Origin of the sequence: Streptomyces sp. NBC_00691 (genome assembly GCF_036226665.1) — a bacterium.
Classification (GTDB): domain Bacteria; phylum Actinomycetota; class Actinomycetes; order Streptomycetales; family Streptomycetaceae; genus Streptomyces.
Map to the genome: position 1 here is coordinate 1658807 of NZ_CP109007.1, position 224663 is coordinate 1883469.

The window sequence follows — 224663 nt, forward strand, 5'->3', positions numbered from 1 at the left end:
CTGCGACGGGGGCCTCGGGCTCGGACGGTCCTTCCGGCGCGGGGGCCGGCTCCGGGGCGGGGACCGGGGCCAGGTGGGGGGTCGTCGGGACGTTGCCCTCGACCTGGACGAACTGCCCGCTCTGCGGGACGACCGTTTCTGCGGGGAGGGCCGGGGCCTCGGGCTCCTGCGGCTGCGCGGCCCACGGCTCGGCGCCCTGCGGCGCGAGCTGCTGGTCCTGCGCGATCTCGAAGTACTCGGGACCGCTGGTCGGCGGACCCGGGTTCCGTACGGGCATCGGCACGGGGCCGGTGGCCACGAGCGGCTCGGGCGCGGCAACCGGCGCGGGCTGCGGGGCCGGCGCGGGCGCTGCTGCGGGGCCGCGGTCGGCCAGCGAGAGCACGACGCCGCCGGCCTCGGGCACGGGCGGGCCCATGTGCAGGGGGCGGCGGGCCGGCTGCGGGGCGGCCGGGGGTACCCGGACTCCGGAGAGGTCGACGGAGCCGGAGTCGCGGCCGGCGGCCTCGTGCGCGCCGGTGTCGAGGACGCCGGGCTCGTAGCCGTGCCGGGTGGGCTCCTGCTCCTGCGGTGCCACGGGGACGCCGTGCGCGGGGGTGCCGGTCGGCTGGTCCACGGGGACGCCGTGGGCGGGCGTGCCCATCGGCTGGTCCGTCGGGATGCCCTGCGCGGGGGTGCCGGTGAGCTGGTCCAGCGGGGTGCCGTGGGCCGGGGTGCCGGTGAACGGGACGCCGTGCGCGGGGGTGCCCTGCGGCTGGTCCATGGGGACGCCGTGCGCCGGTGTCCCCATGGGGACACCCTGCGGCGGGGTCTGGTGCTGCGGGGCCGTGAGGACGTCGGCGAGGGCGACGGAGTCCAGCGGGGCCGTGAGGGGGTCCGGCAGCGGGTCGGTGAGCGGGTCACCGATCGCGGCGGGCGCCTCGGGGGCCGCCGGGTGCCCTGCCGGCACGCCCTGGTGGGGGACCGACTGGTTCGGCACCACGGGGGCGGCGGGCGGCGGCACGGCGACCGGCGGGGCGGGCGGGATGCCCGGCGGGTGCTCGCTCCAGGCGCCCTGGGCGCCCGGCATCAGCAGAAGGTCGTCGTCCTCGGTGGTGTGCTCGGAGGGGTCCAGGAAGGTGTACGCGCCCGGTGCGGGGATGCCCGGCTGCTCGACCATGCCTGCGTTCTCCGGCAGCCCCTCGCCCGGGACCTGGCCGGTGTCCGTCATGCGTACCCCTCGCCCATCGCTTGTGCTCCTTCAGACCTGCGCCCGTCGACAAGAACGAGCGCGCGCGCCGCGCGGCACGAAGGACACGCGGACACCCACACATTGTCGCGGCCCCGGGCCCTCGTGGCAGGGAGATTTGCCACGGTGCGCTGTGGACTGCGCCACGTCGCGCGGTCCCCCCTTGTCGCGTACCACGTCAGCGGCGCAATGTGGCCACCAATTCAGGACATTGACGAACGAAGCGCCGAACATCCGGATGCGGTACAACAATCGGCCAGCCTACCTGGCCCGACGGGCGGCACCGTCACGGGTGGGGGGTGCCGCCCACTAGGCGTGGGGGGTATCGGTCCTGCGGCCGGAGAGCAGGAAGACGACCGAACGCTCGCGTTCCGACCAGTCGTGCGGATCGAGTCCGACGGTCTGGAGGAGCAGGCTCTCGACGGTGTAGCCGCCGTCGGCGAGGGCGGCGCCGATCCCCTCGGCCTCGTCCCGGGTGGAGGCGTGGGCGACGATGCGTTCCGGCCGTCGGTCGGTGCAGGCGGTGACGACGGCGACCCCGCCGGCCGCGATGCGGACGACATCGGGTTCGGGCAGGCTCTCCAGGACGTGCGGGGCCCGGCCGCGCACGGTCTGGAGGGGTACGCCATGGCGGCGGGCGGCCTGCTCGGTGCGGCCGCAGGCGGCCGGGTCGAGGTCCACGGCGATGACGGCGGCGCCGAAGCGGGCGGCCTCGACGGAGAAGGCGCCGCCCGCGCAGCCGATGTCCCAGACGAGGTCGCCGGTGCGGGGCCCGAGGCGGGCGAGCTGGGCGGCGCGCAGGGACGGGTCCTCGCCCGCGCCGGTCCGGGTGCCGTGTGCGGCGGGGTCGTACTCCCCCGTGGGCAGGCCCCAGCCGCGGACCGGGGGCGCAGCCGGGTCCTGGCCCATCAGCCAGGGGGCAGCGGGGGTCCCGCCCGCGGTGCCGCCGATGACGAGGACGACGTTCGGGTCGCGCCAGCTGTGGTCGGCGGCCTTGTCGGAGGTGAGGACGGAGACCTGTTCGCGGTCGGTGCCGAGTTCCTCGCAGACGACGAAGGTGCGGTGGACGCCGTCGAGGAGCAGAGCGAGTTCGGCGGGTCCGGCGCCGGGCGAGGTGAGGACGGCGACCTTGGGGTGGGCGCGGCAGACGTTGACGGCGCGGCGCAGGGTGCGCTGGTGGGCGACGACGATCCGGGCGTCCTCCCAGGGCATCCCGGCGCGGGCGAACGCGGCGGCGACGGAGGAGACGGCGGGGACGACCTCGACCTCGAGGCCGTGTTCGGGGGCGCGCAGGGTGCGGACGACACCGAAGAAGCCGGGGTCGCCGTCGGCGAGGACGACGGCGGTGCCGCGGTGGCCGGCGATGCGGCGGGCGGCGAGGTCGACGCTGCCGAGGCGGATGCGTTCGGCGCCGGGCGGGATCTCGGGCAGCGCCAGGTGGTGGGCGGCGCCCGCCACCAGGGTGGCGGCGGAGAGCGCGGACCGGGCCGCCGCGGTGAGGGGCGAGCCGTCCCAGCCGATCACCGTGACGCGGTCGGCCATTCGTCGTCTCCTGGTGTCTTCGCAGGTCGGGGGCGTGCCGAGCGTACCCCGGGTGGGGCCGCCGGGATCAGCTCCAGTCGGTGTACGAGGAGTATCCGGCCTCGGCCATCTGGTCGGCGACGCCGTCGAGGTCCTCGGGGAGGAGGCCCCACACGATGTAGTCGGTGCGCAGCTCGGTCCAGCTGCCGTCCTCGGTGCGGGTGCGGGCTATGCAGGCGTTGCGCAGGACGCCCTCGCTGATGCAGCCGATCTTCTGGGCGACCTGCTGGGAGGCGGTGTTGTCGGCGGCGGTGCGCAGTTCGAGGCGCTCGAACTTCTGGTCGCCGAAGAGCCACTGGGCGGTGGCGAGGGCGGCTTCGGAGGCGTATCCCTCACCGCGGGCCCAGGGGGCGACGATGTAGGAGATCTCGGTGGAGCGGACCTTCCAGTCCGTCCTGGCCAGCTGGACGATGCCGACCAGGCGCTGGGTGAGGAACTCGGTGACGGCGAGGTCGATGCCCCGGCCCGCGGCGCGTTCGGCGGGCGCGTACTCGGTGATCCAGCGGCGGGCGGCGGCCTCGGTGTAGGGCTGGGGCACCGCGGTCCAGGCGCCGACGAGTTCGTCGTTCATCATCTCGGCGAGGGCGGGGGCGTCCCCCTCCTCGAGCGCGCGCAGCACCAACCGGTCCGTGTTGATGGAGATGTCCGGAAAGGTGGTAGTCATGCGCAGCTCCATGCCGTGGACCGTCCGAATCGACCGTGAACGCACAGCATGCAGCATGAAGGCGCCGGTGCGCATGGCCGGGTCGGTGTCGGGTGGGAGGTGTGCCGAAGGCCCCGCGCACCGGACGGGGTGCGAGGGGCCTTCCGCTCAAGGACTGTACGGGGGAACCGGTCTGACGGCCCCTCGGACGCCGGAGTCTACTGGGCGGCGCCGAAGGCGGGGATGACCGAGCCCTTGTAGGTGTCCTCGATGTACTTCTTCACCTCGGGCGAGTTGAGGAGCTTGGCGAGCTTCTGCACGCGGGCGTCCTTCTCGTTGCCCTCCTTGACGGCGAGGAAGTTGGCGTACGGGTTGCCGTCCGCCTTCTCCAGGGCGATGGCGTCCTTGGCCGGCGAGAGCTTGGCCTCGATGGCGTAGTTGCCGTTGATGACGGCGGCGTCCACGTCGTTCAGGGCGCGGGGCACGGTGGCGGCCTCCAGCTCCTTGAACTCCAGGCCCTTCTTGTCGGTGATGTCGGAGAGCTTGGCGTTGGTGCCGACACCCGGCTTGATGGTGATCAGGCCGTTCTCGGCGAGCAGCTGGAGCGCGCGGCCGCCGTTGGTGGTGTCGTTGGGGACGGCGATGGTCTGGCCCGCCTTGATGTCCTTCACCGACTTGATGTTCTTGGAGTAGAGGCCCAGCGGCTCCAGGTGGACGTCGACCACCGGGACGATGTGGGTGTTGTTCTTCTTGTTGAAGTCGTCGAGGTACGGCTTGTGCTGGAAGAAGTTGGCGTCGACCTGGCCGGACTCGGTTGCGGTGTTCGGCAGGACGTAGTCCGTGAACTCCTTCACCTCCAGCTTCAGGCCGGCCTTCTCGGCCAGGTTGTCCTTGACGTAGTCGAGGATGTCGGCGTGGGGCGTCGGGGACGCGGCGACGACGAGCGCCTTGGAGGTGTCGCCGGAGCCGGCCGAGTCCTTGGACCCGGGGTCCGAGGAGGTGCCGCAGGCGCTGAGGCCGAGGGCGAGGGCGGCCGTGGTGGCGATACCGGCGGTGAGCTTGATGTTCTTACGCACGAAGAGTGCCTCTTTCCGGTGGTGCGGTGGTCGCCTGGACAACAAGTCCGGGCTGTTCTTCGAAAGGACGAAGTCGGTGTGGCCGGGAGGCCGTTACGCGGTACGGCCCCGGCGGGCGAGGAGTCGTACGACTCCGTCGCCGATCAGCTGGACGACGGTCACGATCAGGACCAGGACGATGACGGTGACCAGCATGAACGTGGTGTCGAAGCGCTGGTATCCGTAGGTGACGGCCTTGGAGCCGAGTCCCTCGCCGCCGACCGCGCCGGCCATCGCCGAGTAGCCGATGAGGACGATGACCGTGGTGGTGACGCCCGAGATCAGCGAGGGCAGAGCCTGCGGGAGCAGCACCTTGCGGACGATGGTGGGGATGCCGCCGCCCATGGCCTGGACGGCCTCGACGAGCCCGTGGTCGACCTCGCGGACGGAGGTCTCGACGAGGCGCGCGAAGAAGGGGATGGCGCCGATGGCGAGCGGCACGATCATCGCGGTGGGACCGATGAAGGTGCCGACGACGAGGGTGGTGAAGGGGATCAGGGCGATCAGCAGGATGATGAACGGCAGCGAACGCCCGATGTTCACGATCGCACCGACGACCTTGTTGACCGGCAGGTTCTGCAGCAGTCCGCCCTTGTCCGTGAGGACGAGGAGGATGCCGAGCGGCAGGCCGCCGAGCACGGTGACGACGGTGGCCCACAGGACCATGTAAAGGGTGTCGACGGTGCCCTGCTCCAGCAGTGGCTGCATCTCGGACCAGGTCACTTGGCACCTTCCTTCACGAGCAGGGTCGCCGCGTCCTGGGCAACCGTTTCTTCGGTGAGCGTCTCCTCGACGACCTCGACCTGGAGGCCCTGCTCGCGCAGGAAGCCGACCGGGACGACGTTGTCCTCGTACCGCCCGGGCAGTTCGATCCGCATCCGGCCGATCTGCCGTCCGCCGACGGTGTCCATCGCCGCCCCGAGGATCGAGATGTCGATGTTGTACGTGCGGGAGAGCTGCGAGATCACGGGCCGGCTCGCGGCGTCGCCGTGGAAGGTGACGTCGACGACCGTGCGGTCGGGGCCGGTGTGGGCGCCGCTGACCGGGAAGAGCTCGGCCGCCAGCTGGGAGCCGGGGGTGGCGAGCAGTTCGCTCACGGTGCCGGACTCGACGATGCGGCCCTTCTGCATCAGCGCGGCCGAGTCGCAGATCGTCTTGACGACGTCCATCTCGTGCGTGATGAGCAGGACGGTGAGGCCGAGCTGCTGGTTGAGGTCGCGCAGCAGCTGGAGGATGGAGCGGGTGGTCTCCGGGTCGAGGGCGCTGGTGGCCTCGTCGGAGAGCAGGACCTTGGGCTCGCCGGCCAGGGCGCGGGCGATGCCGACGCGCTGCTTCTGGCCGCCGGAGAGCTGGCCCGGGTAGGACTTGGCCTTGTCGGCGAGGCCGACCAGGTCGAGGAGTTCGAGGGCGCGGCGGGAACGCTCGGCTCCGGAGACGCCGAGGATCTCCAGGGGAAGCTCGATGTTGTCCTTCACCGTGCGGGAGGACAGCAGGTTGAAGTGCTGGAAGACCATGCCGATGCTGCTGCGCGCCCGGCGCAGGTCCTTGCCCGCGCGGCGGCTCCGGCCGGCGAGGGCGGTGAGGTCCACGCCGTCGACGGTCACGGTGCCGGAGGTGGGGCGCTCCAGGAGGTTGACGCAGCGGATGAGCGAGGACTTGCCGGCGCCGCTCTGGCCGATCACGCCGAATACCTCGCCCTCACGGACGTGGAGGTCGACTCCGTCCAGAGCGGTGACCTGTCGGCCGCGCGACTCGTAGACCTTGGTCAGGCCCGAAGTGGTGATCACAGGGATTTTCCGTCACTGTCGAGTGCGCGACGCGGGGTCCGTCGTGCACGGGGCATTCGTCTTCGGACAGTCAGGCGCACGGGGGCCGGTCCGGCGGGTGGCCGGGGTCTCGGCGGTGCGCGGGGCGGGCACGGTCCATCGCCGGAAGGCGGGAGGAACGGCACGGCCGTCGGTCTCGCTTCGGGGCGCGAAACTCAGGCGGGGGCCCTCAGAAGGCGCACATTCGACACATACAACGAGCACCGGGCGTGGGGATCGCCTCGGTCGCAAGGGTGCGGCTGCTCGTCGTGGTCATGTCGGCAAGTAAAGCATGCGCAGGTGCGAACGAAAGGGGGCTGTCCGAATAGCGGACGCCATTGAGACGCCATGCGGACACTCCGGAGGGCTTCGTTCCGCCCGTTCTCCCCGTGTGGCCTGCGGGGACGGGCGCCCTGCGCCGGGGCTCACGCGGGGTCCGTCGAGGGCCTCTCGGGCGCCGGCTGTGGCCAAGGCCACGGTCCGCTCGCGGGCACGCGGCGACGGCGCGGGGGGCGAGCGCATCGGGCCATTCGCACCGTAATACCCTCGGGCGCATGCTTGACGCCCTGACGGTCGCGGTCTCCGTGGCCGCGCTCGCCCTCGCCGCCTGGTGCGGCTTCGCCGCCTTCCGCGACCAGTCGACCAAGGACTGGCACTTCATCGGCATGGCCGTGGTGACCTTCCTCGTCCTGGTCCAGCTGATCGTCGGGATCGTGCAGCTGACACGGGGCGAGAAGACGGAGGAGGGCGCGACGATCTTCGTCGCCTATCTGCTCGGGGCGCTGTGCGCGGTGCCCATCGCCGGCTTCATGTCGCTCGCGGAGCGCAGCCGGTGGGGTTCGGCCACGGTGGCCGCGGGCGCGGTCGTCCTGGCCGTGCTCGAAGTGCGTCTCTACGACATCTGGACGGTGGGCTGACCATGACCGAGACGCAGGAGAAGGCCGCGCAGGGCACGAAGGCCCGTCTCGTCACGGGCCCCGGCATCCTGCTGGTGTGGCTCTACGGAGTGATGTCGGTCGGCGCGGTCTCGCGCTCGATCTACCAGATCGCCACCGAGTTCGACCGGGCGCCGCTCGCGTACAGCCTGTCGGCGGTGGCCGCCGTCGTCTACGCCTTCATCACCTACACGCTGGTGCGGGGCGGGGAGAAGGCCCGCAGGGCGGCGCTGGTGTGCTGCGCCGCCGAGCTCACGGGCGTACTGATCGTGGGGACCTGGACGCTGGTCGAGCCGTCCGCCTTCCCGGACGCGACGGTCTGGTCGGACTACGGCTACGGCTATCTCTTCATCCCGGTCCTGCTGCCGCTGAGCGGCATCTGGTGGCTGCGCCGGTCGCGTACCGCGGCGGCCGCCTGAGTCAGGCCGCGGCCTTCTCCAGGGTCACCAGGGTGAGCCTGGGGCCGAGCTCGCGGGTGGAGACCTGCGCGTACCCCTTGCGGCGGTAGAGGCGCAGGTTGCCCTCGCTGCGGTGGCCGGTGAAGAGCTGGAAGCGCTTGGGCGACGGAGCCGGCCGGGCGGCCGGCTCGGCCGTCCCGGCGAAGTGGCGCTCGATGCCGTCGAGAAGGCGGCCGCCGAGGCCGTGCCGCCGCATCCGCGGGTGCACGATCAGCTTGGCGATCCGTACCGTGCCGTCGTCGTCGAGTCTGGCCCGCACCGAGGCGACGACCTCGTCGCCGAGGCGGGCCACCAGCCCGTGTCCCTCGTCCAGTTCGGCGCGCAGGCCGTCGAGCGACTGGGTGAGCGGTTCGATGGACCAGTCCCCGTAGAGCTCCGCCTCGCTCTGGTAGCAGAGGTACTGCAGCTTCAGGATGTGCTCCGCGTCCGCCGCGTCCGCCGCTGAGATGGTCACACTCAGGCCCATGTGTGCACGCCTCCCGCTCATCTGTCGATCATCGGTTTAACGCACCCTTCCCCGTCGGCCGGGGGCGGGAACCTCTGCAGCCAGCATTCTGCGCAGGCATCCCAGGCAACGGGAACGCATCGGCCCCAGACTGCCCTGTGAGATACCCAACTCTCCTGCGATTTCCCGGTACGTGGGGTCCTCGGGATCGAGCATCGCGGTCAGCACCCGGGGGCAGCGGCCGGGGGTCCTGGTCACGGCGGCGCGCAGCGTGCGACGGCCCTCGGCGGCCATCAGCGAGTGCTCCGGGGAGCCCTGGGGGCCGGAGGTGCCCGGGTCGTGGCCGGGTTCGTCGCGGTAGGGGCGCTCCCGGTCACTCGTCCTGCGGGCCCGGCGGGCCTCCGCGCGGACGGCGCGGCGCAGCCACTCGGCGGGGCGCTCGGGGGCGGTGCCCGTCTCGCGGAGCCGCTCCAGGAGACGGAGCCAGACGGCCTGTTCCAGATCGCTCGGCTCGACGCCCGCGGCCGGCGCCTCGGCGTCCGACTCGGCGGCGAGCAGCGGGGCGAGGGCGGCGAGGAGCCCGGGGGTGGCGTCCGCGGCGGACGCGGGGGTGGTCACGGGCGTGGTCACGGGGATGGTCATGTACCGCACCATGCCGGGGCACGCGGGCGTGGTTGCGGTGCGGGCGTCAAACCACCCGGGAGGAGGGCGTGCGGGCCCGTTCGGCGGACCCGCACGGTCCTCGGGTGCGCGGTGCGCGCACGGTCCCCGGGTGCGCGGTGCTCAGTCGCGTGCGGTGAAGTCCGCCGCGCCCAGCAGGGCGGTGTCCGGGTTGTCGGAGAAGATGCCGTCGATCCCCGTCTCCAGGTAGCGCTTCAGCGCCCCGAAGGAGTCCCCGTAAGCCGTCGGGTCCGTCCCCCGGCGGAACTCCACGGGCAGGAAGGAGTTCTCGTTGCGGTGGGTGTACGGGTGGAGGATCAGGCCCTGCGCGTGGGCGTCGCGGACCAGGGTGGTCGGGTCGCCGAGGCGGCCGCTCGCGTCCTTCGGGATCACCAGGTCGAGCGTGGGGCCGATGCCCTTGGCGTAGGAGGCGATCCAGCGCAGGCCCTTGGGCGTGACCAGGTCGGCGACCGTCCGCGGGTCCCCGGCCTGGACGAAGTCCCAGGGGCGGCCGGTCGCGCCGGAGAGCAGGACCACGCCGGGCGAGTCCACCAGCTTCGCGAGGCGCTGGATGCTGGTCGGCTCGAAGGACTGCAGGAAGACCGGGGAGTCGGCGCGGTGGCGGCCGTACCGGCGGAGCAGCTTGGCGAGGCGCTCCTCCAGGCCGAGGCCGAGGGAGCGGAAGTAGGTGGGGTGCTTGGTCTCGACGTGCAGCCAGATCTCGCGGCCCCGGCGGCGGCCCTCCTCCTCGGCCCAGCGCAGGACCTCCTCGAAGGTGGGTATCGTCCAGCGGCCGTCGTACAGGGTGTTCTCCTGGCGGACGGCCGGAATGCGTTCCTTGGCGCGGAGGGTCTTGAGCTCGGCGAGCGTGAAGTCCTCGGTGAACCAGCCGGTGAGGGAGACGCCGTCGACGCTCTTGGTGGTCTTCCGGGACGCGAACTCCGGGTGGTCGGCGACATCGGTGGTGCCGGTGATGTCGTTCTCGTGACGGCAGACCAGATGCCCGTCCTTGGTGGGGACGAGGTCCTGCTCGATGACGTGGGCGCCGAGGTCCAGGGCGTGCCGGTAGGAGCCGAGGGTGTGCTCGGGGCGGTAGCCGCTGGCGCCCCGGTGGGCGATGACGGTGGGGGCGGGGAGGGAGCGGTAGCCGCGGCCGTGGCCGTGGCCGTGGCCCGCGGCGGCGGACGGGGCGGCCCCCGACGCGTCCGCCTGTGCCACGCCGCCGGTGGCGAGGGCCGTGGAGGCGCCGAGGACGGTGGCGCCCGCCGCTCCGAGAACCGTGCGCCGGGCGGGGATCCGGCGTTCGCCCTGGGTCATGTGGTGTCCTCCTGTGTCATGTCCCGCACCTGTCGACGGGTGCCTCCGACGCTAGGCATCGGGGCCCTACGTACGGCAGACCTACGCCGAACATGGCGGAAACACACGTCAACACTGCGTATCCACTCGGTGAACCCGATGTGCGCACGGACGTGACCCGCGAGTATCGTCGCCAGCTGCACCGTCAGCTCGACTGACCCGCATCCCACCGGAGGAACCGTTGTCCCGTCTCGCGATCATCAAGGCAGTGCTCGGGCCGGTCATGCGCCTGATGTTCCGCCCCCGCGTGGAGGGCGCCGAGAACATCCCGGGGACCGGTCCCGTCATCCTCGCGGGCAACCACCTGACGTTCATCGACTCGATGATCATGCCGATCTGCCTGGACCGTCCGGTCTACTTCATCGGCAAGGACGAGTACGTGACCGGCAAGGGGATCAAGGGCCGGGCGATGGCCTGGTTCTTCACCAGCGTCGGCATGATCCCGGTGGACCGGGACGGCGGCCGCGGTGGTGTGGCGGCCCTGATGACCGGCCGCCGCATCCTCGAGGAGGGCAGGATCTTCTCGATCTACCCGGAGGGCACCCGCTCCCCCGACGGCCGTCTGTACCGGGGCCGTACGGGTATCGCGCGGCTCACCCTGATGACGGGCGCCCCGGTGATCCCGTTCGCGATGATCGGCACCGACAAGATCCAGCCGGGCGGCGCGGGCTTCCCGCGTCCGGGCCGGGTGACGGTCCGCTTCGGCGAGGCGATGGAGTTCTCTCGGTACGACGGCATGGACCGCGACCGCTATGTGCTGCGGGCGGTGACGGACTCGGTGATGGCCGAGGTCATGCGGCTGTCGGGGCAGGAGTACGTGGACATGTACGCCACCAAGGCGAAGGCGGCCTGACGCTTCCGGGCGGCGGCGCTCCAGGGCCCGCGGGGTGCCCGGCGGCATGTGACGGTGCCCCGTACGGCCTCCTGGCCGTACGGGGCACCGTCGTATACGCCGGGCGTCAGTGCTCGACGCCGTCCTCCAGCTTCTGGCCCTTGAGCAGGAACCAGGCCGCGACCGCCGTCGCGAGGAGGACCGCCGCGCCGACACCGGCCGCGATCCGCAGACCGTCGACGAAAGCCTCCTGGGCGGCCGACACCAGGGCCGTCGCCGCGTCCGGGGCGAGGGCGCCGGAGGCCTCGACCGCGCCGCCGAGCGATTCGTGGGCGGCGGACGCCACGTCGGAGGGGACGTCGGCCGGAGTGGCGAAGCCCCGGTAGACACCGGTCACGATCGAGCCGAGGACGGCGATGCCGAGCGCGGCGCCCAGCTCGTACGCCGTCTCCGAGACCGCGGACGCGGAGCCCGCCTGGTCCTTCGGGACGCTGGACAGGATCACGTCGGCGGTGACGGTGAAGGCGAATCCGGCGCCCACGCCGACGACGAGCAGGGCCGCGCCGAGCAGCGGGTAGCCGGTGTGCTGGTCGAGCGTCGTCAGGACCGCGAGCGAGAGGCCGACCGCGGCGAGACCACCGGCCACGACGGACCGTACGGAGAAGCGGCGGGCCACCAGACCCGCGATCAGCCCGGCCGTGACCGCGCCGACCGCCGCGGGGAGTTCGGCGAGCCCGGCCTCCAGCGGCTGTCGGCCCTGGACCAGCTGGAAGAACTGGGACAGGAAGAACACCAGGCCGGAGAGGCCGAGGATGGTCAGCAGGTCGGCGAGCACGGCGCCCGAGAAGCCGCGGTGGCGGAACAGCCGCATGTCCAGGAGCGGCGCGGGCAGGGTGAGCTGCCGTCGGACGAACCAGGTCAGGGCACCGGCGCCGATCAGGGCGGCGACGCCCGCGTCCGCGGAGAGGCCGTGCGAGGCCAGTTCCTTGATCGCGTAGACGAGGCCGATCAGGCCGACGAGGGAGAGTCCGACGCTCGGCAGGTCCCAGGGACCGGGGGCGGGATTCCTGGACTCCGGGATCAGCTTGATGCCGACGACGACGAGGACCGCCATGACGGGCAGGTTGATCAGGAAGACCGAGCCCCACCAGAAGTGCTCCAGGAGGAAGCCTCCGACGACGGGTCCGACGGCGGCGCCGGCCGAGGCCATGGCACCCCAGATGCCGATGGCGAGGCTGCGCTCGCGCGGGTCGTGGAAGAGGTTCCGGATGAGCGCCAGGGTGGACGGCATCAGGGTCGCGCCGGCGACGCCGAGCAGGGCGCGCGCCACGATCATCATCTCGGGGCTGGTCGCGTAGGCGTTCAGCACGGAGACGGCACCGAAGGCGGTGGCACCGATCAGGAGCAGCTTCTTGCGGCCGATGCGGTCGCCGAGGCTGCCCATGGTGACCAGGAGTCCGGCGATGACGAAGGAGTAGACGTCGCCGATCCAGAGGAGCTGGGTGCCGGAGGGCTTCAGGTCCTCGGAGAGGAAGGGGGTGGCGAGTCCCAGTACCGTGGCGTCGACCGCCACGAGGAGGACGGCCAGGACGAGAACGGAGAGGGCGAGCCACCGGCCGGGGCGGCGCACGCCCTCGGTATGACCGGTGGTCCTGAGGGTGCTGACGGTCACTTCTCCACGCTCCTGCGCGCTCCGCCGAGCAGCAGCTCGGCGATCATGTACTGAAAGTCCTTGGCGGCGACCCGGCCGTCCTGCACGGCCCAGGCGCCGGAACCGACGAGCCCGTAGAAGGCCTCGGTGAGCCAGGCGGGGGTCAGGTCGATCCGGAAGACGCCGTTCTCCTGGCCGCGCCGGAAGAGCGCGGAGACCCGGTCGTCGATGCGTGCCCAGCCCTCGTTCTGCCCGTCGCCCTCAAAGAGCTGGTTCTCGGTGACGAGGAACGACAGCAGAGGGGCGAGGTGCTCCACCTCGGCCACGATCCGGCGTACCGCCTCGTCCTCGGGCCCGTCCTCGGGCGCGGCCCGTTCGAGCGCGGCCTCGATCTCCTGCAGTCCGTGCTCTTCCAGCGCCCGTACGAGCGCGTCCCGTCCGGCGAAGTGCCGGTGCAGCGTGGCGCGGCCGATCCCGGCGGCCCGGGCGACCTCGTCCATCGTGGCGGTCGCCTTGCGGGAGAGCAGGGCGGCGGCTGCGTGGAGCACCTGGGTGCGATCGACTGACATGAGACGACCATACACCGAATGAGACACTCATGTCTCATTCAATAGTTCGACGCCTCACCCGAGGCAGGAACGGAATGCTGTGGACATGACGAAGCCGCTGCTGCTGATCGACGTCGACGGGCCGCTGAACCCCTACGCGGCGAAGCCCGAGCGGCGCCCCGAGGGATATGCGACCCACCGGATGCGGCCGGGCGGCTGGTTCGGGACGAAGCCGCTGCGGGTGTGGCTGAATCCCGCGCACGGGGACGAGCTGCGCGCGCTGGCGGAGGCGTACGAACTGGTCTGGGCGACGACCTGGAAGGGCGAGGCTAACGACTGGATAGGGCCCCGGCTGGGACTCCCCGTACTGCCGTTCATCGACTGGCCCCAGATGCACGGAAAGGCCCCTCGCGGGACCTTCTGGAAGACGCAGTACATCCTGGAGTACGCGGCGGGGCGACCGTTCGCCTGGGTCGACGACGACATCACCGTGTACGACCGGGAGTTCGTGGAGCGGAACCACCTGGCCGCCGCCCTGCTGCTGCACGTCGACCCCCGGCTCGGACTGCTCCGGCCGGACTTCGACGCGCTCGCGGACTGGGCGGCGGCGCTGTGACGCGTTGAGGGGGGCTACTTCTTCTTGGCGGCCGCCCAGGCGTGCTGGATCACCAGGTCGGCCTTGACCTCGACGAGCTGGACGGCGACCGCCGACGGGGCGGTGCCGCCGCGGCCGTCGCGGGAGGCGAGGGCGCCGGGGACGTCGAGGACCGTACGGACCTCGGGGGTGAGGTGCTCGGAGATCTTGGCGAACTGCTCGTCCGTCAGCTCGTCCAGCTCCTTGCCCTCGGACTCGGCGACCTTCACGCACTCGCCGGCCACCTCGTGCGCCACCCGGAACGGCACGCCCTGCTTGACCAGCCACTCCGCGATGTCGGTGGCGAGCGAGAAGCCGGCCGGGGCCAGCTCCTCCATGCGCTCCCGGTTGACGGTGAGCGTGGCCATCATGCCCGTGAAGGCGGGCAGCAGGACCTCGAGCTGGTCGCAGGAGTCGAAGACCGGCTCCTTGTCCTCCTGGAGGTCACGGTTGTAGGCGAGCGGAAGCGCCTTGAGCGTGGCGAGGAGGCCGGTGAGGTTGCCGATGAGACGACCGGACTTGCCCCGGGCGAGTTCGGCGATGTCCGGGTTCTTCTTCTGCGGCATGATCGACGAGCCGGTGGAGAAGGCGTCGTGGAGGGTCACGAAGGAGAACTCCTTCGTGTTCCAGATGATGATCTCCTCCGCGATCCGCGAGACGTCGATGCCGATCATCGCGGTGATGAAGGCGAACTCGGCGACGAAGTCGCGGGAGGCCGTGCCGTCGATCGAGTTGCCGACCGAACCGCGCTCGAAGCCCAGGTCCTTGGCGACCGCCTCCGGGTCGAGTCCGAGGGAGGAGCCGGCGAGGGCGCCGGAGCCGTACGGGGAGACGGCCGTGCGGGTGTCCCACTGCCGCAGCCGCTCGGCGTCCCGGGAGAGGGACTGGGCGTGGGCCAGGACGTGATGGGCGAAGAGCACCGGCTGGGCGTGCTGGAGGTGCGTACGGCCGGGCATGGCGACGCCCGGGTGCGCCTCGGCGAGGCCGACGAGGGCGTCCTGGAGGTCGGCGACGAGACCGCCGATGATCCGGGCGTGGTCGCGCAGGTACATCCGGAAGAGGGTGGCGACCTGGTCGTTGCGGGACCGGCCGGCACGCAGCTTGCCGCCGAGGTCCGGGCCGACGCGCTCCAGGAGACCGCGCTCGAGGGCGGTGTGGACGTCCTCGTCCGCGATGGTGCCGACGAGGGTGCCGTCGGCGACGTCCGCCGCCAGCCGGTCGAGACCGGCGAGCATGCGGGTCAGCTCGTCCTCGGTGAGCAGCCCGGCCTTGTGCAGCACGCGCGCGTGGGCGCGGGAACCGGCGATGTCGTACGGCGCGAGACGCCAGTCGAAGTGGACCGACGCGGACAACTTCGCCAGGGCCTCGGCGGGCCCGTCGGCGAACCGTCCGCCCCAGAGCCGGACGTCACCGTTGTTGCTGCTCACAGCTGCTGCTCCTCGGGAGAATGGGTACTGCCGTCACCGCCGCGTCCACGCAGGGGGCGGGCGGCGACCTGTTCAACGGGGGCGGGTCACGCCAGGGTCGGCGGCGGCGCCGACGGCATCCCGGCGTAGGCATAACTATGCAATGCACCGTATGTTTTGTCAACGCGCTGCCCCGGCCGGAAATCCGGCGGCGGCAGCCCGCAGCAACTCCTAGGCTCCGGCCATGCAGAGCGGCGCGTTCGACGAGATCCGGCACCGGATCACCCGGGTGCTCGACGGGACCGACGGGGGCGAGGCCGATTCCTGGACGGCGCTCGACGAGGACATCAGGGGTGCGCTCCGGTACGGCGTCCTTCCGCCCGCCCACATCTGGTTCCCCGGCGACGACCGGAACCGGCGGCCCGCCACGTGGGAGTCGGCGGTCGCCCTGTGCGGCCCCGACGGCCGGATCCGGGAGGCCGCCCTCGCGTACGTGACCGCGGCCCCCGCCCTCCTGCCCCTGGCCGCGATCCGGTGCGCCGACTGGGCCGAGCAGGTACGGACACGGGCGCGGGCCGTCCTGGAGGCGGAGCTGCCGGGCCTGCTGGGCCAGCCGGGCCTGCCCGAACGGCCGGATCCGCCGGGTCCACGCGGTCCGTCCGGCCCATCCGGACTGCCCGGTCCGCCCGGCCCGTCGCCCGAGACGTTCCGGACCGTCGCCGCCGTGATCCTCCGGGTCGCCGGACGGCGGTACGGAGACGGCGCGACCGAGCTGCTCGACCGGCTGCTGCGGGAGGGGCCGGAGGCCGGCGTGACCGCCCTGCGCGCGAGCCGGGACCGGAGTGTCCGGCGGCTCGCCCACCGGATCGCCGTCGACCGCGGCCTCCTCTCCCCCGCACGGCTCGCGGCGGTCGCCACCACCGACTCCGACGTGGTCGTCCAGGACCTGTGCGCGAGCGCCCTGCTCGCCGCCATCGGGACGGCCGGCGGCACGGGTCCCGGGACGGCCGGCGGAACGGCCGGTGGAATGCCCCTGACCCGCTTGCTGGGAGCCCGGCAGGGCCGGATCCGGGCGGCGGGTGTCACGGGGCTGCGCCGGGCGGGCCGGGCAGGGGAGGCCGAACCGTTCCTGTACGACCGATCCTCCCTGGTGCGCGCCTGCGCCCGCTGGGTGCTCCGGCAGGCAGGAACCGAACCGCTGCCGCTCTACCGGGCGGCGTGCGCGGCCGGGGTCGGCATGCCCCACCGCGCGCCCCTGGGTCTCGCCGAGTGCGGTGACCGGACCACGGACGAGCCGCTCCTCTGGTCCCTCACCGGCGACGAGCGGCCCCAGGTACGGGCCGCCGCCGTGGCGGGACTGCGCGTGCTGGACGCCGTCCGCCCCGACCGCCTCGCCCCCCTGCTCGCCGACGGCTCCCCACGCGTCGTCCGCGAGACCAGGAGGGCACTGCTGCCCTGGGCCGACCACCACCCGGTCGCTGACCTCCCTCGCCGCACCGCCGTCACCCCTCCCCCGCAGCGCGCACCAGGCGCTCCGACGCACCCGCCGGAGGCCGGCGGGGCCCCGCCCCGGGACACAGCCGCCACCACGGCCCCGAGGCCACGCGCGGGGATACGCCGGATACTCGGCTTCGGAGGCCTGCTCAACCGCCGCCGGTAGCCCGCGACGTGAGACGTATCCGCCCCGGCCGGGCGGACGGAGCAGTATGGGCGGCATGGGAAAAACGTATGAGCGCATCGACGGGCGCCTCCGTGCCTTCATCGAGGACCAGCCCGTGTTCTTCACCGCCACCGCTCCCCTCGCCGGTGACGGGCACGTCAATCTCAGCCCCAAGGGGCGCCGGGGCACCCTGGTGGTGCTCGACGAACTGACCCTCGCCTACGTGGACTTCGGGGGCAGCGGCGCCGAGACCGTCGCCCATCTGCGGGAGCCGGGGAACGGGCGGATCACCCTCATGTGGACCGCGTTCTCGGGGCCCCCGACCGTCGTGCGTGTGCACGGTACCGGCGAGGCCGTGCTGCGCGACGATCCGCGCTGGGGCGAGCTGTTCGCGCGCTTCCCGGCCGAGGCCGTCGAGGGCCAGGGCAGCGCGCGGGCGATCGTCCTCGTCCGCGCGCGGCGGGTCAGCGACGCCTGTGGGTACGCCGTCCCGCTGATGGAGTACCAGGAGGACCGGGGCCTGCACGCCGAGTACTTCAACCGGAAGACCGACGACGAGTTCAACGCGTACTGCGAGCGCAAGGACCACATCGCGACCAGCCTCGACGGGCTGCCGGCGCTTCCGCTCCCCCTGCCGCCGCTGCCGCAGACCGCCGATTAGCCGTGTCCCGCGCGCGGAGCGCGTGCCGCGGTCCCAGGGCCTGCCGTACGCCTTCGGGATCGAGCCCGCACCCGCGGGGACCTCGTTCCGGGGCCGGCATCTTCCTGCACGTCAACGGCCGGGGGGCGACCGCCGGTTGTGTCTCCGTCCCGGCGGACGCGATGCGCGCGGTGCTCGCCTGGGCCGAACCCGCGCGCCGACCGCACATCGCCGTCGGTACCCGGGGGGGGCCGACGGCGATCACGCGCTACTGAGACGCGCCCGCGTCCGCGTACTTCCGCGCCTGCTTCCGCGCCTACTTCTGCGCCAGCTTCAGCAGGTGGTCCGCGAGCGCCTGACCGCCCGCCGGGTCCCGGCTGATGAGCAGCAGGGTGTCGTCGCCCGCGATCGTGCCGAGGATCGCGTGGAGTTCGGCCTGGTCGATGGCCGACGCGAGGAACTGGGCCGCGCCCGGCGGGGTCCGCAGGACCACCAGGTTGGCCGAGGCCTCGGCGGAGATCAGCAGCTCCCCGGAGAGGCGCCGCATGCGCTCCTCCTTCGCGGACTCGCCGAGCGGGGCCTGCGGGGTGCGGAAACCGCCCTCGCTGGGCACCGCGTAGATCAGCTCGCCGCCGGTGTTGCGGATCTTCACCGCGCCCAGCTCGTCGAGATCGCGGGAGAGCGTCGCCTGGGTGACGCTCAGCCCGTCGTCCGCGAGGAGCTTGGCGAGCTGGCTCTGCGAGCGCACCGGCTGCCGGTTGAGAATGTCGACGATCCTGCGGTGGCGTGCGGTGCGGGTCTGCGGAACGGACGGCCCGCCGTGCTCATTTTCCTGCGCGTCGGTCATCGTCGTCTCATTCTCCGGTTCGTCCTTGCCCGTTCGCCACGTCGAGGACTCCCGGCAGCGCCTGGAGGAAGGCGTCCGCCTCGGCGTCGGTGAGGACCAGCGGAGGCATGATCCGTACGACGTCGGGGGCGGGCGCGTTCACCAGAAGGCCGGCGTCCTGAGCCGCCTGCTGCACCTGGGGTGCGAGGGACTCCGTGAGCACGATACCCAGCAGGAGGCCCGCACCACGGACGTGGGAGACCAGAGGGTGCCCGAGACCTTCGATTCCCTGCCTCAGCCGCTCCCCGACCGCCTTCACGTGGTCGAGGGCCGCGTCGGCGCCCAGGGTGTCGAGAACGGCGATTCCGGCGGCGCAGGCCACCGGGTTGCCGCCGAAGGTGGTGCCGTGGTGACCGGGCCCGAAGAGGTCGGCCGCGGGGCCGAAGGCGACGGTCGCACCGATCGGGAGGCCGCCGCCGAGGCCCTTGGCGAGGGTCACGACATCGGGCTCGACGCCCTCGTGCGCCTGGTACTCGAACCAGTGGCCGCAGCGGCCGATGCCGGTCTGCACCTCGTCGAGGACGAGGAACGTGCCGGTGGCGCGGGTGATCTCCCGGGCCGCCTTGAGGTAGCCGGGGGGCGGGACGACGACGCCGTTCTCGCCCTGGATCGGCTCGATGACGACGAGGGCGGTGTCCTCGGTGACGGCGGCGCGCAGCGCCTCCGCGTCCCCGTACGGGACATGGGTGACGTCACCGGGCAGCGGCAGGAACGGGGTCTGCTTGGCGGGCTGGCCGGTGAGCGCCAGGGAGCCCATGGTCCGGCCGTGGAAGCCGCCCTGAGTGGCGACCATGTGGGACCTGCCGGTGAGCCGGCCGATCTTGAAGGCGCCTTCGACGGCCTCGGCTCCGGAGTTGCAGAAGAAGACCTTGCCGGGCCGGCCGAAGAGCGCGAGGAGCTTCTCGGCGAGGGCGACGGGCGGTTCGGCGACGAAGAGGTTGGAGACATGGCCGAGGGTCTGGATCTGCCGGGTGACGGCCTCGACGATCGCCGGGTGGCCGTGGCCCAGGGCGTTCACCGCGATGCCGCCGACGAAGTCCAGGTACTCGTTGCCGTCGGCGTCCCAGACCTTGGCGCCCTCACCACGGACGAGGGGCAGCCGGGGGGTGCCGTAGTTGTTCATCAGCGAGTCCTGCCACCGCCGGGTCAGCCGCTCGTTGCCGGGCTGCGTGGTGCCGCTCATCATTCCCCCTGTCCGTCCGGCACGACCATCGTGCCGATGCCCTCGTCGGTGAAGATCTCCAGCAGGATCGAGTGCTGGACACGGCCGTCGATGACGCGGGCCGTGGTGACCCCGTTCCGGACGGCGTGCAGGCAGCCCTCCATCTTGGGGACCATGCCGCTGGAGAGCTCGGGCAGCAGCTTCTCCAGCTGGCTCGCGGTGAGCCTGCTGATGACCTCGTCGCTGTGCGGCCAGTCCTCGTAGAGGCCCTCGACGTCGGTCAGGACCATCAGCGTCTCGGCGCCCAGCGCCGCAGCGAGTGCCGCAGCCGCCGTATCAGCATTGACGTTGTAGACATGTCCGTCGTCCTGGGAGCGGGCGATGGAGGAGATGACCGGGATCCGGCCGTCCTCCAGGAGCGCCTGGATGGCGCCGGTGTCGATGGCGGTGATCTCGCCGACCCGGCCGATGTCGATCTGCTCTCCGGCCACCACCGGCCGGTGCCGGGTGGCGGTGATGGTGTGGGCGTCCTCGCCGGTGAGACCGACGGCCAGCGGGCCGTGCTGGTTGAGCAGCCCGACGAGCTCGCGCTGGACCTGGCCGGCCAGGACCATCCGTACGACGTCCATGGCGTCCTCGGTGGTGACCCGCAGGCCCGCCTTGAACTCGCTGACGATGCCGTGCCGGTCGAGGGCGGCGCTGATCTGGGGGCCGCCGCCGTGCACGACGACCGGCTTGAGGCCCGCCTGGCGCAGGAAGACGACATCCTGGGCGAAGGCGGCCTTCAGGTCCTCGTCGATCATGGCGTTGCCGCCGAACTTGATGACGACCGTCTTGCCGTTGTGCCGGGTCAGCCAGGGCAGGGCCTCGATGAGGATCTGGGCCTTGGGGAGCGCGGTGTGCTTCCGGGTCGTGCTCTCGGGGTTCTGGGGGTCGCTCATGACGAGTACGCGCTGTTCTCGTGGACGTAGTCGGCGGTGAGGTCGTTCGCCCAGATGACGGCGGACTCGGTGCCCGCGGCGAGGTCGGCGGTGATGGTGACCTCCCGGTAGCGCATGTCGACGAGGTCGCGGTCCTCGCCGACGGAGCCGTTCTTGCAGACCCAGACACCGTTGATGGCGACGTTGAGCTCATCGGGCTCGAAGGCCGCGGCGGTCGTGCCGATGGCGGAGAGCACCCGGCCCCAGTTGGGGTCCTCGCCGTGGATGGCGCACTTGAGGAGGTTGTTCCGGGCGATGGACCGGCCCACCTCGACGGCGTCGTCCTCGGTCGCGGCGTTGATCACCTCGATGCGGATGTCCTTGCTGGCGCCCTCGGCGTCACCGATGAGCTGGCGGGCGAGGTCGTCGCAGACCTCCCGTACGGCCGCGGTGAACGCGTCCTGCTCCGGCGTGACGCCGGAGGAGCCGGAGGCGAGGAGGAGGACGGTGTCGTTAGTGGACATGCAGCCGTCGGAGTCGACCCGGTCGAAGGTGACCCGGGTGGCGCCCCGCAGGGCGCTGTCCAGGCCCGCGCTGTCGACGTCGGCGTCGGTGGTGAGCACGACGAGCATGGTGGCGAGGCCGGGTGCGAGCATGCCCGCGCCCTTGGCCATGCCGCCGACCGTCCAGCCGCCGTCGGGGCCGTCCTTCGTCACGACCGAGGTCTTGTGGACGGTGTCGGTGGTCTTGATGGCGATGGCGGCCTTCTCGCCGCCGTGCTCGGACAGCTCGGCCGCGGCCTTCTCGACACCGGGGAGCAGCTTGTCCATGGGGAGCAGGAGGCCGATGAGGCCGGTGGAGGCGACGGCGACCTCGCCCGCGCCGACGTCCGCGCCCTCGGCGCTGAGGACCTCGGCGACCTTCTCGGCGGTGGCGTGGGTGTCCTGGAAGCCCTGGGGTCCGGTGCAGGCGTTGGCACCCCCGGAGTTGAGGACGACGGCGGTCAGCTCGCCGTCGGCGAGGACCTGCTGGGACCAGACGACGGGGGCGGCCTTGACGCGGTTGGAGGTGAAGACGCCCGCGGCGGCGCGGCGCGGCCCGGTGTTGACCACGAGGGCCAGGTCCGGGTTGCCGTTCTGCTTGATCCCGGCGGCGATGCCCGCCGCCGTGAATCCCTTCGCTGCGGTGACACTCACTGTGTTTCTCCGTTCGCTTCTCCGCCCGCGCAGGGCAGAGGGGCGGGCTTCGTCGTCGTCTGCGGACCGGTGGCTGCGCGCGCGTCGCTCACGGCGCCACTCCCACCGTGGAAAGTCCGGTGCTCTCGGGGTACCCGAGGGCGATGTTCATGCTCTGCACCGCACCGCCGGCGGTGCCCTTGGTGAGATTGTCGATGGCGCTGATCGCGATGATCCGGTTCGCCGCCGCGTCGTACGCGACCTGTACCTGAACGGCGTTGGAACCGTAGACGGACGCTGTCGCCGGCCACTGCCCCTCGGGCAGCAGGTGGACGAACGGCTCGTCCGCGAAGGCCTTCTCGTACGCGGCCCGTACGGTCTCGGCGGTGACGCCCGGCTTCGCGGTGGCGGTGCAGGTGGCGAGGATGCCGCGGGGCATCGGCGCGAGGGTCGGCGTGAAGGAGACGGTGACCCGCTCCCCCGCCGGTCCGCTGAGGTTCTGGATCATCTCGGGGGTGTGCCGGTGGCCTCCGCCGACGCCGTACGGCGACATGCTGCCCATGACCTCGCTGCCGAGCAGATGCGGCTTGGCCGCCTTGCCTGCGCCGGAGGTGCCGGAGGCCGCGACGATCACGGCCTCGGGCTCGGCGAGCCCGTTCTCGTACGCGGGGAAGAGCGCGAGCGAGACGGCGGTCGGGTAGCAACCGGGCACGGCGACGCGCTTGGATCCCTGGAGGGCGGCGCGGGCGCCGGGGAGTTCCGGGAGGCCGTACGGCCAGGTGCCGGCGTGCGGGGAGCCGTAGTACGTCTCCCAGTCGGCGGACTCCCTGAGCCGGAAGTCCGCGCCCATGTCGACGACGAGGACGTCCGGGCCGAGCTGTTCCGCGACGGCCGCGGACTGGCCGTGCGGCAGCGCGAGGAACACGACGTCGTGGCCGGCGAGCTCGTCGGCGGTGGTGGGCACGAGGACGCGGTCGGCGAGCGGCAGCAGGTGGGGCTGGAGGGCCCCGAGCCGCTGCCCGGCGTTGGAGTGACCGGTCAGCGCGCCGATCTCCACGTGGGGGTGGGCGAGAAGGAGGCGCAGGAGCTCTCCGCCCGCGTATCCGCTCGCACCCGCCACTGCTACTCGTACCGTCATCGAACACCCTCCTCATGGATGGCATGACTATACGTATCTTGGCAGTTTTATGCAACGACACCCCGGACCGCCACAGACGGCCAAGCATCTCGCTGCACGGCAACGGGCCGGGAGGCCTGTCCGTGATCCTCCCGTACGCGACCGCCGGGGTCGCCAGGAGCCACCCACCCACCCGCCGAGAGAGCGGGAGCCTGGCGAGACCGCCCCGGTCCACGACCGGATGCGCCGGACACCACCGCCCCGCATGCTGATCGTGCGCGCGGCGCCGGAGGGGGCCACTCCACGCTCGTTCAGCAACCCTCTTTGCATGACCATGCGAGATGATGCATACTCTTCCTATGTCCAAGGTCCTCACCTCCCTGCCCGCCGGCGAGCGCGTCGGCATCGCCTTCTCCGGCGGCCTCGACACCTCCGTCGCGGTCGCATGGATGCGCGACAAGGGCGCCATCCCCTGCACCTACACCGCCGACATCGGTCAGTACGACGAGCCCGACATCGCCTCGGTGCCCGGCCGCGCCAAGACCTACGGTGCCGAGATCGCGCGCCTGGTCGACTGCCGCGCCGCGCTGGTCGAGGAGGGTCTTGCCGCACTCACCTGCGGGGCGTTCCACATCCGCTCCGGCGGCCGCGCCTACTTCAACACCACGCCCCTCGGCCGGGCGGTCACCGGCACCCTCCTCGTGCGGGCGATGCTCGAGGACAACGTCCAGATCTGGGGCGACGGCTCGACCTTCAAGGGCAACGACATCGAGCGGTTCTACCGCTACGGCCTGCTCGCCAACCCGCACCTGCGGATCTACAAGCCCTGGCTGGACGCGGACTTCGTGACGGAGCTCGGCGGCCGCAAGGAGATGTCGGAGTGGCTGGTCGCCCACCAGCTGCCGTACCGCGACAGCACGGAGAAGGCGTACTCCACCGACGCCAACATCTGGGGCGCCACCCACGAGGCCAAGACGCTGGAGCACCTCGACACCGGCGTGGAGACCGTCGAGCCGATCATGGGCGTCCGCTTCTGGGACCCGTCGGTCGAGATCGACACCGAGGACGTCACGATCGGCTTCGCGCAGGGCCGGCCCGTGTCCATCAACGGCAAGGAGTTCGCCTCCGCCGTCGACCTCGTCATGGAGGCCAACGCCATCGGCGGCCGCCACGGCATGGGCATGTCGGACCAGATCGAGAACCGGATCATCGAGGCCAAGAGCCGCGGCATCTACGAGGCGCCCGGCATGGCCCTGCTGCACGCGGCGTACGAGCGGCTGGTCAACGCCATCCACAACGAGGACACCCTCGCCCAGTACCACAACGAGGGACGGCGTCTCGGCCGGCTGATGTACGAGGGCCGGTGGCTGGACCCGCAGGCGCTGATGGTCCGCGAGTCGCTCCAGCGCTGGGTCGGCGCCGCCGTCACCGGCGAGGTGACGCTGCGACTGCGGCGCGGCGAGGACTACTCGATCCTCGACACCACGGGTCCGGCGTTCAGCTACCACCCGGACAAGCTCTCCATGGAGCGCACCGAGGACTCGGCCTTCGGGCCGGTGGACCGGATCGGTCAGCTGACCATGCGGAACCTCGACATCGCCGACTCGCGCGCCAAGCTGGAGCAGTACGCGGGCCTCGGCCTGCTCGGCACCGGCAGCCCCGCGATCGGCGCCGCCCAGGCAGCCGCGACCGGGCTCATCGGCACCCTGACGGAGCTTCCCGAGGGCGGCGCGGAGGCCATCGCGTCCCGCGGCGAGGCCACCGACGAGGACGAGATGCTGGACCGCGCCGCGATGGAGTTCGGCACCGACTAGTCCCTCCCTCCCGACCGCACCACCCCCGTCGAGCACCACGCGCTCGACACCCCCGGAAGGCCGGCTCGACGTCCCCCGCGTCGAGCCGGCCTTTCCGATTCCCGGGCCCCTTGCCCTCCCCGCGCTCCCTGCGGAAATAATGCGCGGTGCTCCGCTTGCGGGGACGGCATGATCAGAACAGGGCGGAGCCATGAAGAGCGGCCTGCCCGGGGGGAGTACGGGATGACAGAGACGGCACACGCTGTCGCGACGGCGATACGGGACTGCCCAGAGTGCGGCGCCCCGGTGGCGGACGGCGGGCGGTACGTCAGCTGGTGCGCGGCCTGCGACTGGAACGTGGACCCCGAGGTGCCGGACGAGCAGCCGCCGGGACGCGTCGAGCGGCTGCGGCGGCGACTGGCCCAGCGGGGCGGGGAGCAACTCCTGGCGGAGCTGACGGAATTCGAGGAGCACGGGGAGTCCGGACCGCCCGCGGCGTCCGGGGCGGCCGGCGCGTCCGGAGGGGGTGGAAAGCGCCGCGGCACGGCAGGCGGCCTCGCCGCGGGACTCGCCGCGGGGGTGCACGGCGTGACCCTCGCGCTGCTGGTGGGCGGCCTGTGGCTGATCGTCGCGGGCTGGGGCGAGAACCTGCTCCCCGCCTTCGGGGCCCTGGGCATCGGCCTCGCACTCGTGCTGCGGCCTCGGTTCGCCCGCCTCCCGAAGGCCGACGAACACCGGCCGGTCCTGCGCAGGCCGGACGCGCCCCGCCTCTTCGCCCTCCTCGACGAGGTCGCGGCGAGCGTCGGCACGACGGGCGTGGACGTCGTGGTGATCGACGCCGACGCCAACGCCTCGGTCAGCTCGTACGGCGTCCGGCAGCGGCGGATGCTCCACATCGGTCTCGGCCTGTGGGAGATCCTGACCCCGCAGGAGCGCATCGCGCTCCTCGGCCACGAGTTCGGCCACTACTCCCACGGGGACACCCGGCGCACCCTCCTCGTCCGGAGCGCCCTGCACTCCCTCGACACCTGGCGCTACACCCTGGCCCCGCAGGAGGCGCAGAGCCTGACGGACACGTTCGTGAACGTCGTGACCGCCCCGCCGCGGCTGCTCGTCGACGGCCTCCTCGTCCTCCTGGAGCATCTGACCCTGCACGACTCGCAGCGCGCCGAGTACCGCGCCGACACCGCCGCCGCACGGGCGGCCGGCACGGACGCGGCGGCCGGGCTCATGGACCGGCTCCTCATCGCCGACGGCGTCGCCGGCGAGCTCGCCAGGGAGTCCGTCGCGGCGCGGACGCGGATCGGCGGCGCGCGCCGCGACGATCCGGCGGAGGGTCTGTGGGAGCGCCTCGCCGCCCATGCGGCGTCGGTGCCCGAGCGGGAGTACGAGAGGCTGCGCCGGGTCGCGGAGCGCCGCGGGCACCAGGTGGACTCCACACATCCGCCGACCCACCTCCGCCACCGGAGGCTGACGCGGGGCGCGCGGGTGGAGCCCGGGATCGTGTGCGCGCCGACGAGGGTCGTGGAGGTGGACACGGAGCTCGCCGAGGTCCGCCGGAGCGTGGCCCGGGCGCTCGTACGGCGCTGACTCCGCCGTGGGCGGCCGGTGCTGTCACATCCTGGTGGGGCCTCACGTCAACGCGGTGACGGAACCGATGAGGAGTGAGGCGCCATGCACGACGACACCTTTCCGGCTGCCCTGACCGGGTGTTTCGACGCCCACGAGGAGCGGCTGCGGCGCGTGGCCCTGCGGATGACGGGCTCGGAGGCCGGTGCCGAGGAGGCGCTGGTGTCGGTGCGGGCCGGGCTGGGACGGGACGACGAGACGTCGGTGCGGGCCTGGCTGACGGCACTGGTCGCACGCGCGTGCGTGCGGGGGCTCCAGGGGCCCCGGGCAGGCGAGGGCCCCGGCCGCGGGAGCCGGGTCGGCGAGGCCGGCGGCGGCGGGCCCGGGGGCGGGCCGCCCGGGGGCGGTCCCGAGGACGAGGCCAGGTGCGGGGCCGAGGACCGGCCCGGAGGCGGGGGCGAGGAGGTCTGGCTCGCGCTGTTCCTCGTCCTGGATTCGCTGGGAGCCCAGGAGCGGCTCGCCTATGTGCTGCACGACGTGTTCGGGCTGCCGTCGTCCGAGACCGCCCGCGTCACCGGCGACTCCCCCGAGGAGTCGGCCCGGCTGGCCCGGCGGGCCCGGGAGCGCGTACGGGGCCACGGGACGGCCCGTACCGACGGGGGCGTCGCACGGCAACGGGCGGTGGTGACCCGCTTCCTGGCCGCCGCACGCGCGCGTGACGCCCGTACGCTCGCCTCCGTCCTCGACCCGGACGTGGTCGCCCACTCCGCGCACGGCCCGGTGCACGGCCCGGTGCACGGCGCGCCCGCCGTCGCCGAGGGCGCGGCCGCGTTCGCGCGGTTCGCGGACGTGACCCGGCCCGCGCTGGTCGACGGAGCCGTCGGCGCGGTCGCCTTCGTCGGCGGACGGCCCGTCTCCGCCGTGGCGTTCGCCCTCCGCCGGGACCGGATCGTCACCGTCTCCGTCACCACGGGAGAGGACCGGGTACGCGCCCTGGACCTGGTCTTCTCCGACGGATGATGGGGCGGGACGGAGAGAAGGCACGGGAACGGGACGAGAGTCCGGTGCGCGGTCGGACGGACTCGGCGGTCCGTTCGATGACGGTCGCCTAGTCTGACCGCATGATCATCGATGCGCGGACCCACGTACGGGTCGCCCGCCCCTCCCGGGATCTGGCCGCCGCCGAGCGGTTCTACGTCGACGGGCTCGGGCTGGAGGTGCAGTGGCGGACCACCGAGCGCGTGTCCGGCAAGCACGACCTGCTCATGGTCGGCCCCGAGGGCGGCGGTTGGCACTTCGAGCTGACCCGTGACCCGAGCACCCCGTGGAGCCGGCCCCGACCGCCGAGGACCTGTTCGTGGTCTATCTGGGGGCGCCCGTCGAGGAGGCGCAGGTGGAGCGGCTGCTCGCCGCCGGCGGCACGCGGGTGGCCGCGCACAACCCGTACTGGGACGAGTACGGCGTGACCGTCGAGGACCCCGACGGCTACCAGCTCGTCCTGTGCTCGCGCACCTGGGGCGCATGAGGAAGGGGCGCGGCCGGCGGGCCGCGCCCCTGTCGTGGGGTTCCACCGGGGACGGGGGCCTTTCGGTCCCTCCCCCGCCGGACACCCCCTAGGCCTGGCGCACCGCGCGCAGGACCACGAACTTGGCGTCGCTCGCGACCAGTTCACTGTTGCCGAAGATCCGGCGGAGGGTGACGTGGTAGCCGAGGTGACGGTTGCCGATGACCCACAGTTCGCCGCCCGGCCGCAGCGCGCGCCGCGCGTCGGAGAACATCCGGCGGGCCGTGCGGTCCGTGGTGGCCTGGTGGGTGTGGAACGGCGGGTTGTTGAGGACCAGGTCCACCGAGCCGTCGGGCACGTCGGCGAGCCCGTCGCCGACGAGGAACTCGGCCTTGCGCCCGTCGCCCACGTGCGTACGGAAGTTCTCCTCCGCCGAGGCGACCGCCTGGTACGACTCGTCGGTGAAGATCAGTTCCGCGTCGGGTTCGTGCAGCGCGATGGCGAGGCCGACCACGCCGTTGCCGCAGCCGAGGTCGGCGACGCGGACCCGGCCGATGCCGCCCGGCAGGTTCGCCAGGAGGAAGCGCGTGCCGATGTCGAGGCGGTCGGCGCAGAAGACCCCGGCGTGGTTGGTGACGGTCAGACCGGGAAGGCCCGGCGCGGGGGTGTCGGCCGGAAGGTCGTACCGGTGGGGCCAGGGGTTGGGGCGTGGGGTGACGGCCGGATCGGGCGTCGTGTGGATCAGCCGTGCCTTCTTCACCGCGAGCGAGGTGCGGGTGGGCCCGAGGATCCGCTCGAAGAGCCGCAGGGTGGAGGTGTGGATCTCCTTGACCATGCCGGTGCCGACGACCACGGTGCCCTCGTGCACGGCGGGTGCGAGCCGGTGCAGCTGGTCCTCCAGGAGCGCGAGGCTCTTGGGGACGCGGACGAGGAGGACGTCGATCCGCTCGGGCGGCGGGTCCTGGGTGGTGAGCAGCCGGACCGCGTCCGGGGCGGCACCGGCGCGCGCGAGGTTGGCGCGCGTGGCCTGGCGGCCGAGGTACGAGTCGGAGATCTGGACGAGCTCTCCGGGGCCGGCGGCCTGGAGTGCGGTGACGAGGGCTCCCCAGCGGTCGCCGAGGACGGCGACGGTGCCGGACAGGTCGGTGCCGTCCTCGGCCAGTCGGCCCAGGAGGTACTCGTCGGACGCGTCCCAGGCGCGCAGCTGGTCGCGCGGGTCCTCGGGATGGCGGGTCAGCGTGAAGGCGCCCCATGACGTGGTCAAACGGTTCATCGTGCTCTCAGGCTAGCCGGTCGCGGGCGGTCTCTCCCCCCGCCACGTGCGCGGCGGCGGCTTGCGGGAGCCCGTCCCGTGCCCGGCGGCGCCGGTCGATGCCGGTCGGCGTGCCCTGCGGCGCCGGTCGATGCGGGCCGCGTCCGCCGGCGCGGGCGGGGCGGCGCTCAGCGCAGGGCCGCGTCGAGCTGGAGGTGCCAGAGCCCGGGGCGGCCGGTGAGGGTGACGGTCGAGAGGGGGCGGACGTCGACGTTCCAGTACGTGGCGGGCGGTGCCTTCAGGGCGTACACGAGGGCGGCCCGTACGACGGAGGGCTCGGCGACGGCGACGATCTCGCCGTCCTCGGCCGGGCGGGTGTCGAGCCAGTTCCCTATCCGGGTGATGAAGGCGAGGAGGGGCTCGCCGCCGTGCGGGGCGGTGCGGGCGTCGGTGAGCCAGGCGTCGACGGCGGCCGGTTCGAGGGCGGCGACCTCGGCGAGGGTCAGACCGCGCCAGCGGCCCATGTCGCAGTCGCGGAGCGCGGGCTGGGCGAGGGGGGCGTAGCCGAGGGCGGTGCCGGTGGCACGGCTGCGCGGGGTCGGGGAGCAGTAGCGCAGCTCGGCCGCGCCGAGCGGGATGAGCGCGGGCGCGGCCTGCTGCACCTCGTACCAGCCGGCCTCGTCGAGCGGCCGGTCGTCGTCGAAGCGTTCGGCGAGCAGGGAGGAGCTGCGTGCCGCCGTGACGAGCGTCACCCGAAGACCCATGGGCGCGATCGTGAGGCCGAAGGCTCCGCAGGTCAAGGGGTCATTCCACGGGGCCGGAGGGGCTCGGGTTCACTGCTGCCCGAGAGCCATCCACTTGTCCGGATTCTGTAGTGGCGTGAAACCGACCTTCTCGTACACACCGTGCGCGTCGGCCGTGGCGAGCATGATGCGGCGCAGCCCGTACGGCGCGAGGTGGTCGCGGACGGCGGCGACGAGCGCCGTGCCGAGGCCGGTGCCGCGGGCCGGGCGGTCGACGTAGACGTCGCAGAGCCAGGCGAAGGTGGCGTAGTCGGTGACGACGCGCGCGTAGGCGGCCATCTCGCCCGTCTCCCGGTCGTACGCACCGAGGTTGAGCGAGCCGGCGATGGCCCGGTCCTGCTTCTCCCGAGGTCGGCCGTGGGCCCAGTAGGAGTCCGTGGACAGCCAGTGGTGCACCCGGGCGGCGTCGATCCGCGCGGGGTCGGCTGAGATCTCGTACGCCCCGTGCATGACGGGGGTGTCCGTGGTGGCACTGTCGCTCATACCGGAAGCGTTCCAGTGACACCGGGGCTTGTCAGGTGAATTTGCCCCGGCCCCGGGCACGCCGGGGCGCCGCGGCGGACGACCGCTCCCCCCGCCCGGCCCGCCCCGGGCGCTCAGACGGCGATCTCGTCGACCGCCGCCCGCAGCCGGCGCACGCCCTCCACGATCTCCGTGGGGCCCGCGACACCCGCGAAACTCAGCCGGATGTGCCCGGCGGGCGGTTCCGCGCAGAAGTACGGGCGGCCGGGGGCCGCGGCGACACCGGCCCGCAGGGCGGCGGCGAGCAGGGCCGCCTCCGGGACGCCGTCCGGGAGACGCAGCCAGAGGTGGTAGCCGCCGTACGGAAGGTGCGGCAGGGCGAGCGTCGGCAGCCGGGTGGCGAGGGCGCCGCTCAGCACGTCCCGCCGGCTCTTGAGCTCCTGGGCGACGGCCCGCAGATGGCGGTGCCAGGCGGGTGAGCCGACGAGTTCGAGCGCGGCCTCCTGGAGCGGCCGGGGGACGAAGAAGCTGTCGACGACCTGGATGGCACGGAGGCGCTCCAGGACGGGGCCGCGGGCGGCCAGGGCGCCGACCCGCAGGCTCGGCGAGGTGGCCTTGGTGAGGGAGCAGACATGGACGACGACACCGTCGGGGTCCTCTGCGGCGAGCGGCGCGGGGAGCGGCGGGGCGTCCTCGTGGACGAGCCGGCGGGCGAAGTCGTCCTCGACGACGAAGGCTCCGGCGGCGCGGGCGATACGGAGCACCTCGCCGCGCCGCTCGGGGCCGAGCACCGCCCCGGTGGGGTTCTGGAAGAGCGGCTGGCAGACGAAGACACGGGCGCCGGTGGCGCGGAAGGCGGCTTCGAGGAGCTCCGGCCGGACCCCGTCGGCGTCGGCGGGCACGGGGACGGGGCGCAGTCCGGCCGCACGGGCGACCGCGAGCATGCCCGGGTAGGTCGGCGACTCGACGAGGACGGGGCTGCCGGGCGGTGCGAGGGCCCGCAGGGCCGTCGTGATCGCGGACTGGCCCCCGGCGGTGACGAGGAGGTCGGCGGCGGTGACGCTGCCGCCGATCTCGCGGGCGAACCACTCGCGCAGCTCGGGCAGTCCGTCGGTGGGCGGCCTGCCCCAGGCGCCGGGTCGGCGTCCGGCGCGGGCGAGGGCGGCGGCGAGGGCCCGTTCCGGCTGCAGGGAGGGGTGGAGGTAGCCGCCGTTGAACTCGACCACGCCGGGCGGCGGGGCGGCCAGGGTGACGAGGACGCCGGAGGCGTCGACGGCCCGGGGGACCAGTTCGGTGGCGGCGTCGGCACTGAGGGCGACCTCCTGCCAGGAGGTGTCGCCGGTGGCGGGGGTGGCGGTGCGGGGCTCGGCACGGAACGCACCGGCCCCGGGGCGGGTGACGACGAGCCCCTCGGCGGCGAGCTGCGCGAGGGCCCGGGTGACGGTGACCGGGGAGACCCGGTAGCGCTCCACGAGGGCACGGCTCGACGGCAGCTTTCCACCGGGAGAGTAGCGGTTCAGCTCCACCCTCAGGGACTGCGCCAGTTCCGCGAGACTGCTACGCTCACTCATGAGAGCACAGGATAGCGCTACTGCCACCACGACGATAGCGGTCACCACGACGGGCGTCACGGGCGGCACGGAAAGGGCCGGCAGCACCCGGACCGGCGGCACGGGCCGAACCGGCATCGCGGGAAGCTCCGACGGCACGGGGAGCCGCGTCGTCGCCTCCGGCACCGGAAGCCCCGTCGCCGCCTCGACGGCCGCCGCCCGCGCCACCGCCGACACGAGCGGCGGCCGTACCGACCCGCTCCCCCGCGGCACCCTGCTCGCCGCCCTCGGCGTGGTCTCCTTCTCGCTCACCTTCCCGTCGACCGTCTGGGGCCTGGAGAGCTTCGGCCCCTGGTCGCTCGTGGCCGTGCGCTCCACCCTCGCCGCCCTCATCGCGGGCGCGTTCCTCCTCGTCGGCCGGGTGCCGCTGCCGGAGCGGCGCCACTGGGCGGGCCTCGCGGTGGTCGCCGGCGGAGTCGTCATCGGCTTCCCGCTCCTGACGACCCTGGCGCTGCAGACCTCCACCACCTCGCACGCCGCCGTGGTCGTCGGCCTGCTGCCGCTCACCACGGCGACCTTCGCCGCGGTGCGGACCAAGCGCCGACCGTCCCGTACCTTCTGGTTCGCGGCCGTGTCGGGCGCGTTCGTCGTGCTCGCCTTCACGGTCCAGCAGAGCGGCGGGGCCGTGTCGCAGGGCGACCTGTACCTGTTCGGCGCGCTCCTCGTCTGCGCGGCCGGCTACACCGAGGGCGGCCGGCTCGCGCGGCTCATGCCGGGCTGGCACGTCATCGGCTGGGCCCTGATCCTCTGCCTGCCGCTGATGGTGGCCGGCTCGGCCGTGGCGCTGTCCCTGGAGCCGGTCCACCTGAACGCCCACGGCGTCATCGGCCTGGTCTGGGTCGCGGCCGGTTCCACCTTCTTCGGCCTGTACGTCTGGTACCGGGGCATGGCTTCGATCGGCATCCCCAAGGCCAGCCAGCTCCAGCTCGCGCAGCCGCTCCTCACCCTGGTCTGGTCGGTGGTGCTGCTCGGCGAGACCCTGCCGCTCGCCGCCCCGATCGCGGCGGCGGCGGTGCTCGTCTGCATCGCGGTCACCCAGCGGGCGAAGAGCTGACGCCGGGCGGGCACTCCGGCCGACGGCCGGCGGGACGCCGTCCGCGGAGGCCGGCGCCACGGGGGCCGAAGCGGGCGGCGGCCGGCACGGCGGATCGGGACGATCCGCGCCACAATGGCAGACGTAGGCCCCGAACAGCACGAGCGCGGTCGCGAGGAGGTCACCCCGATGCAGGCGAACGTGGGCGACACACTGCTGATGCACGGCCGGACCGTCGGTCACCACGACCGTACGGCCGAGGTCCTTCAGGTACTGGGGGAGAACGGCACGCCCCCGTACCGCGTCAAGTTCGACGACGACGGTCACGAGGCCCTGATGTCCCCCGGCCCCGACACCGTCGTACGCCACCACCCCGAGGCGGGCGCGAGCTGATCCCCTCCCCGGGTCAGTCCCGTCCCGGCGCCCGGACCCCGGTCGGGTAGTGATCCGCCACCACGGTGGCCATCGCCCCGATCGGGTCCTTCGCGACGTCCAGGGCCCCGAAGAAGCAGTGACCGCCGACCGCCGGACGGGCGGCGGCGAGCGCCAGGTGCCGTGACAGCTCCCCCGGGTCCCGCCAGGCGGCCGGCTGGGCGGGGTCGCCCGCCTTGTAGAGCGCCTCGCCGATGTAGAGGCGGACGCCGGTGCCCCGTACCACCGCGTCCCACCAGGACAGCAGCGTGGCGTAGTCGGCGGCGGGCAGCCCGATGTGCCAGTACAGCTGCGGCATGACGTAGTCGATCCAGCCCTCCCTGATCCACTTCCGCGTGTCCGCGTGGAGATCGTCGTACGTGGCGACGCCGGCCCGGGTGTCCGAGCCCTCCGGGTCCTGGGCGATGTTCCGCCAGACCCCGAAGGGGCTGATGCCGAAGGCCACGTCCGGTGCGACGGCCTTGATCCGGGCCGCCGTCTCCGAGACCAGCAGATCGATGTTGTTCCGCCGCCAGGAGGCCTTGTCGGGGAAGTCCGCGCCGTACCGCGCGTACGCCTCGTCGTCCTCGAAGACCTCCCCCGCCACCGGGTACGGATAGAAGTAGTCGTCCCAGTGCACCGCGTCGATCGCGTAGCGCCGCACCGCGTCCAGCATCGCGTCCTGGACGAACCGCCGGACCTCGGGCAGCCCCGGGTTGTAGAAGAGCTTCCCGCCGTACGGCAGCACCCACTCGGGGTGGAGCCGGGCCGGATGGCCGGCGACGAGCCGGCTCGGATCCGTGTGCGGGGCCACGCGGTACGGGTTGAACCAGGCGTGCAGTTCGAGCCCCCGCGCATGGGCCTCCTCGACAGCCGTGCCCAGCGGGTCCCAGCCGGGATCGCGGCCCTGCGTCCCGGTGAGGAACTCCGTCCACGGTTCGTACGGCGAGGGCCAGAGCGCGTCGGCCGCGGGCCGGACCTGGAGGACCACGGCGTTGAGCCGGTGCTCGACGGCGGTGTCCAGGTGGGCGAGGAGTTCGGCCCGCTGGGCCTCGGCGGTCAGGCCGGTCCGCGAGGGCCAGTCGCGGTTGAAGACCGTGGCGATCCACACACCGCGGAAGCCGGACCGGACGGCAGGGCCCTCGGCCCCTTCCGGTGCGGTCCCGGCAGCCGCTCGCCCGTCCGTCCCCGGGTCCGGCCCCGCGTCCGTCCCCGTCGGCGCGCCCGGCACCGCTGCCCCGCCCGCCGCTGCCCGCGCCGCCCCGGCGGCCGTCCCCGCGACGAAGCCTCTTCTGCCGATAGGCCGCACTTGTACCCCTCCCATGTCGGATACGTCACACCCGCGTGGACAGCATGCCCGCCCTGGACGATCGATCATCGGTTAATGAGCGGTAACGTCGTGGGGTCGAGGCGGACGCACCGGAATCACACGGGCCCCCGCCGCCAGAGAAGAGCGAAAGGCACGAGGTGACGGACTCCATGGCCGACATTGAGCGCGTCGGAGTGGTGGGCTGCGGCCAGATGGGCGCGGGCATCGCAGAGGTGTGTGCCCGGAGCGGCCTTGAGGTGAAGGTCGCCGAGACCACCGGCGAGGCGCTGGAGCTCGGCCGAACACGGCTCTACAACTCGCTGGCGAAGGCCGCCGAACGCGGCAAGATCAGCGAGGAGGAGCGGGACGCCACGCTCGCCCGCCTCAGCTTCACCACCGACCTGGGCGAGTTCGCCGACCGTGACCTCGTCATCGAGGCGGTCGTGGAGAACGAGCAGGTCAAGACCGAGATCTTCCAGGTCCTCGACCAGGTGATGACCCGGCCGGACGCCATCCTGGCCTCGAACACCTCATCGATCCCGCTGGTGAAGCTGGCCGTGGCGACCTCCCGCCCCGACCACGTCATCGGCATCCACTTCTTCAACCCGGCCCCGGTGCAGAAGCTCGTCGAGCTGATCCCGGCCCTCACCACCTCCGAGGGCACGATCAGCCGGGCCCAGGCCTTCGCGGAGAAGACCCTCGGCAAGCACGCGATCCGCGCGCAGGACCGCTCCGGCTTCGTGGTCAACGCGCTGCTCGTGCCGTACCTGCTCTCCGCCATCCGGATGTTCGAGTCGGGTATCGCGAGCCGCGACGACATCGACAACGGCATGGAGTTCGGCTGCGCCCACCCGATGGGCCCGCTGAAGCTCTCCGACCTGATCGGTCTCGACACGATCGCGTCGATCGCCGACTCCATGTACGCCGAGTTCAAGGAGCCGCTGTACGCCGCTCCCCCGCTGCTCCAGCGCATGGTGGACGCGGGCCGGCTCGGCCGGAAGACGGGCTCGGGCTTCTACCCGTACGCCTGATCTCCTCAGGACACCGGACGGCCCGTACACACGCACAGGTACGGGCCGTCCGGCATGTCGTACGTCTCCGGGACGGGCGGGCTCAGCTCGGCCCGGCCGGCCCGGCTCGGGCGCGCCGCCTCAGCTCGGGTGCGTTGCCGCCCCGGCTCGGGCGCGCCGCCTCAGCCCAGCCGCAGATGGTGGAGCATCAGCAGCCCGGCGGCCATGTTCGCGGCGGGGATCTCGCCCCGGGCGATCATGTCGGGGACCTGTTTCAGCGGCACCCAGGCCCGCCGCGAGGACTCGAAGGCGTCCTCGGGCGGACCGGTGTAGGTGGCCGTCTCCGCCCAGTAGAGGTGGTGGCGGGCGTCGGTGAGGCCGTTGGACGGCTCGACGGTGAGGAGATGGCGCAGCGGCCCCGGCCGCCAGCCGGTCTCCTCCTCCATCTCGCGGGCGGCGGCCGCCTCGATCGCCTCGCCGTCCTCGACGACTCCGGCGGCCAGTTCCCAGCCCCAGCTGTCCGTGATGAAGCGATGGCGCCAGAGCATCAGTACTTCGTCGGCCTCGTTGACGGCCGTCGCGACGGCGACCGGGCGGAGCCGGATCAGATAGTGGTCGAGGTGGCGGCCGTCCGGGAGTTCGACGTCCGCCAGGTTCACCTGGAACCAGCGATTCTCATAGACAGAGCGTTCGCTAAGTTTCGTCCACTGCACGTTCTTGCCACCTTCCGACTGGTCGGTGCTTGTTTGGTGGCAATATCGCAGCAGTTCGCGGCTCACAGGGGAACGCGCAACGCCCCGTCAATGAGTGCCGCCGCCTCCCTGGCGTCACCTCCGCCGCTGGCCAGGAGGTGCTCCCTCACCTGCCGCAGCCGGTCACGCAGCCGCCGCGACTCCATCCCCCGGGCTCGCTCGGTCATCTCCACGGCCGTCCGCGCCGCCCCGTCGGCCTCCCCCTGGCGCAGCTCGATCTGACACAGCATGGCGAGCCGGTGCACCCGGCCCCGGTCGTGCGAGGGCACCCCGACGGCCAACGACGCGTGCTCGTGCGCCGCGGTGAGATCACCCAGACTGAGCAGGGCCTCGGCGACCTGGACGTTGACGAGTCCCGGCTGGACGTAGCCGGTCTCGGCCGGCTCGTCCCCCGGGCTGATCCGCTCGGCCTCGGCCTCGGCCCGCCGGATGCAGGCCAACGCGGCCGCCCCGTCGCCCAGATGCGCGTACGCCTTCGCCTGCATCGCCGTCAGATCGGCGGCGAGCGCCGGGGTGATCTGCCGGCCGGCCGCCCGCAGCGCCGCCTCCGCGAACGCCACCGCCTGCCGGTACTCCCCCATGAACAGCGACTGGTTGACGAGGAGCGCGATCACATAGGCACCGAGCCCCCGGTCCCCGCTCGCCTTCGCGAGCCGCAGGGCCTGGTGGAAGTAGCGCTGGGCGAGACCGTGCGCGTCGGCGTCGTACGCGCAGATGCCGGCCACCGCGACGAGTCCGCCGGTGGCGCGGTGCAGTCGGCGGCCGAGGGCGTCGCTGTACGAGCCCCGCAGCAGCGGGGCCGTCTCGGCGGTGAGGAAGCCGACGATACGGGCGCGGGTCGCGATGCCCCCGGCTTTCCGGTACATCTGCTCGTAGTGGGACCGGGCGGCGCTCAGCACGGTGATGTCGGCGGCGGAGACCGTCGTCCGGCCGATCCGGGAGACGTCCGCGTCCTCCGGCGGGTTCTCCCACTCCCATACGGGCATCACGGCCGGAGTGCCGGTCACGGCGGGCGCGGCGACTATGTGCGGCCGCTGCTGCTCGTCGGAGCGCCACAGGGCGGCCGCCCGCTCCACGAACCCGGAGAGCGGTGAACCGACCGCGAGCACGGGCCCCTCGGGCGCCCCGAAGCCGATGTCGTCCAGGGTCACCTGCCGGTGCAGCCGGGCGGCGAGCACCTCGCAGATCAGGTCGGGCACCTGGCCGCGCGGCCGCTGACCCTTCAACCAGCGGGCCACGGCGGTGTGTTCGTAGCGCAGGGTGAGGCCCCTGGCCCGGCCGGCCCGGTTCACATGGGCGGCCAGGCCGGCGTTCGAGACGCCCGCTTCGTCGAGCAGGGCGTCGAGCAAGGTGTTGGGCTGCATGACCGCTCCGGTCGCTCCGGTCCGCTCCGGCCGCTCGGCTCGAACGCGGTGAACTCAGCGTAGCGGTGGCCGAATTCGTACGGACCGAACCACTGCGGAGAACCTCGCCCGGTCACCGGCCGCCCACCCTCGACGGGTGATTTCGCACGGGGTGTGAATGAAGTACCCGTTCTTCCGGTCCGCGTACTCTGCCGTGCTCGTCCCCGTACCGCTTGACTGTGCTTCTCGCCGCAAGGCGAAGACCGGGCCGCCGGCTCCCCCCTCAAACAGTGCGGCCGCCCGGTCCGTGTCGCCCGCTCCGCTGATCTGCCCGACACTCCGTGGCGGGGCGGGCGACACCGGTACCGGCCCCTCCGCTCAACAGCGGGAGGAGGGGGCGGGCCGGGGGCGGCGCAGCCCGGGTTCGGCGGGCTGCGCCGGCACCCGGAAGCGGTCGTCGCGCACGACGAGCAGGGCGACGTCGTCGGTGAGCCGCCCGCCCGTGTGGTGCAGCAGGGCGGTGTGGACCTCGCGGACGAGCGCGTCGGGCGCCGCGCCGCGCAACCCGGCCAGCGCGGAGTCGAGCGCGAAGAACCGGCCCCGGTGGTCGCGGGCCTCCTCGGCGCCGTCGGTGTGCAGGACGAGCGTCTCGCCGGGCGTCAACCGGGCCGCGGTGTACGGCGTGAGGACGGCGGGCAGCGGCAGTACGCCGAGCGGCGGCAGCGGCTCTCCGACCGGAAGGCGCTCCACTGCCCGCCCGAGCCGGTACGGGCCGGGGTGACCGCAGTTGAACACGGACAGCCGCCCGTCGGACCGGACCTCCAGGAGCAGCAGGGTCACGAACTCCTCGGCCGCCGGATGCTCGGGCGCCGTCCCGGACCGTGCCGGATGCTCGTCCCGGGCCCGCTCCCGCAGATGCCGCTCCAGGGCGCGCTCCAGCCGCCGCAACACCCCGCCCAGCTCGGCCTCGTCGTGCGCGGCCTCACGAAAACTCCCGAGCACGGCGACCACGGCTCCCAGCGCCGCGAGACCGTGCCCCCGTACGTCCCCGATGACGATCCGCACCCCGTACGGGGTGGCCACCGCCTCGTACAGATCCCCGCCGACGGACGCACCCCGGGAGGCGGACAACTGCCCTGCGGCCAGGGTCAGTCCGTCGAGACGGGCGGGCGGCGGGCGCAGCAGCACCTGCTGGGTGGCGACGGCGACGGCCCGCGCGAGCGCCAGCTCCCGGGCGAGTCCGCGCCGCAGACCCAGCACCAGCCCGATGCCGACGGTGAGAAAGACGACGCTGGTGGCGATCCTCATCGGCAGCCCCGGCTGCCGGACCGGCGGACAGCCGAACTTCCATGCCACGGCCACCGCACCCCAGGCGGTGGGAAGAGCAAGCGGGGCCAGCCGGCGGAGCCGGGAGCCATCGGAGACCAACGACCTCGTACGGATCATGCACGGCCCTTCCCGAGCCCCGACAGCGCCCGAAGGCCCTGCGGCCCACAGGTCCGTCCCTGCGGCCGCGTCGATTCTGCCGACCGCACGCCCCACGGGGAACACCCCCCGACGATCTCACCCGAAGGAGTGAGCACCCCCACCCCGCCGCCCTCCGCCAGTCCTGCGCCACGGGCACAGACGGACGACCGTCGGCCTCGCGTGCGGCCTCTCGGGTCGGGGAACGACGGAGGGCCGCCCCGGGGATCCCGGGGCGGCCCTCCTCGTGGTGCGGTGGGTCCGCTACGGCGTTCAGGCGCCGCGCAGGACCGCGCCCGTGCGTTCGGACGCCAGGGCGACCGCCGCGTCGCGGGCCGCGGTGGCCTCGTCGACCGTGAGGGTGCGGTCCTCGGCGCGGAACCTCAGCGCGTACGCCAGGGACTTGGTGCCCTCGCCGAGCTGGTCGCCGGTGTAGACGTCGAACAGCCGGATGGACTCCAGGAGTTCACCCGCGCCCTCGGCGAGGGCGGCCTCGACCTCGGCGGCCGGGACGTCGCCCGCGACGACCAGGGCGACGTCCTGGGTGGCGACCGGGAAGGAGGAGATCCGAGGAGCCTTCACGGGGCCCTCGTTCGCCTTCTCCAGGCGGTCCAGGTCGATCTCCATCGCGCAGGTGCGGGCCGGCAGGCCGAAGGCCTTGACCACGCGCGGGTGGAGCTCGCCGGCGTGGCCGACGAGTACCTTCTCGCCGTCCACCTCGACGTGGAACGCGGCGCAGCGGCCCGGGTGCCACGGGGCGTGCTGGTCGGCGCTGATGATCAGCTCGACGCCCGCCTCGGCGGCCACGGACCGGCCGGCCTCGACCGCGTCAGCCCAGTCGGACGGACGGCCCTTGCCCCACCAGCCGGCCTGCTCGCGCGCACCGGCGAGGACGACGGCGGCGCGGCGCGGCTGCGCGGGCAGCACGGCGTTGACCGTGGCGATCTCCTCGTCGGTGGGACGGCGGTCGACGGGCAGCCGGACGGCGACGCCCGGCTGTCCCTCCGGCCGGAAGACCAGACCGGTCTCGAAGAGCGCCAGGTCGTGGCTGCCGCGGCTGTCGTTCCGGCGCAGCGCGCCGAGCAGGCCCGGCAGCAGCGTCGTGCGGAGCGCCGGCTCCTCGTCCGAGAGCGGGTTGACCAGCTTCACGAGGCGACGGCGTGCGTCGTCCGCGTCGAGGCCGAGGTTGTCGAGGGCCTGCTCCCCGATGAAGGGGTAGTTCAGCGCCTCGACGTAGCCGGCGCCGGCCAGGGCGCGGCCCACCCGGCGGTGGACGCGCTGGCGCTCGGTGAGCCCGCGGCCGGCCGGCGGCTTGGGCAGCGTGGAGGGCAGGTTCTCGTAGCCCTCCAGCCGGATGACCTCTTCCGCGAGGTCGTTCGGCTCGTTGAGGTCGGGGCGCCACGACGGCACGGTGACGATGAGCTCGTCCTGGCCGTAGACGTCGCAGCCGACCTCCTGGAGGCGGCGGACGACGGTCTCGCGGCCGTAGTCGACGCCCGCGACCTTGTCCGGGTGGTTCGCCGGCATGGTGATCGTGCGCGGCGCGGACGGGGCGCTGATCTCGGTGACGCCGGCCTCGGCCGTGCCGCCCGCGAGCAGCACGAGCAGGTCGACGCAGCGCTGGGCCGCGGCGGCCGCGGCCTGCGGGTCTACACCGCGCTCGAAGCGCTTGGACGCCTCGGAGGCCAGCTTGTGCCGGCGCGCCGTACGGGCGATCGAGATCGCGTCGAAGTGCGCGGCCTCGATGACGATCTCGGCGGTGCCGGTGACGACCCCGGTCTCCGGGTCCGTCGCCGGGTCGGCGATCTCCGTGTTGGCGCCGCCCATGACACCGGCGATGCCGATCGGACCGCGGTCGTCGGTGATGACCAGGTCCGCCGCGTCGAGGACGCGGACGGCGCCGTCGAGCGTGGTGATCTTCTCGCCGGCCTCGGCGCGACGCACTCCGATGGGGCCGTCGAGCCGGCTCCGGTCGTAGGCGTGCAGCGGCTGCCCGAGCTCGAGCATCACGTAGTTCGTGACGTCGACCGCGAGCGAGATCGGGCGCATGCCGGCCTTCTGGAGGCGGCGGCGCAGCCAGATCGGCGACCGGGCCTCGGGCTGCAGACCGACCACGGTGCGCGCGGTGAAGCGGTCGCAGCCGATCGGGTCGGTGACCCGGACCGGGTAGCCGTACGAGTTGGGCGCGGGCACGTCGAGCAGCGCCGGGTCGCGCAGCGGCAGGCCGTACGCGATCGCGGTCTCGCGGGCGACGCCGCGCATCGAGAGGCAGTAGCCGCGGTCCGGGGTGACGGCGATGTCGAGGACCTCGTCGTACAGCTCCAGGAGCTTCGTGGCGTCGATGCCGATCTCGAGCTCCGGCGGCAGCACGATGATGCCGTGCGTGCCGTCGTCGCCCATGCCGAGCTCGTCGCCGGAGCAGATCATGCCCCGGGAGACGCGGCCGTACGTCTTGCGCTCGGCGATCCGGAAGTCACCGGGGAGCACGGCGCCGGGGAGCGCCACGACGACCTTGTCGCCCTCGGCGAAGTTCCGGGCGCCGCAGATGATCTCCTGGGGCTCGCCGGTGCCGTTGGCCTGGCCGACGTCGACGGTGCAGAAGCGGATGGGCTTCTTGAACTCCGTCAGCTCCTCGATGGTGAGGACCTTGCCGACCACCAGCGGGCCGGTCAGGCCGGCGCCGAGCCGCTCGACGGTCTCGACCTCGAGCCCTGCCGAAATGAGCTTGGCCTGGACGTCGCGGCCGGTCTCCGTCGCCGGCAGGTCGACGTACTCCCGCAGCCAAGAAAGCGGGACCCGCATCAGATCTCCATCCCGAACGGCCGGGTGAACCGGACGTCACCCTCGACCATGTTTCGCATGTCGTCGACGTTGTGGCGGAACATCAGCATCCGCTCGATGCCGAACCCGAAGGCGAATCCGCTGTACTTCTCGGGGTCCACACCGCAGGCGACGAGCACCTTCGGGTTGACCATGCCGCAGCCGCCCAGCTCGATCCAGCCCTCGCTGCCGCAGGTGCGGCAGGGGCGGTCCGGGTTGCCGACGGACTCGCCGCGACAGACGTAGCAGAGCATGTCCATCTCGGCGGACGGCTCGGTGAAGGGGAAGAAGTTCGGCCGCAGCCGGGTCTTCATGTCCGGACCGAAGAGCGCCTGGACCATGTGGTCGAGGGTGCCCTTGAGGTCGGCCATGGTGAGGCCCTCGTCGACGGCGAGCAGCTCGATCTGGTGGAAGACCGGGGTGTGCGTGGCGTCGAGCTCGTCGGTGCGGTAGACGCGGCCGGGGCACACGACGTAGACCGGGGGCTCCCGGTCGATGAGCGTGCGGGCCTGGACCGGCGAGGTGTGGGTGCGCAGCACGACACCGGACTCGTCGCCCGTGGTGGCCTTTCCGTCGCGGGAGGTCCCCTCGACGAAGAAGGTGTCCTGCATCTGGCGCGCCGGGTGGTCCGGGACGAAGTTGAGGGCGTCGAAGTTGAACCACTCCGCCTCGACCTCGGGACCCTCGGCGACCTCGTACCCCATGGAGACGAACACGTCGGAGACGCGCTCCATGAGCGTGGTCAGCGGGTGGCGGGCACCGGCCGGGACGCGGTCGTACGGCAGGGTGACGTCGACGGCCTCCTCGACGAGGACGCGCGCGTCGCGCTCGGCCTCCAGCTCCGTCTGGCGGGCGGCGAGCGCCTTGGAGACGATGCCGCGGGCCTGGCCCACGATCTTTCCGGCGGCGGCCTTGGCCTGCGGGGGCAGGGCACCGATCTCCCGGTTGGCGAGCGCCAGCGGCGAGGTGCCACCGGTGTGCGCCGTCTTCGCGTGTGCGAGCGCGTCGAGGTCGCCCGCGGCGGCGAAGGCGGCGAGCGCCTCGTCCCGCATGCGCTCGATCTCTTCCGGTTTCAGTGCCTCGACCTCAACCGGGTCGTACGACTTATTGGGTGCGGACATCTCTTCCCGTGCTTCCGTTGGCTTGGCTGGGCGGCCCCGCTCGACGTCAAGGGCGCAAACGTGCCAAAGGACGAGTCTAACGGGGTGGGGGGATGCGAATGAGCCCGTGGGCGGCCCGGGCGGCTTTCGATCTCGTCTGATCCTGTCCGATCCGGTCGGACTTCGTGCTGGATCTCGTCAGGCGAGATGGGCCGGGGTGCCGACGGGCAGCATAAATCGGAACTCGGCCCCGCCTCGGGGGCCCCTGCCGACGGTGATGGTCCCGCCGTGGGCCTCGACGACGCCCTTGACGATGTAGAGGCCGAGGCCGGTGCCGCCGCGCTTGCTGCCCCGCCAGAAGCGGGTGAAGACGCGGCTCATCGACTCCTCGGGGATGCCGGGGCCCTCGTCGCTCACGGTGACCTCCGTCCCCTCTTCTCCGTCGGCGCACGTCCTGGCGGGTGCCACCTCGATGGTGACTGTTCCCTCGCCGTGGCGCACCGCATTTTCGAGGAGGTTCCCCAGGATCTGGTCGATCTTGTCGGGGTCGGCCCAGAGCGCGGGCAGCCCGGGCATGATCCGGACGAAGAACCGGTCCGGGGACTGGCCACCGGTGGTGTGCACCTGGACGTGCCGGCCGATGGCGGCGGCGATGTCGACGGGCTGCCGCCGCACCTCGAGCCGGCCCGAGTCGATCCGGGAGATGTCGAGGAGTTCGGCGATGAGCCGCTTGATGCGGCCCGCGTCGGCGTCGACGGTCTCCAGCATGAGCCGCTTCTGCTCGTCGTTGAACCGCTCCCACTTGCCGAGGAGGGTGGCGGTGAAACCCTTCACGGAGGTCAGCGGGGAGCGCAGCTCGTGGGCGACGGTGGCGATGAGCTCGGCGTGGCTGCGCTCGGTGCGACGGCGCGCCTCGGTGCCGCGCAGACAGATCACCACCCGGCGGACGGGTCCGGTGGGGCGCTCGCGGATGTAGCGGGCGGAGACGAGGACCTCGCGGCCGCCGGGCAGCAGCAGATTGCGCTCGGGCTGGCCGCGGCGGGTGGCGAGGCCGCCGTACGGGTCCGTGAGGGCCCACCAGCGGCGTCCCTTGAGGTCTTCGAGCGGCAGTGCCTGGTCGAGCGGGAGGCCGAGGGCCTTGTCGCCGGGGACGGCGGTGATCCGGCTGGCGGCGGAGTTGAAGGTGACGACCCGGCCGGTCTCGTCGGCGACGACGAGTCCGTCGGGCAGGTCGTCGGGCAGCACGCCGGCGAACCCGGCCTGCTCGTGGGTGTCCGCCGCGGCCTCCTGGCCCGGTGGCTCCTGGGCGTGCGGCGGGGCGCTCCGTGCCTGTGCGGAACCGTCCGTGCCGACCGTCATCCCCGTACCCCACCCCTCCGTGTAGCGCAGTGGGCCCCCGAGTGCGTCACTCTACTGGGCGGGGAGGGCGGAATGGACCCCTCAGGCGGAGGTTCGGGGGCGCTGTGCGCGGGCGGAGGCGTACAGGCAGACCGCGGCGGCCGTGGCGAGGTTGAGGCTCTCGGCCTTGCCGTGGATCGGGACGCGGACGACGGCGTCGGCGAGCGCCCGGGTCTCCTCGGGCAGCCCCCAGGCCTCGTTGCCGAAGATCCAGGCGGTGGGCCCGCCCATGGTGCCGGCGTCCAGCTCGGCGTCGAGGTCGTCCTGACCGGCCCCGTCGGCGGCGAGGATCCGTACGCCCGCGCTCTTGAGCCCGGCGACGGCCTGCTCGACGGGGACACCGACGGCGACCGGCAGGTGGAAGAGCGAACCGACGGAGGCCCGGACGGACTTGGGGTTGTACAGGTCGACGGAGGCGTCGGTGAGGACGACCGCGTCGGCACCGGCCGCGTCGGCGCAGCGCAGCACCGTGCCGGCGTTCCCGGGATCGCGTACGTGGGCGAGGACGGCGACCAGCTTGGGCCGGGCGGCGACGATCTCCTCGAACGGCGAGTCGAGGAACCGGCAGACACCCACGAGCCCCTGCGGGGTGACCGTCTGGGAGACCTCGGCGAGGACGGCGTCGGACGCGTGGTGGACGCGGGCCCCGGCGGCGAGGGCGGCCTCGATGATGGCGCTGTAGCGCTCGGCGGCCTCGACGGTGGTGAAGAGTTCGACCAGCGTGGGCTCGCCGGTGGAGCCGCGGTGCTCGACGGCCTCGCGGACGGCCTGCGGGCCCTCGGCGATGAAGAGGCGGTCCTTGCCCCGGAAGTTGCGCTTGGCGAGCCGCCGGGCGGCGACGACGCGCGGGGAACGCGGGGAGATCAGCTCGGGGGTGACCATGAGGTGCGGCGGTTCTCTCTTCGGTGCCGGGTGGCTACGGGATCCGGGGTTTCGGGGGCCGGGGCTTCGAGGACTCGCGGGGGCGGGGGCTTCGCCGGCCCACCTCCACCGAACACCCTTCAGGGGGCGGACGCACCCGGACCCGCAGGCGCGTGCGCGCCTGCGGGTCCGGGCAGAGGTACTGCGGCCTGGAAGATCAGGCGGCGGCCTTCGGGGCGTTGACGTCGGCCGGCAGAGCCTTCTGCGCGACCTCGACCAGCGCGGCGAACGCGTTGGCGTCGTTGACGGCCAGCTCGGCGAGGATCTTGCGGTCCACCTCGATGTTGGCGGCCTTCAGACCCTGGATGAGGCGGTTGTACGTCATGCCGTTCAGGCGGGCAGCGGCGTTGATGCGCTGGATCCACAGCTGACGGAAGTCGCCCTTGCGCTTCTTGCGGTCGTTGTAGTTGTAGACCAGCGAGTGGGTGACCTGCTCCTTGGCCTTGCGGTACAGGCGCGAACGCTGACCGCGGTAGCCGGAGGCCGCCTCGAGGATCGCCCGGCGCTTCTTGTGGGCGTTGACTGCCCGCTTGACGCGTGCCACTTGTTAACTCCTTGTAGCGGGGTCGTGGTTGGACTCACACGACCCGAAAAACGAATGGGTCCCGGACCTGGCCGGTAGCCCTCGTCGCCGAGGGCGGGTGATCAGATCAGATGCCCAGCATCTTCTTGATCTTGGCCGCGTCGCCCGGGGCCATCTCCGCGTTGCCGGTGAGGCGACGCGTCAGCTTGGACGACTTGTGCTCGAGCAGGTGGCGCTTGCCGGCGCGCTCGCGCAGGATCTTGCCGGTGCCGGTGACCTTGAAGCGCTTCTTGGCACCGGAGTGCGTCTTGTTCTTCGGCATCGCGCCGTATCTCCTCGTCAGTGGCGCTCCCCACCGGTGTGGGCACCGGAGATCCGGGAGCGTCAATTCTTTGTTCGGTGGTTCCGGGCGGGGCCCGGGGCTGCCTGGTTGGCAGCCCGTCGGGTCACGCCTCGGGGTTCTCGGCCGGGGCTTCCGCCTCGGCCTCGACGACCGGAGCCTCAGCGGCCTCGGTCTCGGCGACCGGAGCCTCGGACGTCTCCTCGGAGGCGACGCCCTGACGCTCGGCCTTGCGTGCGGCCTGGGCCTCACGCGCCTCGGCCATGGCTTCGGTCTTCTTCTTGTGCGGGCCGAGAACCATGATCATGTTCCGGCCGTCCTGCTTCGGGTTGGACTCGATGAAGCCAAGCTCCTCGACGTCCGACGCCAGCCGCTGCAGCAGCCGGAAACCAAGCTCGGGACGGGACTGCTCACGACCACGGAACATGATCGTGATCTTGACCTTGTCACCCTGCTTGAGGAACCGGACGACGTGACCCTTCTTGGTGTCGTAGTCGTGCGGGTCGATCTTCGGCCGGAGCTTCATCTCCTTGATGACCGTGTGCGCCTGGTTCTTGCGCGCCTCACGGGCCTTCATGGCCGACTCGTACTTGAACTTCCCGTAGTCCATGAGCTTGCACACGGGCGGACGGGCGTTCGCCGCGACCTCGACCAGGTCGAGGTCGTACTCCTGTGCGAGCTCCAGGGCCTTGGCAAGCGGAACAATCCCGACCTGCTCGCCGCTGGGTCCGACAAGTCGCACCTCGGGAACGCGAATCCTGTCGTTGATGCGGGGCTCGGCGCTGATGGATCCTCCTCGGTAGCACCACGCGACCGCCTGGCGGACGGACGCGCATGTTTTCTGGTGAGACCAACCGAGCCGGGACATGAAAAACGCCCCGGACGGGACACAGGCGGGGCTCCAAGGGAATACCGGAGCACCGCCGCGATCAACCGCGGGGCGCACATCGGGCGGCTCCATCGTCCGTACGGAACGATGGGCGCCACCTGACCGGTGACCCGCCACCCGTGAGGGTGGTCAGGTGGGAGTACGGAGCCTCCACTTGTGGGCCGGGCACACACGTGTCCGGCCGGTCGTTACACAAGGTTAGCAGGACCCGGCGGTCTCCGCTAACCAAGGACCGGCATATCGTATGAGGCATGAGCGAGACGCCCCAGAACGAGTCCCCGGACTCCCCCGACACCGCCGATTCCCCCGACTTCGACGCCATGACCCGCGACATCGCGGAGGTCCCCGCGGTCGAGGTGATCGTGACCGTCGCCGTCAACCTGATGAGCGCCGCCGCGGTGAAGCTCGGGCTGACCGAGGAGGGCGACAAGTACAAGGACCTCGACGAGGCGCGCAAGCTGGTGCACGCGCTCGCGGGCCTGCTCGACGCCGGCGCGACCGAGGTCTCGTCCTTCCACGCCGCCCCCCTGCGGGACGGCCTGAAGTCCCTCCAGCTCGCCTTCCGCGAGGCGTCCCTGATCCCGGACGAGCCGGGCCAGGGCCCGGGCGAGAAGTACACCGGCCCGGTGTACGGCTAGGACCGCGGGACCACCGGGGGTACGCGCCTGCGCGCGTACCCCTCCTTCTTCACTTCTTCACGTAGAAGGGCTCGCCGGGAGGCGTGGCCGAGGCCGGCAGGAGTGCCAGGTCGAGGCCCCGCACCAGGCGGGCCCTCAGTGTCTCGTCGGCGGCCAGGGCGCGGGCCACGCGCTGGGCCGCCTCCGCCGGGGAGCCGCCCTCGGCGAGGACCAGGGCGAGGGTTCCGTCGGCGGCGCCCGGTCCCAGGTGGGCGCGGAGCACCGCGGGCTCGGCGGCGACGGCCGCCCGTACGGCCTCCCGTACGGCGGGGTCGTCGAGCGGGTCGGCGCTGGTGCGGCCCTCGGCGAGGGCGAGCAGGGCCGGTCCGGTCAGCTGGTAGGGCACCGGGCCCGCGAGGTCGAGGACGACCGTGTCGGCCTTCTCGTGCGCGGCCGCCTGGAGCGCCTGGTGGAGCGGGACGGCGACGGGCCGGGCCTCCGGGTCCCACAGGGCGAGCGAGGCGATCGAGGTGAAGGCGGGCAGGGCGCGCCGGTCGCCGGCCGTGAGGGTGGGGACCGCCATGTCGCTGGTCTTCTCGCGGCGCAGGCCGTTCTCGTCGGTCTCGACCTCGCCGAGGACGGCGACGACGGGGACGAGCAGCCGGGCCTCCCGCAGCGCGTCGAGGACGGGGCCGTGGGCGGTTCTGTCCTCCGCCCAGGCCGCGAGGGCCGCGGCGAGCCGCGGGTCGGCGGTGCCGTCGTCGTCGGAGAAACCGGGGTCCGGGATGTTCTTGAGCGCCACGCACCGAGCCTAACCGTCTGCCGGGCGCGGTCGGCCCGCCGGGTCCTGGCCGTGTCCTGCCGACCTGACCGGCAGGACACGGCTAGGAGGTGCGGTGGGAGCGGCGGAGGATCAGGGCGGTGAGGAGGAGCAGGGCGCCGAGGCCGCCGGTGAGCGGGGCGAGCAGGCCGATGGGGCGGCTCTCGTCGGGGGCGGGGAGCGGTCCGGGGCCGAAGTAGCGGCCCCGGTAGCCGGTCGCCGTGGTCTTGGGGTCGCCGCCCTTGATCTTCGCGCCGGCCTCGATGGCGGCGGCGGGGTCGACCGTTCCGTACCCCTTGGCGTCACTGCGGCCGCCCTTGGGGCGGCTGCGGGCGGTGTCGACGAGGAGCCGCTTGACCTGGGCCGGGGTGAGGCCGGGGTGCGCGGAGCGGACCAGGGCGACGGCTCCGGAGGCGAACGCGGCGGCGGCGCTGGTGCCCCAGCCCTCGTAGTAGCGGCGGTCGGGGTCGGCGATGGCGATGTCGACACCGGGCGCGCTGACAGTGGCGTACCAGCGGCTGGTGGAGAAGGAGGCGTGGGTGCCGTAGCGGTCGACCGCGGTGACGGCGATGACGCCGGGGTAGGCGGCGGGGTACGAGATGTGGTCGCCCTTCTCGCCGCCGTTTCCGGCGGAGGCGACGACGGACACGCCCTTCGCGAGCGCGTACTGGACGGCGGCGTCCTCGCCGGCGTCCGGATGGGCGGACCTGGAGTCGTCGCCGAGGGACATGTTGATCACGTCGGCGCCGTGGTCGGCGGCCCAGCGGATGCCCTCGGCGAGCGCGGTGCCGCGGGTCTTGCGGGCCTTGTCCCGGGACGTGTCGGTGCCTTCGAGGATGACCCGGACGGGCAGGATCCTGGCGTCCGGGGCGATGCCGAGGACTCCGTCGCCGCCGTCGGGACCATGGCCGTGTCCGGCGATGATCCCGGCCATGGCGGTGCCGTGCCGGGCCCAGGCGCGGTCGCCCCGGGAGGCTCCGAAGCCCACGAGGTCGCGGCCGGTGAGGACCGAACCCGCGAGGTCGGGGTGCTGCGCGTCCACGCCGGTGTCGAGGACGGCGACGGTGATGCCCTTCCCCCTGGTGGTCTGCCAGGCCTCCGTGGTGTGGAGGGCCTGGAGGCCCCACTGCCGGGCCCGGATGGTGTCGGCGTACGCGGGCGTGGTGGTGGCGGGGAGGACGGCGAAGGCGGTGGCGAGAAGGACGGCCGCGGGGGTACGGAGGCGGGTCACCGGGCGTCCTTGTCCTCGTCCTTCGCCGGCGGGGCGACGGCCGTACGCAGCAGCTGCTCGAAACGGAGGGTGATGTTCTTGGCCTCGTGGCCGAGGCCGGACTGCGCGGTGGCGTCGGTACGGCCCGCGGTCATGGCGCGGTCGGCGGGCTGCGGGGCGTCGACGGCGCGGCCGTCGGCGAAGCCGGAGACGGCGGTGACGACGACGGGGAGGTCGGTGGGGGCGTTCAGCCACCAGCCGGCCCGCTGCTGCGCGCCGAAGCGGGCGGCGACGGTGCCGGGGCCGGGGAGCGCCGGGGGGACGTCCTGGCCGAGGCGGGTGGTGAGGCCCTGGCCCAGGGTGCGCTGGGTGGTGGCGTCGGCCCCGGTGAAGACGAGGCCCACGGTGATCACGCTGCTGGCGGTGGCGTCGGTGTACGTGGCGCGCAGGACGCGCTCGCAGCCGAGCGGCCGGAGGGTGGCGAGCAGGCCCTTGGCCAGGACGGCGGGCGAGCAGGCGGCGTCGGGGGCGACGACGATCCGCGTCCAGGTGCGGGCGGCGCCGCCGGGCCCCGCGCCGGGTCCCGTGAGGGTGCGGGGGAAGAGGGTGTCGACGGGGGCGTTGTGCCAGAGGTCCTTGGCCTGGGTGTACCCGGCGGGTTCGGCGGGCTCCCCGGGCTCGGCGGCAGCCAGCCACATGCCGGCGAGGGCCCCGCCGATGAGCCCGATCCCGAGCACGGCGCAGACGCCGACGGCGATGGCCCGCCCGGTCCGTCGCTCCCGCACGGGCCGGAGCCGCGTGGTGGTCTCGACGGGGGTCTCGGGCGGCAGGGTGGTGTGGGCGGCCCGGTGGGCACCGGGGCCGTCGGGCCGGCCGAACGGGGAGGCGTGGGGCCGGGCGTGGTGGGGCACGGCCCGCGGGAGGGGGCCGGCGGGACCGGGGCCGGAGCCCGCGGCAGCGGTCGCGGGGACCGGCGGGGTGGGCTGCGGCCGGGTTGTGGTGGGACCTGGGGCCGGCCGGGGAAGGGGCGCGGGCCGGGACCGCGCGGGGACCGTGGGCGCGGACGGCCACGGGGCGCCGGGCGCCGGAGCGCCGGGGGCGGACACCGGCGGCCGAGGTGGAGCGGCCGCCGTCGGAGCCGTGGCGGCCGGGGCGGAAGGGGCGGGCATCGGTCCGGGCGGGGTGCCGGGCTCCCCCGCGGAGGCGACGGCGGAGAGCACCGCGGAATCCGGAGCGGCCGCCGGGCGGGGCGGGGTCGGCGGCGTCGGTCCCGCGGGGCCGGGCGGCGTGCGGGGCGGGGCGGCGGAGGCGGTCGTGGGACTCGCCAGCGGGGGCATCGGCTGCGAGGTCGACGACCCGGCCCGCGGCGGAGCCGCCGTCGGCGCGGGAGCGGTCGTGGGGCGAGGCGGGTTCCCGGCCGTCGAGGGCGCGGATCCGGCCGCCGGGCGGGGCGCCGTCCCGGGCGGCCTCGACAGGGCTGCCGGAGCTGTCGGGGGCGTCGCGGTCGACGGTCCGCCCCCGGGCGGCGGTGGGGTGTCCCCCGGTCTGACCGGTCGCAGCCGGGTCGTCATCTCCAGCTCGGACGGGGCCGGGGCGGGGTCCGGTCGGAGGAGGGCGTCGGTGATGCGGGAGGTCGTGCCGGGGCGCTGTTCGCCGGTCATCCCCGTTCCCCCGCTCGTGTCGACAATGCCCGTCACTCTACGGGCTGTTCCCCCTGGTGCGGGAACCCAGGGGCTACCCACCCGTAAACCTGTCTGGCAAGCTCGGGCCATGACTCCCCGTGCCGCCGACCGGGCCCGTTACGACCGGGCCACCGCTCATCTCGACGCGCCCGTGGCGATCGTCGATCTGGAGGCGTTCGACGCCAACGCGGACGACCTCGTACGCCGGGCCGGCGGCAAGCCCGTCCGGGTCGCGAGCAAGTCCGTGCGCTGCCGGGCGCTCCTGGAGCGGGTCCTGGCGCGGGAGGGCTTCGCGGGGATCATGTCGTTCACGCTCGACGAGTCGCTGTGGCTGGCCCGCGCCGGGTTCGAGGACGTGCTCCTCGCCTATCCGTCGGCGGACCGCACCGGTTTCGGTGAGCTGGCGCGCGATCCGAAGCTGGCCGCCGCCGTGACGGTGATGGTGGACGACGTGGCGCAGCTGGATCTGATCGACGCCTCCCGCGCGGGCGGGACGGAGGAGGTCCGGGTCTGTCTGGAGCTGGACACGGCGCTCAGTCTCCTCGGCGGCCGGATCCGCGTCGGTGCCCGCCGCTCCCCGCTGCGCGAGCCCGCACAGCTCGCGGAGCTGGCTCGTTCGGTGGTGCGCCGTCCCGGTTTCCGGCTGGTCGGGATCATGGCGTACGAGGGGCATGTCGCGGGTGTCGGGGACGCGGTCGCGGGCCGGCCGCTGCGGTCGCGGGCCATCCGGCTGATGCAGGCGGCGGCCCGTCGGGAGCTGGCCGAGCGCAGGGCGGCCGTGGTGCGTGCCGTACGGGCCGTGGCACCGGATCTGGAGTTCGTGAACGGCGGTGGCACCGGCAGTGTGCAGCACACGGCCGCCGAGGACGCGGTGACGGAGATCGCCGCGGGTTCGGGGCTCTTCGTGCCGCGGCTCTTCGACAACTACACCTCGTTCAGCGGGCGGCCCGCGGCTCTCTTCGCACAGCCCGTCGTCCGCCGGCCGGGGGTCGGTGTGGTGACGGTCCTCGGGGGCGGCTATCCGGCGTCCGGGGCCGCCGGGCCCGACCGGCTGCCCGTGCCGTACCTCCCGGAGGGTCTGAGGTACGACCCGCAGGAGGGTCCGGGCGAGGTGCAGACCCCGCTGATCGGCTCGCCCGCCGACGATCTGCGGATCGGCGACAAGGTGTGGTTCCGGCACGCGAAGGCGGGCGAGCTGTGCGAGCGGTTCGCGAGTCTGCGGCTGATCGAGGGCGACCGGGTCACCGCCACGGTCCCGACGTACCGGGGTGAGGGCCAGACCTTCCTCTAGGGCCTGTCGTCAAACTCCCGTCGTCGCCCGGAGGGCGGCCCCGCGGCGTCTGGTGCGTGCTCTCGGTGTGCCGGGAGGAAGCCCTCGTACTGGACGTACTCGGGCTTTCGCCCGGTGCGGCGAGAGTGCGTGCCAGGCGTCGCGGGGCAGACGGGAGTTTGACGACAGGACCTAGGGGGTGTCTGCCCGATCGACAAGACACCCCAGGTCCCGTCGGGCTCCCGCGCGCCCCGCCCTTCGGGCGACGACGGGAGTCCGACGATCGGCCCAGGGCTTCAGGAGACCTTGTCCGGCTGGTCCGGGATCACGCTTCCGTCGGGCCGCCGGACCGGCTCCGACGTGCCGTCGCCCGCCGTGTAGCCGGTGCTGGCGCAGGGGTACGGGGTGGTCTTCCGCTGCTTCGGCTCGATGAACATGGGGTTGACGATCCAGCGGCCGTCGCCGTTCTCGTACGCCCGGCACATGAGTTCGTTCTTGTTGCGGTTGAGGACAAGCCGCAGGCCGGTGGCGTCCCGCAGGAAGGAGACATCGGTGTCGGAGTCCCCGGCGGCGAACACCTGGCGCCGGGAGGCGGGCTGCACGCGCTCGGCGGCGGGGCCGCGGACCCCGAAGATCTCCTGGTTGATCCAGCAGCGCTTGCCGTCGATGTAGGTGATCATCGTGTCCTCGCCGTCCCGGACGGTGCCGCAGCCCTCGAGGTGGGCGGTGAGCGAGCCGTGCTCGGTGGTGTTGCGGATGCCGAGGGCGTGGGAGGGCGCGACGCCGACGCCCTTCGCCCAGACGTCGACGACGGGTTCGGGTGAGGCGGAGACGATCCAGACGTCGAAGTCGGCGTCCTGGAGCGTCCGGATCAGGTCGCGCTGCTGCGCGTAGTGGCGCACCCATCCGGTGACCCGGCCGGTGCCGACGCGCTGGGTGGCGCCCTGGGGCGCGGCGAGGTTCTCGGCGCGGGCGGCTGCGGCGAAGGACTCGACCTGGCGGGTGGTCCAGCCGCGCAGGAGCTGGGCCAGCCAGGCGTACTGGGGTTCCATGCGGCGGCGGTCGTGGCCCGCGAAGGCGGCCCGCCGGTCCGTGGTCACGCCCGAGCCGTAGACCGAGAGGAGCTCGTCGGCGCAGCGGGTGTCGGTGGACGTGGGGAGGGTGCGGCCGCCGGTGGGGCAGGCCTCGCCGAGGGCGGTGGCGGCGGCGGGGGTGAGGTGGCGGCTGGTGGTGGACCAGTCGCCGTGCCGGGGCGGGCGGACGCGGTCGTTGCGGAGGAGCCAGTAGAAGGTGGCGTCTCCGACGTCGTTCTTGATGACGGTGTTGTCCCAGTCGAAGACCGCGACGGGCTTCCTCCCCTTGTCCCGGCAGTGGTCGGCCACGAGGGCGTCGATGCGGGCCCTGTTGTCGCCGTACCAGCCCTCGGAGATGTTCAGGGTGGGGCAGGGGCGGGGCGTGCGGTGGTCCCGGGGCCGGGCCTCGGCGGCGGTGGCGGGGGCGAGGCTCGCCGCGGCGAGGGCGAGGGCGGCGGTGACGGCGGAGGTACGGAGCCGGGCACGCTGGTTCATGATCACTCTCCTGTCGGGGGCTGCTGCGGACGCCGGACAGCCGGGCGCCTCGCGACGCCCGGCTGCCGGGTGGGGATGTGGGGGTGTGGGGGGTGTGGCGGCGGTCCTGAGCGGCGCGGTCCTGGCGCGGCCGGGAAGGGAGCGGTCTAGAGGGGCGTCACGTACGCGCCCGCGATGCCTCCGTCGACCAGGAAGTCGCTGGCGTTGACGAAGGACGCGTCGTCGCTCGCGAGGAAGGCGACCGCGGCCGCGATCTCCTCGGCCTCGGCGAAGCGGCCGACGGGGATGTGGACCAGGCGGCGCGCTGCCCGCTCGGGGTCCTTGGCGAACAGCTCCTGGAGGAGGGGGGTGTTCACCGGCCCCGGGCACAGGGCGTTGACGCGGATGCCCTCGCGGGCGAACTGCACGCCCAGCTCGCGGGACATCGCGAGCACGCCGCCCTTGGAGGCGGTGTACGAGATCTGGCTGGTGGCCGCACCCATGATCGCGACGAAGGAGGCGGTGTTGATGATGGAGCCCTTGCCCTGGCGGCGCATGTACGGCAGGGCGGCCTTGCAGCACAGGTAGACCGAGGTGAGGTTGACGTCCTGGACGCGCTTCCAGGCCTCCAGGCCGGTCTCCAGGATGGAGTCGTCGTCGGGCGGCGAGATGCCGGCGTTGTTGAACGCGATGTCGACGGAGCCGTAGGTGTCGAAGGCGGTCCTGAACAGCGCCTCGACCTGCTCGGGGTCGGTGACGTCGACCTTCACGAAGGTTCCGCCGACCTCTTCGGCGGCGGCCTTGCCCGCGGTCTCGTCGATGTCGCCGCAGACGACGTGGGCGCCCTCGGAGGCGAGGCGGCGGGCGGTGGCGAGACCGATGCCGCTGCCGGCCCCGGTGATGACGGCGGTACGGCCGACGAGCCGGCGGCAGACGATCTCTTCGGTGCTGGTGCTGGTCATGGGTGCTCAGGCCTCCGTGCTGATGAAGACGTTCTTGGTTTCGGTGAAGGCGGTCAGGGCGTCGGGGCCGAGTTCGCGGCCGAGGCCGGACTGCTGGTAGCCGCCGAACGGGGTCCAGTAGCGGACGCTGGAGTGGGAGTTGACGGAGAGGTTGCCGGCCCGGACGGCGCGGGAGGCGCGCAGGGCGCGGCCGACGTCCCGGGTCCAGATCGAACCGGACAGGCCGTACTCGGTGGCGTTGGCGAGGCGGATCGCGTCGGCCTCGTCCTCGAAGGGGAGGACGACGGCGACGGGTCCGAAGACCTCCTCGACGGCGCAGGGGGCGTCCTCGGAGATGCCGGTGAGGACGGTGGGCGGGAACCAGAAGCCGGGGCCCTCGGGCGCCTTGCCGCGGATGCCGGGGAGGTCGTCCGTCACGTAGGAGCGGACCCGGTCGAGCTGGGCGCGGGAGATGAGCGGGCCCATCTGGGTGCGCTCGTCGGCGGGGTCGCCGACGACGATCTCCTCGATCGCGGGGGTGAGCAGCTCCATGAAGCGGTCGTACGCGCTCCGCTGGACGAGGATGCGGGTACGGGCGCAGCAGTCCTGGCCGCTGTTGTCGAGGAACGACATGGGCGTGGCCGCGGCGGCGGCTTCGAGGTCCGCGTCGGCGAAGACGATGTTGGGGCTCTTGCCGCCGAGTTCGAGGGTGACCCGCTTCACCTGGTCGGCGCACTTCGCCATGATCGACTTGCCGACCCTGGTGGAGCCGGTGAAGACGATCTTGGCGACGCCGGGGTGTCCGACGAGGGCGTCGCCCGCGACCGGTCCGGTGCCGGGGAGGACCTGGAAGAGGCCTTCGGGCAGGCCGGCCTCCAGGGCGAGTTCGGCGAGCCGGAGCGCGGTGAGCGGGGTGGTCTCGGCGGGCTTGAGGAGGACGGCGTTGCCGGCGGCGAGGGCGGGTGCGGTGGCCCAGGCGGCGATCGGCATGGGGAAGTTCCAGGGGGCGATGACGCCGACGACCCCGAGCGGTTCGAGGATCGTGACGTCCAGGCCGCCGGTCACCGGGATCTGGCGTCCGTTGAGGCGTTCCACTCCCCCGGCGGAGAAGTCGAGCAGGTCGCGGACGTTGCCCGCCTCCCAGCGGGCGTTGCCGATGGTGTGGCCCGCCTCGAGGACTTCGAGGCGGGCCAGTTCCTCGAGGTGGTCGTCGACGACGGCGGCGAAGCGGCGGATCAGCCGGGCCCGGTCGGCGGGCGAGGCGGCGGCCCAGCGTCGCTGGGCGTCGGCGGCCCGTGCGACGGCGGCGTCGACGTCGGCCGGGGTGGCGGCGGGGACGGTGGCGACCGGCTCCTCGGTCGCCGGGTTCAGTACCTGGAGCAACTCGTTCCTCTCGGCGGTGTGCGTGTCAGAGGGGTTCGCGTCGGTGGCGCTCGCGTCAACGGGTCCGTGTCGACGGCGTTCGCCTCAGTGGCGTTCGAAGGACCGCCGCAGTTCCCAGTCCGTCACGGCCGCGTCGAAGGCGTCGAGTTCGACGCGCGCCATGTTGCGGTAGTGGGCGACGACCTCGTCCCCGAAGGCGGCCTTGGCGATCTCGCTGGTCTCCCAGAGTTCGGCGGCCTCGCGCAGGGTGGTGGGCACGTGCGCGTACTCGGCGTTGTAGGCGTTCCCGGTGCAGGGCTCCGGGAGTTCGAGCTGCTGCTCGATGCCGTACAGGCCTGCGGCGACCAGGCCGGCGACGGCGAGGTACGGGTTGACGTCGCCGCCGGGGAGGCGGTTCTCGAAGCGGGTGGAGCGGCCGTGGCCGACGACCCGGAGCGAGCAGGTGCGGTTGTCGTGGCCCCAGGCGACCGCGGTGGGTGCGAAGGAACCGGGCTGGAACCGCTTGTAGGAGTTGATGTTGGGGGCGTAGAGGAGGGAGAACTCACGGAGGGCGGCGAGCTGTCCGGCGAGGAAGTGCCGCATGGTCGCGGACATGCCTCCCCCGTGCTCTCGGCTCCGCTCGAGCAGGGGGGACCCCCCTGCGTCGTCCCCGGCCATCACGTTCGTCCCCTCGGCGTCCTGGAGGGAGAGGTGGATGTGGCAGGAGTTGCCCTCGCGCTCGTTGTACTTCGCCATGAAGGTGAGCGCGTAGCCCTCCTGGGCGGCGATCTCCTTGGCGCCCGTCTTGTAGACGGCGTGTCCGTCGCAGGTGACGAGGGCCTCGTCGTACTTGAAGGCGATCTCGTGCTGGCCGGGGTTGCACTCGCCCTTGGCGGACTCGACCGTGAGTCCGGCGCCGGTCATCTCGTTGCGGATGCGGCGCAGAAGGGGTTCGATGCGTCCGGTGCCGAGGACGGAGTAGTCGATGTTGTACTGGTTGGCGGGGGTGAGGCCGCGGTAGTCGGCGTCCCAGGCCTGCTCGTAGCTGTCCTTGAAGACGATGAATTCGAGCTCGGTGCCGACGTGGGCGGTGAAGCCGTGCTCCGCGAGCCGCTCCAGCTGGCGCCGGAGGATCTGGCGGGGCGCCGCGACGACGGGGGTGCCGTCGCCCCACGCGAGGTCCGCCGTCACCATGGCGGTGGCCTCGTTCCAGGGGAGGCGGCGGAGGGTGGTGAGGTCGGGGTGCATCGCGAAGTCGCCGTAGCCGCGGTCCCAGGAGGACATCTCGAAGCCGTCGACGGTGTTCATCTCGGTGTCGACGGCCAGGAGGTAGTTGCACCCCTCGGTGCCGTGGCCGAGTACCTCGTCCAGGAAGAACGGGGCGGCGAACCGCTTGCCCTGGAGCCGTCCCTGCATGTCGGGGAAGGCCAGGACGACGGTGTCGATCTCGCCGCTCGCGACGAGGGCACGGAGCTCCTCGACGGTGAGCGGGGGTTTGCGGTCTGCCACGGGATTGCTCCTCCTTCGGCCTGCCGGAAGCCATAAGGTATTGCGGAAGACCATTGCTTGGGAAGTGCTGACGAGAGGGAATCGACAACGTGGCCAGTACGAGTGAATCGGCGGACCGGCTGACGCCCGTGCTGCGGCCGGTCCGGGCGGGCAACGGCTTCGAGGAGGCCCTGGAGCAGATCCTCCAGGTGGTGCGGCTCGGGCTCGTGCCCGGCGGGGAGCGGCTGCCCGCCGAGCGGGAGCTCGCCGACCGGATGGGGATCAGCCGGGTGACCCTGCGCGAGGTCCTCAAGGTCCTCCAGGAGCAGGGCCTCGTGGAGAGCCGGCGCGGGCGCTACGGCGGGACGTTCGTGCTCCCCCGCGTCCAGACCGCCGACGAGGACGAACTGCGCCGCCGGATCGCCACGGTCGACATGGAGGACACCCTGCGCTTCCGCGAGGTCCTGGAGGTCGGCGCCGCCGGGCTCTGCGCGGCCCACGGTCTCGACGCGGCCGGCGCCGAGCGGCTGCGGACGGCCGTGGCGGCGACCCATGACGCCCCGCTGGCCGATTACCGCCGCCAGGACACCCTGCTCCACCTCACCCTGGCCGAGCTCTCCGGCTCGCCGACGCTCACCGCGCAGTACGCCGCCGTCCGGGCGACCGTGAACGATCTGCTCGACTGCATCCCGCTGCTCGTACGGAACCTGGAGCACTCCCAGCACCAGCACACCGCCCTGGTGGAGGCGGTCCTGGACGGGGACGCGGACGCGGCGCGCGAGGTGATGCGGGAGCACTGCTCGGGCACGGCGGCGCTGCTCCGGGGGTTCCTGACATGAGACGGGCGTCCCCGGGTACGTAACCCGAGAGTTCCCCAGGCACGTAACCCGAAAGTAACGCACGGGGGTTGCGCTCTCCGGTCGGCACCGCAAAGGTATGGCTCCAATCCATTGGGCCCGTTGCGGGGAGCTGACGCTGCCATGACGCTCGAAGACACCACCGGGAGTTCCGGAGGCACCACCCCACCGCAGGACGACTATCTGGAGCGCCGCGCACTGCGCCGCGGCAGCGCCGGATGGCTGCTGCTCACCGGGCTCGGCGTCGCCTACGTCGTCTCCGGCGACTTCTCCGGCTGGAACATCGGCCTCTCCAAGGGCGGCTTCGGCGGACTCGCCATCGCCACGGTCCTGATGGGCGCCATGTACGCCTGTCTGGTCTTCGCCCTCGCCGAACTCTCCGCCATCCTGCCCACCGCGGGCGGCGGTTACGGCTTCGCCCGGCGGGCGCTCGGCACCTGGGGCGGATTCCTCACCGGCACCGCGATCCTCATCGAGTACATCCTGGCGCCCGCCGCGATCTCCATCTTCATCGGCGACTACGTCGAATCCCTCGGCCTGTTCGGCCTGGAGTCCGGCTGGCCCGTCTATCTGGTCTGCTTCGCGCTCTTCATCGGGATCCACCTGTGGGGCGTGGGCGAGGCCCTGCGCTTCAGCCTGATCGTGACGGCCATCGCGGTCGCGGCGCTCGTCGTCTTCGCGCTCGGCGCCCTCACCGACTTCCACGTCGACGGACTGAACGACATCCCCGTGGACGGCGAGGCCTTCGGGGCCAACTCCTGGTTGCCGTTCGGCCTGCTCGGGATCTGGGCCGCCTTCCCCTTCGGCATGTGGTTCTTCCTGGGCGTGGAGGGCGTGCCGCTCGCCGCCGAGGAGGCGAAGGACCCGGTGCGGTCCATGCCGAAGGCGCTCGCGATCTCCATGGGCATCCTGGTGCTGCTCGCCGTGATGACCTTCTTCGCCGCGACCGGGGCGCGCGGTGCGGCCGCGGTCCAGGAGGCGGGAAACCCGCTGGTCGTGGCACTCCAGGGGGACGGGGAGCCGACCGCGCTCAGCCGCTTCGTGAACTACGCGGGCCTCGCGGGTCTGGTCGCCTCCTTCTTCTCCCTGATCTACGCCGGCTCGCGCCAGCTGTTCGCCCTCTCCCGGGCGGGCTACCTGCCCCGCTTCCTCTCCCTCACCAGCCGCCGCAAGTCGCCCTACCTGGGACTCCTCATCCCGGGCGCGATCGGCTTCGCGCTGGCCGCCGGGACCGGGGACGGGGCCCGGATGCTGAACATCGCGGTGTTCGGCGCCACCATCTCGTACGCCCTGATGGCGCTCTCCCACATCGTGCTGCGGCGCCGCGAGCCGGGCCTGCACCGGCCGTACCGCACGCCCGGCGGCATGGTGACCTCGTCGGTGGCCTTCGTCCTGGCCCTGTCGGCCCTGGTCGCGACGTTTCTGGTGGACCGGACCGCGGCGTTCATGGCACTCGGGGTGTACGCGATCGCCCTCGCCTACTTCGCGTTCTACAGTCGACACCATCTGGTGGCCAGGGCGCCCGAGGAGGAGTTCGCCGCGCTCGCGGCCGCCGAGGCCGAACTCTCGCGCGACTGACCACCCGCGCCCGACCCCCCGCCCCGTGTCCGTTCACCTTCTCCCGTACACCGCTCCCCCGGAGGACGTTCCGTGTCCAAGCCGCTCATCGGCGTGACCACCTATCTGGACCAGGCCCGCTGGGGCGTGTGGGACATGCGGGCCGCGCTGCTCCCCGCGCCGTACCTACGGCTCGTCCAGGAGAGCGGGGGCATCGCGGTGATGCTCCCGCCCGACGCGCCGGAGGCCGCCGCGGCGGTCGTGGCCCGGCTCGACGGACTGGTGATCGCCGGCGGGGCGGACGTGGAGCCCGTACGGTACGGGGCCGAGCCCGACGCCCGTACCGGCCCGCCGGCCCGGGAGCGGGACGCCTGGGAGCTGGCCCTGATCGACGCGGCCATCGTCTCGGCGACACCGCTGCTCGGCATCTGCCGCGGCATGCAGCTCCTGAACGTCGCCCGGGGCGGGACCCTGGTCCAGCACCTGGACGGGCACGTCGAGGCGGTCGGGGTGATCGGCCGGCACGCGGTGAAGCCGGTACCGGGGAGCCGGTACGCCTCCCTGGTGCCCGAGCTCGCCGAGGTCCCGACCTACCACCACCAGGCCGTGGACCGGCTGGGCACGGGCCTCGCGGTCTCCGCCCACGCGGAGGACGGCACCGTGGAGGCGGTCGAGCTGGCCGCCCCGGCCTGGGTCCTGGGCGTCCAGTGGCATCCGGAGATGGGCGACGACCTGCGGGTGATGCGGGGCCTGGTCGAGGCGTCGGGAGCCCGCCGGGGCTGACGGGGCCGCCGCGGCCCGGCGGGCCGGAGCGCGGTGGTGCGCCGCGGCCCGGGGCGCGGTGGTGCGCCGCGGCCCGGGGCGCGGTGGTGCGCCGCGGCCCGGGGCGCGGTGGTGCGCCGCGGCCCCCCGCCTCAGCGGCGCGGCGCGGTGAGCGGGGTCCAGGTCTCCGGTGCCGCCGAGCAGGGGCCGCCGTCGTGCACCATGAGGCGCCGCTCGGCCGGGTCGACGGCCACGGTGGCGAGGGTCGCCCACCGGCTGCCGAGCCCGCCTCCGGCCGGGGCGTGGCAGCACACCTCGGCGCCGTCGTCGCGATGGGCGGCGAGCAGGCCGACGAGCGCGTCGGGGCCGAGCTCCGCACCGCCGGCCGCCTCCGGGCCTGAGGCGGCGGTGCCGGCCCCGCCGTCGTGCGCGCGCACCCGGGTCGTGAGCAGCCGGTGACGGTCGTACGTCTCCGGTTCCCGGCGGCCGCGCAGGTCACCGGCCGCCAGGGACGGGGCGAGGAAGTGGTTGGTGCGCACGAGCCAGCCCCGGTCGTCCGGGGCGACCACGGCCGAGCCGGCCGGGGCGAGCTCCACGGACGCGGCCCGGTCCGCCGTGACCACGGTGACGACCGTGGAGGCGGAGACGGGCGCGCCGGTCAGCATGCCGACCGCCTCGTCGAACGACCCCGCCGTGCCGAGCACCTGACGGGCGACCAGATGGACGGGGACGCCGGTCGCGGCGTCGTCCGCGTGGCCGAGGATGTTGAAGAGCACACCCACCCCCGCCTCGTTGACGCCGATCTTCGCGAGGATGCCGTGCTCGGTGATCCCGGCGAAGCCCTGGGCGTCCCCGGTGACGGTCTGGGGGTGCCAGGCGTCGGCGAGTTCCTGGTGCCAGTCCCAGCACTGGCCGCCGGTGGTCCGGGGGCCGCCGCGGACCAGGGTGGAGCACTCCCCGGTGCGGGGCGCGCCGGCCTCCGCGAGGATCTCGGTGCGTCCGTTGAGCGCGGCGATCGTCCAGAAGGGCATTCCGGCGCCCTCGGCGACCCCCTCCATCTCCTCGACGAGTTCCGGCGCCCAGGCACGGGCCGCCCGGACGGTACGGAGGGCGAGGACGGGGACGTCGAGCGTCCGGGCGTTCGCGGCGGCGACGGTGGCGAAGAGTTCCTCGTACACCCGCCACGCGCGCGCGATGCCGGCGCGGGCCTGGCGGCCGCGGTCCTCGCCGCGGCGGCGGGGTGTGTCCCCGGTGATCCGGAGGGTCGTACGGCGCGGGCTGTTCACGCCGCCGCCCGGGCGGCGAGCAGGGTGCGGTCCTTGCGCATGAGGAGGGCGTAGACGGTGGCGGCGACGGCCATGCCGACGGGGAGGGAGAGGTCGACGCCGTCGAGGGCGGCGGCGATCGGTCCCGTGTAGAGGGTGTTGACGCAGAGGGCGGCCGCGGTGACGCCGACGACCAGCGCGAGGGCGCCGGCCGGGTTGACGCCGGCGGTGTACCAGAACGGGCTGCCGGGGGTCTCGTCCGAGAGCGCGAGGCCGTCGTAGCGGCAGCGGCGGAGCAGGACGTCGGTGGCATAGACCGCCATCAGGGGGCCGATCAGGACGGTGATCACCTGGAGGGCGTTGCTGACGGTGTCGAGGAAGTTGGAGACGAGCAGCCCGTAGAGGGTGAGGGCGACGGCGACGGCCCCGTCGAAGAGGACGCTGACGGAGCGGCGGATGCGGAGGCCGACGGCTTGGAGCGCGAGTCCGGCGCTGTACGCGGTCAGGGCGTTGATGGCGATGGTGCCGAGGACCAGGGCGAGCAGGAAGACTGGGACGAACCAGCCGGGCAGGAGCTCCTGGAGCGCGGTCTGCGGGTCGGTCATGTCGACGGCGGTGGCGGCGAAGGCGCCGAGCGAGCAGACGACGACGCTGGGCAGGAAGGCGCCGAGCGCGTTCCAGCCGATGATCGCCTTCTTCGAAGCGGTTCGGGGCAGGTAGCGGGAGAAGTCGGCGCTCGTGGTGTACGAGAGCGGACCCGAGGCGATCATCGTGGTGCCGGCGAGGAGCAGGGCCCAGAGCTGGACTCCGCCGGGCCGCTCTGCGGGGGCGTACGAGAAGTCGGCGTGCCGCAGGACGGCGAACGCGACGACGGTGAAGGCCGCGGCGAGGACCAGGGTGATCGGCAGGTACAGCTTGATGATCAGGCTGTGTCCGTAGACGCTGATGATCAGTGTGAGCGCGGCGATGACCACGATGACGGCCACCTTGACCGGGGTGGTGGCGGTGATGCCCGCCTTCTCGACGAGCGCGAAGGCGGCGGTGGCCGCGGCGGCCAGGTTGAGCGCGAAGTAGCAGACGGAGACCAGCCAGCCGCCGACCGCGTTGTTCACGCGGTTGCCGAGGACGCCGTAGACGGCCCGGGTGATCACCTCGCTGGGCGCGCCGGCGGCCGGTCCCGAGGTGGCGAGGAGGCCCGGGAGCAGCCAGAACAGGTTGCCCACGACGGTCACGGCGACGGCCTGCCAGAGGGTCAGGTCCATCAGGACGAGGGCTCCGCCGATGACGAGGCTGAGGTAGTTGACGTTCGCCGCCGCCCACACGGAGAAGAGCTCGCGGGGGTGGCCGTGACGCTCGGACTCGGGGATGTGGTCGATGCCGTGCGCCTCGATGCGGCCGGGCCGATCGGAGTCCTGCAGGGCGACCTGCGCGCCCTGAGGGCCGGGGAGCGGGTCGGGGATCGTGGAAGCCATGCGGCCCTCCGGTGCGTGTGGTGCCCACCTGGTTGCTTATTGGTCGCACACTCAATAGCATCGCGGTTATGTCGTCAAGCGTCCAGCGCAAGAGAGTTCGGAAAACACCCGAGGCCCGGCGGGCGGAGATCGTGGAGACCGCCGCACGCGTGGCCCTGACCGAGGGGCTCGAGTGCGTCACCCTGCGGCGGATCGCCGAGGAGCTCGCCGTCCGGCCCGGTCTGATCAGCCACTACTTCCCCTCGGCGGAGGATCTGGTGGGCGAGGCGTTCAGCGTGGCCGCCACCGGCGAGCTCGACGCGCTGCTGCCCGCGGAGCGCCCCCACGGGACGCCCACGCAGTGGCTCGCGCACTACTTCGCCCTCTCGGCGGGCGAGGCGTACGACGACATCAGCCGCCTGTGGATCAACGCCCGGCACCTCAGCCGCTACCGGCCCGTCCTGCGCGACCGGGTCACCGAACAGGAACTCGCCTCAGACGACCGCCTGGAGCAGCTCATCCGCGACGGCGTCGCACGCGGCGAGTTCCGCACGGACGACCCTCGTGCCACCGCCATCCAGATCCTGGTGGTGCTCGACGGCCTCGGCGCCCACGCCAACTCCGACCGGACCGACCGGCCGGACGCCGTGACCCGGATGGCCCTGACCACGGCGGAACGCGAACTCGGACTGCCGCACGGCGCGCTGACCGACATACCGCCACCGGCCGAGCCCGCCTGACCGACCCCTCCACGGAGGCCCCTCGCGGGTCCTCCGTACCCGTCCCCCTTCCTGGAGCCCTGGAGCCACCCGTGCGCACCCGACTCGTCCTGCTCTCCGCCCGACTGCTCGACCCCGGCACGGGGGCGTTCCTGCCCGAGACGGCGCTCGCCGTCTCCGACGACGGCCGGATCGCCGCCCTGGGCGACGACCGCGACGTCCGCGCGCTCGCGGGACCCGCCACCACCGTCGTGGACCTGAAGGGCGCCGTCGTCACCCCGGGTCTGGTCGACGGACACCTGCACCCGGTGTCCGGCGCCGAACTGACCCACGGCCTCGACCTGTCGTACTGCGCCGACCTCGACGACGTGCGCGAGGCTCTCGCCCGCGAGGCCCGGACCCTCGGCCGGGGCGACTGGCTCTTCGGCTGGGGCCTCGACCCGAACGTCTTCGGCGACGGCCCCGTCGGGATCGCCCCCTTCGACCGGGTCCTCGACGGGATCCCGGCGTTCCTGCTGCTCTTCGACGCCCACTCGGCGCTGGCCAGCCGGCGGGCGCTCGAACTCGCCGGGGTCGACGGGCCCCGCACCTTCGACCAGGCCTCCGCCGAGATCGTCTGCGACGCCGACGAGCGTCCGACCGGTCTGCTCCAGGAGGACGCCGCCTGCGAGCTGATCGAGCGGGTCGCCCCTCGTCCGACGGCCGAGGAGAGTCGCGAGCGGCTGGGCGCGGCGCTGCGTTCCATGGCGGCGGCCGGGCTGACCGGCGGTCACGCCATGGACGCCAACGGCGAGAGCCTCGCGCTGTACGAGGCGCTCGACACGGCCGGTGAACTGGCGCTGCGGCTCCGGGTGGCGCCCTGGTGCCAGCCCGGCACGGACGCCGGGGGCGTACGGGACCTCATCGCGCGACAGGGCACGGGCGGGGCGCTGTGGCAGGTCGCGGGCGTGAAGCTCTTCATGGACGGGACCATCGACAACGGCACCGCGTGGCTGGAGCGGCCCGACTGCCACGGCGAGTCCACCCACGCGTTCTGGCCGGACCCGGACGCCTACACCCGCGTCGTCGGGGAGCTGCACCGCGCCGGGATCGCCACCGCGACCCACGCGATCGGCGACGCGGCCGTGCGGCACGTGCTCGACGCCGTCGAGAAGGCGCGCGCGGGCGGCGGTCATCAGGTGCGGCACCGGGTCGAGCACATCGAGACGGTCCCCGACGACACCCTGCGCCGCTTCGCGGAGCTGGGCGTGCTCGCCTCCATGCAGCCCACGCACTGCTGCGACTTCACCCGGGCCGACCACACCGACAACTGGTCGCGCCGCCTGGGCGAGGAGCGCGCCTCGCGCGCGTGGCGCTGCCGGGACCTGGCGGACTCCGGGGCCACGGTGGTCCTCGGGTCCGACTGGCCGATCGCGCCGTTCCCGCCGCTCGGCGTCATGGCCGGCGCGCGGCACCGTCGCCCGAGCCGCGACCTCGGCCAGGCACCGCACGGCCCCGAACAGGCACTGACCGCGCTGGAGGCGCTGCGGGGCATGACGACGGCGGCGGCGTACGCGGCGGGCGAGGAGCACGAGGCGGGCCGTCTCGCGCCGGGCTTCCGCGCCGACCTGACCGTCTTCGGCGACAACCCGCTGACGACGGTGGCGACGGACCTGCCCGACCTCCCGGTCCTGCTCACGGTCCTGGACGGCCGGGTCACCCACCGGGCAGAGGGGGTCTGACGGCCGTGCCGGTCGGCCTGCCGCGGGTCTGACCGGCCGCCCCCGGAGCCGAGGCCGCCGATCGCGCCGTCGCACCGCCCTGCCGGTCAGCCCCACGGACGGACGCGGGTCGGCCCGACGGGCGGACGCGGATCAGCCCGTAGGGCGGACGCGGGTCAAAGAGAGGAGATCGCGGGCCGGGCCCGTCGGGCGGTGGCCGGTGGGCCAGACCGCGCGGAGGTCGCGGCGCAGCTCGGCCCCCTCGACCGGGATCGCCACCAGCCGCCGCGAGGCCAGTTCCTCGGCGACCGCGAGTTCGCTGAGGACCGCCGGCCCGGCCCCGCTGACCGCGGCGGCCTTCACCGCCGTCGTCGAGGCGAGTTCGAGGAGCGGCCGCGCGAGACCGCCGTGGTCCGAGAGCGCCGCGTCCAGGACCTGCCGGGTGCCCGAGCCCCGTTCCCGCAGGACCAGCGGGGTCGCCGCCAGTTCCGCCGGGTCCAGCGGGCCGCGGCGGCGGGCCCACGGGTGCGAGGGCGCCGCGACGATCACGAGCCGGTCGTGCGCGACGACCACCCCGTCGAGGCCGTCCGGCACCGCGAGCCCCTCCACGAAACCCACGTCCGCCTCGTTCGCGAGGAGCCGTTCCGCGACGACCGCCGAGTTCCCGGCCTGCAGCGACACCGCCGTGTCGGGCCGTTCGGCGCGCAGCGCGATCAGCCAGCCCGGCAGCAGGTACTCGGCGATCGTCATCGACGCGGCCACCCGCAGCCGGGAGTCCCGCCGCCCGCGCAGCGCCTGGGCACCCGCGTCGAAGGCCTCGGCCGCCTCGACGATCCGCCGCGCCCAGTCGGTGACGAGCGCACCCGCGTCGGTGAGCCGCGAGCCGCGCGGCGAGCGGTCCACCAGGGCCACGCCGAGCTGCCGCTCCATCGAGCGGATCCGGCTGCTGGCGGCGGGCTGGGTGATGCCGACCTCGCGCGCTGCGGCGCCCAGGCTGCCGTGCCGGGCGACGGCGAGGAGCAGTTCGAGCGCGCCGAGATCAGGGACCCGGTGATGGAGCTGAGCCCTGACGCCGGAGCCGTACTCCTCCGTCCGGCGCCCACCCGCGTGCCGCTCCTCGTGGCGCTCCCCGCGATGCTCCCCGTTGCTGCTCATAAAGCCAGCTTATGACGTCATAGCCGCAAGATCCCTGGTGGGGGCAGGGGAATCGGGCGACGGTGGAGCCATGGCAAGCCTCGCACCTCCCCTTCCGGCCGTCCGCGCCACCACCCCCGGCGCCCGGCCGGCCGGCTCCCCGGCCCGTCACGTCCGTCACCTCGGACCCAACTGGTACGCCTCCGTGATGGGTACCGCCATCGTGGCCAACGCCGGCGCCGGGCTCCCGCTCGACCTCCCCGGCCTCCGGACCGCCTGCGCCGCGGTCTGGGCGCTGTCCCTCGCGATGCTGCTCGTCCTGGTCGCCGCCCGCACCGCGCACTGGATCCACCACCGCGACCAGGCCCGCGCCCACCTCCTGGACCCCGCCATGGCGCCCTTCTACGGCTGCCTCTCGATGGCGCTGCTCGCGGTCGGCGGCGGCGCCATGATCGTCGGCCGGGACTGGATCGGACTCCCCGCCGCGATCGCCCTCGACACCGTCCTGTTCACCACCGGCACGGTCGTCGGCCTCGCGGCCGCCGTCGGCGTCCCGTACCTCATGGTCGTGCACCACAAGATCGAGAACGCCTCACCGGTGTGGCTCCTGCCGGTCGTCGCCCCCATGGTCTCCGCCGCCCTCGGCCCGCTGCTCGTGCCCCATCTGCCCGCCGGACAGGCCCAGGAGACCCTGCTCCTCGCCTGCTGGGCGATGTTCGGCGTCAGCCTCCTCGCGACCCTGGTCATGCTGCCGCTGGTCTTCGGCCGGCTCGTCACCGGCGGCCCGCTGCCCCTCGCCCTCACCCCCACCCTCTTCCTCGTCCTCGGCCCCCTCGGCCAGTCGACGACCACCGCGAACAACTTCGCCGACGTCGCCCCGAGCGTGCTCCCCGCCCCGTACGCCCACGGCTTCGCCTCCTTCGCCGTCCTCTACGGCGTGCCCGTCATGGGTTTCGCCCTGCTGTGGCTGGCCCTCGCCGGGGCGATGGTCCTGCGGGCGCGCCGGCAGGGCATGGGCTTCGCGATGACGTTCTGGGCGTTCACGTTCCCCGTCGGGACCTGCGTCACCGGCGCCGAGGGAATCGCCCAGCACACCGGTCTCGCCGCCTTCCGGTGGCTCGCGATCGGCCTGTACGCGATGCTCCTCGCGGCCTGGCTGGTGGCCGGGTCCCACACCCTGCGAGGCCTGTTCAGCGGTGCGCTGCTCGCAGGGCCCGCGCCAGCAGCCTCGGCGCCTCGACGAGAGACGGCCCGTACCAGGTGAGGTGACGCCCGTCGACGAGCGCGGCGGCGGTCCCGGGGAACGCCTCGGGGCCGTCGTAGCGCGTGAAGCGGTACGGCTCGTCGGGCAGCACGACGAGGTCGGGCGCCGCGGCGCGGAGCTCGTCGAGCGGCAGCCGCGGATAGCGCTCCGGGTGCTCGGCGTACAGGTTGCGCACCCCGAGGCGGGCCAGCAGATCACCGGCGAAGGTGTCACGGCCCAGGATCATCCACGGACGCCGCCAGATCGGCACGACGGCCGTGCGCTCCGCTTCCGGGGCGACCGCCTCCCACGCCGCCTCGGCCTCGTCGAGCCAGCGGGGCCGCCGGGGCGCGCCGCACGCGGCGAGGACCCGCTCCAGCTCGCGCAGCCCCTGGTCGAGGGTGCGGATCTCGGTGACGAGGACGTCCAGCCCGGCGGCCCGCAGCCCGGCGAGGTCGGCGGCGCGGTTCTCCTCCTCGTTGGCGAGGACGAGGTCGGGGCGGAGCGCGGTGATCGCGGGGACGTCGGGGTTCTTGGTGCCGCCGATCCGTGCGACATCGAGGCCGGCCGGGTGGGAGCACCAGTCCGTGGCCCCGACGAGCAGACCGGGCGCGGTGACGGCGACGGCCTCCGTCAGGGACGGCACGAGGGAGACGATCCTCCTGACCGTGCCCCGCCCCGCGCTCATTCCTCCTCGGCCTCGACGTGCTCGGCGACCGCGACGACGAGCAGCCGGGTGCCCGCCTCGGTGGCACGCCAGCGGTGGCGCACCCCGCCGGAGAGGTAGAGCGTGTCGCCGCGGCCCAGCCGGTACGCGCGGCCCTCGGCCTCGACCTCGGCGGCGCCGTCGGCCACGTACAGCAGCTCGTCGTTCCGGTGCTGGAACTCGCGGCCCGCGTCCTGCTCGCCGGTGAACTCCAGGGCGTGCAGCTGGTGGCGGCCGCGGACGATCGCCCGGACACCCGGGGGCAGGGCCGGGGAGGCCTCGTCCGCCCGTACGACGTCGACCGTACGGGAGGCCTCGGCGGCCGCCAGGAGGTCGGCCGCGGTGGTCTCCAGGGCGTCGGCGACCAGTTCGAGGGAGCGGTGGCTGGGACGCGCGCGGTCGTTCTCGACCTGGCTGAGGAAGGGCACGGACAGACCGCTGCGCGAGGAGACGACGGCCAGGGTGAGCTGGAGCGCTCTGCGTCGCCTCTTGACGGCCGCGCCCACGCGGGGTGATTCCTTCTCGTCCATGTCGGCTCCCTCCCTCGTGCCTCGCGCGTACCCGTACCGGGCGGTTACCTGAACCTTACGCAGCTTTGGGGCGGGGTTTCGCGTCGTGACGAAAAGGGGTGGCCGCCGAACACGGTCGGCGACCACCCCTTTTCGGACAGGAACCGTTCACCGGTCGCTGCCTTCAGCCCGGAGGCGACCTCCGGGCTACCACGGCCGCTACTGCGGCGCGAGCTTCTCCGCGAGGCCCGGGTTGCCGTCCAGCCAGGTGCGGACGGCCTCCTGCTCCTTGCCCTTGCCGGTCTCCTGGATGACGGCTTCGAGATCCGTGAGCTGCTTCTCGGTCAGCTCGAAGTTCTTCAGCCAGGCGCCGACCTCGGGGTTCTCCGCGGCGAAGCCCTTACGGGCCAGGGTGTGGATCCCGTCGCCCTTGCCCCACGACCCCTTCGGGTCGGCGAGCTTCTTCAGGTCGTGCGCGGAGTATGCCCAGTGCGGCGACCAGAGGGTCGCGACGACCGGTTCCTTGCGCTCGTAGGCGCGCTTCAGCTCGGCGAGCATGCCGGGCGTGGAGCCGTCGACGACCTCGTACTCGCCCTCCAGGCCGTACTCCTTGAGGACCTTGTCCTTCAGGATGCCCATCATTCCGGCGCTCGGCTCGATGCCGACGATCCGGCCCTTGAACTGACCGGCCTTGCCCTTGAGGTCGGCGAGCGAGTCGACGCCCTTCACGTACGAGGGCACGGAGAGCTCCAGGGAGGTCGGGCCGTACCAGGAACCGAGGTCCTCCAGCTTGTTCTTGTACTTCTCCCAGTACTGGGCGTGGGTGACGGGCAGCCAGGAGTCGGTCTGGAAGTCGAGCTGGCCGCCGGCCAGACCGGTGTACAGCGCACCGGCCTCCAGCTGCTTGGTGTCGACCTCGTACCCCCGGCGCTCCAGGAGCTCCTTCCACAGGTACGTGGAGGCGATGCCCTCGTCCCAGGGGATGTAGCCGATGCTGACCTTCTTGCCGTTGCCGCCGGCCTGGGAGCCCGAGGCGGTGGTGGAGCCGCCGAAGAGGCCCGTACCGCCCGCGACGAGGGCGAGCACGACGACACCGACGAGAGCGGTGACGGGCTGCGGACGGTGGGCCCAGAGCTTCGCCCCGGGACGCCTGGCGCTCAGCGCGGCGCGGGCCTTGGCGGCGGCGCGGCGGCCGAGCGGGGAGACCTGCCGGCCGAGGGCGCCGGTCATCCGGTCGAGGTACATGGCGAGGACGACGATGGAGACGCCGGCCTCGAAGCCGAGACCGATGTCGACGTTGCCGATGGCGCGGTAGACCGCGCCGCCGAGCCCGCCGCCGCCGACCATGCCGGCGATGACGACCATGGACAGGCCGAGCATGATGACCTGGTTGACACCGGCCATGATCGTCGGCAGGGCCAGCGGGAGCTGCACCCGCAGCAGCGTGTTGCGCGGGGTGGTGCCGAACGCCTCGGCGGCCTCGACGAGTTCGCCGTCGACCTGCCGGATGCCCAGCTCGGTCATGCGGACGCCCGGGGGCAGCGCGAAGACGATGGTGGCGATGATGCCGGGGACGACACCGACGCCGAAGAAGATGATGCCGGGGATCAGGTAGACCATCGCCGGCATGGTCTGCATGAAGTCGAGGACCGGCCGGAGCACGGCGCTGACGGTCTTCGAGCGGGCCGCCCAGATGCCGAGCGGTACGGCGATCACCAGGGTCACCAGGGTGGCGACGAGCACCAGCGACAGGGTCGCCATCGCCTCGTCCCACAGCTGGACCGAGTCGACGAGCGCGAACCCGGCGAAGGCGAGCACACCGGCGGCGAGGCCGCGCAGCCACCAGGCGACGACGGCGAGGATGCCGGCGAACAGCAGCGGGTGCGGCGCGGACAGGACGGCGTCGATGCCGTCGTAGAGGCCGGTGACACCGGTGCTGACGGCGTCGAAGAGCCAGGAGAACTGGGACTGGAGCCAGTCGACGGAGCTGTCGACCCAGTCGCCGAGAGGAAGCCTAGGCACGGGCGGTCAGCTCCTTCTCCGACTGGGCGGGGATGCCGGCCCCGGTGGCGGCCTTGGCACCGGACTCGGCACCGGCCTTGCCCCGGGCGGCGGCTTTGCCGCCGCCGGGGGGCGCGGCCCTGCCACCGGTCCCCGCGTCGGCCGGGTCACCGGCGTCCTTGGCACCGAGTCCGCCCATGACGGCGAGCAGGCGCTCCGTCGGTACGACGCCGAGGACGGCGCCGTCGGAGTCCTGGACGGTCACGGGGTGCGGGGCGCGGGCGGCGACGGCGCACAGGTCGGCGACGAGCGTGTCGGGCCCGACGGCCTCGCAGTCGCAGCCGGCGGGACAGTCCGCCGGAGTGGCGCCGCCCGTCATGACGGCGGAGGCGGTGAGCACCCGGGAGCGGTCGACGTCCTGGATGAACGAGGCGACGTAGTCGTCGGCGGGGCGGACCAGGATGTCCTCGGCGGTGCCGAGCTGCACGATCCTGCCGTCACGCATGACGGCGATCCGGTCGCCGAGACGCATGGCCTCGTTGAGGTCGTGGGTGATGAAGACGATGGTCTTCTTCAGCCGCTGCTGGAGGACGAGGAGCTGGTCCTGCATGTCACGGCGGATCAGCGGGTCGAGCGCGCTGAAGGACTCGTCCATGAGGAGCAGGTCGGCGTCGGTCGCGAGCGCGCGGGCCAGGCCGACGCGCTGCTGCATGCCGCCGGAGAGCTCGTCGGGCCAGGACTTCTCCCAGCCGGCGAGGCCGCACAGCTCCAGGGCCTCGGTGGCCCGGGTCTCACGCTCGGCGCGCGGGACGCCCTGGACCTCCAGGCCGTAGGCGGCGTTCTCCAGAACGTTTCGGTGCGGGAACAGCGCGAAGTGCTGGAAGACCATGCTGATCTTGGTCGAGCGGACCGTGCGCAGATCGCGGGGGGACAGCGCGGTGAGGTCACGTCCGTCGAAGAGGACCCGTCCGGCCGTGGGCTCGAGCAGGCCGTTGAGCATGCGGAGCAGGGTCGACTTCCCGGAACCGGAAAGCCCCATCACGACGAATATCTGGCCGGGCTCCACGGTGAAACCGGCGTCCACGACGGCTGCTGTCGTCCCCTCGGCGCGCAGCTCCTCGCGATCGGTGTCGCCGGCGGCGAGCCTGCGGACCGCCTCGTCGGGTCGTCTGCCGAACACCTTGAACAGGTGGTCTGCCTGGAGCCTGGACACATAAACCTCACGAGTAGCGACGAAAACGGCCCTCGCCACCCCCGCGTGGTCGGGCCGTGGAGCGGGCGGGATCGGCCCGCCGCCCGTCGCGTACGGGATCCATTCGTTGAATCCCGTACCGGGTTCGCTCCGGGCTGGCGCCTGCCCTGCTTCACAGGGTGCAAACGCAAAGGTGACGGGGGTCACGTACGGGACCCGGGAACCGGCCGCAGCGCGTCGGCGTCCGCGTCCCAGGGTTCCCGGCGCGCGGGTCCTTGGGTTCCGGCGCGCGGGTCCTTGGGTTCCCGGCGCGCGGGTCCCGGGGGGCTCGGCGCGCGCAGGAGTCGCGGGGCGGCTCGGCGTCGGCGGGCGCCGGGGCGCTGCGGCGTGCGGGCCCCGGGGGGGGGCTCGGCGCGCGGGTCCCGGGGGCTCGGCGCGCGGGTCCCGCCCTCGAACGCCCCGCGCACGCGTCCCCCGGCCCCGGTGGCGCCCCGAGCCCTAAAATCACGCAGGTGACTCGACGCTTGATGCTCCTCGACACCGCCAGCCTCTACTTCCGTGCCTACTTCGGCGTGCCGGACTCCGTCCGGGCACCCGACGGCTCGCCGGTGAACGCCGTGCGCGGCCTGCTCGACTTCATCTCCCGGCTCGTCCAGGACCACCACCCGGACGACCTCGTGGCCTGCTGGGACAACGACTGGCGGCCGCAGTGGCGGGTCGACCTGATCCCCTCGTACAAGGCGCACCGGGTGGCCGTGGAGACGGAGACCGGCCCGGACGAGGAGGAGATCCCCGACACCCTCTCCCCGCAGGTGCCGGTCATCGAGGACGTCCTGGCGGCGCTCGGCATCGCCAGGATCGGGGCGGCGGGCTACGAGGCGGACGACGTGATCGGGACGCTCGCGGGGCGGGCGTCGGGGCCGGTGGACATCGTCACGGGCGACCGGGACCTCTTCCAGCTGGTCGACGACGCCCGGGGCGTCCGCGTGCTCTACCCGCGCAAGGGCGTCGGCGACTGCGATCTGGTGGACGCGGAGCTGATCCGCACCAAGTACGGCGTGCGCCCCGACCAGTACGCGGACTTCGCGGCGCTGCGCGGTGACGCCAGCGACGGCCTCCCCGGAGTGAAGGGCATCGGAGAGAAGACGGCCGCGCAGCTGATCACGGAGTACGGGGACCTGGCGGGCGTACGGGCGGCGGCCGAGGACCGCACGTCGAAGCTGACGCCGGCCAAGCGGCGGGGAATCGTGGAGGCGGCGGCGTACCTGGACGTCGCCCCGACGGTGGTGCGCGTCGCCGGAGACGTACCGCTGCCGGAGTTCGACGCGACCCTGCCGAAGGCTCCCCGCGACCCGGCGGCCCTCGACGCCCTCGCGAAGCGTTGGGGCCTCGGCGGGGCCGTCGGCCGTCTGCTGCCGGTCCTGGAACGCTGACGAAATCCGGCCGCACTGGGCCGACCGCACCACGAGGTGCTAACTTAGGCATGCCTAAGTACGCAGCATGTCGAGTGACGTCGAGCAAGTCGAGACACGTCGAGTCAGGAGAGCCCCAAGTGGCGGAGCAGCCCCGCAAGGCACCGAAGGCCACCGAAGCGCGCGTGGTGCGCACCGAGCGCATCACCCCGCACATGGTGCGGGTCGTCCTGGGCGGCCCCGGCCTCGACGCCTTCGAGGTCGGCGAGTACACCGACCACTACGTGAAGCTGCTCTTCGCCCCCGCGGGCGTCGCCTATCCGGAGCCGTTCGACATGGACCGGATCCGGGCGGAGTTCCCCCGGGAGCAGTGGCCGACGACCCGCACGTACACCGTGCGGGCCTGGGACCCGGTCCACCGTGAGCTCACCATCGACTTCGTGGTCCACGGCGACGAGGGCCTCGCGGGCCCCTGGGCCGCGCGGGCGCAGGCGGGCGAGACGATGCGCTTCCTCGGCCCCGGCGGCGGCTACACGCCGGACCCGGCGGCGGACTGGCACCTGCTCGCGGGCGACGAGAGCGCCCTGCCGGCGATCGCGGTGGCCCTGGAGCGGCTGCCCGCGGGGGCCCGCGTGCACGCGTTCGTGGAGATCTCGGACGCCGACGAGGAGCAGAAGTTCGCGACGGCGCACGACATCCACGTCACCTGGCTGCACCGGGGCGACCGTCCGGCGGGCGAGGCGCTCGTCGAGGCCGTACAGACCCTGGACTTCCCGGCGGGCGACGTGCACGCCTTCGTCCACGGCGAGGCGGGCTTCGTGAAGGACCTCCGCCGCCACCTGCGAATGGACCGCGGGATCCCGCGCGAGCGGCTGTCGATCTCGGGCTACTGGCGCCTGGGCAAGTCGGACGAGGCCTGGCGCGCGATCAAGCGCGAGTGGAACGACCAGGTGGAGCGCGAGCAGGAGAACTGAGCCACGGAGCCGGGCACACCCCGGCTCACGGCGTGGGGCCCGGGGGCGATCCCCCGGGCCCCACGCCGTTCTTGAGCGCGGCGTAGGTTCGGCGGGCTCGGGGCTGCCGCCGCGGGCGAGTCCCCCGGCGCCTCGCGTGCGCGGGGCGCTCGTAGTCACACGGCGCCGGTTCCGGGGGGAGCGGGGCGAGGCGGGGCGCTCGTCAGCTCGACGCCGGTCCGCGGGCAGCGGACACCTTGGGCGCGGCGCCGATCCCGAGCCGCGCAAAGCCGGCCCACGAGCAGCGGACGTGCCGAGCCCGGCACCGGTCCCGGTCCACGCAAAGCCGGCCCGCGAGCAGCGGACGTGCCGAGCCCGGGGCCAGTCCCGGCCTACGTCGTGTGCCCGTACAGGCGGTCCGATGTGTCCGTATGAGCCATCCGCCGCAGCGCCGAGAAGATCGCGTCGCCGATGACCGTGCCGACGACCACGCTCTCCACCAGCGCCTCGCGCGCCACATTGCCCGCCACGTAATCGAGGTCGGCCCGCGCCACCCGCTCCGCCGCGTCCGCGTACACCTCCAGGACCTGGGAGAACCCCCCGTGGCCGGCCTCGTCGACCGCCGCGAGGGCCACGGCGAGCGCCTCCGAGGCCGGGTTGCCCGGATCCACCCGCCAGCCGCGCGCGGCGATCAGCGCCGCGACCTGCTTCCGCGCGTCCTCGATCCCGGCGTGCGACTCGCGGTCGTAGCGCGGCACCAGCCCGGAGGCCACCGCGCCCAGCAGCTTGTGCACCGACCGTTCGGGGTCGTCGACCGCGACGATCACCTCACGGATCGCGGCCACCGACAGTCCGCCCACATCGAGGAGGGCCCGGATGAGGCGGAGACGCTGCACATGCTTCTCCCCGTACGAGGCCTGGTTCGGGCTCGTCAACTCCCCGGCGGGCAGCAGCCCTTCCCGTACGTAGAACTTGATCGTCGGGATGGACACCCCTGTTCTGCGACTCAACTCTCCGATGCGCACCGCGTGTTCACCTTCCTGGTCTTGCTTCGGCCTTGCCGACCGACACTTCCATCATAGATAGTGGGGCTATCAGATAGTAGCTAGTGCCACTATCCATGCCTTCCCACGGGGGGATCCGTATGTCTTCATCGCACAAGAGCCCACTCCTGAGGTTCCATCAGCCGCTGGTCTGGGTCGCCGCCTCCATGGGCGTCTTCGCACTGGTCTCCGCCGTCGGCATCGTCGTCGACGACCGCATCCTGGTCGGCGTGCCGATCTGGACCAAGCCGTTCAAGTTCTCGGTCTCGCTCCTCGCGTACACGCTCTCTCTCGCCTGGATGATCTCGCTGCTGCCCCGCGGCCGACGGGTCGGCTGGTGGGCCGGCACCGTGGTCGCCGCCACCAGCACCGGCGAGATGGTGCTCATCACCCTCCAGGTGATCCGCGGCAAGCGAAGCCACTTCAACCACGCCACCCCCTTCGACGACGCCGTCTTCCAGATCATGGGCATCAGCATCCTGATGCTCTGGCTGGGCGCGCTCGTCATCGCGGTGCTCCTCCTGCGCGCCAAGATCCTCGACCGGGCGATGGCCTGGGCGGTCCGCCTGTCCTCGCTGATCGCCCTGGCGGGCGCCGCTCTGGGCTTCCTGATGGTCCGTCCGACCCCGGAGCAGCTGGCGGTCGACGAATCGCCGATCATCGGCGCTCACGCCGTCGGAGTACCGGACGGCGGCCCCGCGATGCCGCTGACCGGCTGGGCGAGCAACGGCGGGGATCTGCGCATCCCTCACTTCTTCGGCATGCACGCCCTGCAGTTGCTCCCGCTGCTCCTGCTCGTCCTGGCCGCACTGGCACCGCGCTTCGCCCGTCTGGCGGACGAACAAGTGCGACTTCGACTCACCCTCACGGCCGCGGCCGCGTACACGGCGACCTTCGTCCTGCTGACCTCGCAGGCCCTGCGTGGCCAGGCCCTGTTCGCACCGGACGGCGCGACTCTGGCGGGCGCGGGGGCGATCGTCCTGCTGGGCGGTGCGGCCGCGGCACTCTCCCTCCGGGGGGCCTCCCCCTCCCCCTCCCCCTCCTCCCCTCCCTCCCCGCCCTCGCCCCTCGCCTCCGCTCCTCTCGCTCGCTCCACCCACTCCGCCGCCACCGCCACCGCCACCACCAGCGAGGAAGAGGTCACCTCATGACGGGCTTCCTCTTCGAGCTGACGTTCCTGCTCGCCGCGCCGGCGTGGCTCCTGATGATCTTCGCGCCGACATGGCGGATCACGGAGCGGGTCGCGGCCTCGCCCTTGACGGTGCTGCCGATCCTGGTGGTCTGGGCGGTCCTGGCCGCCCCTGTCGCAGCGGAACTGTGGACGGCGGTCAGCACCCCCGACATCGACACCTTCCGCGATCTCGTGGCTCTCGCGAACGGAGCCGGTGCCCTCTGGGCCCAGGTCATCGCCTGGGACCTGCTGCTCGGTCAGTGGATGTACAGGGAGGCCCGTCGTCTCGCCGTGCCGCCGCTGCTGATGGGTCCTCTCCTGATCCTGACGATCCTTCTCTCCCCTCTCGGGCTACCCCTGTTCCTTGTGGTCCGCGCGGTGTGGACGACCAGGGCAGCGCGGCGGCGGACCGAGCCGGTACTGGCCTGACCGGATGCGAACGACCGGCCGTTCCGTGGGCGCCGTCCTCGGCTCCGCCGTCGGCGACGCCCTCGGCACCCCCTTCGAGTTAAGGCTCCCGGGCTTCTTCCGGGGGCACTTCCCCGACGGCGTCGGGGAGGCGTGCGGGGGCGGCGCGGCCGGGATCCCGGCGGGGCGACGGACGACACGCAGACGGCCCGTCTTTGTCGGTGAGTCGCGGCCCGTGCCCCTGGCCGGGCCGGGCCGGCCCCGTCAGCCCCGTGCCCGTACCGTCGCCAGGACGTCGCGGTCCGGCTGGAGGGTGAGGCTCGGTACGGGGAGGATCTCCTCGGTGGTGACGTCCAGGTGGTAGCGGCGGGCCAGGACCGCGAGGATCAGGACAGCCTCCACGAGGGCGAACCGGGTGCCGAGGCAGACACGGGGGCCGCCGCCGAAGGGAAACCAGGCGTACTCGGGTATCTCCTCGGCGGGTTCGCCGTCGCGCTCGATCCAGCGCTCGGGGCGGAAGGCTTCCGCGTCGCCGTACCAACGGGGGTCGCGGTGTGTGGCCCACTGGCTGGACCAGACGCGGGTGCCGGCCGGGACGGGTGCTCCGCCGAGCGTGGCGCCCTCCTTCGCGAGGCCGGTGATCAGCCAGATGGTGGGGTAGAGGCGGAGGGTCTCCTTGATGACGGCCTGGGTGTAGGTGAGGGAGGCGTAGTCGTCGTAGCCGGGTTCGTGGCCGGCGAGGACCCGGTCGAGTTCCTCGGCGAGGGCGTCGCGGACCCGCGGGTTGCGGGAGAGCAGGTACCAGGCCCAGACGAGGGTGGAGCTCGTGGTCTCGTGGCCGCCGATGTAGAGGGTGACGGTCTCGTCGCGTATCTCCTGGTCGGAGAGGGGCGCGCCGGTCTCGTCGCGGGCGGCGAGGAGGCGGCTGAGGAGGTCGGGGCGTTCGGTGTCGCCGTCGCGGTGGCGGGAGACGACGCGGGAGACCTCGGCGTCGATGACGGCGGTGGCGCGCTTGATGCGGGTGCGTCCGGGGGTCGGCAGCCAGTCGGGGAGCACTGCTCCGATGCCGCTGAACTCGGCGCCTATCTCTTTCTGTGCGACGTCCATCGCCTGCCCGATGACTTCGGCGTCGGCGGCGGTGTCGACGCCGAAGATGGTGCGGACGGCGACGAGTTGGGTGAGGGCGGCCATCTCCTTCTTGATGTCGATGTGCTGCCCGTCGGTCCATCGGTCGGCGAGGGCGACGGCGCATTCGGACATGGTCGCCGCGTAGGAGCGGACCTGTTTCGGGCGGACGGAGGGCTGCACGAGGGAGCGCTTGCGGCGCCAGTCGGCTCCCTTGGAGACGATGACGCCGTTGCCGAGGAGGGTGCGGAAGGCGATGCCGAGGTCGGGCTGGTCGAAGGTGCGCTCGACCTCGGTGAGGAGTTCGCCGACGGTGTCGGGGTGGGCGATGAAGAGGGAGGGCTTGCGGCCGAAGCGCCAGCGGACGATGTCGCCGCGGTCCCTGAGCTGTTCGAAGAAGGCCAGGGGGTTCTTCCCGAAGGCGGGAAGGCTGCCGAGGAGTGGCATGCCGCGTGGTCCGTCGACGACAACCGGAACCGCGGTCCGGGCTGCTGCCGGAGGGTCTGACGGTGTCTGTGACGGTTGGCCCTCGTCGTGATTCCCTGCGTGGGTCTCCCCCTCGCCCTGCGCCCCCGCGTGCGAATGACCGGCTTGCGTGGTCATATAGGTCCCCTCCCCAACTGGCCTTTCCTGCTTGTGAGTCCATGCAATCGGAAGGGTCTCGTGCGCGCCACCCCTGTGGACGACGGCCTGTGGACAACGGTGGTGCCGACGGGCCGGTGCGACCATCGGACGGTGTGAAAACGGCGAGTGCCCGTGGCGTGTTCGCCACGGGCACTCGGTCGTGCGCGGGAGGGGCGCGGAACCGCCGGCCCAGCGCGGGACGCCGGCCCGACACGGGACCGCCGGCCCAGCGCGGGACCGTCAGCCCACCGAGCTGTAGGCGACGACTCCCCGCAGGAGGGAATCCACGGCCTTGCGCGCGTTCTTGGCGACGGTGCTGTTCTCCCTGGGCGCCGCCGCGGCGATCTGTCCGAGGACGTCGATGACCTGCTTGCACCAGCGGACGAAGTCGCCGGCGGGCATCTCGGCCTCGCGGAGCACTTCGTCGAGGCTCTTGTCGGAGGCCCACTGGTAGGCGGCCCAGGCGAATCCGAGGTCGGGTTCGCGCTGGCCGACCCCTTCCGCCTGGTTGATCTTGAATTCCTCTTCGAGGGCGTCGAGCCGGCCCCAGGTCTTGACCATCTCGCCGAGGGCCGCCTTGGCCTTGCCCGCGGGCAGCTTGGGCGCGACGGCGTCGTCGGACTGGCGCGCCTCGAACACCAACGCCGAAACGCAGGCGGCGAGTTCGGCCGGGGTCAGGCCTTCCCAGACGCCGTCACGGAGGCATTCGCTGGCCAGCAGGTCGAGTTCGCCGTAGAGCCGGGCGAGTCGCTTGCCGTTCTCGGTGACCTCGTTGCCGCGGAGGTAGTCGAGTTCGGTGAGGAGCGCGACGATCCGGTCGAAGGTGCGCGCGATGGTGTTGGTGCGGCCTTCGATGCGCCGCTCCAGCTGCTGGGTGTCGCGCTGGAGACGGTGGTAGCGCTCGCCCCAGCGGGCGTGGTCCTCGCGCTCGTCGCACCCGTGGCAGGGGTGGGCGCGGATCTCGGTGCGCAGCCGGGCGATCTCGCGGTCGTCGGCGGCGGCGGAACGCTGCTTGTGGTGACGCTCGGGGTTGATGTGTCCTGCCTTGCTCCGCAGGGCGGAGGCGAGGTCGCGGCGGGACTGCGGGGAGCGCGGGTTGAAGGACTTGGGGATCCTCATCCGCTCCAGGGCCTCGACCGGGACGGGGAAGTCGATGGAGGCGAGCCTCTTGACCTGACGCTCGGCGGTGAGGACGAGGGGGCGGGGCCCGTCGTGGTGCTCGAAGCCGCGGTGGCCGTTGGTGCGGCCCGCCGGGATGCCCGGGTCGAGGACGAGGGCGAGTCCGGCGAACTTGCCGGTGGGGACGTGGATGATGTCGCCGGGCTTGAGCTTCTCCAGGGAGCCGGCGGCCTGGGCGCGGCGCTGGGCGGCGCCCTGGCGGGCCAGTTCCGTCTCCCGGTCCTTGAGGTCGCGGCGGAGCCGCGCGTACTCCTCGAAGTCACCGAGGTGGCAGGTCATGCCCTCGCGGTAGCCTTCGAGGCCCTCTTCGTTCTTCTGTACCTGCCGGGAGATGCCGACGACGGAGCGGTCGGCCTGGAACTGGGCGAAGGACGTTTCGAGGAGCTCGCGGGAGCGGTGCCGGCCGAAGCCTTCGACGAGGTTGACCGCCATGTTGTACGAGGGCTTGAAGCTGGAGCGCAGGGGGTACGTGCGCGTGCCGGCGAGTCCGGCGAGGTGGTCGGGGTCGAGTCCGCGCTGCCAGAGGACGACGGCGTGGCCCTCGACGTCGATGCCGCGGCGGCCGGCCCGTCCGGTGAGCTGGGTGTACTCGCCGGGGGTGATGTCGGCGTGCTGCTCGCCGTTCCACTTGACGAGCTTCTCCAGGATGACGGTGCGCGCGGGCATGTTGATGCCCAGGGCGAGCGTCTCGGTGGCGAAGACGGCCTTGACGAGGCCCTTCACGAAGAGGTCCTCGACGACCTCCTTGAAGGTCGGGAGCATGCCGGCGTGGTGGGCGGCGATGCCGCGCTCCAGCGCTTCGAGCCATTCGTAGTAGCCGAGGACGTGGAGGTCCTCGGTGGGGATGGCCGCGGTGCGCTCCTCGACGATCTCGCGGACGCGGCGGCGTCCTTCGTCGTCGTTGAGCCGGAGTCCGGCGTAGAGGCACTGCTGGACGGCGGCCTCGCAGCCGGCGCGGCTGAAGATGAAGGTGATGGCGGGCAGGAGCCCTTCGGCGTCGAGGCGCTCGATGACCTCGGGGCGGCCGGGGGTCCAGATGCGGGAGCGCTGGCGGCGCTCGCGCTCTCGGTCGGCCTCGCGGACCATCTTGCCGCGCCGGCGGTCGCGCGGGTTGTACGTGCGCGTGTTCTCGGTGCGGGCGAGGCGCTGGAGGTCGGGGTTGACCTCGCGGCGGGAGGCGCCGCGGCCGCCGTGGTCGGTCTCCTCCTCGAAGAGGTCGTACATCCGGCGTCCGGCGAGGACGTGCTGCCAGAGGGGGACGGGTCGGCTCTCCGAGACGATGACCTCGGTGTCGCCGCGGACGGTGTCGAGCCAGTCGCCGAACTCCTCGGCGTTGGACACGGTCGCGGAGAGTGAGACGAGGGTGACCGATTCGGGGAGGTGGATGATCACTTCCTCCCAGACGGCGCCGCGGAAGCGGTCGGAGAGGTAGTGGACCTCGTCCATGACCACGTAGCCGAGGCCGGAGAGGGCCTGGGATCCCGCGTACAGCATGTTGCGGAGGACTTCGGTGGTCATGACCACGATCGGCGCATCACCGTTGACGCTGTTGTCACCGGTGAGCAGGCCGACCTTGTCGTTGCCGTAGCGCCTGACGAGGTCGGCGTACTTCTGGTTCGACAGCGCCTTGATCGGTGTCGTGTAGAAGCACTTGCGGCCCTGCTCGAGGGCGAGGTGGACGGCGAACTCGCCGACGATGGTCTTGCCGGAGCCCGTGGGCGCGGCGACGAGCACGCCCTTGCCCGCTTCGAGGGCCCGGCATGCCTCGATCTGGAAGGGGTCCAGACCGAACTCGTACATCTCGCGGAAGGGGGCCAGCGCGGTGGCCGCTTCGGCGTTGCGGGCTTTGGCGGCCGCGTACGCCTGGGCTGGTGTGAGGTCCTCTGTCATCTTGTTCTCGAGCCTACCCGCCCCCTGTGACAGTGACGCGATCTTTATCGAGGGGATGTGGAGGGCCCCGCTCCGGGGTCCTCGGCGGGCGCCGGGGCGAGGACGCGCAGGGCGCCGGGGACACAGGTGACGGTGAGGGGGAGCCTGCCGAGGGGCTCGCCGTCGGCGTACCCGGTGGTGTCGGGGGCTTCGAGGGTGAGGGAGCGGACCCGGTACGTGGTGACCTTCGGGTGGCTGAGATGGGTGCCCTTGTAGACGCGGGGGAAGACCTTGAGCAGCGTTCTGCGGTCGCAGTCGCCGACGACGGTGACGTCGAGGAGTCCGTCGTCGAGGCGGGCGTCGGCGCAGATCCGCATGCCGCCGCCGTACGAGCCGCCGTTGCCGACGGCGACGAGGGTGGCGTCGGTCTCGACGACCTGTCCGTCGTCGAGGACGAGGCGGTACGGGACGGGCCGGAGGCCCGCGAGTTCGGCGAGGATCGCGAGGTCGTACGTGAAGCGGCCGGCGGGGATGCGCATGCGGTTGCCGCGGTCGTTGACGCGGGAGTCGAAGCCGGAGGCGAGGACGGTGCCGTACCAGCGGCCGTTCACCGGTCCGCCGGGGAGACCGGCGGCCGTGTCCTCGGCCGGAGCGCCGGACGGGCCCGCGCCGCCGGTGCCGGTCCCGACTCGTCCCAGGTCGATGCTCCGGCCGCCCGTCGTCCCGAGGATCCGAGCGGCGACGCGCGCCGCGGCGGCCGGGTCGCGGAGGGGCAGGCCGAGTGCGCGGGCGAAGTCGTTCCCGGTGCCCGCGGGGATGACGCCGAGCGGGGTGAGGGTCCCGGCGACCGCCCGGAGGGCGAGGGAGATCATGCCGTCGCCGCCGACGGCGACCAGGGCGCCGGTGCCCGACGCGACCGCTTCACGGGCGCGTCGCAGGGCGTCGTCGGCGTCGTGCCCGAGGGCGGTACGTACGGAGAATCCGGCGTCCCGCAGGGCGCGGGCGGCGGTCCCGGCGGCATGGGCGCCGCGGCCGCGGCCCGCGGTGGGGTTGACGAAGAGGGTGATCTCGCTGGTCATGGGGTCCCCCCGGACGGAGTCTGGGGGGACCCTACAAGATCAGGTGATGTCGTCGTAACCGTTCGCGCGCTGTACGCCGGCACCGCCGTGTTCGCCGGTGGCCTGCTCGGGCAGGGCGCGGGGGGCGCCGACCGGCTCGACGGATCCGACGGCCTGCGGGGTGAGGTCCAGCTGCGAGGCCTCGTCGTCGTCGAGCTCGGCGTCGGGGTTGCCGCGCTCGCGTCGCCGGTCGTTGAGGAGGGAGAACCCGACGGCCCCGAAGTACAGGACGGTGACGGGTCCGGCGAGGGCGATCATGCCGACGGGGTCGGTGGTCGGGGTGATGACGGCGCCGAAGACGAAGACGCCCATGATCACACCGCGCCACCAGCCGGCCATCCTGCGTCCGGTGAGGATGCCGGTGAGGTTGAGCATCACCAGGACCAGCGGCAGCTCGAAGGCGAGGCCGAACACGAGCACCATGCGCAGGGTGAAGTCGAGGACGTCACCGAGCGAGAGGAGGTTCTGGGCCCCCTCGGGCGTGAGGCTGATGAGGACCTTCACGCTGACGGGGAGGATCTGGTACGCGAGGTAGGCGCCGGCCGCGAAGAGCGGTACGGCCGCGCCGACGAAGGCGTACGTGTACCGCTTCTCGGTCTTGTGCAGTCCGGGCGCGATGAAGGCCCACAGCTGGTAGAGCCACACGGGGCTCGCGACGACGAGGCCGACGGTCAGGGACACCTGGATCGTCGTGCTGAACGGAGCCGTCAACGTGTTGAAGGTGACCACGGCGCAGTTGCCGCCACTGCTGGTGACGCCGTCGGGGCACTTGGGCACCGACTTCGCCAGGAACTGCAACAGCTCCTCGCTGTACACGAGGGCGACGATCGTCACCGCGACGATGGCGAGGAGGCCCTTCGCCATGCGGTTGCGGAGTTCACGCAGGTGCTCCACGAGGGGCATCCGGCCCTCGGGATCCTTCTCCTGCTTGCGGGCAGACTTGGGCAACCCACGTCCTCATCTCGTGCGGCAGCCGCCGCACGGTGCGGCGGCCGCGGCGGACCGGGTCAGCGCTTGGTGGTGTCCGAGGGCTCGGTCACGGGACGCGCGCTGGTCACGTCACCGGGAGCGGCCTGGATGGTGCGCGGGGCGGGCTCCGGGGCGGCGGTGCCGGCGGCGGCCTGCGGCGGGTCGGCGGGGGCGCTCTGCTGGTCGTCCGACTTCATCGCCTTGGCCTCGCTCTTGAGGATGCGGGCCGACTTGCCGAGCGAGCGCGCCATGTCCGGGAGCTTCTTGGCGCCGAACAGCAGGATGATGACGACGAGGATGAGAATGATCTCGGTGGGGCCGAGCCTACCCATAGCTGTTTACCTTCTTCACCGAGGCGACATGGAGTGCGGTGCCCGGCGGGTCGGACAGGTGTCCGGCCACCGCGCTGTCTGCGATCGTAACCCGCAGGAGTAAACGCAGGGCAATGCCCTTGCATACTCCCGATTGCGTCCCGCGCGCCCGGTTCAGGGCCGCTTCACGCAGCGTACGGCACGGACTCAGCGCAGGGACTCGCCGGTTCGGGCCAGGCCGGCGGCGGCCGTTTCGAGGTCTCCGGCGGCCTGGCTGATCCGTTCTGTGGTGTGGGCCACTTGACGGCCGAGGCGCTGGACCTCGAGGAAGACCCTGATGGCGAGGACGCCGAGGACGGCGATGCCGAGGAAGCCGAGGGCGATGGCGAGCATGGGCCAGAACATGTGCCGAGCCTAGACGTTGGGCGCGGCGGACCCGGCGACCGGGCCACGGCCGGGCACTGAGTCCCGGGGCTCGGGGACCGGGACCCGGAGCCGAGCCTCGGGACCCGGGGACACGGGCGCGGAGCCTCGGGGCCCGGATCGGGCGTGTCCCGCCCCGCGCTCAGACCGTCGTGTGGAGTCTCAGGGTCCGGACGCCGCCGCCGGTGAGGAGTTCGACGATGCGCTCGCCGGCGGGCTTGCGGACGGAGCTGCCGCACTCGGGGCAGGTGAAGGAGTAGAAGGTGGTGCGGCGGCTGGCCCCGATGGCGAGGCGCAGCGCGCTCGCCGAGAGTTCGAAGCGGGAGCGGCAGTCGGGGCAGGCGGCCTTGAAGAGGACCGGGGCCACCGCCGCCGTAAAACCGTGCATCACGGACATTTCCCTCATCTCTTGACTCCCGCACCCCACGCGCCACGCGTCGCGCGGCACATCGGTCCGCACCCGCCTCGGCGCGCCGTGTCCGTCAGCGGACCGGACACCACGTCGATGACGTCACCACGTCAGTAACAGCGTCCCCCGGGCGGGGAACGTCACTCGCCGTCGTACGCGGCGAGCGCGGCGGCCGCCGCGGTTCTGGCGTTGTCGGCGAGCTCCTGCGGCGCGACGATCCGGCCGTCGCTGCCCAGCCGCAGCGCGAGCCGGCGCAGCGAGGCCGGGTCGGGCGTCCGCAGGGTGATCCGCAGCCCGCCGTCGGGCAGTTCCTCGGCGCGGTCATGCGGGTAGTACTCGGCGACCCAGCGCCCGCCGGGACCGACCTCCACGACGACCTCGGGATCGTCGGCGGAGGGCTGGACCAGTCCCGCGGAGAGGTCGCGCAGTTCCAGCTCGGGCGGTGCGGCGTGCTCGTCGAGGATGCGGATCTCGGCCACGCGGTCGAGCCGGAAGGTGCGGCGCGCCTCGGAGAGCCGGCACCACGCCTCCATGTAGGTGTGGCCGACGGCGAAGAGCCGGATCGGGTCGACCTCGCGCTCGGTGAGTTCGTCGCGGGCGGGCGAGTAGTAGCGCACCCAGAGGCGGCGGCGCTCCGAGATCGCGCGGTCGACCTCGGCGAAGACGCCGCCCTCGGACTCGAAGGTCACCGAGAGCCGGGAGCTGGCCCCGGCGGCCTCGCCGGCGGCCGCCTCCAGCTTGGCGGTGGCGCGGAGCAGCGCCTCGCGGTCGCTCTCCCGGAGGCCGGGAAGGGTGGCGACGGCGCGGGCGGCGACCAGGAGGGCGGTCGCCTCGTCGGCGGCGAGCCGCAGCGGCGCGGCGACGTCGTCCGGGTTGTGCCACCAGATCCGGTCGCCGTCGGTGTCGATGTCGAGGAGGTCGCCGCCGCGGAAGCTGGTGCCGCACATGGGCAGCACGTCCAGGTCGGAGATCAGCTCGTCCTCGGTGATCCCGAAGGCCCGGGCGACATCGGCGACGTGGGCGCCGGGGCGCTCACGGAGGTAGGTGACGAGCGAGAGCATCCGCCTCGTCTGGTCGATCGCGTTGGCAGCCATGCGGTACGTCTTCCCCTCAGCCCTTGGCGACGGCGCGCAGCCGGTCCACCACGTCGGCCCGCAGATCGGCCGGTTCCAGTACGACGACATCGGGGCCGAACTCGACGAGCCAGGCATCGAGGCCGTGCCCGTACGGGATCTCCAGCTCGTCCCAGCCGTCGGCGCCCTCGGTCACGGACTGGGCGCGGGCGCGCAGCGGGTAGCCGCAGCCGGTGCGCAGCCGGATCCGGGCGGAGCGGGTGGCGGTCTCGCCGGCCCAGCTCTCCACGGTCTCGCGGACGGTGACGACGTCCGGCACGGGCGCGGTGAAGGCGCCGGCCCGCGAGCGGACCTTGCCGGTGATGCGCGAGAGGCGGAAGACGCGTTCGGCGCCGCGGTCGCGGTCCCAGCCGGCCAGGTACCAGTGGCCGCGCCAGCATTCGAGGGTCCAGGGTTCGACCTGGCGGGCCTCGGGGCGGGCCGCGTTGGCCTTGCGGTAGTCGAAGGAGACGGGGCGGCGGTCGCGGCAGGCCAGCATGAGCGGTTCGAAGGCGGTCTCGTGGACGGGGATCCGCGGTTCGAGGGCGCTGGGCTGGGTGTCGTACGAGTCCTCCGCCTCGGGCATGCCGGCGGCGCGGAGCTTCTGCAGGGCGCCGCTGGCGGCCCCGGCGAGGCGGGCCTGCTGCCAGACCTTGGCGGCGAGGCCGAGTGCGGCCGCCTCCTCGGCGTCCAGGGTGATGGGCGGCAGCCGGTTGGAGTCGCGGCGGGCGAGGTAGCCGGTCTCGCCCTCCAGGTTCTCGACGGTCTCGATGACGAGGCCGAGTTCGCGGAGGTCGTCCTTGTCGCGCTCGAACATGCGGTTGAAGGCGTCGTCGCCGCTCGCTTCGAGGTAGGCCTCGATGGAGCCGCGGAGCTCCCGCTTGCTCAGCGGTCGGCGTGTCCCGAGCAGGCACAGCGCGAGATTCATCAGCCGCTCGGACTTGGCAATCGCCATCGACGCCCCGCACCCCTTCGCCGGTTCCACTTCTCGGACGTCCGACCGTACCGCCCCGGGGTGTCGGGACCAAAGCGGGGACCGCATGGGGGACGAACGCGGGAACCCGCGTGGGGACGGAAAGGGAGACCGGAGCGGGAACGCACGTCGGGACGGGGACCGGGGCGGTGACCGGGACCGGGCGGCGGCTGGGGCCGGATGGTGGCCGGGACAGGACGGTGGCCGGGACCGGGGCCAGGGCAGGAATCGGGGCCAGGGCTGCGGCCGGGCGTACGCCGAGGGCCCCCGCCGGTGATGGCGGGGGCCCTCTGAGCGACCGGAACCGGTCGGGGTGCGCGGGTCAGCGCTTGGTGACGCCCACGAGGTCGCAGACGAAGATCAGCGTCTCGCCCGGGGCGATCTTGCCGCCGGCGCCGCGGTCGCCGTAGGCGAGGTGCGCGGGGATGACCAGCTGGCGGCGGCCGCCGACCTTCATGCCCTGGACGCCCTGGTCCCAGCCCTGGATGACCTGGCCGGCACCGAGGTTGAAGTCGAGCGGGGCGCCGCGGTTCCAGGAGGCGTCGAACTCCTCGCCGGAGTCGAAGGACACACCGACGTAGTGGACCTTCACGAAGTCACCGGCCTCGGCGAGGTCGCCGTCGCCCTCCCAGATGTCCTTGATCTCCAGGTCCTTCGGCGGCTCGCCACCCGGGAAGTCGATCTCGGGCTTCTCGATGCTCACTGAACTGCTCCTCATACTGATGAACTGCGATCGGGACAGTCTTACACCTTCGTCAGGATGTCCACGGCGAACACCAGCGTGGAGTTCTTCGGAATGCCCTGCTGCTCCTTGTCGCCGAACGCCTCGGCCGGCGGGGCGACGATGAGGACGCGGCTGCCGACCGTCTTGCCGACCAGGCCGTCCTTGAGGCCCTTCAGCGTGAGCTGCGACAGCGGGAAGTTCGCGGGCTTGCCCGAGGTGTACGTCGAGTCGAAGACCTTGCCGTCCTTCCACAGGGCGGCGACGTAGTTCACGACGACCGTGTCGGTAGCCGTCACCTTCTCGCCCTTGGCCTCGAGCACGTAGTTCGAGACGAGCTTGGTCGGCGGGTCGACCTTGGGGACGGTCAGCGAGGGGGCCTTGCCGTCGGTGTTCGTGCCGACCTTCGGGAGGTCCTTGTTGTCCTGGGCGACCGGGGTGCCGGTGGCGGACTTGGGGATCGTGACGGACTTCAGGATGTCCACGACGAAGACGAGGGTGGCGTTCGGCTTGATGCTCGGCGGCGAACCCTTCTCGCCGTAGCCGAGCTCCGGCGGGATGCCGATCTCGAGGCGGCTGCCGACCTTCTGTCCTTCGAGGGCCTGCTCCCAGCCCTTGATGACCTGGCCCTCGCCGAGCGTCACGCTGAAGGGCTCGCCGCGGTCGAAGCTGTTGTCGAAGGGGGTGGTGGAGTCCCAGGCCTGACCCAGGTAGTTCACCGAGAGCGCGTCGCCCTTCTTCGTCACCGCGCCCTTGCCCTCGCTGATGACGTTGACCTTGAGTTCCTTGGGCGGGTCGCCCTCGCCCTTGGCGAGGGTCGGCTTCTCGCCGAACTTGGCCCCCGCGGTGATGGCGGGCAGCCCGTTCGTCATCGAAGCGGAATCGGAGCCCTTGTCGTCGCTGCCGCACGCCGCTGTGGAGAGCAGCAGCAGCGGGACGACGAGAAGGCCGGCAAGTCGGCGCACGTGTTCCTCAGATCTCAGACGGCACAGTAGTTGTCCCGACACTCTAGGGGACCCTCCTGTCACGTCGAGGGCCCCGCACGCCAAACGTGCGGGGCCCACATCGCCGAGAGGACCGGCCTACATTCCGGCGATCAGCTTTTCGACGCGGTCGTCCACGGAGCGGAACGGGTCCTTGCACAACACGGTGCGCTGTGCCTGGTCGTTCAGCTTGAGGTGGACCCAGTCGACGGTGAAGTCCCGTCGCTGCTCCTGGGCGCGGCGGATGAAGTCGCCGCGGAGCCGGGCCCGAGTGGTCTGCGGGGGCACCGACTTGCCCTCGAAGATCTTCATGTCGTTGCAGATCCGGGCGGCCTGGCCGTTCTTCTGCAGCAGGTAGTAGAGGCCACGACGGCGGTGGATGTCGTGGTAGGCGAGGTCTATCTGCGCGACCCTCGGGTTCGACATGGTCATGTTGTGCTTGGCCCGGTAGCGCTCGATGAGCCGGTGCTTCATGACCCAGTCGATCTCGGTCTCGATCCGGTCGAGCTGCTCGCTCTCGATCGCGTCGAGAGTGCGGCCCCACAGTTCCAGGACCTGGGCGACGGTGCCGGACCGGATGCCGCGGCGGTCGACGAAGTCGACGGCCTTCTCGTAGTACTCGCGCTGGACCTCCAGGGCGGAGGCCTCGCGGCCGCTGGCGAGCCGGACCTTGCGCTGTCCGGTGGTGTCGTGGCTGACCTCGCGGATGGCCCGGATCGGGTTCTCCAGGGTGAGGTCCCGCATCACCGTGCCGGCCTCGATCATGCGGAGCACCAGGTCGGTGGCGCCGACCTTGAGGAGCATGGTGGTCTCGGACATGTTCGAGTCGCCGACGATGACGTGGAGCCGGCGGTAGCGCTCGGCGTCCGCGTGCGGCTCGTCACGGGTGTTGATGATGGGACGTGAGCGGGTGGTGGCGGAGCTGACGCCCTCCCAGATGTGCTCGGCCCGCTGGGAGACGCAGAACACCGCTCCGCGCGGGGTCTGGAGGACCTTTCCCGCGCCGCAGATGAGCTGTCGGGTGACCAGGAACGGAATGAGGATGTCCGCGAGCCGGGAGAACTCTCCGTGGCGGGCGACGAGATAGTTCTCGTGGCAGCCGTAGGAGTTTCCGGCCGAGTCGGTGTTGTTCTTGAAGAGGTAGACGTCGCCGGCGATTCCCTCCTCGTGCAGGCGGCGTTCGGCGTCGACGAGCAGGCCCTCGAGAATGCGCTCACCGGCCTTGTCGTGGGTGACCAGTTCGGTCAGGTCGTCGCATTCCGGTGTGGCGTATTCCGGATGCGATCCCACGTCCAGGTACAGGCGGGCGCCGTTCCGCAGGAAGACATTGCTGCTGCGGCCCCATGACACGACACGGCGGAAGAGGTAGCGCGCCACTTCGTCAGGAGACAGTCGGCGCTGTCCCCTGAACGTGCACGTGACGCCGTACTCGTTCTCCAGCCCGAAAATGCGGCGGTCCATGTCTGAACATTACGCCTGACGGCCTGTGCTGAAACCGGGTTGGACGTTCCCGTTTCGATCATTTTCCGATCAGTGCGTGTTCTTTTCCGTGTGTACGGAGGTGGGGGCGCCCGCACCGACGGCGTGTCGCGGCTCCGCGCCGGGGGTTTCGGGGGCCGCGGGCGGCTGTTCGGTGGCCACCGGGACGTGGAGGGCACGGCCGGTGGCGAGCAGGACGAGGAGGGCGATCAGGCCGCCCGCCCCGGCGACGGCGAATCCGGCGACGGTCCCGGAGAGTTCGATGGCGGGGCCCGCCGCGGCGGAGCCCAGGGCCGAGCCGACGCCGAAGGTGGTGACGAGCCAGGAGAAGGCCTCGGTGACCGTGCCGCGCGGCGCGTGGCGGTCCACGACGATGAAGGCGCAGGCGAGGACGGGCGCCAGGAAGACGCCCGCCAGGGCCGCCAGGGCGGTCATGGCGACGGGGCCGGGGGTGAGCACCAGCGGCAGGTAGCAGACGGCGAGGAGCAGCACGAGGACGCGGAGCCGCCGTTCGGGGGCTCCGGACCACGGGCGGGCTCCGTAGGTGACGCCGCCGATGAGCGCGCCGAGGCCGAGCGCGGCCATGAGCCAGCCGTAGACGGACGGGGTGCCGCGGTCGTCGGCGTAGGCGACGGCGGCGACGGTGATGGAGCCGAGGGCGAGGCCGACGAAGAAGAACGACCCGAGGAGGGCGAGGAGGCCCCGGGAGCGCAGGGCGCCCAGCCAGTGGGCCTCGCGGGGCGCGGAGCGCCAGGTGCGGGAGGGCTCGGAGAGGACGACGGCGAGGGCGCCGAGGACGCCGAGGAGGTTGATGACCAGGAGGGCGGCGGCGGGCGACCACAGGGAGACCAGGAGGGTCAGCAGCAGGGGGCCGACGGTGAACATGACCTCCTGGGCGACCGCGTCCATGGCGTACGCGCGGTGGACCCGGTCCTCGCGGCCGAGGACGCTCGGCCACAGGGCCCGCAGTCCGCCCTCGAGGGGCGGGGTGAAGAGTCCGGCGAGGACGACGGCCGCGTAGGCGAGGCCGAGGTGGCCGATGCCGGTGAGGGCGAGGAGGGCCATGCCGAGGGCGGAGAGGACGGCGGCGGGCAGCTGGACCCGGGGCTGGCCCTTGAGGTCGACGGCCCGGCCGAGGAGGGGCTGGCCGACGGCGGTGGCGACGCCGTAGGCGGCGATGAGGCCGCCGGCCAGGGTGTAGCTGCCGCCCTGGTCGCGGACGAAGAGGGTGAGGGCGATGGGGCCGACGCCGTTGGGGAGGCGCCCCACGAGGGTGCCGGCGAGCAGCCGGGCCGCGTGCGGCGCCAGGAGTATGTCGAGATAGCCGCCTCGTGCCGGGGCCTCGGTGGCCATGTGGTCTCCCCTCGCCTCGGACCGCGCCGAGGTTTTACGTATAACTTCCGTCGTCATACGTACCATGTCGGCAGTGCGCGGGTCCACCCCGCGACCGGGCCGCGGCCGACCCCGCGCTCCCGGACCGTCCGACGCGGAGGCTTGTGTGCAGACCCCGGAGCCGCTCGGCGGCACCCGCCCCACCAGCCGGGACGTCGCCCGGAGCGCGGGCGTCTCGCAGGCCACCGTCTCCCTCGTGCTCGGCGACAAGTGGCGCGGCCGGGTGTCCGAGCCCACGGCGGAGGCCGTGCGCGAGGCCGCCCGGGCCCTCGGCTACCGGCCCAATCTGGCCGCCCGCAACCTGCGGCTGGGCCGTACCCGCACCGCCATGCTCGTCGTCCCGGCGCTCACCAACGAGTTCTTCGCGCACGTCTACACGGGGGCGGCGGCCGCGGCGTCCCGGCACGGCTTCGGCGTGGTCCTCTACCCCTCCCCCGACGGCCTGGGGCCGGCGCGGGACCCCTTCGCCTCGGCGCAGGCCGCCCTCGACGGCGTGATCGCCTCCTCGATGGCGACCGGCGCCCTGGAGGCCTTCCGGGGCTCCGACCTGCCCCTCGTGATGCTCGACAGCGACCCGGCCGACGCCGGGGCCGCGGCCCATGTGAACCTCGACGTCGCCGACGGCATGCGCCGGGTGACCGGCCACCTGCTCGGCCTCGGCCACCGGCGCTTCCTGCACCTGGCCTCCGCGGCCCCGTCCTGGACCTTCGACGTGCGGGCCGCCGCCCTCGCCCACGCCCTGCGCGGCACGGAGGTGCGCACCGTGCGGTCGGCGCTGAACGTCGCGGACGCCTGGGAGGCCGCGGGCCGGGCCCTCGCCTCCCCCGGGCCCCTGCCCACGGCGGTGATCTGCGACGACGACATCCTCGCGGTCGGCGTCTGCAAGGCCGCGCGCCGGCTGGGGCTGCGGGTCCCGGAGGACCTGTCGGTCACCGGCTTCGACGACATGGCCCTCGCGACGGTCGTCGAGCCGGAGCTCACCACCGTGCGGCTGCCCGCCGAAGAGTTCGGCCGGCGGGGCATGGAGGCGCTCCTCGCGGTCCTCGCGGGCGAGCGGCCACGGCCGGACACCCTGCCCGTCTCCCTGGTCCCCCGGGGCTCCTCGGGGCCCGCACCGGCCTCCTGAGAGCGGACACGCCGGAGGGGCCCCGACCGCGCTGACGCGGGCCGGGGCCCCTCCGGGCCGTTGCGACTACTCCTCCGGAGCCTCGTCCGAGGGCTCGTCCGTCTTCGTGACCGCCGCGTCGTCCGCCTCCAGGAGGCGGGACAGCTGACGGCCGACGATCCGCTTGAACTTGCGCTGCTGCGGCCGTGTACGGTCCAGGACCGCCACCTCCAGGCGTTCCGCGGGGATCTCCCGCTCGCTGCCGTTGGTGTCACGCGAGAGCGCCTGCACGGCCAGCCTCAGGGCCTCGGCGAGGGACATGCCGTCCCGGTGCCGCTGGTCCAGGAAGGAGCCGATCTGCTCGGCGTTGCCGCCGACCGCGACCGAGCCGTGCTCGTCGACGATCGAGCCGTCGTGCGGCAGCCGGTAGATCTGGTCGCCCGACGGCTCGGTGCCGACCTCGGCGACGACCAGCTCCACCTCGTACGGCTTCTCCCCCGCGCTGGAGAAGATCGTGCCCAGGGTCTGGGCGTAGACGTTGGCCAGGCCGCGCGCGGTGACGTCGTCCCGGTCGTAGGTGTAGCCCCGCAGGTCGGCGTAGCGGACACCGCCGATGCGGAGGTTCTCGTACTCGTTGTACTTGCCGGCGGCCGCGAAGCCGATCCGGTCGTAGATCTCGCTGAACTTGTGCAGCGCGCGGGACGGGTTCTCACCGACGAAGACGATCCCGTCGGTGTACTGGAGGACGACAAGGCTGCGGCCTCGGGCGATGCCCTTGCGGGCGTACTCCGCCCGGTCGGCCATGGCCTGCTGGGGTGAGACGTAGAACGGAGTGGACACCGGCGGTCCGTCCCTTTCTTCTGGGCTTCAGTCGGGCGACGAGTGGTCAGAGCAGGGCGGCGCGGGGCCCGTCGGGCTCCTCGAGACGCCGCTCGGTGACCGACCGGGCCAGCGCGGAGGACTCGTCCTCCGTGAGCCTGCGGTAGCCCTCGTCCGTGATGACCGTGACGATCGGGAAGATCCGGCGCGCCATGTCGGGGCCGCCGGTCGCCGAGTCGTCGTCCGCCGCGTCGTAGAGCGCCTGCACGACCAGCGTGGTGGCCTGCTGCTCGGTCAGGTCGGCACGGTAGAGCTTCTTCATCGAGCCGCGCGCGAAGATCGAGCCCGAGCCGGTGGCGGCGTACCCGTGCTCCTCGGAGCGGCCGCCGGTCACGTCGTAGGAGAAGATCCGGCCCTTCTCCTTGCCCTCGTCCCAGCCCGCGAAGAGCGGCACGACGGCGAGCCCCTGCATGGCCATGCCCAGGTTGCCCCGGATCATGGTGGAGAGGCGGTTCGCCTTGCCCTCCAGGGAGAGCGTGACGCCCTCCACCTTCTCGAAGTGCTCCAGCTCCAGCTGGAACAGCTTGACCATCTCCACGGCGAGGCCGGCGGTGCCGGCGATGCCGACGGCGGAGTACTCGTCGGCAGGGAAGACCTTCTCGATGTCCCGCTGCGCGATCATGTTGCCCATGGTGGCCCGCCGGTCACCGGCGAGGACGACCCCGCCGGGGAAGGTGGCCGCCACGATGGTCGTCCCGTGCGGGGCCTCGACGACCCCTTCGGGCAGCTTCCGCCCGCCCGGCAGCATCTCCGGCGAGTGGTCCGCCAGGAAGTCGATGAAGGACGACGAGCCCGGCGTCAGGAAGGCCGCCGGCAGACGCCCGGTGCTACGAGGGTTGGCTTCCACGCGATTCCTTCCGGGTGGGAGAGTCGGCCCGCCGTGGGAAGCGCCGGCCGATCTTGGTTGCTGTGCACGGACCTTACCCGTGCCACCGCTTGTCATCCGTCCCCGGGCCCGCGGCTTTCGCCGGGGCTCCGGGGACGGGGACGACAGACGCGCGGAGCGGCTACTCGCCGCCCTTTTGCACAAATGACCGAACGAAGTCCTCGGCGTTCTCCTCCAGGACGTCGTCGATCTCGTCCAGGACGGAGTCCACGTCGTCGCTCAGCTTCTCCTGGCGCTCCTGGAGGTCGGAGCTCGCCTCCGTGGTGGTCTCCTCGACCTCCTCCGTGGAACGCGTCGCCTTCTGCTGTCCGCCGCCGGTGTCCTTGGTCGCCATATCCCTCACCCCGCTCGAATCGGCCCGCTCGGTTGAGTCCGTACAAGATCAGACCCTATAGGGCGGGTCCCACTTCGGCCCCGCAGTTTCGACAACGCCCGGGCACTGATTCCATGATTCCCAGTGCCGGGGCATTTCAGGCCCCCGCGGGCCCTCCGATCAGCCGCCGGACAGGACCCGCACCAGTTCCTCAGCGGTCCTGCAACGGTCCAGAAGCGATTTCACGTGGGCTTTGGTGCCCCGCAGCGGCTCCAGGGTGGGGACGCGCTGGAGCGAGTCCCGGCCGGGCAGGTCGAAGATCACGGAGTCCCAGGAGGCCGCCGCGACGTCGTCGGCGTACTGCTCCAGGCACCGGCCCCGGAAATAGGCCCGGGTGTCCTCGGGAGGCGCCGTCTCGGCCCGCTCCACGCCGGTCTCGTCCAGGAGCCGCTTCATGCGCCCGCGGGCCACCAGACGGTTGTAGAGGCCCTTCTCGGGGCGTACGTCCGCGTACTGGAGGTCCACCAGGTGCAGCCGGGCCGCGTCCCAGTCGAGGTCGTCCCGGCGCCGGTAGCCCTCCATGAGCTCCCGCTTGGCGATCCAGTCGAGCTCGCCGGACAGGCTCATGGGGTCGTTCTCGAGCCGGTTGAGCGTGTCCTCCCAGCGGATCAGGACGTCCTTGGTCTGCTCGTCGGCGTCCACGCCGTACCGCTCCTCCACGTACTTCCTGGCCAGCTCGAAGTACTCCATCTGGAGCTGCACGGCGGTGAGAGTCCGGCCGCTGCGCAGCGTGACCAGGTACTGGAGGGTGGGGTCGTGAGAGACCTGGTGGAGGGTCCGTACCGGCTGGTCGACGGCGAGGTCGACGGTGATGAACCCGTCCTCGATCATCGAGAGGACCAGGGCGGTGGTGCCCAGCTTGAGGTAGGTCGAGATCTCCGAGAGGTTCGCGTCGCCGATGATCACGTGCAGGCGGCGGTACCGCTCGGCGTCGGCGTGCGGCTCGTCCCGGGTGTTGATGATGGGCCGCTTGAGCGTGGTCTCCAGACCGACCTCGACCTCGAAGTAGTCGGCGCGCTGGCTGATCTGGAAGCCGTTCTCCCGGCCGTCCTGGCCGATGCCGACCCGCCCCGCGCCGGTCACGACCTGGCGGGAGACGAAGAAGGGGGTCAGGTGCCGCACGATGTCCGAGAAGGGGGTCTCCCGCTTCATCAGGTAGTTCTCGTGCGTGCCGTAGGAGGCGCCCTTGTTGTCGGTGTTGTTCTTGTAGAGGTGGATCGGCTGGGCCCCGGGGAGCTGGGCGGCCCGCTCGGCGGCCTCGGCCATGATCCGCTCGCCGGCCTTGTCCCAGAGGACGGCGTCGAGCGGGTTGGTGACCTCGGGCGAGCTGTACTCGGGGTGGGCGTGGTCCACGTAGAGGCGGGCCCCGTTGGTGAGGATCACATTGGCCAGGCCGATGTCCTCGTCGGTGAGCTGGCTGGAGTCGGCCACCTCGCGGGCGAGGTCGAAGCCGCGGGCGTCCCGCAGCGGGTTCTCCTCCTCGAAGTCCCAGCGGGCGCGGCGCGCCCGGTGCATCGCCGCCGCGTAGGCGTTGACGATCTGGGACGAGGTGAGCATGGCATTGGCGTTCGGGTGTCCCGGGACGGAGATCCCGTACTCCGTCTCGATGCCCATTACTCGCCGTACGGTCATGCGGCCCTCCTTGCCCGGCGGCGCTCACTGTGCGCGACTCGGCGGTACCGATGAGCCTAGAGCGGCTCCGCGCTGGTGGGGAGATCAGTTTGCGTATTTCCCTGTGATGCCGGGGGAAATGCTGGATGGAATGCGTCGGCTGCGGATGCCCGGTTTCCGGACATCCGCAGCCGGTGCGCGTTTTACAGGTACTGACCGGTATTGGCCACCGTGTCGATGGAGCGCCCGGTGTCCGCACCCTGCTTTCCGGTGACAAGGGTGCGGATGAACACGATCCGCTCGCCCTTCTTTCCGGAGATACGGGCCCAGTCGTCGGGGTTGGTGGTGTTGGGCAGGTCCTCGTTCTCCTTGAACTCGTCCACGCACGCCTGGAGGAGGTGGGAGACCCGGATGCCCTTCTGGTTGTGGTCGAGGAAGGCCTTGATGGCCATCTTCTTGGCCCGGTCGACGATGTTCTGGATCATCGCGCCGGAGTTGAAGTCCTTGAAGTAGAGGACTTCCTTGTCGCCGTTGGCGTACGTGACTTCGAGGAAGCGGTTCTCCTCGGATTCGGCGTACATCTGCTCGACGACGGACTGGATCATTCCGTGGGCTGCCGCCGCCTTGGAGCCGCTGTGCTCGGAGATGTCGTCCGAGTGGAGCGGCAGGGTGGAGGTGAGGTACTTCGCGAAGATGTCCTTCGCGGCCTCGGCGTCCGGACGCTCGATCTTGATCTTGACGTCGAGCCGGCCGGGTCGCAGGATCGCGGGGTCGATCATGTCCTCGCGGTTGGAGGCGCCGATGACGATGACGTTCTCCAGGCCCTCCACACCGTCGATCTCGGCGAGCAGCTGCGGGACGATGGTGTTCTCCACGTCCGAGCTGACACCGGATCCGCGGGTGCGGAAGAGGGATTCCATCTCGTCGAAGAAGACGATGACGGGGGTGCCCTCGCTCGCCTTCTCCCGGGCACGCTGGAAGACGAGGCGGATGTGCCGCTCGGTCTCACCGACGTACTTGTTGAGGAGCTCGGGGCCCTTGATGTTGAGGAAGTAGGACTTCCCCGCGGGCTGGCCGGTCACCTCGGCGACCTTCTTGGCCAGGGAGTTGGCCACGGCCTTCGCGATCAGCGTCTTGCCGCAGCCGGGCGGGCCGTAGAGCAGGATGCCCTTGGGCGGCCGCAGTTCGTGCTCCTTGAAGAGGTCCGGGTAGAGGTAGGGGAGCTCGACCGCGTCCCGGATCAGCTCGATCTGGTTGCCCAGGCCGCCGATCTTGGTGTAGTCGACGTCCGGGACCTCTTCCAGAACGAGTTCCTCGACCTCGCTCTTGGGGACCACTTCATAGACGTAGCCGGACCTGGAGTCGAGCAGCAGGGCGTCGCCGGGGCGGATGGTGACGTCCAGCAGAGGCTCGGCGAGCCTCACCACCCGCTCCTCGTCGGTGTGCCCGACCACCAGGGCGCGCTCGCCGTCCTCGAGGATCTCCTTGAGGGTGACGATGTCCCCGGCGCGCTCGAACTCCATGGCCTCGACCACGTTGAGCGCTTCGTTGAGCATGACTTCCTGGCCGCGCTTGAGCTCTTCGAGCTCGATGCTCGGGCTGACGTTCACCCGGAGCTTGCGGCCCCCGGTGAAGATGTCGCACGTGCCGTCCTCATTGGCCTGCAGGAAGACACCGAAGCCGGCCGGCGGCTGCGCGAGCCGGTCGACTTCCTCTTTGAGGGCCACGATCTGGTCGCGGGCCTCACGGAGCGTGTTCGCCAGTCGTTCGTTCTGGGTGGACACGCCGGCCAGGCTGGTCTGCAGCTCAACAATCCGCTCTTCGAGAATCCTCGTGTGTCGCGGAGAGTCGGCGAGCTTGCGGCGCAGGACGGCGATTTCCTGCTCGAGATAGGCAACCTGGCCGGCGGGGTCTTCAGACCCCCGCCCCGGCCGGATGCCGCGGTTGATGTCGTCGTCGTGGGCTGCCACGGTCCTCACCTCCTCCAAGGGGAGCTGGACGCTTCCTGACCCTACCTGCGTGGGTGGTGATTGAAACCCCTAGATCAAAAAGACTCCGAGGTGTGTCCGATCTTCACCCTTGCGCTTCCCCTGTCGACAGGTGAATACCCACCCTTCGCTGCTTGAATGCGGGCGGTTGTATCGTCGTCCTGGGCCAACACCCGTCGGAGGTGGCCCGACTTACCCGCGAGAAGCGACACAGAAGCAGAAACGGCAGGAGATATGACCGTGCAGCACGAGGCTCCGTCCACGGGCGCCGCAGAGGCGCTGGAGGTCTGGATCGACCAGGACCTGTGCACCGGGGACGGGATCTGCGCGCAGTACGCTCCCGAGGTCTTCGAGCTGGACATCGACGGGCTCGCGTACGTGAAGAGCGCCGACGACGAGCTCCTCCAGGACACGGGCGCCACGGCGCCGGTCCCGCTGACGCTGCTCCAGGACGTGGTGGACTCGGCGAAGGAGTGCCCGGGCGACTGCATCCATGTGCGCCGGGTCGCGGACAAGGTCGAGGTGTACGGCCCCGACGCGGAGTGACGGGTCAGACGCCGCGCGCTTCGGCCTGTCCGGTGCGCACGAAGGCGCCGCCCTTCCAATGCCAGCTGACCTGCTCCTTCTCGTCCGGGCAGCAGCTGGGGACGTCGAGGGACGAGTAGCCGAGCAGGGTGGCGTGCACCGCTCCGTCGCGTACGGAGAAGTCGGTGACGCTCTGGAGGAGCTCGGGCGCGACGAGTGTGGCGACCACGCGCGCGGGTGCGCCCGGCTGCTTGCCCCGGGTGAGGACGTAGACGCCGCTCGGGGGTGTGCCGGAGCCGGCTTCGCAGTGCACGACCGCGACGGTCTCGGGGTTCCCGTCGCCGTCGAGGTCCCCGGAGGCCCGCTCGGCGATCTTGTGGGGTGCTCCCGCGCAGTCCAGGGGGTAGGCGACGCCGACGGCGTCGGGGGCCGGAGCGGGGCCGGGTGCCGCGGCCGGGGTGGCGGTGGCTCCGGCGGGGCCGGGCTGGAGCAGGCCCGCGAAGGCGACGACCGCGGCGGTCGCGGTGGCGATGGCGAGCCAGTGGGCCGGCCGGGCGTGGGTGTGTGCGAGGTCCGCGAGGTCCGGGGCGGCGGAGGGCTGCACGCGAGACGTCTCCTGTGGGGGTGGTGCGGCGGGTTTCCGGCATCGTGCCACACGTCACAGGGGGACGGAACCGTCGGGGTCCGTCTCGTGGGGGAACGGGTGCCCCGTCGAACATGAGGACGCCGCCGTCGAGTTCCCGGCGGTGGGCGGGGAATTCGGCGGCGGCGGACCGTGGGTGTCGGGACGTCAGCCCTTGTTGGGGCCTTCGTAGTCCTCGCCGTAGGCGCCCTTGGCGGGGCGGCGGCGGCGCATCGGGGGCTCGACGCCGTCCGCGAGGCGGCGGGCGGTGACGAGGAAGCCGGTGTGGCCGATCATGCGGTGATCGGGGCGGACGGCGAGGCCCTCGACGTGCCAGTTGCGGATCATGGATTCCCAGGGCTGCGGCTCGGCGTAGCAGCCGAACTCGCGGATGGATTCCACGGTGCGGGCGAGCTGGGTGGTGGTCGCCACGTAGCAGCAGAGGATGCCGCCGGGGACGAGGGCCTTGGAGACGGCCTCCAGGCATTCCCAGGGGGCGAGCATGTCCAGGATGACGCGGTCGACGTCGGTGTCGGACAGGTTGTCCTGGAGGTCGCCGACGGTCAGCTGCCACGCGGGGTGGGGGCCGCCGAAGTAGCGCTCGACGTTGCCCTTCGCGATCTCGGCGAAGTCCTCGCGGCGCTCGTAGGAGTGCAGCATGCCGCTGTCTCCGATGGCGCGCAGGAGGAAGCTGCTCAGCGAGCCCGAGCCCACTCCCGCTTCCACGACGCGGGCGCCGGGGAAGATGTCGGCGAAGGCCAGGATCTGCCCCGCGTCCTTGGGGTAGACCACGGCGGCGCCGCGGGGCATGGACAGGACGTAGTCGGGGAGCAGGGGGCGCAGCGCGAGGTAGGCGACGTTTCCGGTGGTGCGGACAACGCTGCCCTCGGGGGCGCCGATCAGTTCGTCGTGCGGGAAAGAACCCTTGTGGGTGTGGAAGTTCTTTCCCTCTTCGAGCGTGAACGTGTAGTGACGGCCCTTGGGGTCGGTCAGCTGAACCTGGTCCCCGACCTTGAAGGGCCCGCGTCGGCGGGCGGCACCGGTCGGTTCGGACATGTGACCAGAGTACAAGGACTACGAGGAGGGTCGTGCCATGGCCTGGACGAACGCGCGCTCGACGTCCGTGGTGGACAGGACTCCGTAGATCGCGCCGGTCTCCTCGACGACGAGGTACTCGGTCGCGGGGCTGGCGCGGAGGTGGTCGAGGAGGGGCTGGCCGGTGAGTTCGGCGGGGACGCGCATGCCGTCGGTGAGGTCCTGGGCGAGGGTGCTGACGGCGACCCAGGGGCGGCGGTGTTCGGGGACGGCGGCGATGGCGGCCTCGCGGACGATGCCGGTGGGTTCGCCGTGGCCGTCGACGACGACGAGGGCGCGGGCGCCGGCCTCGTTGGCGCGGCGGAGGGCCTCGGAGAGGGGGGTGGCGGGCTCGACGGGGATGGCGCGGCGGGTGAGGCTGCGGGCGCGGAGCTCGGGGAGGTGTTCGCGGAGGCGGGCCATGCGGAGGCTGTTGCCGGCGCCGGTCCAGATGATGGCGGCGAGGATCGCGGCGAGCAGGGCGTCGGTGACGGTGTTGAGGCCGCTGATGTCCTCGGTGGAGTTGCCGAGGAAGCCGGTGCGGGTGATCAGCGGCAGTCCGACGAGGACGAGGACGGCGAGGGCGCGGCCGACCCAGGCGGCGGCGATGGTGCCGCTCATGGGCTTGCCGGTGATCTTCCAGACGACGGCGCGGAGCATGCGGCCGCCGTCGAGGGGGAGCCCGGGGAGGAGGTTGAAGATCGCGACGATCAGGTTGGAGATCATCAGCCCGGCGAGGAGGACGCCGGGGACGGTGCCGGGCTCGACGGCGTACATCGAGAGATAGAACACGCCGGCGAGGACGAGGGAGAGGAGGGGGCCGACGAAGGCGAGGACGAATTCGCGGCCGGGGGTCTCGGTCTCCTTCTCGATCTCGGAGACGCCGCCGAAGAACTGGAGCTGGATGCGGCGCACCGGCAGCTTGAAGCGGAGCGCGGCGATGGTGTGCGCCAGTTCGTGGACGAGCACGGAGGCGTAGAAGGCGACGGCGAAGAAGAGGGAGACGAGGTAGCGGGCGGCGCCGAGTTCGGGCAGGACGCGCTCGATCTGGTCGCCGAAGACCCAGGTGATGAGGGCGGCGACGAGGAACCAGCTGGGGGCGACGTAGACGGGCACGCCGAAGGGGCGGCCCATGAGGATCCCGCCGCCGGGCTCCTCGGTCCGCTGCGGCTTGGGCTCGTCCTGGTTCACGGGTTCCTTTCGTCGCGGAGGGTGACCCACGTCGGTGTGTCACGGTTCGATCATGCAGTGCGACGGGGTCCCAGGTCGATGGTATTCCGCTCGCTGTCGGTGGCGGGTCGTAGGGTCTTCGTCATGAGTACGAGCGAGCAGGTGCCGGCGGAGCCCCGGGCGCCCATGTCGTTGTCGCCGTCGCGGGCGAGCGATTTCATGCAGTGTCCGCTGCTGTACCGGTTCCGGGTGATCGACCGGCTGCCGGAGAGGCCGAGCGAGGCGGCGACGCGGGGGACGCTGGTGCACGCGGTGCTGGAGCGCCTCTTCGACGATCCGGCGGTGGAGCGGACGGCTCCGCGGGCGCGTGCGATGGTTCCGGGGCAGTGGGACCGGCTCCTGGAGTCGAAGCCGGAGCTGGCTGAGCTGTTCGCGGAGGATCCGGCGGGCGAGCGGCTCGCGGGCTGGCTGGGTGAGGCGGAGCGGCTGGTCGAGCGGTGGTTCACGCTGGAGGATCCGACGCGTCTGGAGCCCGCCGAGCGGGAGCTGTTCGTGGAGACGGAGCTGGATTCGGGGCTGCGGTTGCGCGGGGTGATCGACCGGATCGATGTGGCGCCGTCGGGTGAGGTGCGGATCGTCGACTACAAGACGGGCAAGGCGCCGCGGCCGGAGTACCGGGACGGCGCGCTGTTCCAGATGACGTTCTACGCGCTGGTGGTGTGGCGGCTGCGGCAGGTGATCCCGCGGCGGCTGCAGCTGGTGTATCTGGGCAGCGGGGAGGTGCTGACGTACGACCCGGTGGAGGCGGATCTGCTGCGGGTGGAGCGGAGGCTGCTGGCGCTGTGGGAGGCGATCCGGCTGGCGACGGAGACGGGTGACTGGCGGCCGCGGCCGACGAAGCTGTGCGGCTGGTGCGATCATCAGGCGGTCTGTCCGGAGTTCGGGGGGACTCCCCCGGTCTATCCGCTGAAGATCGTTTCCGCGCGCCCGCCGGAGTCGGGCGATTCGGGGCAGGGCAGAATGGACCTGGCCCCGCCGGCGTCCTAGTGCCGGTGTACCTCGTGAGCTCAGCCCCGTGAAGGAGCCCCTGTGACGATCCGCGTCCTCTTGGTCGACGATCAGCCGCTGTTGCGCACCGGCTTCCGGATGATTCTGGAGGCGGAGCAGGACATCGCGGTGGTGGGTGAGGCCGGGGACGGTCTCCAGGCGCAGGACCAGGTGCGGGCGCTGCAGCCGGACGTGGTGCTGATGGACATCCGGATGCCGCGGATGGACGGGGTGGAGGCGACCCGGCAGATCACCGGTCCGGGCCGGGACGGTCCGGCGAAGGTGCTGGTGCTGACGACCTTCGATCTCGACGAGTACGTGGTGGAGGCGTTGCGGGCGGGGGCGAGCGGTTTCCTCCTGAAGGACGCCCCGGCGAACGAGCTGGTGCAGGCGATCCGGGTGGTGGCGGCCGGTGAGGCCATGCTGGCGCCGTCGATCACGCGCCGGCTGCTCGACAAGTACTCGGCGCATCTTCCGACGGGCGAGGAGCAGGTGCCGGACACGCTGAACACCTTGACGGACCGTGAGGTCGAGGTGCTGAAGCTGGTGGCGCGGGGTCTGTCGAACGCGGAGATCGCGGCGGACCTGTTCGTCAGCGAGACGACGGTGAAGACGCATGTGGGTCATGTGCTGACGAAGCTGGGCCTGCGGGACCGGGTGCAGGCCGCGGTGTACGCGTACGAGAGCGGTCTGGTGCGGCCGGGGGCCAACGGCCAGTAGGCCGGCCGTCCGGCGGGCGGTGGCGCCGGCGGGAGCGGGGTACGGCGGAGGGGCCCGGTGCGCGTGGCGCGTACCGGGCCCCTCCGTCGTGTCCGGGGGTGGTTCAGCCCTTGCGGAGCTCCCAGAAGCGGAAGACCGTCGAGGCGTCGAGGGTCCATTCGAGGCCCGTGACGTCCTGGCGGGCGACGGCGTACTGCTTGCCCTGCCAGAGCGGCAGGAGGGGCAGCTGCTCGGCGACGAGGTCCTGGAGCCTGCCGTACTCGTCGGCGGTGGCGGCGCGGTCCGGGGCGGCCGCGGTCCTGGGGAGGAGGCTGCCGGTGATGGTGGCGTTCTCGTAGTGGTTGCCGAGGACGTTGCCCTCGCCGAAGAACGGGGTGGTGAAGTTGTCGGCGTCGGGGTAGTCGGGGACCCAGCCCTTGACGTAGACGCCGTACTTGCCGGCCGCGATGTCCTTCTCGTACTGGTCGTAGGCGACGGACTGGACGTCGGCGTCGAAGAGGCCGCTGGCGTTGAGCTGGCCGGCGATGGCCTTCAGCTCCTGGTCGGTGGACGGGCCGTAGCGGCTGGGCGTCGACCAGAGGGTGAGCTTCACCTTGTCGGTGATGCCGGCGGCGCGCAGGGCCTTCTTGGCCTTCGCCGCGTCGGGGGCGCCGTAGGTGTCGTAGAAGGCGGTGTTGTGTCCGGCGATGCCGGCCGGGACGATCGAGTACAGCGGCGTGGCCGTCGACTTGTAGACGTCTTCGACGAGGGCCTCGCGGTTGACGAGGTGGGCGATGGCCTGGCGGACGCCGAGCTTGCCGGCGACCGGGTCCTTCATGTTGAAGACGAGGTGCTGGACCTCGGCGCTGCTGCCCTGGACGACCTCGATGCCCTTGTCGTCCGTGGTCTCGGAGGTCTCCAGGGTCGCGATGTCCTCGGCGGAGAGGCCTCGGTAGGCGACGTCGATCGCGCCGTCGGTGAGGGCCTTGGCGAGGGCGGAGCGGTCGCCGCCGTAGAGCTTGAGGGTGATGGCGTCGCTCTTGCGCTGTGCGGCGCCCCGGTAGCCCGGGTTGGCGGAGAAGGTGGCCTCGGTGGCGCTGAAGGAGTCCAGCTTGTAGGGGCCGGAGCCGGTGGCCTTGCCGTCGGTGCGCAGGGCGTCGGCCGGGTACTCGCGGTGGTCGACGATGGAGCCGGCGCCGGAGGCGATCTTGCTGGGGAAGGTGGCGTCGGGGACCTTGAGGTGGAAGACGACGGTCTTCTCGTCCGGGGTCTCGATGCTCTTGATGGTGGCCAGCAGCGGCGAGGGGCCCGAGGGGTCGGCGATCTTGAGGGCGCGCTCGAAGGAGAACTTGACGTCTTCCGAGGTGAGCTTGTTGCCGTTGGAGAAGGTGAGGCCGTCGCGCAGGGTGCAGCTGTAGACGGTGCTGCCGGAGGAGAAGCCGCACTTGTCGGCGGCCTCGGGCTCGGGCTCGGAGCCGCCCTTGGGGAAGGCCATGAGGGACTGGAAGACGTTGTTGAACAGCAGCCAGGAGCCGGGGTCGTAGCCGGCCGCCGGGTCGGTGGCGACGATCTCGTCGGACATGCCGACGCGTATGCCGTTGCCGGAGTCGCCCGAGCCGCCCTGCTCGGTGCCGCAGCCGCTGAGGAGGGCGGCGGACAGACCGGCGGCGAGGGGGGCCGTCAGCCACTTGTTGTGCGTCTTCACAGAACGTGCCTCGTGATCTCTTGTCAGGCCGGCCGCGCGCGGGTGCGCGGCCGGTGTAACCGATCCAGTCGACGGGTTATGCGGTACCGCGGCCCAGCTCCCAGAGGAGGAGGTCGGAGGACGTGTTGAGGGCGTACTCGACTCCGTTGAGGTCGTCGCGCGCGGCGACGTACTGCTTGCCCTGCCAGAGCGGCAGGACGGGTACGTCCTCGGCGACGATCTTCTGGATCTGGTTGAAGACGGGGCTCGCGGCGGTGCGGTCGGCCTGGCGGCGCGAGCGCGGGATGAGCTGGTCGCGGACGACCTTGTTCACGTACGGGGTGTTGAGGAAGTTGTCGCTGTCGAGGAACGGCGCGATGTAGTTGTCCGGGTCCGGGTAGTCCGGGAACCAGCCGAGTCCGTAGACGGCGTAGTCGCCGCGCTTCTGCGCGGTGCGGAACGTCGACCACTCGGCGCCCTGGACGGTGACGTCGAAGAGCTCGCTGGAGACGAGCTGCTTCTTGAGCGCCTCGAACTCCTCGGCGGTCTCGGCGCCGTAGTGGTCGGTGGTGTAGTTCAGCGTGAGCTTGACCGGGGTCTTGACGCCGGCGTCCTTGAGGAGCTTGGCGGCGCGGGCCTGGTCGGGCTCGCCGTACGTGTCGAAGAAGGGGGTGGTGTGCCCGGTGATGCTGGAGGGGATCAGCGAGTACAGCGGCTCCGCGGTGGTGCCGTAGACCCGGTTGACGAGGGCGCCGCGGTCGACGACGGCGGCCATGGCCTGGCGGACGGCCTTCTCCTGGACGGCGGGGGCCTTGGTGTTGAAGCCGAGGTAGCGGATCTCGAGGCCGGGGACCTCGATGACCTCGATGCCGTCCTTGGGCGTCTCGGTGAGGTCCTTGACCTGCTGCCGGGACAGGGAGCGGGCCATCATGTCGATGTCGTCGCCCTCCAGGGCCCGGCCCATGGTGCCCGCGTCGGCGTAGGGGCGCAGCTCGACCTTCTCGTTGCGCAGGGTGATGTCGCCCTTGTACGCCGCGTTCTTGGTGAAGACGAAGCGGGTGGCCTTGTCGCCCTCGCGCTCGACCTTCATCGTGTACGGGCCCGAGCCGTCGACGTCGAAGCCCTCGCGGAGCTTCCCGGCCTCGTACTTGTCCTTGCTGAGGATGCCGGCGACCGGGGTCGAGAGCTTGTACGGGAAGGTGGCGTCGGGGGTCTTCAGGTGGAAGACGACCTCGTCGGTGCCCTTGGTCTCGATGGTGTCGATGTTCGAGAGGAGGGCGGCGGTGCCGTTGTCCGACTTGATCTTCAGCACGCGCTCGATGGAGAACTTGACGTCCTCGGCGGTGATCGGGGTGCCGTCGGCGAAGGTGAGGCCGGCGCGCAGCTTGCAGCGGTAGCTCTCGCTGGCCTTGTCGGAGAATCCGCAGTTCTCGGCGGCCTCGGGGACGGGCTCGCCGCTGTCGCGGGGCACGTGCATCAGGGTCTGCACGGTCTGCCGCAGGATGTTCCACGCGCCGGTGTCGTAGGCGAAGGCCGGGTCGAGCGGCGCGGGGGCGTCGGCGGTGGCGATGAACTGGTCCGTGGTGCCGACGACGATCGCTCCGCCTTCCTCCGCACCGCCGCAGGCGGCGAGCAGGGGGGCGAGCAGTCCGGCCACGGCCGGCAGCACCAGGGTCTTGCGGTTCATCAGGGACGATCTCCTCATCCGGCACTGGGATACAGCGGTCAGTGGAACTCCGCCGCCGGCCGCCCGGTCTGGGCGGGAGCGATCGGGCCGGGTGTTGCGATCGGTCCTGTGTTCACGGCGACTTGGGTGTGCGCCGGTGCACGCGGGTTATGCGGCGAAGTACTCGCGAAAGATTAGTGGGCGGCATCGCTATTGCCTGACCACGGGCGGCCGCGGGGGTAATCGCACAGTGATCATGAATACGGGGGCCTCGATAGTCATGCGACCGGATGATGCGGACGGTGGCCATCGAATCGGGACACAGGGGGCACCGAAATCCACGCCAACCGGACAGGTGACGAACGAAGGCCACCCGCCGTCCGGCACTCTGCGTGACCAAGGTCACGTGGAGGCCTTTTCGGCGAATGGCCTGATCATTTTCCCCGGGCGTTCCCCGGCCGCACGACGCTTACCCGCGGGATACACCCCGGGGTACCTCCCGGGCGAAATCGCATTCCGCCCGGGAGCAAGCTCAGATAAAGCTCAGATTCCGGTGATCAATGTGCGGAGGAAGGGCACGTCGACCTCTTCGAGGGAGCGCACGACGACGCGACCCGGGGAGGGTGTGATCGGGGCGACCGAGGGCACCGCGACGACCCGGCAGCCGGCCGCCTCGGCGGCCGCCACACCGGTCGCGGTGTCCTCGATGACGGCGCAGAGGACCGGGTCGGCCCCGACACCCTGGGCGGCCGCCAGGTACGGCTCCGGGTGCGGCTTGGTCCGGACGACCTCGTCGCCCGCGACGGTCAGCGTGAAGCGGTCGCGGCCGAGCGAGTGGAGGACCTTGTCGATGATCCGCCGGTGCGAGGCGGAGACCAGTGCGGTCGGGATGGAGTGCCGGGCCAGCTCGGCGAGGAGCCGCTCGGCGCCGGGCATGAGCGGGACACCGCGCGCGATGCGCTGTTCGAACTTCTCGTTGAGCAGGACCGTGAGCTCGGCGAGGGTGATGTCGGCGCCGGTGGACTCGATGAGGTAGCCCGCGCTGCGCGTCATCGGGCCGCCGACCACGATGTCCCGCCAGGCCTCGTCCAGCCGGTGTCCGAGGTCGGCGAAGGCCTCGACCTCCGCGTCCCACCAGAAGCCCTCCGTGTCGACGAGGGTCCCGTCCATGTCGAGGAAGACCGCCTGCAGGGCGGAGCTTCCGTTCGTACGGATCAGGGACGCGGGGACCGTACTGGTCATCCGGCACACCTCCATGGAGGGACGAGAAGGCCGGCCCCCCTCCCCGGTACGGGGAGGAAGACCGGCCTGCACTGGACCGACAAGTGTACGTCCGGATCACCGAAAGAGCGCGGATTTACCCCATGGGTCCCTCTGGACGCCCTTGCCCGGTGACCGGGCGAGGGCGTCCCGCCCGGTCACCGGGCGTTGAAGTACTTCGCCTCCGGGTGGTGGATCACGATGGCGTCGGTGGACTGCTCGGGGTGGAGCTGGAACTCCTCCGAGAGGTGGACGCCGATCCGCTCCGGACGCAGCAGCTCCGCGATCTTCGCGCGGTCCTCCAGGTCGGGGCAGGCGCCGTAACCGAGGGAGAAGCGCGCACCGCGGTACTTGAGGTCGAACATGTCCTCGACCGCGTCCGGGTCCTCTCCGGCGAAGCCGAGCTCGGCGCGGACACGGGCGTGCCAGTACTCGGCCATGGCCTCGGCGAGCTGGACGGAGAGGCCGTGCAGCTCCAGGTAGTCGCGGTAGGAGTCGGACTCGAACAGCTTGGCGGTGGCCTCGCCGATCTTCGAGCCGACGGTGACGACCTGGAGGCCGACCACATCGGTCTCGCCGGACTCCTCCGGGCGGAAGAAGTCCGCGAGGCAGAGGCGGCGGCCGCGGCGCTGGCGCGGGAAGGTGAAGCGGGTCCGCTCGTTGCCGGCCTCGTCGAGGATGATCAGGTCCTCGCCCTTGGAGACGCAGGGGAAGTAGCCGTAGACGACGGCCGCCTCCAGGAGGTTCTCGGTGTGCAGCTTGTCGAGCAGACCGCGCAGCCGCGGCCGGCCCTCGCTCTCGACGAGCTCCTCGTACGTGGCACCGCCGACGCGCGCCTGCTTGAGACCCCACTGGCCCTTGAAGAGGGCGCCCTCGTCGAGCCAGGAGGCGTAGTCCTTGAGCGGGATGCCCTTGACGACGCGGGTGCCCCAGAACGGCGGGGTGGGGACGGGGTTGTCGACGGCGACGTCGGAACGGCCGCCCGGCTCGTCCGTCTCCTCCACCGGGAGGACCGGAGTGTCCCGCTTGGGGACGCGCCGCTGCTTGAGCTCGGGGAGCTTGGCGCCGGGGACGCCGCGCTTGACGGCGACGAGGGCGTCCATGAGGCGCAGGCCCTCGAAGGCGTCGCGGGCGTAGCGGACCTCGCCCTGGTAGATCTCGTGGAGGTCCTGTTCGACGTACGCCCTGGTGAGGGCGGCGCCGCCGAGGATCACGGGGTACTTGGCGGCCAGCTCGCGCTGGTTCAGCTCCTGGAGGTTCTCCTTCATGATCACGGTGGACTTCACGAGGAGCCCGGACATGCCGATGACGTCCGCCCGGTGTTCTTCCGCCGCCTCCAGGATCGCGGAGACAGGCTGCTTGATGCCGATGTTGACGACGTTGTAGCCGTTGTTGGAGAGGATGATGTCGACGAGGTTCTTGCCGATGTCGTGGACATCGCCGCGGACGGTGGCGAGGACGATCGTGCCCTTGCCGTCGGCGTCCGTCTTCTCCATGTGCGGTTCGAGGTAGGCCACCGCGGTCTTCATGACCTCGGCGGACTGGAGCACGAACGGCAGCTGCATCTGGCCCGAGCCGAACAGCTCGCCGACCGTCTTCATGCCGTCGAGCAGGATCTCGTTGACGATCTCCAGAGCGGGCCGGACCGTCAGGGCATCGTCGAGGTCGGCCTCCAGGCCGTTCTTCTCGCCGTCGATGATCCGGCGCTTGAGGCGCTCGTCCAGCGGCAGGGCGAGGAGCTCCTCGGTCTTGCCGGCCTTCATCGACTTGGTGTTGACGCCCTCGAAGAGGGCCATCAGCTTCTGCAGCGGGTCGTAGGCCGGTTCGTCGCCCTGCTGAGGGCGCCGCCGGTCGTAGATCAGGTCGAGCGCGGTGGTGACCTGCTCGTCGTCGAAGCGGGCGATCGGCAGGATCTTCGAGGCGTGGACGATCGCCGAGTCGAGGCCGGCCTTGACGCACTCGTCGAGGAAGACCGAGTTGAGCAGGATGCGCGCGGCCGGGTTCAGTCCGAAGGAGATGTTGGACAGACCGAGGGTGGTCTGCACGTCCGGGTGGCGGCGCTTCAGCTCGCGGATCGCCTCGATCGTGGCGATGCCGTCCTTGCGCGACTCCTCCTGACCGGTACAGATGGTGAAGGTCAGGGTGTCGATGAGGATGTCGGACTCGTGGATGCCCCAGTTGCCGGTGAGGTCCTCGATGAGCCGCTCGGCGATGGCGACCTTATGCTCGGGGGTGCGGGCCTGGCCCTCCTCGTCGATGGTGAGGGCGATGAGCGCGGCGCCGTGCTCCTGCGCCAGCCGGGTGACCTTGGCGAAGCGGGACTCGGGGCCGTCGCCGTCCTCGTAGTTGACGGAGTTGATGACGGCCCGGCCGCCGAGCTTCTCCAGACCGGCCTGGAGGACGTCCACCTCGGTGGAGTCGAGGACGATCGGCAGGGTGGAGGCGGTGGCGAAGCGACCGGCGAGCTCGCGCATGTCGGCGACGCCGTCGCGGCCCACGTAGTCGACGCAGAGGTCGAGCATGTGCGCGCCCTCGCGGATCTGGTCGCGGGCCATCTCGACGCAGTCGTCCCAGCGGGCCTCCAGCATGGCCTCGCGGAACTTCTTCGAGCCGTTGGCGTTGGTGCGCTCGCCGATCGCCATGTACGCCGTGTCCTGGCGGAACGGCACGGTCTGGTACAGGGAGGCGGCGCCGGGCTCGGGGTGCGGCTCGCGCGCGGCGGGGGTGAGGTCCCGGACGCGCTCGACGACCTGGCGCAGGTGCTCGGGGGTCGTACCGCAGCAGCCGCCGATCAGGGAGAGGCCGTACTCGCGGACGAAGGTCTCCTGGGCGTCCGCGAGCTCGGCGGGGCTCAGCGGGTAGTGGGCGCCGTCGGAGGTGAGGACGGGCAGGCCGGCGTTGGGCATGCAGGAGAGCGGGATGCGCGAGTGGCGGGCGAGGTAGCGGAGGTGCTCGCTCATCTCGGCGGGGCCGGTGGCGCAGTTCAGGCCGATCATGTCGATGCCGAGCGGCTCCAGGGCCGTCAGGGCGGCGCCGATCTCGGAGCCGAGGAGCATGGTGCCGGTGGTCTCGACGGTGACGGAGACGATGAGCGGCACGTCGGCGCCGAGGGCGTCGAGGGCGCGGCGGGCGCCGATGACGGAGGCCTTGGTCTGGAGGAGGTCCTGGGTGGTCTCGACGAGCAGGGCGTCGGCGCCGCCGGCGAGGAGGCCCTCGGCGTTCTGCTGGTAGGCGTCGCGCAGCAGGGGGTACGGGGCGTGGCCGAGGGTCGGCAGCTTGGTGCCGGGGCCGATGGAGCCGAGGACCCAGCGCTGGCGGCCGGTGGAGGCGGTGAACTCGTCGGCGACCTCGCGGGCGATGCGGGCGCCTGCCTCGGAGAGTTCGTGGACGCGCTCGGGGATGTCGTACTCGCCCAGGGCGGCGTGGTTGGCACCGAAGGTGTTGGTCTCGACGCAGTCGACGCCGGCGGCGAAGTACTCCTGGTGGACCGAACGGACGATGTCGGGCCTGGTGATGTTCAGGATCTCGTTGCAGCCTTCGAGGTTCTGGAAGTCCTCGAGGGTGGGGTCCTGCGCCTGGAGCATGGTGCCCATGGCGCCGTCGGCGACGACGACTCGGCTGGCGAGTGCTTCGCGGAGGGCTGCGGCGCGGTTCCGGCTGTCTGCGGAAGGGGTCGGCAACGAGGCCATGGATGAGCTCCCTGGGATGCGACGGCTGTCGGCTTTGCACCTTCGGAGGAGGGTGCACGGGGCCAGCGTAACCGCGCTCCGGTCGGGGTGGACACGGCGTCTCGCGGGGCGGACGGCATCCTGTGTGCGGGGACTCCCGGTTCTGACCGTTCTTGACCGACACTGTCATGTGTCACGCAAGGTCGGCATCGACCGATAGTGTTCAGCATTGTCGAACAGCGTGAGAGGGAGAAGGGCCGGGCGATGGCGAAGAACATCCAGTCGCTTGAACGGGCGGCGGCCATGCTGCGGCTGCTCGCGGGCGGCGAGCGCCGGCTGGGCCTGTCCGACATCGCGAACTCACTGGGACTCGCCAAGGGCACCGCCCACGGCATCCTGCGCACCCTCCAGGCGGAGGGCTTCGTGGAGCAGGAGGCGGCCTCGGGCCGCTATCAGCTCGGCGCGGAGCTGCTGCGGCTGGGCAACAGCTATCTCGACGTGCACGAGCTGCGCGCGCGGGCACTGGTCTGGACGGACGACCTGGCGCGGTCGAGCGGCGAGAGTGTGCACCTGGGGGTGCTGCACCAGCGGGGCGTCCTGATCGTGCACCACGTCTTCCGGCCGGACGACAGCCGCCAGGTGCTGGAGGTGGGAGCCATGCAGCCGCTGCACTCCACGGCGCTCGGAAAGGTCCTGTCGGCGTACGACCCGGTGGCGCACAGCGAGGTCCTGGAAGTCGAGCGGGAGCCGTTCACGCCCCGCACGACCACGGAGCTCGGGGAGTTCGAGTCACTGCTCGACATGACGCGGGCCAAGGGCTGGGCGGCGGACGTGGAGGAGACCTGGGAGGGCGTCGCCTCGGTGGCGGCGCCGATCCACGACCGGCGGCGGATGCCGGTGGGCGCGGTGGCGGTGACGGGCGCCGTGGAGCGGCTGTGCCCGGCCGGGGAGCTGCGTCCCGAACTCGTGGCGGCGGTACGGGACTGCGCCCGCGCGGTCTCCCGCGACCTGGGAGCCGGGCGCTTCTGACCCTGGGCGACCACGCCCCCCGACCTGAGTGAACCCGCCGGTAACGATCGCGTTATCGGCGGGTTTTTCGCTTCCCGGGGCCTTGACGTGCTGTTAACCCGAGGGCAAAACTTCCGTTCATCGGTCGGCAATGCCGAACACCTAACGGCAATAGACGCTAGAGTGTGGCAGTGCCAAGGGCCGGAAACAGCCCTCACACGAGGGTGCGGACCTCCGGAGGGAATCGGAGTCCGCCGTTCCCCTGGACGAAGGACAAAGGAGTCGCGGGTGTCCAGCTCCGACATCTTCCTCGGCGAGACCATCGGTACCGCCGTTCTGATTCTGCTCGGCGGCGGTGTGTGCGCCGCCGTCACGCTCAAGGGCTCCAAGGCCCGCAACGCGGGCTGGCTCGCGATCACCTTCGGGTGGGGCTTCGCCGTCATGACGGCCGTCTACATGACGGCTTCCCTCTCGGGTGCCCATCTGAACCCCGCCGTCACGGTCGGAATCGCGATCAAGGACGGCGAGTGGGGCGACGTCCCCGTCTACATCGCCGGCCAGATGCTCGGCGCCATGATCGGCGCCGTGCTGGTCTGGGTGGCCTACTACGGCCAGTTCCAGGCGCACCTCGACGACCCCGAGGCCTCGGGCCAGAAGCCGATCGAGGGCCCCGGCCCGGTGCTCGGCATCTTCTCCACCGGCCCCGAGATCCGGAACACCTGGCAGAACCTGGCCACCGAGATCATCGGCACCGTCGTGCTCGTCCTGGCCGTGCTCACCCAGGGCCTCAACGACAGCGGCAAGGGCCTCGGCGTCATAGGCGCCCTGATCACCGCGTTCGTCGTGGTCTCCATCGGCCTCTCGCTCGGCGGCCCGACCGGCTACGCGATCAACCCGGCCCGTGACCTCGGCCCGCGCATCGTGCACGCCCTGCTCCCGCTGAAGCACAAGGGCGGCTCCGACTGGAGCTACGCCTGGATCCCGGTCGCCGGTCCGCTGATCGGTGGAGCCATCGCCGCGGGTATCTACAACATCGCGTTCGCCTGAGACGTCCTTCTTCCAGACCTCCCATGGAGCACACCGTGACCGACGCACACACCTCCGGCCCGTTCATCGCGGCCATCGACCAGGGCACCACCTCCTCCCGCTGCATCGTCTTCGACAAGGACGGCCGGATCGTCTCGGTCGACCAGAAGGAGCACGAGCAGATCTTCCCGAAGCCGGGCTGGGTCGAGCACGACGCCGCCGAGATCTGGACCAACGTCCAGGAGGTCGTCGCCGGAGCCCTGACGAAGGGCGGCATCGCCGCCTCCGACGTCAAGGCCATCGGCATCACCAACCAGCGCGAGACCACCCTGCTCTGGGACAAGAACACCGGTGAGCCCGTCCACAACGCCCTCGTCTGGCAGGACACCCGCACCGACGCCCTCTGCAAGGAGCTCGGCCGCAACGTCGGCCAGGACCGCTTCCGCCGCGAGACCGGCCTGCCGCTGGCCAGCTACTTCGCCGGCCCGAAGATCCGCTGGATGCTCGACAACGTCGAGGGGCTGCGCGAGCGCGCCGAGGCCGGCGACATCCTCTTCGGCACCATGGACTCGTGGGTCATCTGGAACCTCACGGGTGGCACCGACGGCGGCGTGCACGTCACCGACGTCACCAACGCCTCCCGCACCATGCTGATGAACCTGCACACGCTGGCCTGGGACGAGAAGATCGCGGAGTCGATGGGGGTCCCCCTCAACGTCCTCCCCGAGATCCGCTCCTCCGCCGAGGTCTACGGCCACGTCAAGGACGGCGCCCTCGCCGGTGTCCCGGTCGCCTCGGCGCTCGGCGACCAGCAGGCCGCCCTGTTCGGCCAGACCTGTTTCGCCGAGGGCGAGGCGAAGTCTACGTACGGCACCGGCACCTTCATGCTGATGAACACCGGCGACAAGATCATCAACTCCTACAGCGGCCTGCTGACCACGGTCGGCTACCAGATCGGCGACCAGAAGCCGGTCTACGCCCTGGAAGGCTCGATCGCCGTCACCGGTTCGCTGGTGCAGTGGATGCGCGACCAGATGGGACTCATCAAGTCCGCCGCCGAGATCGAGACCCTCGCGTCCTCGGTCGAGGACAACGGCGGCGCCTACTTCGTGCCGGCCTTCTCCGGCCTGTTCGCCCCGTACTGGCGCTCCGACGCCCGCGGTGTGATCGCCGGCCTCACCCGTTACGTCACCAAGGCGCACATCGCCCGTGCCGTCCTGGAGGCCACCGCCTGGCAGACCCGCGAGATCACCGACGCCATGACGAAGGACTCCGGCGTCGAGCTGACCGCCCTCAAGGTCGACGGCGGCATGACCTCCAACAACCTGCTGATGCAGACCCTCTCGGACTTCCTGGACGCGCCCGTCGTGCGTCCGATGGTCGCCGAGACCACCTGCCTCGGTGCCGCCTACGCCGCCGGCCTGGCCGTCGGCTTCTGGCCGGACACCGACGCGCTGCGCGCCAACTGGCGTCGCGCCGCGGAATGGACCCCTCGCATGGACGCCGACAGGCGCGACAGCGAGTACAAGAGCTGGCTCAAGGCCGTTGAACGTTCCATGGGCTGGCTCGACGACGCATCCGAGGAGTAAGACACATGACCACCCTGCAGAGCGTCCCTGCCCTTGGGACGCACCCGGCGTCCGGCTCCCTCCCGAGCCGCGCCGAGACCCGGGACCGGCTTTCCAAGGCGACGTACGACCTCCTGGTGATCGGCGGCGGCATCCTGGGCATCTCCACCGCCTGGCACGCCGCGCAGTCGGGCCTGCGGGTGGCCCTGGTGGACGCCGGCGACTTCGCCGGCGCCACCTCCTCCGCCTCCTCGAAGCTCCTCCACGGCGGTCTGCGCTACCTGCAGACCGGCGCGGTCAAGCTGGTCGCGGAGAACCACTTCGAGCGGCGTGCGGTCTCCCGTCAGGTGGCACCGCACCTCGCCAACCCCCTCACCTTCTACCTGCCCGTCTACAAGGGCGGCCCGCACGGCGCGGCCAAGCTCGGTGCCGGTGTCTTCGCCTACAGCGCCCTCTCCGCGTTCGGCGACGGCGTCGGGCACCTGCTCTCCCCCGCCAAGGCCGCGCAGGACGTGCCGGAGCTGCGCACCGACAACCTCAAGGCCGTGGCCGTCTACGGCGACGACCAGATGAACGACGCCCGCATGGCGCTGATGACGGTGCGCGCCGCCGTCGACGCCGGCGCCACCGTCCTCAACCACGCCGAGGTCACCGGGCTGCGCTTCACCCGCGGCCGGGTGACCGGCGCCGAGCTCAAGGACCGCACCAGCGGCGACGAGTTCGGCGTCACCGCCCGTCTCGTGCTCAACGCCACCGGCCCGTGGGTCGACCACCTGCGCCGGATGGAGGACCCGAACGCGGCCCCCTCCATCCGCCTCTCCAAGGGCGCGCACCTGGTCCTCAAGCGGACCTCGCCGTGGAAGGCCGCCCTGGCCACCCCGATCGACAAGTACCGCATCACCTTCGCCCTCCCCTGGGAGGACATGCTGCTGCTCGGCACCACCGACGAGGAGTACGAGGGCGACCCCGGCCAGGTCGAGGTCACCGAGAAGGACACCGCCCAGATCCTGGACGAGGCCGCCTTCTCCATCCGCGACCAGCAGCTGTCGCGCGATCTGATCACCTACGCCTTCGCCGGTCTGCGGGTGCTCCCGGGCGGGCCCGGCGACACCTCGAAGGCCAAGCGCGAGACGGTCGTCACCGAGGGCCGCGGCGGCATGCTGTCGGTGGCCGGCGGCAAGTGGACGACCTTCCGCCACATCGGCCGTACGGTGATGAAGAAGCTGGAGCAGCTCCCCGGCCACCCGCTGGGCGAGGACTACGAGTCGGTGTCGACGCTGCCGAAGCGGCTGCCGCTGCCCGGCATCGCCAACCCCAACGCCGTCGCGCACCGGCTGCTCGTCGACGGTCCGGCACCCGGCCCGCGGATGGCCGCAGACACCGCCAGGCACCTGGCGACGCACTACGGCTCGCTCTCCTTCGACATCGCCCGCATGGCGAACGAGAACCCGGAGCTGGCACGGCGCATACACCCGGACGCGCCGGAGATCTGGGCGCAGGTCGCCTACGCCCGCGATCACGAGTGGGCCGAGACGGCCGACGACGTGCTGCGCCGCCGTACGACGCTGACCATCCGCGGCCTCGCGACGGACGAGATCCGCGCGGACGTCGAGAAGATGCTGGACGAGTAGGAGCGGGGCGGCGACTGCCGTACGCGCGGGGGCGGTTCCTCACCGGAGGACCGCCCCCGCGGCGTGCCACACGCCGTCCACAACGCCGCAACACTCGGCGCGCAGAGTGGAGCGCATGAAATTCCAGGTGCTCACGATCGTCCACCACTCCCCGCATCCGCTCACCGGCGAACTCCTTTCCGCCACCGACCGGTTGGAGCAGGTCGTCACGCTCGGCGAGACCGCCGAACGGCTCGGCTTCGACGCCTACGCCATCGGCGAGCGGCACGCCGGCCCGTTCCTCTCCTCCGCCCCGACCGTGCTGCTGGCCGCGCTCGCCGCCCGTACCACCCGGATCAGACTGCTCACCGGCGTCACCGTCGTCGCGATCCTCGACCCGGTCCGGGTCGCCGAGGACTACGCCACCCTCGACCAGCTCTCCCGCGGCCGGCTCGAACTCGTCGTCGGCAAGGGCGCGGAGGCCGGCCACTTCGACCTCTTCGGCCTGGACGAGGAGCGGCAGTGGGACCTCCAGAAGGAGAAGTACGAGCTGCTCCGGCGGCTGTGGACGGAGGAGGGCGTCGACTGGGAGGGCGAGTTCCGGCCCTCGTTGAAGAACGTCACCACGGTGCCGCGCCCGTACGCGGGACCGCCGCGGATCTGGCACGGCTCGGCCACCAGCCTCAACTCCCCCGAACTCGCGGCCAGACACGGCGACCCGCTCTTCACCGCCAACGCGATCCAGCCCCGCGAGGCGTACGCAAGGCTCATCGCCCACTACCGGGAGAAGTTCGAGGAGTACGGGCACGACCCGGCGCACGCGCGCGTGGCGGCCGGTTCCGGCGGCCTGCTCATCGCCGACACGACCGAGGAGGCGATCGCCCGCCACAAGGACCTCTACGAGGCGAAGGTACGGCAGAGCTTCAGGCCGCACCTGGAGGGCAAGGCCGGGTACAACACCCCGTTCCGCACGATCGAGGACGCCGTCGCGGACGGTCCCCAGCTGATCGGCTCCCCGCAGCGGATCATCGACAAGATCCTCGGCTACCACGCCCACTACGGGCACGACCTGCAGTCCATCACGGTCGACACGTTCGGCCAGTCGACGGCCGAGCAGATCGAGACGCTCCAGCGCTTCGCCGAGGAGATCGCGCCGGTGGTCCGGAGGGAGGCGCCGAGCACGCTCTGGGAGGAGTGAGACCGCCGTGTGCGGAGGCGAGTTCCTGGGTAGTCGATCAAGGCCGCACGGGTTTTCGGGGATGTCCGGGGGCTGCGGACGGACCTGGAGAAAGCCGTAAGGTTGGTCCGTACGACAGGAACTTCGAAAAGGAGGCGCTGGGTGATCGAGCTCGAGGGGGTACCCGAGCTGATCGACCCGGTCATGGTGGCCGCGTTCGAAGGCTGGAACGACGCCGGCGACGCCGCCTCCACCGCGGTCGCCCATCTGGACCGGGAATGGAAGGGCGAGGTGTTCGCGGCGCTCGACGCCGAGGACTACTACGACTTCCAGGTCAACCGGCCCACTGTCTTCCTGGACAACGGGGTCCGGAAGATCACCTGGCCGACGACCCGGCTCTCCGTGGTCCGGGTCGGCGGCGACAAACCCCGTGACCTGGTGCTCGTGCGCGGGATCGAGCCGTCCATGCGCTGGCGCTCCTTCTGCAACGAGATCCTCGCCTTCGCCCACGAGCTGGGCGTGGAGATGGTCGTGATCCTGGGCGCGCTGCTCGGGGACACCCCGCACACCCGGCCGGTCCCGGTCAGCGGCGTGACCTCCGACCCGGACCTGGCGCGCACGATGGACCTGGAGGAGACCCGGTACGAGGGCCCGACGGGCATCGTGGGCATCCTCCAGGAGGCGTGCACCCACGCGGGCGTGCCGGCGGTGAGTCTGTGGGCGGCGGTGCCGCACTACGTGTCGCAGCCGCCGAACCCGAAGGCGACCCTGGCGCTCCTCAACCGGCTGGAGGACCTGATCGGGCTGCGCATCCCGCTGGGCGAGCTGCCCGAGGACGCGCGGGCCTGGCAGGTGGGCGTGGACCAGCTGGCCGCCGAGGACAGCGAGGTCGCCGAGTACGTGCAGACCCTCGAGGAGGCCCGGGACACGGCGGAGCTGCCGGAGGCCTCGGGCGAGGCGATCGCCCGGGAGTTCGAGCGGTATCTGAGGCGGCGCGAGCCCGGCACGGGGCCGGGCGGCGGCCCGGGGGTGGCGATGGAGGGCGGCGACACGCCGTTCCTCCGGGACCCCGGCAGCGGCCGCACGCGTCCGCCGAAGCCGGAGCAGCCGGGTCCGGAGGCGGTCCCGGGCACGGAGACGGCCGAGGGTTCGGAGGAGACGGACGTTCCGGAGGGACCGACGGCGTCCGCCGACGGTTCACCGGACACGGACGCGGACACGGACGCGGGCAGGGACCCGGTCCTGGACACAGACGCAGACACGGGCGCAGACGCAGACGGTGACACGGGCGCGGGCAGCGACACGGACGGCGGCGCGGACGGCGAGTCCGGCAAGTAGCGGTCTCCGCCGGGGAGTCGAGACGGAACGGGAGGGGTGCCCGAGGGCGCCCCTCCCGTCGTCGCGTCAGCCGCGGATCAGCTCACGCGTCAGGCGCAGCCGAACCGGGCCGCCGCCCAGTCCGCGTGGTCCCCGCTCTTCGACCCGTTGGTGTCCGTGATCCGCAGCCGGACGTGCCGCGCTCCGGTCACGTCGACGTTCACGGGCAGGGTCGCCGAGGCTCCGGTGAGCCGGGGCGAGGTCCAGAGGACCTTGCCGTCGGCCTCGACGGAGAAGGCCACGTCGCCGTAGCCGTTGATCTCGTCATCGATGCCGACGTCGGCGGTGAAGGTGGTGCAGCGGCCGCCGAGGTAGACCTCGATGTCGGAGTCGGCGTGGGCCCCGATGCCCTTCTCGTAGGCCGTGCCCGCCAGGGTGAGGGGCTTGCCGTCGGCGGCTCCGGACTCGCCGTTGGAGCGGTCGCGTTCGGGCGGTCCCCAGCCGTTGGTGGAGCGCAGCCAGACGAGGTCGCTCGCCCAGGCGTCGCCGGTGGGCGGCGGGGGCATCACGCCGACCGCGAACCGCTGGACGGCGGTGCGGTCGGTGCCCGCGGCGCGGTGCCGGGCGGTGGCGGTGAGGGTGGCCTCGCCGGGCTCGGCGTCCGGGGCGGGGGTGACGGTGACCTCGACCCGGCGGGTGGTACCGGCCGGGACACGGGCGATCGGCGCCGCCGGGGTGACCTGCCAGCCGGCCGGGGCGGCGAGGGAGACCCGTACGTCGGTGGCGTCGCGGGTTCCGGCGGTGACGTCCACGGCGACGCTGCCGGGGGCTCCGGCGCCGAGTTCCTGCGCCGTGGGGACGGCGAGGGTGGCGGAGGCGCCCGGTACGGCGCCGCCGACCGCGCTGGTGTCGCTCAGCCGCAGTTCGAAGTCGCGGGCGGTGGAGAGGGCGGCCGTCTTGACCCGGACCACTCCCCCGCGCTCGTCGCGGTCGTACCACCAGCCCTGGGAGGCGGCGTCGAAGGCGGCGCGGGAGGTGAGGGCGGGCAGCTTGCGCCCGTCGAGCCGGACGGCGCCGGGGGCGTCGCCGGTGTGGACCGTGAAGGCGTACGGCCGGGCGTTCGCCTTGCCGGTGTACGTGCCCTTGCTCGCCCCGATGCGGACGGTGACGTCGCCTGCGCCGCGCTGCGGGGCGCGGACCTCGGCCCGCTGGGTGGCGTAGCGGCCGGTGCGGTGTTCGCGGGTGACGCCGTCGTCCTCGTACAGCTCGAAGGAGGAGCTGCCCTGCGGGTAGATGTCCCAGGCGATCGGGTCGCCGGGGGCGCGGTCGGTGTACGAGCGGATGTCGCCGGGCCACATCGGGACGGTCGCCCCGGCCCGTACGAAGAGGGGCAGGGTGTCGAGCGGGGCGCTGTAGTCGTCGACGGTGAGGGGGCCTTCGTAGGTGCGGCCGCTCCAGTAGTCGATCCAGGTGCCCCTGGGGAGGTAGATCCCGTCGCGTTCGACGGCGTCCTGGTACACGGGCGCCACGAGGAAGTCCTCGCCGCTGAGGAACTCGTACCTGGCGGCGTCGGTGGCGGCCCTGGGGTCGTCCGGGTACTCCAGGGCGAGCGGCCGGGCGAGGCCGACGCCGGTCCTGGTGGCCTGGTGGGCGTGGCTGTAGATGTACGGGAGCAGGGCCTCGTGGAGCTTGAGGGAGGCGCGGTTGACGCTGGTGTAGGGCTCGCCGTAGCGGAAGGGCTGCTTGTCGTTGGCGGCCCAGCCGTCCATGGTCATCGTGACCGGCAGGAAGGTCTTCCACTGCAGGTCGCGGGCGTAGGTCTTGGCGCTGCCGCCGAAGATGCCGTCGACGTCGCCGGTGGTGTAGGCGAGTCCGGACATGGACGCGCCCGCGTAGGTCGGGATCTGCCAGCGGATGTACTCCCAGCTGCCGGACTGGTCGCCGGACCACTGGACGCCGCAGCGCTGGGCGCCGGACCAGCTCTCGGGGGCCCAGGTGAAGCCGCGGGCGTCGCTGTGGGCCTCGATGCCGGCGTGGGCGTCCTTGCAGCCGTCGAGGGCGAACTTGTAGCCCTCGCCGACCCAGGCGACGTCGAGCTTGGCGACCCGCTGGCCGGCCTTGACCTGCTCTTCGAGCTTGTCGATGCCGTCCTCGGTCCAGAGGCCGAGCTTCATGCCGCGCTCGCCGAGTCCGGCGGAGGCCTCGGCGAGGTTCTCGTAGCCGCAGCCGTAACCGTCGTTGACGAGCATCCAGCCGTTGGGCATGTCGTTCTCGACGTAGCCGTCGGCGACCTTCAGTGCGTCGAGGGTGCGGCGTTCGCCCCGGTTGGCGTTGTGGAGGTAGCAGTCGGCGTCGCCGATCTCCAGGCCGTACACGGGCGGCAGGAAGGGTTTGCCGGTGAGCCGGGTGTACTGGCCGATGACGTCCTTGGCGGCGTCGCCGCCGGTGCCGGCGAAGTAGTAGGCGTCGAAGCGCCGTTCCTCGGCGCTGGTGGTGACGGGCTCGGTGAAGGCGTAGGTGTTCGGCGCGTAGGTGTTGCGGTAGACGCCGTAGCCGGCGGAGGAGAGGTAGAACGGGACGGAGTTGGGGTGGCCGCCGTCGTTCCAGTTGTAGTCGACGCCGACCTCGACGGTCTTGTCGCGGTGGGAGGTGTTGCCGCGGCCGTTCTGCATGCCGGCGCCGTAGAACTGCTCGGTGGCGCCCCGGGCGAGGGTCTGGGTGGTGCGGTCGGCGGTCCAGCTGAGACCGCGGGACTCGCTCCACAGCGGGGTGCCGTCGGCGCGCAGGGCGGCGAAGCGGAGCGGTGACTTGTAGGCGCGCAGGGTCACCTCGGAGCTGCTCAGTTCGTAGCGGTCGCCCAGGTCGCGCCAGCGGGTGGCCGGGGGCGGGCCCTGGGGCAGCGTGATGTCGCTGCCGGTGGGGTCGGTGAACGTGCCGTCGGGGGCGAGTTCGATGCGGAAGGTGTCGGCGGTGACGAAGCTGACCCGGGCCTGGGCCCGGCCCGCGGTCAGGCGGTAGACGGACCCGGCGGCGGCGAAGCCTGTGAGGTCGCCGACCGTGGTGGCGGGCTCCTGTGGCGTGGTGTCGGCCTGGTCGGCGCGGTCGGTGGGGAGGGCCGAGGCGGTGGCGCCGGGTCCCGCGAAGGCCGCGAGGAGCCCGAGGACGGCCCCGGCCAGTGCAACTTTCATGCGTGATGATGATTGCATGGAGCTTATTTAGCGCAGGAACGAGCAGTCCCGCCAGGACAAAACGGAACCGCCCTCGGACTTCGGCGAGAAGTCCAAGGGCGGTTGCCTGAATGGGAGTTGTGCGGTCCTGCTCGTTACAGGGCCACACCGAGCAGTGCGTCGACGGCGCGGGAGACGAGACCGGGAGCGGAATCGTCGGCGCCACCCTCGGCCTCCTGGAGCGTGGCCCAGCGGTCGACCGCTGCGAGCGCGGTGGGCGTGTCGAGGTCGTCGGACAGCGCGTCGCGGAGCTCCTCGACGAGCGCGTCGGCGGACGGGCCGTCGGGGCGCGACACGGCGGCGCGCCACCGGCCGAGACGCTCCACGGCGTCCTGGAGGACCTGGTCGGTCCACTCCCAGTCGTCGCGGTAGCGGTGGGAGAGCAGCGCGAGCCGGATGGCGGCCGGGTCGACGCCGTCGCGGCGGAGCTTCGAGACGAAGACCAGGTTGCCCCGGGACTTGGACATCTTCTCGCCGTCGAGGCCGACCATGCCGGCGTGGACGTACGCCTTCGCCATGGGGAACTCGCCGGTGAGCGTCTGGGCGTGGGAGGCGCCCATCTCGTGGTGCGGGAAGATCAGGTCGGATCCGCCGCCCTGCACGTCGAAGCCCATGCCGAGGTGGTCGAGGGCGATGGCGACGCACTCGATGTGCCAGCCGGGGCGGCCGGGGCCGAGGCTCGCGCCGTCCCAGCTCGGCTCGCCCTCGCGGGCGGCCATCCAGAGCATCGGGTCGAGCGGGTTCTTCTTGCCCGGACGGTCCGGGTCCCCGCCGCGCTCGGCGGAGAGGTGGCGCATCAGCTCGGTGGTGTAGTTCGAGACCTGTCCGAAGTGCGGGTCGGCGTCGACGGAGAAATAGACGTCTCCTTCGAGCTCGTAGGCGGCTCCGGAGTCCCGGAGGCGCTCGACGAGCGGGACGATGCCGGGTATGGCTTCGACGGCGCCGATGTAGTGCTGCGGGGGCAGCATCCGCAGGGCGGTCATGTCCTCGCGGAAGAGGGCGGTCTCCCGCTCGGCGAGGCCGACCCAGTCGATGCCGTCGCGGATCGCGCGCTCCAGGAGCGGGTCGTCCACGTCCGTGACGTTCTGGACGTAGTGCACCTGCCGCTTGGTGTCGAGCCACACGCGCTGAACGAGGTCGAACGCGTTGTAGGTCGCCGCGTGACCCATGTGGGTCGCGTCGTACGGCGTGATGCCGCAGACGTAGATACGGGCGACGGGGCCGGGGGCGAGGGTCACTCGTCCACCGGTCGCGGTGTCGTGGATCCGGAGGTCGCGGCCCTTGCCGGGAAGGGCGGGGACCTCAGAAGCGGGCCAGGCATGCATGACCCGAGCGTAACCGGACAGGTGTTCCGGATACGAACCGGATCCGGGATCTTGACCTATTAGGCGCTCTTGCGGGTCGGAGGCGTGCGTGTATACCCCCCAGGGGTGCATGCCCTCGGGGAGGCCGTCCACAGGGATGGCCGAAACCCTTCGGTCCGGTCAGACGGGCGGCCAGGGGATCGCCGGCCACTGCCCGGAGGGCTCCGGATGCCGTCCCGTGGTCCGCAACGCCTCCACGCGGGCGCGTACGGCCGCCACCTCGGCATCCGTGAGCAGTTCCGCCAGACGGGCGGCGAGCGGCTCTCCCGGGGCCAGGGAGCGGCCGAGCGCGTCGAGCACCCCGGCCGCCTCGGCGGGCAGCTCCTCGCCCGCCCAGCCCCACAGGAGGGTGCGCAGTTTGTCGTCGACGTGGAAGGTGACCCCGTGGTCGATGCCGTAGAGGTGCCCGCCGGGAGCGGGCAGCAGATGGCCGCCCTTGCGGTCGCCGTTGTTGATGACGGCGTCCAGGACGGCGAGCCGCCGCAGGTCGGGGGTGTCCGCGTGGACGAGGAGCGCGGTGCGGTCCTCGTCGACCTGGGCGGGGCCGACGGCCTTCCAGCCCTCGCCCGCCTCGTCGTCCTCGGTCAGGGCGAGCAGCCGCGCCTGGGGATCGGCCTCGATCCACAGCTGGACCATGCCCTCCCCGTAGGGCCCGTCGCGGAGCACGGTCGGCGGGACCAGACCCCAGCCCATGGCCTCGGAGATCTCGTACGCCGCGACCTCGCGCTGCGCGAGCGTGCCGTCGGGAAAGTCCCACAGCGGGGCCTCCCCCGCGACCGGCTTGTACACACAGGCCGCTTCCCTGCCCCCGTACGCGACGGAGCAGTACAGGACGGCATTGGAGGCCTCGCGGACCTGGCCGCGTACCGTCAGCTCACCACGGGCGAGCAGCTCGGCGTCCCGGGGCGTCGGGGGGCTGCTGCTCATGCTCCGCGGCGGTATCCGTTCTGGCGCGGGCAGACATGGCCCTCGGGGTCGAGCGGCAGACTGCACAGCGGGCAGGGCGGACGGCCGGCGTTGACGACGTCGAGGGCCCGCTTCGCGAAGGCACGGGCCTGGGCGCCGCTGAGGCGGACCCGGAGCATCGGCGGGCCGTTCTCCTCGTCCTGGAGCAGGCGTTCCTCGGCCTCGGCGAGGTCCTCCTCGGACTCCACGTCGAGCTCGACGAGCGCCTGCGCCTCGACGATCATGCGCTGCTCCTCGCCGTCCCAGGCGAGCGCCATGGTGCCGACCCTGAACTCCTCCTCGACGGGTACGTCGAGGGGGGCGGTGTCGGCCACCTCGACGGGCGCGACGGCGGGGACCGGGGCGTTGCCCCCGGTGCGGCGGACGACCTCGTCGAGGAGTTCGTCCATGCGCTCGGCGAGCGCGGCGACCTGTGTCTTCTCCAGGGCGACGCTGGTGACCCGGCCGGCGGCGGACGCCTGGAGGAAGAACGTACGGCGGCCAGGCAGCCCGACCGTACCGGCCACGAAACGCTCCGGTGGGTCGTAGAGGAACACCTGACGGGACACGTTTCCCGGCTCCCTTGCGTCTCGACAGTCGTACTACGGCGGCGCGTCCACCCTACTGCGCGAGAGGATCACGGTGCGCCCGCACCGCCCCCGACCTCAGCGGTCCCGCTGCTGTCGGGGTGCTCGCGCGGCGCGAAGGCGGCGAAGTCCCCGGTGTCGCCGAGCCGGACGAGGAAGGGCCGCAGGCGCGTGTAGCGGATGACGGTGACCGAGCACGGGTCGACGTGGAGGCGCTGGAAGAGGTCGAGGTGCAGTCCGAGCGCGTCCGCCACGATCGACTTGACGATGTCCCCGTGCGAGCACATGACATAGGCGGCGTCCTCGCCGTGCTCGGCCTCGATCCGCGCGTTCCAGTCGTGCACGGCGTCGACCGCGCGGGACTGCATGGCGCGCATCGACTCGCCGCCGGGGAAGGCCGCGGCGGAGGCGTGCGCCTGGACGACCTCCATCAGGGGTTCGTCGTTGAGCTCGGCGAGTTTCCGGCCGGACCAGTCGCCGTAGTCGCACTCGTTGATCCGGTCCTCGACGTGCAGCGGGAGGTCGGGGCGGGCGTCGAGGAGCGGCCGTACGGTCTCCCGGCAGCGCTGGAGGGGGCTGGAGACGACGGCGGCGAGGGGGATGTCCGCGAGGCGCCCGGGAAGCGCGGCGGCCTGCGCGGCGCCCCGCTCGTCGAGGGAGATCCCGGGGGTGCGCCCGGCGAGGACCCCGGAGGTGTTGGCGGTGGAGCGTCCGTGCCGGACGAGGATCAGCGTGGCCATGACGGCCAGCCTAGGCGGTGCGGGGAGGTGGCCGAGGGGTGCGGCCGGCGGGGGCAGGAGGGCTCCGGGCGGATCCACGCGTGCGTGGCGAGGCCGTCCGGCGGAGGGGCGGACCACGTGTGCGTCGCGAGACCGTTCGATGGAGAAGCGGATCCACGCGTGCGTCGCGAGACCGTTCGATGGAGAATACGCCGCGTGATCGTGGACTCAGCCATCTACCGGGACGGGCGCCGTACGGACGGCCCCGCCGACCTCTCCGACGCGCTCGACGAGGCGCGGGCCGCCGGGGACGCCTTTCTGTGGGTGGGGCTCCACGAACCGACGGAGGCGGAATTCGACCATGTCGCCTCGGAGTTCGCCCTGCACCCGCTGGCCGTCGAGGACGCCCTCAAGGCCCATCAGCGCCCCAAGCTGGAGGTCTACGACGACTCGCTGTTCGCGGTGCTCAAGCCGGTCGTCTACGAGCCGGAGAGCGACCGGGTCTCCTCGGGCGAGCTGATGGTGTTCATGGGCGACTCCTTCGTGGTGACCGTCCGGCACGGCGAGGGCGCTCCGCTCGCGCAGGTCCGCCGGCGTCTCGAAGCCGACCCGGAGGTCCTCAAGCACGGCCCGACGGCGGTGCTGTACGCGGTGAGCGACGCGATCGTGGACCACTACCTCGATGTGGCGGGCGAGCTCCAGGTGGACCTGGAGGAGCTGGAGGCGGACGTCTTCGCGCCCACCGGCGGCAATCCCGCGAACACGGCGGAACGGATCTACACGGCGAAGCGGCAGGTCCTGGAGTTCCGCCGGGCCAGTGGCCCGCTGGCGGGTCCGGTGTCCCGGCTCACGGGCGGTTCGGTGCCGTTCGTGAACGAGCGGTCGCAGCCCTTCTTCCGGGACGTCAACGACCATCTGATGCGCGCCAACGAACAGGTGGAGGGGCTCGACCGGCTCCTGTCCGACGTGCTGTCGGCCCATCTCGCGCAGATGGGCGTGCGGCAGAACGACGACATGCGGAAGATCTCGGCGTGGGCGGCCATGGCCGCCGTCCCGACGATGGTCGCGGGGATCTACGGCATGAACTTCGAGCACATGCCGGAGCTGCACTGGGTGGCGTCGTACCCGGTGGTGATCGTGGTGATGGCCGGCATCGTCCTCACCCTGTACCGGATGTTCAAGCGGCGCGGCTGGATGTGAGCCGCCGACCCGCACCGCGGCAGGGCGGTCGCCCCGGAGGGGGTCAGAAGGCCGGGGCGGGGCTCGCGGGCCCGCCGAGGGCGTCGAGTCGCTCGGGCGTCCTCAGGCCGACCATCCGGTGCCAGCCCGCGGCGCGCTCGTACCCGTACATCCCGCGGATTCCGGCGGCGAGGACGGCCGCCTTGGGCCTGGGCCAGCGCAGGATCCTTCCCATGTGCCCCATCACGGCGAGGCTGACGTCGCGGTAGACCTGGATCTCGACGAGGGCGGACTCGCGCAGGGTCCGCTGGATGAGCCGACCGTGTCCCTCGCGCGCGAGGCGCAGCAGTTCCTCGTGGCAGTAGGCGAGGTGGTTCGCCTCGTCGTTGTCGATCATGTGGATGGCCTTGCCGAGTTCCGGGTGGTCGCCGAAGTACGTGACCAGCATGTCCATCTGGTCGGCGGCCCGCTGCTCGGTGACCCGGCTGTGGGCGAGGTAGACGATGATGTCCTGCTCGCTCAGCGGCTCGTCGCGGCGCAGCTTGTCGTGCGCGAGGCCGATGCCGCGCTGTTCGAGGAGCATCGTGTAGTCGGTGTCGGGAGGCACCGGGACGGGTTCGAGGCCACGCTTCTTCATCAGGGCGTTGAAGATCCGGCCGTGCTTGTCCTCGTCGGCGCCGTGCCGGGTGATCTTGGGGGTGAGATCCCTCATCCCGGGGGCGACGAGCGCCGCGATCCGGGCGTTCTCCCAGCCGCCCTGGGACTCTCCGCTCGCCGCGATCGAGCAGAAGAGCGCGAAGGACTCGTCGTTGTCGATGATTTCCTGGAACAGGCCCTTGGCCGTGAGCATCGCCGCCACCTCCGTGCGCATGTCCGCACTCCGTCCGGCCCCCGGGAGAACGAGTCAAGTGCGGTGCGCGGCGAGGGGCAACAGGAGGGCTCGACGACTCGGCCGAAAGAGTGAGACCCGAGGGCGTAACCGAGGGGCCCGTGACGCCGTTGTGCAGCGTGACGGCCGTGGCGGGGAAGACCCCCGAGCCCCCACCACGGCCGCAGAACCTCTCACCGACGGCGCCCTCCCGGGATCACGCCAGTCCGGCGCGCTCCATCGCCTCGACACCCGCCCGCAGGGCCGCCAGCCGCTCGTCCAGGGTGAAGCCGGCCGGGGCGAGGGTCAGGGTGGTGACCCCGGCCTCCGCGTAGGCCGTCATCCGCTCCGCGATCCGCTCGACGGAGCCGAGCAGCGAGGTCTGGTCGATCAGGCTCTGCGGTACGGCCGCGGCGGCCCCCGTCTTGTCGCCTGCCAGGTACTTGTCCTGGATCTCGGCGGCCTCCTTCTCGTAGCCCATGCGCTGCGCGAGCTGGTTGTAGAAGTTCTGCTTGCGGCTGCCCATGCCGCCGACGTACAGCGCGGTGTACGGGCGGAACACGTCCGCGAGCGCGTCGACGTCGTCCCCGAGGGCGAGCGGCACGGTGGGGCAGACGTCGAAGCCGTCCATCGTCAGGCCGGCCTTCTCGCGGCCCGCGCGGATGTGGCGGAGCGCGGTCTCCTCCAGGTGGGCGGCGGAGGGGAAGATCAGCAGGGCGCCGTCGGCGATCTCGCCGGTCTGCTCCAGGTTCTTGGGGCCGATCGCGGCGATGTAGAGCGGGATGTGCTCGCGCTCCGGGTGCACGGTGAGCTTGATGGGCTTGCCGGGGCCGCCGGGGAGCGGGAGGGTCCAGTGCCGGCCCTCGTAGCTGAGGCGCTCCCGGGTCATCGCCTTGCGGACGATCTCGACGTACTCGCGGGTCCGGGCCAGCGGCTTGTCGAACTTCACGCCGTACCAGCCCTCGGAGACCTGCGGTCCGGAGACACCGAGGCCGAGGCGGAAACGGCCGCCGGTGAGCGAGTCGAGGGTGGCGGCGGTCATGGCCGTCATCGCGGGCTGCCGGGCCGGGATCTGCATGATCGCGGAGCCGACGTCGATCCGCTCCGTCTTCGCCGCGACCCAGGCGAGCACGGTGGGCGCGTCGGAGCCGTAGGCCTCGGCGGCCCAGCAGACGTCGTAGCCGAGGCGGTCCGCCTCCTGGGCGACGGCGAGGTTGTCGCCGTCCATGCCCGCACCCCAGTAGCCGAGGTTGATGCCGAGCCGCATGTCCACGCACCCCTTACCCATCGGTAACGTTCTTGTGGGCGGGACTCTAGCGCGCGCTCGGCGCATCCGTCAGGACGCGGTTGTCCACAGGCTCTCTCCGCGTGGTGCCCTGGCCAGTAATCTCGCGCCCATGGAGCAGAGGCATCTCGGACGTACCGGCCTGCGTGTGTCGCGCATCGGACTCGGCACCCTCACCTGGGGCCGGGACACCGACGAGCACGACGCCGCCGAGCAGTTGAAGTCGTTCTGGGACGCGGGCGGCACGCTCGTGGACACCGCCGACGTGTACGGCGGAGGCGAGGCGGAGTATCTGCTCGGCCGTCTCATGGAGCGGCTCGTCTCCCGGCAGGACCTGGTCCTGTCGACCAAGGCGGGCAGCGTGCCGGACCCCGACCGGCGGACGGACGGCTCGCGCGGGCACCTGCTCGCCGCGCTCGACGCCTCCCTCGCCCGGCTCGGCACGGACCACGTGGACCTGTGGCAGCTTCACGCCTTCGACCCCCACACGCCCTTGGAGGAGTCGCTCCAGGCGCTCGACATCGCGGTACGCAGCGGGCGCGCGCGGTACGCGGGCGTGGCGAACTTCTGCGGCTGGCAGCTCGCCAAGGCGGGCACCTGGCAGCTCGGCGGGGACCGGACCCGGCTCGCGGGGGCGCAGCTGGAGTACTCGCTGCTCCAGCGGGGCGTGGAGCGCGAGGTGCTGCCGGCGGCGCAGGACCTCGGGATAGGCCTGCTGCCCTCCTCCCCGCTGGGGCGCGGGGTCCTGACGGGCAAGTACCGCGGCGGGACCCCGTCCGACTCGCGCGGCGCCTCGGAGACGATGGCGCCGTTCGTGGAGCCGTACCTGGACGATGCCGCGAGCAGGATCGTGGACGCGGTCACGACGGCCGCCGACGGCCTCGCGACGACCCCGCTGCACGTGGCGCTCGCCTGGGTCCGCGACCGGCCCGGCGTCACCGCGCCGATCGTCGGCGCGCGCACGGCGCGCCAGCTCGCGGCCGCGTTGTCGGTGGAGACCCTTAGTCTTCCTGACGAGATCTGTCGGGCGCTGGACGATGTGTCGGCGCCCGTGCACCGCTATCCGGATCACGACTGGAGCACCTTGTGACCGAGCCTTCCGGGGAGACCGCGCCCGAGGCACCCGAGGACGTGGCACCCACCGAGGACGTCCAGGAGGACGCACGGCAGGGAGCCGCCGAGCCGGAGGAGCCGGGGACGGCCGAGGAGCCGGCGTCGGCCGAGGGGCCCGCGACCGGCGAGGAGCCGCCGGCCCAGGAGCCCGCCGAGACCGAGGCGCCCGCCACGACCCAGGAGTCCGCCGGGGCCGAGGCGCCGGACGCGGCCGCAGAGGCCGACGCGGCGCCGGAGTCCACCGACGACGCCGAGCCCGCCGAACCCGCCGAACCCGCCGAACCCGGGTCCGCCTCGGCCGGGGAGTCCGGCGCTGGTGGAGATGCCGCCGAGGCCTCCGACACGCCCGAGTTGAGCGACGCTCAGGCCGAGCTGGCCGCGCAGCGGGAGCTGCGGGCGAAGATCGAGGCGCGGAAGGCCGAGAGAGAAGGGCCTCTGGCGAGCGGCGCCAAGCTGAGCGGCACGGCCGCCGATCTGCTCGCGGCCGTCCGGGCCGTGGAGGGCGGCGCCGCCTCCGGCAGCGCGTTCTACGAGGCCCCCGAGCCCGCACCCCGCAGGGCCACCCCCGAAGCGGCCCCCGCCATGACCGTGCGACCCCCGGTACCGGCCCAGGCCTCCGCCCCCGCTCCCGGCACCACCACCGCCGTGCGCGAGGTCCTGGCCAAGGGCGGCGCGCCCGAGGCGCTGGCCGGGCAGGTCGCCGCCGCACTCGGCGAGGGCGCGGCGCAGGTCCTGCTCGACGACCCCTGGCAACTGCTCGCCGTCTCCGGTGTCCGCCCCGAGCAGGCCGACGGCTTCGCGCGGGCACTGCTCGGCGCCGCGTGCGGCCCCGAGGACCCGCGCCGGACGGTCGCCCTGACGGTCTGGCTGCTCGAGCGGGCCGCGCTCCAGGGGCACACCGCGCTGGAGATCGACACCGTGCGCACCGGCCTCGCCGGGCACGCGGTGCCCGATCCCGGGTCGGCCGTCGAGGAGGCGGTGTCCGCGGGCGCGGTCCTCGTCTTCCAGGAGGAGGAGACGGCCGAGGAGGAGCCGGAGGAGGACGAGGAGTCGCCGGAGGTCCCGGAGGCCGCGGCCGATGAGCCGGCCTCGCCCGTACTGCTCGGCCTCGACCGGTACGCGCTCGCGGAGGAGAGCCTCGCGGACGGCCTCGCCCGGCTCGTCAGGACGGCGACTGCCGACGCCTGGGAGGGCTCCGAGCTCGAACGGGCCGCCGGGACGCACGGCCTCGTCCTCCACACGGGCGGCGAGGCCTCCCGCGCCGAGCCGGCGGCCCTCGCCGCGGCCGCGCGCGAGCGCGGGCTGCGCACCCTGATCGCCGTCCACGCGGAGGGCGGGCGGCGCGCGCTCGGCCCCGCCGGGGCGGACGCGGTGACGGTCGCCGCGCTGCTCTCCGGAGCGGCCGGGCCCGGCCGTGACGAGGACGGAGCCTTCACCCTGGATCTGCTGGTGGTGCTCGACGCCCCGCAGCTGGACGTGGAGACCGCCGCGATGCTCGTGGAGTCGCTGCCCGACGGCTGCCGGCTGGTGCTGAGCGGCGACCCGGCGGTGCTCGGCGCGCCGGGTGCCGGCCAGGTCTTCGGCGACGTGCTGGCGGCCCGGGTGTGCCCGCGGATCGCCTCGCGCGTGCCCGACCCGGGCCCGCTCGGCGAGCTGGTCTCGGGCATCGGCGCCGGTGAGCTGAACCAGGTCGAGGCTCCCGGCAAGGAGATCGTGATCGTCCCCGTGCGGGACGCCGGCGAGGCCGTGCACCGTACGGTCCAGCTGGTCGCCGATTCGGTCCCGCGGGCGATCGGGGTACCGGCGGAGCAGACGCAGGTCGTCACGGTCGGCCACGGCGGATCGGCCGGTACGCGCGCGTTGAACACCGCGCTCAAGCAGCGGCTGAACCCCGGCCCCGGCCGGTTCGGCGGCTTCGACCCCGGGGACCGGGTGGCGTACGCGCCCCTGCCGGGGCGGACGGTGACGGGCACGGTCGTGTCGGCCGACGCCGAGGGGCTGCGGCTGCGGTGCGGCGACGAGGAGGTCCTCGTACCGAAGGAGCGCGTGGAGTCGGCGCTGCGGCACGGCTGGGCGCTCACCGCGCACCAGGCGGCCGGGCTGCGCTGGCCCGCGGTGGTCGTGGTGCTGCCCGGCGACGCCGCCGGGGGCCTCAGCCGGCCCTGGGTGTACACGGCGTTCGGCCGCGCGGAGCGTCATCTCTCCGTCGTGCACGGCGTGGACCAGGCGCTGCCCCGCGCGGTGGCCGAGGGCGTGGCCCCGGAGCGTACGACGCGCCTGCGGCCGCTCCTGGAGGCACTGCTCGCCGTGCCCGAGGAGTGAGGGCCGAGGAGTAAGGGCCGAGGCGCGAAGGCCCGGCTCCCCGCCCCCGGGGAACACGGCCCGGGGGGCCCGGTCCTGAACGAGGAACGGCGGAGGGCCGGGACACCGATCGTGGTGTCCCGGCCCTCCGCCGTCCCCCCGCGTCTTCCGCTCTCCCGGGTCTCCCTCAGGAGGCGGCGGCGCCGGCCCCGTCCTGGACGCCGTCCTCATCGCCGCCGTCGTCCTCGTCCTCGTCCTCGTCGAAGACGGAGCTGACGTCGAAGCGGCAGACGATCCGCTCCGGATCTGCGTGCTCGAAGGGGGCGTTGAGCCACTCCCCCGGTTCCGGGAGGTCCTCGGCGGCGGTCACCCACAGTGTGGAGTCCCCCTCCTCCAGGCCGAACTCCTTGTGCCGGGAGGCGATCTCGTCCGGTTCGAACTCTCCGAAGAGCACGCCGAGCGCGGCGAGCGGCGAGACTCCGGCCCGGGCGCCCGGACCGGTGGCGTCCGCCCCGCCGTCGATCTCGGCGATACGGCGGGCCTGGGCGAGCAGACGCTTCGGTTCCGCCACGGCGTAGTCGCGGCGGATCAGGAGGCTGAGCGCGTGCGGTTCGTCGGGCCCGGCGTACGGCGGCAGCGAACCGTCGGCTCCGGGAATCTCGAAGGGGGTCACCTCGTCGTAGCGGTCGTAGAGGAGTTCGTCGTACGCCTCGGCCGCCCCCGCGAGGGCGTTGAAGGCTTCGTAGACGGCCGGGTCGTCGTCACCCGTGCGGCGTTCGACCGCCGTGAGGTGACGGTCCAGTGCGGCTTTGACCGCCTCGGCGGCGGCACGTACCTCGGCAGCGGTGGGCTGCGCAGCATCAGACATGGGACGCACGCTATCCGTAGCGGGCCGGTGCCCGCACAATAGATGCGATGCCGGAATACGAATTTGTCGACGTGTACGTGCCGCGCGGTGTCTCCCGCAAGGAGGCGACGCGGCTGTTGACCGACCATGCCGAGTACGGACACTGGGAGTTGGACCGTCTGACCCTGCACCGGGACGGGAGTCGCAGAGTGCGGCTGAAGCGGCGGATCATCCGCCAGGTACGAGCGACCTGGTAGAGCGACGAGAAGGGGCCCCGCGGTCTGCGGGGCCCCTGTGCGTGGTGCGTGGTGCGTGGTGCGTCGTCCGCCGAGCAAGCGCGCCCGGACCGGCCCTCCGCGCCTCTCGATCGGCGCCTCGGGCCGGCGGCGCCGCGGTCAGGCGGCGTTGCGCGACCGGCGGTAGATCAGCGAACCGGCGAGCAGCAGACCGGCCCCGGCGGGGACGATCACGCCGAGCGGACCGGAACCGGTCTCGGCGAGCTCCTCGACGGCACGGGGCGGAGTGACGCTGTGCTCACCCGGGGTGTTCGGCCCACCCTCACCGCCGGGGTTGCCGGGCGTACCCGGGGTGCCGGGCGTGCCCGGAGTCCCGGGAGTACCGGGGTTGCCAGGAGTTCCGGGGTTGCCCGGATTTCCAGGGTTGCCCGGATTCCCGGGGTTGCCAGGGTTACCGGGGTTGCCCGGATTCCCAGGGTTACCCGGGTTACCGGGGTTGCCCGGATTCCCAGGGTTACCCGGGTTACCCGGATTTCCAGGGTTACCGGGGTTACCCGGGTTCCCCGGGTGCGTCGGCTCGATGCCGTTGCCGCAGCTGTTGCCCGCCGCGGCGTTGCCCAGGCCGATGCCCGTGACGCTGTTGCCGCACACGTTGACCGGGACGTCGACAGGCACCTGGACGGTGTTGCCCGAGCCGACGCCCGGGGAGTTGCCGGTGTGCCCGCCGGCGGAGGAACCGCCGCCCGGCTTGCCCGGCTTGGAGGTGTTGGCGCACTTGTTGCCCATCGCCGGATTGAGCACTCCGACGACGTTGACGGTGTTTCCGCAGGCGTTCACCGGCACGTGCACCGGGACCTGGACGGAGTTTCCGGACGCGACGCCCGGGGAATTCGTGGCCGCACCGTTCGCACCCGAATCGGCGTGCGCGTAACCGCCGCCGACGGCGGCGAAGACGCCTCCGGCTGCCGCAAAGGTGACCAGACCCTTGCGCGTGACCTGTCGCATAGCTGTTCCCTGCCTGCTCGGCTTCGAAAGAGTGCCACCGGGCGGAACGCCCGGGGCGGAAATGGCCACCGGCCCCGGAGTGCATGGCACGCACTCCGGGGCCGGACCGGCTCACACCCTCACGGGGCGAGGCACAACGTCAGGCGTTGACGCAGGTGTTGCCGAAGGCGGGGTTCAGCAGCCCGATCACGGAGACCGTGTTGCCGCACACGTTCACGGGGACGTGAACCGGCACCTGGACGACGTTGCCCGAGAGGACACCGGGGGAACCGATGGCCGCACCCTGGGCACCCGAGTCGGCAACGGCCATGCCCGCGCCCGCGAGAACCAGACCGCCAGTGGCAGCCGCAGCAGCGACGACCTTCTTGATCATTATTCCTCCTAGTTGGAAATGCGGTCCCAGCCGCGGACCGCACCACCTGTAACGAGGGGGAATGGTGGGGGCTACGAGCCTCCGTGTTCATTCACTCTTTCCGGTCACATGCAAACGCGCGGACGAATTCGCCGTCCGCCGTCAGGAGGCGTCGATGAAACGGTCCAGGACACGGGCGCCGAACTTGAGACCGTCCACCGGCACCCGCTCGTCCACGCCGTGGAACATGCCGGCGAAGTCGAGCTCCGGCGGCAGCTGGAGGGGGGCGAAGCCGAAGCAGCGGATGCCGAGGTCGTCGAAGGACTTCGCGTCGGTGCCACCGGAGAGCATGTACGGCACGGCGCGGGCGATCGGGTCCTCGGCGCGCAGCGCCAGTTGCATGGCGTCGACCAGGGCGCCGTCGAAGCTGGTCTCCAGGGCCTTGTCTCCGTGCACGTCCTCGCGCTTCACGTTCGGCCCGAGGATCCGGTCGAGGTCGGCGAGGAACTCCTGCTCGTAGCCGGGCAGGAAGCGCCCGTCGACGTGCGCGGTGGCCTGGCCGGGGATCACGTTCACCTTGTAGCCCGCGCCGAGCATGGTCGGGGCGGCCGAGTTCCGCAGGGTGGCGCCGACCATCTTGGCGATGCCGCCGAGCTTGGCGAGGGTGCCGTCCATGTCCTCGGGGTCGAGCGGGGTGCCCAGCGCGTCGGAGAGCTCGTCCAGGAAGGAGCGGACGGTCTTGGTGACCCGCACCGGCCACTGGTGGCGGCCGAGGCGGCCGACGGCCTCGCAGAGCTCGGTGATGGCGTTGTCGTCGTTGGTCATCGAGCCGTGGCCGGCCGTGCCCTCGACGGTCAGCCGCATCCAGTGCATGCCCTTCTGGGCGGTCTCGACCAGGTAGAGCCGCAGGTTCTCGTTCACGGTGAAGGAGAAGCCGCCGACCTCGCCGACGGCCTCGGTGACCCCGTCGAAGAGGTCCCGGTGCTTGTCGACCAGGTGCCGGGCGCCGTAGGTGCCGCCGGCCTCCTCGTCGGCGAGGAAGGCGAGGACGATGTCGCGCGGGGGCTTGCGGCCGCTGCGCAGCCGGTCCCGGACGACCGCGAGGGTCATCGCGTCCATGTCCTTCATGTCGACGGCGCCGCGGCCCCAGACGCAGCCGTCGGCGATCTCCCCGGAGAAGGGGTGGTGGGTCCAGTCCTCGGCGTTGGCCGGGACGACGTCGGTGTGGCCGTGGATCAGGAGGGCCGGCCGCGACGGGTCCTCGCCCTCGATGCGGGCGACGGTGGAGGCCCGCCCCCGGTGCGACTCGATGATCTTCGGTTCGAGACCGACCTCGGCGAGCTTCTCGGCGATGTACTCCGCCGCCGCCCGCTCGCCCGGGCCGGAGTGGTCGCCGTAGTTGCTGGTGTCGATGCGGATGAGGTCGCGACAGAGGTCCACGACCTCGTTCTCGGCGGTCTCGGCGTTGCCGCTTCGACCCGTGTTCGACTCGCTCACGCTGCTTCCTCCCACTACGTGCCCCACGTGATTGCTTCGGTCCTCGTCCCATCCTCCCGCGTGCCCCCCTCCAGCCCCAAGGGCGGCCCTCGGCCGACATGCGTCTGTCACATGACGGGGGCGACCGGGGGTGGTGATCCGCCACCCCGAATGTTTGCTATGGTTTTCCTCGTCGGAAGGGCCCAGCGGCCAGGAAGACAGACACCTTGTCCGGGTGGCGGAATGGCAGACGCGCTAGCTTGAGGTGCTAGTGCCCTTTATCGGGCGTGGGGGTTCAAGTCCCCCCTCGGACACCACACGAAGTCCCGGTCGATCTCATCGACCGGGACTTTCGGCATGAGTACGTGCACGTGCAGTCACGAGGCGGAGCGGTGAGACGGAGAGCGAAGGCGCCGGTCGCGCCGTTGCCGCAGCGGGACGGGATCGATCCCGTACGGCTGCGGCTGCCGGAGGACCCGGAAGGGGTCTGGGCGACCGTACGGGAGCACCTGCTCGACCGGTACGGGGCCGCCGTCGGGACCGGGCGGGTCGAGGAGATGCTCGGTGCGGGCCGGTTCGTCGGGGTCGACGGGCCGGTGACCGGGGACGATCCGTACACCGTGGGCCGGTATCTCTGGTTCCACCGTGACTTTCCGGTGGAGGAGCCGGTGCCGTTCCCCGTCGGGGTGGTGTACCGGGACGAGCGGATCGTCGTCGCGGACAAGCCGCACTTCCTCGCCACGATGCCCCGGGGGCGGCACGTCACGCAGACCGCGCTGGCGCGGCTGCGGCGGGAGCTGGAGCTGCCGTGTCTGCAGCCCGCGCACCGGCTCGACCGGCTGACGGCGGGGCTGGTGCTCTGCGTCGTACGGCCGGAGGACCGGGGGGCGTACCAGACGCTGTTCCGGGACCGGCTGGTGCGCAAGGAGTACGAGGCGGTGGCGCCGTACGACCCGGTGGTGGAGCTGCCGGTGACGGTGCGGAGCCGGATCGAGAAGGAGCGCGGGGTGATGGCCGCCCGGGAGGTGCCGGGCGAGCCGAACAGCGAGAGCCGGATCGCGCTCGTGGAGCGGCGGGGCGGGCTGGGGCGCTACCGCCTGGTGCCCGAGACCGGGCGGACGCATCAGCTGCGGGTGCACATGAACGCGCTGGGACTGCCGATCCTGCACGATCCGATCTATCCGGTGGTCCGTGAGGACGGGCCGGAGGACTTCCGGCGTCCGCTGCAGCTGCTGGCGCGGACGCTGGAGTTCACCGACCCGTTCACGGGTGTGCCGAGGCGCTTCGAGAGCCGGCTGGCTCTCAGTGGCCTCGGTTGATCCACTCCTGGAGGTGCGGGGCCTCGGCGCCGATCGTGGTGCTGTCGCCGTGGCCGGTGCGGACCGCCGTCTCCGGCGGGAGGGTGAGGAGCTTCTCGCGGATCGAGTCGACGATCGTGGGGAAGTCCGAGAAGGACCGGCCGGTGGCGCCGGGGCCGCCCTGGAAGAGGGTGTCGCCGGTGAAGACCGTGCCCAGGTCGGGGGCGTACAGGCAGATGCCGCCGGGGGCGTGACCGGGGGTGTGCAGGACCGTGAGGTCGGTTCCGGCGATGGTGAGGACCTGACCGTCGGCGAGTTCGCCGTCGGGGCTGTGGTCGGGGTGGGTCTGCTTCCACAGCGGCTGGTCGGCGGCGTGGAGCAGGATGCGGGCGCCGGTGGCGGCCGCGAGCGCCGGGGCTGCGTCGATGTGGTCGTTGTGGGCGTGGGTGCAGACGATGGCGCGCAGGGCGCGGCCGTCCAGGGCGGCGAGGATGGCCTCGGCGTCGTGGGCGGCGTCGATGACGATCGCCTCGGTGTCGTCGCCGACGATCCAGACGTTGTTGTCGACGTCCCAGGTGCCGCCGTCGAGGCTGAAGGTGCCGGAGGTGACGAGGTGGTCGATGCGGGCGGCCATCAGAACACCACCACCGAGCGCAGGACGTCGCCCTCGTGCATGCGGCCGAAGGCCTTCTCGACGTCGCCGAGGCCGATGGTCTCGGTGACGAAGGCGGCGAGGTCGATGCGGCCCTGCTGGTGGAGGTCGACGAGCATCGGGAAGTCGCGGGAGGGCAGGCAGTCCCCGTACCAGGAGGACTTGAGCGCGCCGCCGCGGCCGAAGACGTCGAGGAGCGGGAGTTCGAGCTTCATCTCGGGGGTGGGGACGCCGACGAGGACGACGGTGCCGGCGAGGTCGCGGGCGTAGAAGGCCTGCTGGTAGGTCTCGGGGCGGCCGACGGCCTCGATGACGACATCCGCGCCGAAGCCGCCGGTGAGCTCGCGGACGGCCTCGACGGGGTCGGTGGAGCGGGAGTTGACGGTGTGGGTCGCGCCCATCGCCTTCGCCGTCTCCAGCTTCCGGTCGTCGATGTCGACGGCGATGATCTTCGCGGCTCCGGCGAGGCGGGAGCCGACGATCGCCGCGTCGCCGACGCCGCCGCAGCCGATGACGGCGACGGTGTCGCCGCGGCCGACCTCGCCGGTGTTGAGGGCGGCGCCGATGCCGGCCATCACGCCGCAGCCGAGGAGGCCCGCGACCTCGGGGGCGACGGCGGGGTCGACCTTGGTGCACTGACCGGAGGCGACGAGGGTCTTCTCGGCGAAGGCGCCGATGCCGAGGGCCGGGGAGAGCTCCGTGCCGTCGAGCAGGGTCATCCTCTGCTTGGCGTTGTGGGTGTCGAAGCAGTACCAGGGGCGGCCGCGCAGACAGGCGCGGCACTGGCCGCACACCGCGCGCCAGTTGAGGATGACGAAGTCCCCGGGCTCGACGTCGGTGACGCCCTCGCCGACCGACTCGACGATCCCCGCGGCCTCGTGGCCGAGCAGGAAGGGGAACTCGTCGTTGATCGCGCCCTGCTTGTAGTGGAGATCGGTGTGGCAGACGCCACAGGCCTGGATCTTCACGACGGCCTCACCGGGGCCGGGATCGGGGATCACGATCGTCTCGACCCGTACCGGTTCGTTCCTGCCCGGGGCGATGACCCCCTGGACGTGCTGCGGCATCGCGAACTTCCCTTCCTCCGACCGGATCTTGTAAGGCTCTTGCGTACCACTATCTCCTGACAAAAGGCGAGACCCCCGCAGGCCGTGCCTGCGAGGGTCCCGCCGATCCCGTGGGGGAGGTCAGTCGCGGTTGGCCGCGGCGGTCGTGCGGACCCGCTTGCGGACGAGGAACCAGCCGCCGACGAGCGCCGCCCCGATGAGCGGCAGGCAGCTGACGGTGGTGCGGCTGATGCCGCCGTCCATCCACATGAGGACGAGGACGGAGCCGAGGAAGACGAGGGTGACGATCTGGGTGTAGGGGGCCCAGGGCAGGTTGTAGCCGGGGCGGGTGAGCCTGCCCGCCTGGGCGTTGCGCCAGAACAGGAGCGAGCAGACCATGATCATGGCCCAGGTGCCGATGATGCCGATGGAGGCGAAGTTGAGGACCAGTTCGAAGGCCTCGCCGGGCATCACGTAGTTGAGCGCGACGCCCATGACGCCGAAGGCGGCGGTGAGCAGGATGCCGCCGTAGGGGACGCCGCCCTTGTTCATGACGCCGGTGAACTTCGGCGCGGAGCCGGAGAGCGACATGGAGCGCAGGATGCGGCCGGTGGAGTAGAGGCCCGAGTTGAGGCTGGAGAGCGCGGCCGTGAGGACGACCAGGTTCATCACGCCGGCGGCGCCGGGGATGCCCAGCTTGTCGAAGACGGTGACGAAGGGGCTCTGGTCCCCGGAGTACGCGGTGTACGGGAGGATCAGCGCGAGCAGGACGACCGAGCCGACGTAGAAGAGGCCCACGCGCCACATGATCGAGTTGATCGCCTTCGGCATGATCTTCTCGGGGTTCTCGGTCTCGCCGGCGGCGACGCCGCACAGCTCGACGGAGGCGTAGGCGAAGACGACACCCTGGATGAGCAGCAGCATCGGCATCGCGCCGTTGGGGAAGATGCCGCCGTTGTCGGTGATGTTGGCGAGGCCCGGGGTGCTGCCGCCGACGTCGTGCGAGGTCACGACGAGGAAGATGCCGATCAGCATGAAGGCGACGAGGGCGCCGACCTTGATGATCGCGAACCAGAACTCCATCTCTCCGAAGTACTTCACGGAGATGAGGTTGGCGGCGAGGACGACCGCGAGGGCGACCAGCGCGAGGATCCACTGCGGGACGTCGCTGAACATCGACCAGAAGTGGGCGTAGGTCGCGGCCGCGGTGATGTCGGCCACGGCGGTGGTCGACCAGTTGAGGAAGTACAGCCAGCCGGCCGTGTAGGCGCCCTTCTCGCCCATGAACTCACGGGCGTAGGAGACGAAGGCGCCGGACGAGGGGCGGTAGAGCACGAGTTCGCCGAGGGCCCGCACGACGAAGAAGGCGAAGACGCCGCAGACCGCGTACGCGATGAAGAGGGAGGGGCCCGCCTGGGACATCCGGCCGCCGGCGCCCAGAAAGAGGCCGGTGCCGATCGCGCCGCCGATGGCGATCATGTTGATGTGCCGGGACTTGAGGTCCTTGCGGTATCCGGCGTCGCCGGCGTCGACGTGGGGGGCGGCCGGGTTCGCCGTGGCGGCGGACAGCGGGTCGGCCGCGGTGACGCGGTCACTCATGGAGTTGTTCGCCTTCGTGAGGGGGCTGTGCGGTACCCGGCCGTGCCTGGTGGGGGGTCACCCCGGGCACGGCCAGCGCACATCCTCACGGCAAGGAGAGGTACCTGACTGTGGCGCATGTCACTGAACGCCCATATTTGAGCTAGTTCAGAGCTTGACGGCGCCTTTGTGCGAGCTTACGGAGCGAGGACGTCCAGTTCCTGCAGGGCGCCGACCGCGATCTGGCGGGTGAGCTCCTCGGCGCGGGCCGCGTCCCGTTCCCGTACGGCCTCGGCGACCTGGACGTGGAGGGTGACGGCGGCCGGGTCGGGGTCCTCGAACATCACGTGGTGGTGGGTGCGGCCGGTGAGGACCTCCGCGACGACATCGCCGAGGCGGGCGAACATCTCGTTCCCGGAGGCGTTGAGCACGACCCGGTGGAAGGCGATGTCGTGGACGAGGTACTCCTCCAGGCGGCGGCCGCGCGAGGTGGCGACCATGCCGAGGGCGTGCTCGGTGAGCTCGCGGCACTGCTCGGGGGTGGCGTTCTCGGCGGCCAGGCCGGCGGCGACGGGTTCGACGGCCGAGCGGAGCACGGTGAGCGAGCGGAGCTGGCGGGGGCGGTCGGCGCCGGCCAGCCGCCAGCGGATGACCTGGGGGTCGTACACGTTCCAGCTGGCGGTGGGGAGGACGGTCACGCCGACGCGGCGGCGGGACTCGACCAGGTGCATGGACTCCAGGACGCGGACGACCTCGCGGACCACGGTCCGGGAGACGTCGAAGCGCTGGGCGAGCTCGTCGCTGCGCAGCACGGTGCCGGGCGGGTACTCCCCCGCGGTGATCGCGAGACCCAGGGTGGCGAGGACCTGCGAGTGAAGCCCCTGGGCCGGTGTCGTCATGGTGGCAAGCCTATGCGCGCTCGCATGGATGATCACATCGGGAATTAAAAGTACTACTTTTATGTCACAGCCTCTTGAATACGTCGTACCCAATGGGTTTCATGGGCGCGACGGATCGATGTCGAAGAAGACAGCGAGGCACCACCCATGAGCACCACCCCCCAGCCCCGAACGACGGCGGTCGTCGTCGTGATGGGCGTCGCCGGGACCGGCAAGACCACGATCGGCCCGCTGGTCGCCGAAGCCCTCGGCCTCCCCTACGCCGAGGGCGACGACTTCCACCCGCCGGCCAACGTGGCCAAGATGTCGGCCGGTACCCCCCTGGACGACAGCGACCGCGAGCCCTGGCTGGACGCCATCGGCTCCTGGGCGCACGACCGGGCCGGGCTCGGCGGTGTGGTGAGCAGCTCCGCGCTCAAGCGCAGCTACCGGGACCGGCTCCGCGCCGCGGCCCCCGGTGTGGTCTTCCTTCATCTGACCGGTGACCGGGAGCTGATCGAGCGGCGCATGGGGGCCCGCAAGGGCCACTTCATGCCGACGGCGCTCCTCGACTCCCAGTTCGCCACCCTGCAGCCGCTGCAGGAGGACGAGGCCGGCGTCGCCGTCGACGTCTCCGGCACCCCCGAGGAGATCTCCGCCCGGGCGGCCGCCGCGCTGCGCGGCCTCGCCGGCTGATCCCCGTCCCCCGCTCCCCGTCCCCCGTTCCCCGCTCGTACGAAGGACACCACCGTGACCAGTCTCAGCGTCGAGATCCTGGCAGCGGACGCCGCCGAACCGATCACCTCGGCAGGCAACGCCCAGCTCGGCATCGCCGTACTCGCCGGCATCGCCGTCATCGTCGTGCTCATCACCAAGTTCAAGCTGCACGCCTTCCTGGCGCTGACCATCGGGTCGCTCGCCCTCGGCGCGTTCGCCGGTGCACCGCTCGCGGACACCATCAAGTCGTTCACCACCGGCCTCGGCAACACCGTCGCCGGCGTGGGCGTCCTGATCGCGCTCGGCGCGATCCTCGGCAGGCTCCTCGCCGACTCGGGCGGCGCCGACCAGATCGTCGACACCATCCTGGCCAGGGCCAGCGGCCGGGCGATGCCCTGGGCCATGGTCCTGATCGCCTCGGTGATCGGTCTGCCGCTCTTCTTCGAGGTCGGCATCGTGCTGCTGATCCCGGTGGTGCTGCTCGTCGCCAAGCGCGGCAACTACTCCCTGATGCGGATCGGCATCCCGGCCCTCGCCGGACTGTCCGTGATGCACGGCCTGATCCCGCCGCACCCCGGCCCGCTCGTCGCGATCGACGCCGTCGGCGCCAACCTGGGCGTCACCCTGGCCCTCGGCCTCGTCGTCGCGATACCGACCGTGATCATCGCCGGTCCGGTGTTCTCCCGGTACGCCGCCCGCTGGGTCGACATCCCGGCCCCCGACAACATGATCCCGGTGCGTCCCTCCGAGGACCTGGAGAAGCGCCCCGGCTTCGGCGTCACCGTCGCGACCGTGATGCTGCCCGTCGTCCTCATGCTGGTGAAGGCCCTCGTCGACATCGTCGTGGACGACCCGGAGAACGCCGTCCAGCAGGTCACCGACGTCATCGGCTCCCCGCTGATCGCGCTGCTCGCCGCCGTCATCGTCGGCATGTTCACCCTGGGCCGCGCGGCCGGCTTCACCAAGGAGCGGCTGTCCTCGACCGTCGAGAAGTCCCTCGCCCCGATCGCGGGCGTGCTGCTGATCGTCGGCGCGGGCGGCGGCTTCAAGCAGACCCTGATCGACATCGGCGTCGGCCAGATGATCCTGGACTTCTCCGAGAACTGGTCCATCCCGGCCCTGCTGCTCGCCTGGCTGATCGCGGTCGCGATCCGGCTGGCGACGGGCTCCGCGACGGTGGCGACGATCTCGGCGGCGGGCCTCGTCGCTCCGCTGGCGGAGGGCATGTCGACGACCGAGACGGCGCTGCTCGTCCTCGCGATCGGTGCGGGCTCGCTCTTCTTCAGCCACGTCAACGACGCCGGGTTCTGGCTGGTGAAGGAGTACTTCGGCATGACCGTCGGCCAGACGATCAAGACCTGGTCGGTGATGGAGACGATCATCTCGGTCGTGGGCATCGTGTTCGTGCTGCTGCTGTCGCTGGTGTTGTGACGCGGCTCCCCCGCGTACGGCTCCGAGGGCCGGTCGTGGCTGACACACTGTCGGCCATGACCGGCCCTCACGCGCTCAAGCCCTTCCTCCTCGCCTTCCCCGGCCCCCTGCGGGACCGGCTCGTCGCGGCGGTCCTGTCCGGCGAGAAGGTCGCCACGACGGGCCTGCTCGTGGAGTACGAGGTCGAGGCCGAGGACCTGCCGGAGCCGGGCGAACGCTCGGCGCTCATCGACTCCGACGGTCGCGAGGTGGCGGTCGTGGAGGTCACCGAGGTCGAGGTCCTGCCCCTGGGCGAGGCCGACCTGGGGCTGGCGCTCGACGAGGGCGAGGGCTTCCTGTCGGTACCGGAGTGGCGCGCTGCACACGAACGCTTCTGGCACAGCGAGGAGATGCGGGAGGGGCTGGGGGACCCGGGGTTCGTGGTGGACGACTCGACGATGGTGGTGGTGGAGCGGTTCAGGGTGGTGGAGCTGTTTCAGGAGGGCTGAGGGCGGTGGCCCACCGCGGAGCCCTGCGTCAGGTGTGGTCGAAGGAGCTTCGCCATACCGTCCTCCCGCTCCGCCGCGGAGCCCGGCGTCAGGCGATCGCCTTCGCCGTCGCCCTGCCCGCCGCTCGGCCCGAGAAGATGCAGCCGCCGAGGAAGGTGCCCTCCAGGGAGCGGTAGCCGTGGACTCCGCCGCCGCCGAAGCCGGCCGCCTCGCCCGCCGCGTACACGCCCTCCAGCGGTTCTCCGCCCTCGGTGAGGACGCGGGAGTCGAGGTCGGTCTCCAGGCCGCCGAGGGACTTGCGGGTGAGGATGTTGAGGCGGACGGCGATCAGCGGGCCGGCCCCGGGGTCGAGGATGCGGTGCGGTACGGCCGTGCGGATCAGCTTGTCGCCGAGGTACTTGCGGGCGCCTCGGATCGCCGTGACCTGGAGGTCCTTGGTGAAGGGGTTGGCGATCTCACGGTCGCGGGCGGTGATCTCGTGGCGCAGGGCGGTCTCGTCGATCAGGTCCTCGCCGGTCACGCGGTTCATGCCCCGGACGAGGGCCGAGAGGTCGTTCTCGACGACGAAGTCGGCGCCCTTGTCCATGAACGCCTGGACCGGGCCCGGCACATCGGCGCGGGCGCGGCCGATCACGTCGCGGACGGACTTGCCGGTGAGGTCGGGGTTCTGTTCGGAGCCGGAGAGGGCGAACTCCTTGCCGATGATCCGCTTGTCGAGGACGAACCAGGTGTGGTCGTGGCCGGTGCGCATGATGTGTTCGAGGGTGCCGAGGGTGTCGAAGCCGGGGAAGAGCGGGACGGGCAGGCGCTTGCCGGTCGCGTCCAGCCAGAGCGAGGACGGTCCCGGGAGGATGCGGATGCCGTGCCTGGCCCAGATGGGGTTCCAGTTCTCGATGCCCTCGGTGTAGTGCCACATCCGGTCGCGGTTGATGTGGTGGGCGCCGGCCTTCTCGGCGATGCCGAGCATCAGGCCGTCGACGTGGGCGGGCACTCCGGAGAGCAGCCGGGCGGGCGGGGTGCCGAGCCGTTCGGGCCATTGGGCGCGGACCAGTTCGTGGTTGCCGCCGATGCCGCCGGAGGTGACGATCACCGCCTGGGCGCGCAGTTCGAAGGCGCCGGTGGCCGTCCGGGTGCTCGCGGTGCCGCGCTCGGCCGTGGAGGGTTCCAGGATCTCGCCGGTGACGGTGTCGACGGCTCCGGCGGTGCGGCCGAGGGCGGTGACCCGGTGGCGGAAGCGGAGCTGGACGAGGCCGCGGGCGACGCCCTCGCGGACCTTCCGCTCGAAGGGGGCGACGAGGCCGGGGCCCGTACCCCAGGTGATGTGGAAGCGGGGGACGGAGTTGCCGTGGCCGTTGGCGTCGTAGCCGCCGCGCTCGGCCCAGCCGACGACGGGGAAGAACCGCACCCCGCGCGCGTGGAGCCAGGACCGCTTCTCGCCGGCGGCGAAGTCGACGTACGCCTCGGCCCATTTCTTCGGCCAGTGGTCCTCGGCCCGGTCGAAGCCGGCCGTGCCGTACCAGTCCTGGAGGGCGAGGGCGTGGCTGTCCTTGACGCGCATGCGGCGCTGCTCGGGCGAGTCGACGAGGAAGAGACCGCCGAAGGACCAGTGGGCCTGGCCGCCGAGGGACTGTTCGGGTTCCTGGTCGAGGAGGATCACGGTGCGGCCGGCGTCGACCAGCTCGGCGGTGGCGACGAGGCCGGCGAGGCCGGCCCCGATCACGATCACATCTGCGTCGTAGGACATGGACCGCATCTTGGATACACGGATGTATCGAGTCAACCTTTTCGCCGTTCCGCCCCCTCCCGTTTTCTAATGCTGAGCATTAATATGAGTGCATGGCGAGGACATCGGGACCCGAGACCCGGGACAGACTGATCCGCGCGGCGGAGGAGCTCTTCGCCGCCCAGGGCGTGCACGGCGCGCAGCTGCGGGACGTCGTGAGCCGCGCGGGGCAGGCCAATCCCTCCGCCGTGCAGTACCACTTCGGCTCGCGCGCCGGGCTGCTCGACGCCGTGATGGCCGGGCGCCAGGCCCGTACGGAGGGCGTGCTCGCCCCGCTGCTCGCGGCCGCCCCCGACGAGACGCACGCCCTGGTCGGCACCCTCGTCACGGCCGAGGCCAGTGAGCTGCGCACCGACCGGGGCCGCCGCTGCCTGCGGATCTCCGCGCAGCTCAGCCATGAGAGCGGCGTGCGCTCCCGGACCCCGCATCCCACGCTCGCCGGCACCGGCTACTGGCGGCTGATCGAGCGGATCGCGGACCGGCTCGCCGCCGACGGCCTGCCCGAGCCGCTGCTCCTGGAGCGCCTCGACCTGGCGCTGACCGTGGTGGGCGCGGCGATGGCGGACCGGGCCCGGCAGTACCTCGACGGCACCGAACCCCTCACCGGTGAGGAGCTCTTCCTCGCCGATCTGGTCGAGACCACCACCGCCCTGCTGCGTGCCGCACAGCCGGAGCAGGCGCATCTCCCCCGAAAGGACCCTTCATGAACGACCTCACCGGCAGGACCGTCCTCATCACCGGCGGCGCGCGCGGCCTGGGCGCGGAGGCCGCCCGGCAGGCGGTCGCGGCGGGCGCGAACGTCGTCGTGACCGACGTGCTCGACGAGGAGGGGGAGGCGACCGCCGCGGCGCTCGGCGAGCGGGCGCGGTTCCTCCACCACGACGTGACCTCCGAGGAGGAGTGGGCGGCGGCCGTCGCGTACGCCGTGGCGGAGTTCGGCGGGCTGCACGGTCTGGTGAACAACGCGGGCATCTCCACGGGCGCGTTCCTGGAGACCGAGTCCGTGGAGCACTTCCGCAAGGTCCTCGACATCAATCTGACCGGTGTCTTCATCGGTATGAAGGCCGCGATACCGGCGATGAAGGCGGCGGGCGGCGGCTCCGTCGTCAACATCTCCTCGGCCGCGGGCCTGATGGGCCTGGCGCTGACCGCCGGTTACGGCGCCTCCAAGTGGGGTGTGCGCGGGCTGACGAAGATCGGCGCGGTGGAGCTCGGCACGGCGGGGATCCGCGTGAACTCCGTCCACCCGGGCATGACGTACACCCCGATGACGGCCTCCGTGGGCATCGAGCGCGGCGAGGGCAAGTACCCGAACACGCCGATGGGCCGGGTCGGCGAGGCCGACGAGATCGCCGGCGCGGTCGTCTTCCTGCTGTCGGACGCCGCCTCGTACGTGACGGGCGCGGAGCTGGCGGTGGACGGCGGCTGGACCACCGGACCGACGGTCAAGTACGTCATGGGGCAGTGACCCCCGTCGCCGCCCGGTCGCTCCTGCTTGGATGGCGGGATGAGTGCCGCTGAGGAGATTCTCGATGTCGTCGACGAGCAGGACCGGGTGATCGGGCAGGCCCCGCGCGGTGAGGTGTACGCGCGGGGCCTGATCCACCGCTGTGTCTTCATCCGGGTCCGGGACGCCGAGGGCCGGATCTTCGTGCACCGCAGGACGCCGGCCAAGCTGGTCTTCCCGTCGATGTACGACATGTTCGTCGGCGGGGTCGTCGGCGCGGGCGAGTCCTACGACGAGGCCGCGCTGCGCGAGGCCGAGGAGGAACTCGGAGTGCGGGGCCTGCCCCGGCCCGAGCCCGTCCTGACCTTCCTGTACGACTCCGCGGGCGTGGCCGGCAAGTGGTGGTCGGCGGTCTACGAGGTGCGGTGCGAGCTGCCGGTGGACCCGCAGGTGGAGGAGGTCGCCTGGCACGCCTTCCTGACGGAGGAGGAGCTCGCGGCGCGGCTCGACGACTGGGCGTGGGTGCCGGACGGGCTCGCCGCGTACGAGCGGCTGCGGGAGCACGGGGCCGGTGAGGTGCGCCCGGCGGGCTGATCACCCGAACGTTAGGGTGCGCGTGTGAGCGATTTCGTACAGAGCCTGCGGCTGTGGTTCGCGCCGCAGCGGATCCGGGACGAGGGGGAGACGCCCGACTACCGGTTCTCCCTCGCCAACGAGCGGACCTTCCTGGCCTGGATCCGGACCGCGCTCGCCCTGGTCGGCGGTGGTTTCGCCGTCGACCAGTTCCTGCCGGACCTGCGCTGGGGCGTCCGGGTCGGGCTCGCGCTCGCGCTGCTCGCGGCCGGGGTGCTGTGCGCCCTGCGGGCGGTGAACCACTGGGTGCGCTGCGAACGGGCCATGCGGCGCGGCGAGGACCTTCCGGGGTCCCGTTTCCCGGCCGTGCTGAGTCTGGTCGTCGCGGTGGTGGCCGTCGCGATGGTGGTGGTCGTGCTCTTCGGCTGGGCGGGGCGGTGACGGAGGCCGTCTCGGGGGCCGGCGCGCGTGATCCCGGGCTCCAGCCGGAGCGGACCCGGCTCGCGTGGCGCCGGACGACCCTGTCGTGCACGGTGGTGGCGGTGCTCGCCGTCAAGCTGGCCGTGAGCGACGAGATCACCGCCGTGGGCGTCACGGGGCTCGCGCTGTCGGCGCTCGTGTGGATCGGGTTCCTGGCCGTCGCCCACCGCCGGATCCGCTCCCTGGCCCCGGCCAGGCCGCAGCCCCTCTCCCATCGGGGCGCGCTGCTCGCGGCCTCCTGCACGATCGCGCTCGCCGTCTTCGGGGCGGCGATGATCTGGTGAACCTGCCCCCGGAGCGGGTGCTCCGGGGGACGGTTCCGGGCGCGGTACAGGGGTTGCGGGCGCGGTTCGTGCGGTGCCGGGCGCGGTTCAGGGGACGGTGACGACGACCTTGCCGTTCAGGCCGCCCGCGGCGTTGGCGCGCTGCGCGTCCGCCGCCTGCTCCAGAGGGAAGGTCCTGGCCACCCGTACCGAGAGAACACCGTCGTCGACCAGGTCCGCGAGGGCCGCGAGGTCGACCGGGTCGGGGCGGACCCAGAAGTAGCGGCCGCCGAGGGCGAGGACCTCGCCGTCGGCGATGGAGGCGAGCCGGCCGCCGGTCGCGAGCAGCCCGGCGGAGATCCGCAGGAACGGTCCGCCGATGGTGTCGAGGACGGCGTCCACGCCCTGCGGCGCGAGGGTGCAGATCTGTTCGGCGAAGGTCGCCTCGTCGTAGACGACCGGCTCGGCGCCGAGTTCCGCGACCCGTTCGAGCCCGGCCTCCCGCGCCGCGCCGATGACCCGGCAGCCGAGGTGGCGGGCGATCTGCACGCCCATGGAACCGACCCCGCCGGCCGCCGCGTGCACGAGGACGGTGTCGCCGGGTCCGACCGCGAGGGGCCGGAGGAGCGCCTGGTAGGCGGTGAGGCCGACGAGCGGCAGGGCGGCGGCCTCCTCGAAGCCGACCGAGCGCGGCTTGCGGGCGAGGGTGCGGACGGGGGCGGCGACGTACTCGGCGAAGGTGCCCCGGGAGAGGAAGTCCTCACGGACGTAGCCCATGACCTCGTCGCCCTCGGCGAACTCGGTGACGGAGACCCCGGGCCGTACGACGACGCCGGAGACGTCCCAGCCCGGGATCACGGGGAAGACCGCGTCCACCATCCCGTCGAGGTACCCGGCCTGGCACTTCCAGTCGACCGGATTGACCGCGGCGGCCCGCACCTTGACCAACACGGCGTCGGGGCCGATCTTGGGGTCGGGCCGCTCGCCGTACTCCAGGACCTCGGGGCCGCCGTACCGGCGGTAGCTGATCGCCTTCATACTCCGACCCTCGACGCAGTGCCGCCGGCCCGCAAGCCGGGGAGACTCCTCCCTGTCCGATCGGGCGCTCACGCCTCTCAACCGGGGGAATCCCTATGACTGCCACCGACTCCTACGACGCCTACGCTCCCCACGTGGTCACGCTCGCGCCGAACGTCCACGCCTTCCTCCAGCCCGACGGAGGCTGGTGTCTGAACAACGCCGGCTTCCTCGGCGACGCGCGCGAGGTGCTGCTCATCGACACCGCCGCCACCGAACGCCGGGCGCGGCTGCTGCGGGACGCCGTCCTCGCGGCGGACCTGCCGCTGCCGGGGACGGTCGTCTCCACCCACCACCACGGCGACCACACCTACGGCAACGGCGTGTTCCTGCCGGAGGCGCGGATCGTCGGCCACGAGAACTGCCGGAGCGAGCAGCTCCAGGCCGGGCATCAGCTCCATCTGCTGTGGCCGCAGACCGACTTCGGGAAGATCGACATCGTGGCGCCGTCCGTGACGTACCGCGAGCGCATGACGCTGTACGTCGGCGGGATCGAGGTGCGGGTGATCCACCCGGGACCGGCTCACACGACGGGCGACTCGATCGTGCACCTCCCCGAGCAGGGCATCGTCTTCACCGGGGACCTGGTCTTCCAGGGCGGGACGCCCTTCCTGCCGATGGGTTCGCTGGCCGGGTCGCTGCGGGCGCTCGACCTGCTGCGCTCCCTCGACGCGCCGACGGTGGTCCCCGGGCACGGCCGGGTGACCGATCCCTCGGCGTACGACGCGACCGAGCGGTATCTGCTCTGGGTGCGGGAGACCGCGGCGGAGGGGTACGCGAAGGGGGCGACGCCGCTGGAGACGGCGCGACGGGCCGAGCTCGGCGAGTTCGCCGCGTGGCGGGAGAGCGAGCGCCTGGTGGCCAATCTGCACCGGGCGTACGCGGAGCTGGCGGGCCTGCCGGAGGCGTCGCCGCTCGACCCGGTGGCGGTCTTCGGCGACATGGCGGCGATGAACGGCGGGGTGCCGGTGGCCTGTCACGCGTAGCGGCGGCACAGCCTCGTGGCGGGCACCCGTTCCGCCCCGCGGAACACGTGCCCACCACGGGGTGCTACCACCGGCCCGGTGCCCACTCCGGGTCCGCGACGCGCATGGCCGCCGCGTCGTCGCGGTTCCGCAGGGTGCCGTCGTCGTCGAGCCAGCGGCGGTGCAGGGCGGCGAGCGCGTCACGGTCGAGTTCGACGCCGAGGCCGGGCGCGTCGGAGACGGTGAGCCGCCCGTCCCGGAAGACGGGGCGGGTGGTCACGACGTCCTCGGTCTGCCACGGGTAGTGGGTGTCGCAGGCGTGGTGGAGTTCGGGCAGGGTGGCGGCGACCTGGGTCATGGCGGCGAGGCTGATGCCGAGATGGGTGTTGGAGTGCATGGAGAGCCCCACGCCGTACGTCCGGCAGAGCGCGGCGAGTTCGCGGGTGCGGCCGAGGCCGCCCCAGTAGTGGTGGTCGCAGAGGACGATCCCCACCGCCCCCTTCGCGAAGGCCTCCGGAACCTCCTCGAAAGTGGTCACGCACATGTTGGTGGCGAGCGGGACCTCGGTGCCGGCGGCGATCGCGGCCATCGCGTCGGTGCCGCTCGCCGGGTCCTCCAGGTACTCCAGCACGTCCTCCAGTTCACGCGCGACGGCGAGGGAGGTCTCCACGGACCAGGCGCCATTGGGGTCGAGGCGGAGAGGACGGCCGGGGAACGCCTCGGCGAGCGCGCGGATCGCGGCGGTCTCCCGCTCCGGTGCGAACACGCCGCCCTTGAGCTTGAAGGACCGGAAGCCGTAGTCGCGCTCGAAGCGGCGGGCCTGGGCGACGATGCCCGCGGGGTCGAGGGCCGCGCCCCAGTCGTCGACGGGGCCGCCCGCGGGGTGGGTGGCCCAGCGGTGAAAGAGGTAGGCGCTGTACTCGACGGAGTCGCGGACCTTGCCGCCGAGGAGGGCGTGGACGGGAAGACCGAGGGTCTTGCCGAGGGCGTCGAGGCAGGCGGTCTCGAAGGCGGAGACGACGGAGAGGCGCAGTTTGGCGGCGGTGCGGACGCCGCGCAGACCGGCCGCGTCGACACCCGTGCCGACACCCGTGCCGACGTCCCCGTCGGCAGGCTGCGCGGTCGTCGGATCGGTGGCCTCCGCAAGCGCGAAGAGGGCGTTCACATCCGTGATCGACCGCCCCGGGAGCGCCTCGGCCAGCGAGCGGGCCCGGTCCAGATAGACGGCGTCGCCGTACGTCTCCCCCAGACCGCTCACGCCGTCCCGGGTGATCACCTCGACCACGAGACGGGGCGTATACGGCTGGTGCACCCCCTGGACGTTGAGGAGAGGCGGGTCGGAGATGAGGATCGGGGTCAGCCGGACTTCGTCGACGATCAGCTTCGCATCCATATGTGAACCCTATTCATGGATGGGATCGATGACCAGAGGGCGCAGGACCGTTTCACGACTCCCCCCTGGACGACATACCGACTGGTCGGTCATCATGAACGCCGACCGAAGCCGATCCGGAGGTACGCACGTATGAGTTCCGCCCCGCCGCCAGGCCTCGACCCCGAGCGGTTGCGCCGCTTCCTCGACCGCGAGCGCCCCGGCCTGGTGTCCGGCTCCCTCGAAGCCCGGCTGATCGAAGGCGGCCGCTCGAACCTGACGTACGTCGTGACCGACGGCGCCGGTCGCTGGGTCGTCCGCCGGCCGCCGCTCGGCCACGTCCTCGCCACCGCCCACGACATGAGGCGCGAGCACCGGGTCATCAGCGCCCTGCACGCCACGGACGTACCCGTGCCGGAGGCGCTGCTGCTCTGCGAGGACGACGCGGTGCTCGGGGCGCCCTTCTACGTCATGGAGTTCGTCGACGGGACGCCGTACCGCTCGGCTGCGGAACTCGCCCCGCTCGGCCCCGAGCGCACCCGCGCCGCCGTCCTCGGCCTGGTCGACACCCTCGTCGACCTGCACGCCGTGGACCCGGCGGCCGTCGGGCTCGCCGACTTCGGGCGCCCCGAGGGCTTCCTCGACCGGCAGCTGCGGCGCTGGGGCAAGCAGCTCGACGCCTCGCGCGGCCGTGAACTCCCCGGGATCGACGAGCTGCACGCCGCCCTCGGCCGGGCGCTGCCCGTCTCGCCGGCGCCCACCGTCATCCACGGCGACTACCGGCTCGACAACGTCCTCATCGACGGGGACGACCGCATCCGGGCCGTCCTCGACTGGGAGATGTCGACCCTCGGCGACCCGCTGACCGACCTCGGTCTGCTCGTCATGTACAGCACGCCGCTCGACCTGCCCGACTCCCCCATCTCCACCACCGCCACGGCCCCCGGACACCCGACCGCCGCCGAACTGGCCGAGCGCTACGCCGCCCGCTCGGGCCGCGACACCTCCGCCCTCGCCTGGTACACCGCCTTCGCCTGGTTCAAGCTCGCCGTGATCCTGGAGGGCATCCACTACCGCTGGACCCTCGGGCAGACGGTCGGCGCGGGCTTCGACCGCATCGGCGAACTCGTCCCCGTCTTCATCGAGCACGGCCTGACCACCCTTCAGGAGGGCTGAACCGCCATGGACTTCGCCTACGACGCACGCACCGAGGAACTCCGCGAGAGGCTCCTCGCCTTCATGGACGAGCACGTGTACCCGGCCGAGCGGACGGCCGAGGAGCAGCGCGCCCTGCTCGGCTCCCCCTGGGACACCCCGGCGGTCGTCGAGGAGCTCAAGGCCGAGGCCAAGCGGCAGGGCCTCTGGAACCTCTTCCTCCCCGACGCCGAGTACGGCGCTGGTCTCACCAACCTCCAGTACGCGCCGCTCGCCGAGATCACCGGCCGCAGCCCGCAGCTCGCCCCGACCGCGCTCAACTGCGCCGCCCCGGACACCGGGAACATGGAACTGCTCGCCCAGTTCGGCGACGAGGCCCAGAAGAAGCAGTGGCTGGAGCCGCTCCTCACCGGCGAGATCCGCTCGGCGTTCGCGATGACGGAGCCGGAGGTCGCCTCCTCCGACGCGACGAACATCGAGACCCGGATCCGGCGGGACGGCGACGGGTACGTCGTCGACGGCCGCAAGTGGTACATCTCCGGGGCCATGAACCCCGACTGCAGGATCTTCATCGTGATGGGCAAGACCGACCCCGACGGGACCGACCCCCGCCGTCAGCAGTCGATGATCCTCGTGCCGCGCGACACCCCCGGCGTGGAGGTGCGGCGCGCCATGCAGGTCTACGGGTACGAGGACCACTCCCACGGCGGCCACGCCGAGGTGGTCTTCGACGACGTCCGCGTCCCCGCCTCGCACCTCATCGGCGAGGAGGGCGGCGGCTTCGCCATCGCGCAGGCACGGCTCGGACCCGGCCGCATCCACCACTGCATGCGGCTCATCGGCATGGCCGAGCGGGCCGTCGAGCTGATGTGCCGCCGCGCGGTCTCCCGTACCGCCTTCGGCAAGACGCTCGCCCAGCAGGGCGTCGTACAGAACTGGATCGCGGACGCCCGGGTGCAGATCGAGCAGCTGCGGCTGCTCGTCCTCAAGACGGCCTGGCTGATGGACACCGTCGGCAACCGGGGCGCCCACACCGAGATCCAGGCCATCAAGATCGCGACCCCGCGCGCGGTGGTGGACATCATCGACAAGGCCGTGCAGGCACACGGGGCGGGCGGGGTCTCGCAGGACTTCCCGCTGGCCGAACTGTGGGCGTCGGCGCGGACGCTGAAGCTCGCGGACGGCCCGGACGAGGTGCACCAGCGGTCGCTGGCGCGGCGGGAGCTGAAGAAGTACCTGTAGAGCCGGCCCGGGCCTCAGCCCGTGCGCAGGCGGCGGATGCCCCTCGCCGTGGCGCGTCCGCGGTCGGCGGCCGCCGGCCCGCCCGTCTCCTCCGCCCCGCCCGCGGGGCGGTCGCTCCCTGCGGCCCTCAGGGCCGCAGGGCCCGGAGCAGCAGGTCTGCGAGGTGGCCGGCGACCTGCTCGGGGGTGAGCGGGCCGTCCGGGCGGTACCAGGTGGAGAGGTGGTGCACCGAGCCGAAGTGGTAGTCGACGACCAGGTCGGCGGGCGTCGCCGAGGAGAACACCCCGGCCCGCTGCCCCTCCTCGATCAGGGCGCGGAACCGCTCGTGGTAGCGGCGCCGCTCCGACCTGACCTGCTTGTTCTTCTCCGGGCTGAGGTGGTGCATGGAGCGGAAGAAGATGGCGGCGTCGTCGAGGTTCTCGATGGTGGTGACGACCACGTCGGCGGCGGCGTCGCGCAGCCGGTCCCCGATGGGCGCGTCGGCGTCCGCGAAGGCGTCGAGGCGCTCCTGCTGGAGGCGCAGGACCCGGGAGTACACCTCCTGGAGGAGGTCCTCCTTCGAGCCGAAGTAGTGGTAGAGCGCCCCCTTGGTGACCCCGGCGGCCTCGACGATCTCCTGGACGGAGGTGCGGTCGTACCCCTGCTCCGCGAAGAGCCGGGTGGCGGCGGCGAGGAGCCTCTGGGGGACGGGTGTGCCGCCCCCGTCCGTCGTCCTGGCCATGCTCCGCCGCCTTCCTTGGTGGTCGTTCTCGTGATCGTGCTCGATGGTGTTTTTCGGTCAGGGGAACGCGTTCCCGCCGGTAGATCTTCGCATCCGGTCGGGCCCGGCTAGCGCGTACCCGTCTCCCAGGCCTGCTGGACGTGGTTCATGGTGCCGAGCCAGCGCTCCGGGTCGGTGGCCCGGTTGCGGTAGTAGCCGGCCACCTCGGGGTGCGGCAGGACGAGGAAGCGGTCGGCGGAGATCGCGTCGAGGAGGGCGTCGGCGACGTCCTCGGGCTCGATGGCGGTGGGGGCCAGGACGAGGTCGCCGGCCGTTCCCGCGGCGGTGAGCATGTCCGTACGGACTCCCTGCGGGCAGATGGCGTGGACGGCGAGACCGCGGTGCCGGTAGGTGAGGGAGAGCCATTCGGCGAAGGCGTACGCGCCGTGCTTGGAGACGCTGTACGGCGCCGCGCCGATCATGGTGAGCAGTCCGGCGGCGGAGACCGTGGAGACGAAGCGCCCGCTGCCGCGCTCCAGCCAGTCGGGGAGCAGGGCGCGGGCCGCGCGGACGTGGGCCATGACGTTGACGTCCCAGGCGGCGGCCCAGACGTCCTCGTCGGCGAAGGCGTCGCCGGGTGAGGAGAGGCCCGCGTTGGCGCACCAGATGTCGACGGTGCCGCCGAGGGCCTCGCGGGCCTCGTCGACGACGGAGGAGGCGTCGCCGGGGACGGCGAAGGCGCCGATCTCCTCGGCGACGGCCTTGGTGCGGACGGGGTCGAGGTCGTTGACGACGACCCGGGCCCCCTCGGCCACGAACCGGCGGGCGAGTGCGGCGCCGATGCCGCCACCCGCTCCCGTGACGACGACTCCGGCGCCCTGGACCTGGTTCGTGCCCTCGCTCATGGACCCACCTCTCCGCTCGACGACCTGTGACGACCTGTGACGACGCGGACAGACTAACCAGTCGGTATGGAAAGACGGAAGAGTGTCGACCGCATGCCTCGTTCCCGTGGGCGATCAGGACCGCTAGCGTGCGTGCCCATGTCACGCGCCCCGGCCGGGGACGGCGATCGAGGAGGTTTCGCATGGGCCTGTCGCGACGGAAGCTGCTGGCCGCCGGGGGCGCCCTGGGGGCGGTGGCGGCCACCGCCCCCACCGCCTCGGGCGCCGCGCCCCTCGCGTCGGCCGGTGCGCCCACCGCCTCGGCGGCCGGGCGGGCGCCCGGACACGCGCGCGTGCGGACCGGATTCGAGCGTCTCGCCGACGACGGGTACGCGCTGCTCGCCGGGGAGCGCGTCGGCATCGTCACCAACCCGACCGGCATCACCCGGGACGCCCGGCACATCGTCGACGTGATGCACGCCGACGAGCGGGTGGACCTGGTGGCCGTCTTCGGCCCGGAGCACGGCTTCCGGGGCACCGCGCAGGCGGGCGGCTCCGAGGGGCGGTACGACGACCCGGCGACCGGGCTGCCCGTCTACGACACGTACCTCAAGAGCGGGCAGCCGCTCGCGGACGTCTTCACCGCCTCCGGCGTGGACACCGTCGTCTTCGACATCCAGGACGCCGGCGCCCGCTTCTACACCTACATCTGGACGCTGTACGACTGCATGGTGGCCGCGGCGCTCGCCGGGAAACGGTTCGTGGTCCTGGACCGGCCGAACCCGGTGACCGGGCGGGCGGCACTGGGCCCCGTCCTGGACCGGGCGTTCGCCACCTTCGTCGGACGCGAGCCGATCGCGCAGGCGCACGGCATGACGGTGGCCGAGCTGGCCCTGCTCTTCAACGGCGAGTTCCTCACGACGCCGGTCGCCCTGGAGACCGTGCGCATGACGGGCTGGCGGCGGACGGACTTCTTCGACGCGACCGGGCTGCCCTGGGTGCCGCCCAGCCCCAACATGCCGACGCCGGAGACCGCGGTCGTCTACTCCGGCACCTGTCTCTTCGAGGGGACGAACCTCTCCGAGGGCAGGGGCACCACCCGCCCCTTCGAGCTCCTCGGCGCGGAGGGGATCGACCGGCGGTGGGCGGAGGCGGCGAACGCCCTCGGCCTGCCCGGCGTCCGGTTCCGCGAGGCCTACTTCGCGCCGACCTTCTCCAAGTTCCAGGGAAAGACCGTCGGCGGGGTGCAGCTGCACGTCCACGACCGGGAGTCCTTCGACCCGGTACGGGCCGGGATCGGGCTCCTGGTCACCGCCCGGAGTTCCTGGTCCGGCTTCGCCTGGCGGGCGGACAACTGGATCGACAAGCTGACGGGTTCGACGCGGGTGCGGACGCTGATCGACGCCGGTGCCGGGGTGGACGAGGTCGTCGGGGCGTGGCAGACGGACCTGGCGGCCTTCCGGGCGGTACGGAGGGAGTACCTGCTCTACCGCTGAAGGCCGGCCCCGGGCGGCGGGAGGGGCGGACAGGTGGGGTTGTCCCCATGATCGACAGGGGTGCGGCCGGGATGTCACGGGACCGTCCCGCCGACCAGGCTGGGCCCATGAACCCTTCCGGCACCTCCTTACGACACCGTCTGCCCCTCGTCGGACTGCTCCTGGCCGTCTGCCTCGGCGCCCTGGCGCCCGCCGCCGGGGCCGCCGGGGCCCCGGCGGCCGCCCCCGACCCGGCGCGCGAACTCGCCCGCACGGCCGCGCCGTTGACCGACCTCCGGCCGCTCGACCGGATGATCGGCTCGGCCAAGGTCGTCGGGATCGGCGAAGCCACCCACAGCTCGGCGGAGTTCTTCACCGCCAAGCACCGGATCTTCGAACACCTCGTGGAGCGCCAGGGCTTCACCACCTTCGCCCTGGAGGCCAACTGGTCCACCGGGCTGCTCGTCGACGCGTGGGTGCGCACGGGCCGCGGCGACATCCGGGCGATCATGCGGGACGAGTTCCAGGAGTCGTACCGGCTCTGGAACACCGAGGAGTACCTCGACCTCTTCCGCTGGATGCGACGGCACAACCAGCTGCACCCCGACCACCCGGTCCGTTTCATGGGCAACGACCTCGGCTACGCGGGCGCGAACCTCTTCGACGACGTGACCGCGTACGTCGCCCGCACCCATCCCGCGCTCCTCCCCCGCTTCCAGGAGCTGTACCGCGGCTCGCGCCCCACGGGCGGGGTCGAGGCCTGGATGAAGGGCTACATGACCAAGCCGCGCGCCGAACGGCAGCGGATGGCCGCCGAGGTGAACGCGGCACTCGCCCTCCTGGAGCGGCAGCGCCCCGCGAAGGACGCACGCGCGCGTGAGGCGGCCCGCTGGGCGGTGCAGAACGCGCGGGCCATCGCCCAGGTCGGCACCGAGTACGCCCACGACATGCTGACGGACGCCGGCATCGCCGCCGCCATGCTCTACCGCGACCGGGTCATGGCCGAGAACACCGTGTGGTGGCAGCGGCAGACCGGCGACCGGATCGTGCTCTCCGCGCACAACGGGCACGTCGGTTACGAGACCCCGAAGCCCGACCAGTACCCGCGGATCCAGGGCGCCTTCCTGCGGGACGCGCTCGGCCGGGACTACGTGAGCGTCGGCGCCTCCTTCGGTCGGGGATCCTTCAACGCGCACGACACCGAGGCCCCCGGCGAGCCGCTGCGGCGCTTCACCGTCGGCACCCTGGGACCGGACAGCAACGCCCACACCCTCGACCGGGTCTCGCCCGACGCCTTCTACCTGGACCTGCGGCGCACGACCCCGGCCGCGCGCGGCTGGCTCGCCGTCCCCCGGCCGACCCGGAGCATCGGAACGGCGTACCCCTGGCCCGACACCGTGCACCGGGCGCGCCTCTCCACCGCGTACGACCTGATCGTCCACTTCCCCCGGATCACGGCGGCCCGCGTCCGCTGAGGCGGGAGGGACGGGTGGGCGGGCCGTGACCGTACAGGGGTCGGCCACGGTCCGTCCGAAAAGGTACGCCTCCCGGTCGAGGTCTGGCCGGGGCCACGCGCGGGCATGCTGGCCCTGGAGCCGCCGCCCGCGCTCGGCGCGTCCTGGGTGCGACGGCCACCTCGACGGAGAGGGACGGGTCGGCCGTGACCGGGATGAGTGTGGAACCGTACCGGGAGATCACCTTCGACAAGGACGGCGACGGACCCGCGGGGCAGCCCGCGGCCCTCGTCGCACTGGCCCGGCAGGGCGTCACCGATCTGGTGGTGTTCGCGCACGGATGGAACAGTTCCCCGGCCGGCGCCACCCGGCTCTGCGCCGACTTCTTCGAACCCTTCCCCGGTCTGCTCGCCCCCGGCGTCGAGGCCGGGTACGCGGGCGTGATCTGGCCCTCGATGATGTTCACCGGCGAGCCGGTCCCCGACTACCGGGCCCTCGTGACGGTCCTCCCGGAGAAGGAGCCGGTCCTCGACCGGCTCACCGAACTCCTCGTGACGGCGCCGGCGGACGAGGCGGCGTTCGCCGAGTTCGGTGCGCTGCTGAGGGAACTGACCGACGTGGCCGGCGACGGCGGCCACCGGGCGGGCGCCGCCGGGCCCCGTGAGCCGGTGCCGGAGTTCCTGGTGGCCGACCCGGTGGAGGTCTGTGCCCTCTTCACCGAGGCGCTGGAGGCGGAGGCCGGACGGACGGAGGGTTTCGGGGAGGGCTCTCCGGAAGGCTTCCGTGACGGCCCCGTTGAAGGCTTCGGCGAGGGGCTCGGGCGGTACTGGAAGGGGGCCCGCGAGGTCCTGCGGCAGGCCACGTACTACGTGATGAAGAAGCGCGCCGGTCACGTCGGCGAGTTCGGCCTCGGGCCGCTGCTCGGGGAGGTCGCCCGTGCCGCTCCCCGGCTCCGCGTCCATCTGGTCGGCCACAGCATGGGCGCCCGGCTCGTCGCGTACGCACTGAAGGGGCTGCCTTCGGGGGCGCGGCCGGTCGCCTCCGTGACGCTCCTCCAGGGCGCCTTCTCGCACTACGCGTTCGCGGACCGGCTGCCGCACGACGCCGGACGCGCGGGCGCGCTGCGGGAGCTGCAGAACCGGGTCCGGGGGCCCGTGGTGGCCTGCTACTCGCGGCACGACACGGCGCTCGGCGTCTTCTACCCGCTGGCGTCCCGGCTCGCGGGCGACTCGGCGTCGCTGACCCGGGCCGCCGGTCTGCTAGGCTCCGGCGACCCGCGCTGGGCGGCGATCGGGCACGACGGCGTCCAGGCGGTGCCCGGGACGGTCGTACGGTCGCTGGCGACGGTGCTGCGCGAGGGAGTGCCGGCCTCGGGGTGCGTGAGCGTCGACACGGCGGACGTGGTCCGCTCCCACAGCGACATCTGCCGGGCGGAGCTGGCCCGGGTGGTGGTGTCTGCGGCGCGGACGGGCAGGTAGCAGCGGGTACGGGCCTCCCCCGGCCCTCGCCCGCGGCGCCTCCGCGTCTCTCCGGACTCCTCCGTTCCGCCCCGTCGCCGAGGCCACTCCGCCCCCACTGATGGCTGCCATCCGAATTTCGATGGAACACGACGGGGCGCTCGTTCGTCCCTCTGATACCACGGAACGACCAGCGACGGAGGTGGCGGGAGATGGCCGGTTTCCGGAGTCTCGCGAGACAGGTGCGCGATCCGGGGTGCGACACGGCCCTGCGCAGGTACTCGCTGCGCAAGTGTCTGGAGCGGTTCGCGCCGTACGGGCACAGGGCTACGTGGGACCACCTGTGCCGCAGGCACAGGTTCGGACCCGAGGACCGGGAGCTCGACCCCGGGCGGCTGATCGCCGCGCTCGACGAGCTGGAGGAGGCGCGGGCCGTGTGGCTCGCGTACGAGGAGGAGTTCGCCGCCCGGCGGCGGCGCGAGAAGCACGAGGGGCTGCGCCGGCTCGGAGCCCTCGACGACTGGCACCGGCGGGTCTGGGGCGGCAACGGCGTGGTGCGGTGCGGCGATCCGGCCGTGCACCCGTCGGACCCGCTGCCCGAGGTGCTGCGGCGGCTGATCAGGGCCCTGGAGGGCGACCCGGGCGAGCGGTGCCCGGTGTGCGCGGGGCCGCGCATCGCGTGGGCGGGGCCGTCCGACACGTACGAGCCGTGGCTCGGCCCGGTCTGTGGGGACTGTGGGGTGGGCGTGCCGCGCGCGGTCCTCACCTCGGGGGCGCTGGCCCGCGCCCGTGACGGGCGGAGCCGCTCGCTGGCATCGGCGGCGTGAGCCGGCGGGGGCCCGACGTGCCGCCGGCTCGGCCGGGGGCACCGGTGCTGCAGGTCTGTCTCAACGGGACACGGGGGCCCGGTGACGCGGCGGCGGTGCCGATGTCGCCCGAGTCGCTCGCGGAGTCCGCGGCGCGGGCGGTGGCGGCGGGCGCCGTGGAGGTGCGGATGCATCCCCGGACGCCGTGCGGGGGTACGTCGCTCTCGCCCCGGGTGCTCGGCCCCGCCCTGCGTTCGGTCCGGGCCGCGGTGGGCGGGGGCGTACGGGTGACGACCGCGGTGGCCGCCGAGCCCGACGCGGGGCGTCGGACCGAGCGGATCCGGTCCTGGGCGGTGCTGCCCGACCTGGTGTCGGTCGACTGGCACGAGCCGGGGGCCGAGGAGGTCGCGGGGGCGCTCCTGGAGCGCGGGATCGGGGTCGAGGCCGGGCTGTGGGCCCGTACGGACGGTCCGGAACGCTTCGCCCGCTCGGCGCTCGCGCCCCGCGTACGACGGGTCCTCACGAAGGTCCCGTGGCCATCGGCCTGGAGCGGGGCCGAGGAAGCCGCGTGCTCCTGCCTCTCCGGGCTCCAGCTGCCGCCCGGTGTTCCCGTGTTGGCGCACGGTGAGGACGCCGGGGCCTGGCCGGTGCTGCGGCTCGCCCGGCGGCTGGGCCTGGCCGTCCGGATCGGCCTCGAGGACACCGTGCTGCTCCCGGACGGCACCCGGGCCCGCTCCAACGCGGAGCTGGTCGCCGCCGCCCTCGCGGGCCCGGGGGGCCTGTCGATCACACGGCCCGATCCGGAAGTGGCGGGGGCGCCTTGACGCCGCGGGCCGGGCCAGATCGACGAGACACCCCCTACGTCTCGTCGCCGCCGGGGGCGGTGTTGCGTACGGGCAGCAGGCGGGAGCCCGCCATCCGCTCGCCGAAGGCGTCGTCGGGGTTGGACAGCACGCAGGTCTCCAGGGAGAGACAGCCGCAGCCGATGCAGTCCGTCAGGTGGTCGCGGAGCCGGCCGAGCTGTTTGATGCGCTCGTCCAGCTCGGTGCGCCAGGCCGCCGAGAGCCGGGCCCAGTCCTCGTTCGTGGGCGTGCGCTCCTCCGGGAGCTGGGCGAGGGCCTGACGGATCGTCGCCAGCGGGATCCCCACACGCTGCGCGGCGCGGACGAAGGCGACCCTGCGCAGGGTGTCCCGGCCGTAGCGGCGCTGGTTGCCGGTGGTGCGGCGGCTGCTGATGAGCCCCTTCGCCTCGTAGAAGTGGAGGGCCGAGACGGCGGCCCCGCTTCGGGCGGAGAGCTGGCCGACGGTGAGCTCGTGGATCTTCTCTGGAATCTGCGGCACCCCGCGACCCTACTGGTCCGTTGACAGCGGCCTCCGCACCCCACATGCTGAGCAAGCGCTTAGATACCGACCGTTGGGTATGCCGTACCAGGTGGGGTATGCCGCACCAGAAGGGAACAGGAACATGGCCGAGCCGAGGATCTTCACCTCCGCCGAGGAGCTGCGCGCGGGGGTCGGCGAGCAGCTGGGGCACAGCGACTGGGTGGAGATCGACCAGAAGCGGATCGACCTCTTCGCCGAGGCGACCGGGGACCACCAGTGGATCCACGTGGACCCGGAGCGCGCGGCCTCCGGCCCGTTCGGCACGACCATCGCGCACGGCTATCTGACCCTGTCGCTGCTCCCGCTGTTCGTGCCGCAGGTGCTGCGGGTCGAGGGCATGAAGATGGGCCTCAACTACGGCACGGAGAAGGTGCGTTTCCCCGCGCCCGTGCCGGTCGGTTCACGGCTGCGCGCCACGGCCGTCCTGACGAAGGTCGAGGAGGCCGGCGGCGGTGTGCAGGTGACGGCCGCCGTGACGGTGGAGCGCGACGGCTCCGAGAAGCCGGTCTGCGTCGCCGAGTCGGTCTCCCGCTACTACTTCTGAGCGCCGACCATCCTGAGGACGAGGTCGGCGTAGAGCGCGCCGACCTCGTCGGGCGACCGGCGCCCCTGGGCGTTGAACCAGCGCGAGACGTCGATGCAGAGCGAGAGCACGGCGACGGTGGTGCCGCCGACGTCCGGGACGTCGAACTCGCCCGCGGCCACGCCCTCGTCGATGATTCCGCGCACCGCCGCGTCGGAGCGGCGGCGCAGCTCCACGATCTCGGCCCGGTGCTCGGGGCCGAGGGCGTCGAGCTCGTACTGGACGACCCGCGCGGTGGTGTGGCGCTCGGCGTGCCAGCGGACGAAGGAGCGCACGGCGTCGGCGAGGCGCTCGGCCGCCGTGCCGTCCCCGGCGGCGGCGCCCCGGAGGATCTCCAGGGCCTTGTCGTGACCGATGCGGCTGATCCGGTGGAGCAGCTCTTCCTTGGTCTTGTAGTGGATGTAGAGCGCGGCCGGGCTCATCCCCGCGCGGCCGGCGATGTCCCGGGTGGTGGTGGCGTGGTAGCCGCGCTCGGCGAACGCCTCGACGGCGGCCACCAGCAGTCGCCGGGCCGCCTCGGGCGTGACCTCGCCCCAGGGCATGTCCTCGCCCCCAGGCGTCTCCTCCGCCGTGCTCATCCCACACTCCCTCTCGGACCCCGTCAGGACGCTCACCATACCAACGTGGGTGAGCAAGCGCTTAGAGACGGAGAACGGCAGCTCAGGGCCTGCCGGGCGGTCAGAGCTTCTGGAAGGGGTCGTGCTCGGCGAGCAGCTTCTCCAGCCGGGCCTGGTCGACCCTGCTGACGATCTGCCCGGCCTCCTGGCGGTCGCGGACGACCTTGGCGAGCGTGAAGGCCGAGGTGGTGAGGTACAGGACCGCGACGGCGAGGAAGGCGCGGACCCAGGCGCTGGCCTCCAGCTGGTAGATGCCGACGGCCACGGCGCCGAGGGCGAGCGAGAAGGAGGCGACGGCCTGGGCGTAGTAGGCGGCGGTGTTCTGCTGCTTGACCGGTGTGTCACTCATGGGCACAGCATCGGACGGATGTGGCAGGCACCACATCCGTCCGCGTACTCACCGAGGTACTCAGAAGGCCCGGGAGGGGGTCAGAAGGCCGAGACCCCCGTCAGCGCGCGGCCGATGATGAGCTTCTGGATCTGGCTGGTGCCCTCGTACAGGGTCATGACGCGGGCGTCCCGGAGAAGCTTGCCGACCGGGTACTCGTCGATGTAGCCGTAGCCTCCGAAGACCTGGAGGGCGTTGTTCGCGGCACGGACGGCCGCCTCGGAGGCGTACAGCTTCGCCTTGGAGGCCGCGGTCGCGAAGTCCTGGCCGCGGTCGATCAGATCGGCGACCCGCCAGGTGAGCAGCCGGGCGGCGTCCACGTCGACGGCGATGTCGCTGATCAGCTCCTGCACGAGCTGGTACGCGGCGATGGGCTTGCCGAACTGCTCGCGCTCCCCGGCGTACCGGACGGCCGCGTCGAGGGCGGCCTGGGCGATGCCGACGCAGCCGGCGGCGACGGACATCCGGCCCTTGGCGAGGGCGGACATGGCGACGGTGAAGCCCTTGCCCTCGGGGCCGAGCATCGCGGCGGCGGGGACGCGGACGTCCTCGAGGACGAGTTCGGCGGTGGCCTGGCCGCGCAATCCGAGCTTGCCGTGGATGGCGCGGCGGGTGAGGCCGGGGGTGTCGGTGGGGATGAGGAAGGCGGAGACACCCCTGTGGCCGGGGGTGTCGTTGGTGCGGGCGAAGAGCAGCACCACATCGGCCCAGGTGCCGTTGGTGATGAACATCTTGGTGCCGCTGACGCGGTAGTCGTCGCCGTCGCGCACGGCCCGGGTGGCGAGGTTCCCGGCGTCGGATCCGGTGCCGGGCTCGGTGAGGCCGAAGCAGCCGAGCGCCTCGCCGGACGCGAGCCGGGGCAGCCACTCCCGCTTCTGCGCCTCGGTGCCCCAGGCGGCGACGGTCTTGGCCACCAGGCCGAGGGAGACGGAGACGATGCCGCGCACGGACGAGTCGCCGCGGCCGAGCTCCTCGGTGACGAGGCAGTACGCGAGGTGGTCGCCGCCGGAACCGCCGTACTCCTCCGGGATCGTGAGACCGAGGAAGCCGACGGCGCCGAGCTTCCTCACGATCGCCCGGTCCACCTCCTCGGCGCGGTCCCAGGCCACGGCGTGCGGGGCGACCTCGCGTGCGACGAAGTCCTCGGCGAGCCGCCGTACGGCTTCCTGCTCCTCGCTGAGTTCCAGATTCATACGGCGCCCACCTCACCCGACCATTTAATTACCACTGCTAGTTTTTTCGGTGCAGGCCTACTATGTGCGCCATGGCCCGACCGCGCAAGCCCCTGCTCAGCCGAGACCGCATCGTCGAGACGGCGGGCGCGCTCGTGGACGCCGAGGGCCTCGCCGCGCTCTCGACCCGCCGGCTCGCGGCCGAACTCGGGGTGAGCGGCCCCTCGCTCTACAACCACTTCCGCACCAAGGACGAGATCCTCGACGCCGTCGCGGACGCGGTGAGCGCGAAGATCGATCTGTCGATGTTCGCGGAGGACGACGGACGCGACTGGCAGACCGCGCTGCACGACTGGGCCGTCTCCTACCGGGCCGCCCTCGCCGACCACCCGCACATCGTCCCGGTCCTCGCCCAGGGCCCCGGCCGTCGTCCGGCGGGCCTGCGCGTCGCGGACGCCGTCTTCGGCGCGATGGTCCGCGCGGGCTGGCCGCCGGCCCAGGCCACCTCCATCGGCGCGCTGATGCGCTACTTCATCACCGGCTCCGCCCTCGGCTCCTTCGCACGCGGCTTCGTCGACGACGAGGCGGCCTACGACCCGGCCGACTACCCCCACCTCGGCCAGGCGCACCGCCTCGCCGAGCACCGGCAGAAGGTCGACGAGGGCGCCTTCGCCACCGGGCTGCGGGCTCTGCTCGACGGGTTGCGGCTCCAGTACGAGACCCAGGTGCGCGCGTCCGCGGCACGGGGCGTGACGCGCGCCGGGTCCTCGGCCCCGCACACGGCCCGCGGCGAGTCCGCGACGCCGCACGCGGTTAGCAGCGAGTCCTCGGCCCGTGGCGAGTCCGCGGCCCGCCCCTCCCCCGCGCAGGACGGTTCGGCCACCGCCGAAGGGTGAGTGCGGGAGGCTGGACGCATGGCAGCCAGTGACCTCGCCGCACTCGCGGCGCTCTTCGCGGACGAGACCCGCGCCGTGTTCCTGCTCGCCCTGCTCGACGGGCGGGCCTGGACCTCCGGAGAACTCGCCCGGCACGCGGGCGTGGCCCCGTCCACCGCCAGTGAACACCTCGGAAAGCTCGTCACCGGCGGGGTGCTCGCGGAGGAACGGCAGGGCCGCCACAGGTACGTGCGTCTCGCCGACCCCGGGATCGCGCATCTCGTCGAGGACCTGGCCACCCGGTCCGAGCCGGCGGTGCCCCCGCCGCCCCGCTCGCTGGGCGCCGCGAGCGCCGGACGGGCGATGGCCCGGGGCCGGACCTGCTACGACCACCTCGCCGGGCGGCTGGGCATCGCGATCACCGAGGCGATGACGGTTCGTGGACTGCTGCGCCAGGACACCGGGTTCGCGCTCACGGACCGGGGGCTCGCCTGGTTCGACGAGCTGGGCGTCCCTCTCGTACGCCGGGGGCGGCGGCCCGTCGCGCGCGGCTGCCTCGACTGGACCGAGCGCCGGCCGCACCTCGCGGGGCTCGCGGGCGCCGCGCTGTGCCGGCACGCGCTGGACGCCGAGTGGTGCGTACGGATCGGGTCCGAGCGGGCCGTGAAGGTGACCGGGCGGGGCGAGAGCGCGCTGTACGCGAACCTGGGCATCGCTCCGGAGGCGCTGCGATGAGGCCACTGCCGCCCGGCGGCGCGCGGCACGGCGACTCCGGCCCCCGTCGCGGCCCACGGCCCGGCCCCGACCTCGACGCGGGTCCCGGTCCCGACCTCGACGCCGGTCCCGGTCCCGGTCCCGGTCCTCGAGATATTGCGGTGAGCGCCGAAGGGTCCGCGCCCTACCGTCGAGCCATGCAGAAGCAATCCTCACGGCTCGCCCTCGCCGCCGCCGGTGTCACCGTCGTCCTGTGGGCCTCCGCCTTCGTCTCGATCCGCAGTGCGGGCGAGGCCTACTCCCCCGGCGCGCTCGCGCTCGGACGGCTGCTCGCCGGCGGTCTCGTCCTGGCAGCCGTCCTCCTCGTCCGGCGGGAGGGGCTGCCGCCCCGGGCGGCCTGGCCGGGGATCCTGGTCTCGGGCCTGCTCTGGTTCGGGGTGTACATGGTGGTGCTCAACTGGGGCGAGCAGGAGGTCGACGCCGGCACGGCGGCGATGGTGGTGAACATCGGCCCGATCCTGATCGCGCTGCTCGGCGCCCGCTTCCTGAGGGAGTCCCTCCCGCCGCGGCTGCTCGCGGGCATGGCGGTCTCCTTCGCCGGCGCGGTGGTCGTCGGCCTCTCCATGTCCCGCGCCTCCTCCGGGGCGCACGCCTCGCTGCTCGGCGTACTCCTGTGTGTCCTGGCGGCGATGGCGTACGCGGGCGGGGTCGTGGCGCAGAAGCCGGCGCTCGCCCACGGCAGTGCGCTCCAGGTGACGACGTTCGGGTGCCTGGTGGGGGCGGTGGCCTGTCTGCCGTTCGCCGGGCAGCTGGTCGACGAGGCGGGCCGGGCCCCGCTGTCGGCGACGCTGAACATGCTCTATCTGGGGGTGTTCCCGACCGCGCTCGCCTTCACGACCTGGGCCTACGCACTGGCCCGGACGACCGCGGGGCGGATGGGCGCGACGACGTACGCGGTGCCCGCTCTGGTGGTGCTGATGGCGTGGCTGTTCCTCGGCGAACTGCCCGGGCCGCTCACCCTCGCCGGGGGCGCGCTGTGCCTGGCGGGTGTGGCCGTATCCCGCTCACGCGCGCGAACCTCCGTCGGCGCCGGAACGGCTGAATCCACCTGACAGGGCATGGCTTCGGTTCCGGACACTTCACGCGCCCTCGGCATGGGGTGTGCGCCCGCGACCTGGAAGGGAGAAGCCCGTCAAGCCCCAGATTCGGCCGGTGGAGCGAGAGGGCACGTTTCATGGCCCCCCGGCCGGATAGTTTCGAGTCGGTCACAGGCGCGGGCCGGAACATCACGCTCCGGCACCTTCTGGCAAGCCGACGGGGGAGCTCATGGCGATACAGCAGCGGGCGGAACGCACAAGACAGGAAATCCTGTCGGCGGCCGCGAGGGTGTTCGACAGGAACGGGTACGAGCGGGCCTCGCTCGCCAGGATCGCCGGCGAGGCAAGGGTGACCACCGGCGCCCTGGTCTTCCACTTCGCGACGAAGGCGGAGCTCGCGACGGCGGTCCACGGGCGGGCCCACGCGGCCACCCGGATCACGGTCGAGTCGGCGTGCCTGTCGACGGAGGGCGTCGGCGGCACGGCGATCGACAAGCTGGTGATCGCCACGCACGCGCTGATCCGGCTCTTCGAGACCGACCCGACGGCGCGGGCGGGTGAACGTCTCGCGCGGGAACTCCAATTAGCCGACCCGGGGTTCACCCGGGACTGCCCCTGGCGGCGCGAGGTGGCGCGCCTGGCCCGCTACGCGGAGGCAGAGAAGGCCCTGCGTCCCGGCGTGGACGCGACGGCCGTCGCCGCGCTGATCGGCTACGTGATCACCGGTGTCGAGCTGGAGATGCGCTGTCCGAACGGTCCGTCCGACGAGTGCTGGCCCACCGACGACCCCAGGGGCGCCGACAGCGGCGCCCTGCACGGCCCCGCAGAACAACGGCTCGACCGCATCTGGAAGTTGATCCTCCCGGGCCTGGTCCATCCGGCCGGGAGAAGGCCCGGCGCCTAGCCGCGCGGCCACCCCGGGAGCGGCGCCCGGCTCGCGGGCCGCCCCGGGAGCGGCGCCCGGCTCGCGGCCCGCCCCGGGAGCGGCGCCCGGCTCGCGGCCCGCCCCGCCTCACTCCCCCGAACGCAGCAGCTGGCGCGCGAAGTCGGCGAGGGAGCGGCCGACGCGTTCGGCCGAGAGGCCGAGTTCGTGCCGCTGGAACTGGTAGAGCTCGGGTGACAGCGGGCTGAGCGCGATGTCGATCAGCGGGTCCGGGTCCTGGATCCCGTGGCCGACGAGCAGCGTGCGGACGTGCACGCGCCAGAAGCCGTACGCGCCCGTCCGGAAGCGCGCGGGACCGGTCTCGGCGCCGAGGGCCAGCGGCAGGTGCCGTTCCAGGAGGTCGAGCATCGCCAGGTAGAACGCCGCCAGCCGCTCCCCCGCGGGCGCGCCGGGGCCGAGCGGCGGCGGGCCGTAGATGAGCTGGCCCTGGAGGCGGCGCTCGTGCTCGTCGAGCAGCGCGACGGCGACCGAAGAGGGATCGGGGAAGCTCCGGTAGAGCGTGGCCCGGCCCACCCCGGCGGCCTTGGCGATCCGGTCCATGGTGACCGTTCTCGGATCCTGCTGGGCGAAGAGCTGCTCGGCCGCCGCCAGGATCTGGGCACGGTTGCGCTCCGCGTCCGCGCGTCTGCGCGGGGCGACCGGCTGGTCGTCCGCGGCCTGGAGATCACCGAGGAGCCCGCCGACCCGGTGGACGGAGGCGGCTCCACGACCCCGCTGCTCGTCGTCGCTCATGGACCTGACCTTACTTCCCCTGGAGCTAAGTGGACACCTTGTCCGTTTGGCATGTCGCGTGGCATGCTAAACGGACTCACTGTCCACTTATCCGCTCGCCATCCCGCCCCAGGGAGATCCAGATGCACACCGCGCTCCTCGCCGCGGCCCTGCTGGTCGGCTGCCTCCTGGCCGTCCAGGCCTCGGTGAACCTCCAGCTCAACTCGGCCGTCGGCACCCCGTACGGCGCCTCGACCATCCAGCTCGGCGTCGCGACCGGTCTGCTGACCGTGCTCGCGGTGGCGGCCGGAGCGCTCGGCGCGCTCGGCAAACTGCCCGACGTCGAGCCCTGGCAGCTGCTCGGCGGACTCGCCAGTCCGCTCTACATCACCAGCGGCATCCTGCTCTTCCCACGGCTCGGCGCCCTCGCCGCCGTCGGACTCTTCGTCACCGGCCAGATGTTCGCCTCGCTCGCGCTCGACCTCTTCGGTCTCCTCGGTCTCGAGCAGCAGGACCTGACCGCCGGGATCGTCATCGGCGCCGTGGCCGTGCTCGCCGGAATCGTCGTGATCATCCGGGGCATGAAGGCGGCGGCCCCTCCCGGCGCCCCCAAGATGTCGAGCGCCGGCCGGGCCGGCTGGCTCGCCCTCGGCGTCGTCGCCGGAGCCGTGCTGCCCGTGCAGGGCGCGGTCAACGCCCAGCTGCGCGCCCAGCTCAAGCAGCCCGTCACCGTCGCCGTGATCAGCTTCGCCGTGGCGACCTTCACCATCGCCGTCGTCCTGCTCGTGCTGTACGCGACCCGGAAGACCCCCAAGCCCAAGATCGCCCCGCTGAAGAAGATGCCCTGGTGGGGCTGGCTCGGTGGCGCCTGCGCCGCCGCCTACGTCACCGGCACCTTCCTGCTCATCCCCGAGATCGGGGCCGCCGTGACCATCGCGCTCACCGTGACCGGGCAGCAGCTCACCTCGGCCCTGATCGACCACAAGGGCCTCTTCAAGCTCCCCCAGCGTTCCCTCACGAAGCCGCGCGCCCTGGGTCTCGCCCTGCTGATCGCAGGCTCCCTCACCATCCAGCTCGTCTGACCGAGGCCGGCACTCCCCCGGGCCCCCGCCCGGGGGCCACGGCCCGCACGGTGCGTCATGAAAGGTGTGTCATGAAAGCGTCCTACACCGCCGGGCCGGACCTCCACGTCCTCCCCTCGGCACTGCCCATCCCGGGCCTCGGCGACCAGCCGGTGAACGCCTTCCTCCTCCGGTCCGGCCAGCCGATCCTCGTGGACACCGGCATGCCCGTGGACCGGGAGGGCTTCCTGGAATCCCTCTGGTCGCTGATCGAGCCGGCCGATCTGCGCTGGATCGTCGTCACCCACGACGACCGCGACCACACCGGCGCCCTCGCCCGGATCCTGGAGGCCTCGCCCAACGCGAAGGTCCTCACCAACGCAATATCGCTGACACGAATATCGGAAGAGTTCAGCATTCCGCAGGATCGGGTCGTCACCGCGAACCCGGGAAGCCGCGTGAAAGTCGGCGACCGTGAGCTGAGTTTTCACCGGCCGCCCACTTTCGATTCACCCGGAACTCTCGCCGTGTTCGACCATTCCGATGGCACGCTCTACAGCTCCGACAGTTTCGGGACCGTCGTCGAGGAAATCAGCCAGGAGTTCACCGACCTTTCGGAGGCTGAATTCTTCCACGGCTTCGAGGTCCTGAACCGGGCGATAGCCCCGTGGACCGCGCTGGTCGACGAGACGAAATTCCTCCGGCCGGTGCACGAGCTGGCCGCCCTGCGCCCCGCGAAGCTGCTGAGCGCCCATGGGCCGACCGTCCGCGAGGCCGCCGTACCGCGGCTCTTCGAGGCGATGGCCCGTATCCCCTCCCTGCCCGCCTGGCTGCCCGGCGCCGACCTCGACCTCGAGGCCGCGCTCGACGCCGTCGAGCCCCCCGCCGCCTGAGATCCCCGCACCAACCGAGGAGAACCATGTCCGACCCGACCACCGCCGACCTGACGCCGCCGCGCGGAGTCGTCACCGTCTTCTCCGACATCTGGTGTTCCTTCGCGCACATCGCGATCCACCGGCTGCACACCACCCGGGCCCGCCTCGGCCTGGAGGAGCAGGTCGCCTTCGACCTGCGCGCCTTCCCGCTCGAACTGCTCAACGACGCCCCGAGCCCGCGCCCCGGCACGGACAGCGAGGTCGCCCGGATGGCAAGCCTCGAGCCGGCCGCCGGCTGGCAGCTGTGGCAGGCCAAGGACTGGCTCTACCCGTCGACGACCCTGCCCGCCCTGGAGGCGGTGCTCGCCGCCAAGGAGCAGAGCCTGCGCGCCTCGGAGCAGCTCGACCTCGGGCTGCGCCGGGCCTTCTGGGCCGAGTCGCGCTGCATCAGCCACCGCAAGGTGATCCTCGACGTGGCCGCCGACACCGGCGCCGTCGACGTCGACGCCCTCGCCGAGGCCCTGGACGACGGGCGCGCGCGCCGGGCGCTCTCCGACCAGGCGGCGCTCGCCCAGAGCGACCGGGTCGACTGCAGCCCCCATCTGTTCCTGCCCGACGGCTCCGACCACGCCAACCCCGGTATCGAGGTGGACTGGGAGGGCGCCTACGGCATCGGCTGGCCGGTGATCGGTTCGGACGACCCGAAGGTGTTCGAGGACATCCTGCTGAAGGCCGCCACTGAATAGTTGAATACGCCGCCAAAAAGCGGCCGCAGCACCTGAACGACGGCCAGGCATTCCTTTACGAGGGATGCCTGGCCGTCGTTCCTTTTTTTCGCCCGCAGAACATCGCGGTGATTATTAATTGCGTGACCCGGCCGTTATTCGCAAGGCCGGTCGAAGCTCCTACAGTCGTTCACGCCGCCGGAATTCCGGACGGAGATTCGTATCGACAGCGGGAGTTCTTCATGTCGTTGACCGACAAGGCAGACGTCAGCACGTTCGTCGACCTCACCCAGCACGAGATCGAAGCCCTGAAGACCCGGTTCAACCTGGCCGACGCGCATACCCACCAGCGTCAGTCCACCTCCCAGGAGCGGATCGTCTCGCGGCTTCCCGAGCTCTGGCACGAGTCCGAGTCGAAGCAGCAGGCGCACTTCGAGCGGCAGTTCCTGGACGCCTTCTTCCGGCTGCACCAGCAGCCCACCGCCCGCGCGATGGGCCGGACGCTCCTTTCGTACTCCGCGAGCGTGTCGACCATGGTCGCCGGCATGTTCCTCAAGCAGCGCGGCATGTCCGTGCAGTTGGTCGAGCCCTGCTTCGACAACCTGGTCGACCTGCTGCGCAACATGCAGGTGCCGATCGCCCCGTTCGCCGAGTCGGCGCTGCACGACAAGGACGCGATCTACGAGCGTCTCGTCGAGGAGATCACCGCGGACGCCATCTACCTCGTCGACCCCAACAACCCCACCGGGTTCACCCTGCTCGCCGAGAAGCTGGAGGGCTTCCGCGAGGTCGTCCGTTACTGCGTGGACCACGACAAGGTCCTGGTGATGGACTTCTGCTTCGCGTCCTTCGCGCTCTGTGACGAGGGCATCGGCCGGGTGGACATCTACCAGCTGCTGGAGGAGTCCGGCGTCACGTACATGGTCATGGAGGACACCGGCAAGACCTGGCCGATCCAGGACGCCAAGTGCGCCATGATCACGGCCAGCCAGAACATCCAGGAGGAGGTCTACAACCTCCACACCAGCGTCCTCCTGAACGTCTCGCCCTTCGTCCTCAACATGGTCACGCAGTACGTCGAGGACTCCATCACCGACGGCTTCGCCTCCGTCCGCGACATCATCCGCACCAACGGCGAGGCCGCCCGCAACGCCCTGAGCGGCACCATCCTGGAGTTCCAGGAGCCCGTCGTCGGTACCAGCGTCGCCTGGTTCCGCATCAAGCCGGAGCACCTGACCGCCACCCAGCTCCAGGCCGTCCTCTTCGACGAGGAGGTGTACGTCCTGCCGGGCACCTTCTTCTACTGGAACACCAAGGAGAAGGGCGAGCGCTTCGTGCGCCTGGCCCTGGCCCGCGAGCCGGAGCTGTTCGCCGGCGCGATGGAGCGGATGCGGAAGGTGCTCGAGCGCTATGCCGGCTGACACCGACCCGGTGGTGTTCATCGACGCCACGACGTTCATGGGCATGCACAGCAAGGACGAAACGGTCCGCGTGGCCGCCAAGGCCTTCTTCGCCGGCCGGCTGGCCGCAGGGGAAGCGGGCGGGGTCGTCATGAGCTGGGAGCAGGTCGGCCGCTGCGACGACCTCGTGTGGGGTTACGAACGCGGCCTGCAGGACGAGTACTACCCGTTCATGGACGTCCTCCACACGGACCTGGCCATCGACCGGATCGCCTACGCCGAGGACGACGTCCGCCGGGCCTTCACCGAGCCCGCGCTCGACGGTCTGCCGACCCATGAACGCCTGCTGCTCGCCCAGGTCATCGGCCGCGGGGGCGTGCTCCACACGGCGAGCCCCCGGCTCGTCCGGGCGGCGGCCGGCCTGCCCGTCGTACCGCTGGCCCCGCTCGCCCCGGCCGACGCTCCCGCCCTCGGCGAGGAGCCGTCGTTCCCCGCGTACCTGGAGGACCTCTACCAGCGGTCGCTGGTCCTGAAGGTCGTCTCCGAAATCCTCTGAAGTCGTTCCGAAGGGCACCCCTCTCATGCCTGGCACCTACTCCGGGACCGTCGTCCCGCTGATCACCCCGTTCGACGAGAACGGCGTCGTCGACGAGCCGAGCGTCGTCCGCCTCCTGGACCACATCCGCGCCGAGGTCAACGGCTTCATGCCGGCCCTGACCTCCGGCGAGGGCTGGAAGCTCGACGCACGGCAGTGGCAGGACGTCGTCACGTACACCGTCCGGCACGCGGGTGGTCTGCCCGTCCTCGCCGGCATCCAGCTCCCCGACACCGACGCGGTGATCGACCGGGCCCGGACGGCGGCCGAGATCGGCGCCGACGCCGTCGTCGTCACCACGCCGTTCGGCGCCGAGGTGACGCAGGACCGGATCGTCGAGCACTACAAGGCGATCCGCGCGGCCCTCGACATCCCGATCTTCCTCTACAACGAGGAGGCGCTCTCGGGCAATCGCATCGAGTTCGACACCCTGATCCGGATCTGCAAGGAGATCCCGGGGATCGTCGGCATCAAGGAGTCCAGCGGCGACGCCGCGTTCACCCGGAACATGGCCGAGGCCGGCACCGGCATCCCGGTCTTCGAGGGCTGGGAGAACCTCCTCGTCGACGCCCGCGGCATCGACGGATTCATCGGCCCGCTGGCCAACCTCGAACCCTCGCTCTGCAACGCGATGCTGGTCGACCCCACCCCCGACCGGCAGGCGGAGATCAACACCGTCTGCGAGCGGTACGGCGTCTTCAAGGACGACTGGTACCGCTGGGTCAAGAAGGAACTGCACCGGCGCGGCGTGATCTCCTCCCCGACCGTGCACGAGGAGGCGAAGGCGGCATGAGCACCACCCCCGCCGCTCCCTCCGCGTCCGCCGTCCCGGTGGCCGCGCACTCGATCACCGCCCCGGCCGCGACCTCCCAGCGCGAGCTGCACAGCCTCTACCGGCGGGTCCCCAACCTCGGCGACTACGGGTCGATGACCGCGATCGAGGAGCGCTGGATCCTCCCCAAGGCGCGGGCGTACGAGGCCTCCGCGCCCCGGTTCGGCTCCCCCGGCGAACTCCTCCAGGCGCTCAAGGAGTTCCTCGCCGAGGAGGAGGCGGCGCTCCCGGAGAGCGCGACCTTCCTCGCCGAGCACGCGACGCTCGACCAGTTCAAGGTCGTGGTGCGACAGTTCGCGCTGGACGGCCTCACCGAGTCGGAGTCGCTGCTCCCGGTCGTGCCCCGGCTCCCGTACCGCTCGGCGATGGCGGTCTTCCGCGTCCTCATCGACGAACTCGGCTGCGGCAACGAGGAGAAGGCGCACTCCCAGCTCTACCGTGACCTGCTCACCGAGCTGGGCATGAGCCTCCGTCTCGACGACTACCTCGACGAGACGACCCCCGAGTGCTTCGCCTACGTCAACATGTTCCACTGGCTGGCGAGCCGGGCCCCGTCGCCCCAGTACTTCCTGGGCGCGTACGCCTACTTCGAGACCAGCGTCCTGTTCGCCTTCCAGAGTTTCGCCCGGGCGGCGCGGCGGCTCGGGATCACCCAGGACGCCTACTACACCGAGCACCTCTACATCGACTCGTACCACAGCAGTCATATGCGTACGGCGATCCGCGCGCTCGAGGAGCCGGACCTGGCCAAGATCTGGGCGGGCGTGCGACTGGCCTCCGACATCGTCGGCACGGCCACGGAGGCGGCCGTCGCGCGAGCCCGGGAGACCGTCGCATGACGGCCGTGCCCGCGGGGCGGCGGCGGGGCTCCGACGAGCCCATGGTCCGCCAGGTGACCGAGGACCTGGTCCTCGTCGAGGTCGGCGGCCGCAAGGTCCTCGCGGCCGCCGTCTGCCCCCACCGCGGGGGCCGGCTCAAGTACGGCAGGGTCGACGGGGACAGGCTGCGCATCACCTGCCCCCTGCACCACACCACCTTCGACCTGACCAGCGGAGAGCGCCTGGCGGGAGCGGCGTGCGCGGCCCTCAGGGTCGTGGACGTCCTGCCCGGGGACCTCAGCGTCCCCGAGCAGCGCGACCCCGCGCACGACAGCTGGTCGGCCGCCCCCGCCGAGGCGGCCGGTGAGGCGGCCGGTCCGGGAGCGCCGGTCTCCGGGACCGCCCCGTCCGGGGGCGCCTCATGACCACCACACCGACCGGGGCGGCGTCCACCGTGACGCCGCCCCGCGCGGCGGTCGACCACGACGGCATCGCACCGGTGCCCGAGGCCGAACGCACCTCCACCCCCGGCGACTTCGGCTGGATCTGGCCCTCCGCGCAGTTCTCCTTCGGCACGGTCGTGCTCGGCGCGCTGCCCGTCGTCTTCGGCCTCGGCTGGTGGGCGTCGGCGAGCGCCATCGCCGTCGGCGTGGCCGTCGGCACGGCGCTGCTCGCGCCGCTCGCCCGTTTCGGCGTCCGGACCGGCACCAACGATCCCGTGTCCAGCGGCGCGCACTTCGGCGTACGGGGCAGGGTCGTCGGCAACGTCCTCACGGTGGTGACCGCGCTCGGCTTCTTCGCCATCGCCGTGTGGACGGGCGGCACCGCCGTCATGGTCGCCGGCCACCGGCTGTTCTCCACCCCCACCGGCCCGGGCGCGCTGACCGCGGCGATGTTCGTGACGGCGGCGGCGGTCGCGCTGGTCGCCGTGCGCGGCCACGAGACCCTCGTCCGTACGTACAAGGTCACCGCGGTCACCGGCGGCGCGGTCCTCCTCGGCACCGCCCTCGTCCTCGCCCCGGACTTCGACCCGGGCTACGCCGGCGGGACCCTCGCGCTCGACAGCACCCTGCACACCTGGCTGCTCGCGGCGACGGCATCGGCCACCGTGCCGCTGTCGTACGCCACCTTCCAGGGCGACTACACCCGCTACATGCCCGCCTCCACGCCCACCGGCCGGGTGGTGCGGGCCAGCGGGATCTCCATGTTCCTCAGCAGCCTCGCCGCACTGCTCACCGGCGCGTACGTGACGACCCTCTTCCCCGTCCCCGACGAGCCGTGGCTCCAGGGCCTGACGGACGCGGTGCCCGGCTGGTTCGCGGTCGCGGTGGTCGTCTTCGGCTTCGCGGGCACCCTGCCGCAGGCCGGGCTCTGCCTGTACGCGGCCGGGCTCTCCGCCAACTCCGTGTTCTGGCGCTCCTCCCGGGCCGCCGTCACCACGGTGGTCGCGGTGCTCGCGGCGGCCGTGCTGTACCTCGGCGCGGTCGTGTACGACGCGATGGACGCGATGTCGGCGTTCGTGACGCTGCTCCTCACGGTCGTCGCCCCGTGGGCGGCGGTCCTCTTCGTCGGGTACGTGCTCCACCGCGGCCGGTACGACGCGGAGGCGCTGCGCACCTTCACCACGGGCGGCGGCGGCCGGTACTGGTACACCGGCGGGGTCAATCCGCGGGCCGCCACGGCCTTCGCGCTCGGCTCGGCCGTCGGGGTCCTCTGGGTCAACAACCCCCTGTACACCGGTCCGTTGACCGACCTCACGGGCGGCGTCGACCTGAGCCTGCCGGCCTCCTTCGCGGTCGCCGCCGTGCTGTACGGGGCGCTGTGCCGGGTGTGGCCGGAGCCGCTGCTGCCGCCGACACGAGGTGCGAGGTGACGATGACCACCACGGTGCCGCTCACGGTGCGGTCGGTCGTCCCCGAGGCGGAGGGCGTCCTGGGGCTCGTGCTGGCCGATCCCACGGGCGCCGAGCTGGCCCCGTGGGAGCCAGGCGCCCATCTGGAGGTGACGCTGCCGTCCGGGGCGGTCCGGCACTACTCGCTCTGCGGGGATCCCGCGGACCGGAGCACGTACCGGCTCGGGGTGCTGCGGGAACGCGAAGGCCGGGGCGGATCGGAGGAGGTGCACACCGCCGTCGGCGCGGGCACGACCCTCGGGGTGCGGGGCCCGTTCAACCGCTTCCCGCTGGTGGCCGCCGAGCGGTATCTGTTCATCGCGGGCGGCATCGGCATCACCCCACTGCTCCCGATGCTGCGCTCGCTGCCGCCGGGGTCGTGGTCGCTGCTGTACGGCGGCCGGAGCCTGCCCGCCATGGCGTACCGCGAGGAGCTCTCCGCACTCCCCCAGGTCACGCTCGTCCCGCAGGACACGGCGGGCCTGCCCGATCTGGACGGAGTCCTGGCGGGGCTGCCGGCCGGGACGGCCGTGTACTGCTGCGGGCCCGAGGGGCTGCTGCGAGCGGTGGAGGACCGGTGGACGGGCCCCCTGCACACGGAACGGTTCGGGGCGGCGCCCGGGCGGGATGCCGGGACCGGCCAAGGCGTCGAGGCCGGCGAGGCGGGCGAGGGCGGCGAGGGCTTCGAGGTCGAGCTGCGGCGGAGTGGGCGGACCCTACGCGTGGAGCCCGGTCGCAGCCTGCTCGACGCGGTGCGCGAGGTGGTGCCCGGGGTCGCCTACTCCTGCGAGGAGGGCTTCTGCGGCACCTGCGAGACGAAGGTGATCGCCGGGACGCCCGAGCACCACGACTCCGTCCTCGGCGAGGACGAGAAGGCCTCGGGGACGACGATGATGATCTGCGTGGGGCGTTCGCAGAGCCCCCGTCTCGTGCTCGACCTGTGACCCGGCCTCGATCCGTGACGCGCGGAAGCCCGTACCGAAACGTCGGTACGGGCTTCCGCGCGCGTCGCCGCCCGGTGTCAGGGGAAGACCACCAGGGCCCGGCCGCCCTTGCCCGCGATCATGTTCTCGAAGGCGCCCGGGATGCCGTCCAGGGTGATCCGCTCGGTGACGAGGGTGCTCAGGTCGAGCCGGCCGGCGCGGATGTGCCCGGCGAGGACCGGCAGGTCGACGGCCGGGTTCGAGTTGCCGTAGACGCAGCCCGCGAGGGTGCGGCCCCAGTGGAAGATCTCCAGGGCGTTGAACGTGACCTCCTGGTCCTTGCCGCCGATGCCCACGACCGTGGTGCGGCCGCCGCGCCGGGTGGAGTCCCACGCGGTCCGGATGGTGACGGCGCGTCCGACGCACTCGACGGCCACGTCGACGCCCTGGCCCCCCGTCAGCTTCCGGATCTCCTTCGCCGTGGTCCCGGAGGCGACCAGGTACTCGGTGGCTCCGGCCGCCCGGGCGAGCGCCTCCTTCTCCGGGGAGACGTCCACCGCGACGATCGTCGAGGCGCCCGCGATCCGGGCGGCCTGGAGCGTGGCGAGCCCCACCCCGCCGACGCCGAACACCGCGACCGTCTCGCCCTCGCGGACCCGGGCGGAGTGATGGACCGCGCCCCAGCCGGTGAGGACGGCGCAGCCCAGGAGAGCGGCGTCGGTCAACGGCACGCCGTCGGGCACGGGGAGGACGCAGTTCGCGGCGACGACGGTCTCCTCGGCGAACGCGGCGACGTTGAGACCGGGGTGCAGGTCCGTGCCGTCCTGGGCACGGGCATGGATGTTCGCGGTGCCGGCGAGCGCGTGGGCGCAGAGCCAGACCTCGCCGAGCGAGCAGGGGTGGCAGGTGCCGCAGGAGGGCGCCCAGTTGAGGACGACTCCGTCGCCGGGGGCGACATGGGTGACGCCCTCGCCGACCGAGACGACGGTCCCCGCGCCCTCGTGGCCGAGGACGGCGGGCACCGGCACGCGCATGGTGCCGTTGGTGAGGGACAGGTCGGAGTGGCAGACGCCGGCGGCCGCGAGCCGGACCCGGACCTGGCCGGGGCCCGGCTCGGGGAGTTCGATGCCGGTGATCTCCAGCGGGGAGCCGACGGCGGGCAGGACGGCGGCGCGGATCAGGCTCACGTGCGGTGCTCCTCGGGACTCGCGTGGACGGGGCGGAACGGAGGCGGCGAGCCGCTCAGAACTGCAGCGACTTGGTCTGGAGGTACTCGGCGAGGCCGTGCGCGCCGAGCTCCCGGCCCACGCCGGACTGCTTGTACCCGCCGAAGGGGGCCATGGCGTTGAACCGGCCGCCGTTGATGTCGACCTGACCGGCCTCCATGCGGCGCGCGAAGGCGACGGCCTCCTCGGGGTCGCCCCAGACCGCTCCGGCGAGGCCGTACACGGTGCCGTTGGCGATGGCGAGGGCCTCCTCCTCGTCCTCGTACCGGAGGAGCGAGACGACGGGCCCGAAGATCTCCTCCTGGGCGATGACCATCTCCGGGGTGACGTCGGCGAAGACCGTCGGGGAGACGTAGTAGCCGGTCTCCAGCGGGGCCTCGGAGCCGCCGGCGACGAGCCGGGCGCCCTCCTCGACGCCCTTCTGGATGTAGCCGCGCACGCGCTCCAGCTGCTTGGCGTTGACCAGGGGGCCGAGGCGCTCACCGGGGACGTACTTGGCGACGGCCTCGGCGGCAAGCGCCACGGCCTCCTCGTAACGGTCCGCGGGGATCAGCATCCGGGTCCAGGCGCTGCACTTCTGGCCGGAGTTGGACATCACGTTGGCGACGCCGACCGAGACGGCCTTCGCGAGGTCGGCGCTCGGCAGGATGACGTTGGCGGACTTGCCGCCGAGTTCGAGGGCGACCCGCTTCACGGCGCCGCCCGCGAGGGCGCCGATGCGGCGGCCGACGGCGGTGGAGCCGGTGAAGGAGACGAGGTCCACGTCGGGGTGCTCGGCGAGGGCCTGCCCCGCGACCGGGCCGAGGCCGGTGACCAGGTTGAAGACGCCGGCCGGCAGGCCCGCCTCGTGCACGGCCTCGGCGAAGAGCTGGGCGGTGAGCGGGGTGTCCTCGGCGGGCTTGAGGACGGTCGTGCAGCCGGCGGCGAGGGCCGGGGCGACCTTGGCGACGACCTGGTGGAGCGGGAAGTTCCAGGGGGTGATCGCGGCGACGACGCCGACGGGCTCGGCGTAGACGGTGGAGTTGCCGACCTTCTCCTCGAAGGGGTGGGTGGCGGCGAGGTCCGCGTACGTCCCCGCGACGGCGATCGGCAGTCCGGCGTGCACGGCGGCGGCGAGCTGCGGCGGAGCGCCGAGCTCGGCGGTGACGGTGGCGGCGATCTCCTCCGCGCGGGCGGCGAGCGCGTCGCGCAGGGCGGCGATCCGGGCACCGCGCTCGGCGGGCGGGGTCGCGGCCCAGCCGGGCAGGGCGGCGCGGGCGGCGCGTACGGCCGCGTCGACGTCCTCGGCGGTGCCTGCCGGGACGTGGCCGATGACCTTCTCGTCCGCCGGGTTGAGGACGGCGATCGTGTCGGGACCGGCGGCGGGCCGCCACTCGCCGTCGATGTACATCGCGTCGTGCGCCTTCATCCGATGTCTCCTCACACTACCGACCGGTTCGACACCCAAACTAGCGCTGTTAGTTTTTGGGCGCCAGGGCCTCCGGACGTGCCCCCGGTCTCACCGGGACACCGACCGGCGGCCCACCGGCCCTCGACCGCGTACCCCGCCGATCGTGCCTCCCCTCCCCGGCCCTGTCCACGGACGTCCCGCACAGTCGTCCCCCTCGGGAACTGGCGGATGCCCCCTTGCCTCGCGCCACGTCCCGGCACCCGCACGGAATCGCCCCCACAGTGACGAAGGTCCTCCCCGCCGGGGGCGGGGAGGACCGGAGGCGAGACGTGCGGAGCGCCCGCCCTCGCGGGACGGACGACCGGGGTGTGGACGGACGACCGGGGAGGGACCGGCGGCCGGGGGCGGGCGACCGGGCGGGGCCGGCGATCGGGGACGGACGACCGGGTGGGGCGCGGTGGACGACGGACGCGGCTGGGGTCCGTCGTTCAGAGTTCCTGGGCCATGTCCGTGAGGTGGGCGAAGACGACGATGTTCGCCTCGTAGCCCTTGCTGTGGTCGAAGGCTCCGCCACAGGTGAGCAGCCGCAGTTCGGGCCGCCCGGTGGCGCCGTACACCTCCTTGTCGGGGAAGTCGGCCTTGGCGTACGTACGAACCCGGTCGACCGTGAAGACGGCGACCTTGCCGTCGGCGCGGGCGACCCGGACGGTGTTGCCGGGGCTGAGCGAGTCGAGGTTGAGGAAGACGGCGGGCCCGGTGCGGGTGTCGCGGTGGCCGACGACGACGGCGGTCCCCCGCTCGCCAGGGGTGACCCCCTTCGCGTACCAGCCGACGACATGGGGGTTGTCGACGGGCGGCGTGGCGAGCCGTCCCTCCGCGTCGAGACCGAGTTCGATCACCGGGGCCTCGACGGTCACGGCGGGCACGGCGACGGTGGTCGGCCGCGAACGGGTCAGCGGCGCCGGCGGGGGCGACGGACGGGGCGAGGGCACGGCCTTCGGCCGGGGCCCGGGCTTCGCCTTGTGGTCGAGCGCGGCCGTCGCCCCGGCCGCCGGGGCCGCCCCGGCCCGCCCGGAAACGGGCGGGGCCGAAGCGGACGGGGCCGCAGCGGACGAGGCGCCGGCGGGCCGCTCGGGGGCGGACGGCGCGGCGGCCGACCCTGCGCCCGACCCGGCGGCGAGTACCGTCTCGGCCGGTTCGTCGTCCCCGGCCCACCAGATTCCGCCGGTCACCAGGACCGCGACGATCGTCACGGTCCTGGCGAGGCGGAGCAGCCGCCGTTGCCGGCGCGAGAGGCGGGAGAACCTACTTCGCGCCATCGGTGCGGCGGCGCGAGCGGCGGATCAGGACGAGTCCGGCCGTACCGGCGAGGCCGGCGGCGACGGCCGCCGCGACGCCGAAGCCGGAGGACTCGTCGGCGGCCACTTCCGCGCTGCCGCCGCCGCCGGCACCGACCGGGCCGTGCGGGGGCCGGCCGTGACTCTGGCCGCCGTTGCCCCCGTTGCCGTTCCCGCCGTTGCCGTTTCCGCCGTTGCCGTTGCCCCCGTTGCCGTTCCCGCCGTTGCCGCCGTCCGGGCAGCTGACGCGGAAGACCTTCGACTTCGCCGCGCCGTTCTGGCCCACCCACGTCCACTCGACCTTGTACATGCCGGACGCCAGGCCGGTGATGTCGTCCGTGTGCCCGTCACCGGCGCTGTTGACGGCGATGCTGCCGTTCTTCAGCGACGGATCCTGGTTGCCTGGCCGGCCCGGCTGCTCGTAGATGTTCCACTGAATGCTCTGCAGGCCGTCGAAGTTGAAGGCCGCGAAGCGGAAGACGCAGCCGACCTGGGGCTCGTTGGCCTGGCTGGTGTCGGGGGTGCCCTGCCGGTGGACCTTGACGTCACCGTTGTCGCCGGGCGCGGCGAAGGCCGTCGGGGCGCCGGCGAGGGTCACGCCGCCGAGCGCCAGGGTGGCAAGGGTCGCGCGGAGCAGAGCGCGGGTGGGGGGAGTCGTCATGGTGAGGGTCCTCCAGTCGTGGCCATCGGATACTTACTGCGATAATCCGACTATCTGTCACGAATTGGACACAGAGAGTGGCGACACGGTCGCATCGCCGTTCCTCTCCACCCGTCCGGCCCACTCCCCGGCACCCGAGCACCGGATCAGATGATGCCGAAGAGGATTCCCGAGGCGAGGACGACCAGCGACGTGAGGGCCGCCCACTTCACCGTGAACCTGGTGTGGTCGCCGAACTCGACCTTCGCCATGCCGACGAGGACGTACACGGCGGGGACCAACGGGCTCGACATGTGCAGCGCCTGGCCCACCAGGGAGGCCCGCGCGATCTCCAGGGGCGAGACGCCGTGGGCGGCGCCCGCCTCCGCGAGGACCGGGACGACACCGAAGTAGAAGCCGTCGTTCGACATGAAGTAGGTCAGCGGGATGCTGAGCACACCGGTGACCAGGCCCATGTGCGGGCCCATGCCCTCCGGGATGGCGCCGACGAGCCAGTCGGCCATGTGCTTGACCATGCCCGTGCCGGTGAGGACACCGGTGAAGACAGCGGCGGCGAAGACCATGCCGGAGACATTGAGGACGTTGTCCGCGTGGGCGGCGATACGGGCCTTCTGCTCGGCCATGTTCGGGTAGTTGACGGTGAGCGCGAGCGCGGCGCCGAGCAGGAACAGCACCGGGATCGGCATCAGTTCGAGGATCATCGAGGCGAGCAGCGCGACCGTCAGTCCGGCGTTGAACCAGTACAGCTTGGGACGGAGGGTCGCGCGGTTCGGGTCGAGGCCCTGGAACCCGTCGTCCTGACCGGAGCCGGCGACGACGCCCGGCGCCTCACCGGAGCCGCCGACGGGCTTCTTGTTCAGAACCACGACACCGCCCCCGGTACCACCGGCACTGCCCGTACCACCAGCACTACCCGTACCACCGGTGCTACCGGCACCGCTGCCACCGCCGGCACCCGCCGTGACGAGGGCCGTGTCGGTCTCGGGCACCAGGGCCTCGTCGAGCGTGAGGTAGCCGATGCGCTTCCGCTCCCGGCGCCCGAGGACATACGCGAGGACGAGGACACAGAGCAGGCCCATGCCGAGCGCGGGAATCATCGGCACGAAGACGTCACCGGCGTCCAGCTTCAGCGCGGTCGCGGCGCGGGCCGTGGGACCTCCCCAGGGCAGGGTGTTCATGACGCCGTTCGCGGTGGCGGCGACACCCGTCATGACCACCAGGCTCATCCCGAGCCGCTTGTAGAGCGGATACATCGCCGAGACGGTGATCATGAAGGTGGTGGATCCGTCGCCGTCCAGCGACACGATCGCGGCGAGCACCGCCGTACCCACGACGATCCGTACGGGGTCGGCCTTACAGAAGCGCAGGATGCCCCGGACGATCGGGTCGAAGAGGCCGACGTCGATCATCACCCCGAAGTAGACGATGGCGAACATCAGCATCGCCGCCGTCGGTGCCAGTTTGCCGACGCCTTCGATGACGTAGTCGCCGAGCTGGGCCCCCTGCCCGACCACCACGCAGAACAGCGCGGGGATCAGCACGAGTGCCGCGATCGGCGACATCTTCTTCATCATGATCAGGACCAGAAACGTCGCGATCATGGCGAAGCCGAGGACGGTCAGCATGGAGGACACCTCACGTTCACCCTTGAACTCCCGCCGAGCGGCGGTCCGGATGACGGTAGGTGCCCCCTTCTGCCGTTAACAAGACGTTGACGCGTGAGCAATACGAGCAAAACCCCAGGTCACGGCAGGGGTGATACCTCGACGGGGAAGCCGTTCAGCACGGCCGTCCCCGACAGGGGGTCGAGCCGGGAGCCGTCGAGCAGCTGGTTGACGTTGACTCCGGGACGCGCGGACGCGACGGCCAGCCGCGTGCCCGGCCGGTCGTGACCCCAGCCGTGCGGCAGGCTCACCACTCCCGGGCGCACCCCGTCGGTCACCTCCACCGGCACCTCCAGATCGCCGCCCTCGCCCTTGATCCGCGCGAGGCCGCCGTCGGCGAGCCTCAGCCGGGCCGCGTCGTCGGGGTGCACCTGGAGGGTGCACCGGTTCGTGCCGCCGCCGAGCGCGGGGGTGTTGTGCAGCCAGCTGTTGTTCGAGCGCAGGTGGCGGCGCCCGACGAGCTGGACGCTGCCGGAGTCGGGTACGGCGTCGAGCGCGGCACGCAGCCGGGGCAGGTCGGCGGCGAGCGGCGCGGCGAACAGCTCGATGCGTCCGCTGCGGGTCTTGAGGACCTGCGGGAGACGCGGCTTGAGCGGGCCGAGGTCGATACCGTTCGGGTGGGCCCGCAGCTCGTCGAGGGTGAGCCCGTACGGGCCGAGGCGCAGCATCATGTCGAGCCGGCGCTCGGGCCCGCTGTCCCCGGTGAGCGCCGCCGCGAACTCCTCGGGGTCCGCCCCGTGGGCCGGCGAGTGCTCCTGGGTGACCGCCTTGGCGAGGGTCGTGTCGATCGCGAGCTGGTCGACGGCCGACGGCGGCGCCCCGTGCATCCCGGAGACGGCGAGGATGAGCCGGGCGTGGATCTCGCACTCGTCCATCCGGTCCGCCTCCAGGGGCACGGCGGCCGGGGTGTAGCGCACCTGGTCGCGCACCGCGAGGGCGTTGAAGGCGAAGTCGAAGTGGGCGCTCCGGGAGGGCGGGGGCGGCGGCAGCAGGACATCGGCGTGGCGGGTGGTCTCGTTGAGGTACGGGTCGACGCCGACCATCAGGTCGAGGGAGCCGAGCGCCGCGTCGAGGCGGTCCCCGTCGGGCGCGGAGAGGACGGGGTTGGAGGCGACGGTGATCAGCGCCCGGACGCGGCCCTTCCCGGGGGTCTCGATCTCCTCGGCGAGCGCGACCATCGGCAACTCCCCCTTGACTTCCGGGTGGTGCGAGACCCGGCTGTGCCGACGGCCGAGGGCGAAGCCCCTGCCGGGTCCCGCGGGGCGCGGGGCGGGTGCGGTGGCGGAGAGCGGGAAGAGGGCGCCGCCGGGCCGGTCGAGGTTGCCGGTGAGGATGTTGAGGACGTCGACGAGCCAGTTGGCGAGGGTGCCGTACGCCACGGTGGAGCTGCCCATCCGTCCGTAGACGGCGGCGGTGGGCGCCGCGGCGAGTTCCCGGGCGAGGGCGCGGATGGTGTCGGCGTCCACGTCGCAGGCGTCGGCGACCGCCTCCGGGCTGAACTCCCGTACGGCCGTCCGTACCTCCTCGACCCCCTCCACATGGGCGGCGAGCGGGCCGAGGTCGGTGAGCCCCTCCTCGAAGAGGGTGTGGACGAGCGCGGCGAGGAGGAACGCGTCGCCACCGGGTCGGATGGCGACGTGCCGGTCGGCGACGCGTGCGGTGCGGGTACGCCGGGGGTCGACGACGGTGAGGGTGCCGCCGCGCCGGCGCAGCGCCTTGAGCCTGCCGGGGAAGTCGGGGGCGGTGCACAGGCTTCCGTTGGAGTCCAGCGGGTTGGCTCCGAGGATCAGCAGGTGATCGGTGCGGTCCAGGTCCGGCACGGGGATCGCGAAGGGGTCTCCGAACAGCAGGCCGCTGGAGACGTGCTTGGGCATCTGGTCGATCGTCGACGCCGTGAAGAGGTTCCGTGTGCGCAACGCACCGATCAGCAGGGGCGGGTAGAGGGCGCCGGCGATCGTGTGCACATTGGGGTTGCCCAGGACGATACCCACGGCATCCGGCCCGTACTCCTCGATCAGCGGACGGATTCTCGTGGCGATCGTGTCGAACGCCTCTTCCCAGGTCGCCTCCTGGAGCCGCCCGTCCTTCCTGACCAGCGGGACGCGGAGCCGGTCGGGGTCGGCGTCGATGCCGGGAAAGGCGGCCCCCTTGGGGCAGACGAAGCCCTTGCTGAACACGTCCTCGCGGTTTCCGCGCGCTCCGGTGACCCGGGACCCGTCGATCGTCAGGGTCAGTCCGCAGGTCGCTTCGCAGAGGGGGCAGATGCGCGGGGCGGTGGGCATGGCGTCTCCCGGGGCAGCGTCGGGTCCGGGCCGGGGCGTCGGCCCGCCGCGAGCATACCGACCGGTAGGCACGGCCGGGAGGGTTACGACAGGGAGGGTGCGAGATAGGCGTGAAGGAGCTGCCGGGTCTCGTCGATGACGGCGGGGTCGCCCTCGGGGGCGGCACGGAAGGCGAGCCGGACGAGCGTGTCGGCGGTCTCGACGCCGACCCGGACCTTGCGGCGCAGCGTCGCGTCGGCGGGCCGGCCGAGGTGGGCGGCGAGCAGATCACAGATCCGCTCGGCGACCAGGCCGTTGGGGTCCTCGCCGGCCTCCTCGGCGGCAGGCACGCCGAAGTCGACGAGGGCGAAGCCGGGAACGGTCCGCTTCATGGCGATGAACTCGTCGAGGACTCCGTCGATGGCGGCGTGGGGGTCGGGGTCGGCGGTGGCGTCGAGGTGGGCGGCGATCCGCTCGGCGTACCGGTCGAGATTCCGGTGGGCGAGTGCGGAGACCATGGCCCGCTTGTTGTCGAAGAAGCGGTAGACGGAGCCGATGGGGACTCCCGCGCGGGCCGCGACGGCACGGGTGCTCAGCTGCTCGTAGCCGGTCTCGTCGAGCAGTTCGGCGCAGGTGTCGAGGATCCGGGCGAGCCGCTCGGCGCTCCGCTGCTGCACGGGGGCCCGGCGCAGTGGGGACGGGGTCTGGGCGTGGGACTGGGGCACGGGGTCCATGATGCCGTTCCGGCCCTCCTGTGAGGCCTCGCGGGGCCCGGAAGCCCGGAGGGCCGGCCTCCCCCGCGAACGCGACCCGCTCCCGAGGGTGACCTCCGGGAGGCGGGTCCAGCGGGTCTCGGCAAGAGGCGCCGGGATCTTCACGCGCGCCGGTGATCGGACTGGCGGGCGATCAGACGATCAGCAGACCGATGCCGCCGAGGGTGTACGCGATCATCAGCGCGAACAGCGGGAGTTGGCCGGCGACCGCACGGTCGGGCGGGAAGAGGCGCACGGACCGGTCGTGGGCGGCGACGACACCGAGGACGTGACCGGTGACGATCGCGGCGACCTGGAGGGTCGCGAGGCCCCCGGGGCCCAGGAACGGGGCGGGTGCGAGGGCGTTGTCAGTACCCCCTGCCATCATGACTGTGCGTGGCCCTTCGGTGACGAAGAGCGAGAAGTAGTGGGCGACGAGATAGCCGAGGGCGATGGGCAGGAGCGAGTGGGCGAAGGAGGTGAGCGGATTGGTGAGAGTGCGGTGCATCAGACGGAGGGCGCCCGCGCAGAGTCCGTAGCAGGCGGCGACGAGGGCGACGGCGGCGAGCAGGCCGAGCGTGGCGGTGGGGACGGGGCCGAGGGGTGAGGTCTGGAGGGTGGTGATCCATCGGGGGTTGTTGGAGAGGCCGTCGTAGGCGGTGGAGCCGAGGAGGACGCAGACGGTGGCGACGAGACCGGGGGTCTGCGGCGTGGCGTCGAGGCCGTGGAAGGGGGAGCGGAGGACGAGCCGGCCGTCGGCACGGCGGCCGAGCGGGGAGAGCCGTGCGAGAAGGGAGGAGTACACCTCGAAGGGGTCGGCATGGGCGAACCACCGGTCGCCGTAGCGGGCGGCGCCGATGAGCTGAACGCCGGTGTGGACGGCGAGGGCGATCAGGAGGGTGACGGAGGAGGTGTTGTCGGGGGCGACCAGTTCGAGCCAGGTGAAGAGGAGGAGCCCGAGGGCGGCGGGGCGGATGCCGACGGCGGCGGGCAGCGGGCGGGGGTTCCGCGGTGGGCGCAGGGAGTGGGCGGCGCGCAGGGGGTTGAGGAGGCGCCAGACGGGGCCGAGGAGGAGGGAGGCGGGGACGAGTCCGACCCAGAGCAGGACGTAGAGGGCGCCGGGCGCGGGGTTGCGGTCGGGGTCGTCCGGACCGAGGAGGAGGTGGAGGAGGAGGACGAGGGCGGCGACGGCGCCGAGGAGCCGGAGCGCGGTGCGGGTGGCGGGGGCGTCGGCGATCCGCTGGAGGGCGGCGGGGATCGGGCGGCCCGACAGGTCTCCGCGGAAACGGGAGGAGGACCAGAGCAGGCCGAGGGCGAGGAAGGAGATGAGGAGCGCGGCGAAGGCGCCCGCGTAGGCGTAGAAGGGCGAGAGGGGGAGGTCGTGCCGGGAGCCCACGCCGTGGGCGAGCGGAAGGCCGAGACCGAGGCCGGGATCGGCGGTGAGGGCGTGGGCCTGGCCGGTGAGGGAGTGGGCCTGGAGGTGGGCTTCGGCTTGCCCGTGGGCGTGGGCGAGTGGGGCGGCGTGGGTGAGTGGGCCGGTCATCGGACGACGAGTTGGGTGAGCAGGAGCCCGGACTCGTGGGTCTCGACCTCGAAGAGGCCGGTGCGGTCCGCGGTGAGGGTGAGGGTGGCCGGGGTGTGCGGAGAGAGGGGGAGTTCGCGGTCGTAGCCGTGCACATGGAGGGTGTCGGCGCGGTCGCTGGTGACACGGAGGGTGAGGAGTTCGCCCTTCTTCAACTCGACGCGGGAGGGGGGTGGCTGGACGGTCGATCCGGAGACGGTGATGTCGACGGTGCGTCCGGTGGCGGTCGGCCGGGGTTTCGGTGCGGGGCTCGGGGGTGCGGCGCCGTCCAGTCGGACGGTGACCTGGACGGGGGCGCCGGCGACGGCCCAGGCGGTGTGGTCGTCGGCGTGGAGGCGGACGGTGAGGGTACGGGTGCCGGCCGGCACGTACCCCCACGGGCCGTAGAGGCGGCCGGCCTCGCGGCCGTCGATCAGGAGGCGGGCGTGGCCGCGGCCCGGGAGGGCCGCGCCGCCGGTGCTGTCGGGGGTGAAGCGGAACCTCTCCACGGTGAGGTGGACGTTCCAGCCGCCCTCGGTGTCGGGGCGGGTATCGACGCGGACGGTGGGCGCCTGCGCGGCGGGGAGTTCGCGGAGCCGGTGCCCGCTCTCGTCCCGCGCGGTGAGCAGGGTGCCGGTGCCGCCGGTGGCCTCCTCGTGGCTGGTGCCGGGCTTGTGGTGGGTGGTGGCCCGGCCGCCGCAGCCGGTGAGGAGCAGGGCGGCGGCCAGGAGGGCGGTCAGGGCCGCGGCGAGCGACGGGCGGGAGGCACCGCCGAGCGGCCGGCTCATGCCGTGGCCTCGCCGTGCGGACGAGTCTCGGCCGGGGCGCCGCCCGTCCCTGGGGCCGCACTCACCCCCGGACCCGCCTCGGGACCGGCGCCACGCCCAACGTCCGGACCCGCGCCCGGCTCAGCGCCCGGAGCCGCGTCCGGAGCCGCGCCCGGAACCGCGCCCGGCCCAGCGCTCTGGCTCTTCGCGGTGTCGCGGTCAGGTCCATGCACCTGGGCATGGTCAGGGCCAGGGTCGGGGGCGTGGTCGGCGGCGGGCTTCGGGGTGGGGTCCGTGGGGGCCGGGCCGCGGGCTCCCGCCGCCACGACCGCCCACAGCACCCAGACGACGCCCAGGAGCAGGCGGAGCCAGGCGGGGCTGAGCGGGATGCCGGGGACCATCAGGATCGCCTTGTCGAAGGCGTCGAGGAGGGTGAGGGCGCCGAGGACGACGGTCGTCCACGCGAGGACGGGGCGGGCGGGGCGCAGGGCGAGGCCGAGGAGGGTCCACCAGACGCCGGTGAGGAGCAGGGCGAGGGCCGGGACGACGGTCGGGGTGAGGGCGAGCGTCGAGCCGGCGACGTCGAGGGCGAGGCCCGCGAGGCCGATGAGGGTCGCGACGCCCGCGAGGCGATGGTCGCGCAGGCGGCGCCACCAGAGGGCGAAGCCGGCCAGGGCGAGGACGAGGGAGCTGCCGAGGGCGAGTTGGGTCTCGACGCGCTGGAGGCCGCGGGCGCCGTACCAGTCGCAGCCTGCCGGGAGGCGGCGTGCCTGGACGTTGTAGTCGGCGCAGACGAGGAGTTGGGCGAGTTTGACGGGTTCGCCGATGAGCCGGTCGCCGCCGCCGGAGACGTCACCGCGGCGCGCCCCGCAGTCGGGGAGGGCGCCGGGGCTGGCGGCGCCGGTGTCGGGCTGCCAGCAGTTGCCGCCGCCCTGGCCGTCCCACCAGACGTCGGTGCGGTTGGGGCGGGCGGCGCCGTTCTTGTCGACGCCGAGGTGGTTGTCGGCGTAGCGGTTGTGGTGGGAGGTGTCGGTCTGCTTGCCCCAGGCGGATTCGCCGCGGATGAAGGCGGGGACGGCGTTGAGGTAGAAGGCGGCGCGCTGGTGGCCGTAGACCCAGTTGTTCTCGTAGAGGTTCCAGTTGCCGCCGGCGGTGATGATGCCGGTGCCGGGGGGCATGGAGATCTGGGGGCAGACGACGCCCTGTTCGTAGCCGCGCTCGACGGGCGGTCTGGCGCAGGTGCCGTCGGCGACGTACGGGTAGTAGTTCTGGTTGTTGTCGTGGATCAGGTTGCGTTCGAAGCGGGCGTGGTTCTGCGGCAGTCCGGGGTGGCCGGGGAAGGCGGAGTCCATGGAGGCGCCGCCCATGTTGTGGTCGAACTCGTTGTCGTGGACCCAGACGGAGTCTCCGGCGGTGCCGGAGTAGCCGACCATGTTGTGGTGGCTGCGGCAGCCGGTGATCTCGATGGAGTAGCGGGGGACGTCGTAGCCGCGGCCGTCGTTGATGTTGGAGGCCGAGCCGGGGTAGATGCCGGAGTCGCCGTTGCCGTAGGACTCGCAGTTCTTGTAGAGGCCGTGGTCGGAGGCGAAGGTGAGGAAGCCGTACTCGTCGTTCCAGCGGGTGAGGACGTCGTCGATGACGAAGCCGTCGGCGGCGAGGACGTACAGCGAGTTGAACGTGGTGCGCTGGGCCGTGAAGTTGCGGAAGTAGACGCCGTCGGTGCCGTCGGCCCGCAGGGCGTTGAGCTTCTGGTATTTGGCGTCGATGACGACATCGAGGCGGGAGGCCCCGGTGCCCTCGATCTGGAGGTTCTTCTTGCCGAGGACGGCCACGAGGTTCTGGTTGTGCGGGCACTGGCGCTGCTGCTCGTAGCTGAGGATCTGGTAGCCGAGGGAGGACTTGGGCGCGTCGAGGGTGGCGCAGGCTCCGGTGGGCGCGGGGAGCGAGGGCTCCTCCTCGTACAGGCCGGGGAGGATCGCGATGGTGAGGCCGGGCCGGTCGACGGCGTCGACGGCCTGCTGGAGGTGGCGGTAGCCCTCGCGGGCGCAGCGCTCGTAGAGGCTGAGGTTGCGGGCCTTGAGGGTGGCGGGGAAGCCGGAGATCCGGCGCTCGAAGGCGGTCCGGTCGGTCTTGCAGACGAGGAGGTCGGGTTCTCCGGTGCGGAGCTTCGGCACGGTGCCGGAGCCGTCGGGGAGGGTGACGGGCCGCTCCTCGTGGGCCTGGGCCCCGGGGGCGGTGAGCAGGGCCGCGGCGAGGGCCGCGAGCACGACCGAGAGCGCGAGGACGAACCTTCGGGTCCAGGACATGCGCGTGAGAGTAGAGCATTGTTCATCTTTTTTGACCCCCTCGCGCGGCAACCGTTTTCCGGGGGCTCCGCGGCCGGAGGCCGGCGTGCCGTTCCGGCCACCGGCCCCCGTCGACCCGTTGACGTGAGCCGCGCGGAATCCTACGGTCATGCATAGGATTCCCTTGTGGGCTTCCCTTGTGGGCTCAGGACAGGAGCGGGCGATGACCACGGAGCAGGCCGAGAGGCGCGAGCAGGCCAGGAAGACGGCCGAGGCGCTCGGTTACAGCACCGGTTTCGGCAACGAGCACAGCTCGGAGGCGATCCCCGGGGCACTGCCGCACGGCCGTAACTCACCGCAGCGGGCGCCGCTCGGCCTCTACGCCGAGCAGCTCAGCGGCAGTGCGTTCACCGAGCCGCGGGCGCACAACCGCCGTTCCTGGCTCTACCGGATCCACCCCTCGGCGGCGCACCCGCCGTTCACCCGGATCGACAACGGCGACATCCGCTCCGCGCCCTTCGACGAGACCGTGCCCGACCCCAACCGGCTGCGCTGGAACCCGCTGCCCGACCCGGCCCCCGGCACCGACTGGCTGGCCGGCCTGTGGACCCTCGGCGGCAACGGCGACGCGACCCAGCGGTCCGGCATGGCCGTCCACCTCTACCACGCGAACACCTCCATGGAGCGGGTCTTCGGAAACGCCGACGGCGAGCTGCTGATCGTCCCGGAGCGCGGCGGCCTCCTCCTCCGCACCGAGCTGGGCCTGCTCGCCGTCCACCCGGGCGAGACGGCGCTGATCCCGCGCGGGGTCCGCTTCCGCGTGGACCTCCTGGACGAGACCGCCCGCGGCTACGTCTGCGAGAACTACGGGGCTCCGTTCCAGCTCCCCGACCTCGGCCCGATCGGCGCCAACGGCCTCGCCAACGCCCGTGACTTCCGGGCCCCGGTCGCCGCCTACGAGGACGTCGAGGGCCCGGTCGAGGTGGTCAACAAGTACTGCGGAAACCTCTGGTCGGCGACGTACGGCCACTCGCCGCTCGATGTCGTCGCCTGGCACGGCAACCACACCCCGTACGTCTACGACCTGCACCGCTTCAATGTCATCGGGACCATCTCGTACGACCACCCCGACCCGTCGATCTTCACGGTCCTCACCTCGCCCTCCGACACCCCGGGGCTCGCGAGCGTGGACTTCGTGGTCTTCGCCCCGCGCTGGCTGGTCGGCGAGGACACCTTCCGGCCGCCGTACTTCCACCGCAACGTGATGAGCGAGTACATGGGCCTCGTCGAGGGCGCGTACGACGCGAAGGCGGAGGGCTTCGTGCCGGGTGGCGGCTCCCTGCACAACATGATGTCCGCGCACGGCCCCGACCGGGAGACCTTCGACCGGGCGAGCGCCGCCGAGCTGAAGCCGCAGAAGATCGACGACGGTCTCGCCTTCATGTTCGAGACCCGCTGGCCGGTGACCGCGACCCCGCAGGCCGCGGGCGCCGACCACCTGCAGAAGGGGTACGACGACGTATGGCAGGGTCTTGAGCGCCACTTTCGGCCGTAGTGTCTCGGCCGTAAGCCCGTAGCCTTCGTACGGAGAACCCGTGACCGCCTTCGCACCCGACTCGCTGGTCCTGAACCGCAAGCTGCCGCTCTGGTATCAGGTCTCGCAGTCGCTGCGCGCCTCGATACTGGGCCGCACGCCCGACGCCTCGCTGCGGCTGCCCACCGAGGAGCAGCTCGCGGCGCACTACGGCGTCAGCGTGCTCACGATGCGCCAGGCCCTCAAGGAACTCGAGGAGGAGGGCCTGATCAGCCGGCACCGGCGGCGCGGGACCTTCATCGAACCGGGCGCCCGGCGCTCCACCCCGCGCCGGCTGCTGGGCTCGATCGACGCGATCGTGGCCCAGCAGTCGGGCGAGCGGACGACGGTCCTCGGGCACGGCCCCGGGGCGGTGCCGGGTGAGCTCGCCGAGCACTTCCCCGATCTGACGGAGATCGTGGCGTACCGGCGGCTGCGCCGCGACGGGGAGAGCGGCGAGCCGACCAACTGGGCCGAGAACGCGGTGCGTCCCGAGCTCGCCGCCGCGATCGACCCGGCCGATCTGGAGCGCTGGCCGATGACGAAGGTGCTGCGGGACGTCGTGGGGGTGCGCATCAGCCGCATCACGGACACGGTCGAGGCCCGTCTCGCCGATCCGGAGACGGCGGCGCTCCTGGAGGTCCCGCTCCTCTCGCCGATCCTCCACTACACCGGCGTGACGTACGACGCGGAGGGGAGGGTCGTCGACGTGGCGCGCATCCGGTACCGGGGCGACCGTTTCTCCTTCACGGTCACGGTCGAGGCCCAGTAGGCCTGGTGGCGTGAGGCCGGTCCTTCCGGACGGTGGAGACCCACGGACGGCGGTCGTTAGCATGCGGGGCGTGACGGAAGCCCCCGGAGCGAACAACGCCGATCTGCCGCCCCTCGCCGACGCGCCGCCCGCCGCCGGCCTCCCCCGTGCCGGCGCGCCCGTCGACGCCCCTCGCACCGACGCCCCGCGCACCGACGCGCCGCGGGCCGTCGCGACCGCCGGACTCCCGCTCCTCGACGACCTCATGCCGTGGTCCGTGGCGCCGCTGCGCTTCGGCCGCTCGTGGATCGTGGCGCCGGACGCGCGGACGCTGCGGTCCCGCTGGGACCGCCTGGCGGCCGCCGAGGGCGACGCCGAGCGGGAGGCCCTGTTCCGCCCCAGCCGGGCACGGACCCCGTCGAGCGCGGTCGCCGCGCTGCCGGGCCAGCGGACCGGGACCGCGCGCTGGGCCCGTGAGCCGGGACCGTGCCCGGAGCCGGTACGGGTCGCGCGGGGACCGTTCGACGAGCAGCTGCTGCTGCCCGACCACCGGCTGATCGACACCGCACGGCCCGAGCTGTGGCGGGTCGTCGGCGCGCCGCAGCTCTTCGCCGTCGAACAGGGCTATGTGCCCGGTGCGGCCGGCCCCGCGCTGCTGGTCACGGCCGCGCTGCCCGAGGGCCGCTCCTCCGCGGGCAGGCCGGGCCGGATCCGTCCGCTGTTCCGGCGCCCCGGCGGCCTGGAGCCGAACCTCGCCCCCGGCCTCCTCGGCTTCCTCGGCGCGCGGTACGGGCACGAGGTCGACGCCCTGGAGTGGCTCGCGTGGACGGTGGCGGCGGCCCTCCCCTCCCCCGCGGGATGCCGGGTGCCGCTCCCCGAGGACCCGGAGGTCTGGGCGGCCGGGGTGGCACTCGGCCGGGACCTCGTCGACGTCCAGGTCCGGGGCGCGCTGACCGGGACGAAGCCGCGACTGCCGGGCGGGCGCCGTCCGTACGTGCGGGCCGCGGTGCCGCCGCACCCCGGGACGCTGACGTACGACGCGGCCGACGAGACGCTCCGTCTCGACGAGGGCCGTATCTCGCCCGTACCGGTGGAGGCCTGGGAGTTCAGCGTCGGCGGGGCGCGGGTCCTGGAGGAGTGGTTCGCGCACCGGGCCGCCCCCGCGGAGCCCGGGTCGCTGGATGCGATCGGACCGGCGGCCTGGCCGCAGGAGTGGACCTCGGAGCTGCTCGACCTGGTCACCGTGCTCGCGCTGCTCGGCGCACGGGAACCGGAGCGGGCGGCCCTCACCCCGCAGGCCCTCACCTCACAGGCCCTCGCCTCGGACGCCCTCGCCTCGGACGCCCTCCCATCGGAGGCGTCTTCCGCGGGCCTGGAGGAGCTGCGGGCGGCGGGCGTCCTGCCTCCGCCGGCCGGGTCCCGCCGCCCCGCCTCCGTGCTCGACCATCAGGAGGAGGGCCCGGAGGGCCAGTTCATGCTGCCGTGACGGGACCCTCGGGCGGTGCGAACGAGTCGAGGAGGCGCCTGATGGTCAGGGCGAAGATCTCGTCCGGGTCGACGGGGGCGGCAGGGGCCTCGGCGAGCAGTCCGGCGAGGTGCGGGTACCGCCCGCTCGCGACCTGCCCCATGAGGTAGGCGCCGCGCACCGCCTGTTCCTGTTCCTCGGACCAGGGAAGTCCGCGGGCCCGTTCGGCGATGGCCTGTTCGTTGGCGACGGTCGCCATCACGGTGCCGTTGACCATGGCGATCAGCTGCATCTTCAGCCCCGGGGGGACGTCGAGCGGGACGAGGCAGCCGAGGCACCACTCCAGGAAGCGCAGGGCGTTGGGGCTGAATCCGTAGGCGGTGGTCATCACCCGGGCCAGCCAGGGGTGCCGGTACATGATCGCGCGGCTCTGGTGGGCGATCCCGGTCATGTCGGCGCGCCAGTCGCCGCTGGGTTCGTCGGGGAGCGCGTACTCGCCGCTGACCGCGTCGACCATCAGCTCGTACAGGTCCTCCTTGCGGGGGACGTAGTTGTAGAGCGACATGGTGCCGCAGCCGATCTCGGCGGCGATCCGCCTCATGGAGACCGCGTCGATGCCGTCCGTGTCGGCGACGCGCACGGCGGCGTCCACGATGTCCCGCCGGCTGTACGCCGGTTTCGGGCCTCGGCCCGCGCGTTCGGGCCGCGCCCAGATCACTTCCGGTTCGGCCGCTCGGCCCGCCATGGATCATCACCTCGCCCCCCATCGTAGTTACGTACACCGTACGTAGTGCGGTATGGTCACGCCATGACTACTACGTACGCTGTACTTAGTGAGGGTCTGCAGAAGCGGTACGGCGAGGTCCACGCCCTCCGCGGCCTCGACCTCGCCGTCCCCGAGGGCTCGGTCTGCGGCGTCCTCGGCCCCAACGGCGCCGGCAAGACCACCGCCGTCCGCGTCCTGACGACCCTGGTGAAGCCCGATGCGGGCAGCGCGCTGGTGGCCGGCCACGACGTGATCCGCGACCCGGCGGGGGTACGGAAGCGGATCTCGGTCACGGGGCAGTACGCCTCCGTCGACGGGGACCTGACCGGCGCCGAGAACCTGCGGCTCTTCGCACGGCTGCTGCGCGCCCCGCGCGCCCGCGCCGACGAACTCCTGGAGCAGTTCGGCCTCACGGCGGCCGCAGGGCGCCCCGCCCGCACCTACTCCGGCGGCATGCGGCGCAGGCTCGACCTGGCCGCGAGCCTGCTCGTACCGCCGCGGGTCCTCTTCCTCGACGAACCGACGACCGGGCTCGACCCGCACAGCAGGAACGGGATCTGGGACGCCGTACGGGGGTTGGCGTCCCGGGGCACCACGGTCCTGCTGACCACGCAGTACCTGGAGGAGGCCGACCAGCTCGCCGACGACATCGTCCTGATCGACGAGGGGCGCGTGGCGCAGCGCGGCACCCCGGCCGGACTCAAGGCGCTCGTCGGCAGCTACGCCGAGGTCGTCGTCGCCGACCCCTCGGCCCTCGAAGCGGCCGCGGCCGTCCTCGACCGGCTGACCGGCTCGGCTCCGGTCCTGGACGCCGAGCGGCGCACGGTGGGCGCGGTGGCCACGGACAGCACGCTCACCCTTCCCCGGATCGTCCGCGAGGTCGACGCGGCCGGGGTCCTCGTCGTCGACGCCTCGCTGCGCCCGCCCACCCTCGACGAGGTGTTCCTGCGCCTCACCGACCGGAAGGAACTCGTCGCATGAGCACCGCTCTCGTCCAGGAGCAGGGAGCCCGCCCGGTGAGCACCGCTCTCGTCCACGACGGGACGGCCGTCCTCGGCCGCCATCTGCTGCGCATCCGGCACGCGCCCGCGATCACCGTGATGACACAGACGATGCCGGTCGTGTTCCTGCTGTTCTTCGGGTACGTGTTCGGCAGCGCGCTCGCCATGCCGGGCGCCGAGTACCGGTCCCACCTGGTGCCGGGCCTGCTCGTCGCGACGGCGGCCGGGGGCCTGATGACCGGTATGTTCCAGGCTGCCCAGGACGCCCACCGGGGCGTCATGGACCGCTTCCGGACCATGCCCGTGAGCCGGTCCGCCGTCCCGCTCGGGCAGGCCCTCGCCGACCTTGTGACCGCCGCCGTCGGCACCGTGCCGCTCCTCCTGGTCGGGCTCGCGATGGGCTGGCGGATCGAGGGGCCGGTGCCGGAGGCCCTGGGCGCCTTCGGCCTGCTGCTGCTCTTCCGTCTCGCGACGACCTGGGTGGGCATCCTGCTCGGCCTCGCGTCGAAGAGCGAGGAGGCGGCGGGTCAGCTGGGCAGCGCCACCTTCATGCTGCCGCTGCTCTCCAACGCGTACATCCCGACCGACGGCATGCCGGGCTGGCTGCGCACGGTCGCCGAGTGGAACCCGATCTCGGCGGTGACGACGGCGGTACGGGTCCTCTTCGGGAACGCGCCCGCCCCGGCCGACGCGGCCTGGCCGGTGGCCCACCCGGTGGCGGGAGCGCTGATCTGGTCGCTGGGCCTGATCGCCGTCTTCGCCCCGCTCGCGGTCCGCCGCTACACCCGGGGCTGACGGCCCCGGGCCCCTCACGGGGTGACATGCCCCCGGGTGACAAGGACCGGCCCCGCAGGGTAGGCAGGGCTTTCATGAGCACTCAGCCACTCCCCCTCGAAGGCATCACGGTCGTCGCCGTCGAGCAGGCCGTCGCCGCCCCGTTCGCCACCCGGCAGCTCGCCGACCTCGGCGCCCGCGTCGTCAAGATCGAGCGCCCCGACGGCGGCGACTTCGCCCGGGGGTACGACACCGCCGCGCGGGGCCTCGCCTCCCACTTCGTGTGGTGCAACCGGGGCAAGGAGTCCGTGGCGGTCGACCTCAAGGACCCGCGCGGTCTCGCCCTCGCCCGGCGGCTGGTCGCCGGCGCGGACGTCTTCGTGCAGAACCTCGCGCAGGGGGCGGCGGCCCGGCTCGGCCTCGACGCCGCCACGCTGTGTGCCGCGCATCCGCGGCTGATCGCGGTGGACGTCTCCGGGTACGGGGCGGAGGGACCATACGCGCACAAGCGGGCGTACGACATGCTCGTCCAGTGCGAGGCGGGTCTCGTGTCGGTGACCGGGACGCCGGGGCAGCCGGTCAAGTCCGGGATCCCGGCGGCGGACATCGCCGCCGGGATGTACGCCTTCTCCGGTGTCCTCGCCGCGCTCGTCCGGCGCGGCACGACCGGCCGGGGCGGGCCGGTGGAGGTCTCCCTGCTCGACTCGCTCGCCGAGTGGATGGGGCACCCGTTGCATTACGGCATGCATGGGGGTACGCCCCCGGCGCGAACGGGGCTCGCGCACGCGGTGATCGCCCCGTACGACGCCTATCCGACGGCGGACGGCGGTCTGGTGCTGCTCTCCGTGCAGAACGACCGGGAGTGGCGACGGCTCGCCGAGCGGGTCATCGGCCGCCCGGACCTGGCCGACCACCCGGCCTTCGCGACGAACACGGCCCGGGTGGCGGGTCGGGCGGCGACGGACGCGGCGGTCGCCGGCGCGCTGGCCCCGCTGACGGCGCCGGAGGCGCTGGCCCGGCTCGACGCGGCGGGCATCGCCTGCGCCCGGCTCAACTCGGTCGCGGAGCTGGCGGACCACCCCCAGCTGACGGCCCGTGACCGCTGGCGGGAGGTCGCATCGCAGGTCGGGCCGCTGCGTTCGCTGCTGCCGCCGATCGTCTTCCCGGACGCGCCGGAGCCGCGCATGGACCGGATCCCGTCCCTCGGACAGGACACCGACGAGGTGCTCGGGGGACTCGGGGTGGCGGAGGCGGAGGTGAAGGAGCTGAGGACCGCGGGGGTGATCGCCTGAGGGCCGTGCGGGGTCGGGCCCGCGGCCGGGTACGACTGATCGCCGGACGGGCGGGGACACGTCCGGCGACGTCGCAGTCGTGCGGCCAGGCAGTTGTGCGGTCGGAGTCGTACGGGCGACCGGGCGGTGGCGGGCGGGAACCTCGGGGTTGCTCGGCCCGCTGCGCCCGGCTCCTAGCGGCGCGTTCCGAAGAGGGAACGGCGCAGGCGGCGGAGCGGGGCGAAGAGCGAGACCCGCGCGCTGCGGCTACGGTGCCCGTGCACCGGCACCTCGGGCGTACGCGAGGTCAGTTCACGCATCAGCAGTGTCGCCTCGGCCACCTCTCGCTGGGGCAGGGCGGGACCGCCGAGCACCGCGAGATGACGGTCGAGCCGCGAACTCGTCGCGCTGCTCCCGCAGGTGATGGCAGGCACTCGCGGCCTGCTGCGCATTGCTATCTGTTCCATGTCACTCCCCACCCGTACAAGGGCACCCGACCCAGGGCAGGTTAACCCTATCGCCCCGCGGTGACACCCGTGTATCCCGGCGACGGGATTCACGGCACTCGTACGGGGGTTGACGGTCACCGTCCGAATCCATCTGATTCCAGGGCGAGTTGGACAGGATTTCGAACACCTGCCGAACCGTCACGAACCATCCTGCCCTCCGGACCCGGGTCCCCGCGCACCCGGACCGGTGTGATCTCCACCACCAAGATCGCTCCCGCCGCGCGGCACGCGGTACGGGCACGCGCCTCGGACGACCGGGGACCGCACCGCCGACGGCCCGGGGTCCTCGCCGCCGACGGCCCCGAGGGCCTCGCCACCGACAGCCCGGGCACCGCACCGCCGACGGACCGGAGCCGGGAGGACACCCCTCGGCTACCGTGGATCCATGACGGTGATCGCGGGTCGTTACCGGCTTCTGGACGTGCTCGCCGAAGGGGCGACAGGCACCGTCTGGCGCGCCCTGGACGAGACGGACCGCCAGGAGGTGGCCCTCAAGGAGCTCCGGGCCCCGGACGGGCTCCCGGCGGACGAGGTGCCCCTGCTCCACGCCCGGCGCGAGCGCGAGGCCCGGGCCGCCGCCCGGATCGACCATCCCGCCGCCGTACGGGTCCTCGGCGTCGCCACCGAGGACGGCCGGCCCTGGGTGGTCATGGAGCTCGTCCGGGGCCTCACCCTCGCCGAGACGCTGGAGGCGGCGGGTCCGCTGCCGCCGCGCGAGGCCGCCCGCGTCGGGGCGGAGGTGCTCGCCGGGCTGCGGGCGGCGCGTGAGGCGGGCGTCCCGCACCGGGAGGTGGATCCGGAGCACGTCCTCCTCGCCAACGACGGACGGATCGTCGTGACCGGCTTCGGCACGGCTCCCGGGGACGATCCGGGACCGGCGGCGGAGCTGCGGGCCCTGGGGAGGCTCGTCGGGGCGGCTGCGTGGGCACCGCCGTCGCCGCCGCCCACGAAGGACGACCGGGCCGGTGAGCTTCGCACCCTGGTCGAGAGACTCTCGCACGAGGACCCGGAGCATCTCCTGACGGCGGACCGGGCCGAGCGGGAGCTGCGGCGGGTGGCGACGGGCGGGGCGCGGCCCGCACCGGCGGAGCCGCGCCGCGCGGAGCCGCGCCGGACCTCGGCGGAACCGCCCCCCGGAGCGCCCGCCGCTCCCACGGGGGACGATCCGGGCCGGCGGCTCGGGAGGACGCGGAAGAACAGCCCCCCGGCAGCCGGGAGTCCGCTTCCGGTGACCCCCCGGGCGGGGTCGCCCCGTCGCGCCCACGTCCTGCTCGCCGGGACGGTCGGCGCGCTGCTCATCGCGGGAGCGCTGGTGTACCACCTGACCCGGGACGACGAGCGAGGCGCCGGGCCCGGGCCGGGCGGTGTCACGAGCACCGCTCCGGCCGGCCCCGGCGCCACGGACGGCGCGGGCGGCGGTCCGGTTACACCGCGTTCCTGAAGGTGGGCAGGTAGCCGCCGGACTGACCGGCGGCCGTCGGGTGGTAGGACTCCCCGATGTTGAGCCAGTTGACGCTGTGCAGCCAGGACGAGCTGGAGCAGATCTCGTGCCCGGTGAACGCCGGCACGACGCTCGCGAAGGTGTAGCCGTGGTCGGCGGCGCGCTTGGCCACGGCCGCGTTGAGGTAGTCGGAGGCTCCGTTGATGGCGCGGCGCTCGTTCTCGCTCAGGCCGGCGACACAGCTGCCGCTCAGCTGGTAGAAGCGCGGATAGCCGAGGACGACGACGTGGGCGGCGGGCGCCTTGTTCCTGATCGCCGTGTAGACGGAGTCGAGCTTGCCGGGCAGCGTCGTGTCGACATAACTCTTGGCTTGATTCACACGGCTGATGCAGGTGGCTTCGGACTGCAGCACACAGGTCGTCATGACGTCGGCGAAACCGGCGTCATTTCCCCCGATCGTGACGGAGACCAGGTCGGTGGCGGACGAGAGCGGGCCGAGCTGATTGGCGGTCACATCACCCGTTCGGGCGCCCGAGCAGGCGGTGAACGCGAACGAGGAGGGGGCGTTCGCGTTCTTCCACAGCACCGGATACGCCTTCGTGGAGCGCTTGCAGTCGCCGCTGGCGCTGTCGTAGCTCCCCGAGCCGACACCGGAGGAGTACGAGTCGCCAAGGGCCACGTAGTCGAGTGCGGCGGTCTCGGCGGCCTGGGCGGCGCCCGCCCCGGTGAGGGCGAGGACGGCACCGAGCAGGAGCGAGGACGATAGGGCGGCAAAACGGGACAGTCTCATGGAACCTCCCTGTAGCAGGATCTCTGCGCTACCAGGTAGTAGCATCGGATCCGCCGCACCGGAAGTGTTCATGTCAAAACTGAGGATGAACGTCAGCCGAGCCTCCGCCAGAGACCGTCGCGTTCCGGCCATGATCCGCAGGCGCCGGACGGGCGATCAGAAGGGACCAGGAAGCGGAAGTTCCGGTACCGCTGGATGATCACACGAGAACGCGACACATTCGCACAACAAAACACAGAAGCCTGATGCCGCATCACTGTTCTCTGCATGCAAACGGATTGACCGAATCCGATCGGGACGGTTGCGCATCTGACCATCGAAGCTTCGCCAAACTACGGAAAAGCGGGCCACAGATCAGGGACTTGCCATACAGTCCCATTCATCAATACCGTCGTACATCTCACCCGCACCGATCCATCACGCACAGCGGCTCAGGGGAGGGCTCTAGCATCGCTGATGGTCCCGGGGCGGGGCGCGGTAGGGGGGTGCCGTGCTCGGTGTTCGAATGTGCGCCGAGTCGCGGGTACCGCGCGGCCAGACATGCCAACTCGCCGATTCCGCAAGGAGATCGTTTCCGCGTGGGCGGTGGCGAGAACCCCCCTTTCGAACCGGACACACCATCGGACCGCCCAAGGGGTGGGCGGCCCACCGGACGAGAGGGAAACCAGACCCATGAGCTCGTTCCTGCGCCCATCCGTCTCGGGCCAAGAAATAACCGAGCCGAGTCGAATAGCCGCCCAGTACCGGGCCATCACCTCACATCTGGCGATCACTCCGCCGGTGAGTGTTGTCATTCCCGCGATGAACGAAGCCGAAAATCTTCCGTACGTGTTCAAGACACTGCCGGAATGGATTCACGAAGTCGTCCTCGTCGACGGAAATTCCACGGACAACACGGTGGATGTCGCCCGTGAGCTATGGCCGGACGTCAAGGTGGTCAAGCAGGTCGGCAAGGGCAAGGGCGACGCGCTGATCAGCGGTTTCGCAGCCTGCACCGGCGACATCATCGTGATGGTCGACGCGGACGGCTCGGCCGACGGCCAGGAGATCGTCTCGTACGTCTCCGCCCTCGTCGGCGGTGCCGATTTCGCCAAGGGCTCCCGCTTCGCCAACGGCGGCGGCACTGACGACATGACGACCATTCGCCGCATGGGCAACTGGGCCCTCTGCACGCTCGTCAACCGCAAGTTCGGCGCCCGGTACACGGATCTCTGCTACGGCTACAACGCCTTCTGGCGCCACTGCCTCGACAAGATCACCCTCGACTGCACCGGCTTCGAGATAGAGACCCTCATCAACATCAGGGTCGTCACGGCGGGCCTCAAGGTGCAGGAGGTTCCGAGCCACGAGTACAACCGTATTCACGGGGTCAGCAACCTCAACGCCGTGCGCGACGGCATCCGGGTCCTGAAGGTCATCCTCAAGGAGAAGGCCGTCAGCAAGGCCGCCCGCCGCCGACCGGCCCCGTTCTCGGTCAACGTGCCCCGGGGAGAGGCGTCTTGAACGACCGCACGTCCCCGCACGGCTTCTCGGTGGTGATCTGCGTCTACACGGAGGAACGGTGGGAGGACATCCTCGCCGCCGTCGACTCCGTACGGAAGCAGTCGCTGCCCGCCCTGGAGACGCTGCTCGTGGTCGACCACAACGAGCGGCTCCTCTCCCGGCTCACCGAGGAGTACGCGGAACAGCGGCCCACCGAGGAGGTGCGGGTGCTCGCCAACGCGGGCCCCCGCGGCCTCTCCGCCGGCCGCAACACCGGAATCGCCGCCTCCCGCGGCGAGTTCGTGGCCTTCCTCGACGACGACGCCGTCGCCGAGCGGGACTGGCTGCACCACTTCTCGGCCGGGTACGACGACCCGCGCGTCATGGCCGTCGGCGGCCGGACGCTGCCCTCCTGGGCCTCCGGCCGCCGCCCGGCATGGTTCCCCGAGGAGTTCGACTGGGTCGTCGGCTGTACGTACCTGGGCCTGCCCCCGGGCCGCGTCCCGGTGCGCAACGTGCTCGGCGGCAACGCCTCCTTCCGCCGTACGGCCTTCGACGCGGCCGGCGGATTCGCCACCGGCATCGGGCGCGACGGCGACCGGCGCCCCCTCGGCGGCGAGGAGACGGAGCTGTGCATCCGGCTCTCCAAGGCGCTGCCCGAGGCGATCCTGCTCATCGACGACCGGGCCGTCATCCACCACAAGGTGCCGGCGGTCCGGGAGCGCTTCGGCTACTTCCGTACCCGGGTGTACGCCGAGGGGCTCTCGAAGGCGCTCGTCGCCCGCAGCGTCGGCGCGCAGAAGGGCCTGGAGTCCGAACGGCGTTACACCACCCGGGTGTTGCCCGCGGGGGTCCTGCGCGGGATGCGCGACGCGCTGCGCGGGCGCTCCGGAGGCGCGGGCCGTGCCGGGGCGATCGTCACCGGCGTGACGGTGGCGGCGGGCGGCTACGCGCTGGGAACGCTGCGGGCCCGGAGGAACGGCACGACGTTCTCGTGGGGTCCGATCGAGCGTCACGACGCCGGGGCGAACGAGACCGACACCCGAGCCGTCGGGGCCGTACGGGCGGAGGCCGTCGGCGCCGAGGGAGGGGCCCGGTGACCGACAGCGCCGACGGCACCTCCGCCGCGCCCGTCCCCATCCTCATGTACCACGCCGTCGACCCCGACCCCGCTCCCGCGACCCTCGGGCTCTCCGTGACCCCCGAGGCCTTCGCGGCGCAGATGGACGTGGTCGCCGAGCGGGGGTTCACACCGCTGACCACCGCCGCGCTCGCCGCCGCGTGGCGCACCGGCGGCCCGCTGCCCGCGCGGCCGCTCCTCGTCACCTTCGACGACGGGTACGAGGGCGTCCACCGGCACGCCCTCCCCGTGCTGGCCAAACACTCCTTCGCGAGCACCGTCTTCGTCTCCACCGGCTGGCTGCGCGGCCGGCACGACACGGGTGGCGCCCTCGACACCATGCTCGACTGGGCCCAGGTGCGGGAACTCGCCGACGCGGACACGGAGATCGGCGGACACAGCCACACCCACCCGCAGCTGGACCAGCTCGACGCGGGACGGCTCCGGTTCGAGACGCTCCGGTGCAGGGAGATCGTCGGCGAGGAGCTCGGCACGGCGCCGGTCTCCTTCGCGTACCCGTACGGATACTCCAGCCGCCGGGTCCGCCGTACGGTCCGGGAGGCCGGCTTCACCCAGGCGCTCGCCGTGGGGAACGCGCTGGCCCGACGCCGCCAGGGGCCGTACGCCCTGGAGCGGGTGACCGTGCGACGGTCGACCGGCGTCGAGGAGTTCACCCGGCTCGTGGAGGGGCGGGCGATCGCCCGTACCTTCGCGGCGGACCGGGTCATGACGAAGGGGTACGCGCTCGCGCGGCGCGCCCGGGGCGCGGCGCGGGGTCACTGGATCTGAGCCCCAGGTCCGGGCTCCGGGAGCCGGGGGCCCGAGGAATCGTCCCGTTCAAAACCCGGTGCACGGAATGCCCGGTTGCCCGATCATGGGGCCCATGGCTGACACCCCACCGGAACCGTCCGAGCCGCAGCGGTCGCTGCCGATCCGGCTCACCCTCGACGACAGCGACTCGCCCGCGGACGTCGTGGACGCGCTGTTCCTCGGCCGCTTCGCGACCGGGGAACAGCCCCACTCGCACAGCACCACCGTGGACCGGGTCAGGCCCGAGGCGACCCTCCTTCCCGCCGGCGCCACCGTGCTCCGGGCCGCGAAGGACGACGACCGCAGCGCCGTGCTCGCCGAGGGCGAGGGGTGGACGCTGCTGATCTCCCGGTGGAACCGGGGCGCCGACGTCACCGTCACGGCCACCGACGCCGACCTCGCCGAGCGGGTCCTGAAGGAGGCGACCGACGGGGCGAAGGACGAGCCGGAACCCCAGCCGGAGAACGTGACCATGGGGTTCTGGTACGTGTCCCCGCGGCGCGGCCCGCACCGGACGACCCGGCAGATCAGCGCCGGGACCTGGGACGAGGTCCGGCCCAACTACTCGGCCCCGGTGGCCGAGTCGATGGACCGGCTGATGAAGGTGACGCCCGAGTCGATCTCCGGCCGTCTCCTGCTGCTGCACGGCCCGCCCGGCACGGGCAAGACGTCCGCGCTGCGCACCCTGGCCCGGTCGTGGCGGGACTGGTGCCAGGTGGACTGCGTGCTCGATCCGGAGCGGCTCTTCAACGACGTCGGCTATCTGATGGACATCGCCATCGGGGAGGACGAGGGCACGGCGAAGGGGCGCTGGCGGCTGCTGCTCCTGGAGGACTGCGACGAGCTGATCCGGGGCGAGGCGAAGCACACGGCGGGTCAGGCCCTGTCACGGCTGCTCAATCTGACGGACGGTCTGCTCGGCCAGGGGCGCAACGTCCTCGTCGGCGTCACCACCAACGAGGACCTGGAGCGGCTCCATCCGGCCGTGGTCCGGCCGGGCCGCTGCCTGGCCCGGATCGAGGTGGGACCGCTGAGCCGGACCGAGTCCGTGGAGTGGCTCGGGCGCGCGGAGGACGTGCCGCGCGAGGGCGCGACGCTGGCGGAGCTGTTCGCCCTGCGCCGCGGCACGCCCCCGGCGGACCTCCCGGAACCCCGGGCGGCGGGGGCGGGAATGTACCTGTAGGTCCTTCGCGGCGGGTTCTCAGCTGTCGTAGGCGGCGCGCAGGGCCTCGTTCATCGCGGCCTCCGCCGCCTCGCGGCTGAGGCCGAGGCGGCGGGCCTCCTCGGCGTACTGGGCGGCGGCGGTGGCGGCCCGGCGGGTGGCCGCGTCGCCGGCGGCGGCGACAAAGGTGCCGTGACGCCCGCGCGTCTCGATCACCCCGTCCCCCTCCAGTGCCTTGTACGCCTTGGCGACCGTGTTCGCGGCGAGGCCCAGCTGTTCCGCGAGTCCTCGTACCGTCGGCAGCTTGTATCCGACCGGCAGCCTGCCCGACCGGGCCCGCTCCGAGATCTGGGCCCTCAGTTGTTCGTACGGAGCGGTGGTGGATTCGTGGTCCACGGCGATGGTGAGTGTCACCCCGCCGATTCTGCCCCCACCCCACCGGAAAATGGGAGGCGGCGGTGCGACCCCGGGCCGTAGCGTGCGACGACATGACTGTGATCTCGCGTGACGTACGGGCGGACGACGCCGAGGGTTTCGCCCGGGTGCGCCGGGCCGCGCTCCCCTACATGCTGGCCACGGCCGAGCAGCTCGTCTTCGACTGGGAGCACGCCCACCCCGCGAGCCACTACCGTCCGCTCGTCGCCGTCACCGAGGCCGGGGTGATCGTCGGGACCGCGCAGGTGGGGATCGCCCATGAGGCCGCGGAGCCCGGCGTCGGCTACGTCAACGTGTATGTGGACCCCGCGTATCAGGGGCGGGGCGCGGGGACGCTGCTGCTGCGGGCCGGCGAGGAACACCTCGCCGAGCAGGGGGCGCGGAGCGTGTACAGCTGGGTGCTGGACGCGCCGGAGAACCTGGCCTGGGCCGGGCGGCGGGGCTACTCCCCCAGCCGTTCCGCCTACTTCCTCCGGCTCGACCTCACCACCGCCGGGCTGCCGCCGCTGGAGCCGGCGCCGGCCGGTGTCGAGCTGCTGACCGGTGAGGACTTCGTGGCGGACCCGCGGCCGCTCTTCGAGCTGGACGCGGCGGCGTCGGCCGACGAGCCGGGCGACGTGGCGGTCGAGATGGACGACTTCGCGCACTGGCGGGCGACGACCTGGGAGCATCCGCTGCTCGACCGGGCGCTGACGACGGTCGCGGTGGTGGACGGCGTACCGGCGGCGTTCAGCGCGGCGCAGACGGACGGCCTGGGCCGGTACAACTCGGGGATGACCGGCACCGCGCCGGCGTTCCGCGGTCGCGGGCTCGCGAAGCTCGCCAAGAACACGTCGCTGCACCGGGCCCGGGCGGCGGGCTGCACGGAGGCGTTCACCGGGAACGACACCGGGAACGAGCCGATGCTGGCGATCAACAAGTGGTTCGGTTACGAGGTCGGAGCGCGGGAGGTACGGCATGTCCGGACGGTCGGTTGAGGTCACCCTGACGAAGGCGGGCCGGACGAAGATCCGCTATCCCGCGGAGGTGCTCACGGAGGACGGCGCCCGGATCTCGGTGCGCGCCCCGTGGGCGGCCGAGGGGGTGAGGGACTTCGGCTTCGTGCGGTTCGAGCCGGGCGACGTCTTCGTGGAGCACTACTGGCGCGACCGCTGGTTCACGGTCAAGGAGGTGTGGTCCGCCGACGGTGCCCTCAAGGGCTGGTACTGCGACATCACCCGGCCGGCCGTGATCGACGGTTCCGGGGTGGTGATCGAGGACCTGGACCTGGACCTGTGGGTGTCGGCGGACGGCAGCGAGGTGCTGCGGCTCGACGAGGACGAGTTCGCGGCGAGCGGGCTCACCGCCTCCGATCCGGAGGCGGCGGCGTGCGCCGTGGTCGCCCTCGACGAGCTGGAGGTACTGGGGCGCGAGGGCCTGATCGAGTTGCTGCGCTGACTCGGACGGCACGTCGGGCCGACGGGCCCGGCCGGGTTCCGCGGGTCCGCCGGCCGGGCCGCGGCCGCTCGGCCGGTCAGCGGAGTTCGACGGCCGCGTCCTCCGCGGCGAGGTAGCCCGGCGTCGGCAGGCCCGTCTCTCCGGCCGTGAGCTGCATCAGCGTGGCGCGTACCGTGGCCGCGCCCGGCCGGTAGGCGGGGTCCTTCACGACGGAGGTGTTGACCCACTCGTGGAGGTGTCCGTCGCAGACGGCCTGGGTGCCGCCGATGCCTGCGGAACGGTTCCCCTGGATGAGGGTGGAGCTGACGAAGACCGGGCCGGCGCTGTCGTCGAGGCAGCGGTACATGCCGGAGAGCGTCACCGTGCTGTCGTCGCCGACGATTCCGTAGTCGTAGACGGAGAGGTCGTCGGCGGCGCCGCTGTCGAGCACCTGGGCCGCGCCGTTCAGGGCGGGGCCGTCCAGCGCGGGCCCGGCGGTGAGGCCGTCGGCCCCTTCCGCGTGGGCGAGAGGGGCGACGGCGGCGGAGGCGAGCAGGACGCCTGCGGCGAGGACGAGTCGGACGCGCATGAGCGGGGTCCTTTCGGGGTGGGGGGGATGGTGCTGCCCGCCAGGGATATCGGATCCAGCCGCCGCGTGACCGAAATTCACCCCATTGGGGGCGCGTTGAGCAGCTTTCGGTAGTGAATACGGTCGTACGGTCCGTCCACACGCCGCTCGACGACCTCGTAGCCGTACCGCTCGTAGAGCTTCTGGTTCTCCCACATCATCGCGTGGGTGAGCAGCCGGACCTCGGGAAGACCGAGCTCGCGCGCCCGGTCCTCCACGAAGCGCAGCAGCCGTCGCCCCAGACCGGTGCCACGGGCGTCGGGGTGGACGGCGACGTTGTCCAGGTAGAGGTGGTCGGCCTCGGTCCTCAGGACCACCAGACCGACCACCGGATCACCGGCGACGAACACCCTCCCCGCGGCCACGTCCGCCGCGTGGTCCGCCTCCATCGGGGCGGGTACGAGGCCGATCCGCTCGATGTAGGGGTGGTAGGCCGCGTCGGTCACGGCCTTCACCCCCGGAACGTCGGAGCCCGTCGCGCGGCGGATGTGCGGAGTCATGCCGCCACGTTACGGCGCCGGACGACCACCTTCCTCAGCAGCGGCCAGGTGAGCAGGACGACGACGGCCGCGTACACGGTGATCGAGAAGGGCGTGTTCACCAGACCGGTCAGCGAGCCGTCGCTGATCTGCAGGGCGCGGCGCAGCTGCTGTTCGGCGGCCGGGCCGAGGATGACCCCGATGACGGCCGGCAGGACGGGCAGTCCGTACCGTCGCATGCCCAGTCCGATCAGGCCGACGACCAGCAGGATGACCAGGTCGAGGGCCTCGCCGCCCACCGCGTACGCGCCGACGGCGGCGAAGAAGAGGATGCCCGCGTAGAGGTACGGGCGCGGGATGCGCAGCAGCTTGGCCCAGACCGGCGCGAGCGGCAGATTGAGCGCGAGCAGCAGCACCATGCCGACGAACAGCGAGGCGATGAGCCCCCACACCAGCTCGGGCTCCCGCTCGAAGAGCAGCGGGCCGGGCTGGATGCCGTACTGCTGGAAGGCGGCCAGCATCACGGCGGCGACGGCCGTCGTCGGCAGCCCGAGGGTCAGCATCGAGACGAGCGTCCCCGCCGCCGAGGCCGAGGCCGCCGACTCGGGCCCGGCCACGCCCTCGATGGCGCCCTTGCCGAACTGGTCCTTGTGCTTCGAGAGCCGCTTCTCCGTCACGTACGACAGGAAGGTCGGGATCTCCGCGCCGCCGGCCGGGATCGCGCCGAACGGGAAGCCGATGAAGGGGCCGCGCAGCCAGGACTTCCAGGTGCGCCTCACATCGTCCCCGCCCAGCCAGGGGCGGCCGACCGGGATGGCCTCCCCCGCCGTGCGGCGCAGGTGCGCCGCGACCCAGAGGGCCTCGCCGATGGCGAAGAGTCCGACCGCGACGATGACGACGTCGACGCCGTCGGCGAGCTGGAGCGAGCCGAAGGTGAGCCGCTGCTGCCCGGTCATCTGGTCGAGGCCGACCAGGCCGATCGTGAGGCCGATGAGGAGGGAGGCGAGCCCGCGGATGCGGGAGGAGCCGAGGACCGAGGTCACCGCGATGAAGGCGAGGACCATCAGGGCGAGGTAGTCGGGGGCACCGATGTCGACGGCCAGGGCGGCGACCGTCGGGGCGAGGACGACGAGCAGGACCGTGCCGATCATGCCGCCGGCGAAGTGACCGATGGCGGCGGCGGCGAGCGCCTGCGCGCCCCGGCCCGCCTTGGCCATCGGATGGCCCTCGATGGCGGCGACGACGGCCGCGCTCTCTCCCGGGGTGTTGAGGAGGATCGAGGTGGTGGAGCCGCCGAACATGGCGCCGTAGTAGATGCCGGCGAACATGATGAACGCGCCGGTCGGTTCGAGGCCGTACGTCACCGGGAGCAGCAGGGCCACGGCCATGGCGGGGCCGATGCCGGGCAGGACGCCGATGGCGGTGCCGAGGAGCACGCCGACGGCGGCCCACAGCAGGTTCATCGGGGTGAGGGCGGTGCCGAAGCCGTCGATGAGGGAGTTCAGGGAATCCATGAGTCAGATCACTCCCATCAGCGGACCGCCGGGCAGCGGGACGCCGAGCAGCTTGTCGAAGACGACGTAGGTCAGGAGCGAGAGGGCGGCCGCGATCAGCGGGTCGCGGTGGAGGTGGCGGCTGCCGAGGGCGTACGCCGCGCCCCAGAAGAGGAGCGCTCCGGCGACGGGGAAGCCGACGGGGCCGATGAGGACGGCGAAGGCGAGGAAGACACCGGCGAGGAGCAGGACCGTGCGCCAGTCGGCGGGTTCGGACAGGTCGACGTCCTCGCCGGCCTCGGCCTCGCCGCGGCCGCCGCGCAGGACGTCGACGGAGAGGAGGACGGCGACGACGAGCAGTCCGCAGCCGACGACGAGGGGGACGGTGGCGGGGCCGACGGGGCCGCGGCCGGCGAGGTCGGCGTCGAGGGTGAGGGCGTCGGTGAGGACGAGCACGCCGAGGACGAACAGCAGGACGCCGACGCCGAGTTCGGACCGCTCGCGCAGCCAGTTCTTCACGGTGGTGGTCACAGACCGAGCTCCTTCAGTACGGAGCCGACGCGGCGGTCCTGCTCGGCGAGGAAGGTGCCGAACTCCTCGCCGGGCAGGAAGGCGTCGTTCCAGCCGTGGGTCTTCAGCGACTCGCGCCACTGCGGCGAGTCGTGCAGCTCGGTCACGAGGGTGACGAGCTTCTCGCGCTCGGCGTCGGAGAGGCCGGGCGGGGCGACGATGCCGCGCCAGTTGGTGAACTCGGTGTCGAGGCCCGCCTCGCGGAGGGTCGGGGCGTCGAGACCGGGCACGCGCTTCGGGCCGGTCACGGCGAGGAGCCGCAGCTCCCCGGCCTCGATCTGGTCGAGGTACTCGCCGACGCCGGAGACGCCGAAGGCGACCTTGTCGCCGAGGATGGAGGCGAGGAGTTCGCCGCCGCCGTCGAAGGGGACGTAGTTGACGTCCTTGGGGGCGATGCCCGCGGCCTGGGCCATCAGCATGGGAGCCAGGTGGTCGGGGCCGCCGGGCGAGGAGCCGCCGCCGACGGGCAGCTTGCCGGGGTTCTTCTTCCAGGCGGTGAGCAGTTCGTCGATGGTCCTGTACGGGGAGTCCTTGCCGACCACGACGATGTCCTGCTCCTCGGTGAGCCGGGCGATCGGGGTGGTGTCGGCGAGGGTTCTGGGAGTCTCGTTGGTGTGGACGGCGCCGACGACGCCGAGGCCCATGGACATGGCGAGACGGCCGTTGCCCCGTTCGCCGACGAGCCGGGTGAGGCCGACGGTGCCGCCCGCGCCGGGCAGGTTGAAGACCTCGATGTCGCCGGTGAGGTCCGCCTCCTCGGCGTTCTTGGCGAGCGTGCGAGCGGTGATGTCGTAACCGCCGCCGGGGGTGTTGGGGACCATGAAACGCAGGCCGGGTATCCGGGTGCCGGTGTCGGCGCCGCTGCCGGGACTGAGCAGCGGCGGGCCCACCAGCACCAGGAGCGCGGCCCCGAGGAGGGCGAAGGGGGTGCGCAACCGCACGTGTGCCGCCTCTCAGCTGTAGGGGAAAAGGGGATGTGAAGTGGCCCACATGTTGCCCTCGCGTTAAGAAGCTGTCTCTCTTCCGCAATCAACGGACGTTGTGGTCGTTGTGGTCGGGACCTAGCGTGGGTCGTCGTGACGAACGTGCTGGTGGTGGACGACGACTTCATGGTCGCCAAGCTGCACTGCCGCTATGTGTCGGCGGTGGCGGGCTTCACGGTGTCCGGGGTCGCGCACAGCGGCGCCGACGCCCTGCGGGCGGCCGAGCGGCTGAGGCCCGACCTGGTGCTCCTCGACGTGTTCCTACCGGACATGGACGGCATCCAGGTGCTGCGGGAGCTGCGCGCGGCGGGCCTGGGCATGGACGCGCTCTTCATCACGGCGGCCCGGGACGTGGGCACGATCCGCGAGGCGCTGCGGGCGGGGGCCCTGCACTATCTGATCAAGCCGTTCAGCCAGGCGGCGCTGCACGAGCAGCTCCGCCACGTGGCCTCGCTGCGCAGCCGGCTCGACGAACTCGACGAGGCCCGGCAGGAGGACGTCGACCAGATCTTCGGCACCCGCCCGCGGGGCTCCCGTGAACTCCCGAAGGGCCTGGCCGCCCACACGGCCGACCTGGTCGACTCGGTCCTCCGCGCCCACCCGGAGGGCCTCTCGGCCACGGAATGCGCGGAAGCCGGCTCCCTCTCCCGGGTGAGCGCCCGCCGCTACCTGGAGTACTTCGCGGAGACGGGCCGGGCGGAGATCACCCTGCGATACGGCGGGACGGGGCGGCCGGAGCGGCGGTACCGGCGGCTGGGCTGAGCCGCCCTCATGCCGTGCGGGCGGCGCCTTCCCGGTACGTACGGAGAAGCTCTTCGGCGTGCACCGTCCAGGGGTGCGCGGGCCCCAGTACGCGGATGCGCCCCGCCACCAGCATCTCGCCCTGCTCGATCGCGTCGGCGTGCTGCCCGAGGGCGTCGAGCACGACGCTGAGTGTCTGGCGCGCGTTGAGCAGCAGGGGGTAGTCCGGAGCGAAGATGCGCTCGTACCCGGCGAGGGCTCTGCGGATGTGGGGCAGTGCCTCGGCCGGCCTCTCCACGGACGCGAGCGCGTACGCGTAGCCCAGTTCGGCTCCGAGTGTCATGGGGTGATCGTCTCCGGTGGCACTGCGGCAGTCCGCGATGACGCCGGGGCCAGCAGGTCCGCCCGGGTCACCTCCAGCTCGGTGGAGATCGCCTCGGCCCGCTCCGGCTCGGCCCGGCGCCACAGGGACGCGACGCCGTCGCTGACGCGCTGCCACGCCTCGGTCGTCAGCAAGGTGACCAACGTCGTCCCCGCCGTGCCCGCCAGCACGGCCAACTCCGCGTCCAAGACCCCGTCCCCTCCAGCCAGTTGTCGCCTGTCGGCCCAGCGTAGTCGCACCCCGACCCTCCGGGACGGCCGGCGACGACTTCCTCAGCCGCTGCTTAGTGGTTCCTTAAAGCGGTCCTAAGGATCTCCGCATCGCGGTCTCCGGTGGCTTTTCGGCGGTTCGGGGCGGCTAGTTTTCTGGGCATTCCCCCACCTCACCCTCGTGAAGGAGCTGTCCCCCCATGACTTCTCGCCGTACCGCCGCCGTCACCGCCACCGCGGTTCTCGCGCTCTCCGGGCTCGCCTCCGCGCCCGCGTTCGCGCACGGGTCGATGACCGATCCGGTGAGCCGGGTCTCGGCCTGTTACGCGGAGGGGCCCGAGTCGCCGAAGTCGGCGGCCTGCAAGGCGGCCGTGGCGGCGAGCGGGACGCAGGCGTTCTACGACTGGAACGCGGTGAACATCGCGAACGCCGCCGGGAAGCACCGTGATCTGATCCCGGACGGCAAGCTGTGCAGCGCGGGGAACGACAAGTACCGGGGGCTCGACCTGGCGCGGGCCGACTGGCCGGCGAGCAAGCTGGCCTCCGGGGCGCACACCTTCCGTTACAAGGGGACGGCGCCGCACCGGGGCTCGTTCGAGCTGTATGTGACGAAGGACGGGTACGACCCGTCGAAGCCGCTGAAGTGGTCGGACCTGGAGGCGAAGCCGTTCGCGACGGTGACCGACCCGCGGATGGAGAGCGGCGACTACGTCTTCCAGGGCACGGTCCCGAAGAAGTCCGGCCGCCACCTGGTCTACTCGATCTGGCAGCGCTCCGACTCCCCCGAGGCCTTCTACACCTGCTCGGACGTGGTGTTCGGGAAGGACAGCGGGGGTACGGCCCCGGCGCCGACCGCCTCCGCGCCGAGCGACGAGCAGATCGAGGACGGTCAGGACGAGTCCTCGGTCGAGCACGGCGGGCACGGGGACGGGGACGCCTCCACGGGTGCGGAGGAGACCGGGGCCGCCCCCGGCACGGGTCACGGGACGGGTCACGGCACGCAGACGCAGGCCGCGCCGTCCGCCGAGGCCTCCTCCGCCGTGCCCAACGCGCCCGCTCCCGCGGCCGGTTCGGGCTCCGGTTCCGGTGAGGTGCTCGCCGAGACCGGTGGCGACGCCACCACCCCGTACCTGGCGGTCGGTGGCGCCGCCGTGCTCGCGATCGGCGCGGCCGTGCTCTTCGGGTCGACGCGCCGGCGGCGTACCCAGGGCTAGATGTTCTAGCCGATCACCGACAGGCAGGTGGTCGGGGTCGCGTGGGCCGGGTCGAGGGCGTTCTCCACCTCGTGGAAGGTGACCCGGTCCACCGTGCCGATCGCCACGTGCTCGGACAGGTCGAGCGCGCACTTGTCCTGGATCAGGACGTTGGTGACGTTCGGGCCGCTCAGGAACTGCGAGCGGTAGGGGGTGACCACCTCGTCGTACTGGCTGGCGATGACGTGGTAGCGGACCCCGGGCACGGTGTCGCCGCCCGCGTTGAGCTTGGTGATGAACGGCGAGCCGGCGATCTGGTCGGCGAGCCCGGGGGTGTTGGCCTTGATCAGGTCCTCGGCGCCGGGGAAGTACGGCAGGAGCTTGGTGAGGCCGAGCAGGGTGGTGCCGTGGTTGTCGGGGGCGATGCCGACGAGCGTGTTCACCTTCTCCGCGCCGCCGAGGAACTTGAGGTACCAGCGGGGCATCATGCCGCCCTGCGAGTGTCCGACGATGTCCACCTCGGGGGCGCCCGTGGCGGCGAGGACCCGGTCGACGTAGGTGTCGAGCTGTCCGGCGGAGGCCTCGATGGGGCCGAGTCCGTGGAAGAACGGCACGTTCGGCAGCTGGCCGTAGTCGAGCGAGAAGACGCAGTACCCGCGGTTGACCAGGTACGGCGCGAGGACGAGCCAGTTGTCGACGGAGTTCCCGAGGGTTCCGTGGACGAGGACGACGGGCCGCGGGTGCGCGGCGGAGGGCTTGCAGGAGTAGTCGTTCCAGCCCCGGCCGGTGGTGGCGGTCTCGGTCTGTGCGGAGGCGGCGGCGGTCGGCGCGAGGGTGGCGGCGGCGGTCAGCAGCAGGACGGACAGTGCTCTGACGGCGTGTTTCCAGGGCAGCATCGGGCGATCTCCTTGCGGCTCAAGGGGATGGTGGGGGTGCTACGCCCTGCGGTCCGGACCACAAGTGGGGATGCGCGGTGGGGATGCGCTTCAGCCAAGCTACGCACGGGTAGCCTTGGCTGGGAAGTTACGCGTCGGTAAAAAGTGATGTGTCGTCACGAGTGCCTGACGAAAGGGCCGTCAGGCCGCCAGCGATCCCGGCAGGACGGCCCGGGGACCGAATCTCGCCCGTGCCTTGTCCGCCACCGCCTCGATCCGCCGCGCCTTCTCGTCCGCCGGGTCCAGGGACAGCTGGTGTGCCGCGCTCTCCGCGCCCGCGAGCCCCTCGGCGCGCAGGGCGATGCCCCGCACCCGGGCCCGCTGGAGGCCGAAGGAGTCGTGGACGGCGTACGCGAGGGTGCTGAGTGCCGCCGAGTGGGCGGTGGGCTCGGGCAGGGTACGGCTCCGGGTGGTCGTGCTCCGGTCCGCGTACCGGACGGTGACGGCGAGCGCGCGGCACACCTGCCCCTCGGTGCGCAGCCGGGTGCCCAGTTCCTCGGCGAGCGCGAGGAGGGCCCGGCGCTGCTGTGTCCGGTCGGTCTCGTCGCGGGGGAAGGAGCGTTCGGCCGCGACCGACCGGGAGGCCGCGTGCGGGACGACGGGGGTGCGGTCGATGCCCCCGGCCCGTTCCCACAGCTCGCGGCCGGTCTTCGCGCCGACGAGCCGCTGGAGCACGGCGAGCGGCGCGTCCGCGACACGTCCGACGGAGTCGAGTCCGTAGCCGCAGAGGGTGCGGGCGGTGGCGCGGCCGACGCCGTCGAGCGCGACGACCGGCCGCTCGCGCAGGAAGGCCGCGGGGTCGTCGACGACCAGGGTGACACCGGGCCGGGCCTCGCTCGCGGCCATCCGGGCCAGCATCGGGTTGGGGCCGGCGCCGATGACGCAGTCGACGCCGTGGAGGGCGAGGGCCCTGACCCGGATCACCGAGGCGAGCTCGGCGGGGCCGCGGCCGAAGTAGCGCAGCGCGCCCCGCACGTCGGCGAGGGCCTCGCAGGGCGGGGTCGCCTCGACGAGGGGGGTGAACTCGGCGAGCAGGTCGATCAGCGGGGGAAGCAGGGTCCCGGTCCCGCCCGTCCCGGAGGGCTCGATCCGGAACCGTACACAGAGGATCATGCCGCCCTCCTCCGTCCGTGTCCCTGTTCGTCCCGAAAGCCCCTCCCGTTCCCTCAGCCTAGAGCATGTTCGAATATTTGTGCGAATCATAGCCCTGTCAACTGTGGTTGACGTGTGGGAATCTGTCAACGTAGGTTGACGTCATGACCGATGCGACCGATCTCGCCGCACGGGCGGGCGACCGCGACCCACGGGTCGGACTACGGGCCGTCTCCGCCCTGCGACGACTGCTCGAACAGCTGGAAGCCGTCCAGGTGCGCAGTGCGCGCAACCAGGGGTGGTCGTGGCAGGAGATCGCGACCGAACTGGGTGTCAGCCGACAGGCCGTCCACAAGAAGTACGGGAGGCAGTGATGTTCGAACGGTTCACGAAGGCCGCGCGCACCGTGGTGAAGGGCGCGGTCGAGCACGCGGAGCGGGCCGGGGCGACGGTCGTCACCCCGGAGCATCTGCTCCTCGCCCTGCTCGACGAGGAGGGCACCCGGGCGGCGGACGCCCTGCGCGCGCTGTGCCCGCCGGACCGCCGGCCGTCCCTGAGGGACGCGCTGACCGACGCCCGGCGCCGGGCGGGGCTCTCCCGCGCCGACGAGGAGGCCCTGGCGGACCTCGGCATCGACGTCGGCGCGATCGTGGCCCGGGTGGAGGAGACCCACGGCGAGGGCGCGCTGGCCGCCGACCGCAAGGACTCCGGACGGTGGTCGGGCCGCCGCTCCTTCTCGCGGGAGGCCAAGACCGTCCTGGAGAAGTCCCTCCGGGTGGCGCTGGCCCGCAAGGACCGGGAGATCGGCGACGAGCACATCCTGCTCGCGCTCACCACGACCGGCGGGGTCGTCGCGGAGGCCCTGGCCGACCACGGCGTGACGTACGCGTCCGTCGAGACGGCGGTCTCGCGGGCGGCGACCGCCTGACCACGGCGGCCGACCTCCCGGAACGGACCCGCCAGGGGAACAGCCGCCCGGAGAACGGCCCCGCCCGCGGAACCGCTCCGCCGGACGGCTCAGCCCGCCGAGCCCGGGCTGCTGTGCCACAGCTTCCGTCCGCTCGGGGTCCCTTCGCCGGCCGGTCTGAGGTCGGCCCAGGGGTTCATCTCGTAACCGGTGGACATCCTGATGCGGCGGCCGGAGTCGGCGGACCCGCCGTCGTCCGAGGCGGGCACGGCGGGTTCGGCGAGGCGCTCCCCCACCGCGTCCAGGCCTCCGGACGCCCGGAGTTCGACGAGTTCGGCGAGGTTCCAGGCGGCGGCGCCGACCACGCTGACGCTGCGCGGGCCGCGCCGCTGCACCACTCCCCGGACGAGCAGCAGCCACGAGTGGAAGACGGTGTGGGCGCAGCGCTCGTGGGCGTCGTCGAAGAAGGCGAGGTCGACCAGGCCGGTGCCGTCGTCGAGGGTGGTGAAGATGACGCGCTTGCCGGAGCGGATCGGCGGGGTCTGGGTGGCGGCCTTGGCGCCCGCGACGAGGACGGTCCTGCCGTGCGGGGTCTCGCGGAGACGCTGGGCGGAGACGACGCCGAGTTCGCGGAGGAAGGCGTGGTGGTCGCCCATGAGGTGACGGGAGGCGTCCATGCCGAGGATGCCGAGTTCGGCGCTGAGGCGCTCCGACTCGTCGAGGTCGGGCAGGCCGACGGGGGCGGTCTTCCCGCCCTGCGCGAGCGGGAGCTGACCACCGTGCGAGGCGGCTCCCCGCTGGATGCGGCGCAGTTCGGTGAGGTGGAGCAGGAGGTCGCGGCGGTTGGCGCCGAAGGCGTCCAGCGCGCCGACCTGGGCGAGCCGTTCGGCGACGGGAGTGCGGGGGCGGGCCCGTTCCCAGAAGTCGAGGAGGGAGGCGTAGGGCTGCCCGGCCTCGATCCGCGCGCCCTCGGCCTCGCTGATGCCGTGGACGTCGGTGAGGCCCAGCCGGAGCCCCCATCGCACCTCCGATTCAGACACCAGTTCTACACGGTGGGCGACCGCCGACCGGTTCACGTCCAGCGGCAGCACCGGCACCCCCCGGCGCCGCGCGTCCGCGAGCAGCAGCCGCTTGGGGTACATCCCGGGGTCATGGGTGAGCAGCCCGGCGTAGAAGGCGGCCGGGTGGTGCGCCTTGAGCCAGGCGGACTGGTACGTCGGTACGGCGAAGGCCACCGCGTGCGCCTTGCAGAAGCCGTACGAGCCGAAGGCGGCCACGATCTCCCAGGTGCGGGCGACCACCTCGTCCGCGTATCCGCGCGCCGAGGTCTCCCGGGCGAACCAGAGCTTGATCCGGCCCTGCGACTCCGGGTCCGAGAGCCCGCGCCGCACCTGGTCGGCCTCGTCACGGCCGCAGCCGGTCATGATCCGTACGATCTCGATGATCTGCTCGTGGAAGACGACCACGCCGTACGTCTCCCGCAGCGTCTCCTCCAGGTCGGGGTGCGGGTAGCGGACGGGCGCGCGGCCGTGCCGTGCCTCGATGAAGGGGCGGACCATGTCGGCGGCGACCGGGCCCGGCCGGAAGAGCGAGATGTCGACGACGAGGTCGTGGAAGGTGGCGGGCTGGAGCCGTCCGACCAGGTCCCGCTGGCCCGGCGACTCGATCTGGAAGCAGCCGAGGGTCTCGGTGGAGCGGATCAGCCGGTAGGTCTCGGGGTCGCCCTCCGGGACCGCGTCGATGTCCGGGCGGGTGCCGGTGGCCCGCTCGACCTCGGCGACGGCGTGGGCCATCGCCGACTGCATCCGGACCCCGAGGACGTCGAGCTTGAGCAGCCCGAGGTCCTCCACGTCCTCCTTGTCGAACTGGGACATGGGGAACCCCTCGCCGCTGGTGGGCACCACGGGGGTACGGGCGAGCAGCGAGGCGTCCGAGAGCAGGACCCCGCAGGGGTGCATGGCGGTGCCGCGCGGCAGCGCGTCAAGGGCCTCGACCAGCTCCCAGAGGCGTCCGAACCGCTCCCGTTCGCCGGCGAGTTCGCGCAGTTCGGGCAGTTCACCGAGGGCGGCGAGGGCGTCGCGGGCGCGGATGTGCGGGAAGGCCTTGGCGATCCGGTCGATCTCGGCCGGGTCCATGGAGAGGGCCGCGCCCACGTCCCGTACCGCGTGGCGGACCCGGTAGGTCTCGGGCATGGAGACGGTGGCGACGCGTGCGGTGCCGAAGCGGTCGATGATCGCCCGGTACACCTCCAGACGGCGGGCGGACTCCACGTCGATGTCGATGTCGGGCAGGGCGGTGCGGCGCTTGGAGAGGAAGCGTTCCATCAGGAGGCCGTGCTCGACCGGGTCGGCGTGGGCGATGCCGAGGAGGTGGTTGACGAGGGAGCCGGCGCCGGAGCCGCGGGCGGCGACGCGGATGCCCATCTCCCGGACGTCGTCGACGACCTGGGCGACCGTCAGGAAGTACGGGGCGAAGCGGTGGTGGGCGATGACGTCCAGCTCGTGGTGCATCCGGTCCCAGTAGGCGCCCCGTCTCTCGTACCCCTTGAGGATCATGCCGGCGGCGGCGCGGGAGGTGAGGACGCGCTGGGCGGTGCGATGCTCGGCGCCGACGAGGTGCGGTTCGGGGAAGTGGGCGGAGCCGATGCCGAGGTCGTCCTCGGGGTCGACCAGGCAGGCGGCGGCGACCGTGGCGGTCTGTTCGAGGAGCCGGTGGGCGGTGTCCCGGCGGAAGCCCGCGGCCTCGACGATCCGTTCGGCGGCGGCCCGCATGTCGTCGGTCCCCTTGAGCCAGGCGGCGCCGCTGTCGAGTTCCTTGCGGGGGTCGACGGGGACGAGGCGGCGGGCGGAGTCGAGGACGTCGGCCACCGGGCCCTGGCCGGGGTCGGCGTACCGGACGGCGTTGCTGAGGACCGGTCGGACGCCCTGCTCGGCGGCGAAACCGACGGTACGGGCGGCGAGCCGCAGGGAGCCGGGCCCGGTGCCGGAGCGCCCGTGGTCGACGGCCGCGAGGCGCAGCGCGTCGCCGTACCGCTCGCGCCAGGGCGCGAGCAGCCGGACGGCCCGGTCGGGGCGGCCGGCGGCGAGGGCCTGTCCGACGTCGGAGCCGGGCCCGAGGAGGACGAAGACGTCGTCGTCGCACAGGGCGGACCAGGGCAGCAGGGGCCGCTCCGCCCCTCCGGCGTGGGCGGCGGTGATCATCGCGCAGAGCGAGGCCCAGCCGG

The 224663-nt window shown here is 72.3% G+C and carries 207 protein-coding genes, 1 tRNA gene and 2 pseudogenes (2 of these 210 running past the window's edge); 89 read left to right on the forward strand and 121 right to left on the reverse strand.

Annotated features, from left to right (window positions below):
- The 6 genes from cobT to OG392_RS07395 all read right to left on the reverse strand — a co-directional run.
- On the reverse strand, window positions 1–1207 hold the 5' end (the start) of the coding sequence (gene cobT, locus OG392_RS07370) for a nicotinate-nucleotide--dimethylbenzimidazole phosphoribosyltransferase (RefSeq protein WP_329276817.1). Its footprint begins 2291 nt before the window's first position; only the first 1207 of its 3498 coding nucleotides appear in the window; the start codon lies at window positions 1205–1207; its stop codon lies beyond the left edge, outside the window.
- Window positions 1208–1534: 327 nt separating this feature from the next.
- Window positions 1535–2767, reverse strand: coding sequence for a precorrin-6y C5,15-methyltransferase (decarboxylating) subunit CbiE (cbiE, locus tag OG392_RS07375; RefSeq protein WP_329276819.1), 1233 nt, complete (start codon window positions 2765–2767; stop codon window positions 1535–1537).
- 67 nt (window positions 2768–2834) lie between these two features.
- Window positions 2835–3470: a GNAT family N-acetyltransferase gene (locus OG392_RS07380; protein ID WP_329276821.1), complete on the reverse strand. Its 636-nt coding sequence runs from the start codon at window positions 3468–3470 to the stop codon at window positions 2835–2837.
- Window positions 3471–3667: 197 nt separating this feature from the next.
- Window positions 3668–4525: a MetQ/NlpA family ABC transporter substrate-binding protein gene (locus OG392_RS07385; protein ID WP_329276823.1), complete on the reverse strand. Its 858-nt coding sequence runs from the start codon at window positions 4523–4525 to the stop codon at window positions 3668–3670.
- 93 nt (window positions 4526–4618) lie between these two features.
- The gene (locus OG392_RS07390; RefSeq protein ID WP_329276825.1) at window positions 4619–5287 is read right to left on the reverse strand and encodes a methionine ABC transporter permease; all 669 of its coding nucleotides are present in this window, start codon (window positions 5285–5287) and stop codon (window positions 4619–4621) included.
- A complete protein-coding gene (locus OG392_RS07395; RefSeq protein WP_329276827.1) occupies window positions 5284–6351 on the reverse strand; it encodes a methionine ABC transporter ATP-binding protein in 1068 nt (355 codons plus the stop codon). The genes OG392_RS07390 and OG392_RS07395 overlap by 4 nt, the downstream gene beginning before the upstream one ends.
- A 572-nt stretch (window positions 6352–6923) precedes the next feature.
- Between OG392_RS07395 and OG392_RS07400 the strand changes: the two genes are divergently transcribed.
- Both OG392_RS07400 and OG392_RS07405 read left to right on the forward strand, forming a co-directional pair.
- The gene (locus OG392_RS07400; RefSeq protein WP_329276829.1) at window positions 6924–7286 is read left to right on the forward strand and encodes a hypothetical protein; all 363 of its coding nucleotides are present in this window, start codon (window positions 6924–6926) and stop codon (window positions 7284–7286) included.
- A 2-nt stretch (window positions 7287–7288) separates the two neighbouring features.
- Window positions 7289–7723: a hypothetical protein gene (locus tag OG392_RS07405; RefSeq protein ID WP_329276831.1), complete on the forward strand. Its 435-nt coding sequence runs from the start codon at window positions 7289–7291 to the stop codon at window positions 7721–7723.
- Between the two features lies 1 nt (window position 7724).
- Here OG392_RS07405 and OG392_RS07410 read toward each other — a convergent pair whose 3' ends face one another.
- The 3 genes from OG392_RS07410 to OG392_RS07420 form a co-directional block, all read right to left on the reverse strand.
- Window positions 7725–8228 (reverse strand): GNAT family N-acetyltransferase, encoded by a 504-nt coding sequence (locus tag OG392_RS07410; protein ID WP_329276833.1) that lies wholly within the window; start codon window positions 8226–8228, stop codon window positions 7725–7727.
- 36 nt (window positions 8229–8264) lie between these two features.
- On the reverse strand, window positions 8265–8849 hold the full coding sequence (locus OG392_RS07415) for a sigma-70 family RNA polymerase sigma factor (protein ID WP_329276835.1): 585 nt from the start codon (window positions 8847–8849) through the stop codon (window positions 8265–8267).
- Window positions 8850–8990: 141 nt separating this feature from the next.
- Window positions 8991–10184, reverse strand: a complete 1194-nt coding sequence (locus tag OG392_RS07420) for a glycerophosphodiester phosphodiesterase (RefSeq protein ID WP_329276837.1) — start codon at window positions 10182–10184, stop codon at window positions 8991–8993.
- 220 nt (window positions 10185–10404) lie between these two features.
- Between OG392_RS07420 and OG392_RS07425 the strand changes: the two genes are divergently transcribed.
- Complete coding sequence (locus tag OG392_RS07425; RefSeq protein WP_329276840.1) at window positions 10405–11076, forward strand: lysophospholipid acyltransferase family protein; 672 nt, start codon at window positions 10405–10407, stop codon at window positions 11074–11076.
- A 106-nt stretch (window positions 11077–11182) separates the two neighbouring features.
- Here the strand turns inward: OG392_RS07425 and OG392_RS07430 are convergent, their stop codons facing one another.
- Both OG392_RS07430 and OG392_RS07435 read right to left on the reverse strand, forming a co-directional pair.
- Complete coding sequence (locus OG392_RS07430; protein ID WP_329276842.1) at window positions 11183–12727, reverse strand: MFS transporter; 1545 nt, start codon at window positions 12725–12727, stop codon at window positions 11183–11185.
- The gene (locus OG392_RS07435; protein ID WP_329276844.1) at window positions 12724–13275 is read right to left on the reverse strand and encodes a TetR/AcrR family transcriptional regulator; all 552 of its coding nucleotides are present in this window, start codon (window positions 13273–13275) and stop codon (window positions 12724–12726) included. Before OG392_RS07435 ends, OG392_RS07430 begins: the two co-directional genes overlap by 4 nt.
- Window positions 13276–13360: 85 nt before the next feature.
- On the opposite strand from OG392_RS07435, the gene OG392_RS07440 reads away from it, so the two are divergent.
- The gene (locus OG392_RS07440; RefSeq protein WP_329276846.1) at window positions 13361–13870 is read left to right on the forward strand and encodes an HAD domain-containing protein; all 510 of its coding nucleotides are present in this window, start codon (window positions 13361–13363) and stop codon (window positions 13868–13870) included.
- Between the two features lie 14 nt (window positions 13871–13884).
- On the opposite strand, the gene argH is transcribed toward OG392_RS07440, so the two are convergent.
- Window positions 13885–15315, reverse strand: a complete 1431-nt coding sequence (gene argH, locus OG392_RS07445) for an argininosuccinate lyase (protein ID WP_329276848.1) — start codon at window positions 15313–15315, stop codon at window positions 13885–13887.
- Window positions 15316–15538: 223 nt separating this feature from the next.
- On the opposite strand from argH, the gene OG392_RS07450 reads away from it, so the two are divergent.
- Both OG392_RS07450 and OG392_RS07455 read left to right on the forward strand, forming a co-directional pair.
- A complete protein-coding gene (locus OG392_RS07450) occupies window positions 15539–16954 on the forward strand; it encodes a hypothetical protein (RefSeq protein ID WP_329276850.1) in 1416 nt (471 codons plus the stop codon).
- 55 nt (window positions 16955–17009) lie between these two features.
- Window positions 17010–17615: a pyridoxamine 5'-phosphate oxidase family protein gene (locus OG392_RS07455; protein ID WP_329276852.1), complete on the forward strand. Its 606-nt coding sequence runs from the start codon at window positions 17010–17012 to the stop codon at window positions 17613–17615.
- A 295-nt stretch (window positions 17616–17910) separates the two neighbouring features.
- Here the strand turns inward: OG392_RS07455 and OG392_RS07460 are convergent, their stop codons facing one another.
- The 5 genes from OG392_RS07460 to argC form a co-directional block, all read right to left on the reverse strand.
- Window positions 17911–18441 carry an arginine repressor gene (locus OG392_RS07460; RefSeq protein WP_030316147.1) on the reverse strand — a complete coding sequence of 177 codons (531 nt, stop codon included), beginning with the start codon at window positions 18439–18441 and terminating at the stop codon, window positions 17911–17913.
- A gap of 7 nt (window positions 18442–18448) precedes the next feature.
- The gene (locus OG392_RS07465) at window positions 18449–19663 is read right to left on the reverse strand and encodes an acetylornithine transaminase (protein WP_329276855.1); all 1215 of its coding nucleotides are present in this window, start codon (window positions 19661–19663) and stop codon (window positions 18449–18451) included.
- A complete protein-coding gene (gene argB, locus OG392_RS07470; protein ID WP_329276857.1) occupies window positions 19663–20583 on the reverse strand; it encodes an acetylglutamate kinase in 921 nt (306 codons plus the stop codon). The genes OG392_RS07465 and argB overlap by 1 nt, the downstream gene beginning before the upstream one ends.
- Complete coding sequence (argJ, locus tag OG392_RS07475) at window positions 20580–21758, reverse strand: bifunctional glutamate N-acetyltransferase/amino-acid acetyltransferase ArgJ (RefSeq protein ID WP_329276859.1); 1179 nt, start codon at window positions 21756–21758, stop codon at window positions 20580–20582. The genes argB and argJ overlap by 4 nt, the downstream gene beginning before the upstream one ends.
- An 88-nt stretch (window positions 21759–21846) precedes the next feature.
- The gene (gene argC / locus OG392_RS07480; RefSeq protein ID WP_329276861.1) at window positions 21847–22875 is read right to left on the reverse strand and encodes an N-acetyl-gamma-glutamyl-phosphate reductase; all 1029 of its coding nucleotides are present in this window, start codon (window positions 22873–22875) and stop codon (window positions 21847–21849) included.
- Window positions 22876–23213: 338 nt separating this feature from the next.
- Here argC and argG point away from each other — a divergent pair, with 338 nt between their 5' ends.
- The 4 genes and pseudogenes from argG to OG392_RS07500 all read left to right on the forward strand — a co-directional run bounded on the left by argG (window position 23214) and on the right by OG392_RS07500 (window position 27741).
- Window positions 23214–24668, forward strand: a complete 1455-nt coding sequence (gene argG, locus OG392_RS07485) for an argininosuccinate synthase (RefSeq protein WP_329276863.1) — start codon at window positions 23214–23216, stop codon at window positions 24666–24668.
- A gap of 222 nt (window positions 24669–24890) precedes the next feature.
- Window positions 24891–26237: a M48 family metallopeptidase gene (locus OG392_RS07490; RefSeq protein WP_329276865.1), complete on the forward strand. Its 1347-nt coding sequence runs from the start codon at window positions 24891–24893 to the stop codon at window positions 26235–26237.
- Between the two features lie 84 nt (window positions 26238–26321).
- Window positions 26322–27236, forward strand: coding sequence for an RNA polymerase subunit sigma-70 (locus tag OG392_RS07495; RefSeq protein ID WP_329276867.1), 915 nt, complete (start codon window positions 26322–26324; stop codon window positions 27234–27236).
- A gap of 101 nt (window positions 27237–27337) precedes the next feature.
- Window positions 27338–27741 (forward strand): annotated as a pseudogene (locus OG392_RS07500) (VOC family protein).
- An 88-nt stretch (window positions 27742–27829) separates the two neighbouring features.
- Here the strand turns inward: OG392_RS07500 and OG392_RS07505 are convergent.
- The 4 genes from OG392_RS07505 to OG392_RS07520 form a co-directional block, all read right to left on the reverse strand.
- Window positions 27830–28993: a methyltransferase gene (locus tag OG392_RS07505; protein ID WP_329276869.1), complete on the reverse strand. Its 1164-nt coding sequence runs from the start codon at window positions 28991–28993 to the stop codon at window positions 27830–27832.
- 167 nt (window positions 28994–29160) lie between these two features.
- Complete coding sequence (locus tag OG392_RS07510) at window positions 29161–29736, reverse strand: histidine phosphatase family protein (protein WP_319318199.1); 576 nt, start codon at window positions 29734–29736, stop codon at window positions 29161–29163.
- 69 nt (window positions 29737–29805) lie between these two features.
- Window positions 29806–30258, reverse strand: a complete 453-nt coding sequence (locus tag OG392_RS07515; RefSeq protein WP_329276873.1) for a GNAT family N-acetyltransferase — start codon at window positions 30256–30258, stop codon at window positions 29806–29808.
- A gap of 113 nt (window positions 30259–30371) precedes the next feature.
- Window positions 30372–31808 (reverse strand): aminotransferase-like domain-containing protein, encoded by a 1437-nt coding sequence (locus OG392_RS07520; protein ID WP_329276875.1) that lies wholly within the window; start codon window positions 31806–31808, stop codon window positions 30372–30374.
- Here OG392_RS07520 and OG392_RS07525 point away from each other — a divergent pair.
- On the forward strand, window positions 31807–32901 hold the full coding sequence (locus tag OG392_RS07525; protein WP_329276877.1) for a DMT family transporter: 1095 nt from the start codon (window positions 31807–31809) through the stop codon (window positions 32899–32901). The two genes, OG392_RS07520 and OG392_RS07525, sit on opposite strands and share 2 nt — an antisense overlap.
- A gap of 168 nt (window positions 32902–33069) precedes the next feature.
- Window positions 33070–33273 carry a DUF1918 domain-containing protein gene (locus OG392_RS07530; protein WP_329287115.1) on the forward strand — a complete coding sequence of 68 codons (204 nt, stop codon included), beginning with the start codon at window positions 33070–33072 and terminating at the stop codon, window positions 33271–33273.
- Window positions 33274–33286: 13 nt separating this feature from the next.
- On the opposite strand, the gene OG392_RS07535 is transcribed toward OG392_RS07530, so the two are convergent.
- Complete coding sequence (locus OG392_RS07535) at window positions 33287–34600, reverse strand: glycoside hydrolase family 10 protein (protein ID WP_443054700.1); 1314 nt, start codon at window positions 34598–34600, stop codon at window positions 33287–33289.
- A 170-nt stretch (window positions 34601–34770) separates the two neighbouring features.
- Here OG392_RS07535 and OG392_RS07540 point away from each other — a divergent pair, with 170 nt between their 5' ends.
- The gene (locus OG392_RS07540; RefSeq protein ID WP_329276882.1) at window positions 34771–35631 is read left to right on the forward strand and encodes a 3-hydroxybutyryl-CoA dehydrogenase; all 861 of its coding nucleotides are present in this window, start codon (window positions 34771–34773) and stop codon (window positions 35629–35631) included.
- Window positions 35632–35792: 161 nt separating this feature from the next.
- Here the strand turns inward: OG392_RS07540 and OG392_RS07545 are convergent, their stop codons facing one another.
- The 10 genes from OG392_RS07545 to infC all read right to left on the reverse strand — a co-directional run bounded on the left by OG392_RS07545 (window position 35793) and on the right by infC (window position 47139).
- On the reverse strand, window positions 35793–36323 hold the full coding sequence (locus OG392_RS07545) for an NUDIX domain-containing protein (RefSeq protein ID WP_329276884.1): 531 nt from the start codon (window positions 36321–36323) through the stop codon (window positions 35793–35795).
- A 62-nt stretch (window positions 36324–36385) separates the two neighbouring features.
- A complete protein-coding gene (locus OG392_RS07550) occupies window positions 36386–37726 on the reverse strand; it encodes a transcriptional regulator (RefSeq protein ID WP_329276886.1) in 1341 nt (446 codons plus the stop codon).
- 357 nt (window positions 37727–38083) lie between these two features.
- Entirely contained in the window at window positions 38084–39151 is a 1068-nt protein-coding gene (locus OG392_RS07555) for a PP2C family protein-serine/threonine phosphatase (protein ID WP_329276887.1), read from the reverse strand.
- A gap of 291 nt (window positions 39152–39442) precedes the next feature.
- Entirely contained in the window at window positions 39443–41971 is a 2529-nt protein-coding gene (pheT, locus tag OG392_RS07560) for a phenylalanine--tRNA ligase subunit beta (RefSeq protein WP_329276889.1), read from the reverse strand.
- Entirely contained in the window at window positions 41971–43110 is a 1140-nt protein-coding gene (gene pheS, locus OG392_RS07565) for a phenylalanine--tRNA ligase subunit alpha (protein WP_329276891.1), read from the reverse strand. Before pheS ends, pheT begins: the two co-directional genes overlap by 1 nt.
- Window positions 43111–43287: 177 nt before the next feature.
- Window positions 43288–44448: a sensor histidine kinase gene (locus OG392_RS07570; RefSeq protein ID WP_329276894.1), complete on the reverse strand. Its 1161-nt coding sequence runs from the start codon at window positions 44446–44448 to the stop codon at window positions 43288–43290.
- 81 nt (window positions 44449–44529) lie between these two features.
- Entirely contained in the window at window positions 44530–45369 is an 840-nt protein-coding gene (locus tag OG392_RS07575; RefSeq protein ID WP_030316091.1) for a TrmH family RNA methyltransferase, read from the reverse strand.
- A gap of 196 nt (window positions 45370–45565) precedes the next feature.
- Entirely contained in the window at window positions 45566–45952 is a 387-nt protein-coding gene (gene rplT / locus OG392_RS07580) for a 50S ribosomal protein L20 (RefSeq protein WP_015032398.1), read from the reverse strand.
- Window positions 45953–46058: 106 nt separating this feature from the next.
- The gene (gene rpmI / locus OG392_RS07585; protein WP_030316087.1) at window positions 46059–46253 is read right to left on the reverse strand and encodes a 50S ribosomal protein L35; all 195 of its coding nucleotides are present in this window, start codon (window positions 46251–46253) and stop codon (window positions 46059–46061) included.
- Between the two features lie 124 nt (window positions 46254–46377).
- Window positions 46378–47139, reverse strand: a complete 762-nt coding sequence (gene infC / locus OG392_RS07590; RefSeq protein WP_329287117.1) for a translation initiation factor IF-3 — start codon at window positions 47137–47139, stop codon at window positions 46378–46380.
- Window positions 47140–47411: 272 nt separating this feature from the next.
- On the opposite strand from infC, the gene OG392_RS07595 reads away from it, so the two are divergent.
- Complete coding sequence (locus tag OG392_RS07595; protein ID WP_030316083.1) at window positions 47412–47798, forward strand: DUF1844 domain-containing protein; 387 nt, start codon at window positions 47412–47414, stop codon at window positions 47796–47798.
- Window positions 47799–47847: 49 nt separating this feature from the next.
- Here the strand turns inward: OG392_RS07595 and OG392_RS07600 are convergent, their stop codons facing one another.
- From OG392_RS07600 to OG392_RS07610, 3 genes are all read right to left on the reverse strand, one after another.
- The gene (locus OG392_RS07600; RefSeq protein ID WP_329276900.1) at window positions 47848–48579 is read right to left on the reverse strand and encodes an SseB family protein; all 732 of its coding nucleotides are present in this window, start codon (window positions 48577–48579) and stop codon (window positions 47848–47850) included.
- A gap of 82 nt (window positions 48580–48661) precedes the next feature.
- Complete coding sequence (gene mycP / locus OG392_RS07605; RefSeq protein WP_329276901.1) at window positions 48662–49828, reverse strand: type VII secretion-associated serine protease mycosin; 1167 nt, start codon at window positions 49826–49828, stop codon at window positions 48662–48664.
- Window positions 49825–50718, reverse strand: a complete 894-nt coding sequence (locus OG392_RS07610) for a hypothetical protein (protein WP_329276903.1) — start codon at window positions 50716–50718, stop codon at window positions 49825–49827. Before OG392_RS07610 ends, mycP begins: the two co-directional genes overlap by 4 nt.
- An 859-nt stretch (window positions 50719–51577) precedes the next feature.
- On the opposite strand from OG392_RS07610, the gene OG392_RS07615 reads away from it, so the two are divergent.
- On the forward strand, window positions 51578–52780 hold the full coding sequence (locus OG392_RS07615) for an amino acid deaminase/aldolase (RefSeq protein WP_329276905.1): 1203 nt from the start codon (window positions 51578–51580) through the stop codon (window positions 52778–52780).
- Window positions 52781–53055: 275 nt separating this feature from the next.
- On the opposite strand, the gene OG392_RS07620 is transcribed toward OG392_RS07615, so the two are convergent.
- The 4 genes from OG392_RS07620 to OG392_RS07635 form a co-directional block, all read right to left on the reverse strand.
- Complete coding sequence (locus OG392_RS07620; protein ID WP_329276907.1) at window positions 53056–54327, reverse strand: haloacid dehalogenase-like hydrolase; 1272 nt, start codon at window positions 54325–54327, stop codon at window positions 53056–53058.
- A gap of 146 nt (window positions 54328–54473) precedes the next feature.
- Window positions 54474–55268 (reverse strand): 3-oxoacyl-ACP reductase, encoded by a 795-nt coding sequence (locus OG392_RS07625; RefSeq protein WP_329276909.1) that lies wholly within the window; start codon window positions 55266–55268, stop codon window positions 54474–54476.
- A gap of 6 nt (window positions 55269–55274) precedes the next feature.
- Window positions 55275–56630, reverse strand: a complete 1356-nt coding sequence (locus OG392_RS07630) for an aldehyde dehydrogenase family protein (RefSeq protein WP_329276911.1) — start codon at window positions 56628–56630, stop codon at window positions 55275–55277.
- An 84-nt stretch (window positions 56631–56714) separates the two neighbouring features.
- Window positions 56715–58118 (reverse strand): glutamine synthetase family protein, encoded by a 1404-nt coding sequence (locus OG392_RS07635; protein ID WP_329276913.1) that lies wholly within the window; start codon window positions 58116–58118, stop codon window positions 56715–56717.
- Window positions 58119–58207: 89 nt separating this feature from the next.
- Here OG392_RS07635 and OG392_RS07640 point away from each other — a divergent pair, with 89 nt between their 5' ends.
- The 3 genes from OG392_RS07640 to OG392_RS07650 all read left to right on the forward strand — a co-directional run bounded on the left by OG392_RS07640 (window position 58208) and on the right by OG392_RS07650 (window position 61294).
- Window positions 58208–58936 (forward strand): FadR/GntR family transcriptional regulator, encoded by a 729-nt coding sequence (locus OG392_RS07640; protein ID WP_073914967.1) that lies wholly within the window; start codon window positions 58208–58210, stop codon window positions 58934–58936.
- A gap of 141 nt (window positions 58937–59077) precedes the next feature.
- The gene (eat, locus tag OG392_RS07645; RefSeq protein ID WP_329276917.1) at window positions 59078–60532 is read left to right on the forward strand and encodes an ethanolamine permease; all 1455 of its coding nucleotides are present in this window, start codon (window positions 59078–59080) and stop codon (window positions 60530–60532) included.
- Between the two features lie 72 nt (window positions 60533–60604).
- Window positions 60605–61294, forward strand: coding sequence for a gamma-glutamyl-gamma-aminobutyrate hydrolase family protein (locus OG392_RS07650; RefSeq protein WP_329276919.1), 690 nt, complete (start codon window positions 60605–60607; stop codon window positions 61292–61294).
- 131 nt (window positions 61295–61425) lie between these two features.
- Here the strand turns inward: OG392_RS07650 and OG392_RS07655 are convergent, their stop codons facing one another.
- Complete coding sequence (locus tag OG392_RS07655; protein ID WP_329276921.1) at window positions 61426–62559, reverse strand: C45 family peptidase; 1134 nt, start codon at window positions 62557–62559, stop codon at window positions 61426–61428.
- Window positions 62556–64010 carry a purine-cytosine permease family protein gene (locus OG392_RS07660; RefSeq protein ID WP_329276923.1) on the reverse strand — a complete coding sequence of 485 codons (1455 nt, stop codon included), beginning with the start codon at window positions 64008–64010 and terminating at the stop codon, window positions 62556–62558. Before OG392_RS07660 ends, OG392_RS07655 begins: the two co-directional genes overlap by 4 nt.
- A 68-nt stretch (window positions 64011–64078) precedes the next feature.
- Here OG392_RS07660 and OG392_RS07665 point away from each other — a divergent pair, with 68 nt between their 5' ends.
- Entirely contained in the window at window positions 64079–64729 is a 651-nt protein-coding gene (locus OG392_RS07665; protein WP_329276925.1) for a TetR/AcrR family transcriptional regulator, read from the forward strand.
- Between the two features lie 71 nt (window positions 64730–64800).
- Window positions 64801–66429 (forward strand): amidohydrolase, encoded by a 1629-nt coding sequence (locus OG392_RS07670; RefSeq protein WP_329276927.1) that lies wholly within the window; start codon window positions 64801–64803, stop codon window positions 66427–66429.
- A 132-nt stretch (window positions 66430–66561) separates the two neighbouring features.
- Here the strand turns inward: OG392_RS07670 and OG392_RS07675 are convergent, their stop codons facing one another.
- Window positions 66562–67563 carry a LysR family transcriptional regulator gene (locus OG392_RS07675; protein WP_329276929.1) on the reverse strand — a complete coding sequence of 334 codons (1002 nt, stop codon included), beginning with the start codon at window positions 67561–67563 and terminating at the stop codon, window positions 66562–66564.
- Window positions 67564–67633: 70 nt separating this feature from the next.
- Here OG392_RS07675 and OG392_RS07680 point away from each other — a divergent pair, with 70 nt between their 5' ends.
- Window positions 67634–68806: a TDT family transporter gene (locus tag OG392_RS07680; RefSeq protein WP_329276930.1), complete on the forward strand. Its 1173-nt coding sequence runs from the start codon at window positions 67634–67636 to the stop codon at window positions 68804–68806.
- Here OG392_RS07680 and OG392_RS07685 read toward each other — a convergent pair.
- The 4 genes from OG392_RS07685 to OG392_RS07700 all read right to left on the reverse strand — a co-directional run bounded on the left by OG392_RS07685 (window position 68733) and on the right by OG392_RS07700 (window position 73214).
- Window positions 68733–69473 (reverse strand): helical backbone metal receptor, encoded by a 741-nt coding sequence (locus OG392_RS07685; protein ID WP_329276931.1) that lies wholly within the window; start codon window positions 69471–69473, stop codon window positions 68733–68735. The two genes, OG392_RS07680 and OG392_RS07685, sit on opposite strands and share 74 nt — an antisense overlap.
- Window positions 69470–70021, reverse strand: a complete 552-nt coding sequence (locus OG392_RS07690; protein ID WP_329276932.1) for a helix-turn-helix domain-containing protein — start codon at window positions 70019–70021, stop codon at window positions 69470–69472. Before OG392_RS07690 ends, OG392_RS07685 begins: the two co-directional genes overlap by 4 nt.
- A gap of 198 nt (window positions 70022–70219) precedes the next feature.
- Window positions 70220–72022 carry an ABC transporter permease/substrate binding protein gene (locus OG392_RS07695; protein ID WP_329276934.1) on the reverse strand — a complete coding sequence of 601 codons (1803 nt, stop codon included), beginning with the start codon at window positions 72020–72022 and terminating at the stop codon, window positions 70220–70222.
- Window positions 72015–73214, reverse strand: coding sequence for a quaternary amine ABC transporter ATP-binding protein (locus OG392_RS07700; protein WP_329276936.1), 1200 nt, complete (start codon window positions 73212–73214; stop codon window positions 72015–72017). The genes OG392_RS07695 and OG392_RS07700 overlap by 8 nt, the downstream gene beginning before the upstream one ends.
- Window positions 73215–73720: 506 nt before the next feature.
- Between OG392_RS07700 and OG392_RS07705 the strand changes: the two genes are divergently transcribed.
- On the forward strand, window positions 73721–74626 hold the full coding sequence (locus OG392_RS07705) for a 5'-3' exonuclease (RefSeq protein WP_329287119.1): 906 nt from the start codon (window positions 73721–73723) through the stop codon (window positions 74624–74626).
- Window positions 74627–74745: 119 nt separating this feature from the next.
- Window positions 74746–75579 (forward strand): siderophore-interacting protein, encoded by an 834-nt coding sequence (locus tag OG392_RS07710; RefSeq protein ID WP_329276938.1) that lies wholly within the window; start codon window positions 74746–74748, stop codon window positions 75577–75579.
- A gap of 371 nt (window positions 75580–75950) precedes the next feature.
- Here OG392_RS07710 and OG392_RS07715 read toward each other — a convergent pair whose 3' ends face one another.
- Window positions 75951–76583: a MerR family transcriptional regulator gene (locus OG392_RS07715; protein WP_329276940.1), complete on the reverse strand. Its 633-nt coding sequence runs from the start codon at window positions 76581–76583 to the stop codon at window positions 75951–75953.
- Window positions 76584–76702: 119 nt separating this feature from the next.
- Here OG392_RS07715 and OG392_RS07720 point away from each other — a divergent pair, with 119 nt between their 5' ends.
- Complete coding sequence (locus tag OG392_RS07720; protein WP_329276942.1) at window positions 76703–77752, forward strand: hypothetical protein; 1050 nt, start codon at window positions 76703–76705, stop codon at window positions 77750–77752.
- The gene (locus OG392_RS07725; protein WP_329276945.1) at window positions 77749–78201 is read left to right on the forward strand and encodes an ABA4-like family protein; all 453 of its coding nucleotides are present in this window, start codon (window positions 77749–77751) and stop codon (window positions 78199–78201) included. Before OG392_RS07720 ends, OG392_RS07725 begins: the two co-directional genes overlap by 4 nt.
- 243 nt (window positions 78202–78444) lie before the next feature.
- On the opposite strand, the gene OG392_RS07735 is transcribed toward OG392_RS07725, so the two are convergent.
- From OG392_RS07735 to OG392_RS07795, 13 genes are all read right to left on the reverse strand, one after another.
- Window positions 78445–79752, reverse strand: a complete 1308-nt coding sequence (locus OG392_RS07735; protein ID WP_329276947.1) for a cytochrome P450 — start codon at window positions 79750–79752, stop codon at window positions 78445–78447.
- Between the two features lie 417 nt (window positions 79753–80169).
- On the reverse strand, window positions 80170–82998 hold the full coding sequence (locus OG392_RS07740) for a DEAD/DEAH box helicase (RefSeq protein ID WP_329276950.1): 2829 nt from the start codon (window positions 82996–82998) through the stop codon (window positions 80170–80172).
- 44 nt (window positions 82999–83042) lie between these two features.
- Window positions 83043–84056: a diacylglycerol kinase gene (locus tag OG392_RS07745; protein ID WP_329276952.1), complete on the reverse strand. Its 1014-nt coding sequence runs from the start codon at window positions 84054–84056 to the stop codon at window positions 83043–83045.
- 39 nt (window positions 84057–84095) lie between these two features.
- A complete protein-coding gene (tatC, locus tag OG392_RS07750; protein WP_329287120.1) occupies window positions 84096–84998 on the reverse strand; it encodes a twin-arginine translocase subunit TatC in 903 nt (300 codons plus the stop codon).
- A gap of 104 nt (window positions 84999–85102) precedes the next feature.
- Window positions 85103–85396 (reverse strand): Sec-independent protein translocase subunit TatA, encoded by a 294-nt coding sequence (gene tatA / locus OG392_RS07755; RefSeq protein WP_329276954.1) that lies wholly within the window; start codon window positions 85394–85396, stop codon window positions 85103–85105.
- A gap of 186 nt (window positions 85397–85582) precedes the next feature.
- Window positions 85583–85780 carry a hypothetical protein gene (locus OG392_RS07760; protein WP_329276956.1) on the reverse strand — a complete coding sequence of 66 codons (198 nt, stop codon included), beginning with the start codon at window positions 85778–85780 and terminating at the stop codon, window positions 85583–85585.
- Window positions 85781–85940: 160 nt separating this feature from the next.
- Window positions 85941–86204, reverse strand: coding sequence for a hypothetical protein (locus OG392_RS07765; RefSeq protein ID WP_329276958.1), 264 nt, complete (start codon window positions 86202–86204; stop codon window positions 85941–85943).
- A gap of 143 nt (window positions 86205–86347) precedes the next feature.
- A complete protein-coding gene (locus OG392_RS07770) occupies window positions 86348–87301 on the reverse strand; it encodes a helix-turn-helix transcriptional regulator (protein WP_329276960.1) in 954 nt (317 codons plus the stop codon).
- Window positions 87302–87317: 16 nt separating this feature from the next.
- Window positions 87318–88274: a helix-turn-helix transcriptional regulator gene (locus OG392_RS07775; protein WP_319318331.1), complete on the reverse strand. Its 957-nt coding sequence runs from the start codon at window positions 88272–88274 to the stop codon at window positions 87318–87320.
- A gap of 340 nt (window positions 88275–88614) precedes the next feature.
- Window positions 88615–88995, reverse strand: coding sequence for an FKBP-type peptidyl-prolyl cis-trans isomerase (locus OG392_RS07780; RefSeq protein WP_189835672.1), 381 nt, complete (start codon window positions 88993–88995; stop codon window positions 88615–88617).
- 41 nt (window positions 88996–89036) lie between these two features.
- A complete protein-coding gene (locus OG392_RS07785; RefSeq protein ID WP_329276964.1) occupies window positions 89037–89978 on the reverse strand; it encodes an FKBP-type peptidyl-prolyl cis-trans isomerase in 942 nt (313 codons plus the stop codon).
- Window positions 89979–90095: 117 nt separating this feature from the next.
- The gene (gene pafA, locus OG392_RS07790; protein ID WP_329276966.1) at window positions 90096–91457 is read right to left on the reverse strand and encodes a Pup--protein ligase; all 1362 of its coding nucleotides are present in this window, start codon (window positions 91455–91457) and stop codon (window positions 90096–90098) included.
- A 69-nt stretch (window positions 91458–91526) separates the two neighbouring features.
- Window positions 91527–92828 (reverse strand): MFS transporter, encoded by a 1302-nt coding sequence (locus tag OG392_RS07795; protein WP_329276968.1) that lies wholly within the window; start codon window positions 92826–92828, stop codon window positions 91527–91529.
- 145 nt (window positions 92829–92973) lie between these two features.
- Here OG392_RS07795 and OG392_RS07800 point away from each other — a divergent pair, with 145 nt between their 5' ends.
- A complete protein-coding gene (locus OG392_RS07800; protein ID WP_329276970.1) occupies window positions 92974–93993 on the forward strand; it encodes a LacI family DNA-binding transcriptional regulator in 1020 nt (339 codons plus the stop codon).
- Between the two features lie 66 nt (window positions 93994–94059).
- On the opposite strand, the gene prcA is transcribed toward OG392_RS07800, so the two are convergent.
- From prcA to arc, 5 genes are all read right to left on the reverse strand, one after another.
- Entirely contained in the window at window positions 94060–94812 is a 753-nt protein-coding gene (prcA, locus tag OG392_RS07805; RefSeq protein ID WP_329276971.1) for a proteasome subunit alpha, read from the reverse strand.
- A 46-nt stretch (window positions 94813–94858) separates the two neighbouring features.
- Window positions 94859–95698 (reverse strand): proteasome subunit beta, encoded by an 840-nt coding sequence (gene prcB, locus OG392_RS07810; protein ID WP_329276973.1) that lies wholly within the window; start codon window positions 95696–95698, stop codon window positions 94859–94861.
- 160 nt (window positions 95699–95858) lie between these two features.
- Window positions 95859–96071, reverse strand: coding sequence for a ubiquitin-like protein Pup (locus OG392_RS07815; RefSeq protein ID WP_030315996.1), 213 nt, complete (start codon window positions 96069–96071; stop codon window positions 95859–95861).
- 159 nt (window positions 96072–96230) lie between these two features.
- Window positions 96231–97742, reverse strand: coding sequence for a depupylase/deamidase Dop (gene dop / locus OG392_RS07820; RefSeq protein ID WP_329276976.1), 1512 nt, complete (start codon window positions 97740–97742; stop codon window positions 96231–96233).
- A gap of 182 nt (window positions 97743–97924) precedes the next feature.
- Entirely contained in the window at window positions 97925–99691 is a 1767-nt protein-coding gene (arc, locus tag OG392_RS07825; RefSeq protein WP_329276978.1) for a proteasome ATPase, read from the reverse strand.
- 252 nt (window positions 99692–99943) lie between these two features.
- On the opposite strand from arc, the gene OG392_RS07830 reads away from it, so the two are divergent.
- Window positions 99944–100255 carry a ferredoxin gene (locus tag OG392_RS07830; protein WP_329276980.1) on the forward strand — a complete coding sequence of 104 codons (312 nt, stop codon included), beginning with the start codon at window positions 99944–99946 and terminating at the stop codon, window positions 100253–100255.
- A gap of 4 nt (window positions 100256–100259) precedes the next feature.
- On the opposite strand, the gene OG392_RS07835 is transcribed toward OG392_RS07830, so the two are convergent.
- The 3 genes from OG392_RS07835 to OG392_RS07845 form a co-directional block, all read right to left on the reverse strand.
- Window positions 100260–100838: a hypothetical protein gene (locus OG392_RS07835; protein ID WP_329276982.1), complete on the reverse strand. Its 579-nt coding sequence runs from the start codon at window positions 100836–100838 to the stop codon at window positions 100260–100262.
- A gap of 186 nt (window positions 100839–101024) precedes the next feature.
- Window positions 101025–101912, reverse strand: coding sequence for a tRNA (adenine-N1)-methyltransferase (locus OG392_RS07840; protein WP_015032448.1), 888 nt, complete (start codon window positions 101910–101912; stop codon window positions 101025–101027).
- Between the two features lie 18 nt (window positions 101913–101930).
- On the reverse strand, window positions 101931–103064 hold the full coding sequence (locus OG392_RS07845; RefSeq protein WP_329287121.1) for a site-2 protease family protein: 1134 nt from the start codon (window positions 103062–103064) through the stop codon (window positions 101931–101933).
- A gap of 180 nt (window positions 103065–103244) precedes the next feature.
- Here OG392_RS07845 and OG392_RS07850 point away from each other — a divergent pair, with 180 nt between their 5' ends.
- Window positions 103245–104147, forward strand: a complete 903-nt coding sequence (locus tag OG392_RS07850) for a RecB family exonuclease (protein ID WP_329276985.1) — start codon at window positions 103245–103247, stop codon at window positions 104145–104147.
- A gap of 42 nt (window positions 104148–104189) precedes the next feature.
- Window positions 104190–104867, forward strand: coding sequence for a response regulator (locus OG392_RS07855; protein WP_073915076.1), 678 nt, complete (start codon window positions 104190–104192; stop codon window positions 104865–104867).
- 103 nt (window positions 104868–104970) lie between these two features.
- Here OG392_RS07855 and OG392_RS07860 read toward each other — a convergent pair whose 3' ends face one another.
- From OG392_RS07860 to metH, 4 genes are all read right to left on the reverse strand, one after another.
- Window positions 104971–106551, reverse strand: coding sequence for an ABC transporter substrate-binding protein (locus tag OG392_RS07860; protein WP_329276987.1), 1581 nt, complete (start codon window positions 106549–106551; stop codon window positions 104971–104973).
- A gap of 76 nt (window positions 106552–106627) precedes the next feature.
- On the reverse strand, window positions 106628–108217 hold the full coding sequence (locus OG392_RS07865; RefSeq protein ID WP_329276989.1) for an ABC transporter substrate-binding protein: 1590 nt from the start codon (window positions 108215–108217) through the stop codon (window positions 106628–106630).
- 522 nt (window positions 108218–108739) lie between these two features.
- Window positions 108740–109438 (reverse strand): HAD family hydrolase, encoded by a 699-nt coding sequence (locus tag OG392_RS07870; protein WP_329276991.1) that lies wholly within the window; start codon window positions 109436–109438, stop codon window positions 108740–108742.
- Window positions 109439–109614: 176 nt separating this feature from the next.
- The gene (metH, locus tag OG392_RS07875; RefSeq protein ID WP_329276993.1) at window positions 109615–113145 is read right to left on the reverse strand and encodes a methionine synthase; all 3531 of its coding nucleotides are present in this window, start codon (window positions 113143–113145) and stop codon (window positions 109615–109617) included.
- A gap of 243 nt (window positions 113146–113388) precedes the next feature.
- On the opposite strand from metH, the gene OG392_RS07880 reads away from it, so the two are divergent.
- The 6 genes from OG392_RS07880 to OG392_RS07905 all read left to right on the forward strand — a co-directional run bounded on the left by OG392_RS07880 (window position 113389) and on the right by OG392_RS07905 (window position 120851).
- The gene (locus OG392_RS07880; RefSeq protein ID WP_329276995.1) at window positions 113389–114153 is read left to right on the forward strand and encodes an IclR family transcriptional regulator; all 765 of its coding nucleotides are present in this window, start codon (window positions 113389–113391) and stop codon (window positions 114151–114153) included.
- A gap of 267 nt (window positions 114154–114420) precedes the next feature.
- Window positions 114421–115179, forward strand: coding sequence for an MIP/aquaporin family protein (locus tag OG392_RS07885; protein WP_329276997.1), 759 nt, complete (start codon window positions 114421–114423; stop codon window positions 115177–115179).
- 35 nt (window positions 115180–115214) lie between these two features.
- Window positions 115215–116747 carry a glycerol kinase GlpK gene (gene glpK / locus OG392_RS07890; RefSeq protein WP_329276999.1) on the forward strand — a complete coding sequence of 511 codons (1533 nt, stop codon included), beginning with the start codon at window positions 115215–115217 and terminating at the stop codon, window positions 116745–116747.
- A gap of 5 nt (window positions 116748–116752) precedes the next feature.
- Window positions 116753–118357, forward strand: coding sequence for a glycerol-3-phosphate dehydrogenase/oxidase (locus OG392_RS07895; RefSeq protein ID WP_329277001.1), 1605 nt, complete (start codon window positions 116753–116755; stop codon window positions 118355–118357).
- Between the two features lie 115 nt (window positions 118358–118472).
- Window positions 118473–119534, forward strand: a complete 1062-nt coding sequence (locus tag OG392_RS07900) for an LLM class flavin-dependent oxidoreductase (RefSeq protein WP_329277004.1) — start codon at window positions 118473–118475, stop codon at window positions 119532–119534.
- A 141-nt stretch (window positions 119535–119675) separates the two neighbouring features.
- Window positions 119676–120851: a PAC2 family protein gene (locus OG392_RS07905; protein ID WP_329277006.1), complete on the forward strand. Its 1176-nt coding sequence runs from the start codon at window positions 119676–119678 to the stop codon at window positions 120849–120851.
- 89 nt (window positions 120852–120940) lie between these two features.
- Here the strand turns inward: OG392_RS07905 and OG392_RS07910 are convergent, their stop codons facing one another.
- The 5 genes from OG392_RS07910 to OG392_RS07930 all read right to left on the reverse strand — a co-directional run bounded on the left by OG392_RS07910 (window position 120941) and on the right by OG392_RS07930 (window position 127693).
- Entirely contained in the window at window positions 120941–124036 is a 3096-nt protein-coding gene (locus OG392_RS07910; protein WP_329277008.1) for an NPCBM/NEW2 domain-containing protein, read from the reverse strand.
- 116 nt (window positions 124037–124152) lie between these two features.
- Window positions 124153–125382, reverse strand: a complete 1230-nt coding sequence (gene mshC / locus OG392_RS07915) for a cysteine--1-D-myo-inosityl 2-amino-2-deoxy-alpha-D-glucopyranoside ligase (protein ID WP_329277010.1) — start codon at window positions 125380–125382, stop codon at window positions 124153–124155.
- Window positions 125383–125541: 159 nt separating this feature from the next.
- Window positions 125542–126381, reverse strand: a complete 840-nt coding sequence (locus OG392_RS07920) for an SCO1664 family protein (protein ID WP_443055061.1) — start codon at window positions 126379–126381, stop codon at window positions 125542–125544.
- Window positions 126345–126935 (reverse strand): DUF3090 domain-containing protein, encoded by a 591-nt coding sequence (locus tag OG392_RS07925; RefSeq protein ID WP_055598426.1) that lies wholly within the window; start codon window positions 126933–126935, stop codon window positions 126345–126347. Before OG392_RS07925 ends, OG392_RS07920 begins: the two co-directional genes overlap by 37 nt.
- A gap of 68 nt (window positions 126936–127003) precedes the next feature.
- Window positions 127004–127693 (reverse strand): histidine phosphatase family protein, encoded by a 690-nt coding sequence (locus OG392_RS07930; RefSeq protein WP_329277015.1) that lies wholly within the window; start codon window positions 127691–127693, stop codon window positions 127004–127006.
- A gap of 186 nt (window positions 127694–127879) precedes the next feature.
- Between OG392_RS07930 and OG392_RS07935 the strand changes: the two genes are divergently transcribed.
- A complete protein-coding gene (locus OG392_RS07935) occupies window positions 127880–128872 on the forward strand; it encodes a magnesium and cobalt transport protein CorA (RefSeq protein ID WP_329287124.1) in 993 nt (330 codons plus the stop codon).
- Window positions 128873–128915: 43 nt separating this feature from the next.
- Here OG392_RS07935 and OG392_RS07940 read toward each other — a convergent pair whose 3' ends face one another.
- Complete coding sequence (locus OG392_RS07940; RefSeq protein WP_329287127.1) at window positions 128916–129701, reverse strand: ferritin-like domain-containing protein; 786 nt, start codon at window positions 129699–129701, stop codon at window positions 128916–128918.
- 235 nt (window positions 129702–129936) lie between these two features.
- Window positions 129937–130986, reverse strand: coding sequence for an LLM class F420-dependent oxidoreductase (locus tag OG392_RS07945; protein ID WP_329277017.1), 1050 nt, complete (start codon window positions 130984–130986; stop codon window positions 129937–129939).
- Window positions 130987–131116: 130 nt separating this feature from the next.
- On the opposite strand from OG392_RS07945, the gene OG392_RS07950 reads away from it, so the two are divergent.
- Both OG392_RS07950 and OG392_RS07955 read left to right on the forward strand, forming a co-directional pair.
- Entirely contained in the window at window positions 131117–132094 is a 978-nt protein-coding gene (locus OG392_RS07950) for an aldo/keto reductase (RefSeq protein ID WP_329277019.1), read from the forward strand.
- On the forward strand, window positions 132091–134439 hold the full coding sequence (locus OG392_RS07955; protein ID WP_329277020.1) for a helix-hairpin-helix domain-containing protein: 2349 nt from the start codon (window positions 132091–132093) through the stop codon (window positions 134437–134439). The genes OG392_RS07950 and OG392_RS07955 overlap by 4 nt, the downstream gene beginning before the upstream one ends.
- 166 nt (window positions 134440–134605) lie before the next feature.
- Here OG392_RS07955 and OG392_RS07960 read toward each other — a convergent pair whose 3' ends face one another.
- Entirely contained in the window at window positions 134606–135286 is a 681-nt protein-coding gene (locus tag OG392_RS07960) for a hypothetical protein (protein WP_329277022.1), read from the reverse strand.
- Between the two features lie 47 nt (window positions 135287–135333).
- On the opposite strand from OG392_RS07960, the gene OG392_RS07965 reads away from it, so the two are divergent.
- Complete coding sequence (locus tag OG392_RS07965) at window positions 135334–135522, forward strand: DUF5703 family protein (protein ID WP_073915128.1); 189 nt, start codon at window positions 135334–135336, stop codon at window positions 135520–135522.
- Window positions 135523–135660: 138 nt separating this feature from the next.
- Here the strand turns inward: OG392_RS07965 and OG392_RS07970 are convergent, their stop codons facing one another.
- The 3 genes from OG392_RS07970 to OG392_RS07980 all read right to left on the reverse strand — a co-directional run bounded on the left by OG392_RS07970 (window position 135661) and on the right by OG392_RS07980 (window position 138355).
- The gene (locus tag OG392_RS07970; RefSeq protein WP_329277024.1) at window positions 135661–136506 is read right to left on the reverse strand and encodes a chaplin; all 846 of its coding nucleotides are present in this window, start codon (window positions 136504–136506) and stop codon (window positions 135661–135663) included.
- Window positions 136507–136645: 139 nt separating this feature from the next.
- The gene (gene chpH, locus OG392_RS07975) at window positions 136646–136879 is read right to left on the reverse strand and encodes a chaplin ChpH (protein WP_030315925.1); all 234 of its coding nucleotides are present in this window, start codon (window positions 136877–136879) and stop codon (window positions 136646–136648) included.
- A gap of 141 nt (window positions 136880–137020) precedes the next feature.
- On the reverse strand, window positions 137021–138355 hold the full coding sequence (locus tag OG392_RS07980) for a M20/M25/M40 family metallo-hydrolase (RefSeq protein ID WP_329277026.1): 1335 nt from the start codon (window positions 138353–138355) through the stop codon (window positions 137021–137023).
- A gap of 208 nt (window positions 138356–138563) precedes the next feature.
- On the opposite strand from OG392_RS07980, the gene OG392_RS07985 reads away from it, so the two are divergent.
- A tRNA-Leu gene (locus OG392_RS07985) sits at window positions 138564–138651 on the forward strand.
- A 75-nt stretch (window positions 138652–138726) separates the two neighbouring features.
- On the forward strand, window positions 138727–139653 hold the full coding sequence (locus tag OG392_RS07990) for a pseudouridine synthase (protein WP_329277028.1): 927 nt from the start codon (window positions 138727–138729) through the stop codon (window positions 139651–139653).
- Here OG392_RS07990 and OG392_RS07995 read toward each other — a convergent pair.
- The 4 genes from OG392_RS07995 to OG392_RS08010 all read right to left on the reverse strand — a co-directional run bounded on the left by OG392_RS07995 (window position 139637) and on the right by OG392_RS08010 (window position 143807).
- Window positions 139637–140266 (reverse strand): MBL fold metallo-hydrolase, encoded by a 630-nt coding sequence (locus tag OG392_RS07995; protein WP_329277030.1) that lies wholly within the window; start codon window positions 140264–140266, stop codon window positions 139637–139639. The genes OG392_RS07990 and OG392_RS07995 overlap by 17 nt on opposite strands.
- Complete coding sequence (locus OG392_RS08000; RefSeq protein ID WP_329277033.1) at window positions 140266–141351, reverse strand: S-(hydroxymethyl)mycothiol dehydrogenase; 1086 nt, start codon at window positions 141349–141351, stop codon at window positions 140266–140268. Before OG392_RS08000 ends, OG392_RS07995 begins: the two co-directional genes overlap by 1 nt.
- Before the next feature lie 120 nt (window positions 141352–141471).
- Complete coding sequence (locus OG392_RS08005; RefSeq protein ID WP_329277034.1) at window positions 141472–142929, reverse strand: amino acid permease; 1458 nt, start codon at window positions 142927–142929, stop codon at window positions 141472–141474.
- 176 nt (window positions 142930–143105) lie between these two features.
- Window positions 143106–143807 (reverse strand): FadR/GntR family transcriptional regulator, encoded by a 702-nt coding sequence (locus OG392_RS08010; protein WP_329277036.1) that lies wholly within the window; start codon window positions 143805–143807, stop codon window positions 143106–143108.
- Between the two features lie 147 nt (window positions 143808–143954).
- Between OG392_RS08010 and OG392_RS08015 the strand changes: the two genes are divergently transcribed.
- Genes OG392_RS08015 through OG392_RS08025 form a run of 3 tightly spaced genes read left to right on the forward strand, consistent with a single transcriptional unit; the run spans window position 143955 to window position 146422 of the window.
- Window positions 143955–144482 carry a gluconokinase gene (locus tag OG392_RS08015; protein WP_329277038.1) on the forward strand — a complete coding sequence of 176 codons (528 nt, stop codon included), beginning with the start codon at window positions 143955–143957 and terminating at the stop codon, window positions 144480–144482.
- Window positions 144483–144536: 54 nt separating this feature from the next.
- A complete protein-coding gene (locus tag OG392_RS08020) occupies window positions 144537–145934 on the forward strand; it encodes a GntT/GntP/DsdX family permease (RefSeq protein WP_329277040.1) in 1398 nt (465 codons plus the stop codon).
- A 56-nt stretch (window positions 145935–145990) separates the two neighbouring features.
- Window positions 145991–146422: an ASCH domain-containing protein gene (locus OG392_RS08025; RefSeq protein ID WP_329277042.1), complete on the forward strand. Its 432-nt coding sequence runs from the start codon at window positions 145991–145993 to the stop codon at window positions 146420–146422.
- Between the two features lie 88 nt (window positions 146423–146510).
- On the opposite strand, the gene OG392_RS08030 is transcribed toward OG392_RS08025, so the two are convergent.
- A complete protein-coding gene (locus OG392_RS08030; RefSeq protein ID WP_329277044.1) occupies window positions 146511–148166 on the reverse strand; it encodes an FAD-binding dehydrogenase in 1656 nt (551 codons plus the stop codon).
- A gap of 92 nt (window positions 148167–148258) precedes the next feature.
- On the opposite strand from OG392_RS08030, the gene OG392_RS08035 reads away from it, so the two are divergent.
- Genes OG392_RS08035 through OG392_RS08055 form a run of 5 tightly spaced genes read left to right on the forward strand, consistent with a single transcriptional unit; the run spans window position 148259 to window position 150989 of the window.
- Entirely contained in the window at window positions 148259–148912 is a 654-nt protein-coding gene (locus OG392_RS08035; protein WP_329277045.1) for a TetR/AcrR family transcriptional regulator, read from the forward strand.
- A complete protein-coding gene (locus OG392_RS08040) occupies window positions 148909–149673 on the forward strand; it encodes a glucose 1-dehydrogenase (RefSeq protein WP_329277046.1) in 765 nt (254 codons plus the stop codon). The genes OG392_RS08035 and OG392_RS08040 overlap by 4 nt, the downstream gene beginning before the upstream one ends.
- 39 nt (window positions 149674–149712) lie before the next feature.
- Complete coding sequence (locus OG392_RS08045) at window positions 149713–150246, forward strand: NUDIX domain-containing protein (RefSeq protein ID WP_329277048.1); 534 nt, start codon at window positions 149713–149715, stop codon at window positions 150244–150246.
- 24 nt (window positions 150247–150270) lie between these two features.
- Window positions 150271–150666, forward strand: a complete 396-nt coding sequence (locus tag OG392_RS08050; RefSeq protein ID WP_030315896.1) for a YidH family protein — start codon at window positions 150271–150273, stop codon at window positions 150664–150666.
- The gene (locus OG392_RS08055) at window positions 150663–150989 is read left to right on the forward strand and encodes a DUF202 domain-containing protein (protein WP_329277050.1); all 327 of its coding nucleotides are present in this window, start codon (window positions 150663–150665) and stop codon (window positions 150987–150989) included. The genes OG392_RS08050 and OG392_RS08055 overlap by 4 nt, the downstream gene beginning before the upstream one ends.
- Window positions 150990–151076: 87 nt before the next feature.
- On the opposite strand, the gene OG392_RS08060 is transcribed toward OG392_RS08055, so the two are convergent.
- The gene (locus OG392_RS08060; RefSeq protein ID WP_329277052.1) at window positions 151077–152006 is read right to left on the reverse strand and encodes an NADP-dependent oxidoreductase; all 930 of its coding nucleotides are present in this window, start codon (window positions 152004–152006) and stop codon (window positions 151077–151079) included.
- 95 nt (window positions 152007–152101) lie between these two features.
- Between OG392_RS08060 and OG392_RS08065 the strand changes: the two genes are divergently transcribed.
- Complete coding sequence (locus tag OG392_RS08065; RefSeq protein ID WP_329277054.1) at window positions 152102–153031, forward strand: MBL fold metallo-hydrolase; 930 nt, start codon at window positions 152102–152104, stop codon at window positions 153029–153031.
- 64 nt (window positions 153032–153095) lie between these two features.
- Here the strand turns inward: OG392_RS08065 and OG392_RS08070 are convergent, their stop codons facing one another.
- Window positions 153096–154403 (reverse strand): enolase C-terminal domain-like protein, encoded by a 1308-nt coding sequence (locus OG392_RS08070; protein ID WP_329277056.1) that lies wholly within the window; start codon window positions 154401–154403, stop codon window positions 153096–153098.
- 132 nt (window positions 154404–154535) lie between these two features.
- On the opposite strand from OG392_RS08070, the gene OG392_RS08075 reads away from it, so the two are divergent.
- Together OG392_RS08075 and OG392_RS08080 are read left to right on the forward strand one after the other, a co-directional pair.
- On the forward strand, window positions 154536–155558 hold the full coding sequence (locus OG392_RS08075; RefSeq protein WP_329277058.1) for a phosphotransferase: 1023 nt from the start codon (window positions 154536–154538) through the stop codon (window positions 155556–155558).
- A gap of 6 nt (window positions 155559–155564) precedes the next feature.
- The gene (locus tag OG392_RS08080; RefSeq protein ID WP_329277060.1) at window positions 155565–156779 is read left to right on the forward strand and encodes an acyl-CoA dehydrogenase family protein; all 1215 of its coding nucleotides are present in this window, start codon (window positions 155565–155567) and stop codon (window positions 156777–156779) included.
- A 127-nt stretch (window positions 156780–156906) separates the two neighbouring features.
- Here OG392_RS08080 and OG392_RS08085 read toward each other — a convergent pair whose 3' ends face one another.
- Both OG392_RS08085 and OG392_RS08090 read right to left on the reverse strand, forming a co-directional pair.
- On the reverse strand, window positions 156907–157500 hold the full coding sequence (locus OG392_RS08085) for a TetR/AcrR family transcriptional regulator (RefSeq protein ID WP_329277062.1): 594 nt from the start codon (window positions 157498–157500) through the stop codon (window positions 156907–156909).
- A 107-nt stretch (window positions 157501–157607) separates the two neighbouring features.
- Complete coding sequence (locus OG392_RS08090; RefSeq protein WP_329277064.1) at window positions 157608–158384, reverse strand: SDR family oxidoreductase; 777 nt, start codon at window positions 158382–158384, stop codon at window positions 157608–157610.
- A 182-nt stretch (window positions 158385–158566) separates the two neighbouring features.
- Here OG392_RS08090 and OG392_RS08095 point away from each other — a divergent pair, with 182 nt between their 5' ends.
- The 5 genes from OG392_RS08095 to OG392_RS08115 all read left to right on the forward strand — a co-directional run bounded on the left by OG392_RS08095 (window position 158567) and on the right by OG392_RS08115 (window position 164379).
- Entirely contained in the window at window positions 158567–159859 is a 1293-nt protein-coding gene (locus tag OG392_RS08095; RefSeq protein ID WP_329277066.1) for an exo-beta-N-acetylmuramidase NamZ family protein, read from the forward strand.
- A 107-nt stretch (window positions 159860–159966) separates the two neighbouring features.
- Window positions 159967–161313, forward strand: a complete 1347-nt coding sequence (locus OG392_RS08100; protein ID WP_329277068.1) for an erythromycin esterase family protein — start codon at window positions 159967–159969, stop codon at window positions 161311–161313.
- A 194-nt stretch (window positions 161314–161507) separates the two neighbouring features.
- On the forward strand, window positions 161508–162770 hold the full coding sequence (locus OG392_RS08105; protein WP_329277070.1) for a serine-threonine protein kinase: 1263 nt from the start codon (window positions 161508–161510) through the stop codon (window positions 162768–162770).
- Between the two features lie 191 nt (window positions 162771–162961).
- Window positions 162962–163576: a hypothetical protein gene (locus OG392_RS08110; RefSeq protein ID WP_329277072.1), complete on the forward strand. Its 615-nt coding sequence runs from the start codon at window positions 162962–162964 to the stop codon at window positions 163574–163576.
- Between the two features lie 44 nt (window positions 163577–163620).
- Window positions 163621–164379 carry a 3-keto-5-aminohexanoate cleavage protein gene (locus OG392_RS08115; protein ID WP_329277074.1) on the forward strand — a complete coding sequence of 253 codons (759 nt, stop codon included), beginning with the start codon at window positions 163621–163623 and terminating at the stop codon, window positions 164377–164379.
- 34 nt (window positions 164380–164413) lie between these two features.
- Here OG392_RS08115 and soxR read toward each other — a convergent pair whose 3' ends face one another.
- Entirely contained in the window at window positions 164414–164896 is a 483-nt protein-coding gene (gene soxR, locus OG392_RS08120) for a redox-sensitive transcriptional activator SoxR (protein ID WP_329277075.1), read from the reverse strand.
- A 124-nt stretch (window positions 164897–165020) separates the two neighbouring features.
- Here soxR and OG392_RS08125 point away from each other — a divergent pair, with 124 nt between their 5' ends.
- Complete coding sequence (locus tag OG392_RS08125) at window positions 165021–165482, forward strand: MaoC family dehydratase (protein ID WP_329277077.1); 462 nt, start codon at window positions 165021–165023, stop codon at window positions 165480–165482.
- On the opposite strand, the gene OG392_RS08130 is transcribed toward OG392_RS08125, so the two are convergent.
- From OG392_RS08130 to OG392_RS08140, 3 genes are all read right to left on the reverse strand, one after another.
- Window positions 165473–166099 carry a TetR/AcrR family transcriptional regulator gene (locus tag OG392_RS08130; protein ID WP_329277079.1) on the reverse strand — a complete coding sequence of 209 codons (627 nt, stop codon included), beginning with the start codon at window positions 166097–166099 and terminating at the stop codon, window positions 165473–165475. The two genes, OG392_RS08125 and OG392_RS08130, sit on opposite strands and share 10 nt — an antisense overlap.
- A 100-nt stretch (window positions 166100–166199) precedes the next feature.
- Entirely contained in the window at window positions 166200–166487 is a 288-nt protein-coding gene (locus OG392_RS08135) for a YiaA/YiaB family inner membrane protein (RefSeq protein WP_030315864.1), read from the reverse strand.
- A gap of 80 nt (window positions 166488–166567) precedes the next feature.
- Window positions 166568–167719: an acyl-CoA dehydrogenase family protein gene (locus OG392_RS08140; protein ID WP_329277081.1), complete on the reverse strand. Its 1152-nt coding sequence runs from the start codon at window positions 167717–167719 to the stop codon at window positions 166568–166570.
- A 71-nt stretch (window positions 167720–167790) separates the two neighbouring features.
- On the opposite strand from OG392_RS08140, the pseudogene OG392_RS08145 reads away from it, so the two are divergent.
- The 4 genes and pseudogenes from OG392_RS08145 to OG392_RS08160 form a co-directional block, all read left to right on the forward strand.
- Window positions 167791–168417: pseudogene (locus tag OG392_RS08145) on the forward strand (TetR/AcrR family transcriptional regulator); the annotation flags it as partial.
- 195 nt (window positions 168418–168612) lie between these two features.
- Complete coding sequence (locus OG392_RS08150) at window positions 168613–169308, forward strand: ArsR/SmtB family transcription factor (RefSeq protein ID WP_329277086.1); 696 nt, start codon at window positions 168613–168615, stop codon at window positions 169306–169308.
- A gap of 176 nt (window positions 169309–169484) precedes the next feature.
- Window positions 169485–170399, forward strand: a complete 915-nt coding sequence (locus OG392_RS08155) for a DMT family transporter (RefSeq protein WP_329277088.1) — start codon at window positions 169485–169487, stop codon at window positions 170397–170399.
- Window positions 170400–170613: 214 nt separating this feature from the next.
- Entirely contained in the window at window positions 170614–171288 is a 675-nt protein-coding gene (locus OG392_RS08160) for a TetR family transcriptional regulator (protein WP_329277090.1), read from the forward strand.
- Window positions 171289–171396: 108 nt separating this feature from the next.
- Here OG392_RS08160 and OG392_RS08165 read toward each other — a convergent pair whose 3' ends face one another.
- On the reverse strand, window positions 171397–172059 hold the full coding sequence (locus OG392_RS08165; RefSeq protein WP_329277092.1) for a TetR/AcrR family transcriptional regulator: 663 nt from the start codon (window positions 172057–172059) through the stop codon (window positions 171397–171399).
- A gap of 122 nt (window positions 172060–172181) precedes the next feature.
- Between OG392_RS08165 and OG392_RS08170 the strand changes: the two genes are divergently transcribed.
- The 10 genes from OG392_RS08170 (at window position 172182) to OG392_RS08215 (ending at window position 181179) form a co-directional block, all read left to right on the forward strand.
- Window positions 172182–173120 (forward strand): DMT family transporter, encoded by a 939-nt coding sequence (locus OG392_RS08170; RefSeq protein ID WP_329277094.1) that lies wholly within the window; start codon window positions 172182–172184, stop codon window positions 173118–173120.
- Between the two features lie 71 nt (window positions 173121–173191).
- Complete coding sequence (locus OG392_RS08175) at window positions 173192–173992, forward strand: MBL fold metallo-hydrolase (RefSeq protein WP_329277096.1); 801 nt, start codon at window positions 173192–173194, stop codon at window positions 173990–173992.
- Between the two features lie 26 nt (window positions 173993–174018).
- Window positions 174019–174720, forward strand: coding sequence for a DsbA family oxidoreductase (locus OG392_RS08180; RefSeq protein ID WP_329277098.1), 702 nt, complete (start codon window positions 174019–174021; stop codon window positions 174718–174720).
- 221 nt (window positions 174721–174941) lie between these two features.
- A complete protein-coding gene (locus tag OG392_RS08185) occupies window positions 174942–176120 on the forward strand; it encodes an aminotransferase class I/II-fold pyridoxal phosphate-dependent enzyme (protein ID WP_329277100.1) in 1179 nt (392 codons plus the stop codon).
- Entirely contained in the window at window positions 176110–176655 is a 546-nt protein-coding gene (locus OG392_RS08190) for a DUF6190 family protein (RefSeq protein WP_329277102.1), read from the forward strand. Before OG392_RS08185 ends, OG392_RS08190 begins: the two co-directional genes overlap by 11 nt.
- Before the next feature lie 25 nt (window positions 176656–176680).
- The gene (locus OG392_RS08195; protein ID WP_329277104.1) at window positions 176681–177487 is read left to right on the forward strand and encodes a dihydrodipicolinate synthase family protein; all 807 of its coding nucleotides are present in this window, start codon (window positions 176681–176683) and stop codon (window positions 177485–177487) included.
- Window positions 177484–178365: an iron-containing redox enzyme family protein gene (locus OG392_RS08200; RefSeq protein WP_329277106.1), complete on the forward strand. Its 882-nt coding sequence runs from the start codon at window positions 177484–177486 to the stop codon at window positions 178363–178365. The genes OG392_RS08195 and OG392_RS08200 overlap by 4 nt, the downstream gene beginning before the upstream one ends.
- Entirely contained in the window at window positions 178362–178769 is a 408-nt protein-coding gene (locus tag OG392_RS08205) for a Rieske (2Fe-2S) protein (RefSeq protein WP_329277108.1), read from the forward strand. Before OG392_RS08200 ends, OG392_RS08205 begins: the two co-directional genes overlap by 4 nt.
- Window positions 178766–180217, forward strand: a complete 1452-nt coding sequence (locus OG392_RS08210) for a purine-cytosine permease family protein (RefSeq protein ID WP_329277110.1) — start codon at window positions 178766–178768, stop codon at window positions 180215–180217. Before OG392_RS08205 ends, OG392_RS08210 begins: the two co-directional genes overlap by 4 nt.
- 2 nt (window positions 180218–180219) lie before the next feature.
- The gene (locus OG392_RS08215; RefSeq protein WP_329277111.1) at window positions 180220–181179 is read left to right on the forward strand and encodes a PDR/VanB family oxidoreductase; all 960 of its coding nucleotides are present in this window, start codon (window positions 180220–180222) and stop codon (window positions 181177–181179) included.
- 77 nt (window positions 181180–181256) lie between these two features.
- Here the strand turns inward: OG392_RS08215 and OG392_RS08220 are convergent, their stop codons facing one another.
- From OG392_RS08220 to OG392_RS08265, 10 genes are all read right to left on the reverse strand, one after another.
- A complete protein-coding gene (locus OG392_RS08220; protein ID WP_329287129.1) occupies window positions 181257–182339 on the reverse strand; it encodes a Zn-dependent alcohol dehydrogenase in 1083 nt (360 codons plus the stop codon).
- A 61-nt stretch (window positions 182340–182400) separates the two neighbouring features.
- The gene (locus tag OG392_RS08225) at window positions 182401–183792 is read right to left on the reverse strand and encodes an aldehyde dehydrogenase family protein (protein ID WP_329277113.1); all 1392 of its coding nucleotides are present in this window, start codon (window positions 183790–183792) and stop codon (window positions 182401–182403) included.
- A gap of 470 nt (window positions 183793–184262) precedes the next feature.
- Window positions 184263–185093, reverse strand: a complete 831-nt coding sequence (locus OG392_RS08230) for a class F sortase (RefSeq protein ID WP_329277115.1) — start codon at window positions 185091–185093, stop codon at window positions 184263–184265.
- Window positions 185080–185772 (reverse strand): hypothetical protein, encoded by a 693-nt coding sequence (locus tag OG392_RS08235; RefSeq protein ID WP_329277117.1) that lies wholly within the window; start codon window positions 185770–185772, stop codon window positions 185080–185082. The genes OG392_RS08230 and OG392_RS08235 overlap by 14 nt, the downstream gene beginning before the upstream one ends.
- 146 nt (window positions 185773–185918) lie before the next feature.
- A complete protein-coding gene (locus tag OG392_RS08240) occupies window positions 185919–187397 on the reverse strand; it encodes a CitMHS family transporter (protein ID WP_329277120.1) in 1479 nt (492 codons plus the stop codon).
- Between the two features lie 119 nt (window positions 187398–187516).
- Window positions 187517–189718, reverse strand: a complete 2202-nt coding sequence (locus OG392_RS08245; protein ID WP_329277122.1) for a molybdopterin oxidoreductase family protein — start codon at window positions 189716–189718, stop codon at window positions 187517–187519.
- Window positions 189719–189801: 83 nt separating this feature from the next.
- Window positions 189802–190431 (reverse strand): TetR/AcrR family transcriptional regulator, encoded by a 630-nt coding sequence (locus OG392_RS08250; RefSeq protein WP_329277124.1) that lies wholly within the window; start codon window positions 190429–190431, stop codon window positions 189802–189804.
- Window positions 190432–190603: 172 nt separating this feature from the next.
- The gene (locus OG392_RS08255) at window positions 190604–191992 is read right to left on the reverse strand and encodes a hypothetical protein (RefSeq protein ID WP_329277126.1); all 1389 of its coding nucleotides are present in this window, start codon (window positions 191990–191992) and stop codon (window positions 190604–190606) included.
- Complete coding sequence (locus OG392_RS08260; RefSeq protein WP_329277128.1) at window positions 191989–192798, reverse strand: hypothetical protein; 810 nt, start codon at window positions 192796–192798, stop codon at window positions 191989–191991. Before OG392_RS08260 ends, OG392_RS08255 begins: the two co-directional genes overlap by 4 nt.
- A complete protein-coding gene (locus OG392_RS08265) occupies window positions 192795–195083 on the reverse strand; it encodes a right-handed parallel beta-helix repeat-containing protein (protein WP_329277130.1) in 2289 nt (762 codons plus the stop codon). The genes OG392_RS08260 and OG392_RS08265 overlap by 4 nt, the downstream gene beginning before the upstream one ends.
- A gap of 202 nt (window positions 195084–195285) precedes the next feature.
- Between OG392_RS08265 and hmgA the strand changes: the two genes are divergently transcribed.
- From hmgA to OG392_RS08280, 3 genes are all read left to right on the forward strand, one after another.
- On the forward strand, window positions 195286–196617 hold the full coding sequence (gene hmgA / locus OG392_RS08270; protein ID WP_329277132.1) for a homogentisate 1,2-dioxygenase: 1332 nt from the start codon (window positions 195286–195288) through the stop codon (window positions 196615–196617).
- 40 nt (window positions 196618–196657) lie between these two features.
- Window positions 196658–197407 carry a GntR family transcriptional regulator gene (locus tag OG392_RS08275; RefSeq protein ID WP_329277134.1) on the forward strand — a complete coding sequence of 250 codons (750 nt, stop codon included), beginning with the start codon at window positions 196658–196660 and terminating at the stop codon, window positions 197405–197407.
- A gap of 61 nt (window positions 197408–197468) precedes the next feature.
- Window positions 197469–198872: a type ISP restriction/modification enzyme gene (locus OG392_RS08280; RefSeq protein ID WP_443054712.1), complete on the forward strand. Its 1404-nt coding sequence runs from the start codon at window positions 197469–197471 to the stop codon at window positions 198870–198872.
- On the opposite strand, the gene OG392_RS08285 is transcribed toward OG392_RS08280, so the two are convergent.
- The gene (locus OG392_RS08285) at window positions 198859–199596 is read right to left on the reverse strand and encodes a TetR/AcrR family transcriptional regulator (RefSeq protein ID WP_329277136.1); all 738 of its coding nucleotides are present in this window, start codon (window positions 199594–199596) and stop codon (window positions 198859–198861) included. The genes OG392_RS08280 and OG392_RS08285 overlap by 14 nt on opposite strands.
- 63 nt (window positions 199597–199659) lie before the next feature.
- Between OG392_RS08285 and OG392_RS08290 the strand changes: the two genes are divergently transcribed.
- The 3 genes from OG392_RS08290 (at window position 199660) to OG392_RS08300 (ending at window position 202684) form a co-directional block, all read left to right on the forward strand.
- Entirely contained in the window at window positions 199660–200598 is a 939-nt protein-coding gene (locus OG392_RS08290) for an ATP-binding cassette domain-containing protein (RefSeq protein ID WP_329277138.1), read from the forward strand.
- Complete coding sequence (locus tag OG392_RS08295) at window positions 200595–201413, forward strand: ABC transporter permease (RefSeq protein ID WP_329277140.1); 819 nt, start codon at window positions 200595–200597, stop codon at window positions 201411–201413. The genes OG392_RS08290 and OG392_RS08295 overlap by 4 nt, the downstream gene beginning before the upstream one ends.
- Window positions 201414–201487: 74 nt before the next feature.
- Window positions 201488–202684: a CaiB/BaiF CoA transferase family protein gene (locus tag OG392_RS08300; protein ID WP_329277142.1), complete on the forward strand. Its 1197-nt coding sequence runs from the start codon at window positions 201488–201490 to the stop codon at window positions 202682–202684.
- A 173-nt stretch (window positions 202685–202857) separates the two neighbouring features.
- Here the strand turns inward: OG392_RS08300 and OG392_RS08305 are convergent, their stop codons facing one another.
- A complete protein-coding gene (locus tag OG392_RS08305) occupies window positions 202858–203130 on the reverse strand; it encodes a hypothetical protein (RefSeq protein ID WP_329277144.1) in 273 nt (90 codons plus the stop codon).
- A 427-nt stretch (window positions 203131–203557) separates the two neighbouring features.
- On the opposite strand from OG392_RS08305, the gene OG392_RS08310 reads away from it, so the two are divergent.
- Window positions 203558–204613, forward strand: a complete 1056-nt coding sequence (locus OG392_RS08310) for a serine/threonine-protein kinase (protein WP_329277145.1) — start codon at window positions 203558–203560, stop codon at window positions 204611–204613.
- Here OG392_RS08310 and OG392_RS08315 read toward each other — a convergent pair.
- The gene (locus tag OG392_RS08315) at window positions 204597–205403 is read right to left on the reverse strand and encodes an SGNH/GDSL hydrolase family protein (protein WP_329277147.1); all 807 of its coding nucleotides are present in this window, start codon (window positions 205401–205403) and stop codon (window positions 204597–204599) included. The genes OG392_RS08310 and OG392_RS08315 overlap by 17 nt on opposite strands.
- Before the next feature lie 672 nt (window positions 205404–206075).
- On the opposite strand from OG392_RS08315, the gene OG392_RS08320 reads away from it, so the two are divergent.
- The 4 genes from OG392_RS08320 to OG392_RS08335 all read left to right on the forward strand — a co-directional run bounded on the left by OG392_RS08320 (window position 206076) and on the right by OG392_RS08335 (window position 209998).
- Window positions 206076–206906, forward strand: coding sequence for a glycosyltransferase family 2 protein (locus OG392_RS08320; protein WP_329277148.1), 831 nt, complete (start codon window positions 206076–206078; stop codon window positions 206904–206906).
- On the forward strand, window positions 206903–207985 hold the full coding sequence (locus OG392_RS08325; protein ID WP_329277150.1) for a glycosyltransferase family 2 protein: 1083 nt from the start codon (window positions 206903–206905) through the stop codon (window positions 207983–207985). Before OG392_RS08320 ends, OG392_RS08325 begins: the two co-directional genes overlap by 4 nt.
- A gap of 44 nt (window positions 207986–208029) precedes the next feature.
- Window positions 208030–208794, forward strand: a complete 765-nt coding sequence (locus OG392_RS08330) for a polysaccharide deacetylase family protein (protein WP_329287136.1) — start codon at window positions 208030–208032, stop codon at window positions 208792–208794.
- 85 nt (window positions 208795–208879) lie between these two features.
- Entirely contained in the window at window positions 208880–209998 is a 1119-nt protein-coding gene (locus OG392_RS08335; RefSeq protein WP_329277152.1) for a DUF5925 domain-containing protein, read from the forward strand.
- A gap of 18 nt (window positions 209999–210016) precedes the next feature.
- Here OG392_RS08335 and OG392_RS08340 read toward each other — a convergent pair whose 3' ends face one another.
- The gene (locus OG392_RS08340; RefSeq protein WP_329277155.1) at window positions 210017–210391 is read right to left on the reverse strand and encodes a GntR family transcriptional regulator; all 375 of its coding nucleotides are present in this window, start codon (window positions 210389–210391) and stop codon (window positions 210017–210019) included.
- A gap of 74 nt (window positions 210392–210465) precedes the next feature.
- Between OG392_RS08340 and OG392_RS08345 the strand changes: the two genes are divergently transcribed.
- Together OG392_RS08345 and OG392_RS08350 are read left to right on the forward strand one after the other, a co-directional pair.
- On the forward strand, window positions 210466–211389 hold the full coding sequence (locus OG392_RS08345; protein WP_329277156.1) for a GNAT family N-acetyltransferase: 924 nt from the start codon (window positions 210466–210468) through the stop codon (window positions 211387–211389).
- A complete protein-coding gene (locus OG392_RS08350; protein WP_329277158.1) occupies window positions 211370–211849 on the forward strand; it encodes a DUF402 domain-containing protein in 480 nt (159 codons plus the stop codon). Before OG392_RS08345 ends, OG392_RS08350 begins: the two co-directional genes overlap by 20 nt.
- Window positions 211850–211925: 76 nt before the next feature.
- Here the strand turns inward: OG392_RS08350 and OG392_RS08355 are convergent, their stop codons facing one another.
- The 5 genes from OG392_RS08355 to OG392_RS08375 all read right to left on the reverse strand — a co-directional run bounded on the left by OG392_RS08355 (window position 211926) and on the right by OG392_RS08375 (window position 215939).
- Window positions 211926–212417 carry a DUF6299 family protein gene (locus OG392_RS08355; protein ID WP_329277160.1) on the reverse strand — a complete coding sequence of 164 codons (492 nt, stop codon included), beginning with the start codon at window positions 212415–212417 and terminating at the stop codon, window positions 211926–211928.
- Window positions 212418–212494: 77 nt separating this feature from the next.
- Window positions 212495–212956: a GNAT family N-acetyltransferase gene (locus OG392_RS08360; protein WP_329277162.1), complete on the reverse strand. Its 462-nt coding sequence runs from the start codon at window positions 212954–212956 to the stop codon at window positions 212495–212497.
- Complete coding sequence (locus tag OG392_RS08365; protein WP_329277165.1) at window positions 212953–214449, reverse strand: tripartite tricarboxylate transporter permease; 1497 nt, start codon at window positions 214447–214449, stop codon at window positions 212953–212955. Before OG392_RS08365 ends, OG392_RS08360 begins: the two co-directional genes overlap by 4 nt.
- Before the next feature lie 3 nt (window positions 214450–214452).
- Window positions 214453–214959 carry a tripartite tricarboxylate transporter TctB family protein gene (locus tag OG392_RS08370; protein ID WP_329277167.1) on the reverse strand — a complete coding sequence of 169 codons (507 nt, stop codon included), beginning with the start codon at window positions 214957–214959 and terminating at the stop codon, window positions 214453–214455.
- Window positions 214956–215939, reverse strand: a complete 984-nt coding sequence (locus tag OG392_RS08375) for a Bug family tripartite tricarboxylate transporter substrate binding protein (protein WP_329277169.1) — start codon at window positions 215937–215939, stop codon at window positions 214956–214958. Before OG392_RS08375 ends, OG392_RS08370 begins: the two co-directional genes overlap by 4 nt.
- A gap of 135 nt (window positions 215940–216074) precedes the next feature.
- On the opposite strand from OG392_RS08375, the gene OG392_RS08380 reads away from it, so the two are divergent.
- The gene (locus OG392_RS08380; protein WP_187622842.1) at window positions 216075–216743 is read left to right on the forward strand and encodes a response regulator; all 669 of its coding nucleotides are present in this window, start codon (window positions 216075–216077) and stop codon (window positions 216741–216743) included.
- Window positions 216744–216750: 7 nt separating this feature from the next.
- On the opposite strand, the gene OG392_RS08385 is transcribed toward OG392_RS08380, so the two are convergent.
- On the reverse strand, window positions 216751–217065 hold the full coding sequence (locus tag OG392_RS08385; RefSeq protein WP_329277173.1) for a tetratricopeptide repeat protein: 315 nt from the start codon (window positions 217063–217065) through the stop codon (window positions 216751–216753).
- Window positions 217062–217292 (reverse strand): hypothetical protein, encoded by a 231-nt coding sequence (locus OG392_RS08390; RefSeq protein ID WP_329277175.1) that lies wholly within the window; start codon window positions 217290–217292, stop codon window positions 217062–217064. The genes OG392_RS08385 and OG392_RS08390 overlap by 4 nt, the downstream gene beginning before the upstream one ends.
- Window positions 217293–217513: 221 nt before the next feature.
- Here OG392_RS08390 and OG392_RS08395 point away from each other — a divergent pair, with 221 nt between their 5' ends.
- Window positions 217514–218527 (forward strand): lytic polysaccharide monooxygenase, encoded by a 1014-nt coding sequence (locus OG392_RS08395; protein WP_329277177.1) that lies wholly within the window; start codon window positions 217514–217516, stop codon window positions 218525–218527.
- A 5-nt stretch (window positions 218528–218532) separates the two neighbouring features.
- On the opposite strand, the gene OG392_RS08400 is transcribed toward OG392_RS08395, so the two are convergent.
- Window positions 218533–219402 (reverse strand): esterase/lipase family protein, encoded by an 870-nt coding sequence (locus tag OG392_RS08400; protein ID WP_329277179.1) that lies wholly within the window; start codon window positions 219400–219402, stop codon window positions 218533–218535.
- 180 nt (window positions 219403–219582) lie between these two features.
- Entirely contained in the window at window positions 219583–220554 is a 972-nt protein-coding gene (locus OG392_RS08405) for a DNA polymerase Y family protein (protein ID WP_329277181.1), read from the reverse strand.
- A gap of 143 nt (window positions 220555–220697) precedes the next feature.
- Between OG392_RS08405 and OG392_RS08410 the strand changes: the two genes are divergently transcribed.
- Window positions 220698–220907, forward strand: a complete 210-nt coding sequence (locus OG392_RS08410; RefSeq protein ID WP_030315760.1) for a helix-turn-helix domain-containing protein — start codon at window positions 220698–220700, stop codon at window positions 220905–220907.
- A complete protein-coding gene (locus OG392_RS08415; protein ID WP_329277183.1) occupies window positions 220907–221461 on the forward strand; it encodes a Clp protease N-terminal domain-containing protein in 555 nt (184 codons plus the stop codon). The genes OG392_RS08410 and OG392_RS08415 overlap by 1 nt, the downstream gene beginning before the upstream one ends.
- A gap of 89 nt (window positions 221462–221550) precedes the next feature.
- On the opposite strand, the gene OG392_RS08420 is transcribed toward OG392_RS08415, so the two are convergent.
- Window positions 221551–224663: the 3' portion of a DNA polymerase III subunit alpha gene (locus tag OG392_RS08420; RefSeq protein ID WP_329277185.1), read on the reverse strand. 427 nt of this gene lie beyond the right edge of the window; 3113 of the gene's 3540 nt are visible here — the last part of the coding sequence; its start codon lies beyond the right edge, outside the window; it ends in the stop codon at window positions 221551–221553.

Excerpts from the sequence above, each read along its gene's own strand:
- cbiE (WP_329276819.1), bottom strand. The coding sequence starts at position 2,767 with ATGGCCGACCGCGTCACGGTGATCGGCTGGGACGGCTCGCCCCTCACC.
- OG392_RS07380 (WP_329276821.1), bottom strand. The coding sequence starts at position 3,470 with ATGACTACCACCTTTCCGGACATCTCCATCAACACGGACCGGTTGGTG.
- OG392_RS07400 (WP_329276829.1), top strand. The coding sequence starts at position 6,924 with ATGCTTGACGCCCTGACGGTCGCGGTCTCCGTGGCCGCGCTCGCCCTC.
- OG392_RS07405 (WP_329276831.1), top strand. The coding sequence starts at position 7,289 with ATGACCGAGACGCAGGAGAAGGCCGCGCAGGGCACGAAGGCCCGTCTC.
- OG392_RS07410 (WP_329276833.1), bottom strand. The coding sequence starts at position 8,228 with ATGGGCCTGAGTGTGACCATCTCAGCGGCGGACGCGGCGGACGCGGAG.
- OG392_RS07415 (WP_329276835.1), bottom strand. The coding sequence starts at position 8,849 with ATGACCATCCCCGTGACCACGCCCGTGACCACCCCCGCGTCCGCCGCG.
- OG392_RS07420 (WP_329276837.1), bottom strand. The coding sequence starts at position 10,184 with ATGACCCAGGGCGAACGCCGGATCCCCGCCCGGCGCACGGTTCTCGGA.
- OG392_RS07435 (WP_329276844.1), bottom strand. The coding sequence starts at position 13,275 with ATGTCAGTCGATCGCACCCAGGTGCTCCACGCAGCCGCCGCCCTGCTC.
- OG392_RS07440 (WP_329276846.1), top strand. The coding sequence starts at position 13,361 with ATGACGAAGCCGCTGCTGCTGATCGACGTCGACGGGCCGCTGAACCCC.
- OG392_RS07450 (WP_329276850.1), top strand. The coding sequence starts at position 15,539 with ATGCAGAGCGGCGCGTTCGACGAGATCCGGCACCGGATCACCCGGGTG.
- OG392_RS07455 (WP_329276852.1), top strand. The coding sequence starts at position 17,010 with ATGGGAAAAACGTATGAGCGCATCGACGGGCGCCTCCGTGCCTTCATC.
- OG392_RS07460 (WP_030316147.1), bottom strand. The coding sequence starts at position 18,441 with ATGACCGACGCGCAGGAAAATGAGCACGGCGGGCCGTCCGTTCCGCAG.
- OG392_RS07465 (WP_329276855.1), bottom strand. The coding sequence starts at position 19,663 with ATGAGCGGCACCACGCAGCCCGGCAACGAGCGGCTGACCCGGCGGTGG.
- argB (WP_329276857.1), bottom strand. The coding sequence starts at position 20,583 with ATGAGCGACCCCCAGAACCCCGAGAGCACGACCCGGAAGCACACCGCG.
- argC (WP_329276861.1), bottom strand. The coding sequence starts at position 22,875 with ATGACGGTACGAGTAGCAGTGGCGGGTGCGAGCGGATACGCGGGCGGA.
- argG (WP_329276863.1), top strand. The coding sequence starts at position 23,214 with ATGTCCAAGGTCCTCACCTCCCTGCCCGCCGGCGAGCGCGTCGGCATC.
- OG392_RS07490 (WP_329276865.1), top strand. The coding sequence starts at position 24,891 with ATGACAGAGACGGCACACGCTGTCGCGACGGCGATACGGGACTGCCCA.
- OG392_RS07495 (WP_329276867.1), top strand. The coding sequence starts at position 26,322 with ATGCACGACGACACCTTTCCGGCTGCCCTGACCGGGTGTTTCGACGCC.
- OG392_RS07505 (WP_329276869.1), bottom strand. The coding sequence starts at position 28,993 with ATGAACCGTTTGACCACGTCATGGGGCGCCTTCACGCTGACCCGCCAT.
- OG392_RS07510 (WP_319318199.1), bottom strand. The coding sequence starts at position 29,736 with ATGGGTCTTCGGGTGACGCTCGTCACGGCGGCACGCAGCTCCTCCCTG.
- OG392_RS07515 (WP_329276873.1), bottom strand. The coding sequence starts at position 30,258 with ATGAGCGACAGTGCCACCACGGACACCCCCGTCATGCACGGGGCGTAC.
- OG392_RS07525 (WP_329276877.1), top strand. The coding sequence starts at position 31,807 with ATGAGAGCACAGGATAGCGCTACTGCCACCACGACGATAGCGGTCACC.
- OG392_RS07520 (WP_329276875.1), bottom strand. The coding sequence starts at position 31,808 with ATGAGTGAGCGTAGCAGTCTCGCGGAACTGGCGCAGTCCCTGAGGGTG.
- OG392_RS07530 (WP_329287115.1), top strand. The coding sequence starts at position 33,070 with ATGCAGGCGAACGTGGGCGACACACTGCTGATGCACGGCCGGACCGTC.
- OG392_RS07540 (WP_329276882.1), top strand. The coding sequence starts at position 34,771 with ATGGCCGACATTGAGCGCGTCGGAGTGGTGGGCTGCGGCCAGATGGGC.
- OG392_RS07550 (WP_329276886.1), bottom strand. The coding sequence starts at position 37,726 with ATGCAGCCCAACACCTTGCTCGACGCCCTGCTCGACGAAGCGGGCGTC.
- OG392_RS07555 (WP_329276887.1), bottom strand. The coding sequence starts at position 39,151 with ATGATCCGTACGAGGTCGTTGGTCTCCGATGGCTCCCGGCTCCGCCGG.
- pheT (WP_329276889.1), bottom strand. The coding sequence starts at position 41,971 with ATGCGGGTCCCGCTTTCTTGGCTGCGGGAGTACGTCGACCTGCCGGCG.
- pheS (WP_329276891.1), bottom strand. The coding sequence starts at position 43,110 with ATGTCCGCACCCAATAAGTCGTACGACCCGGTTGAGGTCGAGGCACTG.
- OG392_RS07570 (WP_329276894.1), bottom strand. The coding sequence starts at position 44,448 with ATGACGGTCGGCACGGACGGTTCCGCACAGGCACGGAGCGCCCCGCCG.
- OG392_RS07575 (WP_030316091.1), bottom strand. The coding sequence starts at position 45,369 with ATGGTCACCCCCGAGCTGATCTCCCCGCGTTCCCCGCGCGTCGTCGCC.
- rpmI (WP_030316087.1), bottom strand. The coding sequence starts at position 46,253 with ATGCCGAAGAACAAGACGCACTCCGGTGCCAAGAAGCGCTTCAAGGTC.
- infC (WP_329287117.1), bottom strand. The coding sequence starts at position 47,139 with ATGTCCCGGCTCGGTTGGTCTCACCAGAAAACATGCGCGTCCGTCCGC.
- OG392_RS07595 (WP_030316083.1), top strand. The coding sequence starts at position 47,412 with ATGAGCGAGACGCCCCAGAACGAGTCCCCGGACTCCCCCGACACCGCC.
- OG392_RS07615 (WP_329276905.1), top strand. The coding sequence starts at position 51,578 with ATGACTCCCCGTGCCGCCGACCGGGCCCGTTACGACCGGGCCACCGCT.
- OG392_RS07620 (WP_329276907.1), bottom strand. The coding sequence starts at position 54,327 with ATGAACCAGCGTGCCCGGCTCCGTACCTCCGCCGTCACCGCCGCCCTC.
- OG392_RS07625 (WP_329276909.1), bottom strand. The coding sequence starts at position 55,268 with ATGACCAGCACCAGCACCGAAGAGATCGTCTGCCGCCGGCTCGTCGGC.
- eat (WP_329276917.1), top strand. The coding sequence starts at position 59,078 with ATGACGCTCGAAGACACCACCGGGAGTTCCGGAGGCACCACCCCACCG.
- OG392_RS07660 (WP_329276923.1), bottom strand. The coding sequence starts at position 64,010 with ATGGCTTCCACGATCCCCGACCCGCTCCCCGGCCCTCAGGGCGCGCAG.
- OG392_RS07665 (WP_329276925.1), top strand. The coding sequence starts at position 64,079 with ATGTCGTCAAGCGTCCAGCGCAAGAGAGTTCGGAAAACACCCGAGGCC.
- OG392_RS07675 (WP_329276929.1), bottom strand. The coding sequence starts at position 67,563 with ATGAGCAGCAACGGGGAGCATCGCGGGGAGCGCCACGAGGAGCGGCAC.
- OG392_RS07680 (WP_329276930.1), top strand. The coding sequence starts at position 67,634 with ATGGCAAGCCTCGCACCTCCCCTTCCGGCCGTCCGCGCCACCACCCCC.
- OG392_RS07685 (WP_329276931.1), bottom strand. The coding sequence starts at position 69,473 with ATGAGCGCGGGGCGGGGCACGGTCAGGAGGATCGTCTCCCTCGTGCCG.
- OG392_RS07690 (WP_329276932.1), bottom strand. The coding sequence starts at position 70,021 with ATGGACGAGAAGGAATCACCCCGCGTGGGCGCGGCCGTCAAGAGGCGA.
- OG392_RS07705 (WP_329287119.1), top strand. The coding sequence starts at position 73,721 with ATGCTCCTCGACACCGCCAGCCTCTACTTCCGTGCCTACTTCGGCGTG.
- OG392_RS07720 (WP_329276942.1), top strand. The coding sequence starts at position 76,703 with ATGTCTTCATCGCACAAGAGCCCACTCCTGAGGTTCCATCAGCCGCTG.
- OG392_RS07725 (WP_329276945.1), top strand. The coding sequence starts at position 77,749 with ATGACGGGCTTCCTCTTCGAGCTGACGTTCCTGCTCGCCGCGCCGGCG.
- OG392_RS07735 (WP_329276947.1), bottom strand. The coding sequence starts at position 79,752 with ATGCCACTCCTCGGCAGCCTTCCCGCCTTCGGGAAGAACCCCCTGGCC.
- OG392_RS07740 (WP_329276950.1), bottom strand. The coding sequence starts at position 82,998 with ATGACAGAGGACCTCACACCAGCCCAGGCGTACGCGGCCGCCAAAGCC.
- OG392_RS07745 (WP_329276952.1), bottom strand. The coding sequence starts at position 84,056 with ATGACCAGCGAGATCACCCTCTTCGTCAACCCCACCGCGGGCCGCGGC.
- tatC (WP_329287120.1), bottom strand. The coding sequence starts at position 84,998 with ATGCCCCTCGTGGAGCACCTGCGTGAACTCCGCAACCGCATGGCGAAG.
- tatA (WP_329276954.1), bottom strand. The coding sequence starts at position 85,396 with ATGGGTAGGCTCGGCCCCACCGAGATCATTCTCATCCTCGTCGTCATC.
- OG392_RS07760 (WP_329276956.1), bottom strand. The coding sequence starts at position 85,780 with ATGTTCTGGCCCATGCTCGCCATCGCCCTCGGCTTCCTCGGCATCGCC.
- OG392_RS07765 (WP_329276958.1), bottom strand. The coding sequence starts at position 86,204 with ATGAGGGAAATGTCCGTGATGCACGGTTTTACGGCGGCGGTGGCCCCG.
- OG392_RS07770 (WP_329276960.1), bottom strand. The coding sequence starts at position 87,301 with ATGGCTGCCAACGCGATCGACCAGACGAGGCGGATGCTCTCGCTCGTC.
- OG392_RS07775 (WP_319318331.1), bottom strand. The coding sequence starts at position 88,274 with ATGGCGATTGCCAAGTCCGAGCGGCTGATGAATCTCGCGCTGTGCCTG.
- pafA (WP_329276966.1), bottom strand. The coding sequence starts at position 91,457 with ATGGACCGCCGCATTTTCGGGCTGGAGAACGAGTACGGCGTCACGTGC.
- OG392_RS07795 (WP_329276968.1), bottom strand. The coding sequence starts at position 92,828 with ATGGCCACCGAGGCCCCGGCACGAGGCGGCTATCTCGACATACTCCTG.
- OG392_RS07815 (WP_030315996.1), bottom strand. The coding sequence starts at position 96,071 with ATGGCGACCAAGGACACCGGCGGCGGACAGCAGAAGGCGACGCGTTCC.
- dop (WP_329276976.1), bottom strand. The coding sequence starts at position 97,742 with ATGACCGTACGGCGAGTAATGGGCATCGAGACGGAGTACGGGATCTCC.
- OG392_RS07830 (WP_329276980.1), top strand. The coding sequence starts at position 99,944 with ATGACCGTGCAGCACGAGGCTCCGTCCACGGGCGCCGCAGAGGCGCTG.
- OG392_RS07840 (WP_015032448.1), bottom strand. The coding sequence starts at position 101,912 with ATGTCCGAACCGACCGGTGCCGCCCGCCGACGCGGGCCCTTCAAGGTC.
- OG392_RS07845 (WP_329287121.1), bottom strand. The coding sequence starts at position 103,064 with ATGGGCCGCCCCTTCGGCGTGCCCGTCTACGTCGCCCCCAGCTGGTTC.
- OG392_RS07850 (WP_329276985.1), top strand. The coding sequence starts at position 103,245 with ATGAGTACGAGCGAGCAGGTGCCGGCGGAGCCCCGGGCGCCCATGTCG.
- OG392_RS07865 (WP_329276989.1), bottom strand. The coding sequence starts at position 108,217 with ATGAACCGCAAGACCCTGGTGCTGCCGGCCGTGGCCGGACTGCTCGCC.
- OG392_RS07870 (WP_329276991.1), bottom strand. The coding sequence starts at position 109,438 with ATGACCAGTACGGTCCCCGCGTCCCTGATCCGTACGAACGGAAGCTCC.
- metH (WP_329276993.1), bottom strand. The coding sequence starts at position 113,145 with ATGGCCTCGTTGCCGACCCCTTCCGCAGACAGCCGGAACCGCGCCGCA.
- OG392_RS07880 (WP_329276995.1), top strand. The coding sequence starts at position 113,389 with ATGGCGAAGAACATCCAGTCGCTTGAACGGGCGGCGGCCATGCTGCGG.
- OG392_RS07895 (WP_329277001.1), top strand. The coding sequence starts at position 116,753 with ATGACCACCCTGCAGAGCGTCCCTGCCCTTGGGACGCACCCGGCGTCC.
- OG392_RS07900 (WP_329277004.1), top strand. The coding sequence starts at position 118,473 with ATGAAATTCCAGGTGCTCACGATCGTCCACCACTCCCCGCATCCGCTC.
- OG392_RS07910 (WP_329277008.1), bottom strand. The coding sequence starts at position 124,036 with ATGCAATCATCATCACGCATGAAAGTTGCACTGGCCGGGGCCGTCCTC.
- mshC (WP_329277010.1), bottom strand. The coding sequence starts at position 125,382 with ATGCATGCCTGGCCCGCTTCTGAGGTCCCCGCCCTTCCCGGCAAGGGC.
- OG392_RS07930 (WP_329277015.1), bottom strand. The coding sequence starts at position 127,693 with ATGGCCACGCTGATCCTCGTCCGGCACGGACGCTCCACCGCCAACACC.
- OG392_RS07940 (WP_329287127.1), bottom strand. The coding sequence starts at position 129,701 with ATGCTCACGGCCAAGGGCCTGTTCCAGGAAATCATCGACAACGACGAG.
- OG392_RS07945 (WP_329277017.1), bottom strand. The coding sequence starts at position 130,986 with ATGCGGCTCGGCATCAACCTCGGCTACTGGGGTGCGGGCATGGACGGC.
- OG392_RS07950 (WP_329277019.1), top strand. The coding sequence starts at position 131,117 with ATGGAGCAGAGGCATCTCGGACGTACCGGCCTGCGTGTGTCGCGCATC.
- OG392_RS07960 (WP_329277022.1), bottom strand. The coding sequence starts at position 135,286 with ATGTCTGATGCTGCGCAGCCCACCGCTGCCGAGGTACGTGCCGCCGCC.
- OG392_RS07965 (WP_073915128.1), top strand. The coding sequence starts at position 135,334 with ATGCCGGAATACGAATTTGTCGACGTGTACGTGCCGCGCGGTGTCTCC.
- OG392_RS07970 (WP_329277024.1), bottom strand. The coding sequence starts at position 136,506 with ATGCGACAGGTCACGCGCAAGGGTCTGGTCACCTTTGCGGCAGCCGGA.
- chpH (WP_030315925.1), bottom strand. The coding sequence starts at position 136,879 with ATGATCAAGAAGGTCGTCGCTGCTGCGGCTGCCACTGGCGGTCTGGTT.
- OG392_RS07995 (WP_329277030.1), bottom strand. The coding sequence starts at position 140,266 with ATGGCCGCCCGCATCGACCACCTCGTCACCTCCGGCACCTTCAGCCTC.
- OG392_RS08000 (WP_329277033.1), bottom strand. The coding sequence starts at position 141,351 with ATGCCGCAGCACGTCCAGGGGGTCATCGCCCCGGGCAGGAACGAACCG.
- OG392_RS08005 (WP_329277034.1), bottom strand. The coding sequence starts at position 142,929 with ATGAGTGACCGCGTCACCGCGGCCGACCCGCTGTCCGCCGCCACGGCG.
- OG392_RS08010 (WP_329277036.1), bottom strand. The coding sequence starts at position 143,807 with ATGACGACACCGGCCCAGGGGCTTCACTCGCAGGTCCTCGCCACCCTG.
- OG392_RS08015 (WP_329277038.1), top strand. The coding sequence starts at position 143,955 with ATGAGCACCACCCCCCAGCCCCGAACGACGGCGGTCGTCGTCGTGATG.
- OG392_RS08025 (WP_329277042.1), top strand. The coding sequence starts at position 145,991 with ATGACCGGCCCTCACGCGCTCAAGCCCTTCCTCCTCGCCTTCCCCGGC.
- OG392_RS08030 (WP_329277044.1), bottom strand. The coding sequence starts at position 148,166 with ATGTCCTACGACGCAGATGTGATCGTGATCGGGGCCGGCCTCGCCGGC.
- OG392_RS08035 (WP_329277045.1), top strand. The coding sequence starts at position 148,259 with ATGGCGAGGACATCGGGACCCGAGACCCGGGACAGACTGATCCGCGCG.
- OG392_RS08040 (WP_329277046.1), top strand. The coding sequence starts at position 148,909 with ATGAACGACCTCACCGGCAGGACCGTCCTCATCACCGGCGGCGCGCGC.
- OG392_RS08045 (WP_329277048.1), top strand. The coding sequence starts at position 149,713 with ATGAGTGCCGCTGAGGAGATTCTCGATGTCGTCGACGAGCAGGACCGG.
- OG392_RS08060 (WP_329277052.1), bottom strand. The coding sequence starts at position 152,006 with ATGAAGGCGATCAGCTACCGCCGGTACGGCGGCCCCGAGGTCCTGGAG.
- OG392_RS08065 (WP_329277054.1), top strand. The coding sequence starts at position 152,102 with ATGACTGCCACCGACTCCTACGACGCCTACGCTCCCCACGTGGTCACG.
- OG392_RS08070 (WP_329277056.1), bottom strand. The coding sequence starts at position 154,403 with ATGGATGCGAAGCTGATCGTCGACGAAGTCCGGCTGACCCCGATCCTC.
- OG392_RS08075 (WP_329277058.1), top strand. The coding sequence starts at position 154,536 with ATGAGTTCCGCCCCGCCGCCAGGCCTCGACCCCGAGCGGTTGCGCCGC.
- OG392_RS08080 (WP_329277060.1), top strand. The coding sequence starts at position 155,565 with ATGGACTTCGCCTACGACGCACGCACCGAGGAACTCCGCGAGAGGCTC.
- OG392_RS08085 (WP_329277062.1), bottom strand. The coding sequence starts at position 157,500 with ATGGCCAGGACGACGGACGGGGGCGGCACACCCGTCCCCCAGAGGCTC.
- OG392_RS08090 (WP_329277064.1), bottom strand. The coding sequence starts at position 158,384 with ATGAGCGAGGGCACGAACCAGGTCCAGGGCGCCGGAGTCGTCGTCACG.
- OG392_RS08095 (WP_329277066.1), top strand. The coding sequence starts at position 158,567 with ATGGGCCTGTCGCGACGGAAGCTGCTGGCCGCCGGGGGCGCCCTGGGG.
- OG392_RS08100 (WP_329277068.1), top strand. The coding sequence starts at position 159,967 with ATGAACCCTTCCGGCACCTCCTTACGACACCGTCTGCCCCTCGTCGGA.
- OG392_RS08105 (WP_329277070.1), top strand. The coding sequence starts at position 161,508 with ATGAGTGTGGAACCGTACCGGGAGATCACCTTCGACAAGGACGGCGAC.
- OG392_RS08110 (WP_329277072.1), top strand. The coding sequence starts at position 162,962 with ATGGCCGGTTTCCGGAGTCTCGCGAGACAGGTGCGCGATCCGGGGTGC.
- OG392_RS08125 (WP_329277077.1), top strand. The coding sequence starts at position 165,021 with ATGGCCGAGCCGAGGATCTTCACCTCCGCCGAGGAGCTGCGCGCGGGG.
- OG392_RS08130 (WP_329277079.1), bottom strand. The coding sequence starts at position 166,099 with ATGAGCACGGCGGAGGAGACGCCTGGGGGCGAGGACATGCCCTGGGGC.
- OG392_RS08135 (WP_030315864.1), bottom strand. The coding sequence starts at position 166,487 with ATGAGTGACACACCGGTCAAGCAGCAGAACACCGCCGCCTACTACGCC.
- OG392_RS08140 (WP_329277081.1), bottom strand. The coding sequence starts at position 167,719 with ATGAATCTGGAACTCAGCGAGGAGCAGGAAGCCGTACGGCGGCTCGCC.
- OG392_RS08150 (WP_329277086.1), top strand. The coding sequence starts at position 168,613 with ATGGCAGCCAGTGACCTCGCCGCACTCGCGGCGCTCTTCGCGGACGAG.
- OG392_RS08155 (WP_329277088.1), top strand. The coding sequence starts at position 169,485 with ATGCAGAAGCAATCCTCACGGCTCGCCCTCGCCGCCGCCGGTGTCACC.
- OG392_RS08160 (WP_329277090.1), top strand. The coding sequence starts at position 170,614 with ATGGCGATACAGCAGCGGGCGGAACGCACAAGACAGGAAATCCTGTCG.
- OG392_RS08165 (WP_329277092.1), bottom strand. The coding sequence starts at position 172,059 with ATGAGCGACGACGAGCAGCGGGGTCGTGGAGCCGCCTCCGTCCACCGG.
- OG392_RS08170 (WP_329277094.1), top strand. The coding sequence starts at position 172,182 with ATGCACACCGCGCTCCTCGCCGCGGCCCTGCTGGTCGGCTGCCTCCTG.
- OG392_RS08175 (WP_329277096.1), top strand. The coding sequence starts at position 173,192 with ATGAAAGCGTCCTACACCGCCGGGCCGGACCTCCACGTCCTCCCCTCG.
- OG392_RS08180 (WP_329277098.1), top strand. The coding sequence starts at position 174,019 with ATGTCCGACCCGACCACCGCCGACCTGACGCCGCCGCGCGGAGTCGTC.
- OG392_RS08185 (WP_329277100.1), top strand. The coding sequence starts at position 174,942 with ATGTCGTTGACCGACAAGGCAGACGTCAGCACGTTCGTCGACCTCACC.
- OG392_RS08190 (WP_329277102.1), top strand. The coding sequence starts at position 176,110 with ATGCCGGCTGACACCGACCCGGTGGTGTTCATCGACGCCACGACGTTC.
- OG392_RS08195 (WP_329277104.1), top strand. The coding sequence starts at position 176,681 with ATGCCTGGCACCTACTCCGGGACCGTCGTCCCGCTGATCACCCCGTTC.
- OG392_RS08200 (WP_329277106.1), top strand. The coding sequence starts at position 177,484 with ATGAGCACCACCCCCGCCGCTCCCTCCGCGTCCGCCGTCCCGGTGGCC.
- OG392_RS08205 (WP_329277108.1), top strand. The coding sequence starts at position 178,362 with ATGACGGCCGTGCCCGCGGGGCGGCGGCGGGGCTCCGACGAGCCCATG.
- OG392_RS08210 (WP_329277110.1), top strand. The coding sequence starts at position 178,766 with ATGACCACCACACCGACCGGGGCGGCGTCCACCGTGACGCCGCCCCGC.
- OG392_RS08215 (WP_329277111.1), top strand. The coding sequence starts at position 180,220 with ATGACCACCACGGTGCCGCTCACGGTGCGGTCGGTCGTCCCCGAGGCG.
- OG392_RS08225 (WP_329277113.1), bottom strand. The coding sequence starts at position 183,792 with ATGAAGGCGCACGACGCGATGTACATCGACGGCGAGTGGCGGCCCGCC.
- OG392_RS08230 (WP_329277115.1), bottom strand. The coding sequence starts at position 185,093 with ATGGCGCGAAGTAGGTTCTCCCGCCTCTCGCGCCGGCAACGGCGGCTG.
- OG392_RS08235 (WP_329277117.1), bottom strand. The coding sequence starts at position 185,772 with ATGACGACTCCCCCCACCCGCGCTCTGCTCCGCGCGACCCTTGCCACC.
- OG392_RS08240 (WP_329277120.1), bottom strand. The coding sequence starts at position 187,397 with ATGCTGACCGTCCTCGGCTTCGCCATGATCGCGACGTTTCTGGTCCTG.
- OG392_RS08245 (WP_329277122.1), bottom strand. The coding sequence starts at position 189,718 with ATGCCCACCGCCCCGCGCATCTGCCCCCTCTGCGAAGCGACCTGCGGA.
- OG392_RS08250 (WP_329277124.1), bottom strand. The coding sequence starts at position 190,431 with ATGGACCCCGTGCCCCAGTCCCACGCCCAGACCCCGTCCCCACTGCGC.
- OG392_RS08255 (WP_329277126.1), bottom strand. The coding sequence starts at position 191,992 with ATGACCGGCCCACTCACCCACGCCGCCCCACTCGCCCACGCCCACGGG.
- OG392_RS08260 (WP_329277128.1), bottom strand. The coding sequence starts at position 192,798 with ATGAGCCGGCCGCTCGGCGGTGCCTCCCGCCCGTCGCTCGCCGCGGCC.
- OG392_RS08265 (WP_329277130.1), bottom strand. The coding sequence starts at position 195,083 with ATGTCCTGGACCCGAAGGTTCGTCCTCGCGCTCTCGGTCGTGCTCGCG.
- hmgA (WP_329277132.1), top strand. The coding sequence starts at position 195,286 with ATGACCACGGAGCAGGCCGAGAGGCGCGAGCAGGCCAGGAAGACGGCC.
- OG392_RS08280 (WP_443054712.1), top strand. The coding sequence starts at position 197,469 with ATGCGGGGCGTGACGGAAGCCCCCGGAGCGAACAACGCCGATCTGCCG.
- OG392_RS08285 (WP_329277136.1), bottom strand. The coding sequence starts at position 199,596 with ATGGCGGGCCGAGCGGCCGAACCGGAAGTGATCTGGGCGCGGCCCGAA.
- OG392_RS08290 (WP_329277138.1), top strand. The coding sequence starts at position 199,660 with ATGACTACTACGTACGCTGTACTTAGTGAGGGTCTGCAGAAGCGGTAC.
- OG392_RS08295 (WP_329277140.1), top strand. The coding sequence starts at position 200,595 with ATGAGCACCGCTCTCGTCCAGGAGCAGGGAGCCCGCCCGGTGAGCACC.
- OG392_RS08300 (WP_329277142.1), top strand. The coding sequence starts at position 201,488 with ATGAGCACTCAGCCACTCCCCCTCGAAGGCATCACGGTCGTCGCCGTC.
- OG392_RS08305 (WP_329277144.1), bottom strand. The coding sequence starts at position 203,130 with ATGGAACAGATAGCAATGCGCAGCAGGCCGCGAGTGCCTGCCATCACC.
- OG392_RS08310 (WP_329277145.1), top strand. The coding sequence starts at position 203,558 with ATGACGGTGATCGCGGGTCGTTACCGGCTTCTGGACGTGCTCGCCGAA.
- OG392_RS08315 (WP_329277147.1), bottom strand. The coding sequence starts at position 205,403 with ATGAGACTGTCCCGTTTTGCCGCCCTATCGTCCTCGCTCCTGCTCGGT.
- OG392_RS08320 (WP_329277148.1), top strand. The coding sequence starts at position 206,076 with ATGAGCTCGTTCCTGCGCCCATCCGTCTCGGGCCAAGAAATAACCGAG.
- OG392_RS08330 (WP_329287136.1), top strand. The coding sequence starts at position 208,030 with ATGTACCACGCCGTCGACCCCGACCCCGCTCCCGCGACCCTCGGGCTC.
- OG392_RS08335 (WP_329277152.1), top strand. The coding sequence starts at position 208,880 with ATGGGGCCCATGGCTGACACCCCACCGGAACCGTCCGAGCCGCAGCGG.
- OG392_RS08345 (WP_329277156.1), top strand. The coding sequence starts at position 210,466 with ATGACTGTGATCTCGCGTGACGTACGGGCGGACGACGCCGAGGGTTTC.
- OG392_RS08350 (WP_329277158.1), top strand. The coding sequence starts at position 211,370 with ATGTCCGGACGGTCGGTTGAGGTCACCCTGACGAAGGCGGGCCGGACG.
- OG392_RS08355 (WP_329277160.1), bottom strand. The coding sequence starts at position 212,417 with ATGCGCGTCCGACTCGTCCTCGCCGCAGGCGTCCTGCTCGCCTCCGCC.
- OG392_RS08360 (WP_329277162.1), bottom strand. The coding sequence starts at position 212,956 with ATGACTCCGCACATCCGCCGCGCGACGGGCTCCGACGTTCCGGGGGTG.
- OG392_RS08365 (WP_329277165.1), bottom strand. The coding sequence starts at position 214,449 with ATGGATTCCCTGAACTCCCTCATCGACGGCTTCGGCACCGCCCTCACC.
- OG392_RS08385 (WP_329277173.1), bottom strand. The coding sequence starts at position 217,065 with ATGACACTCGGAGCCGAACTGGGCTACGCGTACGCGCTCGCGTCCGTG.
- OG392_RS08395 (WP_329277177.1), top strand. The coding sequence starts at position 217,514 with ATGACTTCTCGCCGTACCGCCGCCGTCACCGCCACCGCGGTTCTCGCG.
- OG392_RS08400 (WP_329277179.1), bottom strand. The coding sequence starts at position 219,402 with ATGCTGCCCTGGAAACACGCCGTCAGAGCACTGTCCGTCCTGCTGCTG.
- OG392_RS08405 (WP_329277181.1), bottom strand. The coding sequence starts at position 220,554 with ATGATCCTCTGTGTACGGTTCCGGATCGAGCCCTCCGGGACGGGCGGG.
- OG392_RS08410 (WP_030315760.1), top strand. The coding sequence starts at position 220,698 with ATGACCGATGCGACCGATCTCGCCGCACGGGCGGGCGACCGCGACCCA.
- OG392_RS08415 (WP_329277183.1), top strand. The coding sequence starts at position 220,907 with ATGTTCGAACGGTTCACGAAGGCCGCGCGCACCGTGGTGAAGGGCGCG.